Raw genomic sequence first — 174,039 nt, forward strand, 5'->3', positions numbered from 1 at the left:
ATGGTCTTTTGCATGTCACCGATCGACGATTGGTCAATCATGTCGCTGACTTTTTCGAGGTTAAAACCATCCACAGTCAACAATTCGCTCACGCCATCCATCATCGACGACGACGCATCAGAGGCCGCTTCGGACGCATCCGCCGCCGCATCTGTTGCGGTTTGAGCGGCATCCTCTGCGGTTTGCGCAGCGGATTCAGCAGTATCAGCCGCCGCATCTGCGGCTGCAGCGGCGGTATCTGTGCCCGCCTCGGAGGCCGCCGCAGCCGCGTCATCGGCAGCATCCGCCGCCGTCGTTGCAGCGGTTTCGGCCGCAGCCGCTGCGTCGGTTGCCGCATCGGCGGCGTCACTGGCCTCACCGGCGGCCGCATCGGCGGCGTCCACAGCCGCAGCCGTGCCCGCATCAACCGCATCTGCGGCTGCATCGCTAACCGCTTCGGCAGCATTGGTGGCCGCATCACCTGCGGCGTTGACCGCATCGGTTGCAGCTTCGGTGGCGATTTCAGCCGCCTCGGTCGCATTTTCCGCAGCCTCGGCAGCAACCTCTTCGGCGGCCTCCGCAGCCGTAGTGGCGGCATCGTCCACAGCATCAACAGCCGCAGTCGCCGTATCGGTCACCGCAGTCGCCGCATCACTGGCCACATCGGCCGTCGCATCAACCGCGTCCGTGGTGGCCTCTGTCGCCTCTTGCACGACCTCTTGCACCGATTTCCCGGACATCAGCAGGTATCCGCCGCCAATAACCACCAACGCAATCACGACCCAAAGCAGATTTTTCATGGTTCTTCATCCCCTTAACATAGACAGCCCGCATTTTGCGGACCACTTCATACGATGTTGCAGATGCCGAGCGCGAGCAAAAGGTTCAAGGGGAAAACATGACCATTTCGGCCCGAAACTGCCGATTTTGGCGCTTGAAAGAGTGCGGCTGCGGGTTTACCTTGCAGATTGCAAAACTATCAAACCATTGAAGGATCAAAACCATAGCCCGCAGACCTCATAACGCGCCACCCACGCGCGAAACCGGCCCCAGAATCAATGATCGCATCCGTTGCCCGGAAATCCGCCTGATTGGCGCGGACGGCGAAAACGTCGGGGTCGTGACCCCTGCACGGGGTATGGCTATGGCCGAAGAAGCGGGTCTAGATCTGGTAGAGATCTCCCCCAACGCCGAACCGCCCGTGGTCAAGATCATGGATTTCGGCAAGTATAAATACGAGACGCAAAAACGCGAATCCGAAGCGCGCAAAAAGCAAAAGATCATCGAGATCAAAGAGGTCAAATTCCGGCCCAATACCGATGTGCACGACTATGAAGTTAAAATGCGCAACGTGTATAAGTTCTTGGAAAACGGGGACAAAGTTAAAGTCACCCTGCGTTTCCGTGGTCGTGAAATGGCGCACCAGAATCTGGGTCGCGAATTGCTTGAACGTGTGGCCGAAGACACCAAAGACTGTGGGCGCGTGGAAAACATGCCCAAGATGGAAGGCCGCCAAATGATTATGTTGATCGGTCCGCTGCCGAAGTAGGGCCGCGCCCGTCGTCCAGCACCGCCAACCTAAAAGGCCTCCGCTTCTCGCGGAGGCCTTTTATCAATGCACTCTAAATGCTTATATAACTTTGCTATAAACTAAAATTCTTGCCGTGATTTATTGTTCGAGACGCGACGTCACTTCGTTGTATATTAACGAAAGCGTGTTTCAAATGGATCAGGTTGTCCAAAATGTAATTTTCGCACTCTCCGAAACCATCCGCAACCGATTGTCGGGTCAGAGTGCCAGATCAGGTTATTCGTCAATGTCTCGACGGCCCATATCTACGCGTCCGGTGCTCTATCCGCTTGTATTGGCAGCGATTGCCATTATCGCCAACTACACGCTTCGTATCGTGTTTCTTGATATCGACTACCTCCGGCAATACATCATCACGGAAACCATAGTGCCGATTCTGCTGGCGGCACCACTCGGTATCAATGCCGCCCACAAACGGCGCGACATCTATAAACTCAACCTAAAACTCCAAGAAATGGTCGATCACGATGCCTTGACCCGGTTGAAGTCGCGGCAATTTCTGCTGAGCAACTTCAAAGCCAACACCGAAGACAACTGCGTGGTCATGATGATCGACGTCGACCACTTCAAGGCACTTAACGACGCCCACGGCCATCAGGTGGGCGATCGTGCCCTACAACATATGGCTGGTATTTTTGTCGACTGTTGCCGGTCTTCCGACGTCATCAGCCGATACGGCGGCGAAGAATTTGTCATCGTTTTGAAAGACAGCGACCTGCATGCCGCCGCCATGGTGGCCAAACGTATCCGCAAGACTTTGGCGCAATCGCCGTTGGACACCGGCAACGGCGAAGTCACGCTGACGGTCTCCATCGGGATCAGCCTGCTGCGCGAAGAAGACGATATCGAAGACGCCTTGGTGCGGGCCGATACCGCGATGTATCTGGCCAAGGAAAAGGGTCGCGACCGTATCGAATTGGAGGTTGTAGCCTAACGCCGCTGCGCCATCTCTTAACAACACGCCCCCGCCTGCGCGAACGCGCAGCGGATCGCTCAAAACCAAAAAAAAGCCCCCGCATATCTGCGGGAGCTTTTGCATTTTCGTCGTAAACAGGATCAAGCCGCAGCTGTCACCGCCCGTTTGGTCAACACGCCAACCAGATGCGCGCGATATTCGGACGTGCCGTGCAGGTCGCCGATCATCCCATCGGCGGGAACCGACAGTCCCTCCAATGCCGAGACCGCGAAATTCGACGACAAAGCCGCCTCTGCCTCGGTCCAACGGAACACGCCTTCTTCGGAGGCACCGGTCACCGCCACGCGCACACCTTCCGCATATTTGGCAACATAGACGCCCACCAAAGCAAAGCGCGAAGCGGGCTGCTCGAACTTTTGGTAATTGGCCTTTTCGGGGATCGGAAATTTCACTGCGGTGATGATTTCCCCCTCATCCAAGGCGGTCGTGAACATGCCTTGGAAAAAGTCATCCGCTGCGATCTCGCGGGCGTTGGTGACGATTGTCGCGCCCGACGCCAAAGCCGCCGACGGATAGCACGCCGAAGGGTCATTATTGGCCAGACTGCCGCCGATGGTGCCGCGATTGCGCACCGCCGGATCCCCGATATTGGAGGCCAAAGCCGCCAACGCCGGATAGGCCGTGGCCTCATCCGCCACCGTTTTATGGGGCGTGCCGCCGCCGATGGTCAAGGTACCCCCGCTGGCGGAGACCCCTTTCATGTCGGCAATCCCGGTGAGCGACACCAATTTTTCCGGCATCGCAAGGCGTTGCTTCATCGTCGGCAACAGTGTTTGACCGCCGCCCAACGCTTGCGCCTCGTCAGAGGAAAGCGCCGCAACCGCTTCGGCCACCGTGGTGGGTTTTTCGAACTCGAAGTTATACATTTTCGATCTCCTTAAGCGTTGTTCATCGCGGCCCAAACACGGGCGGGCGACAGCGGCATGTCAATGTGCGTGATATCCTGCCCAGCAGAGCGCAGAGCGTCAATCACCGCATTCACCACGGCGGGGGGCGATCCGATGGCACCGGCCTCGCCGCAGCCCTTCACACCCAACGGATTGTGTGTGCACGGCGTTTGGCACGAATGATCCACCGTATAGAACGGCAAATCCGAGGCGCGCGGCATGGCGTAATCCATGTAAGAGCCGGTCAAAAGCTGTCCGTTCTCATCATAGGCCGCGCCTTCAAGCAAAGCCTGCCCGATGCCTTGTGCGATGCCACCATGGACCTGCCCCGACACGATCATCGGATTGACGACATTGCCAAAGTCATCCGCCGCAGCGAAGCGTTCTACCGTCACCTTGCCGGTTTCGGGGTCGACCTCGACCTCGCAGCAATAGGCGCCCGACGGGTAGGTAAAGTTTGCCGGATCGTAAAAGGCGGTTTCTTCAAGGCCCGGCTCGATGTCTTCGAGCGGGTAGTTGTGCGGCACATAGGCGGCCAACGTCACATCGCCCCATGCCACCGATTTATCGGTGCCCGCGACGGAAAACTGCCCGTCTTTAAGTTCCACATCACCTTCGGAGGCTTCCATCAAATGTGCCGCGATTTTCTTGGCCTTGTTGATGATTTTCTCCGTCGCGCGAACCATGGCCGATCCGCCAACCGCCAAGGAACGCGAGCCATATGTGCCCATGCCCATCGGGGCTTTGTCGGTATCGCCGTGTTCGATTTCAATCATCGAAGCGTCAATCCCGATCATATCGGCAATCACCTGTGGAAAGGCGGTTTCGTGGCCTTGGCCGTGGCTGTGCGATCCGGTCATCACGGTCAAACCGCCGGTCGCATTCACCCGCACAGTGGCGGATTCATACAGGCCCGCACGCGCGCCCAGTTGCCCCACAAGGTTCGACGGCGCGATGCCGCAGGCCTCGATGTAGCAGTTGACGCCAAAACCGCGCAGCTTGCCTTTGGCTTCGCTCTCGGCGCGGCGGGCCGCAAAGCCGGCAAAATCAGCCACTTGCGTCAGCTTATCCATCGTCGCGTTATAATCACCGGTGTCATATTCCACCGCGACGGGCGTCTGATAGGGGAATTCGGTGATGAAGTTCTGACGGCGCAAGGCCACCGGATCAACGCCCAATTCCAATGCAGCTTTGTCCACCACACGCTCCAATTGGTAGGTCGCCTCGGGACGGCCTGCGCCGCGGTAGGCATCCACCGGAACCGTATTGGTAAAGACAGCTTTGACGTTCACATAAACCAGCGGGGTTTTGTAATTGCCCGCCATCAATGTGCCATGCAGCCATGTGGGCACCGAGGGCGCGAAGGTCGACAAATAGGCACCCATATTGGCGTAAGTGTCGGTGCGCAGCGCGGTGAAGTTATTGTCCGCATCGAGCGCCAGTTGAATGGTGCTGACGTGGTCACGGCCATGCGCGTCCGACATGAAGGCCTCGGACCGGGTCGATGTCCATTTCACCGGACGGTTGATCGCCTTGGCTGCAAAGGTGCAGAAGGCCTCTTCGGCATAGTGGAAGATTTTCGTGCCGAACCCGCCGCCCACATCGGGGGCCACAACGCGCAACTTATGTTCGGGGATCCCCAAAACAAACGCCCCCATGAGCAAGCGGATCACATGCGGGTTTTGCGAGGTGGTATAAAGCGTATGATCGCCCGTCCCGCGATTGAAATCCCCCACGGCCACGCGCGGCTCCATCGGGTTGGCAATCAACCGGTTGTTGACCAATTCCAATGTCGTGACATGCGCCGCGTTTTGAAAGGCCTCTTCGACGGCGGCTTTGTTTTCTTCAACAAACCCCCAGTCAAAGCACAGGTTGCTGGTCAAATCGTCATGGACCTTGGGGGACCCCTCTTCGAGCGCTTTTTTCATATCCACAACGGCGGGAAGCTCTTCGATATCAACCTCGATGGCTTCGGCGGCATCGCGGGCCTGCTCAAGCGTTTCGGCAACCACGGCACAGATTTGATCGCCGACATGGTGAACCTTGCCTTGGGCCAGAACCGGATGCGCGGGCTCTTGCATTTTCTCGCCAAACCGGTCGGTGATCTCCCAACCGCAAGGAACGCTGCCCACGCCTTCGAAATCCGCACCGGTAAAGATGCGCACAACGCCCGGCATTGCCGATGCGACGGTGGTGTCGATACTTTTGATCCGGCCATGGGCCACATCAGAGCGCAGGAAATGCACATAGGTTTGATTGTGCAGGTTGATATCGTCGGTGTAATTTCCGGTTCCGCTCAGAAAGCGGACGTCTTCGCGCCGCTTGGTGCTGGCGCCGATGCCTCCATCTTTTGGCATGGTGTTTCCTCCCTAAAAAGCCGCGCGATGCGCCGGCTTTGGATATGTCGAATGAAACGGGCCGCTGGGGTGCGGCACGCTGATCCTTTTTTCGGGGGCAATGTCGCCCCCGCAGCGTGCCTTATTGGGCGGCCACCTCGGCAGCGATCGAATCGACGTCTTGGCCCGATGCGGCCATGATCGATTTGACGATGTTGTGATAGCCGGTGCAGCGGCAGATATTCCCCTCAAGGTAGTGACGGATTTCCGCCTCTGTCGGTTTGGGGTTCTCTTTGAGCAGGGCTGTGGCGCTCATCACCATGCCGGGAGTGCAAAAACCGCACTGAAGGCCATGGTGATCTTGAAACGCTTGTTGCACCACGTTCAGCGTGCCGTCATCGGCGGCCTGTGCTTCGATGGTTTCAACCGATGCGCCATCGGCTTCGGCCGCCAGCATGGTGCATGATTTCACGGCTTTGCCGTCCACGTGAACGACACAGGCGCCGCATTGCGAGGTGTCGCATCCGACATGCGTCCCCGTCAGTTGCAATTCGTCGCGCAGGAAATGAACAAGAAGTGTCCGGCCTTCTACGTCGCCGGTGGCTGTCTTGCCATTCACGGTCATGGTGACCTGAGACATGTGGCTCCTCCCAGAGTTAATGTGGCTATGAGAGGATGATAACCACCTTGCCCCGCGATGTGTAAGCGATAACTGCGAAGTTAGACCAAAGGAGGATGCCGCCGATATACTCGCGGCACCCCCGTCACGGCGCACAGTAGGGCGCACCGCCAAGGCAGATGGGGCAACAACATCCGAACTATACCGCGCAGGGCCGCGAGACCCGCATTGATGCAGCCTCATAAATGCGCGGGGCTCTGGGGGGCGATTATGTATGATGGTCGCGGCGCGGCCTCGGGCGTGTGGGAATTTCCTTGAGCAAACCGCCCACCCCCATCGCCGCGATGTCGCCAGCCCCCACGTGCAGCCCGCAGATCAACCGCTCCAACACCCAATCCGCCCCGTTGAGCGCAATCGAACGCGCGCAGCCGGGCAAACCAATCACCGGTTTTTCCGCCAAGCGCCCGATAAACAACAAATTTCCCGGATCGACCGGCATGCCAAAGCGGATCACCTCGCCCCCGGCCATGCGCAATGCTTGCGGCGCGACATCGCGCAGATCAGAGGTCGCCGATCCCGTAAGGATCAAGAGCATCTCGCCCGTGGCTTGCTTGATCGCGTCGGACAATTCCGCCTCGGCATGGGGCACCACCACGCGCGGGGTCAACGCCGCATCAAACCGCGCCAATCGCCCCGCCATCGCGGCGCGGCCTTTGCCGGATAGCTCGCCAGACACCTCGCCGGAAGCGGCCGGTTGCGTCACCGTTTCGATCAAGGTGGCCGTCTGATAGACCGGTGGCAACACGCGGATCGCCCCGCCTGCGCCGGTTTCGGCGCGGATCAATTGTGCCTCGGGCACCGCATAGGCGATGATTTTGATCGTGGCGATCATGCCGCCGGCGTCCACCCGAGCGTAATCCGGCACCGTTGCGACCGAGATCATCGGATCAATCGCATTCAGAGCATGGATGCGCGCCGCGTCCAATGTCACGATCCCGCAAGAGGTAGCGTAAAGATTGACCCGTCCCGCCCCCGCGCCGGTGATCCGGATATGTTGCGCGCCGGTCTCGGGCACCAAAGCCTGCGCCAACCGCATTGCGGTGACATCCTCGGGCAAATCGCCGTCTTCCAACACCGCCGCGACGACCTCTGCGATCCCGCTGGCGATCAATTGCCGGATGTGGTCCGCGTCCAAAACCGTGCCTTTGGCGATGCGTCGGGCCGAGGCCTGCGGCCCCAACCCCAAGGAATGCGCCATGATTGCGCCTTCGGCCTCGCGCACAGGAACATAGCCGAATTTCACGGCGTCACGCCGCGCAACACGCCCACCACTTGCGACAGGATCGACACGGCAATCTCGGCCGGATTGGCCGCGCCGATATTCAACCCGACAGGGCCATGAATGCGGGCGATCTGTCCTTCGGTGAAGCCGGAGGCGCGCAATCTCTCCACGCGTTTCGCATGGGTGCGGGTCGATCCGAGCGCGCCGATGTAAAAGCAATCGGCGGCCAAGGCACGTTCCAACGCCGGATCGTCCAATTTCGGATCATGGGTCAACAACACAAGCGCCGTGCGCGCATCAAGCCCCAATTGCGCGACGGCTTCATCGGGCCAATCGTCCAAAATCACCTCGCCGGGAAACCGTGTCTCGGACCCGAATGCGCCGCGCGGCTCAATGAGCACCGGATCAAACCCCGCAATCCGCGCCATCGGAACCAAAGCCTGCGCTATATGCACCGCGCCGACGATGATCATGCGCAAGGGCGGGTTGTGAATGGCAACAAACCTATCATCGCCCTCGAACCCCGACCGATCCATACGAAACCGGTCGGCATAGCCATCGCGCACCAAGAGGCGCGCGCCCGATTTCAAATCGCTGACCACGGCCACTGCGGTGCGCTCGGCGCGGGCCACCACCAAGGCGTCAAGCACCTCTAACGGCAAAACCGTGCCAACCGGTTCAACCAGCACACGGATTTTACCGCCACAGGCCAATCCCACGGCAAAAGCATCATCGTCCGAAACGCCATATTCAAGCAGCATTTGCCGGCCTGTCTCAATCGCCTCGATGGCCTCTAATATCACCGCGCCTTCGACACAGCCGCCGGACACCGATCCCTCGATCTCGCCATCGGCATTGATCGCCAACTGGCTGCCGATGCGGCGCGGGGCGCTGCCCCATGTTTCGACCACAGTGGCCAAAGCCGCGCCTTTGCCGGCGCGGTGCCACGCCAAGGCCACCTCGGGAATATTGTCAAAACGATCCATCACATCCTCCGTTGCACGCAATATGAAGTTGCACGCAGTATGAAACAGGGGCGCGCAATTGTCTGCCCCGATTGCCGCCCGCGCTGCGGACAAAGCCCCAAACCCGCCGCCGCCCCAAACGGCCCCAAATGGCCATAAGGCGGCCCTTCGGCGTTACCGGCACTACGCCCCGATCATCCGCATAAGGCGGTCCTTTTCACCGCTGTCGCGGGTTGTCGAGATCGCCATAGCCAGTTCTTCAAGCGAGGCAATCGAATGACCGGCGCGAAAGGCATCCACATGCGGCAGCATCGCCGCGATGCCGCGCGCTTTGGGGGCGAACCCCTCCCAACGCAGCAAAGGGTTAAGCCAGATCAACCGCTTACACGACAGGTGCAGCCGCTGCATTTCGCGGGCCAGATCATCGGGTGCATCGCGGTCCAACCCGTCGGTGATCAAAAGCACCACCGCGCCCTGCCCCATAACACGGCGCGACCAATCGCGATTGAAATCATGCAAACAGGCGCCAATCCGCGTGCCGCCTTCCCAATCTTGCGCCTCTGCCCCCGCTGCGGCTAAGGCCGCATCGACGTCACGCTGCGCCAGATGGCGGGTGATATTGGTGAGCCGCGTGCCAAAGGTGAACCCGTGCACCTTGGCCCATCCCGCGCCTTTTTCATTGGCGACGGCGTGCAGGAAATGCAAAACCATGCGGCTGTATTGGCTCATCGATCCGGAAATATCGCAAATCACCACCAAATTCGGATAGCGCTCGCGCGGCTTTTGATGGGCCAGACTGCGGATTTCCCCGCCTTGGCGCATGGCGCGGCGCATGGTCGCCCGCCAATCCATCAAACGCCCGTAATGCGCCGCCATGCTGCGCCGCGATTTGATCGGTTTGACGGGCAATTTAAGGCGCGCCAACATGCGTTTGGCCTCGGCCATTTCGGCGGTGCTCATCTGTTCGAAATCCAGACTGCGCAGGCGCTCTTCGGAGGACATGGTCAGCGCGGCGTCAATCTCGATTTGCACCTCTTCTTCGGGGCTGTCGGTCGGGTCGGGCATGTCGCGGTCGGCATCGCCAAGAAGCGCCTCGGCGGCACGTTTTTCGGCGGCCTGCGCGGGGCGGTCCTCTTGCACGCCGCGAATGGCCGGAAGCATCATCGCCATCATATGCTCCATAAACCGCGGATCGCGCCAATAGAGCCGAAAGACTTGGGAAAACACCCGCCGCTGTTCCGGTTTAGAGATAAAACAGGCGTGCAAAACCCAATAGAAATCGCGTTTTTCGGTAAACCCCGCCGCTTGCACCGCGCGCACCGCGTCCAACACCGCCCCCGGCCCCACGGCAATCCCGGCCTTGCGCAACGCGCGGGCAAAATGGGCGATATTGTGGGTCAGCTTGGGGTTTTCCGGCAATTCCAGCGGCAGGTATTCAACCATGCGTCACCCCCGCCGCATCCGGTAGGGCATCAACACGGGGTCGCCACCACCTTGCGGCGCATCGCCGCCCAGCGCATCGCCGAGGCCGGTCAAGATGACCTTGATACCGCTCATCACACCGGCTCCAGCGTTGCACTCACCTCATCCAAAATCCGTTTCGCTTCAGAGCCTTGCAGCTTGGAGATGTCGTCTTGGTATTTCAAGATTGCGCCAATGGTATCGGCAATGACTTCGGGGCTGAGGTTGATCACATCCAGCGCCAGCAAACATTTGGCCCAATCGATCGTTTCCGCCACGCCGGGCTTTTTGAACAAATCCTCGGTGCGCAGTTTTTGCACGAAGGACACGACTTCGCGGCTGAGCGCTTCGGAGGCTTCCGGCGCACGGGCTTGCAAAATCTCGATCTCGCGCTCGAACTCGGGGTAATCCACCCAATGGTAAAGGCAGCGCCGTTTGAGCGCATCATGCACTTCGCGGGTGCGGTTCGAGGTCAGGATCACGATAGGCGGCTCTGGCGCTTTGATCGTGCCCAATTCGGGAATGGTGACCTGAAAATCCGACAGCGCCTCAAGGAGGAAGGCTTCGAACGGCGCGTCGGTGCGGTCCAATTCATCGATGAGCAATACAGGGGCGCCGCCGTCTTGCGGGCGCATTGCCTGAAGCAAGGGCCGCTCGATCAAATACTCCTCGGTGAAAAGCTCGGTCTTGAGGCTATCACGGTCGGCGCCGCCGGATGCCTCTGCGGTGCGAATGGCGATCATCTGTTCGGCAAAGTTCCATTCATAGACCGCCGAGGCCGCATCAAGCCCCTCATAACATTGCAAGCGAATCAATTTACGGCCCAGCGCGGCAGCAATGGCTTTGGCGATCTCGGTTTTACCAACGCCGGCCTCGCCTTCCAAGAACAACGGCCGTCCGAGGCGCAGCGATAAAAACACCACCGTCGCCAAGGCCCGCGAGCAAACGTAGTCCTGCGCGCCCAGCATCTTCTGCACGCTTTCGATAGATGTGATCTCGCTCATGGTTCTCTCCCGCGATCCGTCCGCCCCGCGCCGCAGCGGGCGCATCGATATCCTGCGTGCTCGCAGGATCTTTCCCGCGCGACGGCGGGAGTTACACCGTGCATGCGCGCGCTCCGAAGCGCAACCTCGCCTAAAGTGCCATACACGCAAAATCTTCCCTGCTTCCCTGCTTCCCTGCTTCCCTGCTTCCCTGCTTCCCTGCTTCCCTGCTTCCCTGCTTCCCTGCTTCCCTGCTTCCCTGCTTCCCTGCTTAGAAAGCAGTCCCTCGATCATCTCGCGCTGCAACCTCAAACTTTACTCGCCCTGCGGTTCCGCTTTACTGGCCGGAGTTGCCCCAATCGAGCCGGATCGAAATCCGGTACGGTTTTGCCCTTGAATTCTCGGCATTGCTCCGTAATTCTGCCCCATTCATTTGGCATATCCATCGCCAGAAATCCGCCAAAGCGGTTTAGCAGTATGTAAGGACCCATTGGCATGCAGGACGGCCCACATATCATCCAGACCTCTCTGGCCGACCTGAAAAAAAGTGAATGGATAGAGCAATTCTCGCGGGTGACAGACGAAGCGGGCTATGTGCAAACCCTGGGCAAACGCCATTTGGCCGGCTTTGTCGACGAAGGCCCGACCCTATTGGTTACCTTCGAAACCATCCAAGGCATTCAAACCCTGTCAGAGCAAGGCCATCCGATCGGTTGGGATCTGGTGCGGGCGCAGGGCTGGTCGCATCTGGCTATTATCTCGGATGGCGACACATGGTTTCGCGATGCACGCATCTATGGCTATTTCGACCGGTTGATCGACGACGGTTTTTTCGAGGATTTCGAAAAGGTGATTTTTTATGGAACCGGTCCGTGCGGCTATGCGGCGGCGGCCTATTCGGTTGCGGCGCCCGGCGCTTCGGTTCTGGCGATCCAGCCCCAAGCCACTTTGGACGCCGGCATGACCGAATGGGATGACCGGTTCACCCATATGCGCCGGACATCTTTCACCGACCGCTATGGCTATGCGCCTGATATGCTCGACGCCGCCGCAGAGGCTTTCGTCATCTATGATCCCAATCAGGATCTCGACGCGATGCATGCGGCATTGTTCACGCGGTCCAATGTAACGAAACTGCGCTGTCGTAATCTGGGCGAGGCGATCCAGAGCCATATGTTACAAATGGGCGTCTTGCCCGACCTGATCAATGCGATGGGCCAAGGGGCCCTGAACGAAGTCTATTTTGGCAAGGCAATGCGGGCACGACGCGGCTACGGACCCTATCTACGGCGGCTCATGTCGATCGTCGACAATGCCGAACGCCCCTATCTGACGGCTATGGTCTGCGAGAATGTCCTGTCACGTATGCACGGCCCGCGCTTTCGCAAGAAACTGACTGAACTGCGCGCCCTATCGGCCCGCGACGGCACGAAACTTCCGCCCGCGCCCAAAACCGATGCAGAAACGGACGAGAGCGACCCCTAGACCACCGCCGGCGTCTTTCCCCACTGGCCTTGGCGCACACAATTGTGTAATCGCTCTGCCATGAGCGATACATTGACCATCATCCGCCCCGACGACTGGCACCTGCATCTGCGCGATGGCGCGATGCTGACCGCCGTTCTGCCCGAAACCGCGCGCCATTTTGCCCGCGCCATCGTCATGCCGAACCTCGTACCCCCCGTCGTCACCGGCGCCCAGGCCGCAGCCTACAAAGAGCGGATCATGGCGGCCCTGCCCGAGGGCATGACATTTGAACCGTTGATGACGCTCTACCTGACCGAAGACACCGACCCCGACGATGTCGCCGCCGCCCATGCCAGCGGAATGGTCAAAGCCGTGAAGCTCTACCCCGCAGGAGCCACGACAAATTCGGCCTCCGGGGTAACGAATTTCGACAAGGTCCGCCCGGTGCTAGAGAAAATGGCAGAGATCGGCCTCCCGCTTTGCGTGCACGGCGAAGTCACCGCGCCGGAGATCGACATCTTTGACCGCGAAGCCGTGTTCATCGACACCGTACTCGACCCGCTGCGCCGCGCCACGCCGGATCTGCGCGTGGTGATGGAACATATCACCACCAAACAAGGCGTCGAATACGCCCGCAGCGGCGACGAGACCCTTGGCGCGACGATCACCACACATCATTTGATCCTCAACCGTAACCACCTGCTCGTGGGCGGGATCAAACCGCATTACTATTGCCTGCCCGTCGCCAAACGCGAAGAGCACCGCCTTGCCCTGCGCGCGGCGGCCACCTCTGGCGAGGCGCGGTTTTTTCTGGGCACCGACAGCGCACCGCACACCGACCCGAATAAAGAACAAGCCTGCGGCTGTGCCGGTTGTTTCACCGCAACCAACACCATGTCCTTGCTGGCACAGGTCTTCGAAGAAGAAGGCGCGCTTGCACAGCTCGAGGCCTTCACGTCGAAAAACGGTCCGGCCTTTTACCGGCTCCCCGAAAACACCGACACGCTCACCTTGACCAAATCCGCGCCGAATTACCCAAAGAAAATTATCACCGGCGAAGGCGAAGTGACTGTCTTTGATCCTGGTTATCCCCTGACATGGGGGGTCGTGCCCGCATGACCCTTCTGCTTTCCTAAAATATCCCCGCCGGAGGCGCATATTTGCCGCAGGCGCTCCCGAGAGAGTTTCATGCCTCCGGCGGGGATATTTGGAGAAAATAGAAAACAGGGCACACCGCCCAACCCGACACCGCAGTTGAACGAGACAAGGACACGCCCATGATCCCCGCATCCTACCCCGCCGCCGAGGAAATCGCCCGCCTGACCGCGCGCATGTTGCTTGAGATCAAGGCGGTGAACTTCAACACCGACGAGCCGTATACTCTGGCCTCTGGCCTGCCGTCGCCCTCCTATATCGATTGCCGCAAGCTGATCTCTTACCCGCGCATCCGCTCCACCTTGATGGATTTTCTCACCGTCACAGTGATGCGCAACGCCGGGCTAGAGGCTTTTGACAACATCGCCGGCGGCGAAACGGCGGGCATTCCCTTTGCGGCCCTGGTGGCCGAGCGTATGGCCTTGCCCATGACCTATGTGCGCAAAAAGCCAAAAGGTTACGGAAAAAATGCCCGCATCGAGGGCGATATGAGCGAAGGCGAGCGGGTGCTTTTGGTTGAGGATTTGACCACCGATGGCGGCTCGAAGCTCAGCTTCGTCGATGCAATCCGCGAGACCGGTGCCACATGCGGGCATACGGCAGTTGTCTTCTATTACGACATTTTCCCCGAGACGCAAAAAACCTTGGGCGATCACGGCGTCGAGCTGCATCACCTGTGCACATGGTGGGATGTTCTGGCTGAAGCCAAGGCCCAAGGCGCCTTTGACGCGGCCACCTTGGCCGAGGTCGAAACCTTCCTCAAGGATCCCCGCGCCTGGCAAGACGCACGCAAAAGCTGATCTCTGCCTGCCCCTATCTGCTCCGGTCTGCACCCCCGGCCGATTCTCACTGCGCAGGCGAGAATCGGCAGGCACCCATCTGTTCGAGAGAATTTAGTTAACTTTTTACGGCTGCATATCGGATCCTTTCCGCCTATCACCACTATATCTTGACGAAACAGTCCCTCTGCGGGCAAGATAGGCCCACCCTAGGCCCTGCCGCGCGCCGCCATGAATTATCCACAAAAACATACACGTTGCGCGCGTAGGCTCTCAGTGGTTAAGACACCGCCTCAGGGATGGAAGTGGGGACGATATGAACGAGATTGCCGCCTTTAACGCAACTGGACACGCCGCCGATGCCGAAGTGCAGTCGCCCGACACCATGCCCCATTCGATCGAGGCCGAGCAGCAGCTTCTTGGCGCGATCCTGACCAATAACGATGTGTTTGACCGCGTTGCCTCGATCATCAGCGCCGATCATTTTTATGATCCGGTGCATGCACGCATCTACGAAACCGCCGCCGCGCGCATTGCCAAAAATAACCTCGCCTCGCCGGTGACGCTCAAGGCGTTTTTCGAGGACGATGATGGCCTCAAGGAATTGGGCGGTCCGGCCTATCTGGCCCGTCTCGCGGGGTCGGCCATCTCGGCCTATGCGGTGCGCGATTATGCGCAAATGATTTATGATCTGGCGATCCGGCGCGAATTGATCGGCTTGGGTCAGGAAATCGCTGCCAAAGCCTCGAAGGTCGAGGTGCATTCCGAACCCAAAGAACAAATCGTCGAAGCCGAACAAAAGCTCTATGCGCTCTCCGAGCAGGGCAAATCCGAAACCGGTTTCCAATCCTTCTTGCATGCGGTGACCGAAGCCGTGAACATGGCCAACACCGCCTATCAACGCGAAGGCGGACTGGCAGGTGTGTCGACCGGGTTGATTGATCTGGACCGCAAACTCGGCGGCCTGCACAAATCGGATCTGTTGATCCTTGCGGGGCGGCCGTCGATGGGCAAAACCTCTCTGGCGACCAACCTCGCGTTCAACATCGCCAAAGCCTATAAACGCGGCACACGCACCGATGGCACCGAAGGCACCATCGAGGGCGGTGTTGTCGGCTTTTACAGCCTCGAGATGAGCGCCGAACAGCTGGCCGGCCGGATCCTGTCCGAGGCCTCCGAAGTCCCGAGCCATCAAATCCGTTCGGGCGACATGACCGAAACCGAATTCCGCCGCTTCGTCGAAGCCGCCAAAAGCCTCGAAAGCTGCCCGCTTTATATCGACGACACGCCGGCCTTGCCGATCTCGCAATTGGCCGCCCGCGCCCGCCGCCTGAAACGGACCAAAGGCCTTGATGTGCTGATCATCGACTATCTGCAACTGGTGCGCGGCACCCCCGCCACCCAAGGCAACCGTGTGCAGGAAATTGGCGAAATTTCGATGGGCATGAAAGCCATCGCCAAGGAACTCAACATTCCCGTCATCGCCCTGTCACAGCTCTCGCGTCAGGTCGAAAGCCGCGACGACAAACGCCCGCAACTTTCGGATCTGCGCGAATCCGGCTCGATCGAACAGGACGCCGATGTGGTAATGTTTGTGTTCCGCGAAGAATACTACAAAGAACGCGAAAAGCCCGGCGATCACGAACTCGACAAAATGGCCGCATGGCAAGACGACATGGAGCGCCTGCATGGCAAAGCCGAGGTCATCATCGGCAAACAACGCCACGGCCCCATCGGCACTGTTGAACTGAGCTTCGAAGGCCAATTCACCCGCTTTGGCAACCTTGCGAAACAATGGCAACAAGGCGAGCGCGAAGAGCAATATTAAACGCCGGACCCGCGCCCCGGTGTCGTCTCGTGCCTGCGGCACCGCACCCACCCGTTCCCGCCGATCCGCGCCCCTCAAAACCCTTTTCTCTTGACCTCTGCCACAACACTGTCAAAACCCTGCTTCATGTCTACTGCGAACTTAACAATCGACCTTGATGCGCTGGTGGCCAACTGGCGCGCGCTTGATGCGGCCTCAGACGGCGGCGTCGAAACCGCCGCCGTGGTCAAGGCGAACGGATATGGCCTTGGCGCGGCGCGGGTGTCGCGCGCCCTTGCCCGCGCCGGGGCACGTCAGTTTTTTGTCGCGGTCGCCGAAGAAGGCGCCGCGATCCGTGATGCGCTTGGCCCCGATGTGGCGATCTATGTGTTCTCTGGCCATATGGCGGGCGATACCGATATGATCTCCGACCTCGGCCTTATTCCGATGCTCAATTCTGTTGAGCAACTGCTGCGCCATTTTGAAAGCCTGCCGGCGCACCCGTTTGGCATTCAATTGGACACCGGCATGAACCGTCTGGGCATGGAGCCGGCCGAATGGGCTGCCGTGCGCGACATTGCTTTGGCGCAACATCCGATGATGATCATGTCGCATCTGGCCTGCGCGGACGAGCCGAACCATGCGATGAACGCGCGGCAATTGCGCGCTTTCCGGCAGATGACCGATGACTGCGGCGTGCCGCGCTCGCTTTCGGCCACCGGCGGCATTCTCTTGGGCCGCGCCTTTCATTTCGACCTCACCCGCCCCGGCATTGGGCTTTATGGCGGGGCGCCTTTCGCCGCCGCCAAACCGGTTGTTACCCTTGATGTTCCCGTGATCCAAACCCGCACCGTGACGGCAGGCGAAACTGTTGGCTATGGCAATACATGGACCGCGCAGACCGACACCCAAGTGGCCACCGTCGCCGCCGGATATGCCGATGGGCTCATTCGCGCCATGGGGCCGAAAGGCATGCTTTTTTCGGGCCGCACCGCATGTAAAATTCTCGGCCGTGTGTCGATGGATCTGATCACTGTGGATATTACCGCATTGGACGAGGTTCCCAAAAGCCTTTCGTTGCTCGGCCCCGAACAGGGCGTCGATACTCTGGCGGGTGCCGCAGGCACCATCGGATATGAAATTCTGACCTCTCTGGGCGGGCGTTACAACCGTCGTTACACCGGCGGCTGATATCCAGATGTCCGCACTTTCCTTGCTTCTTTCCCCGCTTGCCCGCCTTGGCGCCGCCGTCCTTGGCCTTTGCGCCGCCACGGGCCGCATCGCGATCTTTGCGGGGCAGACCGTCAGCCACCTTGCGCGCCCGCCCTTCTACACCCGCGAATTCCTGCATGCCCTGTTCCAAATCGGATGGCTGTCGCTGCCGGTTGTCGGGTTAACCGCGCTTTTTACCGGCGGCGCATTGGCCTTGCAAATCTATGCGGGCGGCGCGCGATTCAACGCCGAAGCCGTTGTGCCTTCGATCGTTGCCATCGGGATGGTGCGCGAACTTGGGCCCGTTTTGGGCGGGCTGATGGTCGCGGCGCGCGTCGCTTCCTCGATTGCCGCCGAAATAGGCACGATGAAAGTGACCGAACAGATCGACGCTCTGACAACCCTTTCGACCCATCCGATGAAATACCTCACCTTGCCGCGGGTTTTGGCCGCGACTCTCGCGGTGCCGGTTCTTGTCGCCGTTGGGGATGCGATTGGCATCATGGGCGGATATCTTGTCGGCATTGCACGGCTCGACTTCAATTCCGCCGCATACCTGCGCAACACGGTTGATTTTCTGGAGCCTTGGGATGTCACCTCCGGCCTGATCAAAGGCGCGGCCTTCGGGTTTATCATCGCGCTGATGGGCTGCTACTATGGTATGAATTCCGCCCGCGGCGCCCAAGGTGTCGGGCGCGCCACCAAAGCCGCCGTTGTCGCCGCCTCTGTGATGATTCTGGCGGCCAATTACCTGCTTACAGAAGTGTTCTTTTCGGCATGATCGAACTGCATGATGTCCATAAAGCCTTTGGCGCCAACCGCGTGTTGCGCGGCGTCAACCTGACCATCCCCAAAGGCGAAAGCATGGTGATCATTGGCGGTTCCGGCACCGGAAAATCCATTGCGCTGAAATCCATTTTGGGCCTCGTCAAACCCGATCAGGGCCAAATCATCGTCGATGGGCAGGATGTGGACAAAGCCGACCGCGACGCATTCCTCGCCCGCTTTGGCATGTTGTTCCAAGGCGGCGCTTTGTTCGACAGCTTGCCGGTCTGGCAAAACGTGGCCTTTCGTTTGACGCGCGGCACGCTCAAACGCCCCAAATCCGAGGCCCGCGAGATCGCCATCGAAAAGCTGCGCCGCGTCGGCCTGAAACCCGATGTCGCCGACCGCTTTCCGGCCGAGCTTTCGGGCGGCATGCAAAAACGTGTCGGCCTTGCCCGTGCCATCGCCGCCGAACCCGAGATCATCTTTTTCGACGAGCCGACCACCGGCCTCGATCCGATTATGTCGGGCGTGATCAATGATTTGATCCGCGAAATCGTGGTGGAAATGGGCGCCACGGCGATGACGATTACGCATGATATGTCTTCGGTGCGGGCGATCGCCGACCGGGTGGCGATGCTGCACGACGGGGTGATCAAATGGACCGGTCCGGTCGCCGAGATGGACGCCTCGGGCGATCCTTACCTCGATCAATTCATCCATGGACGCGCGACGGGTCCGATCGAGGCGGTGCGCTGAACCGCCGGCCGCGCCAATCTTTCCCTAGCGCGCCCGCGCGCCAGTCGCTACCTCTTGGCTCATGGAACACATCACCAAATACGCCAATCTCTCCTTGCTTGTGCTTTTTCCCATCGCGTGGTGCGCACCCTTGATGCGCGCGGGGGTTTTGCCGTTTTTCTCCCTCTCCGAGGTCAGCGTGATCTCCGGCCTGCGCTCCCTGTGGCAGACGGATGTTTTCCTTGCGCTCGTTGTCACCGTCTTTGCGCTTTTGGCCCCCTTTGCCAAAACCCTCGGCCTTGCGCTTTTTCAATTCGGGCTGATGGACAGCCGCGTTCTGCCCGCGATTTCCCTACTGGGCAAACTCGCCATGGCGGATATTTTCCTTATCGCGGTCTATATCGTATTGGCCAAAGGCATCGGCGTCGGGCGGGTCGAAACAGCCTGGGGGCTTTATCTCTTCACCGCCTGTATTCTCGCCTCTCTCGCGCTCAGCCTCGCGGCCAAATCCGGCGCAGACAAAGCCGCGTGATACGGGGCGGCGTGCGGCGGGGCGGGTAAGCCACACCTATCGCCGGCACGACTTGCGGCAACGCGCGGGGCGTTGACCGCGCCCGCGCTCTGGGGCACATCAGGGACATGGCAAAAACCAAATCCTTCCGGTGCTCCGCCTGCGGAGCCAATTTCACCAAATGGTCCGGCCGCTGCGATGGCTGCGGCGATTGGAACACCATTGTCGAAGAAGCGCCTTTATCCGCAGGCCCCGCCAGCAAAAGCCTTGGCGCGAAACGCGGGTCGGCGTTGGAGCTGAGCGATCTGTCGACCGAAGAGGCGCCGCCGCCGCGCACCACTTCGGGCATCGGTGAATTGGACCGGGTGTTGGGCGGCGGTTTGGTCGCCTCTTCGGCCATCTTGGTTGGCGGCGATCCGGGTATCGGTAAATCCACATTGCTCTTGCAGGCCGCTGCCGAATTCGCCCGCTCGGGCCTTAAGGTGATGTATATCTCCGGCGAAGAAGCCTCCGCGCAGGTGCGCATGCGGGCGCGGCGGTTGGGATTGGCCGATGCGCCGGTGCAATTGGCCGCCGCGACCAACCTGCGCGATATTCTCACCACCCTCGAAGAAGAGCGCCCGCAACTGGCGATCATCGATTCCATTCAAACCATGTGGGCCGATAATGTCGAAAGCGCCCCCGGCAGCGTCAGCCAAGTGCGCGCCGCCGCGCATGAATTGACCACCTTTGCCAAACGCAAAGGCGTGTCGGTGATCCTTGTCGGCCATGTCACCAAAGAGGGGCAAATCGCCGGGCCGCGCGTGGTCGAACATATGGTCGATACGGTGCTCTATTTCGAGGGCGAGCGTGGGCATCAATTCCGTATTCTGCGCGCGGTGAAAAACCGTTTTGGTCCTGCCGATGAAATTGGCGTGTTTGAAATGACCGGCGCGGGATTGGCGCAGGTGATGAACCCTTCGGCTTTGTTCTTGTCGGAACGCGGCACGCCATCGCCCGGATCGGTGGTCTTTGCCGGTGTCGAAGGCACGCGGCCCGTCTTGGTGGAATTTCAAGCCCTCGTCGCGCCCAGCCCGCACAGCCAACCGCGCCGCACGGTCGTGGGATGGGACGGCGGACGTTTGGCGATGATTCTTGCGGTTCTTGAGGCCCGTTGCGGCATTCCCTTCACCGGATTGGACGTTTACCTCAATGTCGCGGGCGGTATGAAAATCTCGGAACCTGCGGCGGATCTGGCGGTCGCGGCGGCCTTGGTCAGCGCCCGCGAAGACAGCGCCCTACCGGCAGAGACCGTTGTTTTCGGTGAAATCAGCCTCTCGGGCGCGCTGCGCCCCGCGCCGCAGAGCGAAAACAGGTTGAAAGAAGCGCAAAAACTTGGTTTCACGGCGGCGATCACCCCGTCCGGCGGCAAAGCTTTGGCGGATATGGGGTTGAAGCTCACGCAGATGGGCGATTTGACGGCCTTCGTTGGCGATATTTTTGGTGCCGGTTGACCGGATGATATGAAGCATGTCGCCGAAAGGCGGCACAAGAACGCCGCAAGACGCGGCAAAGAGACGAAGGACAGATCACCCATGGAAGGTTTTACCATCATCGACGGCGTTGTGGCGCTTGTGATCGTGCTCTCGGCGCTATTGGCCTATACGCGCGGCTTTGTGCGTGAGGGGCTGGCGATTGCCGGATGGATCGTGGCGGGCATTTTGGCCTTCATGTTCGCGCCGCAAGTCGAACCATTGGTCAAAGAAGTGCCCGTCGTCGGCGAATTCATTGCCGACAGCTGTGAATTGTCGATGATCGCCGGGTTTGCCGTGGTCTTTGCCATCGCTTTGGTCATCGCATCCCTCTTTACGCCGATGCTGTCCTCTTTGGTGCAACGCTCGGCGCTTGGCGGATTGGACCAAGGTTTGGGTTTCCTCTTTGGCGTGGCACGCGGCATCCTTTTGGTCGCCATCGCGTTTTTCGTCTATGAAACCGTCATCACCTCGCAAAACATCACCATGATCGACGACAGCCGCTCGGCACAGGTGTTCGGCCGCATGTCCGGCAAGATCGAAAATTCCGATCCCGAACAGGCAATGGGATGGATCACCACCCGGTATGAAAACCTTGTCTCGAAATGTGACGTGCCTGAATAAGACGCGCCTGAATAAACGGGTGCGAATCCGGTCGGGGCGGACGCCTCTGCACAGACACTCATGAATTATACAAATCAAAACGCGCGGCCGAAAGGCGGCGCGTTCTTTGCGTAGAAAGCCCCCGAGGATCGGGATTATGGGCGCGGCCTTGGCAGGGGTTGCTCACAATGCGGCGCAATTTGTGATCCTTTCGTGACACTCGGCGCGCAACCGCTTAAGGAGGGGCGACCCTGCTATAAACGGATTCGGAGCGCTCGCCTTGTCCCACCCCACACGGACCACCCCCACCCGACCCGCCGCCATGCAAAAGCAGATGCCCCCCGCCAACCCCTTTGATGACGATAAGCTGCATGAAGAATGTGGTGTATTCGGCATTGTCGGTGTAGCGGATGCGGCGAACTTCGTGGCGCTTGGATTACATGCCCTGCAACATCGCGGCCAAGAGGCCGGCGGCATCGTCAGCCATGACGCCGATGAGGGGTTCAATTCGGTGCGCCGCTTTGGCTATGTGCGCGACAATTTCACCTCGCAAAGCTTGATGCAAACCCTACCGGGGCCGATCGCCATCGGGCATGTGCGCTATTCCACCGCCGGATCAAAAGCCGCCGTAATCCGCGATGTGCAACCGTTTTTCGGCGAATTTTCCATGGGTGGCGCGGCGATTGCGCATAACGGCAATATCACCAATGCCAACGCCCTGCGCCGCGAGTTGATCGAGCGCGGCTCGATTTTCCAATCCTCCTCTGACAGCGAGTGCATCATTCATTTGATGGCCCGCAGCCTGCAACGCAATATCCCCGAACGGATGGAAGATGCGCTGCGCCGCGTCGAAGGCGCGTTTTCGATTGTCGCCATGACGCGGACCAAAATGATCGGGGTGCGCGACCCCTTGGGCGTGCGGCCTTTGGTCTTGGGCAAGGTGGCCGATGGGTGGGTTTTGTCCTCGGAAACCTGCGCATTGGACATCATCGGCGCCGAACATGTGCGTGACATCGAACCGGGCGAAATGGTCGTGATTTCGGAAAAAGACGGGGTCGAAAGCACCTTTCCCTTCCGGCCGCGCAAATCGCGGTTCTGCATCTTTGAACATGTGTATTTTTCCCGCCCCGACAGCGTCATTGGCGGGCGCAGCGTCTATGAAACCCGCCGCCAAATTGGCGTGGAACTGGCCAAAGAGGCCCCTGTCGAGGCCGATCTCGTTTGCCCCGTGCCCGACAGCGGCACGCCTGCGGCCATCGGGTTCAGCCAGGAAAGCGGTATTCCCTACGCCATGGGGATCATTCGCAACCAATATATGGGCCGGACATTCATCGAACCGACCGAGCAAATCCGCAATATGGGCGTGCGGCTGAAACTCAACGTCAACCGCGCGCTGATCAAAGGCAAGCGGGTGATTTTGGTCGACGACAGCGTTGTGCGCGGCACCACCAGCCGCAAGATCAAGGATATGATCCTGGACGCGGGCGCCGCCGAAGTTCACTTCCGCATTGCCTCGCCCCCTACCCGTTGGCCCTGTTTCTATGGGGTCGATACCCCGGAGCGCGAAAAACTGCTCGCCGCGACAATGACTGAAGACGAGATGTGCGAACATTTGGGTGTGGACAGCTTGCGGTTTATCTCGCTCAACGGTCTCTATCGCGCCGCCGGTGCGCCGGATGGCCGCGACACGGACAGCCCGCAATATTGCGATGCCTGTTTCTCTGGCGAATATCCCGTGGCGCCCTCGGATATGATCGAGAAGGGATTTGAAACCAAAACGGCCGCCGAATGAACCTGCTCGATCTCGATAGCCGTTGGAAACGTTTCAACGATCCGGACCGTGTTTGCCCCTGCTGCGGGGAAACATTTTCCGGCATTTTCGATCTTGGTTATCCGCATCCCGATGCCTGGACCCATGCGGTGGATGACAGCGGCGATACAGAAATCGCCGGTGATCGGCTCAACGCGGATCTATGCCGTGTCGGCGAGGCCTGTTTTTTGCGCTGTGTGCTGATGATCCCTGTGCAGGGCACCGATGAGATGTTCGGGTTCGGCGCATGGGCGCAGGTGTCGCGCGATGTCTTTGACGGCTATCTCGCCACATATGACGAACCGCCACGCGATTTCGCCGGCGGAAATGCGCTTTTGGCGAATCTTCTGCCAGGATTTACCGAGGACGACATGATCCCGGTGATCTTGTCCCCTGTCGCCCGCGATGCCGGCACCCGCCCGATGATGATGGCCGAAGCCGGCGATCTGGCCACCGCGCAAACGGATGGGATATCCTTTGACCGTTTGCTCGACATCTATGCCGAAGCGGGCCGCGACATCCGCCCGCATTTGATGCAGGACTGATTGCCGCGCCGCGCATGATCCACGCAAGGGGCGCGTTGACAAAACCGGCGCGGCGCGCCAAACCGCCCCTATGACAGATCAAATCGCCCTCATCACCGGCGCATCGCGCGGCCTTGGTGCCGCATTGGCCGAAGCGCTCAGCCCGAAGTATCACATCGTCGCCGTCGGTCGCACCACCGGCGCGCTGGAGGAGGTGGATGACCGCATCCAAGCCAAGGGCGGCAGCGCCACATTGGCCCCGATGGACATCACCAATCCCGATGCAATGGCGCAATTGTGCCGCTCGATCTATGATCGCTGGGGCGGGATTGCGCTTTGGGCGCATACGGCCGTGCATGCCGCGCCGTTGGCCCCTGCACAGTTTCTCGATGCGAAAGATTGGGACAAATCTGTCGCCTGCAATGTCACCGCCACCGGACAATTGATCCCGTTTCTGGCGCCGCTTCTGGGCGAAGAGGGCACAGCGCTTTTCTTTGATGATCCGCGCGGCGGCACGAAATTCTTCTCGGCCTATGGCGCAAGCAAGGCGGCGCAAATCGCTTTGGCCAAAAGCTGGCAAGCCGAAAGCACCAAAACCGGCCCGCGGATCGAGATCGTCACGCCCGCGCCGTTGGCAACCGCCACCCGCGCGCGGTTTTTCCCCGGCGAGGATCGCGCGCCTTTGGCCAAACCGCAGGCCGAAGCCGAACGGATCATCGCGGACCTCGGACTTTAACCGCACATCGCACAGGCCCCCAAGGGTTGCTTTTGCCCCACAACCGTCCCACGCAATGGCGTTGCCGGCCGCGCAATGCTTGCCCCGCGCCGCCGGCTCGCTTAGACAGAGGGAAACAGGCACATTGCCCGTCCGTGCACCGCGCTGCGCGTATCGGGCCAAGCCGCGTTTCGGCGCAGGGGTGGGCCACACAACAACGGGCAATCAGGGGCAAATATGCGCATTCTCATCACCAATGACGACGGTATCAACGCGCCGGGCCTGGAAATCATCGCCAAGATCGCCGCAGAGCTGGCCGGATCAAAGGGCGAGGTTTGGACCGTTGCGCCGGCCTTTGAACAATCCGGCGTGGCCCATAAAATCAGCTACACCCATCCGATGATGCTGGCGCAAATGGGCGAACGCCGCTTTGCCGCCGAAGGATCGCCCGCCGACTGCGTGCTTGCGGGGCTGCATGAGGTGCTCAAGGGCCACAAACCCGATCTGATCCTGTCCGGCGTCAACCGCGGTAACAATTCCGCCGAAAACGCGATGTATTCGGGCACCTTGGGGGCCGCAATGGAAGGCGCGTTGCAAGGCATCCCGTCCTTTGCCCTGTCGCAATATTACGGGCCGAAAAATTACGAGTTGGAAAACCCGTTTGAGGCAGCCGAAGTCCATGGCGCGGCGCTCATCCGCAAATTGATCGATGCCACCCCCGCCGAGGAAGCGATCACAGATTACCGTTTGTTCTTTAACGTCAATTTCCCGCCTCTCCCTGCCGCAGAGGTCAAAGGGGCGCGCGTCGGACCACAAGGGTATCGTAAACACACCCATTTCGGGGTCGAGCCGCATCTGTCCCCGTCGGGGCGCAAATTTCTATGGATACGCGGCGGAGACCAACAGATCCCGACCGAAGAAGGCAGCGATGCGGCGCTCAACCTCGACGGCTATATCTCGGTCACCCCCATGCGCGCCACCCTGACCGCCTATGATGCGCTGGACCATTTTGGCGCCGCTCTATGAGCCCGCGCGCGCCCATTGCCCCCGTCCCCATGCAAATGCGCGCCGGCCATGCCACACCGCAAGCCGCACCGGGCGCCGGCACCGTGCCCCATACCCCCGCGCCCTTGGCGCAGGACCAACAGCCCACCGCAGAGCAATCCGAAGCCGAGCGCAAAATGCAATTCCTCTATGCGTTGCGCTCCAAAGGCGTGACCGATAAGGCGGTGCTCGGCGCGATGGAGAAAATCGATCGCGGCCCGTTTATTCGCGGAATTTTCACCGAACGCGCCTATGAGGATATGCCGTTGCCCATCGCTTGCGGCCAAACCATATCGCAACCCTCCGTGGTCGGATTGATGACGCAGGCGCTCGAAGTCAACCCGCGCGACAAAGTGCTCGAAGTGGGCACCGGCTCAGGATATCAAGCCGCAATTCTCAGCCAACTGGCCCGCCGGGTCTATACTGTTGATCGCCACAAACGATTGATCGCCGAAGCCCGTTCGGTGTTCGCGGCGATGGATCTTGCCAATATTACCGCATTTACCGCCGATGGCAGCTTTGGCCTGCCGGATCAGGCCCCGTTTGATCGCATTATTGTCACCGCCGCCGCCGAGGATCCCCCCGGCCCCCTCTTGGCGCAGCTCAAGATCGGCGGTATTATGGTCGTGCCTGTGGGCCAATCGGACGCGGTGCAAAGCCTGATCCGTGTGCGCCGCCATGAGAGCGGGTTTGATTACGACGAATTGCGCCCGGTGCGGTTTGTCCCCCTGCTCGAAGGGCTCGGGCGCGACAGTTAAACTGCCGGTAAACTGCGGACATTGCATATAGCCCTGACAACAAGGGCACGAGACAGTGAAAGCCCCAAACATAAAGGGGTAGAAACATGGGCCGAAACGGCCGGTGAATGAGGATATCGAGATGACCCAAACGCCCCAAATCCGCGCCATACCCACGATTGCATCTGCACAGAGCACCGGCGGCAGGCGCGCGTCCCGTCCTCTGCTGCGCAGCGCTGCCGCGCTTGGTGCGGCTCTGGCGCTTTCGGGCTGCGAGGGCGGGCTTGATCTTGACCTGCGCGGCAATTTCGGCAGCGCCATGAGCACCGCAGAAGCCGCGAGAACGGCCACCGCCGAACGCCCGCGCCCCGATGATCGCGGCATCATCTCCTACCCGAACTACCAAGTCGCCGTTGCCAAACGCGGCGACACGCTGGCCACTGTCGCGGCCCGCATCGGTGCGGATGCCAACGCTTTGGCGACCTTCAATGGCGTGCAAACCGGCGACTCCCTGCGCGAGGGCGAAATCATTGCGCTGCCCAACCGCGTGGCCGAACCCTCGCCTTTGACCGGCGCATCCGGCACCGGACCGATCCGCCCTGCCGTCGACATCACGACGCTTGCCGGCGGCGCGATTGACCGTGCCGGCGCCCAACAGGTCGAAACCACCGCCCTGCCCTCCACCACGGCCGCCGTTGATCCCAAGGCGCAAACCGGACTTGAACCCACCCGCCACAAGGTGCAGCGCGGCGAAACCGCCTTTACCATTGCGCGGCTCTATGATGTTTCGGTGCGCAGCCTGTCGGAATGGAACGGATTGGATGAGAAATTCACCATCCGCGAGGGGCAATATCTGCTGATCCCCGTGGCCGAGCAACGCCCGCCACAATCCGAAAAAATCGCCAAGCCGGGGTTTGGCAATCCCTCACCGACGCCGACACCGCCAAGCGCGGTCAAACCCCTGCCGGACGAGAAAACCGTGCCCGTGGCGCAATCCGCCGCGCAAGCCGCAAAAGTCGCGCCAGATCTGGGAAAAACGCAAAGCAAAGCCACCACATCGGCGCGCTTGGCCTATCCGGTCAGCGGCAAAATCATCCGCGAATACACCAAGGGCAAATCCGACGGCATTGATCTTTCCGCCGCCGCAGGCAGCCCGATCAAAGCCGCCGATGCCGGCACCGTCGCCGCGATCACATCCGACGCGGACCAAGTGCCGATCATCGTGATCAAACACAGTGGTGGCCTGCTTACGGTCTATGCCAACGCTGGAAACATCGCCGTCAAAAAAGGCGATAGCGTCTCGCGCGGGCAAAAAATCGCCAGCCTGCGCGCCGATCCGGCCAACTATGTGCACTTCGAAGTGCGCAAAGGATTCGAAAGCGTCGATCCGCTGCCCTATTTGCAATGATCATATCGGATCGGCATCAAATCGCGCAGGACAGACAAGGCCCGAACGGCTGCCCAGACCGAGAAACCGAGACGCCGTCGGACGGTGGTGGCCATGGGTCATCGAATGGCATCCGCGAAATTTTCGCGGCAGGCCTGCCATGTTTCCAAACCACAAACCCGTTGATTCCGCCACGCATGACGCAAGCGCCTTCGCGATCTGCCCCCGACCCCACCGGTGTTGGTTACCCCTTACGGCAAATGCAGGGGAGCAGAGAGCGGCATGCCCCCACCTCCTGCAACCCGTAGCGGCCGCGCGGCACTGTTTATGTGCCAAGGATTGGCTTAGGCCTTGATCTCAACACCCTTGCGGCCGGCCAGATCGGTGATGAATTGCCATGCAACACGGCCCGAACGGCTGCCGCGCGTGGCTTGCCATTCGATTGCCTCGGCGCGCAATTCGTCAGCCGGAACCGAGATACCGTAGGCGGCGCAATATCCATCGATCATCGATAGATATTCATCTTGGTCACAGGGGTGGAACCCGAGCCACAGGCCAAAACGATCCGATAAGGAGACTTTTTCTTCAACTGCCTCGCCGGGGTTGATCGCCGAGCTGCGCTCGTTCTCGATCATGTCGCGTGGCATCAAATGACGCCGGTTCGAGGTGGCATAGAAAACCACGTTCTCCGGGCGCCCCTCGATGCCACCATCGAGAACGGCCTTGAGGCTTTTGTAATGCTGGTCGTCATGGCTGAACGATAGATCATCGCAAAACAACACAAACCGCGCATCCGAGCCGCGCAAAAGCGCCAAGAGCCGCGTCACGGACGGCAGGTCTTCGCGTTGCAACTCGACAATTTTCAAAGCCTCGCCCTGCCGCAACACCTCGGCATGAACCGCCTTGACCAAAGACGACTTGCCCATACCGCGCGCGCCCCACAGCAAGGCGTTGTTGGCGGGCAATCCGCGCGCGAACCGCAAAGTGTTCTCAAGCAGCGTATCGCGCGACCGATCCACCCCGACCAAAAGGCCAAGATCGACCCGGCTGACCTCGGGCACCGGGGCCAACCGGTCCGGCTCCACATGCCAGACAAAAGCCTCTGCGGCGTCGAAATCCGGTGCGTCCAGCGGCGCAGGATGCATCCGCTCCAACGCCGCCGCAATACGGTCCAAAGGATCAGTCACGTTTACCCTCGTTTTCTTCATCCGCATCAAACTCCGCCATCAACGGATCTTCGCTTTCGTCTTCATCCTCATCGTCATAATAGCCCTCGGCGCGCAACCGCGCTTCGCGCTGCGTCTCGACGCGGCGGACCAAAAGGATGGAAATCTCATAAAGGCCGTAAACCACAACAAACAAAATCACTTGGGTGATCACATCCGGCGGCGTCACCAAGGCCGCCAACACAAGGATGGCAACAACGGCATATTTACGCACACCGCCCAGTCCCTCGGCGGATACAAGGCCCGCCTTGCCCATCAGGGTCAATAGAACCGGCAATTGGAAGCACAGGCCAAAGGCGACGATGAACTTGATCGTCAAAGACAGGTATTCTTGCGCCGAACCTTGGAAAGCGATGCCCGCCGTGGCGTTTTCCACCTCATCGGACAACACGGTGCCCGGTTGTTGGAAGCCAAGGAAGAAGTCAAAGGCTAAAGGCGTGACAACATAAAACGCAAAAGACGCGCCAAGGAAAAACATGACCGGCGATGCTATCAGGAAAGGCAAGAAGGCCCCGCGCTCGTTCTTGTAAAGTCCCGGCGCCACGAACCGCCACATTTGCAAGGCAATATAGGGAAAGGACAACATAAGCCCGCCCAAAAGCGAGATCGAGATCGCAACGAAAAACCCCTCTTGCAGCTTGATCAGGATCAGCCCGCAATCACCCTGCCCGCGTTCGGCCATCGCCGAACACAAAGGGTGGGTCAGAAAATTAAAAATCGGGTTCCAGACGGTGAAACAAATCACCATACCGATGATGAAAGCGACAACCGAATGGATCAGCCGATTGCGCAATTCGGCCAGATGTTCGATCAACGGCGCGGAGCTGTCTTCAATCTCGTCGGTGGGGCTCATGGGTTAGTCCTTGGGGGCCGCTTTTGCAGGCGTTTTTGCGGCACTCTTGCGCGGCGCGGCTTTAGAAGCGGTTTTCTTCGCAGCGGCGGATTTTGCCGGAGCTTTGGCCGCCGGTTTCGCCGGTTTGCTTGCTGATTTGGATGTCGTTTTGGAGGCTGTTGATTTAGCTGCCGACTTGGTTGCTGCCGGTTTTTTCGCCGCCGCTTTCGGCGCAGGCGCTTTCTTCTCGGCAGCTTTTTTCGCGGGCGCGGCCTTCTTTGGCGCGGCGCTTGTTGCGGGTGTCTCTGCCGTGTCGGGGGCTTTACGATCGGTGGCCGCTTTGGCTGTGGCCTCATGGATTTTGCGCGCCGAGGCCGCGCGATCGTCATCCAGCGTTCCGTTCGGTGACATCGGATCCCAAGCTTTGAAATCCTTACTCACATCGTCCGTAACTTCTTTGATCTTATCAAGGCCCATCTGTTTGGGATCGGCCAAATCACGAAACGTTGTCGCCGCCTCTTTCATACCCGATTGATCCGCAGCCTCATCCATCGCGCGGGTGAACTCGCGCGCCATGCCTTTGGCTTTACCGACAAACCGACCGACATTGCGGAACAGCATTGGCAAATCTTTTGGCCCCACGACAATCAACGCCACGACACCAATCACCAAAAGCTCGGTCCAACCCAGATCGAACATGCGGAATTAGACCTTGTCTTTTTCAGCCGTCGACGCGGTGGTCTCTTCGGTCGTCGCGTCTTCCAATTCTTTGCTGCCGTCGCTGACGCCCTTTTTGAACGCGGTAATGCCCTTACCGACTTCGCCCATCAAAGACGAGATCTTGCCGCGCCCAAAAAGCACCAATACGACCACAGCAATCAGAAGAAGGCCTGGAAGGCCGATATTGTTAAGCATAGTTTATCTCCCTCAAACGTGTCACTTCACTTGGACCCGTTAAATTCATGTCAAACTATGTAATCAGAAGACAGCGCAGTTTAAAGCACCAATGCACGCGGCACCCGCGTTTTTATGCCACGCCGCCTTTGGCCGGAAACACGAAACACCGGTCGCGGCGGATCATCAACCACAAGGCCTGCCCCTCTTTGGGCAAAAACACATTCGGCACCGTCGCCTTCAAGGTCGATCCGTCGTAATCCATGCGGAACTCGACAAGGCTCTCGGAACCCATGAAACGCGCCCGTGTCACCACGCCGCGGGCCGGAACACCATCTTGCACCGTGGCCAAGGGCCCGCGCCCGGCCCGGTCAAAGTCGATTTTGACGTGCTGCGGGCGAATCACGATATCCACCTCGCCGCCATCGGGTACACCGGGGGCAAGAAATTGACCAAAGGGGGTGTCGGTTAGCGCACCTTGAACTTTGCCGCGTATCACATTGACATCGCTGAAAAAAGCCACGGCTTCGCGGTCACGTGGCGCGTTGTAGATGTTATAAGGCGCGCCCTGTTGCACGATTCGGCCGTCGCGCATCAACGCGATTTCATCCGCCATGCGCATGGCTTCTTCCGGCTCATGGGTGACCAACAAAACCGCCGCATCCTCATCTTTGAGCACCGCGAGAGTTTCGTCGCGAATGTCGTCACGCAACCGGTTATCAAGGCCGGAAAACGGCTCGTCCATCAACATGATGCGCGGACGCGGCGCAAGCGCACGGGCCAAGGCGACGCGTTGCTGTTCCCCGCCGGACAGCTCATGCGGATAGCCGTCGATAAACCGCATAAGCCCCACGCGGGTAAGTAATCCCTCGACCCGCGCGCGTTTTTCTTCTTTCGCACCCTTAAGGCCAAAGGCGACATTATCCGCCACGCTCAGATGCGGGAACAATGCGAAATCCTGAAACATCAACCCGATATGGCGGCGTTCGGGCGGCACGCGAAATTTGGTGTCACAAATCAATGCGCCATCGACGTAAATCTCGCCTTCGTCCTGCATCTCGACGCCGGCGATCATTCGCAAGGTCGTCGATTTGCCGCATCCGGACGGCCCCAAAAGGCAGGTCACCTGCCCGCGCGGCACCGAAAGCGACACATGATCGACAACCGCTTTGCCCTCGAACCGGCGCACCAAACCACGCACTTCGAGACGCGGCGGCATGTCGGTTTTCACTTGCTTCATAGGGGCTTGAGTCACATGACGCTCCACTATCCGATGAAAACCATCGGGTTTCGGCCGTTGCTATCAGCCCGCCGGAAAGGGTGCAAGTCTGGCGGCATGGTGTGGCGCGCGCCGATCATTGCGCCCTGCGCCGCATCCCAAGCAACACCGAAGCAAAACCGGCGATCAAAACCACCACGCAAATCAGCAATAGTTGCTCGTATTTGTGACCCTCGGGCAAAATTTGCGCCATGGCAGCCGTATCGCGAAAGAAATACACCGCCGCCCCCGCAATCGCCGCCGCGAAGGCGCCCGCGAACCCGATGACCGTGATCTGCCGCCCCGCCACAAGCCCGACAATCAACACCGGCGTCAGAAACATCGAGGCCGTGCCGCTCACGGCCACCGCGTCAAACAGGCTCTGATTGCCCCATAGGGTCAGCCCTGCCCCTGCGACCATGAACGCCACCATCGCCGCGCGTCCGCCGCCAAGGCTACGCGGCGCAATCTTCCATTCCTCAACCACAAGGCGCGCCGCCGAAGCAAGCGCCGAATCCAGAGTGCTCAGCGCCGAAACCAGCAAGCTGAGCATCAAGGCGGCGAAGACCCACGCCGGCAGGATCTGCGCCCATGTGCCCAGCAATTGCGCCTCATACGCCGCGCCCTCGATCCCGGCCTGAATGCCGAAGAATCCAAATCCGATGATCAACACCGTGGAAATCCAGAAGGCATGTAAAAACGACGCCCGCGTGGTGGCGCGATCCGCGATAAATCCGCGATCCATCATCACCGGATCATGCGCCGGATAGGAAAACACCTGCAACAGGGCCACGGCCAAAAGCACCCATCCGTTATGTGGGCCGGAGGTGCCCTCCGCCGTCAGAACCGCCCGCAACGAAAAGCCCGGATCGGTGATCAAGAACCCGAAGGACAACGAAAAAACCAACAGAAAAACAATCATTTGCACGACGTCGGTGCGCAGGGCCGCGCTTAACCCGCCCCATGCGGAATACCCCAGACCCAAGAGCGCGACGATCAACACCGCCCAGACCTCGGATCCCGGCAGGACAGCGGCGAAAATCAAACCGACGACGATCAGATTGGCAAACACTTCCGACAGCAACCGCAATCCGATCACCGCGTTATACCCCCCCGTGCCAACCCGCCCGAACCGCGCCGCAAGCCAGTCTTGCACAGACATCGCCCCACTGTCGCGCAACCGCCCGACGATAAAGCCGCCGCTCAGGAACGAGCCGTAGTAAGCCGCATAGGCCAACGTGCCGGCGATCCCGTAATAATAGCCCAAGATCGCCGCATTCATCAGGGACCGCGCGAAAATCCATGTCGTGACCTGACTGAGCGCCAGAACCCAAACTCCCGGCGCACGCCCCTGCGCAGTCCGGCCGCCAAAGAACCCCTCTACGCTTGCGCGGCGCGGTGCAGCCAAAAGGCTGGCAGCGACGATCGCCGCGAAAATCGAAATGATGGCAATAGCGTGCATGTCGTCCCTTTCAATGCGTCACCGCAGCAGCGGCTTTGCACTTGGCTAGCGGTCCGCGCGCGCCACCACCAATAAAAACAAAGCGCCCCACGCAGTTGTGATAGCGTGAGGCGCTTTGCCAAGGCTCATAAAGACGTTTCAAACCGGGCATTGCGCCCGCGCACAGGGCCGAACCCGCCCTACAACGTCGCGTTGGTCGCCCCACCATCCAGCAAGATATTCTGCCCGACAATGAACCCGGCATGCTGCGAGCACAAAAAGGCACAGGTTGCGCCAAATTCCTGCCGCGTGCCATAGCGCCCGGCCGGGATCGCGGCCACCCGCTGCGCCTTGGCAGCTTCCAGCGAGATGCCTTGCGCTTCGGCGACACCCTCGTCCAAAGACGCTGCCCGATCGGTCGCATGCATTCCCGGCAACATGTTGTTGATCGTCACGCCCGATCCGGCCACCTGCCGCGAGGTGCCCGCGACATATCCGGTCAACCCGACACGTGCCGAATTGGACAGGCCAAGCACCGCAATCGGGGCTTTGACCGCTTGCGAAGTGATGTTCACCACACGGCCCCACCCTTTATCGATCATCGCCGGCATGAGCGCCTTCATCAAGGCTATCGGAGCCAGCATATTCGCGTCGAGCGCCTTGATGAAATCCTCGCGTTGCCAATCCGACCACATACCAGGAGGTGGCCCACCCGCATTTGTCACAAGGATATCAACGCCCTGAGCGGCTTTGATCACGTCTGCCTGCCCTTCGGGCGTGGCAATATCGGCCACCACGGTGATCACCTCGACGCCATGAGCGTTGCGAATCTCTTCCGCCGACGCGTCCAGTGCTTCTGCGCCGCGCGCATTCATCACCAAATCAACGCCCGCTTGCGCCAAAGCCTCGGCACAGCCAAGGCCCAGCCCCTTTGACGAAGCGCAGACCAACGCCCTTTTGCCCTTGATCCCTAAATCCATCGTGCATCTCCTTTGTCTGCTTGGCGGTCTCGCCCTATATCAGGCGGCAACTTGCACCAGCCGCGCTTCGAACGCCAGCAAAACGCCGACCGATTGACCCGATGCCGCCACAATCCTATCGTACTCAGGAGCAAATGCCGTAGCCAAAACCGGCAAAACAGAGCATACGCAAATCACCATGACCCAAACCGCATCCAACATCGCCAAACCCGCCCAATCCATTCCGGTGTTTCGCAGCGGTGCGTTTTGCGCCAGCCACGGGGTTAATATGGGCGATGCGCTGTCTTTTGCCTCTGAACTGATGCTCGACGACACCTACCAAATCGCCGAAGACGCCAAGATGGAGCGCCTGACCATCATCGCCAGCGACGCAGGTCCGTTTCACATCGCCAACGGCACCGCGCTTGGCACCGAAGGCGCGGTGCTGCATCTGGATTGCTGTGTGACCTTGATGGGAAACGACGGTTCAACCACCGAAGTGATCGTTTTGGTCGAAGTCGACGACGACGGTGACATCAACGAGATATACGGATTGCCGCTTGCGCCACTGGCCAGCAAAACCGACTATCGCATTGTCGGGATCAACCAAGACGCGGCGCGCGCCAAATTTGCCGAAGTCGCTTGTTCCTCCTTTGCGCGCGGCACCCATGTGACATTGGCCTCTGGCGCGCAGGTGCCGATCGAAAACCTGACCGTGGGCGATATGGTTTTGACCCGCGATGATGGCGCGCAACCGATCCGATGGATCGGCCAAACCACCGTGCGCGCCGTGGGCGAATTCGCCCCGATTGTGATTGCGGCCGGCGCGCTCAACAATGAAAACGACCTGACGCTCAGCCCCGATCACCGCCTGTTTATCTACCAACGCTCCGATCAATTGGGCGCGGGGCGCAGTGAATTGTTGGTCAAGGCGCGCCATTTGGTCAACGGCGACAGCGTGATCCGCCAAGACGGCGGGTTTGTTGATTATTTCCAACTGCTTTTCGACCGCCATCAAATTGTCTATGCCGAAGGCATCGCCGCAGAAACCCTGCTTGTTGATACGCGCACACGGCCCGCATTGCCCGAGGGCTTGACCGAAAAACTGCTTGGCCCCAACCACGAAAGCTCCGGCCTCAGCGGGCTCGAAGTCAGCGAAACCCTCCTCGACCGCCCCGACGCCGCCGAGATCTTAAGACGCGCCTCGACGCGGTAGGCCTGCGCCAACCCATATTGCGCCGCCGCGCGCGCGCGGCTATATGCGCCACATGCTAGATATCGCTTCCAACCGCCCCGCCTTGCCGCCAGAGATTGCGCGCCGTCGCACCTTTGCGATCATTTCGCATCCTGATGCGGGCAAAACCACTTTGACCGAGAAATTCTTGCTCTTTGGTGGCGCGATCCAGATGGCCGGACAGGTCCGCGCCAAGGGCGAGGCACGGCGCACGCGTTCGGATTTCATGCAGATGGAAAAAGACCGCGGCATCTCTGTCTCCGCCTCGGCGATGTCGTTTGATTTCAAAACCTTCCGCTTTAACCTTGTCGACACGCCGGGCCACTCGGATTTCTCCGAAGACACTTACCGCACCCTGACGGCGGTGGATGCGGCGGTCATGGTGATCGACGGCGCGAAGGGCGTGGAAAGCCAGACGCAAAAACTGTTCGAGGTTTGCCGCCTGCGCGATTTGCCGATCCTGACCTTTTGTAACAAAATGGACAGGGAAAGCCGCGATACGTTTGATATTATCGATGAAATTCAAGAGAACCTCGCCATTGATGTGACGCCGGCCTCTTGGCCCATCGGCGTCGGACAAGATTTCATGGGCTGCTATGACATGCTCCATGACCGGCTTGAATTGATGGACCGCGCCGACCGGAACCGCGTTGCAGACAGCATCGAGATCAAGGGCCTCGACGATCCGCTGTTGGAGCAACACGTCCCGGAACACCTGCTCGCGCAACTGCGCGAAGAGGTTGAGATGGCGCGAGAATTGCTCCCCACATTGGACCCGCAATCGGTACTCGAAGGTCATATGACCCCGATCTGGTTCGGCTCTGCAATCAACAGCTTCGGCGTCAAGGAATTGATGGACGGCATCGCCGAATACGGCCCCGAACCCCAACCGCAACGTGCCGAACCCCGAATGATTTCCCCTGAAGAAACAAAGGTTTCCGGATTTGTCTTCAAGGTCCAAGCCAACATGGACCCCAAACACCGCGACCGCGTCGCCTTTGTGCGGCTCGCCTCGGGACACTTCAAACGCGGCATGAAATTGACCCATGTGCGCAGCAAAAAACCGATGACGATTTCCAATCCGGTGCTGTTCCTCGCGTCGGACCGCGAATTGGCCGAAGAAGGATGGGCCGGTGACATCATCGGCATCCCCAACCACGGACAATTGCGCATCGGCGACACGTTGACCGAGGGCGAAGCGATCCGCGTCGCCGGCATTCCATCGTTTGCGCCCGAACTGTTGCAAACCGTGCGCGCCAATGATCCGCTCAAGGCCAAACATCTTGAGAAAGCTTTGATGCAATTTGCCGAAGAAGGCGCGGCAAAGGTGTTCAAACCCGCCATCGGGTCGGGCTTTATCGTCGGGGTTGTCGGCGCGTTGCAATTCGAAGTCCTCGCCAGCCGGATCGAATTGGAATACGGGCTTCCGGTGCGGTTCGAAAATTCGCAATTCACCTCTGCCAGATGGGTGAACGGCGACCGACAAGCCGTTGAAAAATTTGTAGATGCCAACAAACAGCATATCGCAAATGACCATGACGGCGACATTGTTTATCTGACCCGTTTGCAATGGGATATCGACCGCGTTGACCGTGATTACCCCGATGTGCGATTGACCGCGACCAAAGAGATGATGGTCTGACGGGCGGCGCAATCTTGTCGGCGCGGCAATAGGTGTGGTTTACGCGCCGCGTCCTTTGCCTTTGGTCAACCACAGATGCGGCTTATCCTTGCGCGGCCGCGCGCGGGGCGGCATTCTTGCACTATGTGCGCGACACCGATCAAACCCTCGGCCCCGACCGATGCGGCTTCTGCGGCCACTTCGGATGCCGCGCCCGCCGCTGAGTGGGTGCGTGATCTGGCCGGCGCCCTGCGCGAGACCCGCGATGCCCGTCATGCCGAGGCCGGTATCGACATGGATCAGATTTTGACCGAACGCGCCGAACAACGCGCCCGTTGGGATGCCTTAGAGGCCGCCGAAGCCGCCGCCAAAAAAGCCGCGAAAACCGCTGCGGCTCCTCCTCCCGCCGGTCCGGCCGCCATTTCGGACACAAAGGCGCTGACCACATTGATCGAAGAAAGCCTGAACGACGAGGAAGCGGAGCCCCCGAACACCGCGATGCCGCAACATGTGACCTATGAGGGCGGATATCCGGCAATGCTGGCGCTATTGGACAAACGCCGGGCGCCGATAAGCTATGGCGAGGGCGAATCCCTTCCGCCACTCGATGTGAACCTTGCGCCCTATTGCACAGAAATCATTGGGAAAGTACCGCCCGAAATCAAATCCAGCCGCAGCGGATATGCCACCAAATACCGCGCTCTGGCCCGCGAGCTGAAAGGCTTGCCCATGCTGTGCCATTTGCACGCAATGCTGATTGCGCATCTGCGCAAAGAAAGCCAGCCGCCCCATTGCGCCGCACTGTTTGTGCGACTTTGGACAGAACATAGCGATCTGCTGCTCGAACACTTGAATGCACGCTGGCAAGTCTCTGCAATCACGACGTTTTCCGAACATGGACTAACCGAAGGCCAACGGCGTTCGGGCCTTGGACTGTCGGTCTTGCTAAACACCATGAAGCTTTATGAGAGCGAGCGGCTTTATTCGGGTGCCAAACCCAAACAACCCCACAGCACGAAAACCCAAGTTCGGGGGCGGCTGCCCTTGGAAATGGACACCTATTCCATCGTTAACGGTGGGCTGGATGTGGCTCTGTTGGGGCGTCTTTGGGTGGATGCCGAAGAGGATGAGGTTATCCGGCCACTGGCGCAGAACCTGCTTGAAATGCTCAACAAAGACACGCGCAATGTGTTCCGGCGGATGCGGATGATGCGGACCCAATTGGTCGAGATGCGAGCCTCGCGGAGCGCCAAACGCCGTGCCTTGATGGCCGCCTATGATGCCGCGGTCGAAGCCGAAGAGGCCGCCGCCGAATCCCCCGCGCCCGACCTTGCGGAAATCGCCGAAAAAGCTGCGGCACGCCTTGCTGCCGACGACACGGGCCCCACACGGCACCCAGCACGCCAGCCGAAAGACTAATTCATGCCCGCCGCGCCCGTCCCGCCCCCCCGTTGGGGCATCGTCACGACCCTCAAAGGCCCGCTGCGCGATATGCAACGCTTTGCCGCCTACCATCTCGCGCTCGGGGCGGCGCGGATCGAGATTTACCTCGATGCCCCGCGCGCGAGCACCCTGCGCGCCCTGACCACCGATCCGCGCCTTCATGTAACCGCCTGCGACAGCTCCTATTGGCGCGACAGCACAATAGGCCGTCGCCCTAAACAACATCAGCTGCGCCAGGCTCATAACGCCACGCGCAGCTATGCCCGCGCTCATTGTCCTCTTGACGGCACGGACGGTGTGAACGGCGCGGCCTCTGCGCCGCTCGACTGGATCGCCCATATTGATATGGACGAATTTATCCTCGAACGCGGTGCCGGTGCCGACGACACCGCTCGCCCCGATGTCGCGGCCCTCCTGGCCTCCCTACCCGACACGGCCACAGCTCTGGTCATGCGCCCTGCGGAAATGCTTGCGCCCGAGGGCGGCGGAACCGCCCCGGCAAAGGGAATTGGCGGGCTTAGCGGCCCGCGCCATTTCAAACTCAAACCGGTCAGCGCAGGACAGGATAAATCCGTGCTCGAAGATCTATACCCGAATTTCGGGGCACATCTACGCGGTGGGTTCATCAGCCATCTGGGCGGCAAAATCTTTGCCCGCACCGGCATCGCCAACGCCCGTCTCGGCATTCATATGCTGTTTGAAGACGGCGTGCCAACACTTGGCCGTCTGTCCTCTAACGATCTCTTTATCGGTCACGCCCACGCGCCCAGTTGGCCGGTCTTCGAGCGCCACATTGCCTTTCGCATGACCCATGGCAGTTACCGCAAACGCAACAGCAAGAATTTCCGTCTGGCGGATATCTTTGATGTATTGACCCAAGGCCATGATCCGGAAAATGACCCCGATCATCCGATGCGCGGGTTCTTCCGCGAAGTCTGCGAAGCCCGCCCCGACTTGATCGCCGCCCTGCGCAGGCATGATATGCTTTTGACCCGCGATTTGCACCTTGATGCGCTGCGCCGCGACACATTCCCCGATCCCGCCAATCGTCCCTCTGACAAGGCCCGCACCGATGCCTGACATGCCACACCCCGCCGCCAAATGGGCCGTCGTTTCGACGATCAAAGCGCCGACCGAGGACATTCTCGCCTTTGCCGCGCATCATCTCGATCTGGGGGCGCACCGGCTTTACCTGTATCTCGACGATGAAAACCCCGAAGCCAATGCCGCGCTTAAGGCGCATCCAAAAATCCGTGTCACCCAAACCGATGAAACCTATTGGCGTCGCCATGGCACCCGCCCCGAGAAACATCAGGTGCGCCAAACCGCCAATGTGATGAATGCCTACACGAAAAAGGCGCATGAGGTCGATTTCATCACCCATATCGACGTTGATGAATTTCTCTGGCCCTCCCGCGATCTCGGTGCGCAACTGGCCGATCTGCCGCAATCGGCGTCCTGCGCCCGCGTCTGGCCGATTGAAGCACTCAGCAGCGAAGGTCAGAACGCGCCCGACGGGATCACATGGTTCAAATCCTGCGCCCGCAACCGTCAATCCCGCCTCAAGCAAACCGCCAAACTCTACCCGACCTATGGCACATATCTCAACGGCGGCTATCTCAGCCACGCCATGGGAAAACTCTTTATCCGCACCGGCATCGACGGGCTTAAAATCCGTATCCACAACGTTTTCCTCGGTCAGGATACCAATCCCGGACTGGTTATTCTCGAAGAGACCGAACTGTGCCATCTGCATGCGAAAAACTGGGCCAACTTTCGTGCCGCCTTCCGTTACCGCCACGCCAAAGGCAGCTACCGTGACGAATTGTCGGCAAACACCGCCAAAGACGGCACCGGATTGAACCTGCACCAGCTTTTCACCACCATTCTCGACGCTGAGGGCGAAGACGGGCTGCGCGCATTTTTCAATGAAGTCTGCCTGGCCACCCCGGATTTGCGCGCCGCGCTCGACCGCAAGGGCCATCTGCGCAGCATTGCACTGGACCTGCCCGCCAAACGCGCCCGCCATTTCCCGCGCGCCTGAGCTGCCCGCCTCTCCCTGCCAACGCAGCGCCGCCCTGCGGGGCCGCTCTGCACCTTTCTGCTTTCTGAAAATATCCCCGCCGGAGGCGCAAACATGCCCCGCACGATCCCGCCACCGCAGCGCCACATCCGTGCATATCAGCCAAACCCTTGTGATCATTGACCCTCGCGCGACTTTTCGCTACATCTGCGCCGTGGGTCGCAAGATGTGGATAACCACTGGGCCAAAGGGGCCTGACCCCAGATAGATGTGCGGGCCAAGCTATGTCCGCAAACCACGGATAAGCATGACAAAATTTACTGATCTCAATCTAAACCCCAAGGTCCTCAAAGCCATCGCCGAGGCTGGCTATGAAAGCCCCACGCCGATCCAAGCGGGTGCGATTCCCCCGGCTCTCGAAGGCAAGGACGTGCTTGGCATCGCGCAAACCGGCACCGGCAAAACCGCCAGCTTCACGCTGCCGATGATTACGATGCTGGCCCGGGGCCGCGCCCGCGCCCGTATGCCGCGCAGCCTTGTGCTTTGCCCGACCCGCGAATTGGCCGCGCAGGTGGCTGAAAACTTCGACACCTACACCAAGCATCTCAAGCTGACCAAAGCTCTGCTCATCGGCGGTGTCTCGTTCAAAGAGCAAGACCAATTGATCGATCGCGGCGTTGACGTTCTGATTGCCACCCCCGGCCGGCTTCTCGACCATTTCGAACGCGGCAAATTGTTGCTGACCGGCGTGCAGATCATGGTGGTGGACGAAGCTGACCGGATGCTCGACATGGGGTTCATCCCCGATATCGAACGCATCTTCTCGCTGACGCCCTTCACCCGCCAAACCCTGTTTTTCTCGGCCACGATGGCGCCGGAAATCGAGCGGATCACCAATACTTTCCTCTCGGCACCGGCCCGCATCGAAGTGGCGCGCCAAGCCACCGCATCGGAAAATATCACCCAAGGCGTAGTCATGTTCAAAGCCTCGCGTAAAGACCGCGAAGCCAGCGAAAAGCGCAAGTTGTTGCGTGACCTGATCGAATCCGAAGGCGACAAATGCCGCAACGCGATCATCTTCTGCAATCGCAAACTGGACGTGGATGCGGTTGCAAAATCGATGAAAAAATACGGCCTCGACGCCGCGCCGATCCATGGCGACCTGGAGCAATCGGCACGGATGCGCACGTTGGATGCCTTCCGCGACGGCACGCTGCGCTTCCTTGTGGCCTCGGATGTGGCCGCGCGCGGGCTCGACATCCCGAACGTCAGCCATGTGTTCAACTTCGATGTGCCAAGCCACGCCGAAGATTACGTCCACCGCATCGGTCGCACCGGCCGCGCCGGTAAAGACGGCACTGCCATCATGATTTGCGTCCCGCGTGACGAGAAAAACTTCGAAGATGTTGAACGTCTTGTGCAAAGCACGATCCCGCGTCTTGCCATTCCCGGCGCGCTGCAACCGCAAAAGGACGCCAAACCCGAAACGCCCTCCGAAGAAACGCCCGCCGCCACAACACCGGCCGACACCGCCGATGAGCAACCCGGCGGCGATGAAGCAGGCGAAGCGCAACCCACCAATGCGCAAAGCGCGGCCGCCCAAGCAGCAGAGGGCGAAAAAGATGGTGAAACCAAACCCCGCCGCCGCACCCGCGGCGGGCGTGGTCGCATGCGTAAAGAGGACGACACCACCACCGCAGAGGCCGCCGCGCCGGCAGAGGCGCCCGAGGCCGCAGTAACAACAACGACCAGCGATGCCAGCGACGCTCCACAGCAAGACGCCGCCCCTGCAGCGCCGGAAGAGAACACATCCGCCGCAGCCGAAGAAAAACCACGCCGCAGCCGGGGTGGACGCGGGCGGTCGCGCTCGAATGACAATGACGGTGGAGGACGCGACAACAATCGTGTCGTCGGAATGGGCGGGCATATGCCCTCGTTCATCGAATTCAGCTTTGATGAGCGCCGCACCTCATAACGTCAACTTGAACTCTGGTAATATTTCGACGCCTCCGCATTGTTGCGGGGGCGTTTTGCATTTCCCCGAACGCATGTGCACCGCAGACGGCGCAACAAGGTGAAAACCACGTCAGGCGTTGCCCCGATCTCATTGTAAAATCAACACCGAAACCGCAAAGGGCCGCAGGTGTGATCCACCTACGGCCCTTTTTCATGACTGCAATGACCCGCTGCTAGGCGCTTAGACGGCTGATCACCACGGTGACCTCGGGTTTTTTGCCAATCTCGCTTTGAGTCGATTTGCGCGTCAACGTCCGCAACTCTTTTTCCAAGCGCACGTCATCGCGCAGGGTCTTGGCGTTGGCCCGACCCAAAAACTGGCTCAGATCTTCTTCGAGCACGTCTTGCAATGGCGCACGGCTGCGGCCGGTTTCGGCCAATCCCATGATTTCGACCCATGCATCGCCAAGCGGTTGGTCCTCTTCGTCAATAATGACGTTGACCATCACATGCCCGTTGAGCGCCATACGAATCCGGTCGCGCACAATGCCATCGAGCGCCCCGATCTGCACCGAGCCATCCAAATAGGTGCGGCCGGTTTCGATATATTCGGCCACTTTGGGCGCATTGCCCGACAGGTCGATCATCATGCCATTCACCGCCAAAATCGACGCACGGCCTTTGCTTTGCGACAATTTCACATGCTCGCGCAAATGCCGGTGTTCCCCATGCATCGGGATCACCACCTGCGGGTTCACGATCTCTTGCATCCGTTCCAGATCCGGGCGGTTGGCGTGCCCCGAGACATGATAATGCCCGCCACTGTTTTCATCGACGACATCCACGCCTTTTTCGGAGAACATATTGATGATGCGAATAACGCCCTTCTCGTTGCCCGGAATGGTTTTCGAGCTGAACAAGAAGGTATCGCCCTCTTTCAAGGTAATCCCCATATATTTGCCGTTGGCCAACTGCGCCGAGGCAGCGCGGCGCTCCCCCTGGCTTCCGGTGACCAAAAGCATGACATTCTCGCGCGGCATGGAATTGACGTCCTCGGGCGGGATCACCGTCGGGAAATCCTTAAGCACCCCGGTTTCAATCGACGCCTCGACCATCCGGCGCATCGCACGGCCCAACAGGCAAATCGACCGCCCCGCTGCGACGCCTGCGTCGGCCAATGTTTTGACCCGCGCCACATTCGACGCGAACGTCGTGGCGACCACCATGCCGGACGCATCCGCCACCATTTTGATGATCTCGGGCCCAACCGACACTTCGCTGCGGCCCGCATGGGGCGAGAAGACATTCGTCGAATCGCAGATCATCGCCTTGACGCCATCTTTGGCCACATCGGCCCAAAGATCGGGATCGAAGGCTTCGCCAACGATAGGCGTTTCGTCCAATTTGAAATCGCCGGTATGGATCACACGGCCCGCAGGCGTGTCAATCGCCAACCCGGCGCTTTCAGGGATCGAATGCGAGATCGGCACGAAACCAACGGTAAAGGGGCCGGTTTTAACGGTTTCCGGCCAAGTGCCCGCAATCCGCACGGCCTTTTCGGCAATGCCATATTCGGCCAACTTGCCGCGTGCCAGATTGGCGGTAAAGGGCCGCGCATAGATCGGCGCGCCGAGGCGTTCATACAAATGGCCCACCGCACCGATGTGATCTTCATGCGCGTGGGTGATGAACACCGCCTCAAGACGGTTTTTGCGTTCCTCAAGCCATTTGATATCCGGCAAGATCAAATCGACCCCCGGCGTGCCGTCCATATCGGGAAAGGCAACGCCCAAATCGACAAGGATCAAGCGTTCCTCATCGGGTTTCCCGTAGCCATAGACATAGGCATTCATGCCAATTTCACCCGCCCCGCCGAGGGGAAGATAGATAAAACGTTCACTGCTCATAAGCGGTTATTTTTCCTTGTTATATTCGTAAATCACGGTCAATCCGTGCATGGTTAGGTCATCTTCAAAGGCATCGAATAACGCATGCCCCTGCTGGAATAATGGCGCCAGCCCGCCTGTTGATATAACTTTCATCGGGCGGCTGAACTCCGCCTTGATCTGTTCGCAGATGCCATTCACGAGGCCGACATAGCCCCAAAAGACACCCGATTGCATACAATCGATTGTGTTGGTTCCTATCACACGCGCGGGCTTTGTCACATCTACATGTGGCAACGCTGCGGCGGCTTCGTGCAGCGCCCGCAAGGACAGGTTCACCCCCGGCGCGATCGCTCCGCCAATATAGGCACCGTCCTGATCCGCCACATCAAATGTTGTCGCCGTGCCGAAATCCACGATGATCAAATCCCCACCATGACGGTCATATCCCGCCACGGTATTAACCAACCGGTCCGGCCCCACGGTCGTTCCCGCATCCACGCGCATGCCCACCGGCAGGGCACATTCGGGCTTGCCCACCACCAAAGGCCGACAGCCAAAATAACGGTCAGACAGCACCCGCAAGTTGAACACCACCCGCGGCACCGTCGATGAGATGATCACCGCATTGATATCCATTGTGATCTTGTGATGGCTGAGCAGCGTCGAGAGCCATACGAAATACTGATCGGCGGTGCGGCGTTGATCCGTCGCTGTGCGCATGGTGCACAGAAATTGTTCGCCGTCCCATATCGAGAAAACCGTATTGGTGTTGCCGCAATCGATGGCCAAAAGCATGGGCGCGCGCCCTCCCGTCAGAAGAATACCTCGGCCGCCGCGATGGTGTGGCGACCGGTGTCTGTGGATAGAACAAGATTGCCGGCGGCGTCCACCGTCTCGAAGCGGCCCTTTTGTTCATGCCGCATGGTCCGGGCGGTGATCTCTTCACCAAGCCGTGCCGCACGTGCAAGCCATGCGCGGCGGATCGGTTCGAACCCGTAATCACGAAACCGTTGTTCGAACCGGGCATAAGAGGCGGCGAGCAACGTCAAGAATGCTTCGGGCGTGATCCGCGTTCCGGTTTCAGCGGCAAGACTGACGGGGCGCACTGCGCCTTCTTCCACCTGACCCGTATTGGGGGCTTCTGCAAGATTGATGCCAATACCGATCGCGATATGCGACACGGTGCCCCCTGCCGCGCCCGCGCTTTCGAGCAAAATCCCCGCAACCTTGCCGCCTTTCAACAGCACATCATTCGGCCATTTCAAAGCAAAGAGATCGCTGCGCCCTGTCGCGGCGCAGAATGCTTCGTCCAAAGCCACCGCCGCGATAAAGCTGCGCAGGGCGACCTGATCAGGGGACTCGGTGGGGCGCATGACCAAGGTCGCGGCAAAGTTACCCGCCGGCATGGACCACGCGCGTCCGCGTCGTCCGCGCGCGGAGGATTGGGATTTGGCAAGAATCCATTCGGGACCAGAAATTTCGGGCGCGATGCGGGCGGCTTCGGCATTGGTGCTGTCGACCTGTGCCAGAATGCGCCGCCCGTAACCGACGGGCCAATCCGGCCCTGCGGGTATTTCGATCTCCGGCGGAGTATGATCAGTTGACAAGAGTTGCCGCCGCCGCCTCTGCCGCGCCCTCAACCCCGAACATCCATGCCGAACCAATGAGCATCACAGCAGCAGTGGCGACCAGAAAACCCCACAAAATGGGCGATTTGTTCGTATCGAGATGCGCGCCCTCTTCGCCGAAATACATGTAGTAGACAATGCGAAGATAATAGAACGCACCAATCACCGAAGCGATCACACCGGCCACCGCGAGCCATCCCAGACCCGCGTCATAGGCGGCGCGCAGCACATAGAATTTACCGAAGAACCCGAGGAACGGCGGCACGCCTGCCAATGAGAACATCAAGAACAGCACCGCCATTGCCCGACCCGGATGGGCGCGGGCAAACAGATTGAGGCTGGCGATATCGGTGACCGGCTCGCCGTCGCGCTCCATCGTCAGGATGAAAGCAAAGGTGCCGACATTCATCGTCACGTAGATCACCATATAGATCAGCAAGGCTTGCACGCCAAAAGCCGTGCCCGCCGCGAGGCCCATCAGGGCAAACCCCATATGGGCGATCGAGGAATAGGCCATCAGACGTTTGATGTTGGTTTGTCCGATTGCCGCCACGGCGCCGAGGAACATCGACAACACCGCCATAAGCGCGATGATTTGCTGCCAATCGCCAACAACGCCGCCAAAGGCATCATGCAAGACCCGCGCCAACAAGGCCATCGCTGCCATTTTCGGGGCGGTGGCGAAAAACGCGGTGATCGGGGTCGGCGCCCCCTCATAGACGTCCGGCGTCCACATGTGGAACGGCACGGCAGAGACTTTGAACGCAAGGCCCGCCGTGACAAAGACAAGCCCAAACAACAGCCCCAAAGGCGCATTACCGCTGGCCGCATCAATGATACCGGAGAACAATGTTGTCCCCGCATAGCCGTAGGTGAGCGAGGCACCGTAAAGCAACAGGCCCGAACTCAACGCGCCAAGAACGAAATACTTCATCCCCGCTTCGGTGGATCTTACGCTGTCGCGGCGCAAAGACGCCACCACATAAAGCGCTAGAGATTGCAGCTCCAAGCCCATGTAAAGCGCCATCAAATCACCGGCCGACACCATCATCATCATGCCGACAACCGACAAGGACACCAAAACCGGATACTCAAACCGTAGCAAATTGCGGCGGGACATATAGTCTTGGCCCATGACCAGAACCGCAGCGCCGGACACCAGAATTGTCACTTTGGCGAAACGGGCGAAGGCATCGTCTTTGAACATGCCGCCAAAGGCGTCATGCGTGCCGCCGCTGCCAAGGCCGATCCATGCCGCCAGCAAAACAAACAGCCCTGCCGTCAGCCAGACGAGCGGCCCGGCGATCTTGTCCTTACCGGTGTAGACCGCCCCGACCAATGCCACCATGGCATAGATCGACAGAATAATTTCCGGCGCGATTGTGTTCAGATCAGCCTGGATCATATCTCAGGGCTCCCGTCAGTGGGACGCGGTCATGCCAGCCGCAGGGGCGTGGGCAAGAGCCGTGTCAATATTGGATACCAGCGCCTCAACCGAGGGGCCGATGATGTCGGTGACAAGCGCGGGATACACCCCGAGCAAGAGCGTCATGACGACGAGCGGCGCAAAGATCGCCTTTTCGCGCGAAGTCATGTCACGGATGGTTTTGAGGCTTTCCTTGATCAGATCGCCCAGCATCACGCGGCGATAGAGCCACAGTGCATAGCAGGCCGAGAAGATCACACCCGAAGCCGCCACAACAGCAACCCATGTGTTGACCTGGAAAATCCCCATCAAGACAAGAAATTCGCCAATGAACCCCGAAGTGCCCGGCAGGCCGACGTTCGCCATGGTGAAGAACATGAAGATCAACGCATAGGCCGGCATCCGGTTCACCAACCCGCCATAGGCGTCGATCTCACGGGTGTGCATCCGGTCATAGATCACGCCCACGCAAAGGAACAGCGCACCCGAGATAAAGCCGTGGGAGATCATTTGGAAGATCGCACCATCCACACCTTGTTGGTTGGCGGCGAAAATCCCCATGGTCACATACCCCATGTGAGCAACAGAACTATAGGCGATGAGCTTTTTCATATCCTCTTGCACAAGCGCCACGAGCGATGTGTAGACGATGGCAATCGCAGACAGCCAAAACACCATCGGCGCAAGCAGATCCGACGCAATCGGGAACATCGGCAGCGAGAACCGCAAGAAGCCATAGCCGCCCATCTTCAACAAGATCGCCGCCAGAACCACCGAACCTGCGGTCGGGGCCTGCACGTGCGCGTCAGGAAGCCACGTATGCACCGGCCACATCGGCATTTTCACCGCCAGAGAGGCGAAGAACGCGAGGAACAGCAAGGTTTGCATACCGCCGACAATCTGCATCCCGAAGAGGCTGAAGGTTTCCGATCCAAATTGATGGGTCAGAAGCGTCGGAATGTCGGTCGTGCCGGCATCCGCATACATCGCCACCATCGCCACAAGCATCAAAACCGATCCGAGGAACGTATAGAGGAAGAATTTGAACGAGGCATAAATCCGGTTCGCACCACCCCAAATACCGATGATCAGGAACATCGGAATAAGGCCCGCTTCGAAGAAGACATAGAAGAGCACCAGATCCAGCGCCATGAACACGCCAAGCATCAGCGTTTCCAAAAGCAGGAAGGCGATCATATATTCTTTGACGCGCGTCTCTACATTCCAGCTCGCTGCGATGACCAAGGGCATCATGAAGGTCGTGAGCAATACAAACAGCACCGAAATACCGTCAACGCCCATTTTATATTTCAAACCCGCAACCCATGCGCGTTCTTCGACGAATTGAAACCCGGTATTCGCCGGATCGAATTCGGCCAGAATGAACAGCGAGACAAGGAAGGTCAGCGCCGTGGCGATAAGCGCCACCCATTTCGCATTGCGATTGGCCGCCGCATCCGAGCCGCGCAAAAACACCGCAAGGATCAACGCTGCAAGCGCCGGCAGGAAGGTGACGATGGAAAGAAGGTTATCCATTATTCCGCCCCTCCGGTGAGCGACATCCATGTGATCAGGACAACAATCCCGATGACCATGGCGAATGCGTAAGTAAAGATATAGCCGGTTTGTGCCCGCCCCGCGAGGCGGGTGAAGAAGGGCACGATGCCCAAAGCAACGCCGTTCAATGTGCCGTCGATGACTTTCTCATCACCGCGCTTCCACAAGAACCGTCCGAGCGCCATGGCAGGTTTGACGAAGATCGCATCGTAGATTTCGTCAAAATACCATTTGTTCAACAGGAACAGGTAAAGCGGGCGCTGCGCATCGGCGAATTTCTTCGGCATGGCAGGGTTCACGATATAGAACCAATAGGCCGTCAGGAAACCGAGGATCATCGCGACAAACGGGCTGACCTTGACCCACTTCGGGGCATGGTGCGCGTCGTCAATCACCGTGCTGTCAGGCGACATATAGATCGCGCCTTGCGGTGCGGTGCCGTGGGCAATAACCGCCGCGTGCGGGTCATTTGCATGATCTGTGGCAGGGGCCGCATGATCGTCCGCCGCGCCGTGATCTGCGGCTTCGGCATGGGTGTCCACCTCGGCGTGGGTGTCTGTTGCCGCTGCGCCGTGGGTGTCCGTTGCCCCGTGACCTGCATCCGCCGCATGATGTGCGGGCATGCCGAAGAAGCGGTTCATCTTATCATGATCGCCAAAGAAGCTGCCGTAGAACACCATGCCGGAGAAAATCGCGCCAAGCGCCAGAACCCCCAGCGGAACCAACATCACCATCGGGCTTTCGTGGGCATGTTCATGGGTATGCTTATCGCCGCGCGCCTTGCCGTAGAAGGTCAGGAACATCAAACGCCAGCTATAGAAGGACGTGAACAACGCCGCGACAACCAGCATCCAGAAGGCATAGCCGCCATTGGTGCCGGCATAGGCGCTCTCGATGATGGCATCTTTCGACAAGAACCCGGCGAACCCGATTGTCGTCAGCGGAATGCCAACACCGGTGATCGCCAATGTGCCGATCATCATCGCCCAGAATGTATAGGGGATCTTTTTACGCAGGTTGCCATAGTTGCGCATGTCCTGCTCGTGATGCATCGCGTGGATCACCGAACCGGCGCCAAGGAAGAGCATTGCTTTGAAGAACGCGTGTGTCAGCAGGTGGAACATCGCCACCGAATAGACGCCAACACCCGCCGCCACGAACATATAGCCAAGCTGCGACATGGTCGAATAGGCGATGACACGTTTGATATCATTTTGCACCAATCCGATGGTCGCCGCGACAAAGGCCGTCGAAGCGCCAAGGAAGGTGACAAAGGCCATGGTTTCAGGCGCATATTCCATCAAGGGCGACATGCGGCAGACAAGGAAAACCCCCGCCGTCACCATGGTCGCCGCGTGGATCAGAGCCGAAACAGGCGTCGGGCCTTCCATCGCGTCGGGAAGCCATGTGTGCAAGAACAGCTGCGCCGATTTCCCCATCGCACCAATGAAGAGCAAGAAGGCCAGAAGGTTGGCCGCGTTCCAGTCGGTCCAAAGGAACCGAAGGGTCGTTTCTGCCAAGGCAGGCCCCGCTGCAAAAATATCGTCGAATTTGATGCTGTCGGTGAGGAAAAACAGACCAAAGATACCAAGCGCAAAGCCGAAGTCCCCTACACGGTTGACCACAAAGGCTTTAATCGCGGCGGCATTGGCCGAGGGTTTTTTGTAGTAGAACCCGATAAGCAAATAAGACGCAACGCCGACGCCTTCCCAGCCAAAGAACATCTGCACAAGGTTGTCAGAGGTCACCAGCATCAGCATCGCAAAGGTGAAGAACGACAGATAGGCAAAGAAGCGCGCTTTGTAATGTTCGCCCTCGCCCCAATTGTCGTCATGCGCCATGTACCCCAAGGAATAAAGGTGCACGAGCGCCGAAACGGTGGTGACCACGATCAACATGATCGCCGTCAAACGATCAAGGCGGATCCCCCAAGAGGTTTCCAAGGTGCCCGATTGGATGAAGTCAAGAACATGGATGTGTTGGGTTTCGGACCCGAGGCCGAGGAAGGTGATCCACGAGAGCAGACAGGCCAGAAACAGCAGACCGGTGGTCAGATACTGCGCGCCCTTCTCGCCAATGGTCCGCCAGCCAAAGCCCGCGATAATCGCCCCGACGAGGGGCGCAAAAAGAATTGTCGTGACCATGTCTCTTAGCCCTTCATCACATTGACGTCTTCAACCGCGATGGTGCCACGGTTGCGGAAGAAACTCACAAGGATCGCAAGGCCAATCGCGGCCTCGGCGGCGGCAACCGTGAGCACGAACAAGGTGAACACCTGCCCCACCAGATCGCCGTGATACCAAGAAAAAGCCACCAGATTGATATTCACTGCGAGCAGCATCAATTCGATGCTCATCAACAGGATAATCACGTTCTTGCGGTTCAAAAACAGACCGAAAATCCCGATCACGAAAAGCGCGGCAGCGACTGCCAGATAGTGTTCAATTCCGATCATTTCGTTTCCTCGCGGTCATAGATCATCGCGTGCATTGGTGCGGTTTTGATTTTGAGTTCCATCAAAGCCCCTGCCCCGGTTTCACGTTTTTCAATTCCATCGCTTCCGCCGGATCGCGCCACATCTGTTCAAGCACATTCTGGCGTTTGACATCCTTGCGGTGACGCAGGGTCAAAACGATCGCGCCGATCATGGCGACCAACAAAATCAAACCCGACAGCTGGAACAGCAGAAAGTATTTGTCGTAAAGCAAGGCGCCCAAAGCTGCGGTGTTTTCCACATCGGTCGGGGCCACCGCGCCGCGCGCGGCCTGCGCCCCCTCGGCGCTTTCCCATACGCCAAAGGCCATGCCGAATTGCATCAAGATCACCACCCCGATGAGCAAGGCCAATGGCATATACTGCGACATTCCGGCCCTGAGTTCGGCAAAATCCACATCCAGCATCATCACCACAAACAAGAACAACACCGCGACCGCGCCGACATAGACGATGATCAACAACATCGCGACGAACTCTGCCCCCATCAGGACAAAAAGGCCCGCCGCCGACAGGAAGGTCAGGATCAGCCAGAGCACCGAATGCACCGGATTGCGGCTGATGACGGTGAACAGACCGCCCAAAACCGCACAGATCGCGAATAGATAAAAGGCCAATGCCGCAACCGTCATGTCTCGTCTTCCTCTTTGTCTGCCATCACATCGCGCGCAAGGTCCATTGCGCGGGTCATAGCCGGTATGCCTGCGAACATCGACATCTGTGCGATGGTCTCGGCGATCTCTTCTTTTGTGGCGCCCGCCTCAATGGCGTGGCGCACGGTCATGCGCACCTGCGTATCGCTTTGCGCGCCCTGCATCGTCAGCCCCGCGAGGGTCAGCAAAAGCCGGGTTTTCGCGTCCAGCCCGTCTTTGCTCATGCCTTTGCCAAAAGCAAATTCCATCATCTCTTTTGGCATCGTCGGCCAAAGGGTTTCAAACCCCTTGGGCGAAAAACTCTCGAGCGCGGGATTGAAGGATTTCGCCATCTCCTGCGCCTGTTCCATCATCAATTCAAACGGGGTCTTGCCGGTCATCTTGTCGCCTTCCTATGGCACGGCCCGCTCACCTCATGGCCAATACAGGCGATGCGGGCACAGGCAGTTGCGCAATTATGACGCGAAATAAGGCTCATCGGTAAGGCGCATCCATTTCCAGATTGCGGGCGATCTCGGCTTCCCAACGCTCGCCATTCGCAAGCAGTTTATCCTTATCGTAGAACAGCTCTTCACGGGTCTCGGTGGAAAATTCGAAATTCGGCCCTTCGACAATCGCATCCACGGGGCACGCTTCTTGGCAGAACCCGCAATAGATGCATTTGGTCATATCGATGTCATAACGTGTGGTGCGGCGCGAGCCGTCCTCGCGCGGCTCGGCATCAATCGTGATCGCTTGCGCAGGGCAGATCGCCTCGCAAAGCTTGCAAGCAATGCAACGTTCTTCGCCATTGGGATAGCGCCGCAACGCATGTTCACCGCGAAAACGCGGGGACAAAGGCCCCTTCTCATGCGGATAGTTCAACGTCGCCTTGGGGGAGAAAAAGTATTTCAACCCCAGGCGAAAGCCTTTGATGAAATCTGTCAGCAGGAAATATCCGGCCGCGCGGCGGTAATCAACATTTGCCATGATCAGCCTCCAATCGCCCAGCGGGCATAAGCGCCGCCGAAGGCTTCAAATTTTGCAAGAAAGGCCACCAAAACGACCCAGACCAAGGACATGGGCAGGAAGACTTTCCAGCCGATCCGCATCAATTGGTCATAGCGGTAGCGCGGGGTGATCGCCTTCACCATCGAGAAGATGAAGAACACAAAGAGCATTTTACCGATCATCCACAAGATGCCATCGGGAAGGCCCGGGATCGGGGACAGCCAGCCGCCAAAGAACAGCAAGGTGGTCATCGCGCACATCAACACAACCGCGACCAATTCACCGATCATGAACAACAGGAACGGCGTCGAGGAATATTCCACCTGATAGCCCGCCACCAATTCGGATTCCGCTTCGGGAAGATCAAACGGCGGACGGTTGGTTTCCGCCAAAGCCGAGATCAGGAAGAGGAAGAGCATCGGGAAATGCGGCAACCAATACCAAGAGAACAGGCCATAGCGCCCCTCTTGTGCCCCGACGATGTCGGAGAAATTCATCGAGCCGGTCGAGATGATGATGCCGATGATGATCAGGCCGATCGACACCTCGTAAGAAATCATCTGCGCCGCAGAGCGCAGCGAGCCAAGGAAGGGGTATTTCGAATTCGACGCCCAACCGCCCATGATCACGCCGTAAACCTCCAAAGAGGACACCGCCATCACATAAAGGATCGCGACGTTGATATTCGACAACACCCAACCATCATTGAACGGGATCACCGCCCAAGCGATGAGCGCCATAACCAGGCTGACCATCGGCGCAAGCAAGAATACCACGCGATCGGCCCCCGCCGGAAAGATCACCTCTTTGACGATATACTTTAGGAAGTCGGCAAAACTTTGCATCAAGCCGAAGACACCAACCACATTGGGCCCGCGCCGCATTTGCACAGCGGCCCAGATTTTCCGGTCCGCATACATCAAGAACGCCAGCGCCACCAAAAGCGGCACAACGATCAAAAGAACCTGACCTACAATCAAGAGGCCCATTCCAAGGGTGGTCGTGGTAAAAAAGTCAGCCATCAGGTCCTCATACCGCCGGTATTCCATTTTCCGCGCAATGCGCAGCGACGACTTCCGCGTCGATCGTTTTCAATCCGCGGGGCAGCGCCGGCGAGATGGTATAAATCGCATCCCCTCGCCATATACCACCCTGCTCGGTCACATTGGTGCGCAAGTGGCGCGCAAATCCGTAGCCCCGGATCAGCGTGTATTGCGCCGCCGCACATTCCGCAAACCGCGCCACATCGGCGCGCCCGCCTGCCCCCTTCATCGAGACTTGGAAATTCACCAAATCCCCCTCCAGAAGCTGGGTCTCAATGCCCAAATACTCCGGCACAGCCGCGCCGCGCGACACCTCTTGTCCCTCGGGTGCGCAGGCCCCCAAAAGCGCCAACACCCCACAAGCGACCAGTGCCGGTTTTATGTCGGCCGAAACCGTCACTCGGCCGCCAAGGTTTTCTCGCCGCGTGCTGCGGCGCCTTGCGACAGCTCTGCCATCAACTGGCTAGCACGGGCAATCGGGTTGGTCAGATAGAAATCCTTGATCGCGGACACGAAATCAGCCTTGCCGAGCACCCCATCGGGTAATTTTTCCCACGCATTTTCAGCCACTTCATCCACGCCTTTAATGTGCGGATGCTGCGCGATCAAGGCCTGACGCAATTGTGCGAGGCTGTCATAGGGCAAGACCTCGCCCAGCTCAGCCGAAAGCGCCCGCAAAATCGCCCAGTTTTCCTTGGCGTCACCCGGTGCGAACCCGGCACGCATCGACAATTGCGGGCGTCCTTCGGTATTCACAAACAATCCGTTTTCTTCGGTATAAGCCGCCGCAGGCAAGATGATATCGGCCCGGTGCGCGCCACGATCGCCATGGCTGCCTTGATAGATGACAAAGGCCCCGGCGTCGATTTCGACTTCGTCCGCGCCAAGATTGTAAATCACCTCGGCCCCGTCGATGGCCGCATCCATGCCGCCTTCGGTGACCGCACCCACATCCATCGCGCCGACGCGGCCGGCAGCAGTGTGCAGAACCAAAAGCTTGCCATTGATTTTTTCGACCACATCCATCGCCGCCGCCAAAACCGCCGCGCCGTCTGCTTCGCGCAAGGCGCCCTGCCCGACGATCACCAAGGATGGCACGTCTTTGACTGCGCCAAAATCATGTTTGGTCAGCTTGTCCAACGCTGCGCGATCCGTGCCCATATGCGTGTAATCATAGGTCAGATCCGCCGCTTCGCCGATCAAGGCAACATCCGCCCCGTTCGACCACGCCTTGCGGATCCGCGCATTCAGCACCGGCGCCTCATTGCGCGGATTGGTCCCGATCAACATGATGTATTTCGCATCATCAATGTCTTCGATCGATGCGGTGCCCACGTACCCCGAACGATTGCCAATTGGCAATTTCGCCCCGTCCGTGCGGCATTCGACCTTGCCATCCAATCCTTCAACCAGCTGCTTCAACGCATAGGCTGCTTCGACCGGCACCAGATCCCCGACCAAACCGGCGATTTTCTTACCCGTCATCGCGGCGGCGGCGGCGGCGAGAGCCTCGCCCCATGTGGCGGTGCGCAGCTTGCCGTTTTCACGAATGTAGGGCTTGTCCAGACGTTGGCGACGCAACCCGTCCCATACGAAACGCGTCTTGTCGGAAATCCATTCCTCGTTCACGCCATCATGGTTGCGCGGCAAAATCCGCATGACTTCGCGGCCTTTGGTATCAACGCGGATGTTCGAGCCGAGGGCGTCCATCACATCGATGGTTTCGGTCTTCGACAATTCCCACGGACGCGCAGTAAACGCATAGGGTTTCGAGGTCAGCGCCCCCACCGGGCACAGGTCAATGATATTGCCCTGCATGTTGCTGTCCAATGTTTGGTTAAGATAGCTGACGATCTCGCTATCCTCGCCGCGCCCGGTTTGGCCCATCTGGTTGATCCCGGCGACTTCGGTGGTGAACCGCACGCAACGTGTGCACGAAATGCAACGTGTCATCGCCGTCCCGACAAGCGGGCCAAGGTTGATATCATCAACCGCGCGCTTGGGCTCTTTAAACCGCGTCTCGGAGATGCCATAGGCCATGGCTTGATCTTGCAAATCGCATTCGCCGCCTTGATCGCAAATCGGGCAATCGAGAGGGTGGTTGATAAGAATAAACTCCATCACCCCTTCGCGCGCCTTTTTGACCATGGGCGAATTGGTTTTCACCACCGGCGCTTGGCCTTCGGGACCGGGGCGCAAATCCTTGACCTGCATCGCGCAAGAGGCCGCCGGTTTGGGCGGGCCGCCGACCACTTCGACAAGGCACATCCGGCAGTTGCCGGCGATCGACAGACGCTCATGGTAGCAAAAGCGCGGCACTTCAACGCCGGCTTGCTCACAGGCTTGGATCAGGGTCATCGCCCCTTCCACTTCGATCTCTTTATCGTCGATGATGATCTTGCGTAGGTCAGACATGGGGTCTCACTTTGCTTTCAGTAAAGCGCCGATACGGCTATTGCTGGCGATCTCGGCGTGGCCCAGATCGCAGAAGGTTTCGGGATTGGCGCGCACCACGCCATTGGCCTTGAGGTAAGCCTCGCCACGGCTGCGCATTTTCGCCTTTTCGGCATTGCTTGTCACATAGGCTTCGATCTCCGCGTCGGAATATCCGCGCGTTTTCGCCGTTGATTCAAGCGTCTTCATATAGCGATAGGCTTTGATCATCCGCGCCGAGATCGTGCCGCAATTCTTGCGGATCTCATCGGCAATGCCGATGGCCAAAAGCCCGTCATTGATATCCCTTTCGCTGCGCAAATCCGCGCGCGCATCCGCAGCGGTCGCAAGGGTCAGGCTCACGGCGAGGGTCAATGAAGTCAGTATATGCATTGTCGAAACTCCTGCATGGCTCACAGCGGCGCGCAGGGATTTGCGCCCGCCATCTGCCTTGCAGATGGGAGTTTGCGGCATTGTTATGCAATAGCGCCGCAAAAAGCCCTTATGTTTCAACACAGTTACCATCCGAGACAGCGCCCTTTCACCACCAACATACCATCGACGATATTGGGGTTTTCGTCGTCGGGGGACATCTCCCACGCGACATCGGATCTGCCGTATTGTTTGATGCAATGCGTGTTGGCGCGGTGACGCACCGCCTCGCGCCCGCCCGCCAACGTTTCGGCTGTCACTGCGACCGAAACCGTCAGCTGCGCTGGATCGTCCTTGGACACGTCAAGCTTGGATTTATAGCTCCACCCGTCAAAAACCGTGCGGTTTTTCTTGAACGGCGAGGCGCAGCCGGACAAAGCCACTGCGCAGCAAAGCGCGGATGCGATCGTCACATATTTCATGAGGCCTCCTCCGCACAAACCTGCAATGCGACGCCGCGCGCAGCACATGGGCGCGTTTGAGCGACCGGCGCGGCCCGCCACGCAGCATGCCCATTGGCACTATGATGATCTGGACGACGCACCGTGATCACTCTGCCGCCACGGCGCTGACGCGGCCGGTTTTCTGGGCTTTGATGCGGTCTTCGATCTCGTCGCGGAAATTACGAATAAGACCTTGGATCGGCCAGGCCGCCGCATCGCCAAGCGCGCAAATCGTGTGGCCTTCGACCTGTTTGGTCACGTCCCACAACATGTCGATTTCTTCGGGATCTGCCTCGCCTTTGACCAGACGCTCCATCACCCGCATCATCCAACCGGTGCCTTCACGGCACGGCGTGCATTGGCCGCAACTTTCGTGCTTGTAGAACTTCGCCAACCGCCAGATCGCTTTGATGATGTCGGTCTCTTTGTCCATCACGATCACCGCCGCCGTGCCGAGGCCAGAGCCCAGCTCGCCGCGCAGGTAATCGAAATCCATGATCGCGTCTTTCATATTTTCGCCGCGCACGCATGGCACGGACGAGCCGCCGGGGATCACCGCTTTGAGGTTGTCCCAACCGCCGCGAATGCCGCCGCAATGTTTCTCGATCAGCTCTTCAAAGGAAATCGACATCGCCTCTTCAACCACGCAAGGGTTGTTGACGTGACCCGAGATCGCAAAGAGTTTCGTGCCCGCGTTATTGGCGCGACCAAAACCCGAAAACCATTCTGCCCCGCGGCGCAAGATCGTCGGCACAACCGCGATGCTCTCCACATTGTTCACCGTGGTCGGGCAACCATAAAGCCCCGCGCCCGCCGGAAACGGCGGCTTCATCCGCGGCATGCCTTTTTTGCCCTCAAGGCTTTCCAAAAGTGCGGTTTCTTCGCCGCAAATATAAGCCCCCGCCCCATGGTGCAAAAAGACATCAAAATCCCAACCGGATTTCGAAGCATTCTTGCCGATCAAACCGGCGTCATAACATTCATCAATCGCCGCCTGCAGCGCCTCGCGTTCGCGGATATATTCACCGCGCAAATAGATATAGCAGGTGTTGGCATTCATCGCGAAAGAGGCAATCAACGCCCCTTCGATCAAAGTATGCGGATCATGGCGCATGATCTCGCGGTCCTTACAGGTGCCCGGTTCGGATTCATCCGCGTTGATGACCAAATAGGACGGGCGCCCGTCGCTTTCTTTGGGCATGAAGGACCATTTCAAACCGGTCGGGAAACCCGCGCCGCCACGACCGCGCAGGCCCGAAGCCTTCATCGTGTCAACGACCCACTCGCGGCCTTTCTTGATGATATTGGCGGTGCCATCCCAATGGCCGCGCGCCTGCGCGCCCTTCAGCGTGCGGTCATGCATGCCGTAGATATTGGTAAAGATCCGGTCCTGATCGTTCAGCATAAGGCTATCCTCGCCCGTTCACGTTGTCTTTTGGCGCGCGCGCCAGATTTGATAGATCACCACAAACACCCAGACAAAGGCGGCAATCGCGGCGAAATCGAAGAGAAACAAAAACCGTGCCTCCCATCCCAATTTTGCCGCCAATACCTGCGCCCCCATCCAAAGCAACATCGTCGCGGCGATCACCAGGGCGACGATCCGCCCCTTGCGTGCCAACTGTTGCTCTTGGTTGCTCATCTATCTCTCCAGCGCCTTAATAGACGCCGCCTTTTTTGACCTTGGAGGAAAATTCGGTTTCCTCGCCAGCGGCCAGTTTTGTTGCTTGTTCGATCCAAGTGTCGCGTACAACGCGGCCCCGGAACGTGCCCAGATGATCATCGACCCATGCGACTTCTTCGTCGCTCCATTTGGCGATCTGATCGAAGTGGAAGAACCCGAGCGAATGCAGCAGTGCCTCCAACTTCGGCCCGACGCCTTTGATCTGTTTCAAATCATCGGCACCGGCCTTGCGCGGGGCTTTCATGGTGCGGGGTTTTTTGCCCACCCCTGTCGGTGCATTTTTATCTGCCCCTGCGGCCTTCGGTGCGCTGCTCTCCTCGGCCTTGGCGTCTGGTGCCTCTTTGGCCTCTGCTGCGCCTTTGGCCTTGGCCTCGGGTTTGGCTTTGCTGCGCTCCTGCGCCTCTTGCTTGGTCACGCCGGTCTTATCGGCTTTCGCCGTCGCAGCGGGCTTTGGCTCTTTGGCTTTCGCCGCCTCGGCGGCATCCTCAGCGCCTTTGGCGGCGATCGCCAGACCCGCCGACGATCCGCCCAACTTGCCGGTGCCATCCTGCCATGGAGTGACAAGCGACACTTCGGTGCCATCGATGCGTTTGACCGTATCGCCGATATCCACTGCGGCTTGAACGCTGGCGTTATACTGCGCGCGGCCTTCGACATATTGTGCAAGCGACGTAACGCCCGAGGCAGGTTCAGCCGCATATCGCCCGCTTTGCGGCCCCGGAACGGGAACCTTCCCGGCGCCCAATTCGTCGATAATCTCGTCCAAACGCGCGGCGGTCAGATCCTCGTAGTAATCCTTGCCGATCTGCGCCATCGGCGCGTTGGCACAGGCCCCGAGGCATTCGACCTCTTCCCATGAGAACTTACCATCCGCCGACAATTCATGTGCCTTACCGGCGATCTTTTCCTTGCACACCGAAATCAGGTCTTCAGCCCCGCAAATCATGCAGGACGTGGTGCCGCAAACTTGGATATGTGCAACAGAACCAACAGGTTGCAGTTGGAACATAAAGTAGAAAGACGCCACTTCGACCACCCGCATATAGGCCATACCGAGCATATCCGCGACATGTTCAATCGCCGGCCGGGTGAGCCAGCCTTCCTGCTCCTGCGCGCGCCAAAGCAAGGGAATAACCCCAGAGGCTTGCCGCCCTTCGGGGAACTTGGTGATCTGCGCTTCGGCCCATGCCTGATTGGCGGGGGTGAAGGCGAAACTGTCGGGCTGGGTGTGGTGGAGCCTACGCAACATTGGGTCTTATCCGTTCTTATCGGCAGTGCACGCGGCGCGCTGCGCCTCGCCCACCGGCAGAAACATCATCATCGCGGCCAAAAAGGCCATCGCGGCAAAGGTCAGAGCAATCATCGGTCGATCTCCCCGAACACAACATCCAGCGTCCCGATGATCGCGGCAATATCGGCCAATTGGTGACCGCTTGCGATGTGATCCATCGCCTGCAAATGCAAATATCCAGGAGCGCGAATTTTGCTGCGGTACGGTTTGTTGGTCCCGTCCGCCACAAGATAGACGCCAAATTCGCCCTTAGGTGCCTCGACACAGGCATAGACCTCGCCTTCGGGAACGTGGAAGCCTTCGGTGTAAAGCTTGAAGTGGTGGATCAGGCTCTCCATCGAGGTTTTCATATCGCCGCGTTTTGGCGGGGTGATCTTGCCGCGCGCCAAAACATCGCCCGTGGCTTCACGCAGCTTAACAATCGCCTGACGGATGATCGAAGTCGACTGGCGCATCTCTTCCATGCGGCACAGGTAGCGATCATAACAATCGCCATTGGTGCCGACGGGGATTTCAAAATCAAACTCGTCATAGCATTCATAGGGCTGCGCGCGGCGCAAATCCCACGCAAACCCGGATCCCCGCACCATGACACCGGAGAAACCGTAGTCCTGAATGTCCTGCTCTGAGATCACACCGATATTGACGTTCCGCTGTTTGAAAATCCGGTTCTCGGTCAAAAGCCCGTCGATGTCGTCAAGCCGCTTCGGGAATTCCAAAGCCCATTCCTCGATGTCGTCAAGCAAGTCATCGGACAGATCCTGATGCACCCCACCGGGGCGGAAATAGGCCGCGTGCAAACGCGCACCACAGGCGCGTTCGTAGAAAATCATCAACTTTTCACGCTCTTCAAACCCCCACAAAGGCGGGGTCAGCGCGCCAACGTCCATCGCTTGTGTCGTGACGTTCATCAAATGGTTCAGAACGCGGCCGATTTCCGAATACAGCACACGGATCAACGACGCCCGACGCGGCACTTCGACACCGGTCAGCCGTTCGATCGCAAGACACCACGCATGCTCCTGATTCATCGGCGCCACGTAATCGAGGCGGTCAAAATACGGCAGGTTCTGCAGGTAGGTCCGGCTCTCCATGAGCTTTTCCGTCCCGCGATGCAAAAGACCGACATGCGGATCGCAGCGTTCAACAATCTCGCCGTCAAGCTCAAGCACAAGCCGCAAAACCCCGTGCGCCGCAGGGTGCTGCGGGCCGAAGTTGATGTTGAAATTGCGGATCTTCTGCTCGCCGCTCAACGTGTCCACGCTGCCGTCGTCAAATTTGGAGCCGTCCATCATTTCGCAGCCTCCTTCTCGTCACCGGGAAGAATGTATTCGGCACCCTCCCACGGCGACATAAAATCAAACTGGCGATATTCTTGCACAAGTTTCACCGGCTCATAGACCACGCGTTTGAGCTCGTCATCATAGCGCACTTCGGTATAGCCCGAGGTTGGGAAATCCTTGCGCAACGGATAGCCGCGAAAACCGTAATCTGTGAGCAACCGGCGCAAATCGGGATGGCCGGAAAACAAAATGCCGAACATGTCAAAAACTTCGCGCTCGAACCAATTGGCCGAGGGGTGCACATCGGTGATCGAGGCGACCATTTCGTCTTCGCGGATCGCGGCGCGCAGGCGGATGCGGGTGTTCTGATACATCGACAAGAAGTGATATATCATATCGAACCGCTTGGCACGGGCGGGGTAATCCACCGCCGTGATATCCACCAAGGTGGAGAATTTGCAATTCGGATCGGTTTTGAGAAACTCGATCAAGGACGGCAGGCTGGTCGGCGTGACGTCCACAGTCAATTCGCCAAAGGCCACGTCCCAGCTGAGCACACATTCAGGCCGCTTTAGCGCGATCAATGTGCCGAGTTCTTTGAGTGCTTCGCTCATCACTTACCTCGCGATCGTGCCGGTGCGGCGGATTTTGCGCGCCAGTTGCAAAATGCCATAAAGCAGGGCTTCGGCTGTCGGCGGACATCCGGGAACATAGATATCCACCGGCACGATGCGGTCACATCCGCGCACGACGCTATAGCTATAGTGGTAGTACCCACCGCCATTGGCACAAGATCCCATCGAGATCACATAACGCGGCTCCGGCATCTGGTCATAGACCTTGCGCAGCGCCGGCGCCATTTTATTGGTCAATGTGCCCGCAACGATCATCACATCCGATTGACGCGGGGAGGCGCGCGGCGCGATACCGAAGCGTTCGGCGTCATAGCGCGGCATCGAGGTATGCATCATTTCAACCGCGCAGCAGGCCAACCCGAAGGTCATCCAATGCAAGGACCCCGTGCGGCCCCAGTTGATCAAATCCTCGGCAGAGGTGAGCAAAAAGCCCTTGTCCTGCAATTCCGCATTGAGGGCTTGCGTCGCCACCTCGCGGTCGGCCCCCGCAGTATTCGCTCCGGTCATCACTCCCATTCGAGAGCTCCCTTCTTCCATTCATAGGCAAATCCGGCGGTCAATACGCCGAGGAACACCATCATCGACCAAAATCCGACCATGCTCAGATCCTTGAACGCGACCGCCCAGGGAAAGAGGAATGCGATTTCCAAATCGAAGATGATGAAAAGGATCGAGACCAGATAAAAGCGCACATCGAACTTCATACGCGCATCATCGAACGCGTTGAACCCGCATTCATAGGCCGACACTTTTTCCGGATCGGGATTGCGCACCGCAATGACAATGGCGGCGAGGATCAGGACAAGGCCAAGGGCGATGGCAATGGCCAGAAAGACGAGGATGGGAAGGTATTCCTTCAACATCTCTTCCATGAGTGGCTCCTTTCATGCGCGCGGGCGCATCAACTGGCTGCTTAGCTGCTGTGTGGTTTACTCCTGCCCCTTGGCAGGGTCAACCAAAGGCAGACACATTCAAGATACAGAATTAATTACATGTGCCATAGGTATGCAATTGTTCACAAAGCCAAAAAAACAAGGCGTCACAGCGCCATCAAAGCCGCAATACACAAGCCCCAAAGCCAATGCGAAAAGATGTTTTCGAGGCAAAACTAAACCAAGTTTTCCAACACCTGCCGAATCTTGCAGCCATGTGGCAGGGAATGGCGCGGTTCAACATACGCCAAAGGCCAAGGCAGGAGGCGCTCTGCCCGCGCCGGCCCCGCCACAACCGCCCGGGGATTCGCGGGGTACCACGCGCAGCATCACATATCGCGCGCCGCGCCTGCAGATCGCGCCTCGGCACCATCCGCGTGGGTCCGCGCGCGCGGCCGCCCGCAAGATCGACCCAACGCTTTACACCATGCCAATATCCGCACCCGCCGCCTCTTTGACGCTGTCGCCACGGCCCGCCATGGCCCGTCGCAATCTGCGCCCACGCGGTCCCTGAGCCGCATAATCCCCGCGCGATTTCAACCGCGCAGGGCTGTTTTGATCCCCCGTCGGGCGTTAGGCCACAGCTTCACCGCGCATCGCCCGGGCCATCGCCGCCGCTTTGGCAATCACCGTGGCATCCAGCCCCGTCTCATACCCCTGTTTGCGCAAAAATCCCTCGACCGCTTCGGTGGCGGCATTGCCGGCAGCACCCGGCGCATAAGGACATCCGCCCAAACCGCCCACCGCCGCATCGAACACCCGCAATCCCGCCTCAAGCGACACGGCGATATTGTCCAAGGCCCGCCCGGCGGTATCGTGATAATGCCCGGCCACCTGCGCTGCAGGCACCACCTCCAGAACCGCCTCAAGCATCGCCGCGATCGTCTCGGGGCGGCCTTGCCCGATGGTGTCGCCAAGGCTGATCTCGTAACATCCCAGCGCCAACAGCTTCTCCGCCACCTGCGCCACAGCGCCCGGGGCCACCGTCCCGTCATAAGGACAATCCGTCACACAGGAGATATACCCACGCACCGGTATGCCGGCGGTGCGCGCCGCCTCGACCACCGGAACGAACCGCGCAAAGCTTTCTTCGATCGTGGCGTTGATATTGGCCCGAGAGAACCCTTCGGAGGCCGAGGCAAAAATGGCCACCTCATCCGCCCGCGCGGCCTGTGCCGCCTCGAACCCGCGCATATTCGGGGTCAAGGCCGCATAGGATACGCCATCCGCCCGGGTGATCCCCGCCAGAACATCCGCGCTATCAGCCATTTGCGGCACCCATTTGGGCGATACGAAACTGGCCACCTCGATGCGTTTGAACCCCGCCCCTGACAGACAATCAACCAAGGCGATTTTTTCCGCCAAGGGAATAACGCGTTTTTCGTTTTGCAGCCCATCACGCGGACCCATTTCAAAGATTTCAACATATTCGCTCATGGCGTTCTTCTCTCCCGTCGTTGTGCTTTGATCGACGCCAAAGCGCGTTTTTCATATTCACTAAACACGGTGCCGCTGATCTGTCTGCAACCAAAATACTGGCAGCGCAGCCCCATGCCCCCGCATTGCTCTGCGCTTTGCGCGCCTGCCTGATGCGGGCACCGCCGCACAGGAAAAACATGCCGCATGAGGCGGCCCTCGCCGGCACCGCAGCCCGCGACGCCCCCGCCCTACGCGATCAGCTGTCCCATGGGGGATAGAAATCGCGTTCAAAAACATTCATCACTTCGCCTTGTGGCAAGCTGGCTTGGAAGGCAGGCCGCTCGGTGATCCGCTCATACCATGCGCTGACTTCCGGGAAGGCATCGGTTGAAACAAAGTGCCGCGCCATATAGACCGCCTGCCCCGTGCATACATCTGCGGCGGAAAACCCGCCGGTCAGCAAATAGTCGCGATTTTCCACAGGCGTCGAGAGCCGCGCTTCGATCGCGGCATAGCAATTCTCGATCCGCTTGGCTTCGATCCGCATCACCGTCGGAGACCGCATATGATCCTCCCGCAGCGCGATATGTTGCTGCGCCAGACTCGAAGTGTGTTGGCTGATGGTTTCGGCAAACTGCACCCAGACAAGCCATGCCATCCGGTCGATATCTCCCGGCCCCTGATACAAAGGCGCTTCGGCGTATCGCTCACACAGGTATTGCACGATTGCGAGACTTTCGAACATCCGTTCGCCGTCGATCTCAAGCGCAGGCACACGTCCCGCCGGGCTGACGGTCAAATATTCCGGATCGCGCAGCCCTTTGTCCAATCCGTGACTGACCACCTGAAATGGCAGGTCGAGTTCCCCCAACAGCCAAAGCACCCGCATCGAGCGGCTTTGCGGCACATGGTGTAACGTGATCATATCGTCTCCTTTGCGGCCCCCCATCCCTCGATGCGGCGCCCATCACTCGTCGGATCGGCAAGACACCTCACGCGCCCTGCTCAGGATCCTCCTCTTGATCGGGTCCAGCTTCCAAGCCAGCCCCTTGTATTAAAACCGATTTTGACCCGGGATTGCCACCCCCTGTGCACGCGGCCTCCTCATAGAGGCCACAGAAAGTTCCGTTGCTAGACACACTGAGTGATCCAATCGCACGGCCAAAATCCGTCCCCCTCATCCGCAGGGTCAATCGGCATCGTCGGGCGCGTAAAAGTCCCGACTATAGAACGTTTGCGGCCCGTCCAAATCCCGCGCCGCCTGATAGGCCGGCCGGGCTTCCATCCGCGCAATATAGCTGCGCACAATGGGGTAAGCGTCAAGTTTTACAAAATAGGGCACGGCCGACAAGTTGAACCCCAACATGCAATCCACCGCCGAAAAACCGCTGTCCAACACCCAATCCTGCCCGGTCACCGCCGCCTCGATCGCCGCAACACATGCCTCAAGCCGCCGGGCCTCCATTTTCAACACCGCCTGGCTGCGCATCGAAGGATCGCGCAAAAACAAATATTGCATATTCAAATTGGCAATCAAACTCGCCATGGTTTCGGCAAAATGCACCCATTGTAGATAGGCCGGGCGCTGCGCCGTGCCGACCGCTGGTGCAAGTCCGGCTTCAGGGTGGGTTTCGCACAGGTATTCAACAATCGCACCGCTCTCGCACAGGCTGATCCCATTCACATCTAGCGCCGGTACCCGCCCCGCAGGGCTGCGCGTCAGGAAATCGGCATTGCGTAAGGAGCCGTCAGTGATCGCATAGGTTTCGATGTCGAGATCGGGCAACGCAACGCCTGCGGCGCGCATCTCCTCGATCAACCAGATGATGCGAAAACTGCGCGAAGCCGGCACGTGGTGCAGCGTCAATGTAGATGTCATGCGTTTCTCCCTCTTCCTTGCGTTAACTTTGACAGGGCCGCCGCCAAGGTGCAACCAAGCTACGCAGAAGTCAGGGTAAAATGGGACTCTGTCGAAAGGCGCGCTGTCACCCGCCAATCCGGTGGACATCCGCGCTCAATGTTGCGGGATATGCGACGCGGCTCCACCCTCGAACCGCCGACGCGAAGATACGCGCAACCACGACCCACCGGTCCGGCAGGCTCTTTTCATCTGGCGCGGGCGGCGCGCAGGCCCTTGCTCTGCGCGCCGCCCGCGATGATCTACCGGCTATGCCGCATCCTCTTCCGCCTCAAGCCGGATCAGCGCGGCGCCAGCCTCGACTTGATCGTCGGCAGCGGCCAGAACCTCGGCCACCACGCCATCGCGCGCCGCCAAAAGCGCATGTTCCATTTTCATCGCCTCCAGCACCGCCAAACGATCGCCCGCCTTGACCTCTTGTCCAGGTTCGGCAAACACCGCCTTCACCAATCCCGGCATCGGCGCTTCGATCAAATTGCCGTCTCCGCCGCGTCCTTGGTCCCGCGCCAACGGGTCGATTACATCAAAGGGCAATCCATATCCGGCAAAGACCGTCACCACACCCGATGCAACCGCGACATGCGGCGCCGGGGTGCCGTCCAATCGCCATCCGCCGGCGATGCGTGTCGCCACGACCTCCAGATCGTCCACCTCGCCAATGATCCGATCCGCGCCTTCAGGCTGCAACGCCACGGAAAATACGTCGTCCTGCCACCCCAACGTAACGCTATGCTTAAGAGGGGTCCAAAGATGCGCGCCCTGCGCCGCACTTGCAGCATCGGCCAATCCCGCCGCCGCCATCGCCGCCCAAACCTTGTGCAGGGCGCTCGGCTGTGGCGCGACCACCAGCGCATCAATATCACGGCCAATCAATCCGGTATCGACATCGCCGCGGGCGAAACCCTCATGATCACAAAGCGCGCCAAGGAAGGCGAGGTTGGTCACCGTGCCGGCAACCTGTGTCTCGTCCAATGCCGCGCGCATTTGCTGTAGCGCCGCCGCGCGGGTGGCCCCATGGGTGATCACCTTTGCGATCATCGGATCATAGAAAGGGGAAATCACATCGCCCGCCCGCACACCGCTGTCCGCGCGCGCGCCATTGGGGAATTGCAGATGCGTCAACGTGCCGGTAGCGGGCAAAAATCCCTTTGGCACATCCTCGGCATAAAGCCGCACCTCAAAGGCATGTCCGGTGATCGAAAGATCCTCCTGCGCAGCTGGAAGCGGCTCGCCACTGGCGACGCGCAATTGCCATTCGACCAAATCCACGCCGGTGATCGCCTCGGTGACGGGATGTTCGACCTGTAGGCGGGTGTTCATTTCCATGAACCAAAAGCCGTCTTCTTGCAGCACGCCGGTGCCACCGCCAGACCCGTCGACGATGAATTCAATCGTGCCGGCGCCGCTATATCCGATCGCCTCGGCGGCTTTGACCGCCGCCGCGCCCATGGCGGCCCGCACGTTTTCGGGCATATCCGGTGCAGGCGCTTCTTCGATTACCTTCTGGTGCCGCCGCTGCAACGAGCAATCGCGTTCAAACAGATGCAGCGCATGGGTGCCATCGCCAAAGACCTGCACCTCGATATGGCGCGGCGCGGTGATATATTTTTCGATCAAGACATCCGCGTTGCCAAAGGCCGTGCGCGCCTCGTTCTGGGCGCTTTCGAGACCGGCGGCAAAATCCTCCGCCTGTTCGACCAAACGCATCCCCTTACCGCCGCCGCCGGCCACGGCCTTGATCAACACCGGATAGCCGATTTTATCCGCCTCGGCGGCCAGAAAATCACCATCCTGCTCGGTGCCGTGATACCCCGGCACCACCGGCACGCCCGCTTCGATCATCAATGCTTTGGCCGCATCTTTGAGCCCCATGGCGCGGATCGCTTTGCCCGAGGGGCCGACAAACACCAATCCGGCCGCCTCGACCGCATCGACGAAATCGGGGTTCTCGGAGAGAAACCCATATCCGGGATGGATCGCCTTGGCACCGGTATCGAGCGCCGCTTTTATGATCACATCGCCGCGCAGGTAGCTGTCCGCCGGCGCAGAGCCGCCGATGTGCACCGCCTCGTCACAGGCCGCCACATGGGCCGCCCCCGCATCGGCATCGGAGTAAACCGCAACCGTGGCCACGCCCATACGCCGCGCTGTCGCGGCCACCCGGCACGCAATTTCGCCGCGATTGGCAATCAGGATTTTATCAAACATCTGCTGTCCCTTTCGGTGATCCATAATGCGGGATGCTCTGGTGCTCCAACGCTTGGCAGCATGTGCCCCCGCGCGTCCCGCTGTCTGTGCGTTCTATTTCAATCATGAGCCGCATTGCTCCAACCGCCATCGAGCAGCCCTGCTGCTGTCTGGCCAATCTCTTCTACGATCTGTGCTGCGGGGCGGATGTCGCGGATCAACCCCACCGCTTCGCCAACGATCGGCGTCGCCATGCGCGCATCGCCTGCGGCCATCGCATCGCGCCAAGCCGCACGGTCGGCGTCACTCATCGCCTCTGGCGCGCCGTGCAGTCCTTCGGTCCCGTCCGAGCGCATCACGCGGATGTCGAACGGTTTTGGCCAATCGATCCCGCGCGCCACATCCGGCACCCGCGTGCGCAGGGTCGCATCGCCCGTCGCGCGGAGCGCGGCCGCATGCAAACCGCCGGGTACCAAAGCCTCGGCCGCCGCCCAAAACCGGGATCCGATCACCGCCCCGTCGGCGCCCAACATCATCGCCGCCGCAAGGCCGCGGCCATCGGCAATGCCCCCCGCGGCCAGCAAAAGCGTCTCGGGCGACCGCGCCGCAATCATATCCGCAACCTCGGGCACCAAGGTCATCGTCGCACGCGAGGCACCATGACCGCCGGCTTCGGTTCCTTGCGCGACAATCACTTGCGCCCCTGCATCCATCGCGGCCCGCGCGGCATCCATATCTTGCACCTGTGCGATCAACGGTATGTTTTGCGCATGAATACGCGGCGCGAAAGGCGCAAGATCGCCAAAGGACAAGAACACCGCGCGGGGCGCATGGGCGAGGATCCGGTCAAGCAAGGCGGCGTTCAACCGCCAGGTAATCATCCCGCAGCCCACCGGCGCATTGACCCGCGCGAATTCCGCGTCGATCCAATCCCCGTCACCATAACCGCCGCCAATGAGGCCGAGCCCCCCGGCGTCGCTCACGGCAGAGGCCAAAGCCCCGCCTGCGGCTCCGCCCATCGGCGCGCAGACAACGGGCCAGCGCAAGTCAAATGCCTTGGTCAACCGTGTTGTGATCCCCTCACCCATGATCACATGCGGAACACGCCGAAACGTGTCGCCTCGATCGGGGCGCAGAGCGTGGCCGAAAGGCTCAGGCTCAAAACCTCACGGGTTTTGCGCGGGTCAATCACCCCGTCATCCCAAAGACGCGCCGAGGCATACAAAGGATGCGATTGCTCTTCGAACATGGCGATGGTGGGGGCTTTGAAGGTTTCTTCTTCCTCGGCGCTCCATGTGCCGCCCGCGCGCTCGATCCCCTCGCGTTTGACCGTGGCCAGAACGCCGGCGGCTTGCGGGCCGCCCATCACCGAAATGCGGCTGTTGGGCCATGACCACATGAAGCGCGGTTGATAAGCCCGCCCGGCCATACCGTAGTTGCCCGCACCAAACGAGCCGCCCACCACCATGGTGATTTTCGGCACATTGGTCGTCGCCACGGCGGTCACCAATTTGGCCCCATGCCGCGCGATGCCTTCGTTCTCATATTTGCGGCCCACCATGAAACCGGTGATATTTTGCAAGAATATCAACGGGATCTTGCGTTGCGAGCAAAGCTCTACGAAATGCGCGCCCTTTTGCGCGGCTTCCGAGAACAGCACACCATTGTTGGCGATGATCCCGACGGGGCAGCCTTCCAAATGGGCAAAACCGGTCACCAAAGTTTCGCCGAACCGCGGTTTGAATTCATCAAAACGCGAACCGTCCACCACCCGCGCGATCACTTCGCGGATGTCATAAGGCGTGCGCAGGTCCGCAGGCACCACGCCGAGCAATTCTTCGGGATCATAGGCCGGCGCTTCGGGGGTCTGCCATTGCACCGTGGTGGGTTTGGCGCGGTTCAAATGCGACACAGCGCGGCGCGCTAGGGCCAAGGCATGGGTGTCATCCTCGGCCAGATAATCCGCCACGCCCGACAGACGTGTGTGCACATCGCCGCCGCCCAGGTCTTCGGCTGTCACCACCTCGCCTGTTGCCGCTTTGACCAATGGCGGACCGGCAAGGAAGATCGTGCCTTGTTCTTTGACGATAATGGTCACATCCGACATCGCAGGCACATAAGCCCCGCCCGCCGTGCACGAGCCCATCACCACCGCAATCTGCGGAATGCCCTTGGCGCTCATCCGCGCTTGATTATAGAAAATCCGCCCGAAATGGTCGCGATCGGGAAACACCTCGTCCTGGTTCGGCAGGTTCGCACCGCCGCTGTCGACCAGATAGACACAAGGCAGGTGGTTTTCCTCGGCGATCTCTTGGGCGCGCAAGTGCTTTTTGACCGTCATCGGGTAATACGTGCCGCCCTTAACGGTGGCATCATTGCACACCACCATGACCTCTTGGCCCATCACACGGCCAATCCCCGCGATCACACCGGCACAAGGCGCCACGCCGTCATACAACCCATGCGCCGCCGTTGCGCCAACTTCGAGAAACGGCGACCCTGGATCGAGCAGGTTTGCCACCCGTTCGCGCGGCAACATTTTGCCGCGGCTCACATGACGCGCGCGGCTTTTCTCGCCGCCGCCCATCGCCGCAGCTTCTGCCGCCTGCGCCACGACTTCGAGGGCCTCAAGATGCCCCGCACGGTTGGTTTTGAACGCGTCCGAAGACGGCAAGGCTTGGGATTGCAGTTTCATATATCGGTCTCCGTTTCGGTCATTGCACGCGCCTTCAATTCCTTACGAATAACTTTGCCCGTGACGGTCATAGGCAAAGCATCGAGGAAAGAGATTTCGCGGGGATAGGAATAATTGGCCAAATGGGTTTTAACATGGGATTGCAGCGCCTTGGCCAATGCTGCATCCGCTTTGACGCCTTTTTTCACCACCACATAGGCTTTGACGATCTCGCCGCGCAGGGCGTCAGGTTTGCCAACAACACCGGCGGTCGCCACGGACGGATGGCGCAACAGGCAATCTTCGATCTCGGACGGCCCGATCCGGTAGCCCGCCGAGGAAATCACGTCATCCTCGCGCCCGACAAAACGCAGGTAGTCGCCCTGCCAAATGCCGCGATCGCCGGTCAGCATCCAGTCGCCTTTGTATTTCGCCGCCGTCTCGTCAGGGCGGTTCCAATAGCCGAGCATCATCGAGCCCGCACCGCGTTTCACCGCGACATCGCCCTCATCGGTGGTCGGCGCGCCCTCTGCATCCAGAACCGCAATATCAAACCCTGGTGCAGGTTTGCCTATACATCCGGCTTCGGCCTCGAACAGCGCGCCACAGGACGCCGCGACCATATTGCATTCGGTTTGCCCGTAAAATTCATTGATCGAAACGCCCAGCGCCGCGCGGCCCCAATCGAGGATCTCGGCCCCAAGGCTTTCACCGCCGGATGCGACCGTGCGCAGCCCGCTGATCGTGGTGCCGGACGCTTTGAGCATGCGCAGCGCAGTGGGCGGGAAAAACACATTCTTCACAGCGCCTTGTGCGATAATGGACTGGCAGGTCTGGGCGTCGAATTTCTCCATCCGCGCCGCGACGACCGGCACGCCAAGCGCCAAAGCAGGCATCGCCACATCGAACAATCCGCCGATCCACGCCCAATCCGCAGGGGTCCAAAGGCAATCGCCGGGTTGACCCAGAAATTCATGGCTCATCTCGACGCCGGGCAAATGCCCCGCGAGCATCCGGTGCCCATGCAGCGCCCCCTTGGGCGCGCCGGTGGTGCCAGAGGTATAGATCAAAACCGCCGGCGTTTCCGGCCCCGTTTCCACCGTCTCGAATTTCGCAGTCTCGAATTTCACAGTCTCGAACGGCTCGTCGGTCACGGCGACATCATCGGCCACCAATGGCGTGGCCAAATCGCCCATGATTGCCATGCCTTCGCGGTCGGTGATCACCAATCCGGCCGCGGCATCACCAATCCGCACCGCCAAAGCATCCCGTTGAAACAGCTTGAACAGCGGCACAGAGATCGCACCAATTTTCCAGATCGCAATATGCGCCGCCGCACACCATGCATCCTGACTGCGCAACACTCCGATGCGGTCCCCCGCCCCGGCGCCCCGCGCCAGCAAAAGCCGCGCCAATGTATCGGCCCTGTGGCGCAGCGCGCCATATGTGACCTCCCGCCGCGCGGCCGGTGTGATTTCCACAATCGCCACGCGCTCCGGTTCGGCCGTGGCCCAATCATCGCAGGTCTGCGCGGCCATATTGAGCCGCGCAGGAAAGCGCCAATCCACCTGCGTGGTCAGCGCCTCATATGTTGCCACAGGCGTTAGCATATCACCCGCGCTCCCCGCCGTGCATCAGGCCATTTTGCCCATCATTTCGCGGCCGATCAACATCCGGCGGATTTCCGAGGTGCCCGCGCCGATTTCCATCAACTTGGCATCACGGAAAAGCCGCGCGGTGGGCGCATCGGCCAAGAAGCCCGCGCCGCCCATGGCTTGCACGGCCTGATGCGCCTGCACCATGGCCTGCTCGGAGGCATACAAACAGCAGGCCGCCGCATCCTGACGCGTCACGTCGCCGCGATCACAGGCCCGCGCCACTTCGTAGATATAGGCCCGCGCCGAATTCATCGCCGCATACATATCGGCGATCTTGCCCTGCATCAGTTGGAAATTACCGATGGGTTGGCCGAATTGCTTGCGCTCGACCATATATGGCATGATCTCGTCTAGGCAGGCCGCCATGATCCCGGTGCCAATACCCGCCAGAACCACGCGTTCATAATCCAGACCGGACATCAAAACGCGCACGCCTTTGCCCTCTTCGCCCAGCACATTTTCAAACGGCACTTCGACGCCATCGAAAATCAACTCGGCAGTGTTCGATCCGCGCATCCCCAGTTTGTCGAAATGCGGGCTGGTTGAGAAACCGGCCATGGATTTTTCGACGATAAAGGCGGTCATGCCCTTGGATCCGGCATCGGGGTCGGTTTTGGCATAGACCACCAATGTGTCGGCATCCGGGCCGTTGGTGATCCAGTATTTATTGCCCGACAAACGATAGTGATCGTTGCGTTTTTCGGCGCGCAATTTCATCGACACCACATCGGATCCGGCGCCGGGTTCGGACATCGCCAGGGCCCCGACATTGGCCCCCGAAATCAATCCGGGCAGATATTTATGCCGCTGCGCGTCGGTGCCATTCAATTTGATTTGGTTGACGCAAAGGTTCGAGTGCGCGCCATAAGACAGCGACACCGAGGCCGAGGCCCGTGCAATTTCTTCCACCGCAATCACATGCGCAAGATAAGACATGCCAGCGCCGCCAAACTCTTCGGGCACGGTGATCCCCAAAAGGCCAAGATCGCCGAACTCCGTCCAAAGCTCGTTGGGGAATTCGTTACTCTCGTCGATTTGTGCCGCTAACGGCTTGATCCGCTCTTGTGCAAACCGGTGCACCATATCGCGCAGCGCGTTGACATCTTCACCCAGATCGAACGTCATTGTGTGGTTGAACATCGCTCAAGCCCCTCCGTTATTGAACGTTTGTTCATTAAACTACGCCATGTCTTTGCATCGTTCAAGAGATTCCTTACCGCCCACCACATCGGGCCGTTGCCCAAGGGCGAAGGCGCGCCCGATACACCGATGCAGGGGGCGCTTATCGCAGGGCTTTATATGCGGCGCGCGCTTGATGTGCGACGGGCGCATGGGATTTTGCGCGCCTCAAATCGCGTCCCGCTCAGGCGGATTGATCGCGTCCCGCTCAGGCGGATTGATAGACCGCCGCAACCTCGGCCCGAATGATCCGCGCCAGTAGCGCGCAATCATCAAGGCTGAACGTCAATGGCAAACGCATATCCAACAGCCCCGCCAAAATCCGGTCAGTTGCCGGCATGGCCGTGCTGGGGGCGTACCGCCAACTGTCATAGCGCGAGGTAAACCCCGCAGGCTCCGCGCCGCCGAACCATTTCAACTCCACGCCCCGCGCCGCGCAGCGTGTCAAAACCGATTGCACCTTTTCGGGTGGCCAATCCAAAAGCAAAAACTGGATCGACGATCCGACGTAGCCCTCGCCATCTGCACGTTCCACCACCGTCAATCCGGCAGTGTCGCGCAAGCCCGCCTCGACCACACGATAGCGCGCGTTCCACTCGGCGACCTGATCCGGCAGGCTGCGCAATTGCACCCGCAAGATCGCGGCGCGCAAATGATCCATCCGGCCCGACACATTCGGCGTGTCATATTTCACCGCCTCGAACACCTCTGGCGCGGGCGCGGCCAAATGACGATCATAAAGCATATAAGACCCCGACAGCATCACCGCCCGCGCCATCACATCCGCATCATCGCAAATCAAAAACCCGCCCTCGCCGGAGTTGATATGTTTATAGGTCTGCGTCGAATAGCACCCGATCACCCCATGGCGCCCCGACGGCACCCCGCGCCAATCGGCCCCCATCGTATGGGCGCAATCCTCGACCACCTGAATGCCATGCGCATCGCAAATCGCCATCAAACGGTCCATATCGCACAGATGCCCGCGCATATGGCTCAACATGAGAACATCGGCGCGATCCGCCTTGGCCTCCAGATCATCCAGATCAATCACCAACCCTTCGGTGACCCCGACATAGACCGGCACCGCACCGACAGCCGCAATCGCCCCCGGCACCGGCGCCAAGGTGAAGGCATTGGTCAAAACCGCATCCCCATGCCCCACGCCCAATGCTCGCAAGGCGCAGCCCAAAGCATAGCCGCCCGAGGCCACCGCCAAGGCGTATTTCGCGCCGGTAAAGGCCGCGAATTCCTGCTCCAGCAAGGCCACCTCGCCGGCCTCGCCTTCCGCGACGTTATAGCGGTGCAACCGGCCGCCCCGCATGACCGCGACGGCAGCGGCGATCGCGTCTTCGGGGATTGGCTCTTGTTGGGTGAAACTGCCGGTGAAGACCTCTTGCATCACGTCGACCTTCCCCCCAATAGCCGCGCCGCGACCTCGGGCAAATGGTCATAATGCTCCAACAGATGATCGGGAGCCATCTCTTCGACGCTCCGCCCGCCGGGACCGAAAGTGACCAAAACCGACGGCACCCCAAGCGCCCGCGCCGTGGTGTGATCGGTGATCGTATCGCCAACAAGCAAGGCCCGCGCCGTATCCCCACCCGCCCGTTCAATCGCGGCGCGCAACGGCGCGGGATCGGGTTTGCGAGTCGGCAATGTATCGGCGCCGATCACCGCATCGAACACACCGCTAATCGACAAGGCATCAAGCAATTGCACCGCCAGATATTCAGGTTTGTTGGTACAAATGCCCACGGCATATCCATCCGCGCGCAGCGCCGCTGCGGCCTCCAGAAACCCCGGATAAATTACCGTATGGCGGGCGATATCCGCCTCATACGCCTTCAGCAAATTTGGATATTGCGCGGCGATTTGTGCGTCGATATCACCGGCAAACGCCATCCGCTCCAACCCGAGGCGGAGCATCCCCATGCCGCCTTTGCCCACGGCCACCGCCGCATCGGCAAAAGGATCGAGCATATCGCCCACCCCCATGCCGATGAAGCACGCATTGGCGGCATTGACCAAATCATGGCTAGTGTCTGCAATGGTTCCGTCGAGATCAAAAATCACCGCCCGCCTGCCCGCGCCTCTGCCTGCTGCCTCGCCCATCGCCTGTTCCGCCTTGCTCATTTGCCCATCAGCGTCTTTTTGCCTGTCTTTGTCACAGGCCGCAATCATTCTTGAAGCCCCCCACCCTTGCGCCGCGCCCGCATCTGTCTAAAACGGGTTCAAACAGCGGGACGTCTCTCGCAATGACACGAAGGGGTACAGGCCCCGTTCGAAATAAAGGTATCGCCCATGAGCACGGCTCTCGTCATCCTCGCCGCAGGCAAAGGCACGCGGATGAATTCCGACCTTCCCAAGGTGTTGCATCAAATCGCCCATGCGCCGCTTTTGGTCCATGCGATGCGCGCGGGCAGCGCCCTCGCCCCCGCCCGCAACATCGTCATCGCAGGACATGGAGCCGATTTGGTCGACGCCGCCGCGCGCGCCTATGACGACACCGCCGAGGTGATTTTGCAAACCGAACAACTGGGCACCGGCCATGCGGTTTTACAGGCCAAAGAGGCGCTGTCGGATTTCAAGGGTGACGTCATTGTTCTTTATGGCGACACGCCGCTGATCCGGCCCGAAACATTAGAAGCCATGAGCGCCGCACGCGATACATACGACGTGGTTGTTCTGGGCTTTGAGGCGGCGGATCCGGGGCGCTATGGACGCTTGGTAGTGTCGGACGGCGGGGCGCTCGACCGGATTGTTGAATACAAGGACGCAACCGATGAAGAACGCGGCATAAACCTTTGCAATAGCGGCGTGATCTGCGCCTCCTCCGACGTTCTTTTCTCCCTGCTGAGCGCGGTTGGAAACGACAATGCGGCGGGGGAATATTACCTCACCGATATCATCGGTTTGGCGCGCGCGCGCGGGTTAACCGCCACCGCCGTCACTTGCGACGAAGCCGAAACATTGGGCGTCAACTCGCGCGTGGAACTGGCCGCTGCCGAGGCCGCGTTTCAAACCCGCGCCCGCCAAACCGCATTGGAGGACGGCATCACCCTGCCCGCGCCCGAAACCGTGCATTTCGCTTATGACACCATTGTGGGCCGCGACTGTATCATCGAGCAAAACGTCGTTTTTGGCCCCGAGGTCACCATCGAGAGCGGCGCGCATATCCGCGCCTTTTGCCACCTCGAAGGATGCCACGTCAGCCAACGCGCCATTGTCGGCCCCTATGCCCGCCTGCGCCCCGGTGCGGAATTGGCCGAGGACGTGCGCGTCGGCAATTTCTGCGAAGTCAAAAACGCCCAAATCGAAGCCGGTGCCAAGGTCAATCACCTGAGCTATATCGGCGACGCCACGATTGGCCCGCGCAGCAATATCGGCGCAGGCACCATCACCTGCAACTATGACGGCGTGTTCAAACACCATACCGAGGTTGGCCGCGATGCCTTTATCGGATCGAACACCATGCTGGTCGCGCCGGTCAAAATCGGCAATGAGGCGATGACCGGATCGGGATCGGTCATCACATCCGACGTGCCCGACGGCGCACTCGCCCTTGGCCGCGCCAAACAGGCGAACAAAGCCGGCCTCGCGGTGAAATTGTTCGAAATGCTGACATCCAAAAAGCGCAAGCAAAACGAGGAAGCCGAATAATGTGTGGTATCGTTGGAGTATTAGGCAGCCACGAAGCCGCCCCGATTTTGGTCGAATCCCTCAAGCGCCTCGAATATCGCGGCTATGACAGCGCCGGAATTGCGACGGTGAATGATGGCGTTCTTGATCGCCGCCGCGCGGTTGGCAAATTGGTCAACCTGTCGGACCTTTTGGTGCATGATCCTTTGGCCGGAAAATCCGGCATCGGCCACACCCGTTGGGCGACGCATGGCGGCCCGTCGGTCACCAACGCCCACCCGCATCAAGCCGGCGATGTCGCCGTGGTTCACAACGGCATTATCGAAAATTTCCGTGAGTTGCGCGAAGAATTGGCCGGGCTTGGCGTCAATTTCCACACCGAAACCGATACCGAAACCATCGCTCTTTTGACCGCGCATTATCTTGATCACGGCATGAGCCCGGTTGACGCCGCCGCCAAGACCCTGTCGCGGCTCGACGGCGCCTTTGCCCTCGCGTTTTTGTTCTCGGGCGAGGATGATCTCATGATCGGCGCGCGCAAAGGATCGCCATTGGCCGTGGGGCATGGCGAGGGCGAGATGTACCTTGGATCGGATGCGATTGCGCTTTCGCCGATGACCGATAAAATCACCTATCTTGAGGACGGCGATTGGGTGATCCTGACACGCAATTCTTGCGAGATCCGCGATGCGGACGGGCAAAGCGTCACCCGCGAGATGCGCACCATCCGCATCGACGCCGCCCGCGTTGACAAGGCAGGCCACAAACATTTCATGGCCAAAGAGATTGCAGAACAACCGCGCGTCATTGGCGAAGCACTGCGCCATTATCTTGGCGCGGAGGGCACCGACATTGCCCTGCCGGACGAAATTGATTTCACCAAACTCGACCGCCTCACAATGGTCGCCTGTGGCACGGCGTTCTATGCCTGCCTCACGGCGAAATATTGGTTCGAACAGATCGCCGGCATGCCCGTTGAGGTCGATGTCGCGTCGGAATTCCGGTACCGAGAACCGCCCATTTCGGACCGCACCGCCGCTCTGTTCGTCTCGCAATCGGGCGAAACCGCAGACACGCTCGCCGCGCTACGCTATTGCCAAGGCAAGGCCGATCAAATCCTGTCGGTGGTCAATGTCCCCGAAAGCTCCATCGCCCGCGAAAGCGATGTGGCCCTGCCGATTTTGGCCGGGGTGGAAATCGGTGTCGCCTCGACCAAAGCCTTCACCTGTCAGTTGACCGTGCTGCTGCTTCTGGCGCTCGAGGCCGCCAAACAACGCGGTCGCATGACGCCGGAGCGTTTGGCGGATTTGACGTCACATATGCGTGCCCTACCAACTGTTTTGAATGCCGCGCTGGACGAGGACGCGGCGATGCAAGCCTGCGCCACCGGATTGGCCGAAGCCCAGGATGTGTTGTTCTTGGGGCGCGGATTGATGTATCCGCTCGCCCTTGAGGGGGCTCTAAAACTAAAAGAAATCAGCTATATACACGCCGAAGCTTACGCATCCGGCGAATTGAAACACGGCCCCATTGCCCTTATTGATCGCAACGTGCCAGTGGTGGTTTTTGCCCCGCGTGACAGTCTTTTCGAGAAATCGGTAAGCAACATGCAAGAGGTCATGGCCCGCGAAGGCAAGGTCTTGTTGATCAGCGATGCCGCCGGCGCCAAAGACGCCGCCGCAGACGCGTGGAAAACCATCACCATGCCCGCCATCGATCCCGTCCTTGCGCCGATCGTCTACGCCATTCCGGCGCAGCTTCTCGCCTATCACACGGCGGTCGCCAAAGGCACCGACGTGGACCAACCCCGCAACCTAGCCAAATCGGTGACTGTCGAATGACCATGACCTTAGATGCCGCGCTCCATGACCTGCGCGCCCATATCGAAGAGGGCCGTGCCCAAGGCATGGCGGAATATCACAAGGCCCCGCGCGACTATCTTGGCGTGCCCAATCCCGCGATCAACGATCTGGCCAAAAATTGGCGCCAGGACATGAATGTCGCCGAGCGCGTGGCTTTGGCCTCGGCTCTATGGGACACCGATATTTTCGAGGCCCGATTGGCCGCCGCCAAACTGCTAACCCAAGCGCGGATCAAGGACGACCAAGCGGTTTGGGATTTGATCGTCTCCTGGGTGCCGCAATTCGACAGTTGGGCGATCGCGGACCATGCGATGATGGCGGGGCAAAAGCGTCTTGTCGCGCATCCCGAACGGATCGAGGAAATCGAGGCTTGGACCAAGTCGGAGCACCATTGGACCCGCCGCGCCGCCATGGTCATCACCCTGCCCTACACCAAACAAAACCACCCCAAACCGGAAGAAATGGCCATCCGCAAACGGGTGCTTGGGTGGGCGACGAATTATGTGCGCGATCCCGATTGGTTCATCCAGAAATCGGTGGCATGGTGGATCCGCGATTTGTCGAAACATGATCCGGAACGGGCGCAATATTTTCTCACCAATAACGCCAAGGATATGAAACCCTTTGCCCGCAAGGAAGCGGCAAAGTTTCTTGGGCCGAAACCCAAAGGCAAGGCAACGTTCACACCGGATGCGCCGAGCAAGACAACCGAAAACACCGCGCCAGAGATCGCGCCGGACGATGACACGCCCGCCGGATAACCGGTTCCTATTGCTGATAAATATCCAATTCCGGCAGATCGGTCAGCGCCACGCCAAGCAATCGCATCGCCGCCAGTGATATCTGGCTCCCGCCGGTCGCCTCGCCGCCCAACGGGATCAAATCCACCTGCACGCTATTGCCGGTTTGCGGGCTGGTGACACGCCCTTTTGCCCGCGTTGTGACCAACGGTGTCTTGACCCAAAACCCCGCTTCTGTTGGCGCGCCAAGGCTGGTAACGCTGCGCCCCAAGAGCACGCCTTTGCCCTGATCCGGCGCTGCCACGGCAGCGGCGCGGTCCTGTGTCGTTGTGGTGTCAAATTGCTCGACCGTGCGGGCCGAGGCAGGCGGGCGTTTGGGGGCGCTCTCGAGCCGCGTCGGGGCAACCATATCGGCCTGCGGCGCAGCAACGGGCGCCTCCTGTTTCGCGGTGCGCAGAGGATTTGCGCAGCCCGCCAAGGCAGCCAGACAGAGAAGAAAAACCGAGCGCGATACGATATGTGTCATGCCCGAAGGCTAGGCCGAAATTCAGCCCGCCACAACACCAAGATCGCACTTGCCCCGCGCCGCACGCGCCCCTACCTTCTGCCTATGACACATACAGACATCGCCACACCCACTGCCCCGCTGATCGATCCTTTTGCGCGCGCAATCAATTATTTACGCGTCTCGGTCACCGACCGTTGCGATTTTCGCTGTGTCTACTGCATGTCGGAAAACATGACCTTTTTGCCCAAAAAAGAATTGCTAACGTTGGAAGAGCTGGATTTCATGTGCTCGACCTTCATCGGGCTGGGCGTCGAGAAATTGCGCATCACCGGCGGCGAACCTTTGGTGCGGCGCGGGATTATGACGTTTTTCGAGGGCATGTCGCGGCATTTGCAAAGCGGTGCGCTCAAGGAGTTGACGCTGACCACCAATGGATCGCAGTTGGAAAAATTCGCCGCGCCTTTGGCCGCAGCGGGCGTCAAACGCGTGAACATCTCGCTTGATACGCTGGACGCGCAAAAATTCGCCGAAATCACCCGATGGGGCCGTTTGGATCAAGTTTTACGCGGGATTGATGCGGCGCAAAACGCCGGTCTGCGGGTGAAAATCAACGTCGTGGCGCTCAAAGGGTTCAATGAGAGCGAACTGATCCCGATCACCGAATGGTGTGCTTCGCGCGATATGGATTTGACCTGGATCGAGGTCATGCCCATGGGCGACATCGGAAACGAGGATCGTCTGGACCAATACTGGCCGCTCAAAGACCTGCGCGCGGCCTATGCGGAACATTATACGCTGACCGATTTGGCCGAACGCTCCGGCGGGCCTGCGCGCTATGTGCGGATCGAGGAAACCGGACAAAAAATCGGCTTCATCACCCCTCTGAGCCATAATTTCTGCGAAAGTTGCAACCGTGTGCGGCTGACCTGCACCGGCGCGCTGTATATGTGCCTCGGCCAAGAAGATATGGCCGATCTGCGCGCGCCCTTGCGCCATGCCCCCAATGATACGGCGGTCCTAGAGGCCGCGATTCGCGATGCGATCAGCCATAAACCCAAGGGCCATGATTTTGATTATTCACGGCAGGTCGTCGATGGGCAAATGTCGCGCCATATGAGCCATACGGGCGGGTAAAAATTGCCAAACCGCCCTTAGTTATTGATCATTGCTCACAACAACTCTTACCCGATCGGCATCCGCTGCTCCGCAATCCCCGCCCACCAGCTACAGCCCGCAGGAATCGCCTCGTCGCTAAAGTTGAACTCGGGGTGATGCACCATCGCCGTGTCACCATTGCCGACCAAAATATAGGCACCGGGGCGTTCTTCGAGCATATAGGCGAAATCCTCGCCCCCCATGACAAGCGGCGCCTCGGCGCAATCACCGGAAACGTCGCGCGCCACATCTGCGGCAAATTCGGTTTGCGCCGGACTGTTGACCATCACCGGATAGTTGTTTTCAAAATGGATGTCCGCCCTTGCGCCGTAAGCCGCTGCCGTGTGTGACACCAATGCTCTGAAACGCTCTTCGGCCTGCACCCGCACATCGCGATCCAATGTGCGCACCGTGCCGCGCAATTCGACCCGCTGCGGGATGACGTTATAGGCATCCGTGTCCGTGCGCAAAGAGGTCACCGACACGACGACCTGTTTGGTTGGATCGACAGTGCGGCTGGCGATGCTTTGCAACGCAAGAACCACATGCGAGGCCGTCACAATCGGGTCGATGGTCTCATGCGGTTTCGCCGCGTGACCACCAAGCCCCTCAATCGTCACGGTAAATTCATCCGTCGCGGCAAAGAACCCGCCTTCACGAATGGCGAAACTGCCCAGAGGCATACCGGGCCAAATGTGCATGCCGTAGACTTCTTGAATGTTCCAACGCGCCATCATGCCGTCATCGCACATGACTTTTCCGCCGCCGCCGCCCTCTTCGGCGGGCTGGAAAATCAACACCACGGTGCCATCAAAATTGCGCGTCTCCGACAGGTATTGCGCCGCCCCCAAAAGCATCGCCGTATGGCCATCATGACCACACGCATGCATCGCGCCGGGCGTTTGCGAGGCATAGTCCACCCCTGTCGCCTCCATAATCGGCAAGGCATCCATATCGGCGCGCAGGCCGATCACCTTACCCGACCCGCTCTTACGGCCTTTGATCACCCCGACAACACCGGTGCGCCCGATGCCCTCAACCACCTCGTCACAGCCAAAGGCGCGCAGTTTTTCCGCCACCAAGGCCGAGGTGCGATGCGTATCGAACATCAATTCGGGATGGGCGTGGATATCACGGCGCCATGCGGTGATGTCATCGTGCAATTCGGCGAACCGGTTTTTGACAGGCATGGGTTATCCTTCCGCCAATTGGTCCAGCAGGCGGCGCATGAATGCATGACCGGCCTCAAACTGGGATTTTTCTATAAATTCATCGGGTTGGTGGGCTTGCGCGATGTCGCCGGGGCCGCAGACAACAACGGAATATCCCGCCGTTTGAAAATGCCCCGCCTCGGTGCCGTAGCTGACGACCTTTGATCCGTTTGCCCCCGTCACGCGGCGCGCCAAAGCCTCTGCCGCGCCGTCCTGTTCGGGCCGCAGCGGCGGGATTGAAAACACTTCCTCGATTTCAATACGCGCCTCTGGGCGCACCGATTGCATTTCGGCCTCGACCTCGGCCACGCGGTCGAAATAGGCGGCGCGCCATGCGACCGGATCCTCATCCGGCAACACCCGAAAATCAAGATCGAACCAACAATCGCGCGCCGTGATGTTATGGGCCGTGCCGCCCCGGATCGTCCCGACATGCACCGTGGTCCAAGGCGGCTCGAAAATCGCAGCGACCGCCGAGGGAGCCAGTGCGCGGTTGGCGGCATTTTGATCGTTGGCCCAAGTGATCAATTTCGCCCCTTCCATGATCGCATTGACACCGGTGTGCATAAGCGAGCTGTGCACATCAAAACCGATCACATGGGTTGCATAGCTTGCGCCGCCCTTATGGCCGGTGACGATATCCATGCTCGACGGCTCGCCTACGATCACGGCCTCGCCTTTGGGCAAAACGCCCTGCATTGCGGCGATCATCGGCGGTGCGCCGGTGCATCCGGTTTCTTCGTCATAACTCAACGCGATCTGCAACGGGCGCGTGACGCCGCGATGCTTCGCCTCGACCAAGGCCCAGATCGCCAGCGCGTCAAAGCCCTTCATGTCGCAACAGCCGCGCCCGTAATACCGCCCGTCCCGTTCGACCACGGTAAAGGGATCATCGGCCCACGGTTGGCCCTCGACCGGCACCACATCGGTATGCCCCGATAGCACCACCGCACCCTCAACTTCCGGCCCGACATGGGCAAAAAGCGCCGCCTTTTCGCGGTCCTCGTTATAATGCCGGTGGGTGCGGATGCCGTGAGCATTCAGATACTCCTCGACCCAGTCGATCAACGGCAGGTTCGACAGGCTTGAGACGGTTGGAAAGCTGACCAATTTGGTCATCAGGTCCAGCGGAGAAAGGCGTTCGGTCATGATCACTCAATACCCGCTATCGGTGGTCAAAACCATATGGCCCGCAGACACCTCGCGGTAGTGGCTCGGCTCTGGCGCATAGTCCATCGGATGAATGGGCGAAGGGATCGGTTTGAAATTCAAATCCTTTTCCGATTTACGTTTGCGCGGGTCGGCAATCGGCACCGCCTTCATCAAGGCTTTGGTATAGGGGTGCTGCGGGTTCTCGAACACGGCGGCGCGCGGCCCGATTTCGACGATCCGGCCCAAATACATCACGCCGACATCATGGCTGACGCGTTCAACCACAGCCATATCATGCGAGATGAACAGATAGCTGAGCCCAAGATCGGCCTGTAGCTCCATCATCAGGTTGACCACCTGCGCCTGCACCGAGACATCCAAGGCCGAAACGGCCTCATCCGCGATAATAAGTTTGGGGTTGAGCGCAAGGGCACGGGCAATCGCGACCCGTTGGCGTTGCCCGCCGGACAATTCATGCGGATAGCGGCGCATAAAGCTGCGCGGCAATTCCACCCGATCAAATAACATTTCGACCCGCGCCTGTAGCTCCGCCCCGCGATGGGTATCGAAATTCCGCATCGGTTCCGCCACTTGGTCGGCCAAATTCATCTGTGGATTGAGGCTGGCAAAGGGATCTTGAAAGATCATTTGCATATCCTGACGTGCACGCCGCAAATCGCCGCTATCCAACCCGATGATATCACGATCGCCGACTTGAACGCTCCCCGACAGAGGCTCCACCAGCCGCAGGATTGACCGGCCCACGGTGGATTTGCCACACCCGCTTTCCCCCACGAGGCTCAGCGTGCGACCCTTCATCAAGGTGAACGACACATCTTCGGCGGCGTGGACATTGGCAACAGTGCGGCGGAAAAACCCGCCCTTGACCGCAAACCGCGTGGTCAGGCCTTTGACCGTCAGCAAGGGCGCGTCGGTGCCGACAATCGGTTTGATCTCCTGGTCTTCCTGCCCCAAAAGCCGCATCGGTTCGGGCAAGGGTTTGCCGCGCATCTCGCCCAATTTCGGCACCGCCGCGAGCAAAGCCTTGGTATAGTTGTGTTGCGGGCGCTCGAAAATCTCCTCGACGGTGCCCTCTTCGACTTTATTGCCGCGAAACATCACCACGACCCGATCGGCCATTTGCGCCACCACCGCCATATCATGGGTGATGAACATGACCGCAGTGCCGGTTTCGCGTTTCAACCGATCCATCAACGCCAAAATCTCGGCCTGAATGGTCACGTCCAAGGCGGTGGTCGGCTCATCCGCGATCAACAGACGCGGCGCGCAGGCCAAAGCCATGGCAATCACCACCCGTTGGCGCATGCCGCCGGACAATTCATGCGGATATTGCGCCAGACGACGTTCGGGTTCGGGAATGCGCACCTGACGCAAAAGCTCCAGCGCCCGCGCCTGTGCCTGTTTTTTAGTCATTCCCTTGTGAAGCCGCAATCCTTCGGTCAATTGCCGCTCTACGGTGAATACGGGGTTGAGCGCGGTCATCGGCTCTTGGAAAATCATGCCGATTTGATTGCCGCGAATGGTCCGCATCAGGCTTTGTTCGGTCTGCGCAAGATCGATATCGGCCCCGTCCTGGGGGTGAAAATGCATCTCTCCGCCGGCAATTGTGCCGCCGCCATATTCAATCAAACGCATCAACGCCAACGACGACACCGATTTACCGGAGCCGGATTCACCAACAATACATACGGTTTCACCGGCATTCACGGTAAAAGACACATCCTCCACCCCGACCACGGGGCCGTCTTTGGTTTGGAACTCGACCCGCAGGTTTCGGATATCGGCAATTGTATGATCGAGCATCGGCGGCATATCCAATATTGGGAGAGGCATTCAAGCTGTCCTTGACGCTACAGCCGCGCGCTGCAAACTGTCAAACCGCTAGGACTACGGTGACCTTACGGCGTCCGCGGCCTAGACCAATTGGTCAAATCAAATGCTTGCAATTTATGCAACTTCGGTCTTCGATGTTGCAATCTTGGGGGATTCCGAATGGCACAACCGCGCCATGCCGGATCACCGCGCTTTTGATCAAGGCCACGGCCTTGAATTTTGCGCCACTCCCCCGCACGAACGCCAAAGGCACGCGCAAACAAAAGACGTGCCGCAACATGGAGAGAGTTATGAAACTGAAATCCCTACTTCTCGGGGCGATCGCAGCCACCGCCTTTGCCCCTGCGGCGATGGCCGAGCGCGGCAGCGATGGCGAAGTGAAAATCATCTATTGGCAAGCTCCCTCAATCATGACCCCCTATCTGTCAGGCGGGACAAAGGATTTGGAAGCGGCCTCTTTGGTTTTGGAGCCTCTGGCGCGCTACAATGAAACCGGCGCGATGGTGCCGTGGCTTGTTGACGTGGTGCCCACGGTCGAGAACGGCGGCGTGTCCGAAGACCTGACCTCGATCACATGGAAGCTGAAAGAGGGATTGAAATGGTCGGACGGCACCGATGTGACCTCCGAAGATGTGAAATTCACATGGGAATATTGCACCGCTGAAGGCGGCGGCTGTGCCCAATCGGAAAAATTTCTTGATGTGACCGATGTAGAAACCCCCGACGCGCAAACCGTTGTTGTCAAATTCGGTGTGGCCAAACCCTTCCCCTATGGCCCCTTTGTCGGCGCGCAATCTGCGATCTTGCAAAAAGCACAATTCAAAGACTGCATGGGCCCGAAAATGCCCGAATGCACCGATGCAAATTTCGGCCCGATCGGCACCGGCCCCTTTGTGGTCACCGATTTCCGCCCGAATGATGTGGTCCAGCTTGAGGCCAACCCGCATTACCGCGATCCCGCCAAACCGGCCTTTGCCAAAGTGACGCTCAAAGGCGGCGGCGATGCCACCTCTGCGGGCCGTTCGGTTTTGGAAACCGGCGAATATGACTATGCGTGGAACCTGCAATTGGCCCCCGAAGTCTTGGCCAATATGGAAGCCGCGGGCAAAGGCAAAATCGTCTCTGGTTTTGGCACCTTGGTTGAACGCATCATGGTCAATATGACCGACCCTTCGGCCAGCCTTGGCGACGAGCGCGGCACGGCGGCGCACCCGCATCCATTCTTGTCGGATATCAACGTGCGCAAAGCCCTGTCGATGGCCATCGACCGCGCGCTGCTCACCGAAATCGGCTACGGCGATGCAGGACGTGCGACATGTAACGTGCTGCCGGCTCCGGAAATCTACGCCTCGACGGCCAATGACGCTTGCCTCGTGCAAGACATTGCAGGCGCCAACAAGCTTCTCGAGGATGCCGGTTGGATCAAAGGCGGCGACGGGGTGCGTGTCAAAGACGGGGTGCGTTTGAGCATGCTGTTCCAATCTTCGACCAACGCCGTGCGTCAGGATTTCCAAGCCCTGATCAAACAGTGGTGGAGCGAGATCGGCGTTGAAACCGAATTGCGCAATATCGACGGTTCGGTGTTCTTTGGCGGCGACCCCGGATCGCCCGACACCTTCCAAAAATTCTGGGCCGATGTTGAAATGTATGCCAATAACTTCGACGGCACCGACCCCGAAGCCTATATGGCCAACTGGGCCTGTGATCAGGCACCGCGCCCCGAAACCCAATGGCAGGGCAACAATATGCCGCGTTTCTGCTCGGAAGAGTATGAAGCATTGATCGCGCAAATGGCGGGCACCGGCGACATCAACAAACGCGCCGAATTGGCCAAAGCCATGAACGACATGTTGATGCAGGCCTATGTCATCATCCCGCTGGTCGACCGCGGCCGCGTATCGGCCCATTCCAACAGCCTTGGTGGTGTGGTCCTCAACACTTGGGATAGTGAATTGTGGAATGCCGCCGATTGGCACCGCATGAAATAATCGCAATCTGCGATTTCGGGCGCGCCCCTAACCAAGGCGCGCCCTTCTTTTATCTTTCCCGTTTGCCTCCCGTTCCCGTTTCTTCCTGCCCTCGTCCCCATCCCCGTCCCTGTCAAAGACTGACCTGCAAAGGCGCCCTGCATGTTGACCTTCACGATCCGGCGATTGGTTTTGGCCATCCCGACGCTTTTGTTCATCAGCCTTGTGATTTTCCTGCTGCTCGAACTTGCCCCCGGCGACCCGATGGCACAGGTCCCCCTGACCGTGCCGCCCGAAGTCAAGGAGCGCATGCGCGAGGCGCTCGGCCTTGGCGAACCGATCTACATCCGTTTTGGCAATTGGCTGTGGCAGTTTTTCGTCATCGAGCCGATGCATTTGATCGACGTGATGTTCAACACCTCGCTGGCCGAAGGACAGCAACGGGTGATCTCGTGGCAGACCCGCTCGCCGGTCATGGACATCGTCGCACAGCGCATGCCGCAAACCCTTTGGGTCGTGGGCCTGAGCTATGTCGTCGGGGTTCTCATCGCCCTGCCGATCGGGATCTATTCGGCCTATAAACAATATTCATGGTTCGACCAGATCGGCACATTCATCTCGATGGTCGGGTTTTCGGTGCCGACGTTTTTCACCGGCGTTTTGCTGATCGTGGTGTTTTCGGTGCAATTGGGGTGGTTCCCGTCAATCTATGACACCACCTTGGTGGTCGAGGATTGGGCCAGCTTCAAATTGCAAATCCGTCAAATGGTGATGCCGGTCTTTGTTCTCGCGCTTTACAACGCAGCGCAGATCAGCCGTTTTATGCGCGCCTCGATGCTCGACAATCTTGGGCAGGATTACGTGCGCACGGCGCGCGCCAAAGGTTTGGGGGAACGGGTTGTGGTTCTGTCGCATGTGCTGCGCAATTCCATGATCCCGGTGGTGACGGTGATTGCCCTTGGCGTGCCGCAGGTGTTTGGCGGCGCAATTATCACCGAACAGGTATTCAAGGTGAACGGGCTTGGCGCGCTTCTGATCAACGCGATCCAAGCCAATGATTTGCCGATGGTGCAGACCCTGACCTTCATTTTTGCCGTGCTGATCGTGGTGTTCAACCTGATCGCAGATGTGCTCTACGGCGTGCTTGACCCGAGGATTCGTTATGACTGAAACCGGCCCCGGCACCCCCGAAGCAATCGCCGCCCTCACCGATGCCCTACCCTCATCGCCACCACGGTCGCAATGGTGGGACGTCTGGGCGCAGTTTCGTAGCCACAAAGGCGCAATGGCCGGTGCCATGGTCTTCCTCATCATCTTGCTGGCGGTGATTTTCGGCCCATGGCTGTGGCATATTGATCCGGGATACATCGACATCCGCGCCCGCAACCAAGGCCCCTCTTTGGCGCATCCCTTTGGCACCGATCAATTGGGCCGCGACACGATGGCGCGGATGTTCGCGGGCGGGCGGATCACCATGGCCGTCGGCGTCACGGCGATGCTTCTGGCGTTGTTTTTGGGCAGTTTCATCGGGATTCTGGCCGGATATTTCCGCGCCCTCGACGGGCTTTTGATGCGGCTGACCGATCTTTTCCTTGCGCTGCCCTTGCTGCCGCTGATGTTGGTTATGGTGTTGCTGTTTCGCGATCCGTTATCCGCCGCCTTCGGGCCGGAAATGGGGATCTTCATCTTGATGGTTTCCGCCATTGGCATCACCTCCTGGATGCCGACGGCGCGCATTGTGCGCTCCGATGTTCTGGCTTTGAAGGAACGCGAATTCATCCTTGCGGCGCGGTCCTCGGGCACCACCAATTCCAAAATGATCTCGCGCCATATCCTGCCCAATGTGATGAGCCCGATCATGGTTTCGGCAACGCTTGGCATCGCCAATGCGATCATCACCGAAAGCGCGCTCAGCTTCCTTGGCCTTGGCTTCCCGCCTGATTTTCCCACATGGGGGCGGCTGCTGTTTGATGCCACCGACTATTTACAACAATATCCCGAACGGGTGATTTGGCCCGGTGTGGCAATCTCGGTGACGGTGTTGACGGTGAATTACATCGGCGACGGGCTGCGCGATGCGCTCGACCCACGTATTCGCGGGCGCTAAACCTGCGGCGCTGCGAACACATTCAAAAAGGAACAGATATGCCAAAGCCACAGCCCGTGCTTTGGCTCTGTTCTGCGGCCTGTGCAGCGCGCTGGAACGTCTTTCGCCCCGCATACGCAAACCGGAATATATTCCCCGCATCCCGCCCGGAAGTGTGACCAAGACCCCTTGCTCCGGCAGGCGATTGCCCCCTATCTGGAACAAATTCCCGATACCGGAGCAAACCCATGTTCGAATCCTTTGGCTTTGAGACCCTGACCGCACCCCAAGCGGCGGTCTATTTTGCCCTCCTCATCGGGGCGGCCTTTGGCGCGCTGGCGCAAATCACCCGTTTTTGCTTTCGCCGCGCCGTGATGGGCACGGACCGCCGCGAGGCCGCAGGGGTGTGGTTTGCCGCATTGGCCATTGCCGCGCTTGGCACCCAATGGGCGGTGGCCGCGGATTTGATATCCTTCGGGGATCACCGTTTCATGGCCACGGACCTGCCCTATGCGGCCATCATCCTTGGCGGCTTGGCTTTTGGCATCGGCATGGTGTTGACCCGTGGCTGCGTGTCGCGGCTGACGGTGCTTGGCGCCTCGGGCAACCTGCGCGCGGCTTTGGTGATCGTGGTGTTTGCGGTTGTGGCCCATGCCACGCTCAAAGGTGTTCTGGCCCCGGTCCGCACCACATTGGGCGCGATTACCTTGCCGCTTGAAAACGCCGCCTTGCCGGGCAACGGGATGCTTTGGGCCGCGATCATTGCGGTCATCGGCGCGGGCCTCGCCTTGCGTGCCCGCCTGTCGCTGCGCCTGCTGGTGCCCGCGCTTTTGCTCGGCGCATTGGTGCCGCTGGCATGGGTTGGCACCGGCTACGTTCTTTATGATGATTTCGACCCGATCGCGATGGAAAGCCTGTCCTTTACCTCTCCCGCCGCCGAAACCCTGTTTTGGGTGTTGGCCAGCACCTCGATCCCTGCGGGGTTCGGCACAGGCCTGTTGGGCGGCGTGATCCTTGGCGCGCTGGTCGCGGCTCTGCTGCGCGGTGAATTTACCTGGCAAAGCTTTGAAAGCCCCGCACAAACCGGTCGCTATATGGCGGGCGCGGCCTTGATGGGTGTGGGCGGCGTATTGGCGGGCGGCTGCACCGTCGGCGCGGGTCTTTCGGGCGTGCCGACCCTCTCGGTCGCCGCTTTGCTCGCCATCGCTTCCGTCGCAGCGGGCGGCTATCTCGCCGCGCGCGGGCTCAACGAAGGCGCTTTTGCACGCGCCGCAGCATCCCCCGCACGTCAACCACAACCGGCAGAATAAGCGCTCTCCCCCGCTCGGCCCCAGCAGTCCGCCGCGCGAGTGGCGCAAAGAGCGCATGGGCCCGGCAAGGCCACCGCTGACGGGCATCCACCGGCTACGTCCTGATCGCATGGGAGCCAGAGATTCCCCCCCTGCGCCGCACACCGCGCTCATCCGCTTGCACAGGCATCGGGCCGCCACGCCGGACATGCGCGACGGGGTCTGGCCATGCGCGCCGCAATTGGGTGCCTATAGCCCAACAAGTGATGGTTAGGGTAGTTCCCCGCCTCCCAGTTGCCTCCCCGTTACCACTGCATCCTCACCGCATCCGGAACATGGAGCGCCGTGTCGCAATCACCGATGCCCACGCCAAAGCGGTAGCCCCCACTCTGTGCGGTCCGAGCATACCCCCGCCTTTCGGTTTTCAACCGGCCAAGATCACCGACAGATACCACCGGAACGGCGGCGCGGGCGACGACCGTTGGCTGTCATGCAAAAGGGCGCCCCAAACGGGACGCCCTTCACATGTCTCAAACATCACGATCAGATCAGGAGATCAGACCGAGCAGCTTGTTGAGGCTTTCTTTCGCATCGCCATAGAACATCCGTGTGTTCTCTTTGTAGAACAGCGGGTTCTCGATACCGGAATAGCCGGTGCCCTGACCACGTTTCGACACGAACACCTGTTTCGCCTTCCAGCATTCCAACACCGGCATGCCGGCGATGGGGCTGTTGGGATCTTCTTGTGCCGCAGGGTTCACAATATCGTTCGAGCCGATGACAATCGCCACGTCGGTTTCGGGGAAATCATCGTTGATTTCGTCCATCTCGAGCACGATGTCATAGGGCACTTTGGCTTCGGCCAAGAGCACGTTCATGTGACCCGGCAAACGCCCCGCAACGGGGTGAATGGCGAAGCGCACGTTCTTGCCCTTGTCGCGCAACCGCTTGGTCAACTCCGATACGGCTTGCTGCGCTTGCGCCACGGCCATGCCATATCCGGGGATGATCACGATGCTGTCGGCCTCGTCCAACGCGGTGGCAACGCCGTCCGCATCAATGGCAATCTGCTCGCCCTCGACTTCCATCGCCGGCCCTGTGGAGCCGCCAAAGCCGCCCAAGATCACCGACACGAACGAACGGTTCATGGCCTTGCACATGATATACGACAAAATCGCACCGGACGACCCCACCAAGGCGCCAACCACGATCAGCAAATCGTTGCCCAGCGAGAAACCAATCGCCGCCGCAGCCCAGCCCGAGTAGCTGTTGAGCATCGACACAACCACCGGCATATCCGCGCCGCCAATGCCCATGATCAAATGATAGCCGATGAAAAGCGCGGCCAAGGTCATCACGAAGAGCGGAAAGAAACCGCCCGTGTTGAAATACCAGATCAGGCAAATCAACGAGAGCGCCGCCGCACCAGCATTGAGCATATGCCCGCCGGGAAGCTTGGACGCATTCGAGGACAGTTTGCCCGCAAGCTTGCCGTAGGCCACCACGGAACCGGTAAAGGTCACCGCACCGATGAAGATCCCCAGGAAGAGCTCAACACGCAAAATGTTGATTTCGACGCCTGTCTTATGCGCCAAAAGACCGGCAAACCCGTCCAGAACGGCACGCTCGGCCTCGCCCATGGCCATAACCCGGCCCAATTCGATATGCGCGATCAAGCCGACGAACACCGCCGCCAGACCAACCAGCGAATGCATCGCCGCAACCAATTGTGGCATCTCTGTCATTTGCACGCGTGTGGCAACGATATAGCCGATCACACCGCCGCCTGCGATCAGAATGATCGACAGGAGCCAAAGCCCTGCACCCGGTCCAACCAATGTGGCCGCGACAGCCAAAGCCATACCGACAATGCCATACCATACCGCGCGCTTGGCGCTTTCTTGTCCCGACAAACCACCCAAAGAGAGGATGAAGAGGACTGCCGCGACCACATAGGCCGCTGTCGTAAATCCGAATTCCATAATCCTATACTCCTTAAGATTTCTGGAACATGGCTAGCATGCGCCGAGTGACGAGGAAGCCGCCAAAGATGTTGATACCCGCCATGAAGACGGACAATGCGGCCAATAGGATCACAAGCGCCGATCCGGACCCGATTTGCATCAAAGCCCCCAAAATGATGATCGACGAAATCGCGTTGGTCACCGCCATAAGAGGGGTGTGCAAGGAATGCGCCACGCCCCAGATGACTTGAAAGCCGATGAAGACCGACAACACAAACACGATAAAGTGCTGCATGAAGCTCGCCGGTGCGACCAGACCAACCGCCAGAAGCAAAGCGCCCCCGATGGCCAAAAGCCCGACCTGCTGTTTGGTCTGCGCCTTGAACGCTGCGGTTTCTTGCGCACGCTTTTCCTCAGGCGTCAGCTCTTTTGGCGCTTCTTTCTTTTGCGCTGCAATCGCTTTGATCTTTGGAGGCGGCGGCGGGAATGTGATCTCTTTGTCAAAGGTCACGGTCGCGCCGCGGATCACGTCATCTTCCATATTGTGGTTGATCTGGCCGTCTTTTTCCGGCGTCAGGTCGGTCATCATATGGCGGATGTTGGTGGCATAAAGCGTCGAAGACTGCGCTGCCATCCGCGATGGGAAATCGGTGTAACCGATGATGGTCACGCCGTTGTCGGTGACGATTTTCTCGTCCATGACGGTCAATTTGCAATTGCCGCCCTTTTCCGCCGCCAGATCGACGATCACCGAACCGGGTTTCATGGATTTCACCATGTCCTCGGTCCACAATTCCGGTGCTTCGCGGTTGGGGATCAACGCCGTGGTGATCACGATGTCCATCTCGGGGGCCAACTCGCGGAACTTGGCCAATTGGGCCGCCGCAAATTCAGGCGACGACACGGCGGCATAGCCACCCGTTGCGGCACCGTCCTGCTGTTCCTCTTCGAAATCGAGATAGACGAATTCGGCGCCCATGCTTTCGACCTGCTCGGCCACTTCGGGGCGCACGTCAAACGCATAGGTGATCGCACCCAAAGAGGTCGAGGTGCCAATCGCGGCCAAACCGGCGACACCCGCACCCACGACCAAAACCTTGGCGGGGGGGACTTTACCGGCGGCGGTGATTTGACCCGTGAAGAACCGGCCAAAATTGTTGCCCGCCTCGATCACGGCGCGATAACCGGCGATGTTGGCCATCGACGACAACGCATCCATTTTTTGCGCGCGGCTGATGCGGGGCACCATTTCCATCGCGATCACATTGGCACCTTTGGAGGCGGCCAATGTCATCAACGGCTCGTTCGCTGCCGGATTGAAGAAGGAAATCAACGTTTGCCCTTCGGTGAGGCGCTTGACCTCGGCTTCCGTGGGCACACGGACCTTGGCGACAATATCGCTGGCTTTGAACAACGCCGCTGCGGTTTTCACCACCTCGACACCGGCCTCTTTATAAAGCGCATCCGAGAACCCCGCCAGCGCGCCGGCTCCGGTCTCGATCACACAATCATAGCCCAGCTTTTGCAGCTGGCGCGCGCTGTCCGGCGTCATGGCAACCCGTGCCTCGCCCTCCAACACTTCCTTTGGCGTTCCGATTTTCACGTTCTGCGTCCCCCTTTAGGTATTCCAGGTCATCACTTGGATTCGGCGCGTTATATCCGAACCCATACAGGAAAAGCCACGCAATATTATTGCGCAGCTGTTGAACCGACATGTGCCCCACACGCCGCGCACTGTCAAATCCAACGCCGCGTGTTCTGGGTATATTTAACAAAGGCCGTATGGAATTTGCGGCGAAGCCGGTTTTCCTCGGGCAGGATGAAACGGCGTTCGATGATCCAGACGAAAACAGGCACCAACACCAAGGCCAAAACCGCATCCATCCACAAAATCGCCCCGGTCAGGATCAAAGCATCGCCAAGGTAAATCGGATTGCGCGAGCGCGAAAAAACCCCGGTGTCCACCAAAGCATCGGCGTCGCGATGCGGGACAATTGTCGTACGTTTGCGGCGCATCTCCATCACGGCCAGTGCCAATAACAAGACCCCGCCTCCGATCATCAAGCCCCCGAGCAAATCCGCCCAATACCATCCGCGATCGGCGCCAAAGCTGAGGCCGAAAGGCGCGATCCGCGCCTGTAGCCATGCCAGCGCAAGCGCAGCAATCAAATACACGGGGGGCATATCAAACCATTTCATGCCCACTTCATAACCGCCTTTAATCGCAGGGCCAAGCGGGCAAGCGGTCTGAGGGAGAAAATATGCCGCTGCGCCCACGGCCTTGGCCGGATCGCATCCGATTTCCCCTGACGATGCCCGTCAAATCGGCAAATTATACCCCGCCCAACGGCGCGGCCTGCGCGCCCTTACTCCCACTCCATCTCTTCATAGACCCGCCCGGCGTTTTTCGTCGCCAGTTCCTCGAATGTATCCAAATGCGCCCAACGGCTTTGATCAATGTAATAAGCGCCGGCCAAATCGCCGCCCTCTTCGATATGTGCGCCGATCTTTGCGCGCAGATCCACAAGGTAATCGCGGGTATAGCGCCGGACCTGCGCCATATTGGTCGGATGGCCATGCCCCGGGATGACATAGGTCGGCGCCAGCGGCTCCAACCCCTGCTCCCATGTCTCGATCCAACATTTCACGCAGGTATCGCCGAAAATCGGTGGCATCCGTTCATGAAACGCGATGTCGCCTGCGATCATCACCTGCCACTCAGGGATCCACACCTGCGTATCGCCGGGCCCATGGGCGGGACCAAGATGCAGAACCTCGATCGTCACGCCGCCCATTTCGATCACCATCTTATCGGTAAATGTCCGGGTCGGCATCACGATGCGCGTGCCCTCGGCGCGCTCGCGGTTGTACCGTTCCATGCCCTGCAAGATGAAATCGCCGTTCTCTTTGACCTCTTCTGCGGCCTCTTCGTGCATCAAAATCGGGATGCCTTGATCGGCCCAATAGGAATTGCCAAGCACCGCATGCCCCTGCCCGTTTTCGGAAATCACCCATTTCACCGGTTGATCGGTCACCACCTTGATTTCGTCGTGCAAGGCCTCTGCCAACCGCGCCGAGGCACCGCCATTGACCACGATCACACCCTCCCCGGTGACGATAAAGGACAGGTTGTTGTTATGCCCGGCATTCTCATAGGTCGGCGGCGCCGTCGCCCCGATGGCAGAAAACACATGCGGGACCACTTCGACGGGTTTGTCATAAAGCTCCGATTGCGGGTATTTATCGGCGATGTCCTCGCTGGCCCATGCGCCTTGGGCTGCAAGACCCGCGATTGCCACAAGCGCTCCAAAAAGCTTCATGTCCTACTCCTCCGATTGACAGACTCCGAGGCCACGCTACACATTCACGCGGGTGAATGTAACCCCGATATTTACCCAGCCGCCTTGCGCCCCCCTGCCGCCCCGATAAGGTACAGGGACAGGCATATCTCTCGGGAGGAGACACCATGGATTTGACAGGAAAACACGCCATCGTCACCGGCGGCGGCACCGGCATTGGCCTTGCCATCGCGCGTGATCTGGCCCGCGCTGGCGCTCAAGTCACGATCACCGGCCGCCGCATGGAGGTCCTGCAAGAGGTCGCCGAAGACGGCATGCACCCGATGGTCATGGATGTGACCGATGACAAGGCCGTCGAACGCATCATCGCCGAAGCCGTCGACCTGCGCGGCCCGATCCAGATTTGCATCGCCAATGCAGGCATCGCGGAGGGGCGTAAATTACACAAAACCTCGACCGAGTTCTGGCGCAAGATCATGGCAACCAACCTCGACGGATGTTTCTATACCGTACGCGAATGCCTCAAATCGATGAACACCACCGATTGGGGGCGGGTCATTGCGATTTCCTCCATTGCGGGCCTGCGCGGATCGGCAGGGGCCGGTGCCTATGGGGCCTCCAAACATGGCGTTATCGGCATGATCCGGTCCTTTTCCGAAGACTTCATGGGCGGGCCATATACGTTCAATTCGATTTGCCCCGGCTATGTGGACACGCCGATCGTCACCCGCAATGTCGATGCAATCAAAGACCGCGCAGGCATCTCCGCCGATGAGGCGCGCGACATGATGGTCACCCTCAATCGCCACAAGCGGTTGATTTCACCCGAAGAAGTCGCGGCGGCGGCGATGTGGCTCTGCCATCCCCTAAGCGGAAGCACAAACGGTCAGGAGATCCAAATCGCCGGCGGTCAAGTCTAGCCCATCGGGAAATGGGGCGGCGTCCGCCGCCCCTTAACCCACGAAAGGCCACGCGCGCGCCTCTTGCGCCTAAAGGGCCAAACCCTGCGCGGTCAGCGCCTGACCAAAGACCAAGGCCAACCGCGCGGCATTCTCTTGCAGCTCAGCGTAGCTTTGGCTTGATTTCTTGACCCCATGCAGGGCCGCACACATCAAGCTGGCAACAACGTCAGCGCCGCCAAAAGCAGCCAGTTGCACCCGCCCTGCGGCGCCCTCCTGCGCAAGCCACGCCGCATAAAGCCCGATAATTTTCGCCTCACCTGCGCTGATGATATCGGCGCATTCGACATCGCTGTCATCAATCATACATGCGCCATGCGGAGAATTGACAAGAACCTCAAAGGCTTCGCTCGCCTGAGCGGCAAAGGCCGCAGTCAAAGCCGCGCCGACACTCGCCCCGCGCTGCAACGCGGCCTCGACACCGGTGGCCACCGCGTCAAAATAGCCCTGCGCCAAAGTCCGGTAAATGTCGCGTTTGTTTTTATAGTGCAAATACAGGGCCGCGCGCGACATGCCAGCCGCATTGGCAATGTCTTCCATCGCCGTGCGCTTCAATCCATATTGGGCAAAACATCCCAGCGCAGCGTCCAAGATCACCGCCCGCTTCGCATCCGCCGCATCAGGGACAGGCACTGTGCCCCCCTCATCTGCTGTAACTTGCGAAGCTGTCGCCGCCTCATCCACTGTGATATCCACCCCGGTTGGTAAAAACTATTCTAATACAAAACCTTGCGCTATACTGCAACGGCTTGACCGCATAGACCGAAGACGGTTTTGCTATGCGGCGGGCATGGCGAGGCGCGGCAGATGACAAGCTGACAAAATTCGTTCATTTTGTCAATTGACGAAATGACAGAATACGTTCATTTTGTCAGAGGAACCAAACACGCTCAACAGGGAGGCCGCCCCATGGCCAAGGATTTGATGATCAACGGCGCGACCCATCGCGTCGATTTGCCCGGCGAGGTCCCGCTCTTGTGGGTGCTGCGCGACGAAATCGGTTTGACCGGAACGAAATTCGGCTGCGGTGTCTCCGCCTGTGGCGCCTGCACCGTGCATATCGACGGCGAGGCCGTGCGTTCGTGCCAAGTGGCGCTTGAGGATGTGACCGGCGACATCACCACGATCGAAGGCCTCGGCACCCCCGATGCGATGCACGCCCTGCAAACCGCATGGGTCGATCATCAGGTCGCGCAATGCGGATATTGCCAGTCCGGCCAGATCATGCAGGCCGCTGCTCTTTTGGCGCAAACCCCCGATCCGACCGATGCCGATATCGACGAGGCGATGCAGGGAAACCTGTGCCGTTGCGGCACCTATCCGCGCATCCGCGCCGCCATTCACACGGCGGCCAGCACAATGAAGAACGCGGGGTAAGATCATGTCAAAACTTGGAAAAATCACACGGCGCACATTCATGGTTGCGGGCGCGGTCGTGGCCGGAGGCGTCGCTTTTGGCGTTTACACCGACCGCCGCACCTCGGCCAACCCTCTCACTGTGGACGCCGGTGAAAGCACGCTCAATTCATGGCTGATCATCGACGCGCAGGGGGTGCAAATCGTCACCCCGCGCGCCGAAATGGGCCAAGGCACGCAAAGCACTTTGGCCGCACTGGTGGCCGAGGAATTGGATGTGGCATGGGAGGACATTCGCGTCCTGCACGGCCCCCCTGCCGAAGCCTATTATAACGGTGCGATCCTTGCTGCCGGCCTGCCCTTTGCCGACTATGCCAAGACGGGCTTTCAAGAGGCCATCGGTGAAAACCTCGAATTCATCGCCAAACTTCTGAAATTCCAAGTCACGGGCGGCTCCTCGGCCATGGCGGACGGGTTTGTCAAAATGCGCATGGCGGGCGCCACCGCGCGCGAGGCGCTCAAGGCGGCGGCGGCCGAACAACTGGACGTATCGCCCCGCGCGCTGAAAACCGAAAACGGAGAGGTCATCGCTCCGGACGGCCGCAAATTGAGCTATATCGCATTGGCCGCGCAAGCCGTGGAGCACATGCCGAAAACCGCCACATTGCGCCCCGCATCGGAATGGAAATACATCGGAAAATCCATGCCGCGCCTTGATATGGTGGACAAATCCACCGGCACCGCGCAGTTCGGCATTGATGCCCGCCCCGAGGGATTGCGGTTCGCCGCCGTGAAGATGAACCCGCGATTGGGCGGCGAGATGCGCAGCTTTGACGACAGCGCGGCCAAAACCATGCCGGGGGTCGAAAAGATCATTGATCTGGGCACGGGCGTCGCGGTCGTGGCGACAAACACATGGCTGGCGCAGCAGGCCGTGGATGCGATCGAGGTCGATTGGGGCGATGCCCCCTATCCTGTTGACAGCACTGCGATTTTTGACGTGATCAAAGCAAGCTTCGACGATGACCCCAATGCGGTTTTGCGCGAGGATGGTGATGCGGAGGCTCCGTTGCCACAAGGCGCGACGGCGATCGAGGCGGAATATACGGTGCCCTATCTGGCCCATGCTGCGATGGAACCGCTGAACGCCACGGCGCTTTATACCGGCGATGCGTTGCATATGACGGTCGGCAACCAAGCCCCCGTAATGGTACAGAAAAATTGTGCCAAAGCACTGGATTTGGACGTGGAGGCCGTAACCGTTGAAACCCCCTATATGGGCGGCGGTTTCGGGCGGCGCGGCGAATATGACTGGACGGTTCTGGCCGCCCGCATCGCCAAAGAGATGCAAGGCACGCCGGTCAAAATGACCTATAGCCGCGAAGAAGACATGCGCCATGATTTTTATCGCCCCGGTGCCATGGCGCGTTTCAAGGGCACCGTGAAGGACGGTAAAGCGGTGACAATGGATGGCAAGATCGCCGGCCAATCCTGTGCCCAACAAGCCATGGGCCGATGGCTTGGCCTGCCCGCCTCCGGCCCCGACAAGGCGCATCTTGAGGGGGCCTTTGACCAACCCTATACCATCCCGAATTACCGCATCGCGGGTCATTTGGCCGATCTGGATGTGCCGGTCGGGTTCTGGCGCTCTGTGGGCTCATCCTTTAACGGGTTCTTCCACGAAAGCTTTATCGACGAGATGGCCCATGCGGCTGGCGCCGACCCCTTGGCCTTCCGGTTGGAATTGATGCGCGATGAAGACCCGCGCAGCTATAACGTCTTGGAAGCCGTTGGGAAATTATCAAATTGGAACGGACCAAAGCCGGATAACATTGGCCGTGGTGTCGCCTTTACCTATAGCTTTGGCACCCCCGTCGCAGAGGTGATCGAGGTCGAGGATACCGGCGATGGCATCCGCATCAAACGCGCCTTTATTGCCTGTGACGTTGGCGTGGCTCTGGACCCGAAAAACGTCGAGGCGCAGATGTTCGGTGGTTTGGTTTACGGCCTGTCCGCAGCCACAACTGGCGAGATCACCTTTGCAGATGGGAAGGTCGAGCAAGGCAATTTCTACGATTATGACGGCTTGCGGATGGGCGCCATGCCCGAGGTCGCGGTGACGGTTCTGGCATCCGGCACCGCCCCCAGCGGCGCGGGCGAGCCCGGCACACCGCCTGCGGCACCGGCCTTGGCCAATGCCCTGTTTGACCTCACCGGCAAACGCGCGCGGCGCCTTCCCTTGATCGAGGACTTCGACCTCATCTTGTAAACTTCGCACCATCCCGGCGGGAGACGCCCGACATGACAGCAGGCAGGAGGGGCCATGGGCCCCTCTTTTTGCCTCTTCATTCTGGATCTGCCGGGTTGCTCCACAATCAGACCACAAGCACCGGGCCGCACGCAGGTGGCACCCGTGTTTCCATAGCCGGTAGGCATACCGCCCGCAGTTATATGGCCCGCACCTTACTCGGGCACCATCATGACGGGCCCCGAACGTGCAACCATTAGGTGTTACGCGTGGCCTTTTCACGACAACCTTTGTCATATTTGCCCCAATTTTTCCCCAAATGTCCCCCAATCCAGCCACAGGTATTGATTAAATTCAGGAAACATACGACCACGGGGGTCGAAGGGATGCGCTAAAGACATCCCTCAATGAGGTAAGGTGTCCGGAGTAAGCGTTGCTCGCTCCGGTTTTTAGGAGCAGGCACGACATGCCTACAGGGTATCTAGTTAGTCTCGGCGACGGTGCGCTGAACACCGGAGACGTTGTTGATACGGGGTCCACCGTATTCACAACCGATCAGGTATTGGGCAGCGGTTCGGTCACATGGGTGGGCCGCACCGGCAGATGGGATCGAACCACAGGCACCCAAACAACAAACGGCACCTATTACCTCGGACAAGACGGCAACGTCTATTTCATCTTCGACTCGCAGCCCTACACTTTTGAGTCCGGCACTGCCGCCACCACCCCCGCCTATGCGCAACCCAACGGCGTCGTTGATGGCACGGCCGGCGATGATCTGATCGACGCCAGTTACGAAGATATCTCTTTTGAACAGGTGGACGATGGCACCGGTTCCAACGCCGATAGCGTCGAAGCGGGCGCAGGCGATGATACCGTGCTTTCCGGTCTGGGCAATGACACAGTACAGGCCGGAAGCGGCGCCGATAACGTCAATTCCGGCGCCGGCAATGATACAGTTTATGGTGATTTCGGCGCCGATCTGATCGATGGCGGCACGGGCGACGATGTGCTTTATGGCGGCGGCGGATCGGTCGATGGCACGCTGGCCACCTCCGAAACCCTGGAATGGGATTTGCAAGGCAACGACGGCGCCAATCTTGCCGGCGGCTTCACCCAAGACACCGGCGTCATCGATGTCACCTTCTCGGTGACCAATGACGGCAACAACAACCCCATCTATCAAGTCGAATCCAGCGACACACAATATGTCGCCCCGGGCGAGGATTTCGATCCGCAAAGCGCGCTTTACCTTTATGGCAATGGCGACGACGCCACCTCGACGGTCTCGTTGAATTTTGCCGCCAATAACCCGGCCTATGACGATGCGGTCGAAAATGTTGCCTTTCGCATCAACGACATCGACTGGGGCGCGGGAAACCACCGCGACATCATCACCATCACAGCACTCGACGCCAATGGTGATCCGGTTGATGTGATCATCACTCCCGGTGGCGGTGATGCCGTTTCGGGCAATACCATCACCGCCAATGACGTGGCCGATAGCAACAGCGATCTGAGCGGCTCTGCGCTGATCGAAATCGCCGGTCCGGTCAGCGATATTTCGATCTCCTACTCCAATGGTCTTAGCGGCACACAGGGCATTTGGGTCACCGATGTCAATTTCGACAGTATTGTTGTCGATGACGGGGCCGATACAATCAACGGCGGCGCCGGCAACGATTATATTGACGGCGGCACCGGCGATGATGTGCTCAACGGCGGCGAAGACAGCGACACCATCCTTGGCGGCGAAGGCGACGACAACCTACAGGGCGGTGATGCGGCCGATACATTGGACGGCGGCACCGGCGACGATACTATGGCCGGCGGATCGGGCGCAGATGACATCACCGGCGGCGAGGGCAATGATGTCATCAAAGGCGATGGCGACAGCCAGCAGATCAGCACCGAGAGCCTGAATTGGTCCTCGCAAGCGGCTGATGGCACCACGCTCACCGAAGCGTTCACCCAAAACACCGGTGAAATGAACGTCACCGTTTCGGGCACCGATGACGGCAATAACGATCCGGTTTGGGCGATCGAAAGCAGCGATCAAGCCTATGTTGCCGGCGGCGAACCGATGTCGGACAGCTCCAACCTGTCCATGTCGGGGCAAGGCGACGGCGCCACCTCGACCACTACGATCGATTTTGCCGCCGCATCCGGATCAAGCGCCAACGACGAGGTCGAAAACGTTGTCTTCCGCATCAATGATGTGGATTGGGCCTCGAACAACCACCGCGACATCGTCACAGTCACTGCGATTGACGCTGCGGGCAATCCTGTCACCGTCACATTGACCCCCGACAGTAGCGCAAGCGTCAGCGGCAACACCGTTACGGCGGGTGATGTTGGCACCGATCCCGACGACGCGGCCGGATCGGTTCTTGTAGAAATCGCCGGACCGGTTTCATCGATCAGCATCGCCTACGCCAATGGTGACACCAACACCCAAGCCGTTTGGGTCTCCGATGTGCATTTCGATGTGATGGAACCCACGGTTGCGGGCGACGACACAATTGATGCGGGCGACGGTGACGATACGATTTTCGGCGATGGCGGCGCGGATAATATTCTGGCCGGAGATGGCGCAGATGTCGTTGATGCAGGCATCGGCAATGACACGGTCGACGGCGGCGCAGATGACGACACGCTTTTGGGCGGCGACGGCGATGATCTGATCGACGGCGGCACCGGCGACGATTACCACCATGGCGGCGACGGCAACGATACGTTCATGGGGTCCGAAGGGGCCGATACCTTCAATGGCGATGAAGGTATGGATTTTATCGACTATTCCCAATCGGATGCGGCGGTAAACGTCGATCTGAGCAACAATACATTCTCCGGCGGCCATGCCACAGGCGACGTCAACGAGGGCGGCGTCGACGGGTTGATCGGGTCGGATTTCGACGATGCGTTGACCGGCAATGACGGTATGGGCGTCGAAACCGTCAACCATATCTATGGCGGTGCCGGCAATGACACCATCGACGGGCGTGGCGGCGACGATAGCCTGTTTGGCGGGACGGGTGACGACAGCATTTTGGGCGGCGCGGGCGCGGATTTGATCGACGGCGGTGATGGCGACGACACGCTGTCAATTGGCGGCGGCGACACCGCGCTTGGCGGCGGCGGCGACGATCTTTTCGTCATTGATACCGGCACGATGGACGGCAACGACCTGACGGTCGACGGCGGCGAAAGCAGCGAAACCACCGGCGACAGCATGCAGCTTTCAGGCGTGCAAAACATCGTCTACGATAATCTTGACCCCGAAAATGGCACCGTCACCTTCCTTGACGGCGCGCAACTGTCCTTCAGCAATATCGAAACCACGACCGTCACCGACCGCGACGGTGTGGTCAGCGGCACCGCAGGCGGCGATCTCATCGACGCCAGCTATACCGGCGATCCGGATGGCGATGTGGTCGATGGCAATGACGCGATCCTTGTTGGGCAGGTCGGCGACGACGACAGCATCGAAGCCGGTGCCGGCGATGACACGATTTTGGCCGGTCTGGGCGATGACGCCGCCCATGGCGGCACCGGCGCAGATGATATCGACGGCGGCGCGGGCGACGACACGCTTTGGGGCGATGCGGGCGATGACACCCTAACCGGCGGCGCCGGCGCGGATATTCTGTATGGCGGTGATAACAACGACGTTTTTGTGATCAATGGCGCGGGTCTTGGCGATGACACCATCGTTGGCGGCGAAGGCGGCGCGACAAATGTCGACACGATCGATTTGTCCGGCATGTCCGGCCCCGTCACCATTGTCTTTAACGGCGATAAATCCGGACTGATCTCGGATGGGATCAGCACGATTTCCTTCTCCGAGATCGAACACCTGATCCTGCCCGACGATGCCGATATGGTCGATATGGTCGGCGACAGCACCGGCATCACGGTCGACGCCATGGCCGGTGACGATACGGTAACCGGCGGCGCCGGCGGCGATATCGTCGCGGGCGGTGACGGCAATGACAGCCTGACGGGCAATGCCGGCGACGACAGCCTCACCGGCGGCGCGGGGGCAGACACCCTTGCGGGCGGCACAGGGGCAGATACCCTATCGGGCGGCGGCGGCAATGATGTGATCGCAGGCGGCACCGGCGCCGACGACATGACCGGCGGCGCAGGCGCCGATACCTTTGCCATCGAAGATAACTTTGGCACCGATCATATCGACGGCAGCGAAGCAGGCACGGATTACGACAGCCTCGATTTCTCGGCCATGACGGGCGGCATCGACCTTAGCGCGACGACTGGCGAAAGCGGCACCGCGACGGACGGCAGCTCCACGCTGACCTTTGACGAGATCGAGGGTCTCGTTCTCACAGATTTCAACGATACGGTCGACGGCACGCTGAATTTCGACGATTGGACCGTCGATGCGGGCGATGGCGATGACAGCATCACGCTCGGCGATGGCAATGACACGATGACCGCAGGCGACGGCAACGATACGCTGACCGGCGGCGAAGGGAATGATGAATACTACGGCGGTCTTGGCAACGACGAGATCTATCTTGCAGGCGGCGATTACGCCGAAGGCGGCGACGGGGACGATTTGTTCATCCTCTCCGATCTGGCTGGCTCCACCGGCGATATCGATATCATCGGCGGCGAAGGCGGCGAGACCAACGGCGACGTTCTAAGCGTGGCCGGATTGGCGGATATGTCGACGTTGGTGATCACCGACCCCGATGGCGTCAATGGCGGCATGAACGGCTCGGTTGCCCTGCTCGATGGCTCCGGAACGGTCAACTTCCAAAACATCGAACGGATCATTTGCTTTACTCCGGGGGCCCGCATCATGACGCCGCACGGCGAGCGCGCGATTGAAACCCTGCGCGCCGGCGATATGGTCATCACCCGCGATCACGGGCCACAACCCATTCGTTGGATGGGCCAGCGCACCGTCAACGGGCGCGGTAATTTTGCGCCTATCGCTCTCAATTCCAACGTCATGCAAGGGGCGCGGCGGCCCCTGCTCGTCTCGCCGCAACACCGCATATTGTTCACCGGCTTTCACGCCGAGCTGTTGTTCGGCGCGTCAGAGGTTCTGGTCGCGGCCAAGCATCTTGTCGACGGGCGCGATGTGCGGGTGATGGAGCGCGAAAAAGTCACCTATTTCCACATGATGTTCGACCGCCACGAAGTCGTCTATGCCGAAGGCGCGGCGACCGAAAGCTTCCATGCGGCGGATTTGGGATTGTCGTCGATTTCGGACCAATCGCGCGAAGAGCTGTTCGGGATTTTCCCCGAATTGCGCAGCAACCCGAACCAATATGGCGAGACCGCGCGCAAATGCATCAAAGCACATGAAGCGAAATTGATCCTGCCCTAAGGCGCAGACCAACCCGCCGCCCCTGTACCGAAAACGCGAATGTGGCTCACACCTCTTGCAAGGCCCGCATTGGCATTGGGCGTTTGGCGTTTGCCCATGCCCGCGCCGCTTCTCCAAAAGCAGCAAAAAGCGGTTGTGACACCGGATCGGTCGCCGCGCGGTATTCCGGATGCCATTGCACCGACAATGTGAACCCCGCCGCGTCTTTGACGTAAATCGCCTCGGGGGTGCCATCGGGGGCGTAACCGTCGATTACGATCCGCGCGCCCGGCTGTTTGATCCCCTGCCCGTGCAACGTATTGGTCATAACCTCGGGCGCACCCATCAGCGCATGAAACACACCCCCGGCCGTAAAGCTGACCTTATGGCGCAGGGCGAATTTTTCCTCGATCGTGCCATCGGGCGGCATGCGGTGGTTCATCCGCCCCGGCAAATCACGAATTTCGGGATAAAGCGTGCCGCCCATGGCGACATTGACCTCTTGAAACCCGCGGCACACACCAAAAAACGGTTGCCCGCGCTCGACGCAGGCCCGCACAAGCGGCAAGGTGATCGCATCGCGGCATCGGTCGAAATCACCATGCGCCGGCGTGGCGTCTTCGCCGTATTCTTCGGGATGGACATTGGGCCGCCCCCCCGTCAGCAAAAAACCATCGCAGGTTTCAAGCAATTCCTCGACCGATACCAATCGCGGGTCGGCGGGCACCACCAAAGGGATTGCGTCGCTGACTTCGGCCACGGCTTCGGAGTTCATCACCCCGCCCGCGTGGACCTGATAGCTGTCTCCAACCAGTTGATGATTGCCAATAATGCCTACGATCGGTCGTGCCATGTCTCGTCCCCACGCCTGCCTGTCAATGATCAGATTATGCGCCCGACGCCATTAAGAAAATAGCAAACCGCGCACAATCGCATGTGCAGCGACGTCATTTACGCATCACATGCCCATTCGGCACGCAAAGGCCCCCGCATCGCGAGGGCCAAGCGGTGTTGCGTAGGATCGCAGCCAGATCAATCCGAAGCCGTGCCGGTGATCGTCAGGCTCCCGCCCGTGGGCGTTTCAATCTGCACAGCGGCAGCGCCGTCAGACGCATCGCGCGGCTCATTGCCATTATAGGCCAACCACACCATCAGCGCGATCAGCAAAGCCACCGCCACCCCCACGCCGATCGCGATGCCGGCCAGCGGGGTCTTATGGGCGGGATGTTGGGTTTCCGTATTTGTATCGGGTGCGGACATGGAATTACTCCTTCGCTCGTTGAGAGGGTCACGCGGGCAAATGCCCCCCGTGCGGCAAGCCATTGCAGCCAGCCCTTCATCGACATAACGTCGGGCGCAACATCTGGTTCCAAGAAAGGTTCTGCAATGCTCGACGCGCGCGCCACACACCCCAATCCGACAATCTACCTGAAGGATTACACGCCCCCCGCCTATTTGGTGGACAGCGTGGCGCTGACCTTCCGGCTTGCCCCCAAAGCGACGCGCGTCGTTTCGCGCATTCAGTTCCGGCCAAATCCGGACCACGAGAACCGCGATTTTTTCCTTGAAGGAGAAGAGCTTAAACTGATTTGGGCCAAGATCGACGGGGTCGATATCACCCCGCATGTGACGGATAAGGGCCTGTCTTGTGAGGTGCCTGACGCGCCGTTTTTGTTCGAGGCCGAGGTCGAAATCGCCCCCGAAGACAACACCGCGCTGGAAGGGCTTTATATGTCGAGCGGCATGTATTGCACTCAATGCGAAGCCCAAGGGTTTCGCAAGATCACCTATTATCCCGACCGCCCCGACGTGATGAGCGTGTTTTCCGTGCGCATCGAAGGCGATTTACCGGTTCTGCTGTCGAATGGCAATCCAACCGGCAGCGGCACGGGATTTGCAGAATGGCATGACCCCTGGCCAAAACCCGCGTATTTGTTCGCGCTGGTGGCGGGGGATCTCATTGCCCATCCGGACCGTTTCACCACCATGTCCGGCAAGGATGTGGCATTGAACATCTATGTGCGCCCCGGCGACGAGGACAAATGCGCCTTTGGAATGGAGGCGCTCAAAGCCTCGATGCGTTGGGACGAGACGGCCTATGGCCGCGAATACGACTTGGACATTTTCAACATTGTTGCAGTGGATGACTTCAATATGGGTGCTATGGAGAACAAGGGGTTGAATATTTTCAACTCTTCTTGTGTCCTCGCCTCGCCAGAGACCTCCACCGATGCCAATTTCGAACGCATCGAGGCCATCATCGCCCATGAGTATTTTCACAATTGGACCGGCAACCGGATCACATGCCGCGATTGGTTCCAACTGTGCCTCAAAGAAGGGCTGACGGTGTATCGCGATAGCCAGTTCACGTCAGATATGCGGTCGGGTCCGGTCAAACGCATTGGCGATGTGATCGACCTGCGCGCACGGCAGTTCCGCGAAGACGGCGGCCCGTTGGCCCATCCGGTGCGCCCCGAAAGCTTTCAGGAAATCAATAACTTCTATACCGCGACCGTCTATGAGAAAGGCGCGGAATTGATCGGGATGCTCAAAACACTGGTGGGCGATGACGCCTATGCCAAAGCGCTGGATCTGTATTTCGCCCGCCATGACGGCGAAGCGGCGACGATCGAGGATTGGCTCAAGGTCTTCGAAGACACGACAGGGCGCGATTTGAGCCAATTCAAACGCTGGTATTCCGATGCCGGCACCCCGCGCGTTTCCGTCTGCGAAGACTTCAATGACGGCACCTATACCCTTACGTTCAAACAACAAACACCGCCCACCCCGGGGCAGGATGTCAAACCGCCGCGCGTCATACCCATTGCTGTTGGCCTGTTGTCGCCCAACGGCGACGAGGTGCACTCCACCACGGTTTTGGAAATGACCGAGACCGAGCAAAGCTTTACCTTCGAAGGTCTTGGCGCGCGGCCGATCCCGTCGATCCTGCGCGGCTTTTCCGCGCCTGTGATCCTTGAACGTGACAGCAGCGCAGAAGAGCGCGCCTTTCTGCTTGCCCATGACACCGACCCGTTCAACCGCTGGGAAGCCGGCGCGGAAATCGCGCGGCAATTGCGTATGGATATGGCCCGCAGCGGCGGCGCGCCGGACAGCGCCTACCTCGATGCGCTGTTGGACATTGCCCGCGACGACAGCCTCGATCCCGCCTACCGCGCCTTGATGTTGCAACCGCCCGCGCAAGAGGACATCGCGCAGGCGCTGCACGCAAACGGCACCACGCCGGATCCGCAAACGATTTACGATGTGGCCGAAACCGTCGCCCAAACCATTGCCGAGCATTTCGGCAATACCGCGCCGCGCCTCTATGCGGAAATGGACACGCCCGCCCCCTATAGCCCCGATGCCGATGCGGCGGGCAAGCGCGCATTGCAAGCGCGGATGCTGGGCATGATCACCCGTCTTGACGGGGGCAAAACCGCCGCCGCGCAATATGCCGGGGCCGACAACATGACCCAACAATATGGCGCGCTTTGTGCGCTGCTGTCGCAAGATTTTGGCGGTGATGAGAATGCCGCATTCTATCAGCAATGGAAACACGACCGCCTTGTAATCGACAAATGGTTCGCGGCGCAAATTGCCTTTACCGCGCCGGAAGAAACCGCCGAGGCCGCCGCGCGTATGACCCATCATGCGGACTTCAATGCGAAAAACCCGAACCGCTTCCGCGCGGTCTTTGGCGCGCTCGCGGGGCATCACGGCGGTTTCCACCACGCATCGGGCGCAGGGTATGCGCTTTTGGCCGACCATCTTATCGCGCTGGATCCGGTCAATCCGCAAACCACGGCGCGGATGATGTCGGCCTTTTCCACCTGGACGCGGTATGATGCCGATCGCCAGACCTTGGCGCGCGCGGCATTGGAACGGATCGCCGCGACGGACGGCCTGTCGCCCGACACAAGCGAAATGGTTGGCCGCATCCTGAGCATCTGACCCACCGCATAGGTATGCCCCTGCCCTGCCCCCGCACAGGCGGCGGCCGGCGCAGGGGCAAAATGCGCAGCGCCGGCGTGAAATTCATCTTTGAGTAATGCTTGCGGCCCGCAGGCGGCGAAACCGGCCTTTTCGCCGTCAAACCGCCCAAAACTTTGCAATGCGGCACAGCTTGGCCCCATCCCCGGCGCAAAAGCAGCGCGGGAATACCCCTATATCTGCGCAGAGCGGACACGCTTTGGCCCATATTCAGTGGCAATTTTAGCGAACTCCATGCGGCCTTGCCCGTATGAAACCGCAAATGCCCGCCTGTGCCAATCCGGCCTGTGCGCCTCGAATAAGGTCTGTCATGCCTGTGCTGACTCCCGTTCTTCACGCCGTTCTAAACGCGTTCCCCCAACGTCTGCGCCGCGCCGCCCGCTTGGCCAATCCTCTCGGCGATCACGCGGCCGACGCCAGTCCGCTATCGCCCGAGCAGATCTCCGCACAACTTTTGCTGCCGGCGCGTCCGAAAACCGCCGAAGAAACCCAACGCGCCGCACATGAAGACCGGGGCCGGTTTCTCGCGCGTCAGGAGCGATGGTCGGATCTGAGCGCCGCCATCGCCGAGGCCGACAACAGCCGCGCGCGCACCTCGGCCGGCGTGCCGGTGGCGGATCTTTTGGCGACCGGTGCGCGCGGCGATGTGGTCTGCGGAATCAACGAAGCCTTGGCCGACGGGGCCGCCCCCTCGATGCTTGGCTTGACCGCGCTCGAAGAGGTTTTGCAAGACATGCCAGAGGATTACGCCATCGCGTTGATCGTCGCCCATGCCCATATCGACATCGGTTGGGCGTTTCGCGGCAGCGGGTGGCGTGAAGAGGTCGCCCCCTTTGGGCGCGCGGCATTTTGCGCCCATTTTCAACGCGCCGCCCGCATTTTGGAACCCTTTGAGCCCCTCGCGGCGAACACGCCCTCACTGGCGGCGGCGCACTGTGCACTTTTGGCGGCCAAACCACGCCCGCAGGACCATGTCGCCGACACCTATGAAGCCTTGATCAATCTCGATCCGGCCAACCCGCAACCGATGCGTGCCATGGGAAATCACCTTCTGCCCCGGTGGTTCGGCCGCCGTGGTCAATTAGAATTGGAGGCCCGCCGCACCGCCGCCCGAACCGGCGATATCTGGGGTGCAGGGGCCTATACTTGGGTCTACCTCGATGCGCTCGCCGTGGATCCAGAGGCAGCCAGCACTCTGGATGTAGAGTTTTTCCTCGACGGGGTGCATGACATTTTGGAGCGGTCGACAGATCAGCATGTGGTCAACGCTCTGGCCGCCTTCAGCGCCGTCACCATGGCCCCATTGGACCGACAGGTCCGGCTTGATGACAATGCCCGCGCCGCCCGCGCCGAAATTCACGGTGCCTTGGAGTGGATCTGCACCGATTTTTTACGGGAGTTGCATCCGCTGGTCTGGGCGGGCGCCACGGCGGGACCGAACCTGCCCCATCCCCTGCCCAGCCATGAGGCCTTGCGCATCTGCGGCGAAGAAACTGCAAAGGCATGGATCGCAAAAGTGTTCGAGCAAGAGTTGCTGGACGGCACGATAATCGCCTTTACCCCGCGCGGGTTGCGGCGGCTGGACAAACCCGCGTAGGAAGAACAGTGGCGCATAGACACCGCCGCCCATACACCACGGACGCGCGGCGACGACGCCACCCTGTCCCGTTCTGTCCCGTTCACAGCACAGGCCACGGTGAAAGCGGTTAGGACGCCTCGGCCCCGCCCTTATTTGAGGGTGCCACGGCGGCCCGCCGCGCCGCTTCACGTTGATCAAGGAGCGTCGAAACGATTGCGGCTTCTGACGCGCGCAATTTCTTGATGTGTTTGAAGATTTCCAAATGTGCCATGGCCACCACGGTGATGTAATCAAACAATGCCAGTTCGGTTTTACGCCACCCGTCCGGCCGGGGCGCGGCACCGGTGAATTCAAGCACACCAAAGCTCACCCCTTCGACCGCGAGCGGCGCACCAAGGTAACGTCCCGCCACAGTTCCGCCAAGACAGGTGCGGCGCGCAAGCGGCTGCGCCGTACAATCGGGCAAGACCAACCGATCCTGCCCGGTGAGCAACTGCGCGGCATAGGTGCCCTCCACCCCCACAGGCGAATCGGCGGCGGCGCGCTGCCCGGCCTCCGACAGGACCCCATGATCAAAACTGGCAAGAATATCGGCGTTTTCCGCGCAAACGCGGGCAATGCGCCCGCTCTCCATCCCCAGTACCTGCGCCCCATCGCGCAACAACACGGCAAACCGTTCCTCGATACTTTGACCGGCGCGCATAAATGACCGCATGATCCGCTCTTGCGCCTCGGCCTGATCCTTGAGCCCCGCTTGCATTTGCTGGGTCTCGGCTTGGGCCTCTTGCCCGTCCAAATGCCCCGCGAGCAACGCCACTTCGCGGCTGACACAAAGTGCGAGGTCGGTGATTTTGCGCTCATCGTCGGCGTTCCAATCACGCGGTACCCCGTCGAGCACACAAAATGATCCCCAAATTGCCCCTCCCGGGGCATAGACCGGCACACCCAGATAGGCACGAAGCCCATGCGCGTTGACCACCGGGTTGTCCTTGATCCGATCATCATCCTGCGCGTTCGATACAACCAAGGGCGCATCGCCGCCCTTCATATGGATACAGGCGGAATGCGTGTAAGGGATGTCGACAGTTCCGGCCAAATCAACGGGAAACCCGTGTTGGCTTTTGATATATTGCCGCGCCTGATGATCGTCGAAGAAGCTGATCATCGCAATCGGCACATCCAATAAATCGCATGCCAGACGCGTCAATGCATCCATGGCTGGATCACGCGGTGCATCGATCAATCCCAATGCCGTCAAGAGGTCGAGTTCGGTTCGCCCGGCACGGGGTATCGGAGTATGCTCTAAGGTCATGGGGTGCTCGCTTGCTGATTGACCATGGGTAAGGCGGGATAATTAACAAAACCTTAACGTTTACCCTGACGCCGCCACCATCGGCATGCAGGCGCATATATCCACCTGCTTTGCCTGTTTCTTGATCTTTGTGCATGCGGCCCCGAAAGCGCCCGCTCATGGCGTGCTTTGATCGCTGCACCCTCTTGCCCCCGTATCGCCGCTGCCATAAAACGCGGCAAAGCCTGCGCGCAAAGGAGACCCTCATGCTCGATCTGACCTTTGAAACCCCGAAACCCAAAGTGATCGCCGGTGCAAAACACGATTGGGAATTGGTCATCGGGATGGAGATCCACGCGCAGGTCTCGTCCAATGCCAAACTGTTTTCCGGCGCGTCGACAAAATTCGGCGCAGAGCCGAATTCCAATGTGGCCTTCGTCGATGCCGCCATGCCGGGCATGTTGCCGGTGATCAACAATTACTGCGTCGAGCAGGCCGTGCGCACCGGCCTCGGCCTCAAGGCGGATATCAACCTGTTCTCCGCCTTTGACCGCAAGAACTATTTCTACCCCGACCAGCCCGCAGGCTATCAGATCAGCCAGCTCTACCACCCCATCGTGGGCGAAGGCGAAGTCATCGTGGATATGGGGCCGGGCGTCGCGCGCCGTGTGCGCATTGAACGCATCCACCTTGAACAAGACGCCGGCAAGTCGATCCACGACATGGATCCCAATAGCTCTTTCGTGGACCTGAACCGCGCGGGCGTTGCCCTTATGGAGATCGTCTCGCGCCCCGATATTCGCGGCCCCGAAGAAGCCGCCGCCTATATGCTGAAACTGCGTCAGATCTTGCGCTATCTCGGCACATGTGATGGCGACATGCAAAGCGGGAACCTGCGTGCCGATGTGAACGTGTCCGTCTGCCGTCCGGGGCAGTATGAGAAATATCAAGAAACGCAGGATTTTTCGCATCTGGGCACGCGGTGCGAGATCAAGAACATGAACTCCACCCGTTTCATTCAACAGGCCATTGAGGTCGAGGCGCGGCGCCAGATCGCCATTCTCGAAGGGGGCGGTGAAGTCGATCAGGAAACCCGCGGCTTTGACCCGGATCGCGGCGAGACACGCACACAGCGCTCCAAGGAAGAAGCGCATGATTACCGCTACTTCCCCGACCCCGATCTGCTCCCGTTGGAGATTGAACAGGATTGGGTGGATGAGATCGCCAAGACCTTGCCCGAGCTGCCCGACGAGAAAAAAGCGCGGTTTGTCAAAGTTTTGGGCCTGTCAGAATATGACGCGGGCGTGTTGACCGCCGATACGGTTAACGCCGATTATTTCGAAGAAGTGGTCGCCACCGGCAAGGATGGCAAGCTCTCCGCGAACTGGGTGATCAACGAGCTGTTTGGCCGTCTGAAAAAGGACGACAAGGACATCGAAGATTGCCCTGTGTCGCCTGCGCAACTGGGCGGCATCGTGGCCCTGATCAAGGCGGGCGACATTTCGGGGAAAATCGCCAAAGACCTGTTCGAGATTGTCTATACCGAAGGCGGCGATCCGGCGCAGATCGTGGACGCGCGCGGCATGAAACAGGTCACCGATACCGGCGCGATCGAGACCGCAGTGGACGAGATCATCGCCGCCAACCCCGATCAGGTCGAGAAGGCAAAAGCCAATCCCAAGCTGGCCGGTTGGTTTGTCGGTCAGGTGATGAAAGCCACCGGCGGCAAAGCCAACCCCAAGGTGGTCAACGAATTGGTCGCGGCGAAATTGGCCCCCTGACCTAAAGACCGGCGCACCGGCCCCTGAACTGCGCCGCCGCCTTTGCCGTTTACTGCGGCAGGGCGGGGGTTACGGGTCTCGCCGTTGTGAATTTATTTGAAAACGTCTTAAATTTCGACTATTTTGTGTGCCATTCAACACAGGATCCATTTTGACTAAACCACCCTGTTTTCTGCCCAAGCTGCCTTGGGCCTCTATAATTTGAAAGGATTACCCTGATGAAGGCCATTTTTGCTTCTGTTCTGGCGCTTTACGCTGCCACCCCTGCCCTTGCCGAAACCGTTGTCATGACCTTTGACGACGTGGCCGGCGATTATACCGCGTTCGACGATACCCTCGGGGACAGCACCCATGTGGATGTGACCAATGACACCCTATACGGGTTTGGAAGCGCCGGTGTTTATGAAAGCCACCTCGAGCACTGGACCAATAATTACAGCGGCCTCACCGATATTGCCTTCCCCAGCGCCAGCGGCCGCGTTGGACAACTCGCATTTGGGATCGACGCCGGATATGAGCTGACCTTCGACAGCTTTGATTTTGGGAACTATTTTGATGGCTCCACAGCCCGCGACGCCAGTTTCCGGATCTATGATGCGGCTTGGGGTCTTGTCTGGAGCAGCGATGTTACGGGCCACACCGGCGCGGCGGTCACCATGACGCCCGGCGTTGCAATCACCGGCACGGGCTATTTCCAATGGGGCACCGATTGGAATATCGGCATCGATAATTTCGCCTATAGCGTTGCGGAAATCACCCCTGCGGTGCCGCTGCCTGCGGGTCTGCCGCTCTTGTTGGCCGGTTTGACCGGTTTTGGCGTGCTGCGCCGCCGCAAGTCCTAAATAACACCGGCGGGCGCAGCCTCTTGGCTTGCATGCGCCCGCCAGCTCTGCTCACATATGCGCTCAACCTCAGAGGAGAGCGCGTGTGACCAAAGCCTATCTTTCGCCATGGACCGACATCAAACCCGAGTGGATCGACGTGAACGATCACCTCAACATGGCCTATTACAGTGTGCTCTTCGATCACGGCTGCGATGCGATGTTCGACGAGTTCGGCATCACACGCGATTATGTCAAGAAACGCCAGATGACGACCTATGCGGCCGAATTCCGCATTCGGTATTTGCGCGAATTGCATCTGGGGGACAAAACCCGCACCAGCTTTCAATTGCTTGAAATCACGGAAAAAAGTTTCCACTACTGTATGGAATTGATCCATGAGGACGGTTGGGTTTCCGCGACCGGTGAAGGCATCTGCCTGCATATTGACCGCTCCGGTCCGCGCGTCGCGCCCTTCCCGCCGGATATTTTTGCCCGCATTGAGGCGCTCTATACCGCGCAAAAGGACATGCCGCGCCCCGATCACGTCGACCAATTGATGCGGGTGCGCCGCAAATAGGGGCAACTCCCTATTTCAAAAAGAAAATCAATGTCGTCGCAGCCCCGATTGCGACGATGCCCCACCGCAAAAGATCCGTGCGGGTGATGCGCCGCGCCGCCTGTGCGCCGACATATCCCCCCGCAGCGGAGGACACCATCATCACCGCCGCCTCCTGCCATGCGATCAATCCGGCCGCGATAAAAGCCACCGTCGCCACCACCGAAATCACCGCCGAAAGCAGGGTTTTGATCCCGTTCATTCCATGGATGTTGACGTATCCCAGCATCCCGAATGTGGCGAGCAAGATGATGCCCAACCCGCCGTTGAAATAGCCGCCGTAGAGGCTGACCGCGAAGACCGCAGCGGTGGAAATACCCACCCCCGCCTGCCCCGCGCCGCGCTTGTTCAATTGCCGCAAAATCCACGGGCCCGCGCCGAATAAGACCGTCGCCAGAAAAAGCAGCCACGGCACCAGACCGCTGAACAAATCATTCGATGTCACAAGCAGCAAACCGCCGCCCAACACGCCGCCAATGGCCGCGGTGATCACGATGGCTTTCAACCCCATCGGCCCCTCGGTCTGCACCTCCCGGCGAAAGGCATAGGCACTGCCGAGATATCCGGGCAAGGCGGCAAAAGTCGCCGTGGCATTCGCCGTTACCACTGGCAAGCCGACATAGACCAAGGCCGGAAAGGTCAAAAACGTGCCGCCCCCCGCGACCGCATTGAGAATACCGGCCACAAATCCGGCAGCGACAAGCACGAGAATATCGAACATGGAGGCTCCTTGCGCAGATGGGCCGACTGGCGCGGCCTGTTCTTCTGTCTGGCACGGGAGGGTGGCTGGGTGCAATCCCGTGATCCTGCCACATCCGCCGCCGCCCTTTCCCCACTCTGACTGCGCTGCTAAGCTTGGCGCATTGCAATATGATTTTCCCAAGACCCAGCGACCGAGACCATTATGATCCAATATGACTACCGCGTGATCCCCGCCCCCACCAAAGGCCGCAAAGCCAAGGGGATAAAAACCGCCGAAGCGCGTTTTGCCCATACCATTGAAACCGTCATGAATGAGATGGCGGCGCAGGGATGGGAGTTTCAACGCGCCGAAACCCTGCCCAGCGAGGAGCGTTCGGGGCTGACCTCGACCACGGTAAATTATCGCAACCTCTTGGTGTTTCGCCGCCCCAAAAACGGCGCGACCGAGAGCTTTGCGCCGAGGTTGCTTGATGCGCCGGCACCGCAAGAGGCCGCTGAGGTGCAACCTGCGCTGCCTGACGCCCCGCCCGCATCCGAAACAGCACCCATATCCACGTCAGAACACGCGGCCCAAAGCCCCGCCGCAGTAGAAACAAAGCCCGCCGATCCACCGGTGCCCGCCCCGACCGCCCAGGACGGCGCGCCCGCCGATAACGGGGCCGACAACGGGGTCGAAGGCACGGTGCCGCCGGATCCGTCTTTGGCCCGCGCCGTGCGCCGCCGCGCCGCACTGATCGGGAGGGCCGTGGACACCAAAGAGTCGCAGGATTAGGCCGACAGATCCAAGGCCAAAGCGTGAATTTCTCCCATCAACTCGGCCCCGATCGCCCCATGCACGGCACGGTGACGGGCCAAACGATTCATTTGCGCAAATTCCGGTGCCTTCACCACCACCCGAAAATGTGACTGCCCGCCTTCCTGATACCCTGCGTGGCCCCGATGTGCTTCGCTTTCATCAAATACTTCAATTACTTGCGCATCGAACGCCTGTTCCAGCTTTGCGCGAATTTTTGCAGATCTATCCATTATTTTCCCTCATGCCCCTTCTATCCCAGCGTCAGTAGTCTAAACTCTACGGCCTGAGTCGGAAAGGTGAGCCAATGCCCAAACCAGATCCCTTCGGTTTTGATATGTCCGTATCTTCGGCGAAGAAGAAAAATCCGCGTGGACGCAGGGGGATGTCCGGGGCATCCGAAACCTCGCAACGTGTATGCAGCAAAGAGGGCTGTGAAGAGCCGGGCAAGTATCGCGCGCCGCGTGCGCCCGATGTGCTCGATGACTATGTGTGGTTCTGCAAGGAGCACGTGCGCGAATATAATCTCAAGTGGAATTTCTTCGATGGAACCACAGAGGCCGAGATCAACGCACAGGCCAGCAAAGACAAAGTCTGGGAACGCACGACCAAGCCAATGGGCAGCCCCGAAGAACGCGCATGGGCGCGGTTGGGGATCGAGGACCCGCATCAGGTGCTTGGCAACAACGCCACGCGCAATCCGGGGAAGTCGATCACAGGAACGCGCCGTTTGCCCCCCACCGAACGACGTGCCGTGGATATTTTGGAAGCCAAAGACCATTGGACCAAAGCCGAGGTGCGCAAAGCCTACAAAAAGCTGATTAAAGTGCTGCACCCCGATATGAACGGCGGGGACCGCAGTCAGGAAGAACAGCTGCAAGAAGTCGTCTGGGCTTGGGATCAGCTCAAAGACAGCCGTAACTTCAAATAGTCACAAACAACGTCCCCCAAAAACACAAAGCGCCGCCCCCTTCGGGCGGCGCTTTGGTCTTGGCAGATGAGCCGCCGCGCTAGGCGACAGAGGCTGCCATCGTGATATCCACCGCAAGCAATTTCGAGATCGGGCAGTTTTTCTTCGCAGCTTCGGCGAATTTCAAGACCTCCGCCTCATCTGCGTCCGGCGCGTCAATCACCGTCTCCAGATGCGCCTTTTGCACGGCAAAGCCGCCGTCCTCCTTATCGAGATAGATGGTCGAGGTGGTCTTGATCGAGGCGGCAGTGATCCCCGCCTCTCCCAACCCCAAGGACAGCGCCATCGAGAAGCAACTGGCATGGGCGGCACCGACCAACTCTTCGGGGTTGGTGCCAACGCCATCTTCGAAACGGGTGTTGAAACCGTAGGGCTGCGCGTCAAGCGCACCGCTTTCGGTCGATACGGTGCCCTTGCCCTCTTTGAGAGAGCCTTGCCAAACGGCGGAGCCTGATTTCTTGATCATGATCTATCCTTTCCTGAACCAGTGACATGCAAAAGGGGGCCGCAGCCCCCTTAGCTTATCCAATCAATTAGCGCGCGCCGGATCTCGGGCCAGACCGCTCACGCGGCTTTGAACACAAGACTGACGCCGTTCAGGCAATGGCGCTTGCCCGTGGGTTCAGGGCCGTCATCGAAGATATGGCCGAAATGGCTGCCGCAGCGGCGGCAATGGCATTCGGTGCGCACCGAGAAAAGCTTCCGGTCATCTTTTGTGCGGATCGCATCGGGCATGGATTGATAAAAACTCGGCCAGCCTGTGCCGCTGTCGTATTTTGCTTCGGAAGAATAGACCGGCAAATCGCATCCACGGCAATGATACATGCCATCGGCATAATTTTTGTCCAACGGAGAGGTCCCGGCACGCTCTGTCGCCTCTTCGCGCATCACCGCATATTGCAGATCATTGAGCATCGCCTTCCATTCCGCCGTGGTGCGGGTGACCTCAAATGTGTCTTTGGCCATGGAGCGGTGCGGCATTAAACCGCCAAGCCCCAGGGTGCCCATGGCAGTGGCGGCAACAAGAAAAGAACGGCGTTCCATCGGGTATCCTTCCAAAATCGGATATGAATTCTATGTGGCAAAGGGGCGAGCCCTCAGGAGATGTGACCCGTCCCCTTGCCCCGTGGCAAGCCACGGTTTTGCACAGCTGCGTGAGAAATATGTCAAACGCCGTGCAACATCGGACGGTATGGGGCGACGACACTCACTGCGCCGCCCCGATCCGGTTCGCCCTTACATTTTGGGCAAAAGCACCGTGTCGATGACGTGGATCACACCGTTCGACTGTTTGACATCGGCGATGGTGACGGTGGCTTTACGGCCGCGCTCATCTTCAAGAACGATGTTGTCGCCGTCCATATAGGCCTGCAAGGTGCAGCCGCCAACGGTGGGCACCGCATGTTTGCCATCGTCATCCGCGATCATTTTGCCGATCGCATCGGACATCGCATTGGCGGCAACCACGTGGCAGGTCAGAACTTTTTGCAGCGCGGCTTTGTTTTCCGGCTTCAAGAGGGTTTCAACGGTGCCTGCTTGCAGCATGGCGAATGCATCGTTGGTCGGCGCGAAAACCGTGAAGGGGCCTTCGCCCATCAACGTATCGACAAGGCCCGCCGCTTTAACCGCAGCCACCAAGGTCGTGTGATCCGCAGAATTCACGGCGTTTTCAACGATGTTTTTGTCTGCGAACATTTCTGCGCCGCCCACCATCGGGTTTTTCATCGAGTGGCCATCGGCAAATGCGGCGGTGCCAGCGATCAAAAGAGCAGCAGTGGCGGCGAATGTTTTCTTAAAGGTCATATCAGTGGTCCTTGTTGGGTCAGGTTATGTCCGCAGCCCTTTTGGCCTGGATCACAAACAAATACGGAGCCACCTCGATCTTAGTTTCAAAACAGTCATCACGAACGGCACACGCCTGCTCACGGCAGCGTCATAATTTTTATAAGTGATTATAAAACATGAAAAAAACCACGCCAAAGCGGGTGCATTTTTTTTGAAACTTATTTTGAATTAGAGCGCGGTGACCGGCCCTGTGGCCAAAACGGCGCCGGTGGGCGCGCCGGTGGGCGATCCGCCCAATGGCTCGTCTGAGATCGCCAGAACTGCGCCGGCCATCTGTCCGCGCAGGGCGTCAGGCACATGGACAACCGTGGCGCCGGACACCTCCAAAAGGCCAAGCGATTGCGGGGCGGAATTGCCTGCAATCACCCACAATTCACGCGCCCGCGCGGTCGGCATTTCGCCCGCCACCGCGTTGAGCCGCATCTCGCCCGTGCGGCTGTCAAAAAGCGCCGCCACCACAAGGCTGGCATCCTCGGCAGCAATTTGCGCGGCCAGATCGGCACGCATCACCGGTGCTTGGCTGCGGGGCGGCACATCGGGTTGCAACAGCCCCCCATTGATCACCACAAAGGCAAGGCCGGCGGCGGCCATCGCCCCGAACACCGCCTGTCCGATCCCCAGCTTGCGCCAAAAGGGAACAGATTTGGCCTCATTCCCAAAAAGCGTTTGCTCGATATTGAGCCATGTCGTCCCCGGGGGCGGAACATCTTCGCCATCTGCCATCGGCACCACCGCTTCGGCCCATTCAGCGACCAAATCGCGCAACGCCGGATCGGTCAGCAACCGCGCCTCGAACGCCTCCACCTCGGCCTCGTCCAAAAGGCCAAGCACATACTCCCCCGCCAAGGCGCGGTCGTCGTCAGAAAGAGGCGTTTGGGCGCTCATCGGCTGAGGCACTCCTTAAGTTTCAAAAGACTGCGGCGCAGCCATGTTCGCATTGTATTGAGCGGCACATTGAAATGCGCCGCCAGATCAGCATAGGTTTCACCACTCAAATAAGCGCGCTGCACCGCTTCCGAGCGATCCGGCTCCAGCTCACCAAGACATCCGGTGATCCGCCGCGCGTCGCCCTGCGCGATCATCTGCGCTTCGGCACCGGGGGCATCATCGGCCATACGGTCCAAAACAGAGCCCCCATCGCCATCGGTGCCGCCCCCCGCTTCGCCGCGGATGATCATCGCGCGGCGTTTGCGCAGGCGATCAATCGCATGGTTACGGGCAATCGTGATAAGCCATGTCATCGGGCTATATCCGCCCGCCGCATAGCGATCCGCATTGCGCCAGATTTTGATATAAATCTCCTGCACGGCTTCTTCGGCTTCCGCCCGTTCGATCAAGACACGTAGACAGACGCCAAAAAGTTTCGCCGAGGTCGCACGATACAGCGCCGCAAAGGCCTCGCGGTCGCCCATGGCCACCCGTGCCAACATGTCTTCGATATCCGCCCGCGTTGTCATCGGTGCAGGTAATCACGCCCCGCCCCCCTTGGCCAGAGCCGATCAGCGCATGTCCCGATGGCCACCGATGTGCCCCGCAGAGGCCCCACAGACAAAGCACCGCGCCGGTAACGCCGCGCCCTTGCACCATCGTGCGACCATATCATGCGCATTCCGGCCAGCGGCTCTTGCTCTTGGCGGCAAATTATTGCACCAACGAAGCCAACCCGCAGGAGAAGGTTTTACACGCCCCTGCAACGACGCATTTAAGGCATTGAAGGATCTCGCACATGGCGGACGGCACAATCGACATCAACGCAAAACCGACCGAAGAGATTTCCGTGCGCGATGTCTTTGGCCTTGATACGGATATGGTTGTCAAAGGCTTCGCTGAACGCACCGAGCGCGTGCCCGACATCGACCCGACCTATAAATTCGACCCCGACACCACAATGGCGATTCTCGCAGGGTTTTCCCATAACCGCCGCGTGATGATCCAAGGGTACCACGGCACCGGCAAATCCACCCATATCGAACAGGTTGCCGCCCGCCTCAATTGGCCCTGTGTGCGCGTCAACCTCGACAGCCACATCAGCCGCATCGACTTGATCGGTAAGGATGCGATCAAATTGAAAGACGGCGTGCAGGTCACCGAATTCCAAGAAGGCATTCTGCCTTGGGCCCTGCGCAACCCGACCGCGATCGTGTTCGATGAATATGACGCCGGCCGCGCCGATGTGATGTTCGTGATCCAACGGGTGCTTGAAGTGGACGGCAAGTTGACCTTGCTCGACCAGAACAAAGTCATCACCCCGAACCCGCATTTCCGGATTTTCGCCACCTCCAACACTGTCGGCCTTGGCGACACCACGGGGCTTTATCACGGCACCCAACAGATCAACCAAGGTCAAATGGACCGTTGGTCTTTGGTTGCGACCCTGAACTACCTGAGCCATGACGCCGAAACCGCGATCGTTCTGGCCAAGAACCCGCATTACAACACCGAAAAAGGCCGCAAGCAGATCAGCCAGATGGTCACCGTGGCCGACCTGACCCGCACGGCGTTTATGAATGGCGATCTGTCCACCGTGATGTCGCCGCGTTCGGTGATTGCATGGGCGCAAAACGCCGAGATTTTCCGCAATATCGGCTATGCCTTCCGGCTGACCTTCCTCAACAAATGCGACGAATTGGAACGCCAAACCGTGGCGGAATTCTACCAACGCTGCTTTGACGAGGAACTGCCCGAAAGCGCCGCCTCGGTCGCCGTCTAAACCGACCCGAAGCCCTCCACACCCCAAAAGCGGGGGCATTCCCCCGAGATGTGATGCCAAACGCGGGCCTTGCTGCCATGGTCTGCGCAAAATATCCGCACAACTCTACGGCGCCGCCGCAAGGTTTTTACCCTGTGCGGCGCGCCAACCTCTTGCCGCAAGCGGGCAGGAATGATTTACCAATGCCATGAGCAAGCCCATAGACAACCCCGCCGATCCGTTTAAAAAAGCCCTCGCCGAGGCGACCAAGGTCATGGCCGATGACGCCGAAATGACGGTCAGCTATTCGGTCGATCCATCGGGCATGTCCGGCGATGCGATGCGCTTGCCGCAAGTCAGCCGCCGGATGACCCGCGACGAGGTGCTCTTGGCGCGCGGCACGGCAGACGCACTGGCGATGCAACGCCGCTATCACGATGCCGACACCCATGCCAAATATGCCCCCCCCGGCGATATGGCGCGCGACCTTTACGAGGCAATGGAAACCGCCCGCTGCGAGGCGATGGGTGCGCGCGACATGCCCGGCACCGCATCCAATATCGACGCGAAAATCGACGCGGATGCCAAACGGCTTGGCTATGGCGAGGTCACATCGGCCCAAGATGCGCCATTGTCTGTGGCCGCCGGATATCTGGTACGCCATCTGGCAACCGGCCGCCCCCTGCCCGATGGCGCGCAAAACGTCATGGATTTGTGGCGGGGTTTCATCGAAGAACAGGCCGCCGGCACGCTCGGCGATTTGCAAGACAAGCTTTCAAATCAATCCGACTTTGCGGTGTTCTCGCGGCGCATCATTGAACAATTGGGCTACGGGGACCAACTGGGCGAAGACCCTGACCAGAACGACGAGGACCAAGACGACAGCGCCGAAGAAGATCAAGAAGAAGAGCAAGACCCTGACAGCGCCGGCGATCAGGACGACCAAGACGACGATGCCGAAGCCTCGCCCGAGCAGTCGCAAGAAGAACAACAAGACAGCGCCTCGGCGCAGGTGTCGATGGATGATCTGGCCGATGAGGAAATGGGCGACGAGACCGAATTGCCCGAAGGCGAGGCCCCGATAGAGCCCCCCGCGCCGCAACCGGTATCGGACGCCGACCCGAATTATCAGGTGTACCTGTCGGACCACGATGAGGAAATCGCCGCCGAAGATTTGGCCGAACCGATCGAATTGGAACGCCTGCGCACTTATCTCGATCAACAGTTGGAACCGCTGAAAGGTGCGGTGTCGCGGTTGGCAAATAAACTGCAACGCCGGCTGCAGGCGCAACAAAACCGCTCGTGGGAATTTGACCTTGAAGAAGGGATTTTGGATGCGGGGCGTTTGGCGCGTGTGGTCGCCAACCCGACCACGCCCTTGTCGTTCAAAATCGAACACGACACCGAATTTCGCGATACCGTCGTGACCCTCTTGCTGGATAACTCCGGCTCGATGCGGGGCCGCCCGATTTCCATCGCAGCGATTTGCGCCGACATTCTGGCCCGCACGTTGGAACGTTGCAACGTCAAGGTCGAGATCCTCGGCTTCACCACCCGCGCGTGGAAAGGTGGGCAGGCCCGCGAAAAATGGCTCGCCGATGGGCGCCCGCAACAACCGGGCCGCCTCAATGATCTGCGCCACATCATCTATAAATCCGCCGATGCGCCATGGCGCCGGACGCGGCCCAATTTGGGATTGATGATGAAAGAGGGGCTTTTGAAGGAAAACATCGACGGCGAGGCGCTTGAATGGGCGCACCGGCGCATGGCCGCACGGCCCGAGGCGCGTAAAATCTTGATGGTGATTTCGGATGGCGCGCCGGTGGACGATTCAACCTTGTCCGTGAACCCCGCGAATTATTTGGAAAAACACCTGCGCGATGTGATTGCCATGGTGGAAAAACGCAAGATGGTCGAACTTTTGGCGATCGGCATCGGACATGATGTCACACGCTATTACGACCGCGCCGTTACCATCACCGATGTGGAACAATTGGCCGGTGCGATGACCGAGCAGCTGGCCTCGCTCTTCGACACGGACCCGCGCAAACGGGCGCGGGTTCTGGGCATGAAATCCAGAGGGCGCAAGGCCGGTTGATGTATCAAAGCTTCGACAGCCCCGCCCGCCCAGAGCAAGGCCCGCCACGATTGGCCGCCTTGCGCGCGGCGATGACACGCGCCGGACTGGCGGGGTTCGTGATCCCGCGCAGCGATGCGCATCAAGGCGAATATGTCGCCCCGCGTGATGACCGTTTGGCATGGCTGACCGGCTTTACCGGATCGGCCGGATTTTGCGCCGCACTGCAAAACGCCGCCGGTGTTTTCATCGACGGACGCTACCGCGAACAGGTCCGTGATCAAGTTGATTTGACGGCTTTCACCCCGGTGCATTGGCCTGAAACCGGGCTTGCCGATTGGTTGATCGCATCCTGCCCCGAAGGCGGCAACATCGGTTTTGATCCATGGCTTCATACCCGCGCCGAAATCGCCCGCGCGACAGAGGCCTTGGACGGAACCGGCATCAGCCTTGGCCCCTGTGAAAACCTTGTTGATCAAATATGGCCCGATCAACCCGGCCCGCCAATGGGAAAGATTTCGACCTATCCCGAAGCCCTCGCAGGCGAAAGCTCCTCGGACAAGCGTGCCCGTCTTGGTGCCGAGCTGGCCGCTGCGGGTCATGCATCGGCGGTGATCACCCTGCCCGATAGCATCGCGTGGCTCTTGAACATTCGCGGCGCGGATATCCCGCGCAATCCGGTGCCGCATGCCTTTGCAATCTTGCACGCCAATGGCCACCTGACCTTGTTTTGCGCCGATGAAAAGATCACCCCCGAGGTCATCACCCATCTGGGCGCAGAGATCACAATCCGCCCGCCCCAATCGTTTTTGCCCGCCCTGCGCAGCCTCACGGCGCCGGTGCGATTGGACCGCGCCAGCGCGCCGGTTGCGGTGGAGCAGGCACTCACCGAGGCAGGCGTTGCGCATGTTTGGGGCAGCGATCCATGCGTCTTGCCCAAAGCCAGCAAGACCAGCGCCGAAATCGCCGCCACCGTTGAGGCGCATCTGCGCGATGGCGCGGCGGTGTGCGAATTCCTCGCATGGTATGACGCACAAGACCCCCAAGGCCTGACCGAAATTGATCTGGTCAAAGCGTTGGAGCAAAAGCGGCGTGATACCCATGCCCTGCGCGACATCAGTTTCGATACCATTTGCGGCACTGGCCCGAATGGCGCGGTCATTCATTACCGCGTCACAGAGGCAACCAACCGCCCGCTGAAACGCGGCGATCTGGTGGTTCTGGACAGCGGCGGGCAATATGAAGATGGCACCACCGACATCACCCGCACCCTGCCCGTCGGGTCCGCCGAAGACATCGGTGCGGAGGAAAAATCCGCCTTCACCCGCGTTCTAAAAGGCATGATTGCCATAAGCCGCGCGCGGTTCCCAAAAGGCCTCAAGGGTCGGGATCTGGATGCTTTGGCGCGGGCGCCATTATGGGCAGCGGGGCAGGATTATGATCACGGCACGGGCCATGGGGTTGGCGTCTATCTTTGTGTGCATGAGGGGCCGCAACGGTTGAGCCGCGCGGGCGATGTGACGCTGCGCCCCGGTATGATCCTGTCGAACGAGCCGGGATATTACCGCCCCGGGGCCTTTGGCATTCGCATCGAAAACCTGATCGTGGTGCGCGAAGCCGCGCCCCTTGCGGGCGGCGATGCCCACCGCGAGATGTATGACTTCGACACGCTGACCTTTGTGCCGATTGACCGGCGTTTGATCGCCCTTGATTTGCTCGACAAGGGCGAAATCGCGTGGATCGATGCCTATCACGCTGCGTGCCGCGATAAAATCGGGTCTCGGCTATCGGGCAAAGCTGCTCTATGGTTGGCCGGCGCGACCGAGCCGCTTGGATAAGCCCGGAGCGCGACGCACCATCTTAATGATGATTTCACCCGCCAAGCGCAATTCTGCGCCTTTTGCGGATGGACATATGCCTGTCACATCTGGCGGGCAAGACAGATGAAACCAATTGGGGAGGACGATAAATGACAAACATCACCATTCGCAAAGCCGAAGGCACTTGGACCGTACGCGCAGGCGGGGCCGTCTTGGGCGAAAGTCGCGCGGCGCTCGAATTGACCGAAGGCGATTACCCGGCTGTAATCTACTTCCCGCGCAGCGATATCGCCATGGCATTTTTGGACCGCACCGACCACACGACCACCTGCCCGCATAAAGGCGATGCGAATTACTACTCCATCGTCACCAAAAGCCAGACCCTCGACAATGCCGCATGGAGCTATGAGGCGCCCAATGAAGAGGTTGCACGGATCAAGGACCATCTGGCGTTCTATGCCACCGATCTGGTCACCGTCGAAGGGTTTTAGGCAAAGCGCCCGCAACGGGTGCGCCCTGCCCGAAGGTATCCGTCGCCGGCACGGCTGACTGGCCGTCTATGAATGTTCCTCCGCCGCTTTCGCCGCCAGGGCGCGGTTGAACGTTTTCAACGCGTCCACGTGAAAGAGCGCGCCCCGAAGCTCCGGCGCATCGGTGTCGCCGCCCAATGTCACCACCGGAATGAACGCCACGCCACTTTTGTCGAAAATCGGCATGGCGGCCTCCAACGTGGCATTGCCATCAATGTAAATGCCATCGCGGATCATCTCCCAACACCGGTCCTCATCCGGCATCCGCGTGTCCCCCACCGGGCGCATCACCTTGGCAACCCGGTGCAGCGCCAACAGATAGGCCTGCGGTCCCGCCGCCAGATGGATCCCGCGACGCTCCAGTTGCGTCAAGAAAAACGACCGGTGCACCAAACGCGAAGCCAAAGCGGTCGAGATCGACACCGCCACCATCACCGCCAGGCCGGTTTGCCAGTCGCCGGTCAATTCAAACACAATCAGCGTGGTGGAGATCGGCGCCCCCAAAACCGCCGCCGCCACGGCCCCCATCCCCGCCAGAGCATAAAGCGTATGCGAGCCGGACACCTCGGGGAACATCGGTGTGGCGATTAATCCAAAGGCCAACCCGGTCAGCGCCCCCATCATCAGCGAAGGCGAGAACACACCGCCGCCCATGCGGCCTGCCATGGTCACCGCCACGGCCACGGCTTTGATCACCGCGAAGACCATTGCATCGCGCAATCCGATCTGCCCCTTGAGCGCCGCCGAGGTGGTTTCATATCCGACCCCGATAATGTGTGGAGACCCGATCGCCATGACGCCCAACACCGCCCCCGAAACCGCCGGCCGCAACCATCGTGGCAAGCCGCTGCGCTTTTGGACTGCATCGGCGGTGTTCTCGGCAAATAGAACCGCCCGCATCATGGCCGTCGCGACCAATCCGCAAATCGCCCCCAACATCAAAAACGCCGGCAGCTCCACATAGAATTCCAATTGGTTGGCAAGGGGCAAAGAGAATTCCGGCACATCGCCAAAGCTGATCCGGCTGACCACCGTGCCCGCCACCGAGGCAATCACAATCGGCGCAAAGGCATGCATTGCGAAATGCCGCAACACCACTTCAAGCGCGAACAATGCCCCTGCGATCGGGGCGTTGAAGCTGGCCGAGACGGCGGCCGCGACGGCACATCCGAGCAAATCGCGCCCCGTGATGCCATTGGCGTGAATGCGGTCCGACACCCATGTGGAGATCACCCCCGCCAAATGCACAACCGGCCCCTCGCGCCCGGTCGACCCGCCCGTGGACAGCGTAATCAGAGAGGCCAGAGCCGAAGCCAATCCAGCGCGGATTTCCACCCGGCCGTCATTCAAAGCCGCGCCCTCAACCACGTCAGAGACCGCGCGCACCCGCCCGTCCGGCGTAAAGAGATGCAAGATCACGCCAACCGCCAGCCCGCCGGTTATTGGCAGCGCAACAATCCAATACCATGGCAGCGTCCGCGCAAAACTATGTAAATGGTCGATGTCATCGACATCATAAAAGAATCCCTGTAACGCATTGATCGCGCCGCGAAATCCGACGGAGGCGGCGCCGGCGGATATCCCGATCACAACTGCGATCAGCCAAAATTGGAATTGGCTCGGGCCTTTTTGCCGTATCACCTTGATTGCTCGTGAACATTCATCCAGGACAGAGGCCCAAATCGCCGCAAAACCACGCTGTAATGCCAATAAGGCCCCGAACAGAGCCTGCCGGCGCGGTCGCTTTTTCTGACCGGCTTTTGTTTCGGCTGCCTCGCCCATTCGCCCCACCCCGTCTTATGACTTTCCCCGACTGCTTGCATCGCCTAGGGTTTGCCGGACACGCCACAGAGGACCCTCATGAACATCGATGCAGCCCTTGCCGAACTTACCATAGTCTTAGGCCAACGCCTCAGCCTCTCCAAGTCCGATCTCGACCTGCATGGCCGCAGCGAGACGCATTTCCCTCTGACTCCACCCGACGGTGTTGCCTACCCCGAAACCACCAAAGAGGTCAGCCAGATCGTGCGCATTTGTTCGGCGCATCGCGTGCCGGTGATCGGTTGGGGCACGGGCTCCTCTCTTGAAGGGCAAGCCCAAGCTTTTTCAGGCGGTATCATCGTTGATTTCTCTCGTATGAACAAAGTGTTGCGCATCGGACAAGCCGACATGGATTGCACCGTTGGCCCCGGCGTGACGCGCGAAGCCCTGAACCGGGAACTGCGCGCCACCGGATTGTTTTTTCCTGTCGATCCGGGGGCCAATGCCTCGATCGGCGGGATGACCTCAACCCGCGCCAGCGGCACCACCGCCGTGCGATATGGCACCATGCGCGACAATGTTTTGGGGCTGGAGGTTGTCCTTGCCGATGGCACGGTGATCCACACCGGCACACGGGCGCGCAAATCTTCGGCAGGCTATGACCTGACTGCGCTATTTGTGGGCGCCGAGGGAACGCTTGGATTGATCACCGAAATCACTCTACGTCTACAAGGCCAACCCGAGGCCGTGACCGCCGCCGTCTGCGCCTTTGATGACATCGACAGCGCTGTGCGCTGTGTCATCGACACCATCCAATTGGGCATTCCCATGGCACGGATCGAATTCGTCGATGCGGCCACCGCCGCCGCCTTCAACAGCTACGCCGGATCACAATTGCCAGAATGCCCGCATTTGATGGTCGAATTTCACAGCTCTGACACCGGTGTGCGCGAACAGGCCGAAAGCTTTGGCGAAATTGTCGCGGATCATGGCGGCAAAAGCTTTAAATGGGCCTCGAAGTTGGAGGATCGCAATGCCCTGTGGACCATGCGCCACAATGCACATTATGCCTGTATGGCCTCGCGGCCGGGCTGTCGGTCGATGGTCACGGATATCTGTGTGCCCATTTCGCGCCTGGCCGATGCAGTCAATGAAACCCGCGCCGATCTGGAGGCGGAAAATGTCACCGGCCCGATCCTCGGCCATGTCGGGGACGGCAATTTCCACGCCGTCTTACTGTTTGACGAGAACGACGCCGATGAGGTGGCCCGCGTCAAGCGCGTCGCGCACCGGATGGTAGAGCGGGCGCTTGAGATGGGCGGCACCGTCACCGGCGAACATGGCATTGGCGTGGGAAAGCTGGACTATATGCCCGCCGAACACGGCGCGGCTTGGGCCCTGATGGGACGTTTAAAAGCTGCCTTCGATCCCAAAAACATCATGAATCCGGGAAAATTGGTTCCGCCGCGAAACGACTAGCCCCGCAGTCTCTATTTGATCAATGCCTTGGCCGCCGCGCGCGCCGCATCGGTGATGGTATCTCCCGACAGCATCCGCGCAATTTCATCGGTGCGCTCGCCCGCATCCAGCGCCGTCACTGTTGACAATGTCATGCCGTCTTCAACCCGCTTTTGCACCCGCAAGTGATACGCCCCCAAGGCCGCGACCTGCGGCGAATGGGTGACGACCAACACCTGCCCGCCATCCGCCAGATCCGCCAACCGGCGGCCCACCGCATCTGCGGTGGCGCCACCAACGCCGCGGTCAATCTCGTCAAAAATCATCGTGACGCCACTGTCCGCGCCGGACAGACAAACCTTGAGCGCCAAGAGGAAGCGCGACAATTCCCCGCCCGAGGCGATCTTGCCCAAAGGCCCCGCCGGTGCGCCCGGATTGGTGGCCACGGTGAAAGACACCGCATCGTGGCCGTCCGGTCCCGGTTCTTCCGGGGTGATTTCGGTGACAAACACCGCCCGCTCCATCTTCAGCGGCGCAAGCTCTGCGGTCACCGCCGCATCCAACCGCTCCGCCGCATCCCGGCGGGCTTGGGACAGGTTTTGCGCCGCCATGTCATACGCCGCTTCGGCCTCGGCCAAGGTCTTTTGCAGCACAGCCAGATCCGCCTCGCCACTGTCCAATGCCGCGAGTTTCGCACGCAACCCCGCAGCAAACTCGGTCAAATCGTCCGGCTGCACCTCATGTTTGCGTGCCAAAGCACGGATCGCAAACAAACGCTCTTCGCAATTTTCCAAATCATGTGGGTTAAATTCAAGCCCCTCAAGGCAGCGCATCACCCCGTCCGACGCCTCGTCCAATTCGACCATGGCACGGGTCAGCGCCGCCATCGGCGCATCCAATGCGCCTTCGGCCCGCTCAGCCGCGCCCTCAAGCCAACGCAGCGCATTGCCAATCGCCCCCTCGGCGCCCTCATACCCGATCTCGTGATGGGCGCGGTTGACGTCTTCGCGGATCTTCTCGGCGCCTTGCATCTGCCGGCGGCTGAGATCCAACGCCGCATCTTCGCCCGGTTGCGGATCAAGCGCGTCCAACTCCGCCACCGCGTGGCGCAGGTAATCCTCTTCCGCGCGCACCTCCGCCAAAGCGTGCTCTGCACTGTGCAATGCCTTACGGGCGCTATGCGCCGCCCGCCACAGCCCCCGCAGCGCAACGCGTTGGTCATCCAGCCCACCAAATTGATCCAAAAGCATCCTGTGACCGCGCGGATTGAGCAAACCTCGATCATCATGTTGCCCGTGCAATTCGACCAATGTGTCCGATAAGCTCCGTAACACCTCCCCTGAACACCGCCGGTCATTGACCCATGCGGTTTTGCGCCCATCCTGCCGGTTCACCCGGCGCAGAATCAAACCTTCGCGCGCATCCGGCAATCCGGCTTCGGCCAAAACCGCATGGGCGGCATGGCCCGTGGGCAAATCAAATTCCGCGACCACTTCGCCCTGTTCGGCGCCCCTGCGCACCAATTCCGCACGCCCACGCCATCCCAAAACAAACCCGAGTGAATCCAACAGGATGGATTTCCCCGCGCCGGTTTCGCCGGTCAGCACATTCAAACCCGGCTGAAACGCAAGCTCCAGCCGGTCAATGATCAACATATCACGGATATCAAGATGTCGAAGCAACGCCCGCGCCCCCCAGCGCCAAGACCAAGGCCAAGCTCAGAGCCAGCGGCCTTTGATCATCTGGCGATACACCTGCCGAAGCCAACTGTCGCCGGCAGCCTCCAGCTCAAGCCCACGGCCCGTCAGCAATTTATAGCTGTCTTCATACCAATGCGTCGAGCGGAAGTTATGCCCCAAGATGGCGCCGGCCGTCTGCGCCTCATTGGTCAGGCCCAACGACAGATAGGCCTCAACCAGACGATGCAACGCTTCGGCGGTATGGGTCGTGGTTTGGAAATCCTCGACCACCACGCGGAATCGGTTGATCGCCGCAGCGTAGTGTTCACCCTTAAGGTAATAGCGCCCGATCTCCATTTCCTTCGCAGCCAGATGGTCGAAGGCAAGGTCGAATTTCAAAATCGCCGCACGGGCATATTCGCTATCGGGGTAATTTTCGATCACCACGCGCAGCGCTTGCAACGCTTGGAAGGTCAGCCCCTGATCGCGGCCCACTTCGTCAATCTGGTCATAATAGCTCAACGCCAAGAGATATTGCGCATAGGCAGCATCTTCATCGGTCGGGTAAAAATCAATGAACCGCTGCGCCGCGGACCGGCTGTTGGGGTAGTCTTGCGCCTTGTGATAGGCAAAAGCCTGCATGATCAGCGCACGTTTCGCCCATTCGGAATAGGGGTAAAGGCGCTCCACCTCACCGAAATATTCGGCAGCATCATCAGGACGGCGGCGGTCCAATTCAAACTCGCCGCGCCCGTAAATCTGTTCTGCGGTGTAGGTCTCAAGCGGTACGTCACCGCGATTGACCGCGCTGTTGCTGCCACATCCGGCGAGAAGCGCAGCGCAAAGCACCGCACCGAGGGAAATTGCCCGGGGTCTGCCGCCTGTCATTCTTGCTCTCACCCTTGTCCTGCCTTGGCCCATTTCATCGGGGCCGGTCTGCTTGGCCATACGCGCCTCCAAACGGCAACGCTCTGAGCAGGGTTTACCCTGCTTTACCATCTGGTCCTAGCACGAAAAATTCTGGTGCAAAACGTCTTTGCGCATGATTTTGGGCAAAGCGCCGCCTTCACGCGACGCAAGCGGCCGGAATCTCACCCGGATGCAGCCCCGCACCGGGCAATTGCGCGCAGGTTTCAGCATCACAAATCACCCATTCATAGTTGGATTGATCGGCAAATACCGCGCGCAACAGGCTGTTGGTGATGCCGTGGCCGGCGCGATGGCCGGTGTAACGCCCAAGGATCGGCGCCCCCGCCAACATCAAGTCGCCCAAAGCATCGAGCATTTTGTGGCGCACGGCCTCATCTGCGTGACGCAAGCCGCCGGGGCTCAGCACATCAGCGCCATCCACCACGACCGCATTTTCATAGGTGCCGCCCAAGGCCAGCCCCTGTTCACGCATCGCATCCACATCCGCCTTACGGCAGAACGTCCGGCTGTCGCAAAGTTCGCGCACAAAAGATCCGTTCGACATGTTCAAAGTTTTGTGTTGCACGCCGATCGCGGCATCATCGAAATCAATGTGGAATTCGATCGTCAGCCGCGTGGCCGGATCCAAACGCGCCCATGCTGCGGTGCGCGCCGCGCCGGTGCGGAACTCGACCGGCTTGAGGATCTTCAAGGCGCGCAGCGGTGCGTTTTGATCGGTAAACCCGCATTGCATCATGCCGCGCACGAAAGCGGCCGCGCTGCCGTCGAGAATCGGCACTTCGGGGCCGTCAACATCAATGACCGCATTGGTCACCCCACACCCGGCCAAAGCCGCCATCACATGCTCGATGGTCGACAGGCTCTCGCCTGCGGTATTTTCAATCTTGGTGCAGAGCGGCGATTGGTTCACCGCATCCCAACGCGCCGGGATCAAACTGTCACGGAAAGGCAAATCGGTGCGGCGAAACCAAATTCCCCGCCCCGCCGGCGCGGGGTTGAGCTTCATCGTCACCGGCTTGCCCGAATGCAAACCGACGCCGGAAAAGCTGATCGTGGATTTCAATGTGCGCTGCACCTAAGAGACCTCATCGTGTTTCGCAAAAGCAAAGCCCTTGCCGTTGAGCGGTAAAATAGGGCGGCGACGAAGGCGGCTCAATTCACTCTTTGTAACGGAGTGTAACAATCGTGCCGCAACGCGGCATCACGCGGAATGCGACACAGGTGCCAAATGACCAAACCATTATAATAAAACAAAAAAGACCGCCAACTGGCGGTCTTTTCTAAGATTTTGCAACGCGGCGTCAGCCCGGCTCCGATGCGCAGATTTCCGCCCGATCAATTGGCCTGACGGCGCAGGAACGCGGGAATTTCGATGCGATCTTGATCCGCATCAGCTTGCGGTTCCTGGCTGGGTTGAGCGTGCGTCGCGGCCCGTGCAGTCGCCTGCGGGCGGGCCTGTTGGGCCGGTTGGTGCGCCGCAGGTTGTGGTTGCTGACGCGGTTGTTGTTGCGCATCACCTTCACCGTGGCCGGTCATCCGGTTGATCAACGAATTGATCCCGAACCGCGGGCGCTCGCTGTCCGACTGGGTCGCTTGGCGCACGGGTTGCGGCGCGGCGGCGGCGGGGCGCTCGACCGGTTGGCTTGGCTGGGTGCGGTTATGCACGGCAGCTTGCAAACGCGCCATCGCTTCGGGTGTCGGGGTACCGGGGGCCGGTGCGCGCGGCGCGACAAAAGCCTCGGGTTCGGCTTCGATGCTGGCCTGCTGTGCGGCGGCTTGCGGCGCGCGCGGCTGATAGGCGGGAGGAGGCATATCGTCTTGAGCCTGACGCGCCGCAGGTTGCGGTTGCTGCACGTGCTCGGGTTCAAAAATGTCTTCCATTTGCTCTTCCGCCGCAGCGGCCGCCGTCGATTGCGCGTCAAGATCGGCAAACAGCGTCGGTTCGGGCTGAGCCGTCTCGGCAGCAACCGGGGCCGGTTGTGCGGCAGCCGGAGCCATCGCCACGGCGGCGTCAACCGCTTGTTGCTTCAAAGGCTCGGCCAGCTTGCGGCGCGGCAAGGGCATTTCGGTGTTCACATCCACCGCATCGATCCCGGTGGCCACCACGGACACGCGCATCGCGCCTTCCATTTCGGTGTCCAACGTCGAACCGACGATGATATTCGCATCCTGATCGACTTCTTCGCGGATCCGGTTGGCCGCTTCGTCAAGTTCGAACAATGTAAGGTCGTGACCACCGGTGATGTTGATGAGAACGCCCTTGGCACCGCGCAGCGAAATTTCGTCCAGAAGCGGGTTGGCAATGGCTTTCTCGGCGGCTTGCACGGCACGATCTTCGCCGGTGGCCTCGCCTGTACCCATCATCGCCTTGCCCATCTCGTCCATTACGGCACGAACGTCGGCAAAATCGAGGTTGATCAAACCAGGCCGCACCATCAGGTCTGTCACGCCTTTGACACCTTGATAGAGCACATCATCGGCCATCGAGAAGGCTTCGGTGAAGGTGGTTTTTTCATTCGCCAGACGGAAGAGGTTCTGGTTCGGAATGATGATCAGAGTATCGACAACCTTTTGCAGCGCCTCGATACCATCATCGGCCTGCTTCATGCGTTTGTTGCCCTCGAATTGGAAGGGCTTGGTCACAACACCAACAGTCAGAACACCAAGCTCGCGCGCGGCCTGTGCGATGATCGGCGCGGCGCCGGTGCCGGTACCCCCGCCCATACCCGCAGTGATAAAGCACATGTGTGCGCCCGCGAGGTGATCGACGATTTGCTCGATGCTTTCTTCGGCGGCTGCGGCACCGACGCTGGCGCGGGCCCCTGCCCCCAAACCTTCGGTGACTTTGATCCCCAATTGCACGCGGCTGTCAGAGCGGCTTTGTTGCAGCGCCTGCGCATCCGTGTTCGCCACGACGAAATCAACCCCTTCGAGGTTCTTTTCGATCATGTTGTTCACGGCGTTGCCACCCGCACCCCCAACGCCAAACACCGTAATGCGGGGCTTCAGCTCTTCTTGTTCGGGCATCATAAGGTTCAATGTCATAGATCTGTCCACCTGATGGTTTGCCCGCGTCAGCGGGGCATTCTTTAATTTACCTAATCACGGCCATTGTTACCGTTTGTTCAGAGAGTCGTCACTCAAAAAACGCATTCTCCACACAAAATATGGCGCAAACCACTGGTAATCGCACCATCATGTGCGATTTTAAGCGAGATATTGCGCATGGCCTGATGAAAACCCATAGATTGCAGGGCTTAAAGACCAAGCCGCCCACAGAACAGGGCAACCATGCGGCACCGTTATGGTGCGAATTTCATGTTTCGGAAGACTGCTCGGTCCACCTTGGCCCATGTTTGGGCGCTCTCGACCTCTTTGGGTCTTAAAGTGAGATTAACATATCGGAGCTACGGCGTCAGGTGATTCTTTGTATCACTTTATGAAAATGCGCAGCGCACCGGCGGCTTTTTGCCCGCACGCCCCGACCCGCCCGCCTCGCGCGTGTCTGTCACCAGTTGTCGCGCATTACCAGTTGTCGCGAAACCACTTCACGGCGCGCTTGAGCGATTTCGCCGGATAGCGATCCACCGGCAAATCAAAATCCCACCATTCGTCTTGCGGATGGGCGGCAAAAAGACACATGCCAACCACACTGGCAAAGGCCGGGCCGGTCGCAGCTTGCGGCAGCCCGTGAACCCGCAAGGGACGGCCAAGCCGGACCTGCTGGCCAAGAATTTTGCTCGCCAATCCATCAAGACCGGGGATCTGGCTACCGCCACCGGTCAAAACGATCTGTTGGCTCGGCAGATGCTCAAAACCTGCCGCGTCCAAACATGCGCGCACCTCTTCGAGAATTTCCTCGACCCGCGGCCGCATGATGCCGATCAACTCCGCCCGCGTCACAGTACGCCGGTCATGATGCCAATCGCCGGTGTCGCCACCGATCTCGATCTCGTCGCGGTCGTCAATCCCCGTGGCAACAACGCCGCCGTAGAATGTCTTGATCCGCTCGGCCACCGCCATCGGCACCTGTAACCCCATGGAAATATCCGAGGTGATGTGATCACCGCCCATGCGCACCGCATCGCCGTAGATCATGTGTTTCTTCATGAAGATCGACACGCCGGTCGAGCCGCCGCCCAGATCGATGCAGGCCGAGCCCAATTCCTGTTCGTCCTCGACCAAAGCCGCGACGCCCGACACATAGGCCGAAGAGGCCACACCGGCGAGTTCCAGATCACAGCGTTTGACACAATGGGCGAGGTTCTGGATCGCATTGGCATCAATGGTCAGCATATGCATATCGGTCGACAGGACCTGCCCCATCTGCCCGCGCGGATCCGCAAGGCCCGAGCGATGATCAAGCGCGAAATTCACCGGCTGTGCGTGCAGAACCTCGCGCGCACCATTGTAGCCGCCGCTATAATCGGGCACGTCGCAGGAGGACAACACGCGGCTGACATCTTGCTCGGTGACCACATGCCCCTCTAATTCGACGCTCCCCGCCAAACCATAGCTTCGCGGATCGGCACCGGAAAAACAGGCCAGAACATGATCAACACGAATATTGGCCATCTTTTGCGCCGCCTGAAGCGCGGTGCGAATGGCGCGCTCGGTTTCGCCCATAGCGTCGATTTCGCCAAACCGCACGCCCCGCGACCGGGTGGTCGCCGCGCCAATGACCCGAAACCCCGCCTGCCCCGCCATTGATCCAATGCCGTCGCTTTCGACCGCGCCTTCGGTGCCATCGAACCGCAACACCAGACAGGCGATTTTCGAGCTGCCCACATCCAGAACCGCCACAACGCCGCGTTCGATCGCCGCCTTGCGCATCTTGCGCATCGCCCGTTGAGATTCATATAGCTCGATCATCTGGTCTCTATTCCCTGCGGCTTTGCGCCGCCTATCTGTTTAAATCTTGTGTTTGCGCGGTGATCTCCTGGATGCGCCACCATTCCTCGACCGCGCCCCCATTCATGCGCAAGGTCGGACGATGCGGCAACCGCATATCCACCGCCGCCAGATCCCGGTTCAACATATCCTGAGCACTGTCTAACGCCAGCACCCGTTCCAAGGCCTGCACGGCGCCGCTTTCCGGCAACAGGATCCGCACCCCGCCGTCCAGCACCACATCCCAACGCCGCTCACCCATGCGCACCAAACCACGCAAACGGCCGCCCAGAGGCCCCGCCGCGCCGATCAATGTCAAAGCCTCACGCACCTGATTTTCAGCGCCGTCCCCTGCGATCATCGGCAAATCCGGCCGCGCCGCGCGCCGGTCAAGCGTCCCCACCGTAACCCCGTTGCCATCCAGCAAAGCAATCCCTTCGTAGCTGCGCCACACCACCACCGGTTCGCGTTCGCGCACCTCCACGTGCAACACGCCCCCCGGGCGGATGCGCACAGCAGCTTCGGCCACAGCGGCCAAGCCGGTCACGGTTTTCTGGATCTCCACCAGATCAAGATCAAAAGACGAGGTTGGGAAATCAATCGGCACAACTTCGCGAATATCTTCGGCGACACCATCGCTGGCACCGTCAATCGCCATCATCCCCAACATGAATTCAGGCCGCGTCTCGAACCGGTTGCGCATGTCGGAAAACACCGCCATCACCTCGTCGCGCCGCTCTTGCGAGGCGAAATATCCGCCGGTCAGCGCCACCAGAACCAAAACCGGAAGTCCGATCTTCACTGCCTTGCGATACGCTGGCGTCAGCATCATCCGCTGCAAGCGGTAAGACCAACGCGACGGCGCCGGATCGGATTTTGCCCGGCGCTTCTTTCCCGCCGCTGGCGCCATGCGCGCCTCGACCTCGTCGGTGGGGGCGGCGGCATGTGCTCCATGCGCCTGCGGCCGGCTTTGGGCCGCTTCATATCCATCATCCGCATTCTGTCCGGGCGCGTCAACGCGCGGCGCAGCGCGGTGAATTTCTATCTTCCGCATGAGGCGTCCTCCACCATCCATGCACAAAAATCGGGGAAGCTGATGCCCACCGCCTGCCCTTGCTCCGGCGTCAAAGAGGTGCCGGTCATGCCCGGCTGTGTGTTGACCTCTAGAATGATCAAACCGTCCAACCCGCGGGCCTCGTCCCACCGGAAATCCGTTCGGCTCACCCCGCGACAGCCAAGCGCATCATGGGCGCGTTTGGCCATCTCCATACAGGCTTCGAAAATCTGTGCGGGCAAATCGGCCGGCACCACATGGCGGCTCCCGCCCTCTTTGTATTTGGCGTCGTAATCATACCAACCGTCGGTGAGGATATCCGTGACCGTCAGCGCCCGATCCCCCATCACCGTCACGGTCAATTCGCGCCCCGGCGCAAAGGTTTCAACCATCACGATATCGGGCATATCGCGCGACAATTGCGGCGGGCCGTTGGCCACATCATGCACCAGATACACCCCGACAGAGGAGCCCTCGTTATTGGGTTTGACCACATAGGGCGGCTGCATCACATGCCCGGCCATTACATCGGGTTTGGGCGCCAGAATGCTTTGCACCACCGGAAGGCCCGCAGCCTTGAAAATTTCTTTGCTGCGCTGTTTGTCCATCGCCAGAGCCGAGGCCAAAACCCCCGAATGGGTATAGGGCAGCCCCATCCATTCCAGCATCCCCTGCACCACGCCATCTTCGCCATAGGGACCATGCAGGGCATTGAACACTACATCGGGCTCGATCTCGGCCAGACGCGCCGCAAGATCGCGGTCCGCATCGACCTCGATCACATTGTAACCTGCCTCTCGCAAAGCCGCCGCACATGCGCGTCCTGTCGCCAGCGACACGTCGCGTTCAGACGACGGACCACCCAACAACAATGCAACTTTGGAGGTTGTTTTGCTCGAACCCACCACCGATTATGCCTTAATCATCCGGACCTTTGCGGTCCGTGTTTTTATCGTCGCCCTTTTGCGGGCGAAACTGCCTGTATTTATGCTTACTCACACGAGGGGTCGCCCACCCGCATGATTTCCCACTCTAGCGTTATTGCGCTATTTTCGTAAACCTTTTTTCGCACCTCTTCGCCAAGGTTTTCAAGGTCCGCCGCCGTGGCTCCGCCGGCGTTGATCATGAAATTGGAATGCATTTCGCTCATCTGTGCGCCGCCGATCCGCGCCCCGCGCATGCCCGCGTCATCAATGACCTTCCACGCCTTGAGATCATGCACATCGTCCGCCTTGCCGGTGGAGGAAAACCCTGCCGGATTGCGAAAGGTGCTGCCCGCGCTGCGCTCTTTGGTGGGTTGGCTGGCGTCGCGTTTAGCCAATTGATCGGCCATGCGCGCCTCTAGGGTATCGGGATCGCCCGCCGCGCCCTCAAACACCGCTTCGGTCAACACCCATCCTTCGGGCAAAGCACTGCGACGATAGGCAAATTGCAAGTCCGCAGGTGTCAAAACCACAACCTCACCCGCGCGGTTCACCGCACGCGCCTCGATCAGATGATCCGCCACATAGGACCCGTAGCACCCCGCATTCATCCGCACCGCGCCGCCAATCGCGCCCGGAATGGTGCGCAAAAACGTCAAATCAACGCCCGCCGCCGCTGCTTTGCGCGCCACATGCGCATCCAATGCCGCCGCGCCGACCGTGACGCGGGTGCCGTCAACCTCGATCCCGTTAAAACCACGGCCAAGCCGGATCACCGCCGCGCGCAACCCGCCGTCCCGCACGATCAGGTTCGAGCCTACCCCCATCGGAAACACGGCAAACTGCGGCGCAAGCCCGCGCAAAAACACTTGCAGATCCTCCAGATCCACCGGTTGGAACAGCACATCCGCAGGGCCGCCCACCCGCAGCCACGTCAACTCGGACAGCGCCCGCCCGAACGTTACCTTGCCGCGCACCTGTGGCACATCACCCTGCGAAATCATCGGACACCCCATATTCAGCGTTGCAGCCGATATAGAGGATACCGCCATTTGTAGCAAACCAGATATGGGAGGTTGTTAGACAAACCAACGCAGGATGAAATCTGCCAATCCCCACGCCGCCCCCGCGCCTTTGCCGAGCTTCGATACATCATCCGCCGCCTTGACCACCTCATCGCGGTTGAGTTGCCGAAACCGCAGCAAGCGACTTCCCAACCGATAGCGGCTGTCGTCCCGGATCTTTTCATCCAGTTTGTCATCGCGCGCATTCGCCAAATCCTCGGCCAACTCCTCGGACAAATCCGGTTTCGACTCGCCGCGCGCCATGTGCGTCACCTGCACCAAACGCTCTTTCTCGGCCTCATTCATGCGGTTGAATTTGATCGAACTGCGCTGACGCAACGTGCGCGCAACCTGTTCATCCTCGGCCCAAATATCCGAGGAAGACCGGTCAAGTTGCCGCAAGAACCGCGCCACGCGGCTGTCGTGCTCCGGCACCTCGCCCTCCCGCTGGCGGGCTTCAATCGCCAGTTTGGTGTCGAGACAGACTTCGTACAGTCTCAGCGGCACATCCGCATAGCGATGCAGATAGCTGTCCACCTCGCTCAACTCATCGGCCAGAATATCCGCCAAACACATATTGCCAGAAACAGGCAATCCGCGCAGCCACTCCACCGCATCACGCATCCTGTCCCGCGCCATGACAAGACCATCCGCCGGCAACGTGGTTTCCACCACAGTCCGGACCAAACCGTCCTGTGCGTCGCGCTCGAGGCGTTCGGAATTATAAGACGCCGCAGCCGCAAAACGGGATTCAATCGCGGCAATTCTCGCGTTCACACGGCGCGACCCTGCCTGCCAATCCTCGTCAGTCAACTCGGAAATAATCGCCATCACCAAGTCGGCAGAAATCGGCTTTCCCGCGATCAGGTCATCACACCACCGCACCCAAAAGGACCAATCCTCTTTTGGCGGTGTGCGATGGGATTCATGGGTATTGTCCTGCCAAACCGGCATGAGGGATTTGAGGGTTGTCCATCTTTCTACGAAAGCGTCCACGTCGAAAAAAAGAGGAAATTGTGGCAATTCACCCTCGTTGACGAGGATATGACAGTCATTTTGTACCACCCGCCAATGCACTCTGTCACTAACATGAGTATCATCAGCATAAAATAATTTTATCGCCACAACTGCATGATCGACAATCTTTGAAAAATGCTCCACCCCCATCAATGAAGCATCGGAAAATATCGTCGCAGAAATCGCTTTGGCCGCCGATGTTAGCTTAACATCGGATACCTTATTCTCTTCCGCGAGTTTGTCGACGCGGAGAGCGGCATTCGCCACCCGATCAAAATATTCCGCACCAAAATTGACCCTTGTGGCCGGGCTACCTATGAGCGCAACGTTCAGAACAGGAAGCAAGAACGCGGCATCATAGTCCCCCTGCGGATCGATGCAGCTCGCCCACCACGCAGGAACAATCCGCAGTGCAGCGCGGCGGGCAATCTGCCATGCCCAATCATCCGGGCGCCCGACAAGCCACGCCTCCAGGCTCTTCGCATCTACAATATCTAGAATCTCTACCATACCGCGCATCCTGCCCCGCATCGCGGAGCGGCGCAATCTCTACCCGCGCCCCATCCGTTTGCGCATCCAGCGGCCCAAATAAATCACCGGCCATCGCAGGATGCTCATCGCGGCGACAAGCACCAAAAGCCCGACCCAAGGCCCGTTTTGCCATGTCACATAGCCCAATATCGGGATGCCGATGGCGATCAACACATAGGCATTGCGCCAATGGTGATCGCGGCTTGGCGTCATAGCGAGCACATTCGCCGCCACGCCCCAAAGACACGCAAGGATCAGCGAAGGGCTCATTTCGGGATCTCCGGCCGTTCGCCTTTGGCCCACTTCCACAGATACTTAAGCGGATTGCGGAACATCGACACAAACGCCGCGAATGCCGCGATGGCCGGGATCCAACCATAATCCCAACCAATCGCGCCGATCAGCACCGGCGCAACCATAAGCAACGCAAGACCGGGCAACAATTGCCGCCGCATCGGCAACATCGCGGTCACTGCCGCAGCCAGAACCCAACAACACCCGATGATCAACGAAAGGCTCATCCCCCTGCTCCCCAAAACGAGGCCGCGAAACCGACAAGGCAGGCGGCGATGCCCAGCCATGGCATCCAGACCGGCACCGAAAACGGTGATAGGGGCTGTTTGCGTTTGACGCCGATGAGCGCGGCATTGACGATGGCGAAGACCACCAAAAGCGCCTGTGAGGTGATCTCGGCCAAGGCGGCAACCGGCAAGGTGAAGGCCGACAGGATCACAGCCACCCCGACGAGCACCGTCCCCAAGACCGGCGTGCCGAACCGGGGGTGTGTCTTATGGAAGATCGCCAAGGCCGGAGAGCGACGGCCAAGGCCGAACAACACCCGCGAGGCCATGACAATCTGTGCCAACACCCCGTTGAGCGCGGCAGCCACGGCGATGGCCGACAAGAACACCGCGCCCGTGCCGGTGCCCGCCTCCCAAACCAGGGCCAAGGGCCGCTCGGACAGGGCCAGCGCCTCGCGCGGGACCGACCGCACCGCCGCCAAAGACACCAATGCATAAAGCAACGCCGTCAGGCCCAAAGCCCAAAGGATCGCCTGCGGCATGGTGCGGGCCGGATCGCGGGCTTCTTCGGCCATGTTGACCATATCGTCAAAGCCAACAAAGGCGAAAAATGCGAACACCGTCGCGGCGGCCACACCATTCCATTCAATCGTCGGCAAGGGGATCGCCCAATCTGCCACCGGATCGGCGGCAAAGCCGGCATATATGACCAGGATCAGCCCGATCACTTCGACCACCGTCAAAGCGGCGGCCAAGGCCAAGCTTTCCAGCACACCGATAATCGCAACCCCGATAAGGAACACCCCCAGCCCGGTGATCGCCCAAACCGGTGGCACGTCGACAAAGGAGGTCAAATAGCCAACCCCGCCGCGCAACACGGCAGCAGCAGCAACAGTGCCCGCAATGATGTTGATCCACCCCACCAGAACCGCCAACCCGTGCCGGCCAAGACCGACCTCGACATAGGCGCTATCGCCGGCGGCTTCGGGGATACGGGCCGATAGTTCCGCAAAACTCAACCCCGAAGGCACCGCAACCAAACCAGCAAGCACAAAGGCCAAAGGCGCCCACATTCCTGCGGCGCCCGCCGCCGCGCCGGTCAATACATAGATGCCCGCGCCGACCATGATGCCGACACCATAAGCGATCAACAGGCCCGGCCCAATGCGCCGCTGTAACCCCGCGCTCATTTTGCGTCTTTGGTTTGGGGAAGGTTCATAACCGTACAATCACTTTTACAAACCGGAAAATTCAAGTGTATTCGTCGGCTGAACGCCGCCCTGTGGCGCAGTGTGAGAACGGTTTGACGGCGCATCTTTCGCCGCGCCGGTCCCATTGTCTCCACCTTGATCACGGCGCGTCCCTGCGGATCCGGCACGGCGTTTGCTGGTAAAAACCCCTTGCTCGCGTTTGGCGCGGCGCTCTTGCGCATTGCGCAACCGCCACATCGCGCCAAAGGCCAGACACATCAAAACCACCGCGCCCAGATGCCCCATAAGGATCAAAGCGAAAAATATATTCGCGTCGGGATCCTCCGCCCCCAATACAGACGAGATGAAATAGGCAGCCGTCAACACAAGCCCGGGCACGCCGATCATCAAGACCAAGGCCAAAACCGCCGTCGAAACCCTTTGGCGATATCCGCCATATCCCGCCACCAGAACCGCCAGAAACGGCAGGCTCAGCAATACGAAAAATATAGCATCCGTCATTGAAACGCTCCTTGGAAACCCCAACCCTCGCTGCGCCCCGCACCCGCGCGCGGGACGCCGAAATCTTTTACATGCCCCGTCTTATGCGGGTTTGATCGTTCTGGCGCGGCGCACGCCGTTACCCCGCGCTTGGCTTGGCCAAACGTGCAGGCAGATTATTGGCCCATGTGCTGATCGTCCCGGCACCAAGGCAGACCACCATATCACCGGGTTTGGCTTGCTCGCGCACCAAACGTTCCAGGTCATCCTCGCTTTGCAAGGCGCGGGCGTGACGGTGACCATGGGCAATCAAACCCGCGACCAAGTCATCGCGGCCCGCCCCCTCAATGGGCGCCTCACCGGCGGCAAAAACCTCGGCAATGGCGACGACGTCGGCCTCATTGAAACACGAGCAGAAATCATCGAACAATGAATGCAACCGCGAATACCGATGCGGTTGGTGTACGGCAATGACGCGGCCTTCGGTGGCCTGCCGCGCTGCTTTGAGCACGGCGGCGATCTCGACCGGATGGTGGCCGTAATCGTCAATGATGGTCACGCCGCCCACTTCGCCCACTTTGGTAAAGCGTCGGTTCACCCCGCCAAACGCGGCGAGCGCCGCGCGAATTTCCTCGCCCTTCATACCCAGATGCCGCGCCACGGCCACCGCAGACAAGGCATTGGACACATTGTGATCTCCCGGCATGGGCAGGGTGCAACCCTCGATCACCATGTCTTCGGATTGCAGCGCGATATCGAAATGCGCAACACCGGCCTTATAGGTCAGGTTCACCGCGCGCACGTCTGCTTGGGCGTTAAACCCGTATGTCACAACGCGGCGGTCGGTGATTTTGCCCACTAAGGTTTGCACCTCGGGGTGATCGGTGCAGCACACCGCAAGACCGTAGAAAGGAATGTTCGAGACGAAATCCAAGAACCCTTGGCGCAGCGTGTCGAAATCGCCCCAATGCTCCATATGTTCGGGGTCGATATTGGTAACGATCGCAATGGTCGCGGGCAGACGGTTGAAGGTGCCGTCGCTTTCGTCGGCCTCAACCACCATCCATTCGCCCTGCCCCATGCGCGCATTCGATCCATAGGCATGGATCACGCCGCCGTTGATCACGGTCGGATCAAAATTGCCCGCGACGAGCAATTCGGCCATCATCGTTGTCGTCGTGGTTTTGCCGTGGGTGCCCGCAATCGCGATGTTGGATTTGAGACGCATCAATTCGGCCAGCATTTCGGCCCTCCGCACCACCGGCAACCCCAAACGCCGCGCTTCGTCCAATTCCGGATTGCCCGGTTTGATCGCAGAGGAAATCACCACGACCTCGGCGCCTTCAAGGTTCTCGGCCCGCTGCCCTTCGAATACATGCGCGCCGTTTTCCACCAAACGCTCGGTGATTTTCGAGGTCTTCAAATCCGACCCTTGGACCGTATAACCGTGGTTGAGCAGCACCTCGGCAATCCCCGACATACCAATCCCGCCGATCCCGACGAAATGGATCGGACCGACATCACCGGGGAGTTTTGTGGCTGCGTTCATTGGCTTTGTCCTTCATTGCTCTGATTGGCGGTTTGTTTCGGCCGCCATCCTTTGGCAAGCGCCTCGACCATCTCCGATAAATCATTCGCCGCATCAGGCTTACCCACACGCAGCGCCGCTTGCGACATTTGAAGCGCCCCGTCGGGTTGCCCCAAAACCGCAGTTATCTGCGCGCAAAGCACATCGGGTGCAAGCGCATCTTCGGGGATCAGGATCGCCGCCCCGGCGTCAACCAACCCGCGCGCATTGGCGGTTTGGTGATCGCCGGTCGCCGCCGCAAAAGGCACCAAGATAGAGGGGCGTCCGATGACGCTAATGTCGGCGACCGAGGAAGCTCCTGATCGTGAAATCACCAATTGCGCTTCGCTCATCCGGCGCGGCACATCATGGAAAAACGGTTCCACCTCCGCATCTATTCCATGGTTGGCGTAAAATTCGGCAACCCGTGCGCCATCCTCGCTGCGGGCCTGATGGGCCACGCGAATATTGCGCAAGACCTCTGGCGGTAACATCGCAATTGCTTCGGGCACCACATCCGACAGAATCCGCGCGCCCTGACTGCCGCCCATAACAAGGATCGACATCGGGTAATCGCCCGGCACAATATACCCCGCACCGGCGCGCTCCAAAACCGCGCCGCGCACCGGGTTTCCCGTATGAAACCCCTGCACGCCCTCGGGCAAATCGGTTGGCCACGTGCCGCAGGCCACGGCGTCAACGCGTTTGGAAAACACCTTGTTCACACGCCCCAAAATTCCGTTTTGTTCATGGATCATCCGCGGTTTGCGCAACAATGTCGCCGCCGCAATCGCAGGGATCGACGGGTAGCCCCCAAAGCCCACAACAACGTCGGGCTTGTCACGCATCATCCGAAGGGTCGCACCAAACACGCCGCCCAGAATACGAAACGGCACCGCCAGTTTCGCCGCCACGCCGCCGCGGGCAAACGTGGCGCTGCTGATCTCTTCGATCTCGACAGAATGGGGGAACCCGCCGGTATAGCGCGCGCCGCGCGCATCTGTGCTGAGCTTGACCCGCCAGCCTTTGCGCAACATCACCTCGGCCAAGGCCTGCGCGGGGAACATGTGACCGCCGGTGCCCCCTGCCGCGATCACCAAAAGAGGTGTGTTCACTTTCATTCTTACGCCCTATTCTTGCCCACGTTACCGCCCGCGCCCGCGCAGGATGTCGCCAATCTCGCCTTGTGGCCGGGTGCGGGTAAAGGCCAGCAACATGCCAACCGCAATTCCCGAAGCAATCACCGACGATCCGCCATAGCTGACGAAGGGCAAGGTCATGCCTTTGGCCGGCAAAAGCCGCACCGCCACGCCCATGTTGATCATCGCTTGCACACCAAACATGCAGGCCAATCCGGTGCCCGCAAGGCGGATGAACGGATCACGTTCGCGCATCAACCGCATGAGCGAACGCACCACGATAAAGGCGTAGAGCGCGATGATGATCAGCACCAAAATCAACCCGTATTCCTCGGCCGCCACTGCGATGATAAAATCGGTATGGGCATCAGGCAGCGACCATTTCACTTGCCCTTCGCCGACCCCGACGCCGAAAAAGCCACCTTCGCGGATCGCATTGGTGGCATATCCCAACTGCGTCGTCGGATCGACATCGGGGTTCAAAAACCCGTCGATGCGGCGGGCGAAATGCTCGGAGTTATTATAGGCAAAACTGCCCGCAACGACGACCAATCCGGCAATCGACAAAAGCAATATCATCGGCGCGCCGGCGACAAAGAACATCACACCCCAACCGAAAAGAACCAAGGATGCTTGCCCGAAATCGGGCTGCATCGCCAAAAAGGCAACGATCACCACCGCCAAAATGAAAGACCAGCTCATCCCGGGAGGGCCGTTGATTTCATGGTTCGCGGCCATCATCCATGCGGCGACCACCACAAATCCGGGTTTGAGAAATTCCGACGGCTGCAGCGAGGCGAACCCAAGGCTATACCAGCGCACCGCACCCTTGCCGAAATCCGTGCCAAACACCGGCAACAGCATCAGCGCCACAAAGGCCGCCAAAAACCCCAGCACCGCCAAACGCCGCACCAGATTGGGATTCATCATCGAGGTGATCATCATCGCCACCATCGCCACGCCGCCAAAAATCGCCTGACGTTGGACATAATGGAAATGTTCGAATCCGTTCTTCGCGGCCAAGGGGGGCGACGCCGCCAGCCCAAGCAAAATCCCAACGCCAAAAAGCGTCAAAATGCACGTCATCGACCATTTGTCGATCGTGCGCCACCATTTGGGAAGAACCGGCTCGACATCCCGAACGGGAATCGTGCCATAGACCATTTCTGTCATGGGTAAACTGCCTAACACTGCCTCATCAAACGGCCCCTAAATAGTGGGTCCGAACCGCCCGTTTGCCGGGTCTGGCTATAAGTGTAGCGCGAAAATTCATGCGGCGCTAGCCTTTAGGGGCACAAACACCTTGCCAAACGGCGCTTTGCGCGGCACCTCACCCGCATGGAACACCGGCATGCAAACTACGACACATTGGTCCTTGGCGCAGGGGCGGCGGGGATGATGTGCGCCGCACATGCGGGGGCGCGCGGCGGGCGGGTATTGGTGATCGACCACGCCAAAGCCGCAGGCGAGAAAATCCGTATCTCCGGCGGTGGTCGGTGTAATTTCACTAACATGTATGCCGGGCATGAAAATTTCATAGGGCAAAACAAGCACTTCCATAAATCCGCGCTGAGCCGTTACACACAATGGGATTTTCTGGATCTGGTGCAAAAACACGGCATCGCCTGGCACGAAAAAACGCTCGGTCAACTGTTTTGCGACCAAAGCGCCAAGCAGATCGTCGCCATGCTGTGCGACGAAATGGCCAGAACCGGCGCGCATCTATCTGTGGACACCTCGATCATCGAAATCACCCACACCGATGGGCGGTTTCACGCCACATTAGAGGTGTCCGGCAAACGCAAGACCGTCACCGCCCGCCATATGGTCGTCGCCACCGGTGCGAAATCCATCCCGAAAATGGGCGCGACCGGAGTTGCCTATCAAATCGCGGCGCAATTCGGCATGGGCGTCACCGACACCCGCGCAGGCCTCGTGCCCTTCACCTTTCCCGAGGGGCGATTTGTGCCGCTGGCCGGCCTTGCCCTCCCCGTGCGGGCGACGGCGGGGGGCGTCAGCTTTGACGAAAACATGCTTTTCACCCATCGCGGATTGTCCGGACCGGCGATGTTGCAAATCTCGTCTTACTGGCGCGAAGGCGAGGAGATCGAGATCAACCTTTTGCCCGCAGCAGACCCGTTTGAAATCCTGCGCGCCAAGCGCCAAGAGCAAGGTCGCAAAAACCTGAGCACCGAATTGGCCAGCCTCCTGCCTGCGAAACTGGCCGAGGATCTCAGCAAATCCTGGACCCTCAAAGGCAATTTGGCCGATCAAAGCGATGCCGCGTTGCGGGCACTGTCAGAGCGCCTCACCGGCCTGCGGCTGACGCCATCAGGCACCGAAGGATACCGCACCGCCGAAGTCACGGTGGGCGGGGTCGACACCGACGGATTATCGTCGACCTCGATGATGTCGAAAACCGTAGACGGCCTTTATTTTATTGGAGAAAGTGTCGATGTCACCGGCTGGCTCGGCGGCTATAATTTCCAATGGGCATGGTCTTCGGGCGTCGCGGCGGGCAAGGACATTGCCGCACGATCGCCCTAGGCCGCGCCCGTCACTTTTGCCACCTGCACCATGAAATCCTCGCCGCGCCGCTCGAAGCTGTCGTATTGATCGAAACTCGCCGCCGCAGGCGCCAAAAGCACCGTATCACCCGCCTCGGCCTCCGCTGCCGCGCGGCGCACCGCCTCTTCCATCGTGGTGCACACCTCGGTCTCGACGCCGCTCAATTGTATTGCAAACCCTGCGGCTTCGCGCCCGATCACATAGGCTTTGACCACCGCGCCCGCCGCATCGGACAATGCCGACACGCCGCCTTCTTTTTCCAATCCGCCGCATATCCAACGGATGCGTTTGAATGCTGACAAAGCCTTGGCGGCGCTGTCGACATTGGTGGCCTTACTGTCATTCACATAGGTGACGCCGCCCGCTTCGGCGACGATCTGGCTGCGGTGCGGCAACCCGCCATAACTCAAAAAACCCTGTTCAATCACCCGCGGCGCGAGGCCAAGCGTCCGGCACACCGCATAGGCCGCGCAAGCATTTTGATGGTTATGCACCCCCGGCAACCCCTTGATCGCGCGTAGGTCGATCGACCCGATCTGCTTGCCCTTTCGGTATTCGCTGAGGAACCCCTTGCGCGCGAACACCATCCATCCGGCACCGGTCAGTTTTTGCCCCGAAGAAACACGAATGACCCGATCATCCCCCGCCCCTTCGGACATCTGATTGGCAAGGTAATGCCCCTCGGCCTCGTCCACACCGATCACGGCGCGGTCTGGTCCGCCCTCGGCGAAAAGTCGGCGCTTGGCGGCGAAATACCCGCCCATACCGCCGTGCCGATCAAGATGGTCGGCAGAAAGATTGGTGAACACCGCCACATCAGGCGTCAACGCGCGGGCCAGATCGGTTTGATAGCTCGACAATTCCAAAACCACGACACCGCCATCGTCAGGCTCGTCAATATCAAGAACCCCGCGCCCGATGTTCCCCGCAAGTTGCACGGATTTTCCAGCGGTTTCAAGCACATGCGCAATCAATGCCGAGGTGGTGGATTTGCCGTTCGAGCCGGTGATCGCGACCACCTTGGGCGGTGTTTCATAATCGCTCCAATCCTCGGTGGCGAAGCTGCGAAAGAAGAGCCCAATGTCATTGTCCACCGGAACCCCCGCCGCCCATGCCGCCGCCACATAAGGGTTCGGGGCGGGGTAGAGGTGCGGAATACCCGGCGAAACAACAAGGAGCGCAACGCCGTCAAAGGCGCCGCTGCGACTCAAATCGGATGTCTCGAAGCCTTCGGCCTCGGCCCGCGCGCGCGCATCGCTGTTGTCGTCCCAACAGACCGGATGTGCGCCGCCTGCCCTCAGTGCCCGCGCCGCCGTCAGACCCGAACGTCCCAGCCCTAAAACCGCCACCCGTGCGCCTGTATATCCTTGAACTGGAATCATCTTTCGCCCCGATTAAGTGTTCCCGCACAGTGCCGAATGCAGCGCAGGGCCGCAAGACGGGGTCGCGGATCGCGGCCCTGCCTTAGGCAGATACAGCGCACCACCGGCAAAGGGATACGCCGCGCCCGTTCGAAATGCCTAGCGCACCTTCAATGTGGCCAAACCAATCATCGCAAGGATCAACGCAATGATCCAAAACCGGATCACGATCTGTGGCTCGGCCCAGCCTTTTTTCTCATAGTGATGATGGATCGGCGCCATCAGGAAAACCCGTTTGCCGGTCCGTTTGAAATACAAAACCTGAATAATCACCGACAACGCCTCGACCACGAAAAGCCCCCCGACAACCGCCCAAACGATCTCGTGTTTGGCGGCGACGGCAATGGCCCCCAAAGCCCCACCAAGCGCCAAAGATCCGGTATCGCCCATGAACACGGCAGCGGGCGGTGCATTGTACCAAAGAAAGCCCAAACCGCCGCCAATCAAGGCCGCGACAAAGACCAATATCTCAGAGGTGCCCAAAACATGGTGCACCCCCAGATATCCGGCAAACACCGCGTTGCCAACAAAGTAGGAAATAAGGCCCAGCGTGCCGCTGGCGATCATCACCGGCATGATAGCCAACCCATCAAGACCGTCCGTCAGGTTCACCGCATTGGCCGATCCGACAATCACGATCATCGCAAAGGGGATGAACACATATCCAAGATTGATCAAAGTGTCCTTGAACACCGGCAGGGCAATTTGGTTTTGCAACTCGACCGGATGGTAACAGGTTGCCCAATAGGCCGCGATGCCAGATATCAAAAAGCCCAACAAAAGCCGCACCTTACCGGGCACACCTGCGGTGTTCTGCTTGGAGACTTTGGCATAGTCATCGGCAAATCCGATGAGGCCGAACGCGATGGTGACAAAGAGGATCATCCAGATAAACGGATTGTCCCAACGCGCCCACAACAGCGTCGAGGTCAACAAGGCCCCAACAATCAAAAGCCCGCCCATCGTCGGCGTCCCGGCTTTGACAAAATGGCCTTCGGGACCATCATCGCGGATCGGCTGGCCTTTGCCTTGGCGGCGGCGCAGCACGTTGATCAATGGCAAACCAAAGATAAATCCGAACAGAAGCGCCGTCATAAAGGCACCGCCCGCGCGGAAGGTCGTATAGCGGAACAGATTGAAAAAATCCCCGCCGTCCGACAATTCGGTTAGCCAATAAAACATGCAATACATCCCTTGTGCAGTTTCTCGCAGAGGTCTCCCCCCGATACATACGCGCTGCCCACCTCGGAGCGGCAAGGCAAATCAATTCCGCGCGGCTTGGCCCAATTTGCGCAGCGCGTCAACAACCGTGCTGACCTTGCTGCCTTTGGAGCCTTTCACCAGCACCACATCCCCAGCATCTACAAGCTGATATACAATGGCCGCGATCTGCGGCGCATCGTCTACCCATTTGCCGCGCCGTTCTTCTGGCAAAGCCTCATAGAGCGCGCGCATTCGCGGCCCAACGCAATGCACCAGATCGAGATCGGCAATGAACGACAAGCCGGCAAGCCCCGCATGCATCGCGATCTCATCGGGCCCCAGTTCGAGCATATCGCCCAAAATCGCAATCCTGCGCCCGCGATGCACACGGCCCACCCCATCTTTGGGCCGGGCTGCGGCCAACACCTCAAGCGCCGCCGCCATCGAGGTCGGGTTGGCATTGAAGGCATCGTCAATCAGCTCCATCACCGCGTCGTCGTCATCCCGATCAAGACAGATTTCCTCGCGGGTGCCGCGACCGGCCGGCGGGCGCCACCGGCCAATATCCGTCGCCGCAATGGCCGTATCGGCGCCAAGCGCTTCGGCCACGGCCAAAACGCCCAGAGCGTTCATCGCAAAATGCCGCCCTGCACTGTCCAATTTAAAATGCACCGGCGCACCGGAAATCTGTGCGCTGACCACGGTGGTATCGTCGATCAACTTGATCCCGGTGAGGCGATAATCCGGCGCAGTGGTTCCAAAACCGACGATCCGCGCATTTTGCGCTTGTGCGGCGGCACGCAACATTGGCGACACCTCAAGATCGGCATTGATCACCGCCACGCCATGCGGCTCCAGCCCGCGAAAAATCTCGGCCTTCTCGCGCGCGATGCCTTCGATATTCTCGAACGCCTCGAGATGCGCCGCCGCCACCGTGGTGATCATTGCCACATCGGGCCGCGTCATCATCGCCAGCGGCGCAATTTCACCCGCGTGGTTCATGCCGATCTCGATCACGGCAAATTCGGTATCCTGCGGCATCCGCGCCAGCGTCAGCGGCACGCCCCAATGGTTGTTGTAGCTGGCCTCGGCGACATGGGTGCGCCCCTGCCCGGCCAAAACATCACGGAGCATTTCCTTGGTCGAGGTTTTTCCGACCGATCCGGTGACGGCAACGACGCGCGCGTTTGCGCGTGCCCGTGCGGCGCGGCCCAGGGCCTCAAGCGCCGGTAGAACCTCATCAACGATCAAGAGGGGCGCGTCGTCTGCCACCCCCTCGGGGCGATGCGTGACCATGGCTGCCCCTGCGCCCTTTTCCAAAGCCTGCGCGACAAACTCATGCCCATCGCGCGCGTCGGCCAGCGCCACAAATAAATCGCCCTTTTGTATGGTGCGGGTGTCGATCGACACGCCCGAAGTCGCCCATTCGCAAGTGGCATGCCCATCCGTGGCGACCACCGCATCCGCAGAGGTCCAAAGCGGTTCTTGCGCCTGTGTCATGCCAATCCTCCGTCCAATGCCGACACTGCGACGCTGGCCTGTTCGGCATCGTCGAAAGGAAAGACATCATCGCCGACGGTCTGTCCGGTTTCATGCCCCTTGCCCGCAATGAGCAACGCATCCCCCGGCCCAAGCGCATCGACACCGCGCAAAATCGCTTCGGCGCGGTCACCGATTTCCTGCGCCGCAGGACAGCCCAGCAACACCGCCGCACGGATCATCGCCGGATCTTCGGAGCGCGGGTTGTCATCGGTCACAATCACCAGATCCGCCGCTGCCGCTGCGGCCTCGCCCATCAACGGGCGTTTGGTCGCATCGCGGTCGCCGCCGGCGCCAATAATCGCCACAAGCCGCCCCATCACATGCGGGCGCAGCGCCTTGAGCGCCGTCGCCACCGCATCGGGCGTATGGGCGTAATCGACAAACACCGCCGCGCCGTTTTCACGTTTGGCCGCCAATTGCATGCGCCCGCGCACCGTGGTCAGATGCGGCAAGGTCTCGAACACGCGATACGGATCGCCCCCGCACGCAATCACCAAACCCGCCGCCAATGCGATATTTTCGGCTTGGAACCCGCCAATCAGCGGCAAATGCACCTGCTGCGCGCGGCCTTCCCATTCAAACAGCAAATCCTGACCGTGTGCGGTATAGCGTTGCCCTTGAATATGCAGATCCGCGCCGTCGGTGCGCCCCACGGTGATCAAATCCTGTCCACGATTGGCCACGACTTCGACCATGTCACCGCCGCGCGCGCCGTCGATATTGATCACGGCGGTGCCGTCTTCGGGTAGAACGCGGGCGAAAAGCCCGGCCTTGGCGGCAAAATAAGCGTCAAAATTTTCATGATAATCAAGGTGGTCTTGGGTGAAATTCGTGAACCCTGCGGCTCTCAACTGCACCCCGTCCAACCGGCGCTGCGCAAGCCCGTGGCTTGAGGCCTCCATCGCCGCATGGGTGACGCCCGCCCCCGCCGCCGCCGCCAATGTGCGGTGCAATGTGATGGGTTCCGGCGTGGTGTGATGCAGCGGCGCGGTCCATGCGCCCTCGACCCCTGTGGTGCCAAGGTTGATCGCTTCATGACCCAGTTCGGACCAGATCTGCCGCACGAACGTCGCCACCGAAGTTTTGCCATTGGTGCCTGTTACGGCGACCATGGTTTCGGGCTGTCCGCCCGACCATAAAGCAGCGGTATAGGCGAGGGTCTGTCGCGGATCTTCGGCCACAATCAATGCGACATTCGAAGCCGCCAGAACCTGTGCGGCCATCCGCGCGCCCTCGGCATCGGTTAAAACAGCAACCGCGCCGCGCGCAATCGCAGTCTCAATAAACGTCGCCCCGTGCACCTTGGTGCCGGGCATCGCCGCAAACAATGTGCCGTCACGCACCTCGCGGCTATCGACGCAAAGACCGGTGATCTCGGCCATCCGCCCACCCTGCGCGGTCAGGCCAAGCTCTGCGAGGGATTTAGCTGCGAAGCCTGCCATTAGGTCACCTGTTTTGCGCACTCAATTCGATGTCAGCGTTATACCAGCGATACGTGCAGGTTCAATCTCTGGACGCAAACCCAAAAGCGGCGCAACGCGGCGGATCATTTCAGCGGCGACCGGAACGGCGGTCCACCCTGCGGTGCGACGCGGTTTATCCCCCGAGGTTTCCACCGGCTCGTCCAACGTCACAATCAACACGTATTTCGGGTCCTCGGCAGGGAACATCGAAGCAAAGGTCGCGATGACCTTATCCTTATAATAGCCGCCGCCCATCTCTTTGGGTTTGTCCGCCGTGCCGGTTTTCCCCGCGACACTATATCCGCGCACATCGCCAAAGCTGGCCGTGCCTTCGCTCACCACTCTGCGCAGCATCTGGCGCGAGGCGGCGGCGACGTCCGGGCGCATGACCCGGGCACCATATTGCGGACCGGTTTGCTTGAGCAGCGTCGGCACAACTTTGGTCCCGCCATTGGCAATCGCGGCGTATCCGGCAGCCAAATGCAAGGGCGAAACCGACAACCCGTGCCCGTAGGAAATGGTCATGGTCGAAATCTCGGACCAGTTGGGCGGCAACAAAGGTCGCCCGCCCTGCGCCTCGATCATCTCCAACGGCACAGTTTCCAACAGACCCAGCTGCCCGAGGAAGTCGCGTTGGCGATTGACGCCGATCATCTGCGCAATCCGCGCCGTGCCAATGTTTGACGATTTCTCGATGATCTTCGAGACGGTCAATTCTTTGCCGTAATTGTGGAAATCACGAATCCGGTGGCGCCCCCACTTGAGCGGTCCGCGAATGTCGATCACGGTGTCAGCATTCACCAACCCCAATTCGATCGCTTGCGCCGTTGCGAAAATCTTAAAGGTCGAACCCAGCTCGTAAACCCCCTGGACCGCGCGATTGAAAAGCGGGCTGTCCGACGGCACGCCTTCGGTGGGCGGACGCGGGCGGTCATTCGGATCGAAATCCGGCAGGCTCGCCAACGCCACAACTTCGCCAGTGTGCACATCCATCAACACCGCTGCTGCGCCTTTGGCATTCATCAATTTCATGCCGCCATACAGGACCCGTTCGGTCGCCGCTTGCACGGTTAAATCCAATGACAATTCCAACGGCTTGGACCCGCGCGCCGGATCGCGCAATTCCTTGTCATAGAACTTCTCGATCCCGGCGACGCCGATCACTTCGGCGGCGTGCACCCCTTCACGGCCAAAGCTCGCCCCGCCAAGAATATGCGCGGCAAGCGAGCCATTAGGATAAAGCCGCATTTCGCGCGGACCAAAGAGCAATCCGGGTTCGCCCAGATCATGCACCGCCTGCTTTTGCTCGGGGCTGATTTTTTTCTTGATCCACAAAAACTTACGCTTGCCGGTGAAGTCTTCGAGAAGATCATCGGCATTCAAGTCGGGGAAAATCTCTGTCAGCCCTGTCGCCGCACGCTCGCGGTCGATCATTTGCTGCGGCTGCGCGTATAGGCTGTGGGTTTCGAAATTCGTCGCCAGAATACGGCCATGACGGTCAACAATGTCCGCCCGCTGCGTTAAAATCGACGCCCCCGCCGCAGAGGCGCGCGGCTCGCTTGGCTCGGAGCCAGACAGCATTCCCATCCGCACCCCCACCACGACGAAGGCGCAAAAAAAGAACATGCCCAAAACCAAAAGCCGCCCCTCGGCGCGCATCCGCGATTTATCGCGCATCTGCTCATGACGCAGACGGATGTTCTCGCGCTCGATCGCATCGGGGTTCTCGCCCTTGCTGCGGGCGGGCAGAATACGCGCCAAAGGTCGCAACGGTGTACGGGTCATTGGCCGGCCTCCTGCCCATTATCCATACCCGAAACATCTACCGGATCGGTGATCGGCAAAAGCGCGTTGGATGGGTAGGCGACCTGATCGATATGGCCGAATTGCTCCGGGGTCAGCGGCAACAGCCCAAGGCGTTCAAAATTGATTTCGGCCAATTCACGCAAACGATTAGGACGGTTCAAATAGGCCCATTCGGTTTTCAAAACCCCCAGTCGCTGACGCGCCTGCGAGATATCGCGCTGCACCTGTTCGGTTTCTGCAATCGCTTGCTGGGTATTGTAATTCTCGTGGTAAGCCCAAAAGGCCAAACCGATCACCGCCAATGCGGTCAGAACAAAAAACAGCGTGCGCATCTATTTCCCCTTCAACATCGGCATTCCAATGGATTTGCGATCCACCGGCCCCGCAGGTGCGTCAGTGCGCACCGCGACGCGCAACTTGGCACTACGGCTGCGGGGGTTTTCAATCAATTCCTGTTCGTCCGGCCCGATGGCCTTGCGGCTTTTGACGGTGAATTGCGGCGCGTCCTCGACGGTTTCGGGCGCATACCGATTGGCGCGCCCTGCCCCGCCGCTGCGCGCGGCCAAGAAGCGTTTGACCATGCGATCCTCGATCGAATGAAAGGTCACCACGGCCAATTGACCGCCCGGCGCAAGCGCCCGTTCGGCCGCCTCCAACCCGGCGACCAATTCGCCGTATTCATCATTCACCGCGATGCGCAATGCCTGAAAACTGCGGGTTGCAGGATGGCTTTGGTTCGGCTTGCTGCGGGGCAAGCATTTCTCAATGATACCTGCCAGTTGCAGCGTGCTATTAATCCGCGCAGCCTCACGTTCACGCACGATGGCGCGGGCGATGCGGCGGCTCGCGCGCTCTTCGCCGTAATGATACAGAATATCGGCGATATCACCTTCATCGGCTTCGTTTACGATGTCCTCGGCGGATCGCCCGGATTGGCTCATCCGCATATCCAGCGGTCCATCGCGCATAAAGGAAAACCCGCGCTCGGCGAGATCAAGCTGCATCGAGCTCACACCAAGATCGAGCACAACCCCGTCGAGATCCTGCGCATAGTCGTCCATGCGTGAAAACACGCCCTGCACCAATTCAAGCCGCCCGCCATATGCCCCTGCCCAAGGCGCAGCCATCTCCAGCGCCAGCGGATCACGATCGACGCCGTAAACTTTATCGGCCCCCTCGGCCAACAAGGCGCGCGTATAGCCGCCAGCACCGAAGGTGCCATCGAGCCACCGCCCCCTTAAAGGCGCAACAGCCCGCAAAAACGGGCGCAGCAAAACCGGAATATGAGGCGCGTCAGAGCCGCTGGTTTGAGGCCCGCTGTCCGGCGTGTCTGCTCCGGTCGGATCGGTCACCATTGGCTAGTCCAGCTCCACTTGGTCAAGGAACATCAAAGGATCGAAATCGTCGGGCAGCTCGTCAAGGAACGCCTCGGTTTCGGCCAATTCTTCTTGCTCATAGGTTTCGGGATTCCAGATCTGGAACGTATCACCGGCAGCGACAAACATCGCCTCTCCGTCCAATCCGATCTTGGCCCGCAATTTGGCGGGAATGACCAAACGACCGGTTTCATCGACATTGGTTGTGATGGCCTGCGCTTGAAACAGGTTTTGCAGCAACTTGCGTTCGCGCGATCCGCGTTTCAAAGCCGTAATTTTCGCGTCCACCTCATCCATCGCCTCGATGGTGTAAACTTCGAGAAACTTGCGACGATGATCGCCGTAGACGATGACCATTTCGGGGTTCAGACCATCGGTCCAATTGGGATCAGACGCCTCCAGCACACGACGAAAAGAGGCAGGGATCGAAACCCTACCTTTACCGTCTACCTTGTGCTGGCTCTCGCCTCTGAATATGCGACCCACTGTCCGTTGGCCCTCTGCTTGCCTCAAAAGTGAATTTCCAAGGCTGTGAAAGGAAACGGCGAATTGATCTGCTGCCACCGATCAATTCGCCGCCCTCGTCCCGTTTCCGGGATATGTCCAGCTGCACGCGCCACCTGGGGGGATGTCTGCTCGCCCGCGCGCCGGATCTCTCATTAGATGAAATCGGGAGCCTGTATGAAACCTGACTTGGGAGTTTATATCGGGATCTTTATGTCCCTTTGTTTTCCCGTCCTCATCTTGGATATAGGGATGCCATGGGAATTCACCCCACGCAAGACATTTTTACAACTGACTCACGCTGGATGTTGTTTTGCGGCAGGGTCCAAAACAAGATATTGATCCAATCAGTCGCCTATATTGACGCCGAATGCAGCCCGACCACTACATGCAGTTGCAGATCAACCGATGAAAACAGTCCCCCAAATTCCCAAAAAAATTCAGCGGGTCTGTATTATCGCGGCATAGGTCCGATGATCCCGGCACCCATTTCATTGGAAATTGATGGAATTCCTCTAGAAAACAAGGGAGATTCACCCGAATGTGATTCGACGGGGCGCGGATCGGAACCCAGACATTGGGGGGAAACGTCCCATACATTCCCATACGTCCCATGTAATCCCAGAAAACACCGCCACACCCGGCTTATCCGGCGCAGATACGCGGCCAGGTACCGACCGCGCGCAGCGCTGCCGCCCCGTTAACTTGCCCCGCCCATTGTTGGCGCGCCTCAACAGAAAAGGACGCGCAATGGCACAACGACATGAAATTGATCTCGCGCTCCTGGCCACCGACCTACGCCGACATCTTGCGCAGGTGCGCTATCGCGGGGCGCGCAAAGTCGTGATGGTTGAAGGCGTGCCGTCGGGGGCACTGATCTCGATGCGGGATCTGGCACGGATCGAAGCTCTGGACGCGCAGAGCGCCGCAGCCGAAACACAACGCCGGTCAGGTCGGTGAAAAAACCACGCCGGACAATGGCGTCCGGCCCCGTCCCCCGTGGCCCGCGCCCCGCGGCGCAGACCGCCATTATATGATGCAATATATCGGCCGCACGAAGGTGGTATATAGGATGCTATATATAGAGTGCGTGGCAAAACGCGCTCAACCCGCGCAAATCACACCGCGCCGCTTTCGATCAAATGCTGCGCCAAGGCCGCATAGGCATCGGCCATCGCCCCCTGCCCTACGGCAATTGGCGTGCCTGCGTCCCCCGCCAATCGGGTTTCCAGATCAATCGGCAAACTTGCGAGCAAGGGCACACCGAGCGCTGTCGCTTCTGCCGCCACGCCGCCATGGCCAAAAATATGCGCCTCATGTCCGCAACTGGGACAAACAAACACCGACATATTTTCGATCAGACCCAAAATCGGCGTTTTCATGGTCATAAACATATCCAACGCCTTGCGCGCATCCAAAAGCGCCACATCCTGCGGGGTCGAGACAACAATCGCCCCGTCCACCGCACCGCGTTGACCAAGGGTCAATTGGATATCGCCAGTGCCGGGCGGCAGATCAATGACCAACACGTCGAGTTCCCCCCAATTCACCTGACCCATCATCTGTTGCAAGGCCCCCATCAGCATCGGCCCGCGCCAGACCACCGCCTTGGCCTCATCGAGCATCAAACCGATCGACATCATCGTGACCCCATGGGCCACCAACGGTTCGATAATCTTGCCATCCGGCGATGCGGCGCGTTTGGTCGTGCCCATCATGCGCGGTTGCGAGGGGCCGTAAATATCCGCATCCAAAAGACCGACCTTTTTACCCGCCCGCGCCAAGGCCACCGCAAGGTTCGAGGACACCGTGGATTTCCCCACTCCGCCCTTCCCCGAACCGACAGCGATGATTTTCTTGATGCTCTGCGGTTTGAGTGGTGCCGTTTGCGGCTTGGGATGGCCACCGACCTTGAGGCTGGGGGCCTTGGGCGCTTCATGGGCGGTCAGCGCCGCTTGCACCGTGGCGACCCCGTCCAGAGCTTTGACCGCGCGCTCCGATGCGGCACGCAGGGGCTCCATCTGACGCGCCTCGTCGGCATTGGGCGCCTCGATCACGAATCGCACCACCGCGCCGGCGGGCGAATCTTCAACCGTCAAAGCCCGCACCATATCCGCCGAAATCAGATTATTTCCCGCTGGCAAGGTCAACTCAGAGAGACGTTGCAAGATAATTTCACGCGAAATGCCCATTTTGGCCTCCATTTTTTTTGCTGCCCCATAAGGGTCAGGAATGACCGAAGGGTGCAAGCCCCGATCCGGCCGCCTCCCCACCAACAGCAGATCGCAGTTCTCACCGCCGGCCGCGCCATGCTGCATCGCGGCATAGAAAGAGGAGGTATCGCCAGTTAAATAAGGGAAATCGTCACCGTCGCCCCAAGATGGCGATCCACATCGTTAACCATTTAACAACTAATTGTAGCAGCAAAAGCGGCGTAATGCCTTTTCACGTCAAGGTTTTGTGACGTTAGGTCAGTAGCTCATATGCATTTTCTGCATAGCGGCATTGCTGATTCAATACGTTGTGCAACTGCAGCAATTTGCTAAATTGAATTCAACGAAACGCAGAAGCGTTAGAGCAAACCAAGACGCAAGGAGCCGAAGCAATGGCATTTGCAGCACAAACACACACCGCCCACCACGGGCTTGGCGACATCTTCCACGCCACCGTCGCAAATCTGCGCGGTCGTATCGAGCGCCGCCGGACCTTTAACCGCACGTTGAATGAGCTTTCAAGCCTCAACGCACGTGAGTTGGCGGATTTGGGTCTTAACCCGGGCACCATCCGCGCGGTGGCCCATGAGAGCGCCTACGGCGCCCATCTTTAGGAATTCGGGATCAGAAACCTCCTTCCTCCTCCCTGAGGTTTCTGTGAATGAGCGGCGACATCGTTCCTCCTCCCTAGATGTCGCCGCGTTTTCAAACGGAGCCCTTGCTCCAAATCATACGTTAGCCCTCTCCTCCTCCCTGAGGTCTGACGTAACTACGCGGTAGCGCCTCTCCTCCTCCCTGGCGCTACCGCTTAAGAATTCGGAGCATTGCTCCAATCAGATTGCGGCCTCTCCTCTCCTCCTCCCTGGGGATGCCGCGAAACCCGCGCGACGCTCTCTCCTCCTCCCTGAGTGCCGCGCAACAAAAGAACGACGGTGCCTCTCCTCCTCCCTGGCACCGTCGTTTTTTTATGTTTTCTCCTCTTCCAAATATCCACATCGGACAAAGAAAACCCCGCGAACGCTGCTGCGTTGCGGGGGTGAAAATTGATATTATCGCCTTGTTTTAAAAAGGTATATCATCCGGAGAGGTGACGAATTTGGCGACAACCTTCTTGATCCCTGCCTTCTCGAAATCAATCTCAAGCTTGTCGCCCTCGATCGCGGTGATCGCGCCATAGCCGAATTTTTGGTGGAAGACGCGCTCGCCGACCGTCCGCGAAGAACTTGCCGCCATATCGATGGTGACGCCCCGCGTGCCAGAGGAATGTGCTGTGTCGCGCTGCGCCGATCGCGCTTGCATGCGCTTCCATCCCGGAGAATTATAAACATCCGCCGAGGCCACGCGCTCATTGATCTTCGATGAGGCCCCAAAATCCCCCTGCGCTGCGCCGAAACCGCCGCCATAAAGGCCGGGCGGCGTCAAAACATCGACGTGATCGACCGGCAATTCATCAATGAACCGCGACGGCATGGCGTTTTGCCATTGCCCGAACACCCGTCGGTTTCCCGCAAAGGAAATCGTGCAAATCTCTTCGGCCCGCGTGATCCCGACATAGGCAAGCCGCCGCTCTTCCTCGACCCCCTTTTGCCCGCTTTCATCCATCGAACGTTGCGAGGGGAAAAGCCCGTCTTCCCACCCGGGCAAGAACACCGCCGGAAATTCAAGCCCCTTGGCCGCATGCAGCGTCATGATCGACACTTTCGCATCCCGATCATCGCTTTCATTGTCCATGATCAATGCGACATGCTCCAAAAACCCTTGGAGGTTATCGAATTGTTCCAAGGCCTTGACCAATTCCTTGAGGTTTTCCAATCGCCCTGGCGCCTCGGGGCTTTTGTCGTTTTGCCACATGGCGGTATAGCCGCTCTCGTCGAGGATCTGCTCGGCCAATTCCATATGGCTGGCCGCGCCTGCGGCGGGTTTTTTTGGCTCCATCGGCGCGATCAACGGTTCGCCGTCGTCTAAGACCGCATCATCGTCGGGATCGAACATCAACTCCGGCCCGCGCACCATCGCGCGCCAACGGTCGATGCTTTCGACCAATTTCGCCAATTCCGCGCCGCCCTTACCGCCAAGCCCCTTTTGCGCCAACAAAATCCGCGCGCCTTCCACCAACGGCACGCCATTTTCGCGCGCCGTGACTTGGATTTTCTGCTGCGCCTTATCGCCCAACCCGCGTTTGGGGGTGTTCACGATCCGCTCAAACGCCAGATCATCCGACGGCTGCGTCACCACGCGGAAATAGGCCATGGCATCGCGAATCTCCATCCGCTCATAAAATCGCGGGCCGCCAATGACCCGATATGGCAAGCCGATGGTCAAAAATCGGTCCTCAAAGGCGCGCATCTGATGGCTGGCGCGCACGAGAATCGCCATATCGTCCAAGCTCATCGGGCCGCGCCCGCGGGTGCCGCGCGACATGGCTTCGATCTCTTCCCCGATCCAACGCGCCTCTTCCTCGCCATCCCAATGGCCGATCAGGCGGACCTTCTCGCCTTCGGTCTCGGCGGTCCAAAGCTCTTTGCCCAAACGCTCCGCATTGCCCGCGATCACACCCGAGGCGGCGGCCAAAATATGCGGGGTCGAACGGTAGTTTTGCTCCAACCGCACCACATGCGATCCGGGAAAATCTTTTTCAAACCGCAAGATATTGCCCACTTCGGCGCCGCGCCAGCCATAGATCGATTGATCGTCATCACCGACGCAACAGATGTTTTTATGCGCCCCGGCCAAAAGACGCAGCCACAGATATTGCGCCACATTGGTGTCTTGGTATTCGTCCACGAGGATATATTTGAACCAACGCTGGTATTGCTGCAAAACATCCGGATGCGTTTGAAAAATCACCACGACATGCAAAAGCAAATCCCCAAAATCGACTGCGTTCAACTCCAACAGACGTTTTTGATATTGCCGGTACAGCTCTACACCATAGCCGCCATAAGCGCCGCCTTCCGAGGCAGGCAACTTATCAGGGGTCAGCGCACGGTTTTTCCACCCGTCAATCACCCCCGCCAACATTCGCGCCGGCCAGCGTTTGTCGTCAATCGGGGTCAGTGCAATCAATTGCTTGAGCAAACGGATTTGGTCGTCGGTATCCAAAATCGTGAAATTCGATTTGAGTCCCGCCAATTCCGCATGACGGCGCAGCAGTTTAACACAAACAGAGTGAAAGGTGCCAAGCCACGGCATGCCCTCTGCAGATTGCCCCAGCATGCCGCCGACACGGTTTTTCATCTCGCGCGCCGCTTTGTTGGTGAAGGTCACCGCCAGAATCTCGTTCGGGCGCGCCCGTCCGGTGTTGAGCAAATGCACGATCCGCGTGGTCAGCGCCTTGGTCTTGCCCGTCCCGGCACCCGCCAACATCAAAACCGGCCCATCCATGGTTTCAACGGCGGCGCGTTGTTCGGGGTTAAGCCCGTCTAAATAGGGAGCCGGACGCGCAGCCATAGCGCGCGCGGACAGGGAAGCGCCTTCAAAGGCGTCGAATTCATCAAAACTGCTCATAAACCAAAGATAGCGCGGAGCGCCGGAAAGTTAAAGGTACGTTCTTGATACGTTCCGCACCCATTCACGCCAAAGCCCCGTCACTGGACAAAGCTGTCTGACACCGCGACCTATGCCTATGCATCTCATGCAAATATCCTCTGCGATTTCGGATCTCAAAGCGCGCGCGGTGCCACCTCCCCTGCCCGCCCTTTAAGGTGTCGCCTGCTGGGCATCTCTGGCCTGTTCCGGCCAAACTTTGACAACGGTGCAGACAAAGACGGATTGCCCCACGCCCGCCCCAGAGCGAATCCCGTCGCAAAACCTGCATTTGCCGCGCAACATTATGTCCTCTACGCACGACCTGACGCAGCATCCGTCAAGCCCAATTCTCCATTCGCGCAAAATCCTACAAAAATGTAACAACGGCCCGATTGCCCTCTTGTGCTGCTATGCAGCATCCGCCTAGCCTTCGCGAAATTCCGCACAGCGGGCGAACTTCCTCGCCCCTATTCACGTGCAAATGACGACCGAGGAGAGCCCCGTCATGCCCGAATTCAACAAAATTCTGATTGCCAATCGCGGCGAAATTGCGATCCGCATTATGCGCGCTGCCAATGAAATGGGCAAAAAAACCGTCGCGGTATATGCCGAAGAAGACAAACTTGGTCTGCACCGTTTCAAGGCTGATGAAGCCTATCGAATAGGCGAAGGCATGGGGCCGGTCGCAGCCTACCTCAGCATCGAGGACATCATTCGCGTGGCGAAGCTGGCCGGGGCCGACGCGATCCACCCCGGATACGGGCTTTTGTCGGAAAACCCAGATTTTGTAGATGCTTGCGATGCGGCAGGCATCACATTCATCGGCCCCAAAGCCAAAACCATGCGCCAGTTGGGCGACAAAGCCTCGGCCCGCCGCGTGGCGATTGAGGCGGGCGTGCCGGTGGTCCCCGCAACCGAGGTTTTGGGTGAAGACATGGACGCCGTGCGTAAGGAAGCCAGCAAAGTTGGCTATCCCTTGATGCTCAAAGCATCTTGGGGCGGCGGCGGGCGCGGAATGCGCCCGATCTTCAACGAATCCGAATTGGAAGAAAAGGTGCGCGAAGGCCGCCGCGAGGCCGAGGCCGCGTTTGGCAATGGCGAAGGCTATCTGGAAAAGATGATCCTGCGCGCCCGCCACGTCGAAGTGCAAATCCTTGGCGACAGCCACGGCGAGATTTACCACCTGTTCGAGCGCGACTGCTCGGTGCAACGACGCAACCAAAAAGTGGTCGAGCGCGCCCCCGCGCCCTACCTGTCCGAAGAACAGCGGACCGAAATTTGCGAATTGGGCCGCAAAATTTGCGCGCATGTGAATTACGAATGCGCCGGCACCGTCGAATTCCTGATGGATATGGACAATGGCGAATTTTACTTCATCGAGGTGAACCCGCGCGTTCAGGTCGAGCATACGGTCACCGAAGAGGTCACCAGCATCGATATCGTTCAGGCGCAAATCAAGATCGCCGAGGGTAAAACGCTGGCCGAGGCCACGGGCAAAGCCGCGCAATCAGACATCCATCTCAACGGTCACGCCTTGCAAACGCGGATCACCACGGAAGATCCGCAGAACAACTTCATCCCCGATTATGGTCGTCTGACGGCCTATCGGTCGGCCACGGGCATGGGCATCCGGCTCGACGGAGGCACCGCCTATGCCGGCGGCGTGATCACCCGCTATTATGATAGCCTTCTGGTCAAGGTCACCGCACATGCTCAAACCCCCGAAGCCGCGATCAAGCGCATGGACCGCGCCCTGCGCGAGTTCCGCATTCGCGGAGTCAGCACAAATATCGCATTTGTTGAAAACCTTCTCAAACACCCAACCTTTTTATCGAATGAATACACGACAACTTTCATCGACAATACGCCGGAATTGTTCGATTTTGACAAGCGACGTGATCGCGGCACCAAGGTTTTGACCTATATCGCGGACATCACGGTCAACGGTCACCCCGAAACGCAGGGCCGCAAAAAGCCTGCTGAAGCCAGGGTCCCAGCGCCCCCGCAGGCGCAAACAGAAACCCCCGCTCCCGGCACCCGCGATTTGCTCATCAAGGACAGCGCCAAGGGTGTGGCTGATTGGATGTTGGCGCAAAAGAAATTGCTGATCACCGACACCACGATGCGCGACGGGCACCAATCGCTTTTGGCGACCCGTATGCGATCCATTGATATGATCCGAGTGGCGCCTGCTTATGCTGCCAACGTGCCGCAACTGTTCTCGGTTGAATGCTGGGGCGGCGCGACCTTTGATGTCGCCTATCGCTTTTTGCAAGAATGCCCGTGGCAGCGGCTCCGCGATCTGCGCACCGCCATGCCCAACGTGCTCACGCAAATGTTGCTGCGCGCCTCGAACGGCGTCGGATACACCAATTACCCCGACAATGTCGTGCAAAGCTTTGTCGCAGAAGCAGCTAAAAACGTTGATGTTTTCCGCGTCTTCGACAGCCTCAACTGGACCGAGAACATGCGCGTGGCGATGGACGCCGTAAATGAGAGCGGCAAAATCTGCGAAGGCACGATCTGCTACACCGGCGATGTCTTGGATCCAGACCGCGCCAAATACGACCTGAAGTACTATGTTGGTATGGCGCAGGAATTGGAGCGCGCCGGCGCTCATATTCTCGGCCTGAAAGACATGGCAGGCCTGCTGAAACCTGCTGCGGCAAAGGCTTTGGTGACGGCGTTGAAGAACGAGATCAGCATTCCCGTGCATTTCCACACCCATGACACATCGGGCATTTCCGCCGCGACGGTTCTGGCCGCAGCTGACGCGGGCGTTGACGCCGCCGATGCCGCGATGGATGCGTTTTCGGGCGGCACCTCGCAACCCTGCCTTGGCTCGATTGTCGAGGCGTTGGCGCATACGGAGCGCGACACCGGCCTTGATATCGGCAACCTGCGGCAAATCTCGGATTATTGGGAGGCCGTGCGCGCCCAATATGTGGCCTTCGAGGCAGGACTACAGGCCCCCGCCTCCGAGGTCTACTTACATGAAATGCCCGGCGGGCAGTTCACCAACCTCAAGGCGCAAGCGCGCAGCCTTGGCCTCGAGGATCGCTGGCATGAGGTGGCGCAAACCTATGCGGATGTGAACCAGATGTTCGGGGACATCGTCAAAGTCACGCCCTCTTCAAAGGTCGTTGGCGATATGGCCTTGATGATGGTGTCGCAAAATCTGACCCGCGCCGAGGTCGAAGACCCCGCCAAAGATGTTGCTTTCCCCGATAGTGTTGTCGATATGATGCGCGGAAATCTCGGTCAGCCCCCGAACGGATTCCCCGAGGGAATCGTCAAAAAGGTGCTCAAAGACGAGACGCCGAACCTTGACCGGCCGGGGAAACACTTGCCGCCTGTGGATCTCGAGGCCACCCGCGCCGCATTAAGCGCGGCGCAGAACGGGCGCGAGATCGACGACGAAGATCTCAATGGCTATCTGATGTATCCCAAGGTTTTCACCGATTACCTTGAGCGCCATGAAACCTATGGCCCGGTGCGCAGCCTGCCGACACGGACGTTCTTTTATGGCATGGAACCCGCCGAAGAAATCTCCGCTGAGATCGATCCCGGCAAGACCTTGGAAATTCGATTGCAGACCGTTGGGGAAACCGACGAAAACGGCGATGTAAAGGTGTTCTTCGAACTCAACGGCCAGCCGCGGGTAATCCGCGTGCCGAACCGCATGGTCAAAGCCACCGCCGCCGCACACCCCAAAGCCGACGCCGACAACCCGAACCACATCGGCGCACCGATGCCCGGTGTTGTCGCCAGTGTGGCTGCCACGGTCGGCGCCAAGGTAAAGGCGGGCGATCTGGTGCTCACCATCGAAGCGATGAAGATGGAAACCGGCATTCATGCCGAACGCGATGCGGTGATCAAGGCCGTGCACGTCAGCCCCGGCGTGCAAATCGATGCCAAAGACCTTCTGGTCGAACTTGAGGCTTGAGGCGCGAACCGCACCCGCCACCAAGACAAAAAGAGCGGCCCGCTGCGGCCGATCTTTTCATGTCAAATCAATGCAATAGCGCAAAAAGTTAACGCAATACCTTAGACTTTTTGACGACGGCGCAATGCGCCAAATCCAGCCAAACCACCCAACAGCAACACAGCCCCCGCAGGCAAAGGCACAGCCGCCGCGCCGACATAGTCATATGTTGTATCGCCGGTATTCATATCTGCAAACTGCGCGGTCAAAACCGACCCTTCAGCAAAGGTAAAGCGCATATAGCCGCCATCGCTGAACACGTTGCGATAATCTTCGACGGTATTGGCATGGTCGCGATCTACATCAGCGCCAAACGAGAAGCTGTCACCGCCAAGAAATCCGGTGTAGGTGATCGAAAAATCATCCGAACGTCCGGCGCTGGTCGAGCCGCCGCTGGTATTAGTATCGACACCGACAAGCGTGTAGCTGCCCGATGTTCCATTGGAAATCGAAGACAGGCCGTCAATATTATATGCGGTATCCCCGATGAAAAACGCGATCTGTGTAATGGCCACATCGCCGGTGTTGCTCAATGACAATGTCGGAACGTTCCGGCTGCCACTCACGGTCAAACCATAGGATGCTGTCAACGCCTGCGCGGATCCCGCACCAATCATAAGCGCGGCGAAGGCCGCAAAAGTCATTTTACCAGTCATAATATCTCCAATGCCAATATCAACCCCGCAAGAACCTTCTGCTGGTCTGCGAGCGTTTAAACGGATTTCCACGCTCGCGCCGCCACACAAGGGGAAAAATACCCGTTTTTTCCCGAAAATCACGCCATACCCCCCTTTTGGGCCGGGAAACCCGTATCGGGCCCCGGAATGCCGCCGCCCTGCCAAGGCGACACTGCGCGCAAAGCCCTGATAGATACAGGCACAACAGACTGGTCAAGTCGCCGAATTTCGCTAGATTAATCTTAGGCATAAAGCAGAAGATGCGCACAGACCATGTTTGCCATCACGGCCTCCTACCTCGACGCTCCTTTCACCCCTGCACATCCATATCGCCGCATGACCAAGGAATTTTCGATGCCCACACTCTCTCTTGTTACGCCGCTCTATGCCGGGTTGCTTGGCCTCATTTTCGTTTTCCTAAGCTACCGCGTCACCGTCCTACGCAAGACCACGCGCGTCAGTATCGGATCAGGTGGCGATAGCGCATTGGAAATCAAAATCCGGGTGCAGAGCAACTTTGCCGAATATGTTCCGATCGGGGTTTTATTGTTGTTGATGGCCGAACTGCAAGGCATGCCCGTCTGGTTGGTTCATGTCTTTGGCCTTGCTCTGGTGCTGGGACGGCTGCTGCATGCTTATGGTCTTCCGCGCAGCGGCATTTCCCTTGCGCCTCGCGCCATCGGCATGCTGTTGACCTTCGCAATGATCACCCTGACCGCTCTGGCCAACATGGCCCACGCGCTACTTTGAGGTTACTATGCTTGAATTACTCTCCGATCCGGCGGTTTGGGCTTCGTTCCTGACGCTGACCGTCCTCGAAATTGTTCTCGGCGTCGATAACATCATTTTCATCTCGATCACCGCCGCCCGCCTGCCCGAACACCAAAGACGCCGGGCGCGGCTGGTGGGATTGGCCGGTGCGCTGGTGCTGCGCATCATCCTGCTGATGTCGATTGCATGGATCGTTTCGCTGACCCGACCGGTGCTGACGCTCTTCGGTCACGGGTTCAGCTGGCGCGATGCAATCCTGCTGGCCGGTGGTCTATTCCTGCTCTGGAAAGCCAGCTCGGAGATTTTCGAAGAGGTAGAAGGTGCCGAAGACACGCAGAACGTCACGCCGGCCGGATTTGGCGCCGTCATCGCACAAATCATGGTTCTCGATCTGGTGTTCTCATTGGACAGCGTGATCACCGCCGTGGGCATCGCCGAACACCTGCCGGTCATGATTGCCGCCGTGGTGGTTGCCGTGGCTGTGATGATGGTCGCCGCCGAACCCATCGCCAGTTTCGTCGAAAGCCATCCCAGCACCAAAATGTTGGCATTGGCATTTTTGGTCATGGTCGGCGCAGCCTTGATCGCCGACGGTTTTGGCGCGCACTTCGAACGCGGCTTTATCTATGCCGCGATGGTGTTTTCCGCAGCGGTCGAGGCGCTCAACCTGCTGCGCTCCAAACGGCGCAAAGCCAGCCAAAGCCCGCCGCCCTCATGAGGACGCTCCGCCTGCCCCGGTCCCATATCGCAATAATCATCAAAGATATGGGACCGGGGCGCGACGGTCGGCGGCGCCGCCCGAAAAGAACGTAAGACTTTGTTATTATGCGTATATTTCCCCAGACCGGAAAAATACCCACCGCTGTTTCCAAAAAAAAGTGAAATCGACGCATTTTCCACTTGCGGCCAGCGCGGGATATTACTAAATCCTGCCTCACCAAAAGGAAGCGGGCGTAGCTCAGGGGTAGAGCATAACCTTGCCAAGGTTAGGGTCGGGCGTTCGAATCGCCTCGCCCGCTCCAATTGGGTCCATCACGACATAGAGAAGATCACCCCGATCAGAAGACCGGACGTACCCCTGCGTTCTGGTGTTCCTTGGTGCCGTGCAGTTCGCACGACCCGCATGTGTCAGGTGACCCAAGCAACCCACCCTATAACAGCCACAATGCGGTTCGATCCGCGCCTCGGTGACGCCATGCGTTCGGCCCGTCAGCGCAAGACGGCGAACCGCAAGGGGGATCGATCGGGACGCAGTCGGCCAAGCCCCCGCGCGCCGGGATTGGACGCACCGCAAGCGGCCGTAAATGCCGCGCTGCCGCCCCGCCCTTTTTAGTTGGCCGAAATACGCCATGGCCTGCGGCGCCAGTGCATTCCCGCAACAGGTAAAACGATTGAACTTCAATCGGCTGCATGCACTTGAGCGCTAGAGTCCCGCTTGTGATAACCTTCCGATGGGACAACCCAAAATGGGGTCCCTTAACAGGCAATCTTGGAGCAGGAATATGAAGAGTTTTTTGGTAACAGTTGTTGGAGTTGTTGCGACGGCAACTGCGGCGCAAGCGGTAGAATTGACAGGCGGGGCGATAGAGCTTTCCTATTCGGCATTTATGGATGAAACCGACCTCGACAAAGTCAGCGTATCAGGTTCTCTAGAGGTTGCTTTCAACCGCAACATCAGCGCGCAATTCGATCTCGGCAACGACTCGTTCGGGACGACTGATTTAAGCATCGGATCCGTCGGTCTTCATGGCATCTACCATGTGAGTGACGTAACCTCTCTCGGTGCGTACTATACCCGTGATAATTTTGATATTGGACCTGTCGCGGTTTGATGCCGCTCCTTTGATAGCATTTACTGCAACAAAGGAGACTGACTATGGGATTGAAACGGACGGACGAATTCCGCCAGGATGCAGTGCGTATCGCGCTGACCAGTGGGCTAACGCGTAAGCAGGTGGCTGATGATTTGGGTGTCGGGATGTCGACGCTGAACAAATGGATCACAGCGCACCGAGATACAGATGTGGTTTCGAAAGAGGATT

Annotated in this window: 150 protein-coding genes and 1 tRNA gene (1 of these 151 cut by a window edge); 57 read left to right on the plus strand and 94 right to left on the minus strand. The window is 59.5% G+C overall.

The window, feature by feature from the left end:
* A protein-coding gene (locus DI396_RS05800) for a translation initiation factor 3 (RefSeq protein WP_110795220.1) crosses the window boundary here: on the minus strand, window positions 1-779 show its 5' portion. Its footprint begins 88 nt before the window's first position; the window shows 779 of its 867 coding nt (coding positions 1-779); the start codon lies at window positions 777-779; its stop codon lies beyond the left edge, outside the window.
* Between the two features lie 290 nt (window positions 780-1,069).
* On the opposite strand from DI396_RS05800, the gene infC reads away from it, so the two are divergent.
* Complete coding sequence (gene infC / locus DI396_RS05805; protein ID WP_235851769.1) at window positions 1,070-1,528, plus strand: translation initiation factor IF-3; 459 nt, start codon at window positions 1,070-1,072, stop codon at window positions 1,526-1,528.
* A gap of 268 nt (window positions 1,529-1,796) precedes the next feature.
* Window positions 1,797-2,504 (plus strand): GGDEF domain-containing protein, encoded by a 708-nt coding sequence (locus DI396_RS05810; protein WP_162617164.1) that lies wholly within the window; start codon window positions 1,797-1,799, stop codon window positions 2,502-2,504.
* Between the two features lie 122 nt (window positions 2,505-2,626).
* Here the strand turns inward: DI396_RS05810 and DI396_RS05815 are convergent, their stop codons facing one another.
* From DI396_RS05815 to DI396_RS05845, 7 genes are all read right to left on the minus strand, one after another.
* Complete coding sequence (locus DI396_RS05815) at window positions 2,627-3,412, minus strand: FAD binding domain-containing protein (protein WP_110795223.1); 786 nt, start codon at window positions 3,410-3,412, stop codon at window positions 2,627-2,629.
* An 11-nt stretch (window positions 3,413-3,423) separates the two neighbouring features.
* A complete protein-coding gene (locus DI396_RS05820; protein ID WP_110795224.1) occupies window positions 3,424-5,790 on the minus strand; it encodes a xanthine dehydrogenase family protein molybdopterin-binding subunit in 2,367 nt (788 codons plus the stop codon).
* A 121-nt stretch (window positions 5,791-5,911) separates the two neighbouring features.
* Window positions 5,912-6,409: a (2Fe-2S)-binding protein gene (locus DI396_RS05825; RefSeq protein WP_110795225.1), complete on the minus strand. Its 498-nt coding sequence runs from the start codon at window positions 6,407-6,409 to the stop codon at window positions 5,912-5,914.
* Between the two features lie 247 nt (window positions 6,410-6,656).
* The gene (locus DI396_RS05830; RefSeq protein ID WP_110795226.1) at window positions 6,657-7,691 is read right to left on the minus strand and encodes a molybdopterin-binding protein; all 1,035 of its coding nucleotides are present in this window, start codon (window positions 7,689-7,691) and stop codon (window positions 6,657-6,659) included.
* Window positions 7,688-8,656 carry an XdhC family protein gene (locus DI396_RS05835; RefSeq protein ID WP_110795227.1) on the minus strand — a complete coding sequence of 323 codons (969 nt, stop codon included), beginning with the start codon at window positions 8,654-8,656 and terminating at the stop codon, window positions 7,688-7,690. Before DI396_RS05835 ends, DI396_RS05830 begins: the two co-directional genes overlap by 4 nt.
* 162 nt (window positions 8,657-8,818) lie before the next feature.
* Complete coding sequence (locus tag DI396_RS05840) at window positions 8,819-10,078, minus strand: vWA domain-containing protein (RefSeq protein ID WP_110795228.1); 1,260 nt, start codon at window positions 10,076-10,078, stop codon at window positions 8,819-8,821.
* Window positions 10,079-10,191: 113 nt separating this feature from the next.
* Window positions 10,192-11,100, minus strand: a complete 909-nt coding sequence (locus tag DI396_RS05845; RefSeq protein ID WP_110795394.1) for an AAA family ATPase — start codon at window positions 11,098-11,100, stop codon at window positions 10,192-10,194.
* 474 nt (window positions 11,101-11,574) lie between these two features.
* Between DI396_RS05845 and DI396_RS05850 the strand changes: the two genes are divergently transcribed.
* From DI396_RS05850 to DI396_RS05925, 16 genes are all read left to right on the plus strand, one after another.
* A complete protein-coding gene (locus DI396_RS05850; protein ID WP_110795229.1) occupies window positions 11,575-12,564 on the plus strand; it encodes a phosphoadenosine phosphosulfate reductase in 990 nt (329 codons plus the stop codon).
* 60 nt (window positions 12,565-12,624) lie between these two features.
* The gene (pyrC, locus tag DI396_RS05855) at window positions 12,625-13,665 is read left to right on the plus strand and encodes a dihydroorotase (protein WP_110795230.1); all 1,041 of its coding nucleotides are present in this window, start codon (window positions 12,625-12,627) and stop codon (window positions 13,663-13,665) included.
* Window positions 13,666-13,823: 158 nt separating this feature from the next.
* Window positions 13,824-14,501 (plus strand): orotate phosphoribosyltransferase, encoded by a 678-nt coding sequence (locus DI396_RS05860; RefSeq protein WP_110795231.1) that lies wholly within the window; start codon window positions 13,824-13,826, stop codon window positions 14,499-14,501.
* 295 nt (window positions 14,502-14,796) lie between these two features.
* Window positions 14,797-16,308, plus strand: a complete 1,512-nt coding sequence (locus DI396_RS05865) for a replicative DNA helicase (RefSeq protein WP_110795232.1) — start codon at window positions 14,797-14,799, stop codon at window positions 16,306-16,308.
* Window positions 16,309-16,434: 126 nt separating this feature from the next.
* On the plus strand, window positions 16,435-17,478 hold the full coding sequence (gene alr / locus DI396_RS05870; protein ID WP_110795233.1) for an alanine racemase: 1,044 nt from the start codon (window positions 16,435-16,437) through the stop codon (window positions 17,476-17,478).
* A 7-nt stretch (window positions 17,479-17,485) separates the two neighbouring features.
* Complete coding sequence (locus DI396_RS05875) at window positions 17,486-18,280, plus strand: MlaE family ABC transporter permease (protein ID WP_110795234.1); 795 nt, start codon at window positions 17,486-17,488, stop codon at window positions 18,278-18,280.
* Window positions 18,277-19,023, plus strand: coding sequence for an ABC transporter ATP-binding protein (locus DI396_RS05880; protein ID WP_110795235.1), 747 nt, complete (start codon window positions 18,277-18,279; stop codon window positions 19,021-19,023). The genes DI396_RS05875 and DI396_RS05880 overlap by 4 nt, the downstream gene beginning before the upstream one ends.
* Before the next feature lie 61 nt (window positions 19,024-19,084).
* Complete coding sequence (locus tag DI396_RS05885) at window positions 19,085-19,534, plus strand: paraquat-inducible protein A (protein ID WP_110795236.1); 450 nt, start codon at window positions 19,085-19,087, stop codon at window positions 19,532-19,534.
* A 107-nt stretch (window positions 19,535-19,641) separates the two neighbouring features.
* On the plus strand, window positions 19,642-21,006 hold the full coding sequence (radA, locus tag DI396_RS05890) for a DNA repair protein RadA (protein ID WP_110795237.1): 1,365 nt from the start codon (window positions 19,642-19,644) through the stop codon (window positions 21,004-21,006).
* Window positions 21,007-21,087: 81 nt separating this feature from the next.
* The gene (locus DI396_RS05895) at window positions 21,088-21,648 is read left to right on the plus strand and encodes a CvpA family protein (RefSeq protein WP_110795395.1); all 561 of its coding nucleotides are present in this window, start codon (window positions 21,088-21,090) and stop codon (window positions 21,646-21,648) included.
* A gap of 313 nt (window positions 21,649-21,961) precedes the next feature.
* The gene (gene purF, locus DI396_RS05900; protein WP_110795238.1) at window positions 21,962-23,419 is read left to right on the plus strand and encodes an amidophosphoribosyltransferase; all 1,458 of its coding nucleotides are present in this window, start codon (window positions 21,962-21,964) and stop codon (window positions 23,417-23,419) included.
* Window positions 23,416-23,982 (plus strand): DUF2199 domain-containing protein, encoded by a 567-nt coding sequence (locus tag DI396_RS05905; RefSeq protein ID WP_110795239.1) that lies wholly within the window; start codon window positions 23,416-23,418, stop codon window positions 23,980-23,982. The genes purF and DI396_RS05905 overlap by 4 nt, the downstream gene beginning before the upstream one ends.
* Before the next feature lie 70 nt (window positions 23,983-24,052).
* Window positions 24,053-24,697: an SDR family NAD(P)-dependent oxidoreductase gene (locus DI396_RS05910; RefSeq protein ID WP_110795240.1), complete on the plus strand. Its 645-nt coding sequence runs from the start codon at window positions 24,053-24,055 to the stop codon at window positions 24,695-24,697.
* Between the two features lie 216 nt (window positions 24,698-24,913).
* Complete coding sequence (gene surE / locus DI396_RS05915; RefSeq protein ID WP_110795241.1) at window positions 24,914-25,702, plus strand: 5'/3'-nucleotidase SurE; 789 nt, start codon at window positions 24,914-24,916, stop codon at window positions 25,700-25,702.
* The gene (locus DI396_RS05920) at window positions 25,699-26,478 is read left to right on the plus strand and encodes a protein-L-isoaspartate(D-aspartate) O-methyltransferase (protein WP_268876834.1); all 780 of its coding nucleotides are present in this window, start codon (window positions 25,699-25,701) and stop codon (window positions 26,476-26,478) included. Before surE ends, DI396_RS05920 begins: the two co-directional genes overlap by 4 nt.
* A 121-nt stretch (window positions 26,479-26,599) precedes the next feature.
* Window positions 26,600-27,865 carry a LysM peptidoglycan-binding domain-containing M23 family metallopeptidase gene (locus DI396_RS05925; RefSeq protein WP_110795397.1) on the plus strand — a complete coding sequence of 422 codons (1,266 nt, stop codon included), beginning with the start codon at window positions 26,600-26,602 and terminating at the stop codon, window positions 27,863-27,865.
* A 323-nt stretch (window positions 27,866-28,188) separates the two neighbouring features.
* Here DI396_RS05925 and DI396_RS05930 read toward each other — a convergent pair whose 3' ends face one another.
* The 7 genes from DI396_RS05930 to DI396_RS05960 form a co-directional block, all read right to left on the minus strand.
* Window positions 28,189-29,031 carry an ATP-binding protein gene (locus DI396_RS05930; RefSeq protein ID WP_110795242.1) on the minus strand — a complete coding sequence of 281 codons (843 nt, stop codon included), beginning with the start codon at window positions 29,029-29,031 and terminating at the stop codon, window positions 28,189-28,191.
* Entirely contained in the window at window positions 29,024-29,923 is a 900-nt protein-coding gene (gene tatC / locus DI396_RS05935; protein WP_110795243.1) for a twin-arginine translocase subunit TatC, read from the minus strand. Before tatC ends, DI396_RS05930 begins: the two co-directional genes overlap by 8 nt.
* Window positions 29,924-29,926: 3 nt before the next feature.
* Window positions 29,927-30,601, minus strand: a complete 675-nt coding sequence (gene tatB / locus DI396_RS05940; RefSeq protein ID WP_110795244.1) for a Sec-independent protein translocase protein TatB — start codon at window positions 30,599-30,601, stop codon at window positions 29,927-29,929.
* 6 nt (window positions 30,602-30,607) lie between these two features.
* Window positions 30,608-30,817, minus strand: coding sequence for a twin-arginine translocase TatA/TatE family subunit (locus DI396_RS05945; RefSeq protein ID WP_110795245.1), 210 nt, complete (start codon window positions 30,815-30,817; stop codon window positions 30,608-30,610).
* Window positions 30,818-30,929: 112 nt separating this feature from the next.
* Window positions 30,930-32,036: an ABC transporter ATP-binding protein gene (locus tag DI396_RS05950; RefSeq protein WP_110795246.1), complete on the minus strand. Its 1,107-nt coding sequence runs from the start codon at window positions 32,034-32,036 to the stop codon at window positions 30,930-30,932.
* Window positions 32,037-32,151: 115 nt separating this feature from the next.
* On the minus strand, window positions 32,152-33,516 hold the full coding sequence (locus tag DI396_RS05955; protein WP_110795247.1) for an SLC5/6 family protein: 1,365 nt from the start codon (window positions 33,514-33,516) through the stop codon (window positions 32,152-32,154).
* 179 nt (window positions 33,517-33,695) lie between these two features.
* Window positions 33,696-34,475: an SDR family oxidoreductase gene (locus tag DI396_RS05960; protein ID WP_110795248.1), complete on the minus strand. Its 780-nt coding sequence runs from the start codon at window positions 34,473-34,475 to the stop codon at window positions 33,696-33,698.
* A 178-nt stretch (window positions 34,476-34,653) separates the two neighbouring features.
* On the opposite strand from DI396_RS05960, the gene DI396_RS05965 reads away from it, so the two are divergent.
* The 6 genes from DI396_RS05965 to DI396_RS05990 all read left to right on the plus strand — a co-directional run bounded on the left by DI396_RS05965 (window position 34,654) and on the right by DI396_RS05990 (window position 42,750).
* A complete protein-coding gene (locus DI396_RS05965) occupies window positions 34,654-35,670 on the plus strand; it encodes a Hint domain-containing protein (protein ID WP_110795249.1) in 1,017 nt (338 codons plus the stop codon).
* A 52-nt stretch (window positions 35,671-35,722) separates the two neighbouring features.
* Window positions 35,723-37,330, plus strand: coding sequence for a peptide chain release factor 3 (locus tag DI396_RS05970; protein ID WP_110795250.1), 1,608 nt, complete (start codon window positions 35,723-35,725; stop codon window positions 37,328-37,330).
* A 123-nt stretch (window positions 37,331-37,453) separates the two neighbouring features.
* Window positions 37,454-38,728, plus strand: coding sequence for a hypothetical protein (locus tag DI396_RS05975; RefSeq protein ID WP_162617165.1), 1,275 nt, complete (start codon window positions 37,454-37,456; stop codon window positions 38,726-38,728).
* A gap of 3 nt (window positions 38,729-38,731) precedes the next feature.
* On the plus strand, window positions 38,732-39,832 hold the full coding sequence (locus tag DI396_RS05980) for a glycosyltransferase family 2 protein (RefSeq protein WP_110795252.1): 1,101 nt from the start codon (window positions 38,732-38,734) through the stop codon (window positions 39,830-39,832).
* Complete coding sequence (locus DI396_RS05985) at window positions 39,825-40,796, plus strand: glycosyltransferase family 2 protein (RefSeq protein WP_235851761.1); 972 nt, start codon at window positions 39,825-39,827, stop codon at window positions 40,794-40,796. The genes DI396_RS05980 and DI396_RS05985 overlap by 8 nt, the downstream gene beginning before the upstream one ends.
* A 286-nt stretch (window positions 40,797-41,082) precedes the next feature.
* Window positions 41,083-42,750: a DEAD/DEAH box helicase gene (locus DI396_RS05990; protein WP_110795254.1), complete on the plus strand. Its 1,668-nt coding sequence runs from the start codon at window positions 41,083-41,085 to the stop codon at window positions 42,748-42,750.
* Between the two features lie 214 nt (window positions 42,751-42,964).
* Here DI396_RS05990 and DI396_RS05995 read toward each other — a convergent pair whose 3' ends face one another.
* The 32 genes from DI396_RS05995 to DI396_RS06155 all read right to left on the minus strand — a co-directional run bounded on the left by DI396_RS05995 (window position 42,965) and on the right by DI396_RS06155 (window position 76,714).
* Complete coding sequence (locus DI396_RS05995; RefSeq protein WP_110795255.1) at window positions 42,965-44,638, minus strand: ribonuclease J; 1,674 nt, start codon at window positions 44,636-44,638, stop codon at window positions 42,965-42,967.
* 6 nt (window positions 44,639-44,644) lie between these two features.
* The gene (locus tag DI396_RS06000; RefSeq protein ID WP_110795256.1) at window positions 44,645-45,415 is read right to left on the minus strand and encodes a type III pantothenate kinase; all 771 of its coding nucleotides are present in this window, start codon (window positions 45,413-45,415) and stop codon (window positions 44,645-44,647) included.
* Window positions 45,416-45,432: 17 nt separating this feature from the next.
* Window positions 45,433-46,194 (minus strand): biotin--[acetyl-CoA-carboxylase] ligase, encoded by a 762-nt coding sequence (locus tag DI396_RS06005; protein ID WP_110795399.1) that lies wholly within the window; start codon window positions 46,192-46,194, stop codon window positions 45,433-45,435.
* A gap of 22 nt (window positions 46,195-46,216) precedes the next feature.
* A complete protein-coding gene (nuoN, locus tag DI396_RS06010; protein ID WP_204362800.1) occupies window positions 46,217-47,653 on the minus strand; it encodes an NADH-quinone oxidoreductase subunit NuoN in 1,437 nt (478 codons plus the stop codon).
* A 15-nt stretch (window positions 47,654-47,668) separates the two neighbouring features.
* Window positions 47,669-49,210, minus strand: coding sequence for an NADH-quinone oxidoreductase subunit M (locus tag DI396_RS06015; protein ID WP_110795257.1), 1,542 nt, complete (start codon window positions 49,208-49,210; stop codon window positions 47,669-47,671).
* A complete protein-coding gene (gene nuoL / locus DI396_RS06020) occupies window positions 49,210-51,375 on the minus strand; it encodes an NADH-quinone oxidoreductase subunit L (protein WP_110795258.1) in 2,166 nt (721 codons plus the stop codon). The genes DI396_RS06015 and nuoL overlap by 1 nt, the downstream gene beginning before the upstream one ends.
* A gap of 5 nt (window positions 51,376-51,380) precedes the next feature.
* Complete coding sequence (gene nuoK, locus DI396_RS06025; protein WP_110795259.1) at window positions 51,381-51,686, minus strand: NADH-quinone oxidoreductase subunit NuoK; 306 nt, start codon at window positions 51,684-51,686, stop codon at window positions 51,381-51,383.
* 61 nt (window positions 51,687-51,747) lie between these two features.
* Window positions 51,748-52,356, minus strand: a complete 609-nt coding sequence (locus DI396_RS06030; RefSeq protein ID WP_110795260.1) for an NADH-quinone oxidoreductase subunit J — start codon at window positions 52,354-52,356, stop codon at window positions 51,748-51,750.
* Complete coding sequence (locus tag DI396_RS06035; protein WP_110795261.1) at window positions 52,353-52,757, minus strand: carboxymuconolactone decarboxylase family protein; 405 nt, start codon at window positions 52,755-52,757, stop codon at window positions 52,353-52,355. The genes DI396_RS06030 and DI396_RS06035 overlap by 4 nt, the downstream gene beginning before the upstream one ends.
* A 94-nt stretch (window positions 52,758-52,851) precedes the next feature.
* A complete protein-coding gene (gene nuoI / locus DI396_RS06040; protein WP_110795262.1) occupies window positions 52,852-53,346 on the minus strand; it encodes an NADH-quinone oxidoreductase subunit NuoI in 495 nt (164 codons plus the stop codon).
* Window positions 53,347-53,348: 2 nt separating this feature from the next.
* The gene (gene nuoH / locus DI396_RS06045) at window positions 53,349-54,389 is read right to left on the minus strand and encodes an NADH-quinone oxidoreductase subunit NuoH (protein ID WP_110795400.1); all 1,041 of its coding nucleotides are present in this window, start codon (window positions 54,387-54,389) and stop codon (window positions 53,349-53,351) included.
* A gap of 7 nt (window positions 54,390-54,396) precedes the next feature.
* Window positions 54,397-54,792, minus strand: coding sequence for a hypothetical protein (locus DI396_RS06050; RefSeq protein ID WP_407936298.1), 396 nt, complete (start codon window positions 54,790-54,792; stop codon window positions 54,397-54,399).
* A gap of 14 nt (window positions 54,793-54,806) precedes the next feature.
* Window positions 54,807-56,825 (minus strand): NADH-quinone oxidoreductase subunit NuoG, encoded by a 2,019-nt coding sequence (nuoG, locus tag DI396_RS06055; RefSeq protein ID WP_110795264.1) that lies wholly within the window; start codon window positions 56,823-56,825, stop codon window positions 54,807-54,809.
* A gap of 6 nt (window positions 56,826-56,831) precedes the next feature.
* Window positions 56,832-57,236 carry a DUF5333 domain-containing protein gene (locus DI396_RS06060; RefSeq protein ID WP_110795401.1) on the minus strand — a complete coding sequence of 135 codons (405 nt, stop codon included), beginning with the start codon at window positions 57,234-57,236 and terminating at the stop codon, window positions 56,832-56,834.
* Between the two features lie 125 nt (window positions 57,237-57,361).
* On the minus strand, window positions 57,362-57,697 hold the full coding sequence (locus DI396_RS06065) for a hypothetical protein (RefSeq protein ID WP_110795265.1): 336 nt from the start codon (window positions 57,695-57,697) through the stop codon (window positions 57,362-57,364).
* Window positions 57,698-57,824: 127 nt separating this feature from the next.
* Entirely contained in the window at window positions 57,825-59,123 is a 1,299-nt protein-coding gene (gene nuoF, locus DI396_RS06070; protein ID WP_110795266.1) for an NADH-quinone oxidoreductase subunit NuoF, read from the minus strand.
* Window positions 59,124-59,141: 18 nt separating this feature from the next.
* Window positions 59,142-59,360 carry a DUF5337 domain-containing protein gene (locus DI396_RS06075; RefSeq protein WP_110795267.1) on the minus strand — a complete coding sequence of 73 codons (219 nt, stop codon included), beginning with the start codon at window positions 59,358-59,360 and terminating at the stop codon, window positions 59,142-59,144.
* 16 nt (window positions 59,361-59,376) lie between these two features.
* Entirely contained in the window at window positions 59,377-60,651 is a 1,275-nt protein-coding gene (locus DI396_RS06080; RefSeq protein WP_110795268.1) for an NADH-quinone oxidoreductase subunit E, read from the minus strand.
* A gap of 110 nt (window positions 60,652-60,761) precedes the next feature.
* On the minus strand, window positions 60,762-61,985 hold the full coding sequence (locus tag DI396_RS06085) for an NADH-quinone oxidoreductase subunit D (protein WP_204362806.1): 1,224 nt from the start codon (window positions 61,983-61,985) through the stop codon (window positions 60,762-60,764).
* Complete coding sequence (locus DI396_RS06090) at window positions 61,985-62,590, minus strand: NADH-quinone oxidoreductase subunit C (RefSeq protein WP_110795270.1); 606 nt, start codon at window positions 62,588-62,590, stop codon at window positions 61,985-61,987. Before DI396_RS06090 ends, DI396_RS06085 begins: the two co-directional genes overlap by 1 nt.
* Window positions 62,591-62,593: 3 nt before the next feature.
* Window positions 62,594-63,127: a NuoB/complex I 20 kDa subunit family protein gene (locus tag DI396_RS06095; protein ID WP_328588333.1), complete on the minus strand. Its 534-nt coding sequence runs from the start codon at window positions 63,125-63,127 to the stop codon at window positions 62,594-62,596.
* Complete coding sequence (locus DI396_RS06100; protein ID WP_110795272.1) at window positions 63,118-63,483, minus strand: NADH-quinone oxidoreductase subunit A; 366 nt, start codon at window positions 63,481-63,483, stop codon at window positions 63,118-63,120. Before DI396_RS06100 ends, DI396_RS06095 begins: the two co-directional genes overlap by 10 nt.
* Window positions 63,484-64,116: 633 nt before the next feature.
* Window positions 64,117-64,980 carry a hydroxymethylglutaryl-CoA lyase gene (locus DI396_RS06110; protein WP_110795274.1) on the minus strand — a complete coding sequence of 288 codons (864 nt, stop codon included), beginning with the start codon at window positions 64,978-64,980 and terminating at the stop codon, window positions 64,117-64,119.
* Between the two features lie 238 nt (window positions 64,981-65,218).
* On the minus strand, window positions 65,219-65,887 hold the full coding sequence (locus DI396_RS06115; RefSeq protein WP_110795402.1) for a glutathione S-transferase family protein: 669 nt from the start codon (window positions 65,885-65,887) through the stop codon (window positions 65,219-65,221).
* A 264-nt stretch (window positions 65,888-66,151) separates the two neighbouring features.
* A complete protein-coding gene (locus DI396_RS06120) occupies window positions 66,152-66,841 on the minus strand; it encodes a glutathione S-transferase family protein (protein WP_110795275.1) in 690 nt (229 codons plus the stop codon).
* A gap of 288 nt (window positions 66,842-67,129) precedes the next feature.
* Window positions 67,130-69,088, minus strand: a complete 1,959-nt coding sequence (locus DI396_RS06125) for an acetyl/propionyl/methylcrotonyl-CoA carboxylase subunit alpha (RefSeq protein WP_110795276.1) — start codon at window positions 69,086-69,088, stop codon at window positions 67,130-67,132.
* Between the two features lie 98 nt (window positions 69,089-69,186).
* Entirely contained in the window at window positions 69,187-70,155 is a 969-nt protein-coding gene (locus DI396_RS06130) for an NAD(P)H-dependent flavin oxidoreductase (protein WP_110795277.1), read from the minus strand.
* Window positions 70,156-70,157: 2 nt separating this feature from the next.
* Window positions 70,158-71,762, minus strand: coding sequence for a carboxyl transferase domain-containing protein (locus DI396_RS06135; protein ID WP_110795278.1), 1,605 nt, complete (start codon window positions 71,760-71,762; stop codon window positions 70,158-70,160).
* On the minus strand, window positions 71,759-73,351 hold the full coding sequence (locus DI396_RS06140; RefSeq protein WP_110795279.1) for an AMP-binding protein: 1,593 nt from the start codon (window positions 73,349-73,351) through the stop codon (window positions 71,759-71,761). Before DI396_RS06140 ends, DI396_RS06135 begins: the two co-directional genes overlap by 4 nt.
* Before the next feature lie 24 nt (window positions 73,352-73,375).
* Window positions 73,376-74,539, minus strand: coding sequence for an isovaleryl-CoA dehydrogenase (locus DI396_RS06145; protein ID WP_110795280.1), 1,164 nt, complete (start codon window positions 74,537-74,539; stop codon window positions 73,376-73,378).
* A 247-nt stretch (window positions 74,540-74,786) separates the two neighbouring features.
* Complete coding sequence (locus tag DI396_RS06150; RefSeq protein ID WP_110795281.1) at window positions 74,787-75,980, minus strand: DegT/DnrJ/EryC1/StrS family aminotransferase; 1,194 nt, start codon at window positions 75,978-75,980, stop codon at window positions 74,787-74,789.
* Window positions 75,980-76,714 (minus strand): HAD-IA family hydrolase, encoded by a 735-nt coding sequence (locus DI396_RS06155; protein ID WP_235851762.1) that lies wholly within the window; start codon window positions 76,712-76,714, stop codon window positions 75,980-75,982. The genes DI396_RS06150 and DI396_RS06155 overlap by 1 nt, the downstream gene beginning before the upstream one ends.
* Window positions 76,715-76,882: 168 nt before the next feature.
* On the opposite strand from DI396_RS06155, the gene glmU reads away from it, so the two are divergent.
* Genes glmU through DI396_RS06170 form a run of 3 tightly spaced genes read left to right on the plus strand, consistent with a single transcriptional unit; the run spans window position 76,883 to window position 80,843 of the window.
* The gene (gene glmU, locus DI396_RS06160) at window positions 76,883-78,241 is read left to right on the plus strand and encodes a bifunctional UDP-N-acetylglucosamine diphosphorylase/glucosamine-1-phosphate N-acetyltransferase GlmU (RefSeq protein ID WP_110795282.1); all 1,359 of its coding nucleotides are present in this window, start codon (window positions 76,883-76,885) and stop codon (window positions 78,239-78,241) included.
* Window positions 78,241-80,061, plus strand: coding sequence for a glutamine--fructose-6-phosphate transaminase (isomerizing) (gene glmS / locus DI396_RS06165; RefSeq protein ID WP_110795283.1), 1,821 nt, complete (start codon window positions 78,241-78,243; stop codon window positions 80,059-80,061). Before glmU ends, glmS begins: the two co-directional genes overlap by 1 nt.
* A gap of 2 nt (window positions 80,062-80,063) precedes the next feature.
* The gene (locus DI396_RS06170; RefSeq protein ID WP_110795404.1) at window positions 80,064-80,843 is read left to right on the plus strand and encodes a DNA alkylation repair protein; all 780 of its coding nucleotides are present in this window, start codon (window positions 80,064-80,066) and stop codon (window positions 80,841-80,843) included.
* Window positions 80,844-80,850: 7 nt separating this feature from the next.
* Here the strand turns inward: DI396_RS06170 and DI396_RS06175 are convergent, their stop codons facing one another.
* On the minus strand, window positions 80,851-81,348 hold the full coding sequence (locus DI396_RS06175; protein WP_110795284.1) for a hypothetical protein: 498 nt from the start codon (window positions 81,346-81,348) through the stop codon (window positions 80,851-80,853).
* Between the two features lie 84 nt (window positions 81,349-81,432).
* Between DI396_RS06175 and moaA the strand changes: the two genes are divergently transcribed.
* Window positions 81,433-82,464: a GTP 3',8-cyclase MoaA gene (gene moaA, locus DI396_RS06180; protein ID WP_110795285.1), complete on the plus strand. Its 1,032-nt coding sequence runs from the start codon at window positions 81,433-81,435 to the stop codon at window positions 82,462-82,464.
* 47 nt (window positions 82,465-82,511) lie between these two features.
* Here the strand turns inward: moaA and DI396_RS06185 are convergent, their stop codons facing one another.
* Genes DI396_RS06185 through DI396_RS06195 form a run of 3 tightly spaced genes read right to left on the minus strand, consistent with a single transcriptional unit; the run spans window position 82,512 to window position 86,672 of the window.
* Window positions 82,512-83,675 carry a M20 aminoacylase family protein gene (locus tag DI396_RS06185; protein WP_110795286.1) on the minus strand — a complete coding sequence of 388 codons (1,164 nt, stop codon included), beginning with the start codon at window positions 83,673-83,675 and terminating at the stop codon, window positions 82,512-82,514.
* 3 nt (window positions 83,676-83,678) lie between these two features.
* The gene (gene argE, locus DI396_RS06190; protein WP_110795287.1) at window positions 83,679-84,845 is read right to left on the minus strand and encodes an acetylornithine deacetylase; all 1,167 of its coding nucleotides are present in this window, start codon (window positions 84,843-84,845) and stop codon (window positions 83,679-83,681) included.
* A gap of 6 nt (window positions 84,846-84,851) precedes the next feature.
* A complete protein-coding gene (locus DI396_RS06195) occupies window positions 84,852-86,672 on the minus strand; it encodes an ABC transporter ATP-binding protein (protein WP_110795405.1) in 1,821 nt (606 codons plus the stop codon).
* Between the two features lie 320 nt (window positions 86,673-86,992).
* Between DI396_RS06195 and DI396_RS06205 the strand changes: the two genes are divergently transcribed.
* From DI396_RS06205 to DI396_RS06220, 4 genes are all read left to right on the plus strand, one after another.
* Entirely contained in the window at window positions 86,993-88,690 is a 1,698-nt protein-coding gene (locus DI396_RS06205) for a peptide ABC transporter substrate-binding protein (protein WP_110795289.1), read from the plus strand.
* A gap of 141 nt (window positions 88,691-88,831) precedes the next feature.
* Window positions 88,832-89,839 (plus strand): ABC transporter permease, encoded by a 1,008-nt coding sequence (locus DI396_RS06210; protein ID WP_110795290.1) that lies wholly within the window; start codon window positions 88,832-88,834, stop codon window positions 89,837-89,839.
* Complete coding sequence (locus DI396_RS06215) at window positions 89,832-90,776, plus strand: ABC transporter permease (protein ID WP_110795291.1); 945 nt, start codon at window positions 89,832-89,834, stop codon at window positions 90,774-90,776. The genes DI396_RS06210 and DI396_RS06215 overlap by 8 nt, the downstream gene beginning before the upstream one ends.
* A gap of 227 nt (window positions 90,777-91,003) precedes the next feature.
* Window positions 91,004-92,065 (plus strand): YeeE/YedE family protein, encoded by a 1,062-nt coding sequence (locus DI396_RS06220; protein ID WP_110795292.1) that lies wholly within the window; start codon window positions 91,004-91,006, stop codon window positions 92,063-92,065.
* Between the two features lie 527 nt (window positions 92,066-92,592).
* Here DI396_RS06220 and DI396_RS06225 read toward each other — a convergent pair.
* From DI396_RS06225 to DI396_RS06240, 4 genes are all read right to left on the minus strand, one after another.
* Window positions 92,593-94,026: an NAD(P)(+) transhydrogenase (Re/Si-specific) subunit beta gene (locus tag DI396_RS06225; protein WP_110795293.1), complete on the minus strand. Its 1,434-nt coding sequence runs from the start codon at window positions 94,024-94,026 to the stop codon at window positions 92,593-92,595.
* 13 nt (window positions 94,027-94,039) lie between these two features.
* Entirely contained in the window at window positions 94,040-95,611 is a 1,572-nt protein-coding gene (locus tag DI396_RS06230; RefSeq protein ID WP_110795294.1) for a Re/Si-specific NAD(P)(+) transhydrogenase subunit alpha, read from the minus strand.
* Window positions 95,612-95,745: 134 nt separating this feature from the next.
* Entirely contained in the window at window positions 95,746-96,207 is a 462-nt protein-coding gene (locus tag DI396_RS06235) for a methyltransferase family protein (RefSeq protein WP_110795406.1), read from the minus strand.
* Between the two features lie 167 nt (window positions 96,208-96,374).
* Complete coding sequence (locus tag DI396_RS06240) at window positions 96,375-97,328, minus strand: MBL fold metallo-hydrolase (protein WP_110795295.1); 954 nt, start codon at window positions 97,326-97,328, stop codon at window positions 96,375-96,377.
* A 146-nt stretch (window positions 97,329-97,474) separates the two neighbouring features.
* Here DI396_RS06240 and DI396_RS06245 point away from each other — a divergent pair, with 146 nt between their 5' ends.
* Window positions 97,475-98,227, plus strand: coding sequence for an SDR family NAD(P)-dependent oxidoreductase (locus DI396_RS06245; protein WP_110795296.1), 753 nt, complete (start codon window positions 97,475-97,477; stop codon window positions 98,225-98,227).
* A gap of 69 nt (window positions 98,228-98,296) precedes the next feature.
* On the opposite strand, the gene DI396_RS06250 is transcribed toward DI396_RS06245, so the two are convergent.
* Window positions 98,297-98,899, minus strand: a complete 603-nt coding sequence (locus tag DI396_RS06250) for a TetR/AcrR family transcriptional regulator (protein ID WP_162617166.1) — start codon at window positions 98,897-98,899, stop codon at window positions 98,297-98,299.
* Between the two features lie 276 nt (window positions 98,900-99,175).
* Here DI396_RS06250 and DI396_RS06255 point away from each other — a divergent pair, with 276 nt between their 5' ends.
* The 3 genes from DI396_RS06255 (at window position 99,176) to DI396_RS06265 (ending at window position 107,229) form a co-directional block, all read left to right on the plus strand.
* Entirely contained in the window at window positions 99,176-99,643 is a 468-nt protein-coding gene (locus DI396_RS06255; protein ID WP_110795407.1) for a (2Fe-2S)-binding protein, read from the plus strand.
* A 4-nt stretch (window positions 99,644-99,647) separates the two neighbouring features.
* Complete coding sequence (locus DI396_RS06260; RefSeq protein ID WP_110795298.1) at window positions 99,648-101,891, plus strand: xanthine dehydrogenase family protein molybdopterin-binding subunit; 2,244 nt, start codon at window positions 99,648-99,650, stop codon at window positions 101,889-101,891.
* Window positions 101,892-102,336: 445 nt separating this feature from the next.
* Window positions 102,337-107,229 carry a Hint domain-containing protein gene (locus tag DI396_RS06265; protein ID WP_110795299.1) on the plus strand — a complete coding sequence of 1,631 codons (4,893 nt, stop codon included), beginning with the start codon at window positions 102,337-102,339 and terminating at the stop codon, window positions 107,227-107,229.
* 46 nt (window positions 107,230-107,275) lie between these two features.
* Here the strand turns inward: DI396_RS06265 and DI396_RS06270 are convergent, their stop codons facing one another.
* Both DI396_RS06270 and DI396_RS06275 read right to left on the minus strand, forming a co-directional pair.
* A complete protein-coding gene (locus DI396_RS06270) occupies window positions 107,276-108,061 on the minus strand; it encodes a gamma-glutamyl-gamma-aminobutyrate hydrolase family protein (RefSeq protein ID WP_110795300.1) in 786 nt (261 codons plus the stop codon).
* A 179-nt stretch (window positions 108,062-108,240) separates the two neighbouring features.
* Entirely contained in the window at window positions 108,241-108,468 is a 228-nt protein-coding gene (locus DI396_RS06275; RefSeq protein WP_110795301.1) for a hypothetical protein, read from the minus strand.
* A gap of 126 nt (window positions 108,469-108,594) precedes the next feature.
* Here DI396_RS06275 and pepN point away from each other — a divergent pair, with 126 nt between their 5' ends.
* Together pepN and DI396_RS06285 are read left to right on the plus strand one after the other, a co-directional pair.
* Entirely contained in the window at window positions 108,595-111,159 is a 2,565-nt protein-coding gene (pepN, locus tag DI396_RS06280) for an aminopeptidase N (RefSeq protein ID WP_110795302.1), read from the plus strand.
* Window positions 111,160-111,508: 349 nt separating this feature from the next.
* Window positions 111,509-112,795: a hypothetical protein gene (locus DI396_RS06285; protein ID WP_110795303.1), complete on the plus strand. Its 1,287-nt coding sequence runs from the start codon at window positions 111,509-111,511 to the stop codon at window positions 112,793-112,795.
* Between the two features lie 109 nt (window positions 112,796-112,904).
* On the opposite strand, the gene DI396_RS06290 is transcribed toward DI396_RS06285, so the two are convergent.
* Window positions 112,905-114,089 (minus strand): GAF domain-containing protein, encoded by a 1,185-nt coding sequence (locus tag DI396_RS06290; protein ID WP_110795304.1) that lies wholly within the window; start codon window positions 114,087-114,089, stop codon window positions 112,905-112,907.
* Window positions 114,090-114,334: 245 nt separating this feature from the next.
* On the opposite strand from DI396_RS06290, the gene gatB reads away from it, so the two are divergent.
* The 3 genes from gatB (at window position 114,335) to DI396_RS06305 (ending at window position 117,250) form a co-directional block, all read left to right on the plus strand.
* Window positions 114,335-115,849 (plus strand): Asp-tRNA(Asn)/Glu-tRNA(Gln) amidotransferase subunit GatB, encoded by a 1,515-nt coding sequence (gatB, locus tag DI396_RS06295; protein WP_110795408.1) that lies wholly within the window; start codon window positions 114,335-114,337, stop codon window positions 115,847-115,849.
* A gap of 218 nt (window positions 115,850-116,067) precedes the next feature.
* Window positions 116,068-116,691: a VPLPA-CTERM sorting domain-containing protein gene (locus tag DI396_RS06300; RefSeq protein WP_110795305.1), complete on the plus strand. Its 624-nt coding sequence runs from the start codon at window positions 116,068-116,070 to the stop codon at window positions 116,689-116,691.
* A gap of 85 nt (window positions 116,692-116,776) precedes the next feature.
* Window positions 116,777-117,250 carry a thioesterase family protein gene (locus tag DI396_RS06305; protein WP_235851763.1) on the plus strand — a complete coding sequence of 158 codons (474 nt, stop codon included), beginning with the start codon at window positions 116,777-116,779 and terminating at the stop codon, window positions 117,248-117,250.
* A gap of 10 nt (window positions 117,251-117,260) precedes the next feature.
* Here the strand turns inward: DI396_RS06305 and DI396_RS06310 are convergent, their stop codons facing one another.
* Window positions 117,261-118,010, minus strand: a complete 750-nt coding sequence (locus DI396_RS06310; RefSeq protein ID WP_110795306.1) for a sulfite exporter TauE/SafE family protein — start codon at window positions 118,008-118,010, stop codon at window positions 117,261-117,263.
* Window positions 118,011-118,193: 183 nt separating this feature from the next.
* Here DI396_RS06310 and DI396_RS06315 point away from each other — a divergent pair, with 183 nt between their 5' ends.
* A complete protein-coding gene (locus tag DI396_RS06315; protein ID WP_110795307.1) occupies window positions 118,194-118,763 on the plus strand; it encodes a DUF4177 domain-containing protein in 570 nt (189 codons plus the stop codon).
* Here the strand turns inward: DI396_RS06315 and DI396_RS06320 are convergent.
* Window positions 118,760-119,017 carry a BolA family protein gene (locus DI396_RS06320; RefSeq protein WP_110795308.1) on the minus strand — a complete coding sequence of 86 codons (258 nt, stop codon included), beginning with the start codon at window positions 119,015-119,017 and terminating at the stop codon, window positions 118,760-118,762. The two genes, DI396_RS06315 and DI396_RS06320, sit on opposite strands and share 4 nt — an antisense overlap.
* 74 nt (window positions 119,018-119,091) lie before the next feature.
* On the opposite strand from DI396_RS06320, the gene DI396_RS06325 reads away from it, so the two are divergent.
* Window positions 119,092-119,715 (plus strand): J domain-containing protein, encoded by a 624-nt coding sequence (locus DI396_RS06325; RefSeq protein ID WP_110795309.1) that lies wholly within the window; start codon window positions 119,092-119,094, stop codon window positions 119,713-119,715.
* A 79-nt stretch (window positions 119,716-119,794) separates the two neighbouring features.
* On the opposite strand, the gene DI396_RS06330 is transcribed toward DI396_RS06325, so the two are convergent.
* The 5 genes from DI396_RS06330 to DI396_RS06350 all read right to left on the minus strand — a co-directional run bounded on the left by DI396_RS06330 (window position 119,795) and on the right by DI396_RS06350 (window position 123,056).
* Entirely contained in the window at window positions 119,795-120,220 is a 426-nt protein-coding gene (locus DI396_RS06330) for an OsmC family protein (RefSeq protein ID WP_110795310.1), read from the minus strand.
* Window positions 120,221-120,318: 98 nt separating this feature from the next.
* Window positions 120,319-120,798 carry a peptide-methionine (R)-S-oxide reductase MsrB gene (gene msrB, locus DI396_RS06335; RefSeq protein WP_110795311.1) on the minus strand — a complete coding sequence of 160 codons (480 nt, stop codon included), beginning with the start codon at window positions 120,796-120,798 and terminating at the stop codon, window positions 120,319-120,321.
* 192 nt (window positions 120,799-120,990) lie between these two features.
* On the minus strand, window positions 120,991-121,557 hold the full coding sequence (locus DI396_RS06340; protein WP_204362801.1) for a fasciclin domain-containing protein: 567 nt from the start codon (window positions 121,555-121,557) through the stop codon (window positions 120,991-120,993).
* Window positions 121,558-121,767: 210 nt separating this feature from the next.
* On the minus strand, window positions 121,768-122,484 hold the full coding sequence (locus DI396_RS06345; RefSeq protein ID WP_110795312.1) for an anti-sigma factor: 717 nt from the start codon (window positions 122,482-122,484) through the stop codon (window positions 121,768-121,770).
* The gene (locus tag DI396_RS06350) at window positions 122,481-123,056 is read right to left on the minus strand and encodes a sigma-70 family RNA polymerase sigma factor (RefSeq protein WP_110795313.1); all 576 of its coding nucleotides are present in this window, start codon (window positions 123,054-123,056) and stop codon (window positions 122,481-122,483) included. The genes DI396_RS06345 and DI396_RS06350 overlap by 4 nt, the downstream gene beginning before the upstream one ends.
* A gap of 269 nt (window positions 123,057-123,325) precedes the next feature.
* On the opposite strand from DI396_RS06350, the gene cobS reads away from it, so the two are divergent.
* From cobS to DI396_RS06370, 4 genes are all read left to right on the plus strand, one after another.
* Window positions 123,326-124,309 (plus strand): cobaltochelatase subunit CobS, encoded by a 984-nt coding sequence (gene cobS / locus DI396_RS06355; RefSeq protein WP_110795314.1) that lies wholly within the window; start codon window positions 123,326-123,328, stop codon window positions 124,307-124,309.
* Window positions 124,310-124,496: 187 nt separating this feature from the next.
* The gene (gene cobT / locus DI396_RS06360) at window positions 124,497-126,386 is read left to right on the plus strand and encodes a cobaltochelatase subunit CobT (RefSeq protein WP_110795315.1); all 1,890 of its coding nucleotides are present in this window, start codon (window positions 124,497-124,499) and stop codon (window positions 126,384-126,386) included.
* Window positions 126,386-128,203 carry an aminopeptidase P family protein gene (locus DI396_RS06365; RefSeq protein ID WP_110795316.1) on the plus strand — a complete coding sequence of 606 codons (1,818 nt, stop codon included), beginning with the start codon at window positions 126,386-126,388 and terminating at the stop codon, window positions 128,201-128,203. The genes cobT and DI396_RS06365 overlap by 1 nt, the downstream gene beginning before the upstream one ends.
* A gap of 131 nt (window positions 128,204-128,334) precedes the next feature.
* Complete coding sequence (locus DI396_RS06370; RefSeq protein ID WP_110795317.1) at window positions 128,335-128,676, plus strand: DUF427 domain-containing protein; 342 nt, start codon at window positions 128,335-128,337, stop codon at window positions 128,674-128,676.
* Between the two features lie 66 nt (window positions 128,677-128,742).
* Here DI396_RS06370 and DI396_RS06375 read toward each other — a convergent pair whose 3' ends face one another.
* Entirely contained in the window at window positions 128,743-130,497 is a 1,755-nt protein-coding gene (locus DI396_RS06375; protein ID WP_110795318.1) for a chloride channel protein, read from the minus strand.
* 78 nt (window positions 130,498-130,575) lie between these two features.
* On the opposite strand from DI396_RS06375, the gene DI396_RS06380 reads away from it, so the two are divergent.
* A complete protein-coding gene (locus DI396_RS06380) occupies window positions 130,576-131,955 on the plus strand; it encodes an FAD-binding oxidoreductase (RefSeq protein ID WP_110795319.1) in 1,380 nt (459 codons plus the stop codon).
* A gap of 11 nt (window positions 131,956-131,966) precedes the next feature.
* Here DI396_RS06380 and recN read toward each other — a convergent pair whose 3' ends face one another.
* From recN to ftsW, 16 genes are all read right to left on the minus strand, one after another.
* Window positions 131,967-133,616, minus strand: a complete 1,650-nt coding sequence (recN, locus tag DI396_RS06385) for a DNA repair protein RecN (protein ID WP_110795320.1) — start codon at window positions 133,614-133,616, stop codon at window positions 131,967-131,969.
* Window positions 133,617-133,652: 36 nt separating this feature from the next.
* A complete protein-coding gene (locus DI396_RS06390; RefSeq protein WP_110795321.1) occupies window positions 133,653-134,501 on the minus strand; it encodes an outer membrane protein assembly factor BamD in 849 nt (282 codons plus the stop codon).
* A 178-nt stretch (window positions 134,502-134,679) separates the two neighbouring features.
* Window positions 134,680-135,618, minus strand: a complete 939-nt coding sequence (gene lpxC, locus DI396_RS06395; protein WP_110795322.1) for a UDP-3-O-acyl-N-acetylglucosamine deacetylase — start codon at window positions 135,616-135,618, stop codon at window positions 134,680-134,682.
* A gap of 260 nt (window positions 135,619-135,878) precedes the next feature.
* Window positions 135,879-137,588, minus strand: coding sequence for a cell division protein FtsZ (gene ftsZ / locus DI396_RS06400; RefSeq protein WP_110795323.1), 1,710 nt, complete (start codon window positions 137,586-137,588; stop codon window positions 135,879-135,881).
* A 480-nt stretch (window positions 137,589-138,068) separates the two neighbouring features.
* Window positions 138,069-139,415, minus strand: coding sequence for a cell division protein FtsA (ftsA, locus tag DI396_RS06405; protein ID WP_110795324.1), 1,347 nt, complete (start codon window positions 139,413-139,415; stop codon window positions 138,069-138,071).
* 31 nt (window positions 139,416-139,446) lie between these two features.
* Window positions 139,447-140,343 (minus strand): cell division protein FtsQ/DivIB, encoded by an 897-nt coding sequence (locus DI396_RS06410; RefSeq protein WP_110795411.1) that lies wholly within the window; start codon window positions 140,341-140,343, stop codon window positions 139,447-139,449.
* A 131-nt stretch (window positions 140,344-140,474) separates the two neighbouring features.
* Window positions 140,475-141,395 carry a D-alanine--D-alanine ligase gene (locus tag DI396_RS06415; RefSeq protein WP_110795325.1) on the minus strand — a complete coding sequence of 307 codons (921 nt, stop codon included), beginning with the start codon at window positions 141,393-141,395 and terminating at the stop codon, window positions 140,475-140,477.
* A gap of 83 nt (window positions 141,396-141,478) precedes the next feature.
* Window positions 141,479-142,414, minus strand: a complete 936-nt coding sequence (gene murB / locus DI396_RS06420) for a UDP-N-acetylmuramate dehydrogenase (protein WP_110795326.1) — start codon at window positions 142,412-142,414, stop codon at window positions 141,479-141,481.
* 75 nt (window positions 142,415-142,489) lie between these two features.
* Entirely contained in the window at window positions 142,490-144,001 is a 1,512-nt protein-coding gene (locus DI396_RS06425; protein ID WP_162617167.1) for a hypothetical protein, read from the minus strand.
* Window positions 144,002-144,040: 39 nt separating this feature from the next.
* The gene (locus tag DI396_RS06430; protein ID WP_110795328.1) at window positions 144,041-144,292 is read right to left on the minus strand and encodes a DUF2484 family protein; all 252 of its coding nucleotides are present in this window, start codon (window positions 144,290-144,292) and stop codon (window positions 144,041-144,043) included.
* The gene (locus DI396_RS06435) at window positions 144,289-144,543 is read right to left on the minus strand and encodes a DUF2484 family protein (protein WP_110795329.1); all 255 of its coding nucleotides are present in this window, start codon (window positions 144,541-144,543) and stop codon (window positions 144,289-144,291) included. Before DI396_RS06435 ends, DI396_RS06430 begins: the two co-directional genes overlap by 4 nt.
* Window positions 144,540-145,733 (minus strand): APC family permease, encoded by a 1,194-nt coding sequence (locus DI396_RS06440; protein WP_110795330.1) that lies wholly within the window; start codon window positions 145,731-145,733, stop codon window positions 144,540-144,542. The genes DI396_RS06435 and DI396_RS06440 overlap by 4 nt, the downstream gene beginning before the upstream one ends.
* 45 nt (window positions 145,734-145,778) lie before the next feature.
* Complete coding sequence (locus tag DI396_RS06445) at window positions 145,779-146,255, minus strand: hypothetical protein (RefSeq protein WP_110795331.1); 477 nt, start codon at window positions 146,253-146,255, stop codon at window positions 145,779-145,781.
* Window positions 146,256-146,373: 118 nt separating this feature from the next.
* Window positions 146,374-147,783: a UDP-N-acetylmuramate--L-alanine ligase gene (gene murC, locus DI396_RS06450; protein ID WP_110795332.1), complete on the minus strand. Its 1,410-nt coding sequence runs from the start codon at window positions 147,781-147,783 to the stop codon at window positions 146,374-146,376.
* Entirely contained in the window at window positions 147,780-148,922 is a 1,143-nt protein-coding gene (locus DI396_RS06455) for a UDP-N-acetylglucosamine--N-acetylmuramyl-(pentapeptide) pyrophosphoryl-undecaprenol N-acetylglucosamine transferase (protein ID WP_204362802.1), read from the minus strand. Before DI396_RS06455 ends, murC begins: the two co-directional genes overlap by 4 nt.
* A 24-nt stretch (window positions 148,923-148,946) precedes the next feature.
* Window positions 148,947-150,113, minus strand: coding sequence for a putative lipid II flippase FtsW (gene ftsW, locus DI396_RS06460; RefSeq protein WP_110795333.1), 1,167 nt, complete (start codon window positions 150,111-150,113; stop codon window positions 148,947-148,949).
* Between the two features lie 165 nt (window positions 150,114-150,278).
* On the opposite strand from ftsW, the gene DI396_RS06465 reads away from it, so the two are divergent.
* Window positions 150,279-151,487, plus strand: a complete 1,209-nt coding sequence (locus DI396_RS06465) for a BaiN/RdsA family NAD(P)/FAD-dependent oxidoreductase (RefSeq protein WP_110795334.1) — start codon at window positions 150,279-150,281, stop codon at window positions 151,485-151,487.
* Here DI396_RS06465 and murD read toward each other — a convergent pair.
* The 8 genes from murD to mraZ form a co-directional block, all read right to left on the minus strand.
* Window positions 151,484-152,890 (minus strand): UDP-N-acetylmuramoyl-L-alanine--D-glutamate ligase, encoded by a 1,407-nt coding sequence (gene murD / locus DI396_RS06470; protein ID WP_110795335.1) that lies wholly within the window; start codon window positions 152,888-152,890, stop codon window positions 151,484-151,486. The two genes, DI396_RS06465 and murD, sit on opposite strands and share 4 nt — an antisense overlap.
* Before the next feature lie 138 nt (window positions 152,891-153,028).
* Window positions 153,029-154,111: a phospho-N-acetylmuramoyl-pentapeptide-transferase gene (gene mraY / locus DI396_RS06475; RefSeq protein WP_110795413.1), complete on the minus strand. Its 1,083-nt coding sequence runs from the start codon at window positions 154,109-154,111 to the stop codon at window positions 153,029-153,031.
* Window positions 154,112-154,192: 81 nt separating this feature from the next.
* Window positions 154,193-155,632, minus strand: a complete 1,440-nt coding sequence (locus tag DI396_RS06480; protein ID WP_110795336.1) for a UDP-N-acetylmuramoyl-tripeptide--D-alanyl-D-alanine ligase — start codon at window positions 155,630-155,632, stop codon at window positions 154,193-154,195.
* Window positions 155,629-157,116: a UDP-N-acetylmuramoyl-L-alanyl-D-glutamate--2,6-diaminopimelate ligase gene (locus DI396_RS06485; RefSeq protein ID WP_110795337.1), complete on the minus strand. Its 1,488-nt coding sequence runs from the start codon at window positions 157,114-157,116 to the stop codon at window positions 155,629-155,631. Before DI396_RS06485 ends, DI396_RS06480 begins: the two co-directional genes overlap by 4 nt.
* Before the next feature lie 21 nt (window positions 157,117-157,137).
* The gene (locus DI396_RS06490; RefSeq protein WP_110795338.1) at window positions 157,138-158,922 is read right to left on the minus strand and encodes a peptidoglycan D,D-transpeptidase FtsI family protein; all 1,785 of its coding nucleotides are present in this window, start codon (window positions 158,920-158,922) and stop codon (window positions 157,138-157,140) included.
* Window positions 158,919-159,275, minus strand: a complete 357-nt coding sequence (ftsL, locus tag DI396_RS06495) for a cell division protein FtsL (protein WP_110795339.1) — start codon at window positions 159,273-159,275, stop codon at window positions 158,919-158,921. The genes DI396_RS06490 and ftsL overlap by 4 nt, the downstream gene beginning before the upstream one ends.
* On the minus strand, window positions 159,276-160,298 hold the full coding sequence (gene rsmH, locus DI396_RS06500; RefSeq protein ID WP_110795340.1) for a 16S rRNA (cytosine(1402)-N(4))-methyltransferase RsmH: 1,023 nt from the start codon (window positions 160,296-160,298) through the stop codon (window positions 159,276-159,278).
* 3 nt (window positions 160,299-160,301) lie between these two features.
* Window positions 160,302-160,805 carry a division/cell wall cluster transcriptional repressor MraZ gene (gene mraZ / locus DI396_RS06505; RefSeq protein WP_110795341.1) on the minus strand — a complete coding sequence of 168 codons (504 nt, stop codon included), beginning with the start codon at window positions 160,803-160,805 and terminating at the stop codon, window positions 160,302-160,304.
* 768 nt (window positions 160,806-161,573) lie between these two features.
* Between mraZ and DI396_RS06510 the strand changes: the two genes are divergently transcribed.
* A complete protein-coding gene (locus DI396_RS06510) occupies window positions 161,574-161,783 on the plus strand; it encodes a hypothetical protein (RefSeq protein ID WP_110795342.1) in 210 nt (69 codons plus the stop codon).
* Window positions 161,784-161,941: 158 nt separating this feature from the next.
* Here DI396_RS06510 and DI396_RS06515 read toward each other — a convergent pair whose 3' ends face one another.
* On the minus strand, window positions 161,942-163,015 hold the full coding sequence (locus DI396_RS06515) for an Mrp/NBP35 family ATP-binding protein (RefSeq protein WP_110795414.1): 1,074 nt from the start codon (window positions 163,013-163,015) through the stop codon (window positions 161,942-161,944).
* Window positions 163,016-163,428: 413 nt separating this feature from the next.
* Here DI396_RS06515 and DI396_RS06520 point away from each other — a divergent pair, with 413 nt between their 5' ends.
* Window positions 163,429-163,650 carry a DUF1127 domain-containing protein gene (locus DI396_RS06520; protein WP_110795343.1) on the plus strand — a complete coding sequence of 74 codons (222 nt, stop codon included), beginning with the start codon at window positions 163,429-163,431 and terminating at the stop codon, window positions 163,648-163,650.
* 448 nt (window positions 163,651-164,098) lie between these two features.
* Here the strand turns inward: DI396_RS06520 and DI396_RS06525 are convergent, their stop codons facing one another.
* Complete coding sequence (locus tag DI396_RS06525; RefSeq protein WP_110795344.1) at window positions 164,099-166,543, minus strand: ATP-dependent helicase; 2,445 nt, start codon at window positions 166,541-166,543, stop codon at window positions 164,099-164,101.
* A gap of 526 nt (window positions 166,544-167,069) precedes the next feature.
* On the opposite strand from DI396_RS06525, the gene DI396_RS06530 reads away from it, so the two are divergent.
* Window positions 167,070-170,510 (plus strand): pyruvate carboxylase, encoded by a 3,441-nt coding sequence (locus DI396_RS06530; RefSeq protein WP_110795345.1) that lies wholly within the window; start codon window positions 167,070-167,072, stop codon window positions 170,508-170,510.
* A gap of 101 nt (window positions 170,511-170,611) precedes the next feature.
* On the opposite strand, the gene DI396_RS06535 is transcribed toward DI396_RS06530, so the two are convergent.
* Window positions 170,612-171,205 carry a VPLPA-CTERM sorting domain-containing protein gene (locus DI396_RS06535; RefSeq protein WP_110795346.1) on the minus strand — a complete coding sequence of 198 codons (594 nt, stop codon included), beginning with the start codon at window positions 171,203-171,205 and terminating at the stop codon, window positions 170,612-170,614.
* Between the two features lie 375 nt (window positions 171,206-171,580).
* On the opposite strand from DI396_RS06535, the gene DI396_RS06540 reads away from it, so the two are divergent.
* From DI396_RS06540 to DI396_RS06560, 5 genes are all read left to right on the plus strand, one after another.
* On the plus strand, window positions 171,581-171,976 hold the full coding sequence (locus DI396_RS06540; protein WP_110795415.1) for an MAPEG family protein: 396 nt from the start codon (window positions 171,581-171,583) through the stop codon (window positions 171,974-171,976).
* A 7-nt stretch (window positions 171,977-171,983) separates the two neighbouring features.
* On the plus strand, window positions 171,984-172,715 hold the full coding sequence (locus tag DI396_RS06545) for a TerC family protein (protein WP_110795347.1): 732 nt from the start codon (window positions 171,984-171,986) through the stop codon (window positions 172,713-172,715).
* A 229-nt stretch (window positions 172,716-172,944) separates the two neighbouring features.
* Window positions 172,945-173,019: transfer RNA gene (locus DI396_RS06550), tRNA-Gly, on the plus strand.
* 480 nt (window positions 173,020-173,499) lie between these two features.
* Window positions 173,500-173,829 (plus strand): hypothetical protein, encoded by a 330-nt coding sequence (locus DI396_RS06555; protein ID WP_110795348.1) that lies wholly within the window; start codon window positions 173,500-173,502, stop codon window positions 173,827-173,829.
* A gap of 44 nt (window positions 173,830-173,873) precedes the next feature.
* Window positions 173,874-174,039: transposase (locus DI396_RS06560; RefSeq protein ID WP_162617109.1), on the plus strand; the 166-nt coding region annotated here is incomplete at its 3' end.

The organism is Litorivita pollutaquae, from assembly GCF_003205515.1.
GTDB classification, from domain to species: Bacteria; Pseudomonadota; Alphaproteobacteria; order Rhodobacterales; family Rhodobacteraceae; genus Litorivita; species Litorivita pollutaquae.

Excerpts from the sequence above, each read along its gene's own strand:
- DI396_RS06425 (WP_162617167.1), bottom strand. The coding sequence starts at position 144,001 with ATGGTAGAGATTCTAGATATTGTAGATGCGAAGAGCCTGGAGGCGTGG.
- DI396_RS05865 (WP_110795232.1), top strand. The coding sequence starts at position 14,797 with ATGAACGAGATTGCCGCCTTTAACGCAACTGGACACGCCGCCGATGCC.
- DI396_RS06465 (WP_110795334.1), top strand. The coding sequence starts at position 150,279 with ATGGAACACCGGCATGCAAACTACGACACATTGGTCCTTGGCGCAGGG.
- DI396_RS06270 (WP_110795300.1), bottom strand. The coding sequence starts at position 108,061 with ATGGCACGACCGATCGTAGGCATTATTGGCAATCATCAACTGGTTGGA.
- pyrC (WP_110795230.1), top strand. The coding sequence starts at position 12,625 with ATGAGCGATACATTGACCATCATCCGCCCCGACGACTGGCACCTGCAT.
- cobT (WP_110795315.1), top strand. The coding sequence starts at position 124,497 with ATGAGCAAGCCCATAGACAACCCCGCCGATCCGTTTAAAAAAGCCCTC.
- msrB (WP_110795311.1), bottom strand. The coding sequence starts at position 120,798 with ATGGAACGCCGTTCTTTTCTTGTTGCCGCCACTGCCATGGGCACCCTG.
- DI396_RS06120 (WP_110795275.1), bottom strand. The coding sequence starts at position 66,841 with ATGACATCTACATTGACGCTGCACCACGTGCCGGCTTCGCGCAGTTTT.
- DI396_RS05990 (WP_110795254.1), top strand. The coding sequence starts at position 41,083 with ATGACAAAATTTACTGATCTCAATCTAAACCCCAAGGTCCTCAAAGCC.
- DI396_RS06530 (WP_110795345.1), top strand. The coding sequence starts at position 167,070 with ATGCCCGAATTCAACAAAATTCTGATTGCCAATCGCGGCGAAATTGCG.
- DI396_RS06390 (WP_110795321.1), bottom strand. The coding sequence starts at position 134,501 with ATGACAGGCGGCAGACCCCGGGCAATTTCCCTCGGTGCGGTGCTTTGC.
- murB (WP_110795326.1), bottom strand. The coding sequence starts at position 142,414 with ATGATTTCGCAGGGTGATGTGCCACAGGTGCGCGGCAAGGTAACGTTC.
- DI396_RS05975 (WP_162617165.1), top strand. The coding sequence starts at position 37,454 with ATGTGCGCGACACCGATCAAACCCTCGGCCCCGACCGATGCGGCTTCT.
- DI396_RS06340 (WP_204362801.1), bottom strand. The coding sequence starts at position 121,557 with ATGACCTTTAAGAAAACATTCGCCGCCACTGCTGCTCTTTTGATCGCT.
- DI396_RS05925 (WP_110795397.1), top strand. The coding sequence starts at position 26,600 with ATGACCCAAACGCCCCAAATCCGCGCCATACCCACGATTGCATCTGCA.
- DI396_RS06095 (WP_328588333.1), bottom strand. The coding sequence starts at position 63,127 with ATGGGAGTGATGACCGGAGCGAATACTGCGGGGGCCGACCGCGAGGTG.
- DI396_RS05960 (WP_110795248.1), bottom strand. The coding sequence starts at position 34,475 with ATGGATTTAGGGATCAAGGGCAAAAGGGCGTTGGTCTGCGCTTCGTCA.
- DI396_RS06320 (WP_110795308.1), bottom strand. The coding sequence starts at position 119,017 with ATGGATAGATCTGCAAAAATTCGCGCAAAGCTGGAACAGGCGTTCGAT.
- DI396_RS06350 (WP_110795313.1), bottom strand. The coding sequence starts at position 123,056 with ATGACAACGCGGGCGGATATCGAAGACATGTTGGCACGGGTGGCCATG.
- DI396_RS06080 (WP_110795268.1), bottom strand. The coding sequence starts at position 60,651 with ATGTTGCGTAGGCTCCACCACACCCAGCCCGACAGTTTCGCCTTCACC.
- nuoH (WP_110795400.1), bottom strand. The coding sequence starts at position 54,389 with ATGGCTGACTTTTTTACCACGACCACCCTTGGAATGGGCCTCTTGATT.
- DI396_RS05850 (WP_110795229.1), top strand. The coding sequence starts at position 11,575 with ATGCAGGACGGCCCACATATCATCCAGACCTCTCTGGCCGACCTGAAA.
- glmU (WP_110795282.1), top strand. The coding sequence starts at position 76,883 with ATGAGCACGGCTCTCGTCATCCTCGCCGCAGGCAAAGGCACGCGGATG.
- nuoN (WP_204362800.1), bottom strand. The coding sequence starts at position 47,653 with ATGATCCAGGCTGATCTGAACACAATCGCGCCGGAAATTATTCTGTCG.
- DI396_RS06225 (WP_110795293.1), bottom strand. The coding sequence starts at position 94,026 with ATGGAATTCGGATTTACGACAGCGGCCTATGTGGTCGCGGCAGTCCTC.
- DI396_RS05905 (WP_110795239.1), top strand. The coding sequence starts at position 23,416 with ATGAACCTGCTCGATCTCGATAGCCGTTGGAAACGTTTCAACGATCCG.
- DI396_RS06175 (WP_110795284.1), bottom strand. The coding sequence starts at position 81,348 with ATGACACATATCGTATCGCGCTCGGTTTTTCTTCTCTGTCTGGCTGCC.
- DI396_RS05875 (WP_110795234.1), top strand. The coding sequence starts at position 17,486 with ATGTCCGCACTTTCCTTGCTTCTTTCCCCGCTTGCCCGCCTTGGCGCC.
- cobS (WP_110795314.1), top strand. The coding sequence starts at position 123,326 with ATGGCGGACGGCACAATCGACATCAACGCAAAACCGACCGAAGAGATT.
- DI396_RS06365 (WP_110795316.1), top strand. The coding sequence starts at position 126,386 with ATGTATCAAAGCTTCGACAGCCCCGCCCGCCCAGAGCAAGGCCCGCCA.
- DI396_RS06140 (WP_110795279.1), bottom strand. The coding sequence starts at position 73,351 with ATGCTAACGCCTGTGGCAACATATGAGGCGCTGACCACGCAGGTGGAT.
- DI396_RS06525 (WP_110795344.1), bottom strand. The coding sequence starts at position 166,543 with ATGAGCAGTTTTGATGAATTCGACGCCTTTGAAGGCGCTTCCCTGTCC.
- DI396_RS06445 (WP_110795331.1), bottom strand. The coding sequence starts at position 146,255 with ATGACGGATGCTATATTTTTCGTATTGCTGAGCCTGCCGTTTCTGGCG.
- DI396_RS05880 (WP_110795235.1), top strand. The coding sequence starts at position 18,277 with ATGATCGAACTGCATGATGTCCATAAAGCCTTTGGCGCCAACCGCGTG.
- DI396_RS06290 (WP_110795304.1), bottom strand. The coding sequence starts at position 114,089 with ATGACCTTAGAGCATACTCCGATACCCCGTGCCGGGCGAACCGAACTC.
- DI396_RS06110 (WP_110795274.1), bottom strand. The coding sequence starts at position 64,980 with ATGAGCGAATATGTTGAAATCTTTGAAATGGGTCCGCGTGATGGGCTG.
- DI396_RS06275 (WP_110795301.1), bottom strand. The coding sequence starts at position 108,468 with ATGTCCGCACCCGATACAAATACGGAAACCCAACATCCCGCCCATAAG.
- DI396_RS05910 (WP_110795240.1), top strand. The coding sequence starts at position 24,053 with ATGACAGATCAAATCGCCCTCATCACCGGCGCATCGCGCGGCCTTGGT.
- DI396_RS06315 (WP_110795307.1), top strand. The coding sequence starts at position 118,194 with ATGATCCAATATGACTACCGCGTGATCCCCGCCCCCACCAAAGGCCGC.
- DI396_RS06245 (WP_110795296.1), top strand. The coding sequence starts at position 97,475 with ATGGATTTGACAGGAAAACACGCCATCGTCACCGGCGGCGGCACCGGC.
- DI396_RS06130 (WP_110795277.1), bottom strand. The coding sequence starts at position 70,155 with ATGGGTGAGGGGATCACAACACGGTTGACCAAGGCATTTGACTTGCGC.
- DI396_RS06535 (WP_110795346.1), bottom strand. The coding sequence starts at position 171,205 with ATGACTGGTAAAATGACTTTTGCGGCCTTCGCCGCGCTTATGATTGGT.
- DI396_RS05985 (WP_235851761.1), top strand. The coding sequence starts at position 39,825 with ATGCCTGACATGCCACACCCCGCCGCCAAATGGGCCGTCGTTTCGACG.
- DI396_RS05920 (WP_268876834.1), top strand. The coding sequence starts at position 25,699 with ATGAGCCCGCGCGCGCCCATTGCCCCCGTCCCCATGCAAATGCGCGCC.
- DI396_RS05815 (WP_110795223.1), bottom strand. The coding sequence starts at position 3,412 with ATGTATAACTTCGAGTTCGAAAAACCCACCACGGTGGCCGAAGCGGTT.
- DI396_RS06145 (WP_110795280.1), bottom strand. The coding sequence starts at position 74,539 with ATGTTCAACCACACAATGACGTTCGATCTGGGTGAAGATGTCAACGCG.
- DI396_RS06485 (WP_110795337.1), bottom strand. The coding sequence starts at position 157,116 with ATGGCAGGCTTCGCAGCTAAATCCCTCGCAGAGCTTGGCCTGACCGCG.
- ftsL (WP_110795339.1), bottom strand. The coding sequence starts at position 159,275 with ATGCGCACGCTGTTTTTTGTTCTGACCGCATTGGCGGTGATCGGTTTG.
- DI396_RS05980 (WP_110795252.1), top strand. The coding sequence starts at position 38,732 with ATGCCCGCCGCGCCCGTCCCGCCCCCCCGTTGGGGCATCGTCACGACC.
- radA (WP_110795237.1), top strand. The coding sequence starts at position 19,642 with ATGGCAAAAACCAAATCCTTCCGGTGCTCCGCCTGCGGAGCCAATTTC.
- DI396_RS06480 (WP_110795336.1), bottom strand. The coding sequence starts at position 155,632 with ATGACACAGGCGCAAGAACCGCTTTGGACCTCTGCGGATGCGGTGGTC.
- nuoF (WP_110795266.1), bottom strand. The coding sequence starts at position 59,123 with ATGCTGAACGATCAGGACCGGATCTTTACCAATATCTACGGCATGCAT.
- DI396_RS06375 (WP_110795318.1), bottom strand. The coding sequence starts at position 130,497 with ATGGGCGAGGCAGCCGAAACAAAAGCCGGTCAGAAAAAGCGACCGCGC.
- mraY (WP_110795413.1), bottom strand. The coding sequence starts at position 154,111 with ATGTTTTATTGGCTAACCGAATTGTCGGACGGCGGGGATTTTTTCAAT.
- DI396_RS06325 (WP_110795309.1), top strand. The coding sequence starts at position 119,092 with ATGCCCAAACCAGATCCCTTCGGTTTTGATATGTCCGTATCTTCGGCG.
- DI396_RS05965 (WP_110795249.1), top strand. The coding sequence starts at position 34,654 with ATGACCCAAACCGCATCCAACATCGCCAAACCCGCCCAATCCATTCCG.
- tatB (WP_110795244.1), bottom strand. The coding sequence starts at position 30,601 with ATGTTCGATCTGGGTTGGACCGAGCTTTTGGTGATTGGTGTCGTGGCG.
- DI396_RS06085 (WP_204362806.1), bottom strand. The coding sequence starts at position 61,985 with ATGGACGGCTCCAAATTTGACGACGGCAGCGTGGACACGTTGAGCGGC.
- DI396_RS06380 (WP_110795319.1), top strand. The coding sequence starts at position 130,576 with ATGAACATCGATGCAGCCCTTGCCGAACTTACCATAGTCTTAGGCCAA.
- DI396_RS05895 (WP_110795395.1), top strand. The coding sequence starts at position 21,088 with ATGGAAGGTTTTACCATCATCGACGGCGTTGTGGCGCTTGTGATCGTG.
- DI396_RS06210 (WP_110795290.1), top strand. The coding sequence starts at position 88,832 with ATGTTGACCTTCACGATCCGGCGATTGGTTTTGGCCATCCCGACGCTT.
- ftsW (WP_110795333.1), bottom strand. The coding sequence starts at position 150,113 with ATGACAGAAATGGTCTATGGCACGATTCCCGTTCGGGATGTCGAGCCG.
- DI396_RS05860 (WP_110795231.1), top strand. The coding sequence starts at position 13,824 with ATGATCCCCGCATCCTACCCCGCCGCCGAGGAAATCGCCCGCCTGACC.
- DI396_RS05835 (WP_110795227.1), bottom strand. The coding sequence starts at position 8,656 with ATGGATCGTTTTGACAATATTCCCGAGGTGGCCTTGGCGTGGCACCGC.
- DI396_RS06300 (WP_110795305.1), top strand. The coding sequence starts at position 116,068 with ATGAAGGCCATTTTTGCTTCTGTTCTGGCGCTTTACGCTGCCACCCCT.
- glmS (WP_110795283.1), top strand. The coding sequence starts at position 78,241 with ATGTGTGGTATCGTTGGAGTATTAGGCAGCCACGAAGCCGCCCCGATT.
- DI396_RS05820 (WP_110795224.1), bottom strand. The coding sequence starts at position 5,790 with ATGCCAAAAGATGGAGGCATCGGCGCCAGCACCAAGCGGCGCGAAGAC.
- DI396_RS05845 (WP_110795394.1), bottom strand. The coding sequence starts at position 11,100 with ATGAGCGAGATCACATCTATCGAAAGCGTGCAGAAGATGCTGGGCGCG.
- DI396_RS06220 (WP_110795292.1), top strand. The coding sequence starts at position 91,004 with ATGTTCGAATCCTTTGGCTTTGAGACCCTGACCGCACCCCAAGCGGCG.
- DI396_RS06490 (WP_110795338.1), bottom strand. The coding sequence starts at position 158,922 with ATGACCCGTACACCGTTGCGACCTTTGGCGCGTATTCTGCCCGCCCGC.
- purF (WP_110795238.1), top strand. The coding sequence starts at position 21,962 with ATGCCCCCCGCCAACCCCTTTGATGACGATAAGCTGCATGAAGAATGT.
- DI396_RS06455 (WP_204362802.1), bottom strand. The coding sequence starts at position 148,922 with ATGAAAGTGAACACACCTCTTTTGGTGATCGCGGCAGGGGGCACCGGC.
- nuoL (WP_110795258.1), bottom strand. The coding sequence starts at position 51,375 with ATGGTCACGACAATTCTTTTTGCGCCCCTCGTCGGGGCGATTATCGCG.
- DI396_RS06410 (WP_110795411.1), bottom strand. The coding sequence starts at position 140,343 with ATGGCGCCAGCGGCGGGAAAGAAGCGCCGGGCAAAATCCGATCCGGCG.
- DI396_RS06330 (WP_110795310.1), bottom strand. The coding sequence starts at position 120,220 with ATGATCAAGAAATCAGGCTCCGCCGTTTGGCAAGGCTCTCTCAAAGAG.
- DI396_RS06555 (WP_110795348.1), top strand. The coding sequence starts at position 173,500 with ATGAAGAGTTTTTTGGTAACAGTTGTTGGAGTTGTTGCGACGGCAACT.
- DI396_RS06100 (WP_110795272.1), bottom strand. The coding sequence starts at position 63,483 with ATGGAAGAGATGTTGAAGGAATACCTTCCCATCCTCGTCTTTCTGGCC.
- nuoI (WP_110795262.1), bottom strand. The coding sequence starts at position 53,346 with ATGGCAAATGTTGATTACCGCCGCGCGGCCGGATATTTCCTGCTGACA.
- DI396_RS06125 (WP_110795276.1), bottom strand. The coding sequence starts at position 69,088 with ATGTTTGATAAAATCCTGATTGCCAATCGCGGCGAAATTGCGTGCCGG.
- DI396_RS05885 (WP_110795236.1), top strand. The coding sequence starts at position 19,085 with ATGGAACACATCACCAAATACGCCAATCTCTCCTTGCTTGTGCTTTTT.
- DI396_RS06265 (WP_110795299.1), top strand. The coding sequence starts at position 102,337 with ATGCCTACAGGGTATCTAGTTAGTCTCGGCGACGGTGCGCTGAACACC.
- moaA (WP_110795285.1), top strand. The coding sequence starts at position 81,433 with ATGACACATACAGACATCGCCACACCCACTGCCCCGCTGATCGATCCT.
- DI396_RS06540 (WP_110795415.1), top strand. The coding sequence starts at position 171,581 with ATGCCCACACTCTCTCTTGTTACGCCGCTCTATGCCGGGTTGCTTGGC.
- argE (WP_110795287.1), bottom strand. The coding sequence starts at position 84,845 with ATGACCGAACGCCTTTCTCCGCTGGACCTGATGACCAAATTGGTCAGC.
- DI396_RS06030 (WP_110795260.1), bottom strand. The coding sequence starts at position 52,356 with ATGACGGTTGCGGCATTGGCCTTTTATCTATTCGCGATCTGTGCGGTT.
- DI396_RS06015 (WP_110795257.1), bottom strand. The coding sequence starts at position 49,210 with ATGGATAACCTTCTTTCCATCGTCACCTTCCTGCCGGCGCTTGCAGCG.
- murD (WP_110795335.1), bottom strand. The coding sequence starts at position 152,890 with ATGATTCCAGTTCAAGGATATACAGGCGCACGGGTGGCGGTTTTAGGG.
- DI396_RS05970 (WP_110795250.1), top strand. The coding sequence starts at position 35,723 with ATGCTAGATATCGCTTCCAACCGCCCCGCCTTGCCGCCAGAGATTGCG.
- nuoG (WP_110795264.1), bottom strand. The coding sequence starts at position 56,825 with ATGTCTGACCTACGCAAGATCATCATCGACGATAAAGAGATCGAAGTG.
- DI396_RS05950 (WP_110795246.1), bottom strand. The coding sequence starts at position 32,036 with ATGAAGCAAGTGAAAACCGACATGCCGCCGCGTCTCGAAGTGCGTGGT.
- DI396_RS06035 (WP_110795261.1), bottom strand. The coding sequence starts at position 52,757 with ATGACCGGCAAGACCCCGTTTGAATTGATGATGGAACAGGCGCAGGAG.
- DI396_RS06060 (WP_110795401.1), bottom strand. The coding sequence starts at position 57,236 with ATGCATATACTGACTTCATTGACCCTCGCCGTGAGCCTGACCCTTGCG.
- DI396_RS05945 (WP_110795245.1), bottom strand. The coding sequence starts at position 30,817 with ATGCTTAACAATATCGGCCTTCCAGGCCTTCTTCTGATTGCTGTGGTC.
- DI396_RS06345 (WP_110795312.1), bottom strand. The coding sequence starts at position 122,484 with ATGAGCGCCCAAACGCCTCTTTCTGACGACGACCGCGCCTTGGCGGGG.
- DI396_RS05955 (WP_110795247.1), bottom strand. The coding sequence starts at position 33,516 with ATGCACGCTATTGCCATCATTTCGATTTTCGCGGCGATCGTCGCTGCC.
- DI396_RS06075 (WP_110795267.1), bottom strand. The coding sequence starts at position 59,360 with ATGAGCAACCAAGAGCAACAGTTGGCACGCAAGGGGCGGATCGTCGCC.
- DI396_RS06510 (WP_110795342.1), top strand. The coding sequence starts at position 161,574 with ATGGCACAACGACATGAAATTGATCTCGCGCTCCTGGCCACCGACCTA.
- alr (WP_110795233.1), top strand. The coding sequence starts at position 16,435 with ATGTCTACTGCGAACTTAACAATCGACCTTGATGCGCTGGTGGCCAAC.
- DI396_RS06135 (WP_110795278.1), bottom strand. The coding sequence starts at position 71,762 with ATGAAACTGCAATCCCAAGCCTTGCCGTCTTCGGACGCGTTCAAAACC.
- pepN (WP_110795302.1), top strand. The coding sequence starts at position 108,595 with ATGCTCGACGCGCGCGCCACACACCCCAATCCGACAATCTACCTGAAG.
- DI396_RS06285 (WP_110795303.1), top strand. The coding sequence starts at position 111,509 with ATGCCTGTGCTGACTCCCGTTCTTCACGCCGTTCTAAACGCGTTCCCC.
- DI396_RS06000 (WP_110795256.1), bottom strand. The coding sequence starts at position 45,415 with ATGCTTTTGGCCATCGATTGCGGCAACACCAATACGGTTTTCTCGATA.
- ftsA (WP_110795324.1), bottom strand. The coding sequence starts at position 139,415 with ATGATCGAGCTATATGAATCTCAACGGGCGATGCGCAAGATGCGCAAG.
- DI396_RS06255 (WP_110795407.1), top strand. The coding sequence starts at position 99,176 with ATGGCCAAGGATTTGATGATCAACGGCGCGACCCATCGCGTCGATTTG.
- murC (WP_110795332.1), bottom strand. The coding sequence starts at position 147,783 with ATGAACGCAGCCACAAAACTCCCCGGTGATGTCGGTCCGATCCATTTC.
- DI396_RS06205 (WP_110795289.1), top strand. The coding sequence starts at position 86,993 with ATGAAACTGAAATCCCTACTTCTCGGGGCGATCGCAGCCACCGCCTTT.
- DI396_RS06195 (WP_110795405.1), bottom strand. The coding sequence starts at position 86,672 with ATGCTCGATCATACAATTGCCGATATCCGAAACCTGCGGGTCGAGTTC.
- nuoK (WP_110795259.1), bottom strand. The coding sequence starts at position 51,686 with ATGATCGGAATTGAACACTATCTGGCAGTCGCTGCCGCGCTTTTCGTG.
- DI396_RS06150 (WP_110795281.1), bottom strand. The coding sequence starts at position 75,980 with ATGCAAGAGGTCTTCACCGGCAGTTTCACCCAACAAGAGCCAATCCCC.
- DI396_RS06260 (WP_110795298.1), top strand. The coding sequence starts at position 99,648 with ATGTCAAAACTTGGAAAAATCACACGGCGCACATTCATGGTTGCGGGC.
- DI396_RS05995 (WP_110795255.1), bottom strand. The coding sequence starts at position 44,638 with ATGAGCAGTGAACGTTTTATCTATCTTCCCCTCGGCGGGGCGGGTGAA.
- DI396_RS06370 (WP_110795317.1), top strand. The coding sequence starts at position 128,335 with ATGACAAACATCACCATTCGCAAAGCCGAAGGCACTTGGACCGTACGC.
- DI396_RS06185 (WP_110795286.1), bottom strand. The coding sequence starts at position 83,675 with ATGCCTGTCAAAAACCGGTTCGCCGAATTGCACGATGACATCACCGCA.
- DI396_RS06090 (WP_110795270.1), bottom strand. The coding sequence starts at position 62,590 with ATGAGCGAAGCACTCAAAGAACTCGGCACATTGATCGCGCTAAAGCGG.
- DI396_RS06065 (WP_110795265.1), bottom strand. The coding sequence starts at position 57,697 with ATGAAATATGTGACGATCGCATCCGCGCTTTGCTGCGCAGTGGCTTTG.
- DI396_RS06215 (WP_110795291.1), top strand. The coding sequence starts at position 89,832 with ATGACTGAAACCGGCCCCGGCACCCCCGAAGCAATCGCCGCCCTCACC.
- DI396_RS06310 (WP_110795306.1), bottom strand. The coding sequence starts at position 118,010 with ATGTTCGATATTCTCGTGCTTGTCGCTGCCGGATTTGTGGCCGGTATT.
- DI396_RS05840 (WP_110795228.1), bottom strand. The coding sequence starts at position 10,078 with ATGGTTGAATACCTGCCGCTGGAATTGCCGGAAAACCCCAAGCTGACC.
- tatC (WP_110795243.1), bottom strand. The coding sequence starts at position 29,923 with ATGAGCCCCACCGACGAGATTGAAGACAGCTCCGCGCCGTTGATCGAA.
- DI396_RS06235 (WP_110795406.1), bottom strand. The coding sequence starts at position 96,207 with ATGAAATGGTTTGATATGCCCCCCGTGTATTTGATTGCTGCGCTTGCG.
- gatB (WP_110795408.1), top strand. The coding sequence starts at position 114,335 with ATGCTCGATCTGACCTTTGAAACCCCGAAACCCAAAGTGATCGCCGGT.
- DI396_RS06520 (WP_110795343.1), top strand. The coding sequence starts at position 163,429 with ATGGCATTTGCAGCACAAACACACACCGCCCACCACGGGCTTGGCGAC.
- DI396_RS05810 (WP_162617164.1), top strand. The coding sequence starts at position 1,797 with ATGTCTCGACGGCCCATATCTACGCGTCCGGTGCTCTATCCGCTTGTA.
- DI396_RS06170 (WP_110795404.1), top strand. The coding sequence starts at position 80,064 with ATGACCTTAGATGCCGCGCTCCATGACCTGCGCGCCCATATCGAAGAG.
- DI396_RS06115 (WP_110795402.1), bottom strand. The coding sequence starts at position 65,887 with ATGATCACGTTACACCATGTGCCGCAAAGCCGCTCGATGCGGGTGCTT.
- DI396_RS06545 (WP_110795347.1), top strand. The coding sequence starts at position 171,984 with ATGCTTGAATTACTCTCCGATCCGGCGGTTTGGGCTTCGTTCCTGACG.
- DI396_RS06435 (WP_110795329.1), bottom strand. The coding sequence starts at position 144,543 with ATGAGCCTTTCGTTGATCATCGGGTGTTGTTGGGTTCTGGCTGCGGCA.
- DI396_RS05825 (WP_110795225.1), bottom strand. The coding sequence starts at position 6,409 with ATGTCTCAGGTCACCATGACCGTGAATGGCAAGACAGCCACCGGCGAC.
- DI396_RS06155 (WP_235851762.1), bottom strand. The coding sequence starts at position 76,714 with ATGAGCAAGGCGGAACAGGCGATGGGCGAGGCAGCAGGCAGAGGCGCG.
- ftsZ (WP_110795323.1), bottom strand. The coding sequence starts at position 137,588 with ATGACATTGAACCTTATGATGCCCGAACAAGAAGAGCTGAAGCCCCGC.
- DI396_RS06515 (WP_110795414.1), bottom strand. The coding sequence starts at position 163,015 with ATGGGCATTTCGCGTGAAATTATCTTGCAACGTCTCTCTGAGTTGACC.
- rsmH (WP_110795340.1), bottom strand. The coding sequence starts at position 160,298 with ATGGTGACCGATCCGACCGGAGCAGACACGCCGGACAGCGGGCCTCAA.
- DI396_RS06430 (WP_110795328.1), bottom strand. The coding sequence starts at position 144,292 with ATGAGCCCTTCGCTGATCCTTGCGTGTCTTTGGGGCGTGGCGGCGAAT.
- DI396_RS06240 (WP_110795295.1), bottom strand. The coding sequence starts at position 97,328 with ATGAAGCTTTTTGGAGCGCTTGTGGCAATCGCGGGTCTTGCAGCCCAA.
- DI396_RS06440 (WP_110795330.1), bottom strand. The coding sequence starts at position 145,733 with ATGAGCGCGGGGTTACAGCGGCGCATTGGGCCGGGCCTGTTGATCGCT.
- surE (WP_110795241.1), top strand. The coding sequence starts at position 24,914 with ATGCGCATTCTCATCACCAATGACGACGGTATCAACGCGCCGGGCCTG.